Source organism: Pseudomonas sp. B21128 (assembly GCF_044218865.1).
In the GTDB taxonomy this organism is placed as follows: domain Bacteria; phylum Pseudomonadota; class Gammaproteobacteria; order Pseudomonadales; family Pseudomonadaceae; genus Aquipseudomonas; species Aquipseudomonas iridis.
Genome location: NZ_CP162590.1, coordinates 114,350 through 345,035, shown reverse-complemented (window position 1 = coordinate 345,035; position 230,686 = coordinate 114,350). Strand labels below are relative to the sequence as shown.

The 230,686-nt window shown below is 58.7% G+C and carries 202 protein-coding genes, 3 tRNA genes, 1 other RNA gene and 1 pseudogene (2 of these 207 cut by a window edge); 120 read left to right on the top strand and 87 right to left on the bottom strand.

The window, feature by feature from the left end:
* From pglX (AB4P91_RS01550) to brxL, 7 genes are all read left to right on the top strand, one after another.
* On the top strand, positions 1–7 hold the 3' end of the coding sequence (gene pglX / locus AB4P91_RS01550; RefSeq protein WP_060765714.1) for a BREX-1 system adenine-specific DNA-methyltransferase PglX. 1,790 nt of this gene lie to the left of the window's left edge; the window shows 7 of its 1,797 coding nt (coding positions 1,791–1,797); the start codon falls outside the window, past its left edge; the stop codon is at positions 5–7.
* Positions 4–1,167: an ATP/GTP-binding protein gene (locus tag AB4P91_RS01545; RefSeq protein WP_395604167.1), complete on the top strand. Its 1,164-nt coding sequence runs from the start codon at positions 4–6 to the stop codon at positions 1,165–1,167. The genes pglX (AB4P91_RS01550) and AB4P91_RS01545 overlap by 4 nt, the downstream gene beginning before the upstream one ends.
* Positions 1,164–1,688 (top strand): hypothetical protein, encoded by a 525-nt coding sequence (locus AB4P91_RS01540; RefSeq protein ID WP_060765712.1) that lies wholly within the window; start codon positions 1,164–1,166, stop codon positions 1,686–1,688. The genes AB4P91_RS01545 and AB4P91_RS01540 overlap by 4 nt, the downstream gene beginning before the upstream one ends.
* 157 nt (positions 1,689–1,845) lie before the next feature.
* On the top strand, positions 1,846–3,564 hold the full coding sequence (gene pglX / locus AB4P91_RS01535; protein WP_395604166.1) for a BREX-1 system adenine-specific DNA-methyltransferase PglX: 1,719 nt from the start codon (positions 1,846–1,848) through the stop codon (positions 3,562–3,564).
* Between the two features lies 1 nt (position 3,565).
* Complete coding sequence (locus AB4P91_RS01530) at positions 3,566–5,440, top strand: DUF262 domain-containing protein (RefSeq protein ID WP_395604165.1); 1,875 nt, start codon at positions 3,566–3,568, stop codon at positions 5,438–5,440.
* The gene (pglZ, locus tag AB4P91_RS01525; protein ID WP_395604164.1) at positions 5,437–7,944 is read left to right on the top strand and encodes a BREX-1 system phosphatase PglZ type A; all 2,508 of its coding nucleotides are present in this window, start codon (positions 5,437–5,439) and stop codon (positions 7,942–7,944) included. Before AB4P91_RS01530 ends, pglZ begins: the two co-directional genes overlap by 4 nt.
* 12 nt (positions 7,945–7,956) lie before the next feature.
* Positions 7,957–10,056, top strand: a complete 2,100-nt coding sequence (gene brxL, locus AB4P91_RS01520; RefSeq protein WP_395604163.1) for a BREX system Lon protease-like protein BrxL — start codon at positions 7,957–7,959, stop codon at positions 10,054–10,056.
* A 239-nt stretch (positions 10,057–10,295) separates the two neighbouring features.
* Here the strand turns inward: brxL and radC are convergent, their stop codons facing one another.
* From radC to AB4P91_RS01495, 5 genes are all read right to left on the bottom strand, one after another.
* Entirely contained in the window at positions 10,296–10,793 is a 498-nt protein-coding gene (radC, locus tag AB4P91_RS01515; protein ID WP_105523309.1) for a DNA repair protein RadC, read from the bottom strand.
* 53 nt (positions 10,794–10,846) lie between these two features.
* Positions 10,847–11,767: a hydrolase or metal-binding protein gene (locus AB4P91_RS01510; RefSeq protein WP_395604162.1), complete on the bottom strand. Its 921-nt coding sequence runs from the start codon at positions 11,765–11,767 to the stop codon at positions 10,847–10,849.
* A 106-nt stretch (positions 11,768–11,873) separates the two neighbouring features.
* Positions 11,874–12,878 carry a YqaJ viral recombinase family protein gene (locus AB4P91_RS01505; protein WP_105523307.1) on the bottom strand — a complete coding sequence of 335 codons (1,005 nt, stop codon included), beginning with the start codon at positions 12,876–12,878 and terminating at the stop codon, positions 11,874–11,876.
* An 81-nt stretch (positions 12,879–12,959) separates the two neighbouring features.
* A complete protein-coding gene (locus AB4P91_RS01500) occupies positions 12,960–13,928 on the bottom strand; it encodes a DUF932 domain-containing protein (protein ID WP_395604161.1) in 969 nt (322 codons plus the stop codon).
* A gap of 55 nt (positions 13,929–13,983) precedes the next feature.
* Positions 13,984–14,313 (bottom strand): hypothetical protein, encoded by a 330-nt coding sequence (locus tag AB4P91_RS01495; RefSeq protein WP_178905525.1) that lies wholly within the window; start codon positions 14,311–14,313, stop codon positions 13,984–13,986.
* A 205-nt stretch (positions 14,314–14,518) separates the two neighbouring features.
* Between AB4P91_RS01495 and AB4P91_RS01490 the strand changes: the two genes are divergently transcribed.
* Together AB4P91_RS01490 and AB4P91_RS01485 are read left to right on the top strand one after the other, a co-directional pair.
* Positions 14,519–16,666 (top strand): McrB family protein, encoded by a 2,148-nt coding sequence (locus AB4P91_RS01490; protein WP_395604160.1) that lies wholly within the window; start codon positions 14,519–14,521, stop codon positions 16,664–16,666.
* Positions 16,666–19,197: a hypothetical protein gene (locus AB4P91_RS01485; protein WP_395604159.1), complete on the top strand. Its 2,532-nt coding sequence runs from the start codon at positions 16,666–16,668 to the stop codon at positions 19,195–19,197. Before AB4P91_RS01490 ends, AB4P91_RS01485 begins: the two co-directional genes overlap by 1 nt.
* 204 nt (positions 19,198–19,401) lie before the next feature.
* Here AB4P91_RS01485 and AB4P91_RS01480 read toward each other — a convergent pair whose 3' ends face one another.
* The 9 genes from AB4P91_RS01480 to AB4P91_RS01440 form a co-directional block, all read right to left on the bottom strand.
* Positions 19,402–20,658: an integrase domain-containing protein gene (locus AB4P91_RS01480; RefSeq protein WP_395604158.1), complete on the bottom strand. Its 1,257-nt coding sequence runs from the start codon at positions 20,656–20,658 to the stop codon at positions 19,402–19,404.
* Between the two features lie 184 nt (positions 20,659–20,842).
* Positions 20,843–21,235: a transfer-messenger RNA gene (gene ssrA / locus AB4P91_RS01475) on the bottom strand.
* Between the two features lie 96 nt (positions 21,236–21,331).
* Positions 21,332–21,607, bottom strand: a complete 276-nt coding sequence (locus tag AB4P91_RS01470; RefSeq protein ID WP_150596485.1) for a hypothetical protein — start codon at positions 21,605–21,607, stop codon at positions 21,332–21,334.
* Between the two features lie 205 nt (positions 21,608–21,812).
* Complete coding sequence (locus AB4P91_RS01465) at positions 21,813–22,094, bottom strand: hypothetical protein (protein WP_395604157.1); 282 nt, start codon at positions 22,092–22,094, stop codon at positions 21,813–21,815.
* 130 nt (positions 22,095–22,224) lie between these two features.
* Positions 22,225–25,035, bottom strand: coding sequence for an FAD-binding and (Fe-S)-binding domain-containing protein (locus AB4P91_RS01460; RefSeq protein ID WP_395604156.1), 2,811 nt, complete (start codon positions 25,033–25,035; stop codon positions 22,225–22,227).
* Complete coding sequence (locus tag AB4P91_RS01455) at positions 25,032–25,703, bottom strand: lactate utilization protein C (protein WP_395604155.1); 672 nt, start codon at positions 25,701–25,703, stop codon at positions 25,032–25,034. The genes AB4P91_RS01460 and AB4P91_RS01455 overlap by 4 nt, the downstream gene beginning before the upstream one ends.
* Positions 25,703–27,157: a LutB/LldF family L-lactate oxidation iron-sulfur protein gene (locus AB4P91_RS01450; RefSeq protein WP_395604154.1), complete on the bottom strand. Its 1,455-nt coding sequence runs from the start codon at positions 27,155–27,157 to the stop codon at positions 25,703–25,705. Before AB4P91_RS01450 ends, AB4P91_RS01455 begins: the two co-directional genes overlap by 1 nt.
* Positions 27,154–27,978: a (Fe-S)-binding protein gene (locus tag AB4P91_RS01445; RefSeq protein ID WP_150595106.1), complete on the bottom strand. Its 825-nt coding sequence runs from the start codon at positions 27,976–27,978 to the stop codon at positions 27,154–27,156. Before AB4P91_RS01445 ends, AB4P91_RS01450 begins: the two co-directional genes overlap by 4 nt.
* 161 nt (positions 27,979–28,139) lie before the next feature.
* Positions 28,140–29,834 (bottom strand): lactate permease LctP family transporter, encoded by a 1,695-nt coding sequence (locus tag AB4P91_RS01440; protein WP_150595105.1) that lies wholly within the window; start codon positions 29,832–29,834, stop codon positions 28,140–28,142.
* Positions 29,835–30,095: 261 nt separating this feature from the next.
* Here AB4P91_RS01440 and AB4P91_RS01435 point away from each other — a divergent pair, with 261 nt between their 5' ends.
* Positions 30,096–30,863, top strand: coding sequence for an FCD domain-containing protein (locus tag AB4P91_RS01435; RefSeq protein WP_042557575.1), 768 nt, complete (start codon positions 30,096–30,098; stop codon positions 30,861–30,863).
* A 119-nt stretch (positions 30,864–30,982) separates the two neighbouring features.
* On the opposite strand, the gene smpB is transcribed toward AB4P91_RS01435, so the two are convergent.
* The gene (smpB, locus tag AB4P91_RS01430; protein WP_007900551.1) at positions 30,983–31,465 is read right to left on the bottom strand and encodes an SsrA-binding protein SmpB; all 483 of its coding nucleotides are present in this window, start codon (positions 31,463–31,465) and stop codon (positions 30,983–30,985) included.
* Positions 31,466–31,584: 119 nt separating this feature from the next.
* On the opposite strand from smpB, the gene AB4P91_RS01425 reads away from it, so the two are divergent.
* The 3 genes from AB4P91_RS01425 to AB4P91_RS01415 are packed head-to-tail and all read left to right on the top strand — an operon-like array spanning position 31,585 to position 33,737.
* On the top strand, positions 31,585–32,988 hold the full coding sequence (locus tag AB4P91_RS01425; RefSeq protein ID WP_150595104.1) for a sodium-dependent transporter: 1,404 nt from the start codon (positions 31,585–31,587) through the stop codon (positions 32,986–32,988).
* A 7-nt stretch (positions 32,989–32,995) separates the two neighbouring features.
* Entirely contained in the window at positions 32,996–33,430 is a 435-nt protein-coding gene (locus AB4P91_RS01420) for a type II toxin-antitoxin system RatA family toxin (RefSeq protein ID WP_016986510.1), read from the top strand.
* Entirely contained in the window at positions 33,423–33,737 is a 315-nt protein-coding gene (locus tag AB4P91_RS01415) for an RnfH family protein (protein ID WP_210701350.1), read from the top strand. Before AB4P91_RS01420 ends, AB4P91_RS01415 begins: the two co-directional genes overlap by 8 nt.
* Before the next feature lie 60 nt (positions 33,738–33,797).
* Here AB4P91_RS01415 and AB4P91_RS01410 read toward each other — a convergent pair whose 3' ends face one another.
* Entirely contained in the window at positions 33,798–34,325 is a 528-nt protein-coding gene (locus AB4P91_RS01410) for an outer membrane protein assembly factor BamE (RefSeq protein ID WP_150595102.1), read from the bottom strand.
* A 97-nt stretch (positions 34,326–34,422) separates the two neighbouring features.
* On the opposite strand from AB4P91_RS01410, the gene fur reads away from it, so the two are divergent.
* A complete protein-coding gene (fur, locus tag AB4P91_RS01405) occupies positions 34,423–34,827 on the top strand; it encodes a ferric iron uptake transcriptional regulator (protein WP_150595101.1) in 405 nt (134 codons plus the stop codon).
* Positions 34,828–34,902: 75 nt separating this feature from the next.
* Here fur and recN read toward each other — a convergent pair whose 3' ends face one another.
* Positions 34,903–36,576 (bottom strand): DNA repair protein RecN, encoded by a 1,674-nt coding sequence (gene recN / locus AB4P91_RS01400; protein WP_150595100.1) that lies wholly within the window; start codon positions 36,574–36,576, stop codon positions 34,903–34,905.
* Positions 36,577–36,817: 241 nt separating this feature from the next.
* Between recN and grpE the strand changes: the two genes are divergently transcribed.
* The 8 genes from grpE (at position 36,818) to AB4P91_RS01360 (ending at position 47,295) form a co-directional block, all read left to right on the top strand.
* The gene (gene grpE / locus AB4P91_RS01395) at positions 36,818–37,384 is read left to right on the top strand and encodes a nucleotide exchange factor GrpE (RefSeq protein WP_042557580.1); all 567 of its coding nucleotides are present in this window, start codon (positions 36,818–36,820) and stop codon (positions 37,382–37,384) included.
* A gap of 102 nt (positions 37,385–37,486) precedes the next feature.
* Positions 37,487–39,403, top strand: a complete 1,917-nt coding sequence (dnaK, locus tag AB4P91_RS01390; protein WP_150595099.1) for a molecular chaperone DnaK — start codon at positions 37,487–37,489, stop codon at positions 39,401–39,403.
* A gap of 297 nt (positions 39,404–39,700) precedes the next feature.
* A complete protein-coding gene (gene dnaJ / locus AB4P91_RS01385; protein ID WP_150595098.1) occupies positions 39,701–40,825 on the top strand; it encodes a molecular chaperone DnaJ in 1,125 nt (374 codons plus the stop codon).
* A 9-nt stretch (positions 40,826–40,834) separates the two neighbouring features.
* On the top strand, positions 40,835–41,641 hold the full coding sequence (gene dapB / locus AB4P91_RS01380; protein ID WP_150595097.1) for a 4-hydroxy-tetrahydrodipicolinate reductase: 807 nt from the start codon (positions 40,835–40,837) through the stop codon (positions 41,639–41,641).
* 257 nt (positions 41,642–41,898) lie between these two features.
* Positions 41,899–43,035, top strand: coding sequence for a glutamine-hydrolyzing carbamoyl-phosphate synthase small subunit (gene carA / locus AB4P91_RS01375; protein WP_395604153.1), 1,137 nt, complete (start codon positions 41,899–41,901; stop codon positions 43,033–43,035).
* Between the two features lie 126 nt (positions 43,036–43,161).
* Positions 43,162–46,383 (top strand): carbamoyl-phosphate synthase large subunit, encoded by a 3,222-nt coding sequence (gene carB, locus AB4P91_RS01370; RefSeq protein ID WP_150595095.1) that lies wholly within the window; start codon positions 43,162–43,164, stop codon positions 46,381–46,383.
* 2 nt (positions 46,384–46,385) lie between these two features.
* Complete coding sequence (greA, locus tag AB4P91_RS01365) at positions 46,386–46,862, top strand: transcription elongation factor GreA (protein WP_042561951.1); 477 nt, start codon at positions 46,386–46,388, stop codon at positions 46,860–46,862.
* Positions 46,863–46,890: 28 nt separating this feature from the next.
* Positions 46,891–47,295, top strand: a complete 405-nt coding sequence (locus AB4P91_RS01360; RefSeq protein WP_395604152.1) for an MFS transporter — start codon at positions 46,891–46,893, stop codon at positions 47,293–47,295.
* Between the two features lie 9 nt (positions 47,296–47,304).
* Here the strand turns inward: AB4P91_RS01360 and AB4P91_RS01355 are convergent, their stop codons facing one another.
* Positions 47,305–47,613 (bottom strand): YhbY family RNA-binding protein, encoded by a 309-nt coding sequence (locus AB4P91_RS01355; RefSeq protein WP_042557586.1) that lies wholly within the window; start codon positions 47,611–47,613, stop codon positions 47,305–47,307.
* Between the two features lie 101 nt (positions 47,614–47,714).
* Here AB4P91_RS01355 and rlmE point away from each other — a divergent pair, with 101 nt between their 5' ends.
* The 17 genes from rlmE (at position 47,715) to AB4P91_RS01270 (ending at position 64,698) form a co-directional block, all read left to right on the top strand.
* Complete coding sequence (gene rlmE / locus AB4P91_RS01350; RefSeq protein WP_042557587.1) at positions 47,715–48,344, top strand: 23S rRNA (uridine(2552)-2'-O)-methyltransferase RlmE; 630 nt, start codon at positions 47,715–47,717, stop codon at positions 48,342–48,344.
* 203 nt (positions 48,345–48,547) lie between these two features.
* Positions 48,548–50,455 carry an ATP-dependent zinc metalloprotease FtsH gene (ftsH, locus tag AB4P91_RS01345; RefSeq protein ID WP_150595094.1) on the top strand — a complete coding sequence of 636 codons (1,908 nt, stop codon included), beginning with the start codon at positions 48,548–48,550 and terminating at the stop codon, positions 50,453–50,455.
* Between the two features lie 8 nt (positions 50,456–50,463).
* A complete protein-coding gene (gene folP / locus AB4P91_RS01340; RefSeq protein ID WP_395604151.1) occupies positions 50,464–51,315 on the top strand; it encodes a dihydropteroate synthase in 852 nt (283 codons plus the stop codon).
* A 16-nt stretch (positions 51,316–51,331) separates the two neighbouring features.
* A complete protein-coding gene (glmM, locus tag AB4P91_RS01335; RefSeq protein ID WP_395604150.1) occupies positions 51,332–52,669 on the top strand; it encodes a phosphoglucosamine mutase in 1,338 nt (445 codons plus the stop codon).
* A 65-nt stretch (positions 52,670–52,734) separates the two neighbouring features.
* Positions 52,735–53,490 carry a triose-phosphate isomerase gene (gene tpiA / locus AB4P91_RS01330; RefSeq protein ID WP_042557591.1) on the top strand — a complete coding sequence of 252 codons (756 nt, stop codon included), beginning with the start codon at positions 52,735–52,737 and terminating at the stop codon, positions 53,488–53,490.
* A 4-nt stretch (positions 53,491–53,494) separates the two neighbouring features.
* Positions 53,495–53,881, top strand: coding sequence for a preprotein translocase subunit SecG (gene secG, locus AB4P91_RS01325; protein WP_042557592.1), 387 nt, complete (start codon positions 53,495–53,497; stop codon positions 53,879–53,881).
* 21 nt (positions 53,882–53,902) lie between these two features.
* Positions 53,903–53,988: transfer RNA gene (locus AB4P91_RS01320), tRNA-Leu, on the top strand.
* Between the two features lie 96 nt (positions 53,989–54,084).
* Positions 54,085–54,161, top strand: a tRNA-Met gene (locus AB4P91_RS01315).
* A gap of 138 nt (positions 54,162–54,299) precedes the next feature.
* Positions 54,300–54,758, top strand: coding sequence for a ribosome maturation factor RimP (gene rimP / locus AB4P91_RS01310; RefSeq protein ID WP_042557593.1), 459 nt, complete (start codon positions 54,300–54,302; stop codon positions 54,756–54,758).
* A 47-nt stretch (positions 54,759–54,805) separates the two neighbouring features.
* Entirely contained in the window at positions 54,806–56,287 is a 1,482-nt protein-coding gene (gene nusA / locus AB4P91_RS01305; RefSeq protein WP_042557594.1) for a transcription termination factor NusA, read from the top strand.
* Between the two features lie 27 nt (positions 56,288–56,314).
* Positions 56,315–58,846 (top strand): translation initiation factor IF-2, encoded by a 2,532-nt coding sequence (infB, locus tag AB4P91_RS01300; RefSeq protein WP_150595091.1) that lies wholly within the window; start codon positions 56,315–56,317, stop codon positions 58,844–58,846.
* 159 nt (positions 58,847–59,005) lie between these two features.
* Positions 59,006–59,407 (top strand): 30S ribosome-binding factor RbfA, encoded by a 402-nt coding sequence (rbfA, locus tag AB4P91_RS01295; protein ID WP_042557596.1) that lies wholly within the window; start codon positions 59,006–59,008, stop codon positions 59,405–59,407.
* A gap of 4 nt (positions 59,408–59,411) precedes the next feature.
* Entirely contained in the window at positions 59,412–60,329 is a 918-nt protein-coding gene (truB, locus tag AB4P91_RS01290) for a tRNA pseudouridine(55) synthase TruB (protein ID WP_034154423.1), read from the top strand.
* 142 nt (positions 60,330–60,471) lie between these two features.
* Positions 60,472–60,741, top strand: coding sequence for a 30S ribosomal protein S15 (gene rpsO, locus AB4P91_RS01285; protein ID WP_003176135.1), 270 nt, complete (start codon positions 60,472–60,474; stop codon positions 60,739–60,741).
* Between the two features lie 193 nt (positions 60,742–60,934).
* Entirely contained in the window at positions 60,935–63,040 is a 2,106-nt protein-coding gene (pnp, locus tag AB4P91_RS01280; protein WP_150596494.1) for a polyribonucleotide nucleotidyltransferase, read from the top strand.
* A 157-nt stretch (positions 63,041–63,197) separates the two neighbouring features.
* Positions 63,198–63,270, top strand: a tRNA-Thr gene (locus tag AB4P91_RS01275).
* 282 nt (positions 63,271–63,552) lie between these two features.
* Complete coding sequence (locus AB4P91_RS01270) at positions 63,553–64,698, top strand: acyltransferase family protein (RefSeq protein WP_395604149.1); 1,146 nt, start codon at positions 63,553–63,555, stop codon at positions 64,696–64,698.
* A 136-nt stretch (positions 64,699–64,834) separates the two neighbouring features.
* Here AB4P91_RS01270 and AB4P91_RS01265 read toward each other — a convergent pair whose 3' ends face one another.
* Positions 64,835–65,329 (bottom strand): hypothetical protein, encoded by a 495-nt coding sequence (locus tag AB4P91_RS01265; protein WP_150595088.1) that lies wholly within the window; start codon positions 65,327–65,329, stop codon positions 64,835–64,837.
* A gap of 274 nt (positions 65,330–65,603) precedes the next feature.
* Between AB4P91_RS01265 and AB4P91_RS01260 the strand changes: the two genes are divergently transcribed.
* A complete protein-coding gene (locus AB4P91_RS01260; RefSeq protein WP_150595087.1) occupies positions 65,604–65,903 on the top strand; it encodes a DUF6388 family protein in 300 nt (99 codons plus the stop codon).
* Positions 65,904–65,992: 89 nt separating this feature from the next.
* Here the strand turns inward: AB4P91_RS01260 and nadC are convergent, their stop codons facing one another.
* Positions 65,993–66,841, bottom strand: a complete 849-nt coding sequence (gene nadC, locus AB4P91_RS01255; protein WP_395604148.1) for a carboxylating nicotinate-nucleotide diphosphorylase — start codon at positions 66,839–66,841, stop codon at positions 65,993–65,995.
* A gap of 394 nt (positions 66,842–67,235) precedes the next feature.
* Here nadC and AB4P91_RS01250 point away from each other — a divergent pair, with 394 nt between their 5' ends.
* From AB4P91_RS01250 to AB4P91_RS01235, 4 genes are all read left to right on the top strand, one after another.
* Positions 67,236–69,422, top strand: a complete 2,187-nt coding sequence (locus AB4P91_RS01250) for a DUF1631 domain-containing protein (protein WP_395604147.1) — start codon at positions 67,236–67,238, stop codon at positions 69,420–69,422.
* Between the two features lie 64 nt (positions 69,423–69,486).
* Entirely contained in the window at positions 69,487–70,047 is a 561-nt protein-coding gene (gene ampD / locus AB4P91_RS01245) for a 1,6-anhydro-N-acetylmuramyl-L-alanine amidase AmpD (RefSeq protein WP_042557602.1), read from the top strand.
* Positions 70,044–70,883 (top strand): regulatory signaling modulator protein AmpE, encoded by an 840-nt coding sequence (gene ampE / locus AB4P91_RS01240; RefSeq protein WP_395604146.1) that lies wholly within the window; start codon positions 70,044–70,046, stop codon positions 70,881–70,883. The genes ampD and ampE overlap by 4 nt, the downstream gene beginning before the upstream one ends.
* A 186-nt stretch (positions 70,884–71,069) precedes the next feature.
* The gene (locus AB4P91_RS01235; protein ID WP_395604145.1) at positions 71,070–73,100 is read left to right on the top strand and encodes a methyl-accepting chemotaxis protein; all 2,031 of its coding nucleotides are present in this window, start codon (positions 71,070–71,072) and stop codon (positions 73,098–73,100) included.
* Between the two features lie 29 nt (positions 73,101–73,129).
* On the opposite strand, the gene AB4P91_RS01230 is transcribed toward AB4P91_RS01235, so the two are convergent.
* A complete protein-coding gene (locus AB4P91_RS01230) occupies positions 73,130–73,906 on the bottom strand; it encodes a TatD family hydrolase (protein WP_150595083.1) in 777 nt (258 codons plus the stop codon).
* A 3-nt stretch (positions 73,907–73,909) separates the two neighbouring features.
* Positions 73,910–74,905 carry a catabolite repressor/activator gene (cra, locus tag AB4P91_RS01225; RefSeq protein WP_150595082.1) on the bottom strand — a complete coding sequence of 332 codons (996 nt, stop codon included), beginning with the start codon at positions 74,903–74,905 and terminating at the stop codon, positions 73,910–73,912.
* Positions 74,906–75,212: 307 nt separating this feature from the next.
* On the opposite strand from cra, the gene ptsP reads away from it, so the two are divergent.
* The 4 genes from ptsP (at position 75,213) to AB4P91_RS01205 (ending at position 82,470) form a co-directional block, all read left to right on the top strand.
* Positions 75,213–78,074: a phosphoenolpyruvate--protein phosphotransferase gene (gene ptsP, locus AB4P91_RS01220; protein ID WP_395604144.1), complete on the top strand. Its 2,862-nt coding sequence runs from the start codon at positions 75,213–75,215 to the stop codon at positions 78,072–78,074.
* Positions 78,074–79,015 carry a 1-phosphofructokinase gene (gene pfkB, locus AB4P91_RS01215; protein WP_395604143.1) on the top strand — a complete coding sequence of 314 codons (942 nt, stop codon included), beginning with the start codon at positions 78,074–78,076 and terminating at the stop codon, positions 79,013–79,015. The genes ptsP and pfkB overlap by 1 nt, the downstream gene beginning before the upstream one ends.
* 11 nt (positions 79,016–79,026) lie before the next feature.
* Positions 79,027–80,760 (top strand): PTS fructose-like transporter subunit IIB, encoded by a 1,734-nt coding sequence (locus tag AB4P91_RS01210; protein WP_395604142.1) that lies wholly within the window; start codon positions 79,027–79,029, stop codon positions 80,758–80,760.
* A 168-nt stretch (positions 80,761–80,928) separates the two neighbouring features.
* The gene (locus tag AB4P91_RS01205; RefSeq protein ID WP_395604141.1) at positions 80,929–82,470 is read left to right on the top strand and encodes an alkaline phosphatase D family protein; all 1,542 of its coding nucleotides are present in this window, start codon (positions 80,929–80,931) and stop codon (positions 82,468–82,470) included.
* Between the two features lie 58 nt (positions 82,471–82,528).
* Here AB4P91_RS01205 and AB4P91_RS01200 read toward each other — a convergent pair whose 3' ends face one another.
* Positions 82,529–85,057: a PepSY domain-containing protein gene (locus tag AB4P91_RS01200; protein WP_395605010.1), complete on the bottom strand. Its 2,529-nt coding sequence runs from the start codon at positions 85,055–85,057 to the stop codon at positions 82,529–82,531.
* Positions 85,058–85,209: 152 nt separating this feature from the next.
* The gene (locus tag AB4P91_RS01195; protein ID WP_395604140.1) at positions 85,210–87,513 is read right to left on the bottom strand and encodes a TonB-dependent receptor; all 2,304 of its coding nucleotides are present in this window, start codon (positions 87,511–87,513) and stop codon (positions 85,210–85,212) included.
* A 207-nt stretch (positions 87,514–87,720) separates the two neighbouring features.
* Between AB4P91_RS01195 and AB4P91_RS01190 the strand changes: the two genes are divergently transcribed.
* The 4 genes from AB4P91_RS01190 to AB4P91_RS01175 all read left to right on the top strand — a co-directional run bounded on the left by AB4P91_RS01190 (position 87,721) and on the right by AB4P91_RS01175 (position 92,524).
* Positions 87,721–88,401: a Fe2+-dependent dioxygenase gene (locus tag AB4P91_RS01190; protein WP_042557612.1), complete on the top strand. Its 681-nt coding sequence runs from the start codon at positions 87,721–87,723 to the stop codon at positions 88,399–88,401.
* On the top strand, positions 88,398–89,153 hold the full coding sequence (locus AB4P91_RS01185) for a tetratricopeptide repeat protein (protein WP_395604139.1): 756 nt from the start codon (positions 88,398–88,400) through the stop codon (positions 89,151–89,153). The genes AB4P91_RS01190 and AB4P91_RS01185 overlap by 4 nt, the downstream gene beginning before the upstream one ends.
* A 230-nt stretch (positions 89,154–89,383) precedes the next feature.
* A complete protein-coding gene (locus AB4P91_RS01180; protein ID WP_395604138.1) occupies positions 89,384–91,600 on the top strand; it encodes an alpha-xenorhabdolysin family binary toxin subunit A in 2,217 nt (738 codons plus the stop codon).
* Between the two features lie 45 nt (positions 91,601–91,645).
* Complete coding sequence (locus AB4P91_RS01175; RefSeq protein WP_395604137.1) at positions 91,646–92,524, top strand: hypothetical protein; 879 nt, start codon at positions 91,646–91,648, stop codon at positions 92,522–92,524.
* Positions 92,525–92,563: 39 nt separating this feature from the next.
* On the opposite strand, the gene AB4P91_RS01170 is transcribed toward AB4P91_RS01175, so the two are convergent.
* From AB4P91_RS01170 to AB4P91_RS01150, 5 genes are all read right to left on the bottom strand, one after another.
* On the bottom strand, positions 92,564–93,727 hold the full coding sequence (locus tag AB4P91_RS01170; protein WP_042557616.1) for a type III PLP-dependent enzyme: 1,164 nt from the start codon (positions 93,725–93,727) through the stop codon (positions 92,564–92,566).
* Between the two features lie 635 nt (positions 93,728–94,362).
* Complete coding sequence (locus AB4P91_RS01165) at positions 94,363–95,520, bottom strand: betaine/proline/choline family ABC transporter ATP-binding protein (RefSeq protein ID WP_042557617.1); 1,158 nt, start codon at positions 95,518–95,520, stop codon at positions 94,363–94,365.
* A complete protein-coding gene (locus AB4P91_RS01160) occupies positions 95,517–96,170 on the bottom strand; it encodes an ABC transporter permease (protein ID WP_042557618.1) in 654 nt (217 codons plus the stop codon). Before AB4P91_RS01160 ends, AB4P91_RS01165 begins: the two co-directional genes overlap by 4 nt.
* A 13-nt stretch (positions 96,171–96,183) precedes the next feature.
* Complete coding sequence (locus tag AB4P91_RS01155) at positions 96,184–97,077, bottom strand: glycine betaine ABC transporter substrate-binding protein (protein WP_395604136.1); 894 nt, start codon at positions 97,075–97,077, stop codon at positions 96,184–96,186.
* Between the two features lie 21 nt (positions 97,078–97,098).
* Positions 97,099–97,788 carry an ABC transporter permease gene (locus tag AB4P91_RS01150; protein ID WP_169432591.1) on the bottom strand — a complete coding sequence of 230 codons (690 nt, stop codon included), beginning with the start codon at positions 97,786–97,788 and terminating at the stop codon, positions 97,099–97,101.
* A gap of 517 nt (positions 97,789–98,305) precedes the next feature.
* Here AB4P91_RS01150 and AB4P91_RS01145 point away from each other — a divergent pair.
* Together AB4P91_RS01145 and AB4P91_RS01140 are read left to right on the top strand one after the other, a co-directional pair.
* Entirely contained in the window at positions 98,306–99,889 is a 1,584-nt protein-coding gene (locus tag AB4P91_RS01145) for a peptide chain release factor 3 (protein ID WP_042557621.1), read from the top strand.
* A gap of 332 nt (positions 99,890–100,221) precedes the next feature.
* The gene (locus tag AB4P91_RS01140) at positions 100,222–100,482 is read left to right on the top strand and encodes a hypothetical protein (RefSeq protein WP_395604135.1); all 261 of its coding nucleotides are present in this window, start codon (positions 100,222–100,224) and stop codon (positions 100,480–100,482) included.
* 150 nt (positions 100,483–100,632) lie between these two features.
* Here AB4P91_RS01140 and AB4P91_RS01135 read toward each other — a convergent pair whose 3' ends face one another.
* The 10 genes from AB4P91_RS01135 to AB4P91_RS01090 all read right to left on the bottom strand — a co-directional run bounded on the left by AB4P91_RS01135 (position 100,633) and on the right by AB4P91_RS01090 (position 115,140).
* Positions 100,633–101,613, bottom strand: coding sequence for a peptide ABC transporter ATP-binding protein (locus AB4P91_RS01135; RefSeq protein WP_042557623.1), 981 nt, complete (start codon positions 101,611–101,613; stop codon positions 100,633–100,635).
* Positions 101,613–102,581 (bottom strand): ABC transporter ATP-binding protein, encoded by a 969-nt coding sequence (locus tag AB4P91_RS01130; protein ID WP_150595071.1) that lies wholly within the window; start codon positions 102,579–102,581, stop codon positions 101,613–101,615. The genes AB4P91_RS01135 and AB4P91_RS01130 overlap by 1 nt, the downstream gene beginning before the upstream one ends.
* A 10-nt stretch (positions 102,582–102,591) precedes the next feature.
* Positions 102,592–103,521 (bottom strand): ABC transporter permease subunit, encoded by a 930-nt coding sequence (locus AB4P91_RS01125; protein ID WP_390896398.1) that lies wholly within the window; start codon positions 103,519–103,521, stop codon positions 102,592–102,594.
* Positions 103,522–103,525: 4 nt separating this feature from the next.
* Positions 103,526–104,536: an ABC transporter permease subunit gene (locus AB4P91_RS01120; protein ID WP_042557626.1), complete on the bottom strand. Its 1,011-nt coding sequence runs from the start codon at positions 104,534–104,536 to the stop codon at positions 103,526–103,528.
* A gap of 73 nt (positions 104,537–104,609) precedes the next feature.
* On the bottom strand, positions 104,610–106,205 hold the full coding sequence (locus tag AB4P91_RS01115; RefSeq protein ID WP_150688506.1) for an ABC transporter substrate-binding protein: 1,596 nt from the start codon (positions 106,203–106,205) through the stop codon (positions 104,610–104,612).
* Between the two features lie 78 nt (positions 106,206–106,283).
* A complete protein-coding gene (locus AB4P91_RS01110) occupies positions 106,284–107,660 on the bottom strand; it encodes an OprD family porin (protein WP_150595069.1) in 1,377 nt (458 codons plus the stop codon).
* Positions 107,661–107,836: 176 nt separating this feature from the next.
* Positions 107,837–109,435, bottom strand: a complete 1,599-nt coding sequence (locus AB4P91_RS01105) for an ABC transporter substrate-binding protein (protein ID WP_150595068.1) — start codon at positions 109,433–109,435, stop codon at positions 107,837–107,839.
* Positions 109,436–109,736: 301 nt separating this feature from the next.
* Complete coding sequence (locus AB4P91_RS01100) at positions 109,737–111,362, bottom strand: ABC transporter substrate-binding protein (protein ID WP_150595067.1); 1,626 nt, start codon at positions 111,360–111,362, stop codon at positions 109,737–109,739.
* A gap of 259 nt (positions 111,363–111,621) precedes the next feature.
* On the bottom strand, positions 111,622–113,223 hold the full coding sequence (locus AB4P91_RS01095) for an ABC transporter substrate-binding protein (RefSeq protein ID WP_395604134.1): 1,602 nt from the start codon (positions 113,221–113,223) through the stop codon (positions 111,622–111,624).
* Positions 113,224–114,423: 1,200 nt separating this feature from the next.
* On the bottom strand, positions 114,424–115,140 hold the full coding sequence (locus AB4P91_RS01090; RefSeq protein ID WP_150595065.1) for an SIMPL domain-containing protein: 717 nt from the start codon (positions 115,138–115,140) through the stop codon (positions 114,424–114,426).
* 231 nt (positions 115,141–115,371) lie between these two features.
* Here AB4P91_RS01090 and AB4P91_RS01085 point away from each other — a divergent pair, with 231 nt between their 5' ends.
* From AB4P91_RS01085 to AB4P91_RS01070, 4 genes are all read left to right on the top strand, one after another.
* Complete coding sequence (locus AB4P91_RS01085; RefSeq protein WP_042557634.1) at positions 115,372–116,634, top strand: ATP-binding protein; 1,263 nt, start codon at positions 115,372–115,374, stop codon at positions 116,632–116,634.
* Positions 116,627–117,187, top strand: coding sequence for a response regulator transcription factor (locus tag AB4P91_RS01080; protein WP_042557635.1), 561 nt, complete (start codon positions 116,627–116,629; stop codon positions 117,185–117,187). Before AB4P91_RS01085 ends, AB4P91_RS01080 begins: the two co-directional genes overlap by 8 nt.
* A gap of 96 nt (positions 117,188–117,283) precedes the next feature.
* Positions 117,284–119,011, top strand: a complete 1,728-nt coding sequence (locus AB4P91_RS01075) for an ABC transporter ATP-binding protein/permease (protein WP_395604133.1) — start codon at positions 117,284–117,286, stop codon at positions 119,009–119,011.
* Between the two features lie 127 nt (positions 119,012–119,138).
* Positions 119,139–119,885: a FadR/GntR family transcriptional regulator gene (locus tag AB4P91_RS01070; RefSeq protein WP_150595063.1), complete on the top strand. Its 747-nt coding sequence runs from the start codon at positions 119,139–119,141 to the stop codon at positions 119,883–119,885.
* Between the two features lie 7 nt (positions 119,886–119,892).
* On the opposite strand, the gene AB4P91_RS01065 is transcribed toward AB4P91_RS01070, so the two are convergent.
* Positions 119,893–120,240, bottom strand: a complete 348-nt coding sequence (locus AB4P91_RS01065; RefSeq protein ID WP_150596511.1) for a hypothetical protein — start codon at positions 120,238–120,240, stop codon at positions 119,893–119,895.
* A gap of 188 nt (positions 120,241–120,428) precedes the next feature.
* A complete protein-coding gene (locus tag AB4P91_RS01060; RefSeq protein WP_150595061.1) occupies positions 120,429–120,803 on the bottom strand; it encodes a hypothetical protein in 375 nt (124 codons plus the stop codon).
* A gap of 270 nt (positions 120,804–121,073) precedes the next feature.
* On the opposite strand from AB4P91_RS01060, the gene kdgD reads away from it, so the two are divergent.
* The 5 genes from kdgD to AB4P91_RS01035 all read left to right on the top strand — a co-directional run bounded on the left by kdgD (position 121,074) and on the right by AB4P91_RS01035 (position 127,652).
* A complete protein-coding gene (gene kdgD / locus AB4P91_RS01055) occupies positions 121,074–121,985 on the top strand; it encodes a 5-dehydro-4-deoxyglucarate dehydratase (RefSeq protein WP_150595060.1) in 912 nt (303 codons plus the stop codon).
* A gap of 60 nt (positions 121,986–122,045) precedes the next feature.
* Complete coding sequence (locus AB4P91_RS01050; RefSeq protein ID WP_150595059.1) at positions 122,046–123,491, top strand: aldehyde dehydrogenase family protein; 1,446 nt, start codon at positions 122,046–122,048, stop codon at positions 123,489–123,491.
* A gap of 71 nt (positions 123,492–123,562) precedes the next feature.
* On the top strand, positions 123,563–125,014 hold the full coding sequence (locus tag AB4P91_RS01045) for an MFS transporter (RefSeq protein ID WP_115147492.1): 1,452 nt from the start codon (positions 123,563–123,565) through the stop codon (positions 125,012–125,014).
* Between the two features lie 11 nt (positions 125,015–125,025).
* Positions 125,026–126,579 carry a galactarate dehydratase gene (garD, locus tag AB4P91_RS01040; RefSeq protein WP_150596513.1) on the top strand — a complete coding sequence of 518 codons (1,554 nt, stop codon included), beginning with the start codon at positions 125,026–125,028 and terminating at the stop codon, positions 126,577–126,579.
* 131 nt (positions 126,580–126,710) lie between these two features.
* Positions 126,711–127,652: an AEC family transporter gene (locus AB4P91_RS01035; protein ID WP_395604132.1), complete on the top strand. Its 942-nt coding sequence runs from the start codon at positions 126,711–126,713 to the stop codon at positions 127,650–127,652.
* Positions 127,653–127,796: 144 nt separating this feature from the next.
* Here AB4P91_RS01035 and AB4P91_RS01030 read toward each other — a convergent pair whose 3' ends face one another.
* The 6 genes from AB4P91_RS01030 to gatC all read right to left on the bottom strand — a co-directional run bounded on the left by AB4P91_RS01030 (position 127,797) and on the right by gatC (position 133,014).
* Positions 127,797–128,177, bottom strand: a complete 381-nt coding sequence (locus AB4P91_RS01030) for a carboxymuconolactone decarboxylase family protein (protein ID WP_150595055.1) — start codon at positions 128,175–128,177, stop codon at positions 127,797–127,799.
* The gene (locus AB4P91_RS01025) at positions 128,174–129,235 is read right to left on the bottom strand and encodes a calcium/sodium antiporter (RefSeq protein WP_150595160.1); all 1,062 of its coding nucleotides are present in this window, start codon (positions 129,233–129,235) and stop codon (positions 128,174–128,176) included. The genes AB4P91_RS01030 and AB4P91_RS01025 overlap by 4 nt, the downstream gene beginning before the upstream one ends.
* A gap of 46 nt (positions 129,236–129,281) precedes the next feature.
* The gene (locus AB4P91_RS01020; protein ID WP_150595054.1) at positions 129,282–129,653 is read right to left on the bottom strand and encodes a septal ring lytic transglycosylase RlpA family protein; all 372 of its coding nucleotides are present in this window, start codon (positions 129,651–129,653) and stop codon (positions 129,282–129,284) included.
* A 149-nt stretch (positions 129,654–129,802) separates the two neighbouring features.
* Complete coding sequence (gene gatB / locus AB4P91_RS01015; RefSeq protein ID WP_150595053.1) at positions 129,803–131,248, bottom strand: Asp-tRNA(Asn)/Glu-tRNA(Gln) amidotransferase subunit GatB; 1,446 nt, start codon at positions 131,246–131,248, stop codon at positions 129,803–129,805.
* Between the two features lie 10 nt (positions 131,249–131,258).
* Complete coding sequence (gatA, locus tag AB4P91_RS01010) at positions 131,259–132,710, bottom strand: Asp-tRNA(Asn)/Glu-tRNA(Gln) amidotransferase subunit GatA (RefSeq protein ID WP_395604131.1); 1,452 nt, start codon at positions 132,708–132,710, stop codon at positions 131,259–131,261.
* Positions 132,711–132,726: 16 nt separating this feature from the next.
* Positions 132,727–133,014, bottom strand: coding sequence for an Asp-tRNA(Asn)/Glu-tRNA(Gln) amidotransferase subunit GatC (gatC, locus tag AB4P91_RS01005; protein ID WP_007901429.1), 288 nt, complete (start codon positions 133,012–133,014; stop codon positions 132,727–132,729).
* 211 nt (positions 133,015–133,225) lie between these two features.
* Between gatC and mreB the strand changes: the two genes are divergently transcribed.
* From mreB to tldD, 8 genes are all read left to right on the top strand, one after another.
* A complete protein-coding gene (gene mreB, locus AB4P91_RS01000; protein WP_002555108.1) occupies positions 133,226–134,263 on the top strand; it encodes a rod shape-determining protein MreB in 1,038 nt (345 codons plus the stop codon).
* 176 nt (positions 134,264–134,439) lie between these two features.
* Positions 134,440–135,528 (top strand): rod shape-determining protein MreC, encoded by a 1,089-nt coding sequence (mreC, locus tag AB4P91_RS00995; RefSeq protein ID WP_395605009.1) that lies wholly within the window; start codon positions 134,440–134,442, stop codon positions 135,526–135,528.
* Positions 135,528–136,019 (top strand): rod shape-determining protein MreD, encoded by a 492-nt coding sequence (gene mreD / locus AB4P91_RS00990; protein WP_042557650.1) that lies wholly within the window; start codon positions 135,528–135,530, stop codon positions 136,017–136,019. The genes mreC and mreD overlap by 1 nt, the downstream gene beginning before the upstream one ends.
* Before the next feature lie 36 nt (positions 136,020–136,055).
* Positions 136,056–136,652: a Maf family protein gene (locus AB4P91_RS00985; protein WP_395604130.1), complete on the top strand. Its 597-nt coding sequence runs from the start codon at positions 136,056–136,058 to the stop codon at positions 136,650–136,652.
* A 57-nt stretch (positions 136,653–136,709) separates the two neighbouring features.
* Positions 136,710–138,167, top strand: a complete 1,458-nt coding sequence (rng, locus tag AB4P91_RS00980; RefSeq protein WP_042557652.1) for a ribonuclease G — start codon at positions 136,710–136,712, stop codon at positions 138,165–138,167.
* A gap of 75 nt (positions 138,168–138,242) precedes the next feature.
* Positions 138,243–142,049: a YhdP family protein gene (locus AB4P91_RS00975; RefSeq protein ID WP_395604129.1), complete on the top strand. Its 3,807-nt coding sequence runs from the start codon at positions 138,243–138,245 to the stop codon at positions 142,047–142,049.
* 135 nt (positions 142,050–142,184) lie between these two features.
* On the top strand, positions 142,185–143,045 hold the full coding sequence (locus AB4P91_RS00970) for a carbon-nitrogen hydrolase family protein (protein ID WP_395604128.1): 861 nt from the start codon (positions 142,185–142,187) through the stop codon (positions 143,043–143,045).
* A 3-nt stretch (positions 143,046–143,048) separates the two neighbouring features.
* Positions 143,049–144,491, top strand: coding sequence for a metalloprotease TldD (gene tldD / locus AB4P91_RS00965; RefSeq protein ID WP_150595048.1), 1,443 nt, complete (start codon positions 143,049–143,051; stop codon positions 144,489–144,491).
* Positions 144,492–144,542: 51 nt separating this feature from the next.
* Here the strand turns inward: tldD and yjgA are convergent, their stop codons facing one another.
* Positions 144,543–145,067: a ribosome biogenesis factor YjgA gene (gene yjgA / locus AB4P91_RS00960; protein ID WP_042557656.1), complete on the bottom strand. Its 525-nt coding sequence runs from the start codon at positions 145,065–145,067 to the stop codon at positions 144,543–144,545.
* A 108-nt stretch (positions 145,068–145,175) separates the two neighbouring features.
* On the opposite strand from yjgA, the gene pmbA reads away from it, so the two are divergent.
* The 6 genes from pmbA to AB4P91_RS00930 all read left to right on the top strand — a co-directional run bounded on the left by pmbA (position 145,176) and on the right by AB4P91_RS00930 (position 150,526).
* Positions 145,176–146,522 carry a metalloprotease PmbA gene (pmbA, locus tag AB4P91_RS00955; RefSeq protein ID WP_150595047.1) on the top strand — a complete coding sequence of 449 codons (1,347 nt, stop codon included), beginning with the start codon at positions 145,176–145,178 and terminating at the stop codon, positions 146,520–146,522.
* Positions 146,523–146,750: 228 nt separating this feature from the next.
* On the top strand, positions 146,751–147,152 hold the full coding sequence (locus tag AB4P91_RS00950) for a FagA protein (protein ID WP_395604127.1): 402 nt from the start codon (positions 146,751–146,753) through the stop codon (positions 147,150–147,152).
* Positions 147,139–148,521, top strand: a complete 1,383-nt coding sequence (locus AB4P91_RS00945; protein ID WP_395604126.1) for a class II fumarate hydratase — start codon at positions 147,139–147,141, stop codon at positions 148,519–148,521. Before AB4P91_RS00950 ends, AB4P91_RS00945 begins: the two co-directional genes overlap by 14 nt.
* Before the next feature lie 27 nt (positions 148,522–148,548).
* Positions 148,549–148,989, top strand: a complete 441-nt coding sequence (locus AB4P91_RS00940) for a hypothetical protein (protein WP_395604125.1) — start codon at positions 148,549–148,551, stop codon at positions 148,987–148,989.
* Between the two features lies 1 nt (position 148,990).
* The gene (locus AB4P91_RS00935) at positions 148,991–149,602 is read left to right on the top strand and encodes a superoxide dismutase (RefSeq protein WP_150595043.1); all 612 of its coding nucleotides are present in this window, start codon (positions 148,991–148,993) and stop codon (positions 149,600–149,602) included.
* A gap of 30 nt (positions 149,603–149,632) precedes the next feature.
* Complete coding sequence (locus tag AB4P91_RS00930) at positions 149,633–150,526, top strand: ZIP family metal transporter (protein WP_395604124.1); 894 nt, start codon at positions 149,633–149,635, stop codon at positions 150,524–150,526.
* Positions 150,527–150,561: 35 nt separating this feature from the next.
* Here the strand turns inward: AB4P91_RS00930 and AB4P91_RS00925 are convergent, their stop codons facing one another.
* From AB4P91_RS00925 to AB4P91_RS00880, 10 genes are all read right to left on the bottom strand, one after another.
* Positions 150,562–150,837 (bottom strand): HPr family phosphocarrier protein, encoded by a 276-nt coding sequence (locus AB4P91_RS00925; RefSeq protein WP_008085079.1) that lies wholly within the window; start codon positions 150,835–150,837, stop codon positions 150,562–150,564.
* 15 nt (positions 150,838–150,852) lie between these two features.
* Complete coding sequence (gene rapZ / locus AB4P91_RS00920; protein WP_042557663.1) at positions 150,853–151,710, bottom strand: RNase adapter RapZ; 858 nt, start codon at positions 151,708–151,710, stop codon at positions 150,853–150,855.
* 2 nt (positions 151,711–151,712) lie between these two features.
* A complete protein-coding gene (gene ptsN, locus AB4P91_RS00915) occupies positions 151,713–152,177 on the bottom strand; it encodes a PTS IIA-like nitrogen regulatory protein PtsN (protein WP_042557664.1) in 465 nt (154 codons plus the stop codon).
* A gap of 11 nt (positions 152,178–152,188) precedes the next feature.
* A complete protein-coding gene (hpf, locus tag AB4P91_RS00910) occupies positions 152,189–152,497 on the bottom strand; it encodes a ribosome hibernation-promoting factor, HPF/YfiA family (protein WP_047299778.1) in 309 nt (102 codons plus the stop codon).
* 73 nt (positions 152,498–152,570) lie between these two features.
* Complete coding sequence (locus AB4P91_RS00905) at positions 152,571–154,064, bottom strand: RNA polymerase factor sigma-54 (RefSeq protein ID WP_395604123.1); 1,494 nt, start codon at positions 154,062–154,064, stop codon at positions 152,571–152,573.
* A gap of 187 nt (positions 154,065–154,251) precedes the next feature.
* Positions 154,252–154,977: an LPS export ABC transporter ATP-binding protein gene (gene lptB, locus AB4P91_RS00900; RefSeq protein ID WP_007953572.1), complete on the bottom strand. Its 726-nt coding sequence runs from the start codon at positions 154,975–154,977 to the stop codon at positions 154,252–154,254.
* Positions 154,977–155,522: a lipopolysaccharide transport periplasmic protein LptA gene (gene lptA, locus AB4P91_RS00895; RefSeq protein WP_150595041.1), complete on the bottom strand. Its 546-nt coding sequence runs from the start codon at positions 155,520–155,522 to the stop codon at positions 154,977–154,979. The genes lptB and lptA overlap by 1 nt, the downstream gene beginning before the upstream one ends.
* The gene (lptC, locus tag AB4P91_RS00890) at positions 155,509–156,081 is read right to left on the bottom strand and encodes an LPS export ABC transporter periplasmic protein LptC (protein ID WP_150595040.1); all 573 of its coding nucleotides are present in this window, start codon (positions 156,079–156,081) and stop codon (positions 155,509–155,511) included. Before lptC ends, lptA begins: the two co-directional genes overlap by 14 nt.
* 8 nt (positions 156,082–156,089) lie before the next feature.
* Complete coding sequence (locus tag AB4P91_RS00885; protein WP_150595039.1) at positions 156,090–156,614, bottom strand: HAD family hydrolase; 525 nt, start codon at positions 156,612–156,614, stop codon at positions 156,090–156,092.
* The gene (locus tag AB4P91_RS00880) at positions 156,615–157,589 is read right to left on the bottom strand and encodes a KpsF/GutQ family sugar-phosphate isomerase (protein ID WP_047299779.1); all 975 of its coding nucleotides are present in this window, start codon (positions 157,587–157,589) and stop codon (positions 156,615–156,617) included.
* A gap of 275 nt (positions 157,590–157,864) precedes the next feature.
* Between AB4P91_RS00880 and AB4P91_RS00875 the strand changes: the two genes are divergently transcribed.
* The 10 genes from AB4P91_RS00875 to hisC all read left to right on the top strand — a co-directional run bounded on the left by AB4P91_RS00875 (position 157,865) and on the right by hisC (position 165,823).
* Positions 157,865–158,674 carry an ATP-binding cassette domain-containing protein gene (locus AB4P91_RS00875; protein ID WP_395604122.1) on the top strand — a complete coding sequence of 270 codons (810 nt, stop codon included), beginning with the start codon at positions 157,865–157,867 and terminating at the stop codon, positions 158,672–158,674.
* Positions 158,674–159,471 carry a lipid asymmetry maintenance ABC transporter permease subunit MlaE gene (gene mlaE, locus AB4P91_RS00870; RefSeq protein WP_042557673.1) on the top strand — a complete coding sequence of 266 codons (798 nt, stop codon included), beginning with the start codon at positions 158,674–158,676 and terminating at the stop codon, positions 159,469–159,471. Before AB4P91_RS00875 ends, mlaE begins: the two co-directional genes overlap by 1 nt.
* Positions 159,471–159,938 (top strand): outer membrane lipid asymmetry maintenance protein MlaD, encoded by a 468-nt coding sequence (mlaD, locus tag AB4P91_RS00865; protein WP_150595037.1) that lies wholly within the window; start codon positions 159,471–159,473, stop codon positions 159,936–159,938. Before mlaE ends, mlaD begins: the two co-directional genes overlap by 1 nt.
* 11 nt (positions 159,939–159,949) lie before the next feature.
* Positions 159,950–160,603: a phospholipid-binding protein MlaC gene (locus AB4P91_RS00860; RefSeq protein ID WP_150595036.1), complete on the top strand. Its 654-nt coding sequence runs from the start codon at positions 159,950–159,952 to the stop codon at positions 160,601–160,603.
* Positions 160,600–160,905 (top strand): lipid asymmetry maintenance protein MlaB, encoded by a 306-nt coding sequence (locus AB4P91_RS00855; protein ID WP_095190865.1) that lies wholly within the window; start codon positions 160,600–160,602, stop codon positions 160,903–160,905. Before AB4P91_RS00860 ends, AB4P91_RS00855 begins: the two co-directional genes overlap by 4 nt.
* Before the next feature lie 115 nt (positions 160,906–161,020).
* Complete coding sequence (locus AB4P91_RS00850) at positions 161,021–161,260, top strand: BolA family protein (RefSeq protein ID WP_007912386.1); 240 nt, start codon at positions 161,021–161,023, stop codon at positions 161,258–161,260.
* 22 nt (positions 161,261–161,282) lie between these two features.
* Positions 161,283–162,548 (top strand): UDP-N-acetylglucosamine 1-carboxyvinyltransferase, encoded by a 1,266-nt coding sequence (murA, locus tag AB4P91_RS00845; RefSeq protein WP_150595035.1) that lies wholly within the window; start codon positions 161,283–161,285, stop codon positions 162,546–162,548.
* Positions 162,549–162,682: 134 nt separating this feature from the next.
* Positions 162,683–163,318 (top strand): ATP phosphoribosyltransferase, encoded by a 636-nt coding sequence (gene hisG / locus AB4P91_RS00840; protein ID WP_053117119.1) that lies wholly within the window; start codon positions 162,683–162,685, stop codon positions 163,316–163,318.
* Positions 163,319–163,442: 124 nt separating this feature from the next.
* The gene (gene hisD, locus AB4P91_RS00835; RefSeq protein ID WP_395604121.1) at positions 163,443–164,768 is read left to right on the top strand and encodes a histidinol dehydrogenase; all 1,326 of its coding nucleotides are present in this window, start codon (positions 163,443–163,445) and stop codon (positions 164,766–164,768) included.
* A gap of 2 nt (positions 164,769–164,770) precedes the next feature.
* Positions 164,771–165,823: a histidinol-phosphate transaminase gene (hisC, locus tag AB4P91_RS00830; protein WP_395604120.1), complete on the top strand. Its 1,053-nt coding sequence runs from the start codon at positions 164,771–164,773 to the stop codon at positions 165,821–165,823.
* A gap of 206 nt (positions 165,824–166,029) precedes the next feature.
* On the opposite strand, the gene AB4P91_RS00825 is transcribed toward hisC, so the two are convergent.
* From AB4P91_RS00825 to algW, 3 genes are all read right to left on the bottom strand, one after another.
* Positions 166,030–166,749, bottom strand: a complete 720-nt coding sequence (locus AB4P91_RS00825; protein ID WP_395604119.1) for a DUF4198 domain-containing protein — start codon at positions 166,747–166,749, stop codon at positions 166,030–166,032.
* 12 nt (positions 166,750–166,761) lie between these two features.
* The gene (locus AB4P91_RS00820; RefSeq protein WP_395604118.1) at positions 166,762–168,879 is read right to left on the bottom strand and encodes a TonB-dependent siderophore receptor; all 2,118 of its coding nucleotides are present in this window, start codon (positions 168,877–168,879) and stop codon (positions 166,762–166,764) included.
* A gap of 87 nt (positions 168,880–168,966) precedes the next feature.
* On the bottom strand, positions 168,967–170,124 hold the full coding sequence (gene algW, locus AB4P91_RS00815) for a Do family serine endopeptidase AlgW (protein WP_150595031.1): 1,158 nt from the start codon (positions 170,122–170,124) through the stop codon (positions 168,967–168,969).
* A gap of 103 nt (positions 170,125–170,227) precedes the next feature.
* Between algW and AB4P91_RS00810 the strand changes: the two genes are divergently transcribed.
* From AB4P91_RS00810 to cysN, 3 genes are all read left to right on the top strand, one after another.
* The gene (locus tag AB4P91_RS00810) at positions 170,228–170,986 is read left to right on the top strand and encodes a Nif3-like dinuclear metal center hexameric protein (protein ID WP_395604117.1); all 759 of its coding nucleotides are present in this window, start codon (positions 170,228–170,230) and stop codon (positions 170,984–170,986) included.
* A gap of 158 nt (positions 170,987–171,144) precedes the next feature.
* A complete protein-coding gene (cysD, locus tag AB4P91_RS00805) occupies positions 171,145–172,062 on the top strand; it encodes a sulfate adenylyltransferase subunit CysD (RefSeq protein WP_395604116.1) in 918 nt (305 codons plus the stop codon).
* Positions 172,063–172,071: 9 nt separating this feature from the next.
* Positions 172,072–173,970: a sulfate adenylyltransferase subunit CysN gene (gene cysN / locus AB4P91_RS00800; protein WP_150595029.1), complete on the top strand. Its 1,899-nt coding sequence runs from the start codon at positions 172,072–172,074 to the stop codon at positions 173,968–173,970.
* Between the two features lie 198 nt (positions 173,971–174,168).
* On the opposite strand, the gene AB4P91_RS00795 is transcribed toward cysN, so the two are convergent.
* From AB4P91_RS00795 to AB4P91_RS00785, 3 genes are read right to left on the bottom strand one after another with little or no spacing between them, the layout of a single operon-like run.
* Positions 174,169–175,074, bottom strand: a complete 906-nt coding sequence (locus tag AB4P91_RS00795) for an acyltransferase (RefSeq protein ID WP_395604115.1) — start codon at positions 175,072–175,074, stop codon at positions 174,169–174,171.
* Positions 175,075–177,174: a phosphate acetyltransferase gene (pta, locus tag AB4P91_RS00790; RefSeq protein ID WP_395604114.1), complete on the bottom strand. Its 2,100-nt coding sequence runs from the start codon at positions 177,172–177,174 to the stop codon at positions 175,075–175,077.
* A gap of 60 nt (positions 177,175–177,234) precedes the next feature.
* Positions 177,235–177,561: a DUF3565 domain-containing protein gene (locus AB4P91_RS00785; protein ID WP_395604113.1), complete on the bottom strand. Its 327-nt coding sequence runs from the start codon at positions 177,559–177,561 to the stop codon at positions 177,235–177,237.
* Here AB4P91_RS00785 and AB4P91_RS00780 point away from each other — a divergent pair.
* The 3 genes from AB4P91_RS00780 to AB4P91_RS00770 all read left to right on the top strand — a co-directional run bounded on the left by AB4P91_RS00780 (position 177,530) and on the right by AB4P91_RS00770 (position 179,892).
* Positions 177,530–178,015 (top strand): peptidylprolyl isomerase, encoded by a 486-nt coding sequence (locus AB4P91_RS00780; RefSeq protein WP_150595026.1) that lies wholly within the window; start codon positions 177,530–177,532, stop codon positions 178,013–178,015. The two genes, AB4P91_RS00785 and AB4P91_RS00780, sit on opposite strands and share 32 nt — an antisense overlap.
* Before the next feature lie 123 nt (positions 178,016–178,138).
* Positions 178,139–178,621: a glutathione peroxidase gene (locus AB4P91_RS00775; RefSeq protein ID WP_042557689.1), complete on the top strand. Its 483-nt coding sequence runs from the start codon at positions 178,139–178,141 to the stop codon at positions 178,619–178,621.
* A 167-nt stretch (positions 178,622–178,788) separates the two neighbouring features.
* On the top strand, positions 178,789–179,892 hold the full coding sequence (locus AB4P91_RS00770; protein ID WP_395604112.1) for an NADH:flavin oxidoreductase: 1,104 nt from the start codon (positions 178,789–178,791) through the stop codon (positions 179,890–179,892).
* 150 nt (positions 179,893–180,042) lie between these two features.
* Here the strand turns inward: AB4P91_RS00770 and AB4P91_RS00765 are convergent, their stop codons facing one another.
* Both AB4P91_RS00765 and cysZ read right to left on the bottom strand, forming a co-directional pair.
* Positions 180,043–181,242 (bottom strand): glycosyltransferase family 1 protein, encoded by a 1,200-nt coding sequence (locus AB4P91_RS00765; protein ID WP_261736749.1) that lies wholly within the window; start codon positions 181,240–181,242, stop codon positions 180,043–180,045.
* Between the two features lie 54 nt (positions 181,243–181,296).
* On the bottom strand, positions 181,297–182,049 hold the full coding sequence (gene cysZ, locus AB4P91_RS00760) for a sulfate transporter CysZ (protein ID WP_395604111.1): 753 nt from the start codon (positions 182,047–182,049) through the stop codon (positions 181,297–181,299).
* A 310-nt stretch (positions 182,050–182,359) separates the two neighbouring features.
* Between cysZ and trxB the strand changes: the two genes are divergently transcribed.
* A complete protein-coding gene (gene trxB, locus AB4P91_RS00755) occupies positions 182,360–183,322 on the top strand; it encodes a thioredoxin-disulfide reductase (protein WP_150595022.1) in 963 nt (320 codons plus the stop codon).
* Positions 183,323–183,506: 184 nt separating this feature from the next.
* Here trxB and AB4P91_RS00750 read toward each other — a convergent pair whose 3' ends face one another.
* The 6 genes from AB4P91_RS00750 to AB4P91_RS00725 form a co-directional block, all read right to left on the bottom strand.
* The gene (locus AB4P91_RS00750; RefSeq protein ID WP_395604110.1) at positions 183,507–183,845 is read right to left on the bottom strand and encodes a HopJ type III effector protein; all 339 of its coding nucleotides are present in this window, start codon (positions 183,843–183,845) and stop codon (positions 183,507–183,509) included.
* Positions 183,838–184,134: a DUF1244 domain-containing protein gene (locus AB4P91_RS00745; protein ID WP_042557694.1), complete on the bottom strand. Its 297-nt coding sequence runs from the start codon at positions 184,132–184,134 to the stop codon at positions 183,838–183,840. Before AB4P91_RS00745 ends, AB4P91_RS00750 begins: the two co-directional genes overlap by 8 nt.
* 96 nt (positions 184,135–184,230) lie before the next feature.
* On the bottom strand, positions 184,231–184,602 hold the full coding sequence (gene folX, locus AB4P91_RS00740) for a dihydroneopterin triphosphate 2'-epimerase (protein WP_016771653.1): 372 nt from the start codon (positions 184,600–184,602) through the stop codon (positions 184,231–184,233).
* Positions 184,603–185,163 (bottom strand): GTP cyclohydrolase I FolE, encoded by a 561-nt coding sequence (gene folE, locus AB4P91_RS00735; protein ID WP_150688531.1) that lies wholly within the window; start codon positions 185,161–185,163, stop codon positions 184,603–184,605.
* A gap of 22 nt (positions 185,164–185,185) precedes the next feature.
* A complete protein-coding gene (gene folM / locus AB4P91_RS00730; RefSeq protein WP_395604109.1) occupies positions 185,186–185,896 on the bottom strand; it encodes a dihydromonapterin reductase in 711 nt (236 codons plus the stop codon).
* A gap of 147 nt (positions 185,897–186,043) precedes the next feature.
* Positions 186,044–186,619: an antibiotic biosynthesis monooxygenase gene (locus AB4P91_RS00725; RefSeq protein WP_150596530.1), complete on the bottom strand. Its 576-nt coding sequence runs from the start codon at positions 186,617–186,619 to the stop codon at positions 186,044–186,046.
* A gap of 211 nt (positions 186,620–186,830) precedes the next feature.
* Between AB4P91_RS00725 and AB4P91_RS00720 the strand changes: the two genes are divergently transcribed.
* A complete protein-coding gene (locus AB4P91_RS00720) occupies positions 186,831–187,790 on the top strand; it encodes a MerR family transcriptional regulator (protein WP_150595018.1) in 960 nt (319 codons plus the stop codon).
* Positions 187,791–187,793: 3 nt separating this feature from the next.
* On the opposite strand, the gene AB4P91_RS00715 is transcribed toward AB4P91_RS00720, so the two are convergent.
* Together AB4P91_RS00715 and AB4P91_RS00710 are read right to left on the bottom strand one after the other, a co-directional pair.
* Positions 187,794–188,399: a hypothetical protein gene (locus AB4P91_RS00715; RefSeq protein ID WP_042557699.1), complete on the bottom strand. Its 606-nt coding sequence runs from the start codon at positions 188,397–188,399 to the stop codon at positions 187,794–187,796.
* Between the two features lie 72 nt (positions 188,400–188,471).
* Positions 188,472–188,930: a PAS domain-containing protein gene (locus tag AB4P91_RS00710; RefSeq protein ID WP_150595017.1), complete on the bottom strand. Its 459-nt coding sequence runs from the start codon at positions 188,928–188,930 to the stop codon at positions 188,472–188,474.
* Between the two features lie 154 nt (positions 188,931–189,084).
* Between AB4P91_RS00710 and AB4P91_RS00705 the strand changes: the two genes are divergently transcribed.
* Positions 189,085–189,543 carry a flavodoxin gene (locus AB4P91_RS00705; RefSeq protein ID WP_150595016.1) on the top strand — a complete coding sequence of 153 codons (459 nt, stop codon included), beginning with the start codon at positions 189,085–189,087 and terminating at the stop codon, positions 189,541–189,543.
* Here the strand turns inward: AB4P91_RS00705 and AB4P91_RS00700 are convergent.
* Positions 189,533–190,420, bottom strand: a complete 888-nt coding sequence (locus AB4P91_RS00700; RefSeq protein ID WP_150595015.1) for a LysR family transcriptional regulator — start codon at positions 190,418–190,420, stop codon at positions 189,533–189,535. The two genes, AB4P91_RS00705 and AB4P91_RS00700, sit on opposite strands and share 11 nt — an antisense overlap.
* Before the next feature lie 94 nt (positions 190,421–190,514).
* On the opposite strand from AB4P91_RS00700, the gene AB4P91_RS00695 reads away from it, so the two are divergent.
* From AB4P91_RS00695 to AB4P91_RS00660, 8 genes are all read left to right on the top strand, one after another.
* The gene (locus AB4P91_RS00695; RefSeq protein WP_150595014.1) at positions 190,515–190,901 is read left to right on the top strand and encodes a CidA/LrgA family protein; all 387 of its coding nucleotides are present in this window, start codon (positions 190,515–190,517) and stop codon (positions 190,899–190,901) included.
* Positions 190,891–191,577, top strand: coding sequence for an LrgB family protein (locus AB4P91_RS00690; protein WP_150596533.1), 687 nt, complete (start codon positions 190,891–190,893; stop codon positions 191,575–191,577). The genes AB4P91_RS00695 and AB4P91_RS00690 overlap by 11 nt, the downstream gene beginning before the upstream one ends.
* A 130-nt stretch (positions 191,578–191,707) precedes the next feature.
* Positions 191,708–192,490 carry a class II aldolase/adducin family protein gene (locus AB4P91_RS00685; protein ID WP_150595012.1) on the top strand — a complete coding sequence of 261 codons (783 nt, stop codon included), beginning with the start codon at positions 191,708–191,710 and terminating at the stop codon, positions 192,488–192,490.
* On the top strand, positions 192,490–193,392 hold the full coding sequence (locus tag AB4P91_RS00680) for an alpha/beta fold hydrolase (RefSeq protein WP_395604108.1): 903 nt from the start codon (positions 192,490–192,492) through the stop codon (positions 193,390–193,392). The genes AB4P91_RS00685 and AB4P91_RS00680 overlap by 1 nt, the downstream gene beginning before the upstream one ends.
* 142 nt (positions 193,393–193,534) lie before the next feature.
* Positions 193,535–194,446, top strand: coding sequence for an SDR family oxidoreductase (locus AB4P91_RS00675; protein ID WP_115147443.1), 912 nt, complete (start codon positions 193,535–193,537; stop codon positions 194,444–194,446).
* A 527-nt stretch (positions 194,447–194,973) separates the two neighbouring features.
* Positions 194,974–196,767, top strand: a complete 1,794-nt coding sequence (locus AB4P91_RS00670) for a DUF1302 domain-containing protein (RefSeq protein WP_395604107.1) — start codon at positions 194,974–194,976, stop codon at positions 196,765–196,767.
* Positions 196,768–196,790: 23 nt separating this feature from the next.
* Positions 196,791–198,158: a DUF1329 domain-containing protein gene (locus tag AB4P91_RS00665; RefSeq protein ID WP_150595009.1), complete on the top strand. Its 1,368-nt coding sequence runs from the start codon at positions 196,791–196,793 to the stop codon at positions 198,156–198,158.
* 139 nt (positions 198,159–198,297) lie between these two features.
* Positions 198,298–200,853 carry a LuxR C-terminal-related transcriptional regulator gene (locus AB4P91_RS00660; RefSeq protein ID WP_395604106.1) on the top strand — a complete coding sequence of 852 codons (2,556 nt, stop codon included), beginning with the start codon at positions 198,298–198,300 and terminating at the stop codon, positions 200,851–200,853.
* A 104-nt stretch (positions 200,854–200,957) separates the two neighbouring features.
* On the opposite strand, the gene AB4P91_RS00655 is transcribed toward AB4P91_RS00660, so the two are convergent.
* Positions 200,958–201,737, bottom strand: a complete 780-nt coding sequence (locus tag AB4P91_RS00655) for an IclR family transcriptional regulator (protein ID WP_150595007.1) — start codon at positions 201,735–201,737, stop codon at positions 200,958–200,960.
* 164 nt (positions 201,738–201,901) lie between these two features.
* Between AB4P91_RS00655 and hmgA the strand changes: the two genes are divergently transcribed.
* The 4 genes from hmgA (at position 201,902) to AB4P91_RS00635 (ending at position 206,689) form a co-directional block, all read left to right on the top strand.
* A complete protein-coding gene (gene hmgA, locus AB4P91_RS00650; protein ID WP_395604105.1) occupies positions 201,902–203,206 on the top strand; it encodes a homogentisate 1,2-dioxygenase in 1,305 nt (434 codons plus the stop codon).
* A 3-nt stretch (positions 203,207–203,209) separates the two neighbouring features.
* Positions 203,210–204,514, top strand: a complete 1,305-nt coding sequence (fahA, locus tag AB4P91_RS00645) for a fumarylacetoacetase (RefSeq protein WP_395604104.1) — start codon at positions 203,210–203,212, stop codon at positions 204,512–204,514.
* Between the two features lie 12 nt (positions 204,515–204,526).
* Positions 204,527–205,162, top strand: a complete 636-nt coding sequence (gene maiA / locus AB4P91_RS00640) for a maleylacetoacetate isomerase (protein ID WP_395604103.1) — start codon at positions 204,527–204,529, stop codon at positions 205,160–205,162.
* 156 nt (positions 205,163–205,318) lie between these two features.
* Positions 205,319–206,689 carry an MFS transporter gene (locus tag AB4P91_RS00635; RefSeq protein WP_395604102.1) on the top strand — a complete coding sequence of 457 codons (1,371 nt, stop codon included), beginning with the start codon at positions 205,319–205,321 and terminating at the stop codon, positions 206,687–206,689.
* A gap of 50 nt (positions 206,690–206,739) precedes the next feature.
* On the opposite strand, the gene AB4P91_RS00630 is transcribed toward AB4P91_RS00635, so the two are convergent.
* Positions 206,740–207,543 (bottom strand): SirB1 family protein, encoded by an 804-nt coding sequence (locus tag AB4P91_RS00630; protein WP_042557715.1) that lies wholly within the window; start codon positions 207,541–207,543, stop codon positions 206,740–206,742.
* 185 nt (positions 207,544–207,728) lie between these two features.
* Here AB4P91_RS00630 and AB4P91_RS00625 point away from each other — a divergent pair, with 185 nt between their 5' ends.
* Positions 207,729–208,748 carry a Glu/Leu/Phe/Val dehydrogenase dimerization domain-containing protein gene (locus AB4P91_RS00625; RefSeq protein ID WP_150595001.1) on the top strand — a complete coding sequence of 340 codons (1,020 nt, stop codon included), beginning with the start codon at positions 207,729–207,731 and terminating at the stop codon, positions 208,746–208,748.
* Positions 208,749–208,893: 145 nt separating this feature from the next.
* Here AB4P91_RS00625 and AB4P91_RS00620 read toward each other — a convergent pair.
* Positions 208,894–209,148: pseudogene (locus AB4P91_RS00620) on the bottom strand (YebG family protein); the annotation flags it as partial.
* 326 nt (positions 209,149–209,474) lie between these two features.
* Here AB4P91_RS00620 and AB4P91_RS00615 point away from each other — a divergent pair.
* Positions 209,475–209,975: a phosphate-starvation-inducible protein PsiE gene (locus AB4P91_RS00615; RefSeq protein ID WP_150594999.1), complete on the top strand. Its 501-nt coding sequence runs from the start codon at positions 209,475–209,477 to the stop codon at positions 209,973–209,975.
* On the opposite strand, the gene AB4P91_RS00610 is transcribed toward AB4P91_RS00615, so the two are convergent.
* Both AB4P91_RS00610 and AB4P91_RS00605 read right to left on the bottom strand, forming a co-directional pair.
* A complete protein-coding gene (locus tag AB4P91_RS00610) occupies positions 209,972–210,289 on the bottom strand; it encodes a DUF3509 domain-containing protein (protein WP_150594998.1) in 318 nt (105 codons plus the stop codon). The genes AB4P91_RS00615 and AB4P91_RS00610 overlap by 4 nt on opposite strands.
* A gap of 243 nt (positions 210,290–210,532) precedes the next feature.
* The gene (locus AB4P91_RS00605; protein WP_395604101.1) at positions 210,533–211,909 is read right to left on the bottom strand and encodes an L-serine ammonia-lyase; all 1,377 of its coding nucleotides are present in this window, start codon (positions 211,907–211,909) and stop codon (positions 210,533–210,535) included.
* Between the two features lie 135 nt (positions 211,910–212,044).
* On the opposite strand from AB4P91_RS00605, the gene AB4P91_RS00600 reads away from it, so the two are divergent.
* Both AB4P91_RS00600 and AB4P91_RS00595 read left to right on the top strand, forming a co-directional pair.
* Complete coding sequence (locus AB4P91_RS00600; RefSeq protein ID WP_395604100.1) at positions 212,045–212,992, top strand: LysR substrate-binding domain-containing protein; 948 nt, start codon at positions 212,045–212,047, stop codon at positions 212,990–212,992.
* A 200-nt stretch (positions 212,993–213,192) separates the two neighbouring features.
* The gene (locus AB4P91_RS00595) at positions 213,193–213,597 is read left to right on the top strand and encodes an HPF/RaiA family ribosome-associated protein (protein WP_150594995.1); all 405 of its coding nucleotides are present in this window, start codon (positions 213,193–213,195) and stop codon (positions 213,595–213,597) included.
* Positions 213,598–213,887: 290 nt separating this feature from the next.
* Here the strand turns inward: AB4P91_RS00595 and fecA are convergent, their stop codons facing one another.
* From fecA to AB4P91_RS00580, 3 genes are all read right to left on the bottom strand, one after another.
* Entirely contained in the window at positions 213,888–216,221 is a 2,334-nt protein-coding gene (fecA, locus tag AB4P91_RS00590) for a TonB-dependent Fe(3+) dicitrate receptor FecA (RefSeq protein ID WP_395604099.1), read from the bottom strand.
* Between the two features lie 100 nt (positions 216,222–216,321).
* Positions 216,322–217,254, bottom strand: coding sequence for a FecR domain-containing protein (locus AB4P91_RS00585; protein WP_395604098.1), 933 nt, complete (start codon positions 217,252–217,254; stop codon positions 216,322–216,324).
* The gene (locus AB4P91_RS00580; RefSeq protein WP_150594992.1) at positions 217,251–217,739 is read right to left on the bottom strand and encodes a sigma-70 family RNA polymerase sigma factor; all 489 of its coding nucleotides are present in this window, start codon (positions 217,737–217,739) and stop codon (positions 217,251–217,253) included. The genes AB4P91_RS00585 and AB4P91_RS00580 overlap by 4 nt, the downstream gene beginning before the upstream one ends.
* 191 nt (positions 217,740–217,930) lie before the next feature.
* On the opposite strand from AB4P91_RS00580, the gene AB4P91_RS00575 reads away from it, so the two are divergent.
* The 6 genes from AB4P91_RS00575 to AB4P91_RS00550 all read left to right on the top strand — a co-directional run bounded on the left by AB4P91_RS00575 (position 217,931) and on the right by AB4P91_RS00550 (position 224,287).
* Positions 217,931–218,236: a DUF3649 domain-containing protein gene (locus tag AB4P91_RS00575; protein WP_150594991.1), complete on the top strand. Its 306-nt coding sequence runs from the start codon at positions 217,931–217,933 to the stop codon at positions 218,234–218,236.
* Positions 218,233–219,819 (top strand): PepSY-associated TM helix domain-containing protein, encoded by a 1,587-nt coding sequence (locus tag AB4P91_RS00570; RefSeq protein ID WP_395604097.1) that lies wholly within the window; start codon positions 218,233–218,235, stop codon positions 219,817–219,819. The genes AB4P91_RS00575 and AB4P91_RS00570 overlap by 4 nt, the downstream gene beginning before the upstream one ends.
* A complete protein-coding gene (locus AB4P91_RS00565; RefSeq protein WP_150594989.1) occupies positions 219,819–220,145 on the top strand; it encodes a DUF3325 domain-containing protein in 327 nt (108 codons plus the stop codon). The genes AB4P91_RS00570 and AB4P91_RS00565 overlap by 1 nt, the downstream gene beginning before the upstream one ends.
* Before the next feature lies 1 nt (position 220,146).
* Positions 220,147–220,713 (top strand): RNA polymerase sigma factor, encoded by a 567-nt coding sequence (locus AB4P91_RS00560; RefSeq protein WP_150594988.1) that lies wholly within the window; start codon positions 220,147–220,149, stop codon positions 220,711–220,713.
* The gene (locus AB4P91_RS00555) at positions 220,710–221,699 is read left to right on the top strand and encodes a FecR family protein (RefSeq protein ID WP_395604096.1); all 990 of its coding nucleotides are present in this window, start codon (positions 220,710–220,712) and stop codon (positions 221,697–221,699) included. Before AB4P91_RS00560 ends, AB4P91_RS00555 begins: the two co-directional genes overlap by 4 nt.
* A gap of 158 nt (positions 221,700–221,857) precedes the next feature.
* Positions 221,858–224,287 carry a TonB-dependent siderophore receptor gene (locus AB4P91_RS00550; protein ID WP_395604095.1) on the top strand — a complete coding sequence of 810 codons (2,430 nt, stop codon included), beginning with the start codon at positions 221,858–221,860 and terminating at the stop codon, positions 224,285–224,287.
* Positions 224,288–224,430: 143 nt separating this feature from the next.
* Here the strand turns inward: AB4P91_RS00550 and AB4P91_RS00545 are convergent, their stop codons facing one another.
* Positions 224,431–225,306, bottom strand: a complete 876-nt coding sequence (locus AB4P91_RS00545; protein WP_395604094.1) for a helix-turn-helix domain-containing protein — start codon at positions 225,304–225,306, stop codon at positions 224,431–224,433.
* Positions 225,307–225,445: 139 nt separating this feature from the next.
* Here AB4P91_RS00545 and AB4P91_RS00540 point away from each other — a divergent pair, with 139 nt between their 5' ends.
* Complete coding sequence (locus AB4P91_RS00540) at positions 225,446–226,348, top strand: DMT family transporter (protein WP_395604093.1); 903 nt, start codon at positions 225,446–225,448, stop codon at positions 226,346–226,348.
* 112 nt (positions 226,349–226,460) lie between these two features.
* On the opposite strand, the gene AB4P91_RS00535 is transcribed toward AB4P91_RS00540, so the two are convergent.
* The 3 genes from AB4P91_RS00535 to AB4P91_RS00525 all read right to left on the bottom strand — a co-directional run bounded on the left by AB4P91_RS00535 (position 226,461) and on the right by AB4P91_RS00525 (position 230,006).
* The gene (locus AB4P91_RS00535) at positions 226,461–227,435 is read right to left on the bottom strand and encodes a 2-hydroxyacid dehydrogenase (protein WP_395604092.1); all 975 of its coding nucleotides are present in this window, start codon (positions 227,433–227,435) and stop codon (positions 226,461–226,463) included.
* A gap of 847 nt (positions 227,436–228,282) precedes the next feature.
* On the bottom strand, positions 228,283–228,657 hold the full coding sequence (locus tag AB4P91_RS00530; protein ID WP_395604091.1) for a DUF6124 family protein: 375 nt from the start codon (positions 228,655–228,657) through the stop codon (positions 228,283–228,285).
* Between the two features lie 380 nt (positions 228,658–229,037).
* Entirely contained in the window at positions 229,038–230,006 is a 969-nt protein-coding gene (locus AB4P91_RS00525; RefSeq protein WP_150594981.1) for a LysR family transcriptional regulator, read from the bottom strand.
* A gap of 277 nt (positions 230,007–230,283) precedes the next feature.
* Between AB4P91_RS00525 and AB4P91_RS00520 the strand changes: the two genes are divergently transcribed.
* Positions 230,284–230,686, top strand: partial view of an efflux transporter outer membrane subunit gene (locus AB4P91_RS00520; protein WP_395604090.1) — the start only. Its footprint extends 1,097 nt past the window's final position; the window shows 403 of its 1,500 coding nt (coding positions 1–403); the start codon lies at positions 230,284–230,286; its stop codon lies off the right edge, out of view.

Genomic DNA, 230,686 nt, shown 5'->3' with positions numbered 1-230,686 from the left:
TCAATGATTACCCGCCTGGAACTTAAGAAATTCACCGCTTTCACTGACCTGACCATTGATTTCTCCCCCAAGATCAACGTAATCATTGGCGAGAATGGCAACGGTAAAACCCAGCTTCTCAAAAGCGTTTATGCCTTATGTGGGGGTGGCGCCTTGCAGGTTGGCAGCACTGGCAACGAACTTGCGCTAGCCCTTACCCGCAAACTGGTTCGGCTTCTCATGCCGTTGGATGACAAGCTAGGCAACATGCGCCGTCCCGGTGCCCGTGGCAATGCGCAGCTTAAAGCAACGTTTGCGCTAGGCGAAGAACTTGCCCTTACTTTCAATGGCTCTTCAGAAGTAGCCACCGTCAACTCCAACGCTGCGTATGCAAATTATCGGGCCGAGCCGATATTTGTACCTACCAAAGAAGTTTTGTCGCTGGTGCGTGGTATGACTGATGCCAATCATGACCAACGCACAGTCGAGTTGATCTTCGATGACGGTTATCTGGATCTGGCGCAGATGTTGTTGCGCAAGAGCGTGGATGATCCTGAGTCCAGGATCAATTTAGATCCGCGCTTTGACAGTATCGTACCGAAGCTTGCCAATCTGATTGGTGGTCGCTACCAACTGGAAAACGGTGGCTTCAGTTTTCAGTCTGGGACGTATGTTGAAACGTTGGGGCAAAGCAGTGCTGAAACAAAAGCCCCGCAAGTATTTCAAAAGGCCACTACGCGATTTGTGCCTGCCAAGACTGCAGTGCTATCAAGCGGCATGACCGCCGAGGGCTTCCGTAAGATCGGCATGCTCCAGCGTTTGCTAACCAACGGTACTCTCAACCCCGGTGTAAGTGGCCCCCTGCTGTGGGATGAGCCCGAATCGAACCTCAATCCTAAGCTGATGAAGCTTCTAGTGGAAATTTTGCTGGAACTCTCCCGCAACGGCCAGCAAGTGATTCTGGCGACGCATGACTATGTGTTGCTGAAGTGGATCGACCTGCTGATGAATAAGGGCAAGGGCGATCATGTGATGTTTCATGCCTTATATCGAGATGAAAAAACAGGCGAGGTGAAGGCAGATAGCATGGATGATTACCGTGCCATCACCCCTAATGCGATTGCCGACACCTTCAACGATCTGACGAAAGAACAAGTCAATCGAAAGATGGGGGGCTTGGGAAAATGAAGCTCCGCGAACGCGATCTTGAGATTGACTTTACCGATGCAGTTGATGCCATTGTCTTTGATCAAATGAAGCCAGAGCGCCCGAACTATCACGGTCTGGCAGAGATGCACCGGGTGGATTTTGTCGTCGAATTCGAGCAGGCTATTGTGTTTGTAGAGGTCAAGGATCCGGGCAATCCGAAGGCTCAGGCCAAAGGCCTAGAAAAGTTTCGTACTGAACTTAATGATGGCACCCTCAGCAGTACATTTGCTGCCAAATTTCTTGATTCGTTCATCTATCGCTGGGCTGAAGCTCGGCTTGATAAGCCCGTTCACTACTTAAATTTGGTCACATTGGAGAGCGAGTTGCTGCCCAACTTTTCCGACGAAATTGAGCGGATGCTCCCTCCTAAGGGTAAAGCTGTGCCGCGCTGGAAGCGACAGTTAGTCGTGAATTGTCAGGTATTCAATATAGAAACCTGGAACGAAAACTTCCCCAAGTGGCCTGTCATCCGCTTGCCCGCTGCAGAAGCACGGCCATGAAAATTATGGCATTGCTAGGTGCCCGCGGGTGCGTCGACGTTCAGGCGCTGCGCCAGTTTCAGTCCAGCCACCGCTCGCCGAGCGGACCATTTAAGCCCGTGCCGGATGGCTTTACGCCCGCCCACGCGAGAAAAACCCTGCCCAAGGGGGGAGAGTAATGAGTCAGGAAAATCAAAAAAAAATGGAGCAGCATTTCTTTCGGGGTTCTGCGGCGGATTTCAAAAAGATTCCGGGGAGTCCAATTGCGTATTGGGTGAGCCCTAAAAGTGCTGATCTTTTTGAAAGTTTCGAACGTTTGGGATCATATTCTGATATTAAAACGGGTATGCAGACGGGCGATAATGAGAAATTCCTTCGATTATGGCCAGAAGTTTCGGCCAGTTGTATCAATAGACCTAACGCTGAGTTGGGTGGGGGGCGATGGCACTTATACTCAAAAGGCGGTGATTTCAGACGTTGGTATGGCAATGTCGAACATGTAGTCGACTGGAAAAATGACGGGAATGAAATAAAAACCTTAAAGGTTAATGGCTCATTGCGATCAAGGGTTAGAGACCTATCCAATTATTGTCTGAAAGCTGCGTCTTGGTCATTTGTTAGCTCCGCATCGTTTGGATGTCGATACAAAGAGCCTGGAGTATTTTTTGATGTTGCGGGTTCCTGTGCGTTAGAAAAATCTACGCCCATCGAGCAAGTTCTTGGCTTCTTATGCTCTAAATTATCGTCAGTTTTTCTCAACGCTCTTAACCCTACACTCAATTTTCAGATTCAGGACATCTCAAACCTCCCTTATAGGTCAATTATCTCTGGCGTCACGGAAGTAAAACAATTAATTGATATTTCAAAAAACGATTGGGATTCCTACGAAACATCCAGTAACTTCACCAGTCAGCCGTTATTGACACTAGATTTCCACCAGCCAAACCTGAAACAAACTTACCAGAAACTACGCGTCCGCTGGCTCGCGATAACGCAAAAAATGCAGCGTCTCGAAGAAGAAAACAACCGCATATTTATCGAAGCCTACGGCCTGCAGGACGAGTTGACGCCCGAGGTGCCGCTCAAGGAAATAACGCTCACATGCAATCCGCATTACCGCTACGGTGATGATAAGACTGAAATCGATCTGGAGGCGCAGTTGCAGAGCGACACCATGGCTGAGTTCCTCAGCTACGCTGTAGCCTGCATGTTTGGCCGCTATAGCCTGGACAAACCTGGGCTTGTGCTGGCCAACCAAGGCGACACTCTGGCTGAGTATCTACGCCAGATTCCTGAGCCTCGCTTTATGCCGGACGAAGACAACGTTATTCCGCTGCTGGATGGCGAATGGTTTGCCGACGAGGTGACTGAGCGCTTCCGTACATTTTTGCGCGTTACCTTTGGCGAGGCCCACTACGAGGCTAATCTGGCCTTTATTGAACAGTCGCTGGGCAAGGACGTGCGCAAGTACTTCCTCAAGGATTTTTACGCCGACCACGTGAAGCGCTACAAAAAGAGGCCCATCTACTGGCTGTTCTCCAGCCCCAAGGGCACTTTCAATGCGCTGATCTACCTGCACCGCTACCGTCCGGATACGGTGAGCGTGGTGCTGCGATACTTGCGCGACTTCCGTAAGAAGCTAGCTGCACGGCTGGACTACCTCCAGCAAGTCGGCATCAGCACCTCCGCCAGCCAAGGCGAAAAGACCCGTGCCCTCAAGGAAATCGAAACGCTCAAAAAGCAACTGCTGGAGCTGGACGACTACGAGCGTGACACCCTCTACCCGTTGGCTACTGAGCAGGTGGCGCTGGATCTCGACGATGGCGTTAAGGTGAACTACCTCAAGCTAGGCTCGGCGCTCAAGAAGATCATCGGACTGGATGCCAAGGAAGACTGAGATGTCAGGACGCTTCGAGAAGGCGATCACGATTCGCCAGGCGATACGCAACATCGATGACCGGACGTTTCTGCTCCCGGCGATCCAGCGCAATTTTGTCTGGTCGCCCCAGCAGATCTGCGTGTTATTTGATTCCCTGATGCGCGAGTATCCGATCAATACATTCATGATGTGGGATGTGACGAGCCCGGAGATCAAGAACAAATACCGCTTCTACAGCTTCCTAACCGACTACTGTCAGCGATTCAAGGAGTCCAATGACTACGTTCCGACTCAGGGCGACTTCAAAGACTTCAAAGCAGTCATCGATGGACAGCAGCGGCTGACTTCGATCTACATCGGTTTGAAGGGCACTTATGCCTACAAGCAGCCTCGTGTCTGGTGGCCCAATGCGCGTAACGACCAAGTGCTGCCGCCACGTCGACTCTATCTGGATCTTGCCAAGGGGCTGGACGGAGCGGACAACGACTCGATGGCCCACTACCATTTCCGATTTCTGACCGAAAAGCAGGTGTCGGCGTTTAGTGATGACCCTTCCTCGCGCTGGTTTGAAGTGGGTAAGGTGTTGAGCCTGCCTGACGTGCGCTCTGTAGATGAGATTCCGTTCGAGGTGGTCTTGCCCTACCTTGAGAAGCATGGACTGGCCTCCAACAGCTTTGCGCGTAAGGCTTTGACCCGCCTGTACTATCTCGTCAGGCATGAAGAGGTAATCCACTTCTACAACGAGGAAAGTCAGGATATCGATCACGTACTGGATGTATTCATCCGCACGAACAGTGGCGGTACGCCGCTGGCGTTTTCGGACTTGTTGATGTCGATCGCCATCGCTAACTGGGATGGGGATGCTCGCAAAGATATAGACGAACTGGTGACCGAGGTACGGCAAAGCTCGGAGATGCAGTTCTCGATTGGCCGTGACTGGGTGCTTAAGACCTGTCTGATGCTGACGGGGGCTGATGTGCGGTTCCGGGTCAAGAACTTCGACTCCGATCAGGTGAGCATCATCCAGCAGCAGTGGCCGGAGATCAGGGCTTGTGTGGTCGCAACCTTCAAGCTGCTGCGCAAATTCGGCTTAAACGACCAGTCGCTGAGAGCCAAGAACGCGGTCATCCCGCTGGCGTTCTATATGTACAAGCAGTCCTTCCGTGACAAGCCGCTGTATCACACCATCAACAACATCAACTACCTACGCGAAGAGCGCTTGGCGCTGTCCCGCTGGTTACATATGGTGCTTTTGCGAGGGATATTTGGTGGGCAGGCTGATGGTGTTCTGACCAAGATGCAGCGGTTGTTGGCTAGGCATTTGGACAAGGGGCAGTTCCCCTTGGATGAAATCATTGAGGCCTTCACCGCAACCAACAAGGATCTTCGTTTTGATGAGGCCTATCTGAGGGGGCTCCTTGATATCCAGTATGAGGATTCAAGGTGCCGTTCGGTCCTAAGCCTGCTATTCCCCGAGATCAATGAGAACCTGCAACTGGACATCGATCATCTGCATCCGAGCAGCGCCTTTGCAAAGGCTGCTCTAGCCAAAAAGGATTTCCTTCAAAAAGATCCCGGTTTGATGGCGTTCTATCAGAGCTCCATTAACTGGAACTCGATTGCCAACCTGCACCTGCTAAATGCTTCGCAGAACCGCTCGAAGAAGGATCTGTCACTGGCCGACTGGATGACAGAGAAGGACACCGGATTCAAGCCGGTCGACCTCCTACTGAATGACGACGACAGTCTGCATTTTGCTCACTTCCAGACGTTCTGTGAAAAGCGTCGGGAAGCGTTGATGCAACGGCTGCGCCGCAATGTCGTGGTTAGCGGAACGCTTTCGATGATCGAGGAAGTGCTGGACGAAGATGAAGAGATCGAGGCCGTGGCATGAGTAACCCCAAAATCAGCCAGGCCCTGAGCAACCTGTTCGACAAGCAGCGCATAGTGTTCTGGTATGACACGCGCCTGGAATTTCGCGCTGATTTCGAGACGCTGGAGTTGCCGGATGTCGAGAAAATCGAGCTGGCTAACAATGAGTTTGGCGTGAAATACCGCCTCCTGCGCGAGCAACCGGAACAGAAGTTTCTGCTCTACCGTGAAGGTGCTGAGCCTCCGCATTTGCACAATTGGCTGTTGGATGTGCAGCTCGCCAGTGGCAATTGCTTCCGTACCGATCAGGTTGCCTTGTGGCTGGCTGAGCTGGAGTTGGGACCGGACTGCTATCCGTTGTTGGAAGCGCATGTGGCGTTTTTCGAATCAGCCAAGCGCCGCGAGGCACTCGGTAAGTTACTGGAACCGGGTGATTCGCAGAACCTGCTGCAACTCAAAATGCTTGCTGTATGCGCCGGCAACGAGCCGCGCCTGGATGTGATTCTGGAAAACCTGCTGGGTGATCTGGCCGCTAGCAAAGATGTGCGGGTCAAGTTAATCGAAAGCAGCGGCTTGAATGTCTATTTGTGGGAGCAGGTGAAGCGCGCCTATGGCTATAGCTCCGAGCAACCAGGGTTGCACGATTTCGTTATCGAGCTGTTTAAGGCTTGTTTCATGCTTGGGATCGACCCGGCTTATAAGGCGCGACTGTCCGCTGAGGCGCTGGTGTTCCTCAAACGCTGGAAGGACAGTCGTTCACATGAGCAGAGTTTCGAGACACTGTCTGAGCAGTGCGCGGCGGTGCTGCAGATCGACGACAAGCTGCAAACCCTGGACTGGCGTAGCCTGCTGGAGCTGGATTATTTCGAGCTGATCGACCGCAAGATCCTCAGTGAGCTGGTACGTGCCGTGGTGGCCCGTACAGTGACCGCTCAGGAGGTGGAGCAGTGGGTACGCCAGCGCCGTCAGAGCCACTGGTTTGAGCGCTTCAAGGATGTGTACCTGGCGCTGGAGCATGCGGCGCAGTTCATCCAGGTACTGGACATCACGCAGCTGCAAATGGAGTCGCTGACTGATGGCGTGCAAAAGTACGCCAGCCAGTGGTTCAGGCTGGATCAGCGTTACCGCAAATTCGTCTATCACCTGCGCGAATCCGGCCAGGCTTCGTTGCTGGGTGAGTTGGCTATGCAGGTCGAGAATCTGTACGGCAACAACTACCTGAGCCGTCTTAACGACCGCTGGCAGCAGCATGTGGATGCAGCTCAGCAGTGGGAGGCAGCGCCCGTAGTATTGCAGCGCAATTTCTTCAGCCGCTACGTGCAGCCTTTTGTGGAGCGAAAAACCAAGGTGTGCGTGCTGATTTCCGATGCGTTCCGCTATGAGGTAGGCGAGGAACTGCAAAGTCTGATTCGTCAGGAGGATCGCTTCGAGGCCGAGTTGGAGCCGATGCTGTCGATGCTGCCGAGTTATACCCAGCTGGGCATGGCGGCGCTGCTACCCAACAACAGCCTGCAATTGGCCGATAATGACAGTGGCGATGCCATAGTGGATGGTCAGAGCGCTCAAGGCTCGGTCAACCGGGGCAAGATTCTGGCGACCAGGGTGCCAGCATCCCAGGTGGTACGAGCTAAGGATCTCCTGGCGATGAACCAGGCCGACTCTCGTGCCTTGCTGCGCGACAATGAGGTGGTTTACGTTTATCACAACCTGATCGACAAGACCGGTGACACCCGTGATACCGAAGAGCGAGTGTTTTCGGCGGCCGAGGAAACGCTCAGTGAGCTGATCCGTCTGGTGAAGAAGCTGACCAACGCCAATGCCAGTAACCTGCTGATCACTGCCGATCATGGCTTCATCTATCAGAATCATCCGCTGCAGGAGAGCGATTTCCTCAGCGGTGAGCCGGAGGGCGATGAGGTCCTCTACCGCGACCGGCGTTTTGTACTGGGTCGTAGTTTGCGCGAAAGCGCCAGCTTTAAAACCTTCAACCCGGTGCAGCTAGGCCTGACGGGAACGCTTATGGTGCAGATTCCAAAATCGATCAACCGTCTGCGGCTGAAAGGCTCTGGCAGCCGCTTTGTGCATGGCGGCGCCACCCTGCAAGAGGTTGTGATCCCGGTCATCCGCATTAACAAGAAGCGCCAGAGCGATGTGGGTCGGGTGGAGGTGGAGTTCATCGGTGGCGGTGGCAAGACCATCACCACCGGGCAGTTGGCCGTGGTGCTCTATCAAACCGAGGCAGTGACCGAGAAACTGCAGTCGCGCCGGTTGCGTGCAGGTTTGTTCACGCTGGACGGTGAGCTAGTATCCGATCAGCATGAGCTGTTGTTCGACTTCAGTTCTGCTAACCCGCGTGAACGGGAGCTGCCGGTGCGTTTCATTCTCAGCCGCAAGGCCGATGAGGCGAATAATCAGCAGGTGGAACTGCTCCTTGAAGAGACCGTGGACGGCACTTCACACTTCACACGGTACAAAGCCGCGCGTTACACCATTCGCCGCTCGTTCAGCAGCGAATTTGATTTTTAAGCAGGAGCTCCAATGAGTCAGCTCGACGACAAAATCAACCAGCACTTTGCCGGCCTAGTGGTGCGCAAAGACCTGGTCAAAGCGGTGAAGGGCAACGCCATTGTGCCGTCGTATGTGCTGGAGTACTTGCTGGGCCAGTACTGCGCGACCAATGACGAAGCGACTATCCAGACCGGTATCGAGACCGTCAAGGAGATCCTGCGTAAGCACTATGTCCACCGCAACGAAGCAGGGCTGGTGCGCTCGACCATCAAGGAGAAGGGTCGGCACAAGGTTATTGACCGTATTAGCGTCTCATTAAACGACAAGGATGACGTGTACGAGGCTGAGTTCGCCAACCTGGGCATCAAGAAGGTGCTGATCGACTCCAACACCGTCAAGGCCCATCAGAAGCTGCTGGTAGGTGGTGTTTGGTGCATTGCAGATGTAGAGTATGAATACACCGAGGACAAGTCTTCCTCACCTTGGATTCTGGCCTCGCTAAAGCCAATTCAGATTTCCCGCTTTGATTTCGACGGCTATCTGGAGGCACGTAAGCAGTTCACCACTGATGAGTGGATTGACCTGCTGATCCAGAGCGTAGGTTTCAATCCGCAGATGTTCGGCAAGCGCAATAAGCTTGCTCAGCTTATCCGCCTTATCCCGTTCTGCGAGCGCAACTACAACCTGATCGAGCTGGGCCCCAAGGGGACCGGCAAGTCCCACGTCTACTCTGAGTTCTCGCCTCACGGCATTCTTATCTCCGGTGGCGAAGTTACGGTTCCCAAGCTGTTCGTCCATAACGGCACGGGTAAGCTCGGCCTGGTGGGTTACTGGGATGTAGTGGCTTTCGATGAGTTCGCCGGCAAGCAAAAGCGAGTGGACAAGGCGCTGGTGGACATCATGAAGAACTACATGGCTAACAAGTCGTTCTCACGGGGGGTGGAAACCCTGGGAGCAGAGGCCAGTATGGTGTTTGTGGGTAATACCGATCACACCGTGCCGTACATGCTTAAGCATACGGACCTGTTCGACCCGCTGCCGGAAAAGTTCCACGATTCAGCCTTTCTCGATCGCATTCACAGCTACATCCCCGGTTGGGAAGTGGATGTCATCCGTGGCGAGATGTTCTCCAGTGGTTACGGCTTCGTGGTGGACTACCTGGCCGAGATCCTGCGCTCGCTTCGCAGTCATGACTACTCAGATCGCTATAAGGGACAGTTCACGCTATCCGACGATATTTCGACGCGCGACCGCGATGGCATCAACAAAACCTTTTCTGGTTTGATGAAGATCCTGTACCCGCATGGCGAGGCGACAGACGCCGAAGTGGAAGACGTATTGCGCACTGCAATTGAAGGGCGCAAGCGGGTGAAGGATCAGTTGCTACGCATTGATGCGACCTATCCGGCAGTTCGTTTTGCCTACAAGGGGGGGGATGCTCAGGAGCGGTTGGTGCGCACTCTGGAAGAGGATGAGTATCCTAATCAATACCATCGAAGGGGAGCGACTGAAGTTTCTACTGCAGACTTACCCGTCGGTACTGACCCTTTGGCGCTTATCGAGGCAGCGCCAGCCATGCAAGGGCCAGCTTCACGCCCAAGCAATCCTGCGCCGATGGAACCAGTGCTGAAGGAGCAGCATTTGGTCTTCCACGAAAATCAGCGAGGACTGAGTTTTGACAAGTTGTTCAGTCCCTATCTGGTAGGTGCCAAGCGCATCATCATCACAGACCCCTATCTTCGTATGTTCCACCAGTTGCGCAACTTGATGGAGCTGATGGAGACCATTAGCAAGATGCAAGGCCCGGAAGATGAGGTGGTGGTTCATGTGGTGACCGTTGAGGATGATTCCAATGGTGATCGTCAGACCGAAAGCCTGCAGAAGATCGCTGATGCTTGTACGGGTGTTGGCATCCAGTTCAGTTGGGCCTACGACACTAGCGGCACCAAGCATGATCGAGACATCACAACCGACACGGGTTGGAAGATAGTGCTTGGTCGTGGTTTGGATGTTTTTCAGCGCTTTGAGCTGAATGATGCCTTCAGCTTTGCGAATCGGCTCCAGCAGCATCGGCAGTGCAAAGAATTCAGTGTGACCTTTGTGCGAATTGGCCCGGCAGCTTGTTCGTAGGTTTACGACGATTAGGCAGAGGCAGAGGCAGAGGCACTCTGATTTGTGTTCGCAGCACGACTAAAAAAAGTAAGGCCGACTGCGGATGCCCTTAGGCGTGGGGAAGTCATAGTTTCGGCTGCAGCAGGAGCTGACTACAACCGCTGGATCACGACAAAAAATAAGTGAGGGGAGTACCCTGCCGATGACCGCCCTAGCATCAGCCAAGGGCAGTCTATCGGGCGGTGTGAGCCTAGGCGTTATAGGTAACCTCGTTCAGCCAACGATACGCAGCCTTCGTGGCCTACAACGATATGATCCAGCGTCTGGGTGCCAATCATGTTGAGTGCGTTCTTGAGGGTGGTGGTCAGCGTGCGATCGGCCTGGCTGGGTTCGGGATCTCCAGAAGGATGGTTATGCACCAGTATCACGGCTGCTGCGTTGTGCTCTAGGGCGATCTTGACCACTTCCCTTGGGTAAACGCTGGCCCCGTCCAGCGTGCCGCGAAACAGCTCCTGAAATCCGATAATCCGGTGCTTGGTGTCGAGCAGCAGAAGAGCAAAGACTTCGTGCTCATGGTACTGCAGCAGTGTTTGCAGGTGGCTGAAGACCTGCTTCGGCTCAGTCAATGCCCGGCCTTTAGACAGACGACTCATTGCCAGTTGTTGAGCCATACGCAGGATGTCAGCTTCGGTGACCGGGGCTTCCATAACATAGGTACCGGTATCTTCACCGGCTCTGAGCTTGTGATATTTCATGTGGGGCTTCCTGTACGAATGCGTGAGAAAACGGAGGGATCTGAGAAACCCTGTTACTGGACGGTGGGCTTGCCGTTGTGCCGCGTGGCTTGCGACTCCAACTTTTGACCGAGTGAGGGTTTGGCAGGCGCTGCCGGTTGGGCTTTTGGCTCTACATCGCTGGGCTGATCTTCAATGGCGGGGAAGAACTCTTCGACGATGGCGCCGGTGTCCTCCTCGCTGTCTTCAAATGCCCCATTGTTAAAGCCTTGCCGGGCCGCGTGATCCAAGGCGCTCTGGTCAAAGCCCGCGGCTTGCCGGGTTTCCTCCAATTGCTTGGCTGCCAGTAAGGCGTCTTTTAGGGTCAGTCCATTGCGTACCGTAATGTCCACGTAGAAGATCGGCGTGCCATGGCTTTGCCGGGTGGATTTACCGCGTAAACGCAACTCCAGCGGCAGACAGGCGAGGCGATCGCCGGAGATGGCTTGCAGGTAATGCAGACGCGCTGCCAGAGTGCGGATGCTGTTGTAGCCTGTGGTGCGAAAGACAAAACTGCCCAGCGGATCGTCATCGCCAATCACTACGTTGAGCCGGCCGTAAGGCTTGCAGGCTCCGCCTTGCGCCAGTGAGCAGCCATCCGGAGAAGGGCAGGGCAATGCCTGAATGCCGTCCTCGGTCAAACGCTTGCAGGTCAGGCCGTTGCCGACGCATAAAGGTCGGCCAGTGGTGCGGTCGAACAGGCTGTAGTCAGCCCGAAAGTTCAGGTCAGGCTCGTTGAACAGCAGCCGGATTGGAATGCTGCGCAGTTTGCCGTCATGGCCATTACGCAGCTCCTCATTGAGGGGGTGCAGCAGCCAGCCGTCACGGTTCTGTACTTGGGAGGTAAGGGTGAATTGATCGTCCTTTTCCGGTAGACGCTTTCCGTTCTTTTCGACGAGCTTGCCAATGGATATTCGGCCCAAAATCGGCGGAGTGATGGCTAAACCTTTGAGCATGGGAGTTCTCCTGTATCTGAAATAAAAACGCCACCGAGACCGCGTAAACGGCCAGGGTGGCGTTGGAGAGAAAGGGCATGGGAATAAGGGAAGCGCGAACGAGCGTTCAGGCCAGTAGAAAACGCCGACAGCCGGTTTTTGTGGTCGAGTAGCGCACTTGCAGGTAGGGCTTTTCTTTCAGCAGGCGGGGGATATCCAGTGCCACGCTGTCTTTGGCTTTCCTCCACGTGATGCTGCCGGTTGCGAAGGTCGCCCGACTGGCATCACCCATGGCCTGTTGCAACGTTTGCTTGAGCTGAGCTTCCTGCTTCTCCTGCAGAGCAATCGATCCTCGCACTCTCTGCAGTTCGGTAAAGGTCGTACAGAGCAGCGCGTCCTGGCTGAAGTCCAGGCTTTGCCCACTGTCCTGTGGATACAGGCAGCGCAACGCCTGCTCCGCCGAGGCCGATCCGTCTGCCGGAGGTGGGGTATCACTGACCACGTAATCCCAGAACAACCGCTCCAGGTCGATCAGCCGAGCAATCAACGACTCGTCCCGTTCGATGCGATGGATCTCCAGGTGCTGGCCACCCAGCAGCACTGCCACATCGGCTGCCTGCTTGCCAGTCACGGCCAGTTGGTGCATCACTTGCAACTGAACATACTCCGGCACGCCCTCTTTCCAGAGGCGTGCGCCGTTTATGCCAGCAGTTTTACATTCAAGGATCTGTACCTCTGGCGCACCGATGACCTCGCGGTCGATGTTGGCCAGCATCCAGGCCAGTTTGGAATCAGGATGCTGCAGCACCGCATTGACCCGGCGGACCCGATGACCACTGCGCCGGGTGTAATGTGTTGCGACAATCGGCTCCAGGATATTGCCCCAATAAGCCGGACTTTCCTCATCCTGCGGATCGAGCTTGGGCAGTGAGGTGTCACGGCCGGTTTTCTCCAGCCACAGCTCCAGCTGGGATTTGTACGGGTTCAGGCCCACGGCTGCGGCGGCATCCGAACTGCCGATGCCTTGTTTGCGTACGGCCAACCATTCCTCTCGCGGCAATTGTTTGGTGCCCACTAGGCGCAGCGCAGGCCGTAGTTTGCTCCTGGTTTGTTGCAGAGTTTGCGTGCCCATGATGTTTTCCTGTGCGGCATAAAAAACGCCCGGCCAGCAGAAGCTGACCAGGCGTTTTAATAGTTGAGTAAGTGAGTGGAGCTAGGCGGCGAGCTCCAGTGCGGCCTGCAAGGCGCGTTGTTTGATCACAGCGCCTTGGCCAAACCAGGCCGAGTCCATGCGGTATTCAGCACTCCTGGCGCGTCGCTCGTGATCGACATACTCGGTCACGGCGTTGAGCAAGCCCCACGCAGTTCCTTGGGCTGATTCAAGCGTTGCTCCCCGACCCTCGCCTTCGTACAGCCCTTGGACTTTGCGCAATGCGCGCTCGTTCGGCAGGACTTCGGGTAGTTTGCTATTGGGGGTTACGTCACACAGCACGTGCATGAAAAAGCCCATCGCTTCATGCCACTGCACCTTGCGTTCAGCCAGTGCTCGCATGCGGTACATAAACTCGTCCCACTGGGAGACGGCGATGCCCAACTGCTTTTTCACTGCCTGCGGATCGAAGCGGGTGTTATGTGGCACCTTGATCACGCGGGTGGTGCCATCCAGGGCGATGGTCAGCGTGTTATTGCAGACCACACGTACGGTGGTGGGGGTTGCGGTGGTGGCCAAGGTGCCATCACAGGAGGTGGCCAGCAGCAGGTAGCCATTCACCTGGTCGTTGCCCTTCAACGCCGTGCCTTGCCCAGTACGGGCCAGAGCCCAGAACTTGCGACCGCCTTTGAGCACTCCGGCGGTTTCCAGCTCGTAGCCCGAGACCTCAGTCAGATCGCGATAGAACTCCAACACTTCACGGGGCTGCACCACCTGGTAGCGGTTGGAGACCACTGACAAGGGGGCCTTGGTGTCGGAGCGATACAGCACCTTCTGTTCAGGGAAAGAGTGAATTGAGCCCAGAACACCGATGCTGTCGGACTTGAAATGCACCGGGCTGTCCTGGATCTTCCAGTCCATGCCCGCTTCGCGCTGCCAGACTTCGAGCGGTTGTTGGGGCGATAGGCGACTGCCCAGGCCATGCCAGGGAGTATCACCAACGTAAGCCATTTGTTCGATGAGGTGTGCCATGGGAATGACTCCTGCGAAATGAATGGAAAAGAGCGTGGCTTCAACAAACAACGAACTAACGGTTGATGCTGAAGCTGTAACCGCATTCCAGGCACTGATAGTTATCCAGCGCCTTCTCATCAATCTGTTCACCCAGTGTGGCCCCAGCGATCCCGCCGGCAGCACCACCAAACAACCCTCCGAGTATGGCGCCAGCGATACTACCCACAGCAATCCCAACAGGCCCGCCGACTATGCCGAGTACTGCACCGGCCTCAGCTCCCGACAGGGCTCCGGCGGCCCCACTGACTGCACCTCCTGCAGCGCCAATCAACCCACCCGTTTGCTTACCGATATTTTTCTTTGCGACACGTCCAGAATTGCAGCTAGGGCAAGGGGCATACATACGTAAATCCTCTCAAGTGATGAGCGTACTAGCCAAAAAGCAGGCACGCCAAATCCCTACCGCAGTTAATACGGTGGGCGTTCACAGAGGTGATATAGGTCTGAGTTTTTTTTGATTGGTATTCCAAACCGCAATTAGTTGAAAACACGCGTCAGATCGACGAGGGTAGCCAGATCCAAATGAGTGTTTGGTCTTAGGTGAACATGTGACAACCGATTCAATGCAACAGGATGGTGTCAGCGCTGCGAGCGGGGAAGGTTATGCCGAGGAGTTACCATCGCTCGGGTGGTCGGAGGAGGACCTACGGTACTATCTTGCTCAAGTATGGGGCCAGCGTGATCCCTTACACTTAAGAGTCATTGGCCGGTTACAGCTGGCCGAAGGGAAAACCTTCGGGTTTCTCGTAGATCTGCATCATGCCGAAACAGGCATCAGGCTGCCCCCACCACTAAAAAACGCCAGCGTGCGCCAATCAGTATTTGTGCCGCCCTCCGAACTCAGCAGAATCCAGAAACTTGGGCGAATTGAGAGCTTCGCGTCCGCGGAGTTGGATCTGTCACCCTTGGATGAACGAAAAAAACGCGGCGACCCGTTTGGCTGCATGGTTCATCCTGAAACGCTAGAACCACTAAGCCACATCCCTGAAAGTTGGTGGAGTATCAAAAACATCCAATCAGAAGCGATGCCGCTAGTAGTGACAAAGGTGCGTGAGGCTATAGAGGACCGGTTGCAACGTGAGACTTCTGAAGCTGGAGATAAATTGCTCGCTGCACAATTAGCTCTCGAAGTCGCTGCTCAGAATAAGAAATTGCTCGACGATGAGTATGGGCGAATCGGGCTGGAAGTCGATCAGCGAATGGATCGTATCGCGGCTCTCGACACAGAGTTCGTGCAGAGGAAAAATACATTGGAAACTAGGTTTCGAGAGCTGGAAGCTTTTCTCCAGGATAGGAGTGAGCGCATGGTCGCGCTCAATCTCATCGACAGGGCTGATCTGGAGAAAGTTTTTCCCCTTATAGGGGCGCCTGATACCCGAGAAGGGCATCGCTTTCGGGAGGCGCTTGCCGGAAACCTCCAACGACTGGCTTCGTACATCCAGGCGTTTCTTTGGCGTAAGGGTATCCTCTACACCCGCGCGCAATTGCTCGACTTCATCACCCTGTTACGCACCAACGACTTGATCGTGCTCGCCGGGGATTCGGGATCCGGCAAGACCAACTTGGTGAAGTCTGTCGCCTCCGCTGTCGGGGGGCGCTGCACAATTGTGCCGGTAAAACCCAACTGGACCGGCTCGGACGACCTGCTGGGTTACTACAACCCAATTGAGCGGCGTTACCACCCGACGCAATTTCTGCTGGCACTGCTGGATGCCGCGCGCGAGCCAGAAATTCCGCACTTCATCTGCCTCGACGAAATGAACCTCGCCCGCGTGGAGTACTACTTTGCCGACTTCCTGAGTTTGCTTGAAACTCGAGGCGAGGCTCCCTGGATCCACCTGTACTCATCGGCGGAGGAGCGTCAGGCCGTAATCGATAACAAAATTTTCTTAGCGCTTGAGGAAGAGGCCAGGAAGCGTGCAGGCCTGCCGGGCGACGCCTCGTTCAGCGATATTCTAATGAGTGATCAGGCCAACCTCGAGCTTCGCAGGCTAGCGGGCTTCCAAGACGCTGACACTTTACTCAATCACCACGCGAAGATCAGGCGTTCGCTCTCGGGACTGATCGACGTTCCCGCCGGATTCCGGTTTCCACCTAACGTCTGGATCATCGGGGCGATCAACGTGGACGAGACCACGCACTATCTCTCACCAAAAATTCTTGACCGTGCGCACGTCATGCGGTTCCGCAATCCCGTGTTAATGGACTGGGATGAGGTTGAGGGCGAGCTGGAGAAATTCGACCTAGACTTGGATCTACCGATGAACATTCTGGCCGCTGATATCGGTTTCCGCGCCGAGTATCCGACCTTCGATCAGACCGACCCGAAGGTTAAGCTGTTGGTAGGTCTGGCGCGGGACTATCTCGATCCGCTGGGCATTGAGTTCGGCCTGCGGGCAATCCGGCAATCGCTCAACTACATCCGTAGGGGGGAGGAAGCCGAGATTGGAGATTTAGCTGCTTTGAATAACGTCGCGGTACACAAGATTCTTCCCAAAATCATCCTCGATTTAGAGAAGGTTTCGAACAATGGGCAGAAGCGACGGGATGTGCTGATCGGCCTCAGGGATTCACTGGCACAAGCCTTAATTGGTCTTGACCTGAGCCAGGTGACCGAGTCTGCTGTTGAGTCTTTGGATGAGTTGATCGCTCGCGCAGAAGGCAATAACGGCATCGCCAACTTCTGGACTCGGTAATGCCTCCGGAAATCGAAGCCCGCTATCTGACGATTGACTGGCAGTCGGAAGGCGTCGCCCGGGCAATAGAGGTTGCGCCGGTTTCGCTGGAGATAGAGTCTCGCACTGATGGTGAGTTTGTTGTTGAGAGCGTGATCTTCAACGATTTTCAACCGTGGCTCGGTATTCGCGTCGGGCCCGGGTTTGAAGAAGTGATGCCTGTTTTCGTGACGGCGCTGGGGCAGGAAACTCCTATGTTGCAGGTTGCAGATCCACGGGGCGGTGGATTCTGGTGGTTGCGAAATGATGGTTGGGATCATGCCGGCAAGCGTCATCTGAGCGAGCTTCAACGGAGTGCAGGCGTCTACAACATCCGGATAGGCGACTTAACGCTGCGGGTTGAAAATCGTCTTTCGACCTTCGGTCGCGCCGACATCCAGGCGTATATAGATGACTTTCGGGGCGATCTTCTCTGGATGATCATGAACGATTCCGCCGGAGCCACAGCAACGGGCAAAGGTGCCGGAGCTGGGACCGAGTTCGCCGATGCGCTAAAAGAGTTACATACTGCGTCGCACAGGGTGCTGGCATCTCCAGCTGTCAACATCCGGGAGGGACAGGCGCAGCAGCCTCTTGCGAAGTTGCGTCCAAACACGGTGACCTTTCGCGAGTATGCGCGTAATCCAACAGCCCGCCAGCTCACGGGTCGGGTCTTCAATGAGTCGGCGGACACCGCCGAGAACCGCTATCTACGACATGTATTGGCGGTTTCCCTCAAAGTGGCTGATGCCTATGTTTCGGCAGCCTCGCTGCAGTCTAGCTTTCTTGACAGGCTAGCTTCACAGGAGAGTGAGCGCGCCCGTCGCGATCGTGAAATGGAGATGCGTCCTGTTGAGCCCGAGGTGTTCGATCAGCAGACGGAAGAGATCAAGCGCAAGCTGGATGCGCTTGCGGACTTCAAGAGCCGGTCGGGACATGAGGCGGATCTAGTTGGTCGATTTCCGATTCGTTTGGGCAAAAGGTATTTTGATCACTTTGCTTTTTATTACACGCCACAGGATGCCATGGCGAGCAATGTAGCCAGCCCTGTCGACTACAGAGTGGTTGTGCTGCCTAAGGATTTGTTCGAGCTAATTCTCGGAGCACATCACTTCTGCAAAAACTTTACGCTCACAGGGAGCGTGGACTCCCGCGTGAGGGATACGTCCAAAGGGCAACAATTTCGCGAGATCACCTTCACCTCGGTGCAAGAGGTTTTGCCGCAAACGGACGTGCTTGAGAAAAGGGCTGGAAAGAGACGAGGCTTGGAAAAAAACAACTGGCTTGTTCGTCTTTCTCGTAATGAACTGCTTGAGCTTAATCGCGAGGCGGGTATAGGCGAGCGACGCGCGGAAAAATCTCTGGAAAAGAAGAGAGTTATTTCTTTGTCAGTTGAGGAAATAGGGCGGTGGGCGCGAAAGTTGACGGAAACTGACGCAGGCTTTGACTGCCTGGGAATTTCACGCAGTTCGAATTTCCCGTTGGGAATGCGGTTCGTCTCCAACCCGGATTATGCTGCCTGTGTGTCGGCATTTAATAAGGTTCGCGAACTCTTCAATCGCGGCGGTCTAGATCTGTCGAAACTGGAAGAGATCAGCAGCATAGGGATCCTTCATACCAGTGACATCTATGAAAAATGGTGCCTGCTTAAGATCTTCATGCTGCTGATGCATGACTTCCGGTTCGAGCCCGAACGTGGCTGGGAAGAGAAGCTGGTTGCGACCTCGCTCGAGCGCGCAAGCAACGTCAGGTTCGAGTTTTCGCGCGACGACCTGGAAATGAAGGTCACCCTCAACTGTCAGGCAGAAATGCCCACGGGGCGACGGCCTGATTTTATTCTAGAGGTCATCTATACGGGCAAGGAACAATCTAGGCGTTTCGATCGCGAAAGTGGGCGGCGCGGCGGCATAGTGATGGACGCCAAGTTCAGGAGCAACTGGAAGAGAGATGGGCTGAACCGTATGCTTGACGAGCTGGTCCTGGCGAAAGGCTATGACAAGGCGGTGGAAAGCGGAAGGGTTTTCATCCTGCAGCCCTGCGAGTTCACCGCACGTCCCGCGGCGTCACCCCTCGAATGGGGGGCGCATTGTGATTACGGCAGGACGCAATCCCATCGTCAGGGCTGGATACAGACGGGAGTGTCGTCTTCCGGGGCGCGCTCGACCCAGCACCTCAAACGCCTGCTGGCGATGGTATTCCAGAGTTCATTTCCTGAGCCGCAGGAAGAACACGATGATTATGGCAACAAAACATGGACATCCCGCAGCTTCTGTCTTGGCTGCGGCGAACGACATTTAGCGATCGAGGCAAAGAGTACTCAAAGCGGGGCGACGAGATGGCTTCTTGACTGCAAACGCTGCGGGGTGTGGAGTGTCAGAACCCACTGCTACGACTGCGCGGCTCCGCTGTTCAAGAACGGCACGATTTGGACGTACCACAACACTGTCGCCGATCAGGTGACCAATGTGATCTGTCCTAGCTGTGGCTCTTATTTTGATAGGGAGTTCAGTTAATCATCAACCTCAAGAAGCGGCCGCCAATTGCGCATGGATCGTGTCCAGCTTCTCACGTTCGGCCCTCCATCACCTGCTGGAGGGCGGATGGGCTTAGTTCGGATGTTGGGGAGGCATATGTAATCATGGCCGCTCTTGGCCGAATCTTCATTTGATCATGGCCAGCGCCATTACGCCGACCACAGGCCGCTCTTGGCCGGTAGATCAGCGTATCGGAACAACTTTTCTGTCCCTACTTTCGTGTACTGCCGACACGGAAAGGTTTCCAGTCGCTGCCGCCTGAATATGCTCGCTCCACCAGGTCATCATGGGGCGTCTGCGTTCGATATAGTCCGCGCGATTGTAGGCGCTGCGAACCTCGTCCTTGTCCACGTGGGCAAGCGCCACCTCGATCAACTCAGGATCCCAGCCGTGCTCGTTGAGGATGGTGCTAGCCATTGAGCGCATGCCATGGCTTACCAGGCGCCCTTCGAAGCCCATGCGCTTCAGCGCCATGTTGGCTGTCTGGCTGTTGCAGTGGGTGCGAGGGTTCCGGTCTGCAGGGAAGACATACTCCCGGTGTCCACTGTAGGGTTTAATCGCTTCCAAGAGCGACAGAGCCTGCTCCGTGAGAGGAATGATGTGTATCCGACGTTTCTTCATGCGCTCCGCCGGTATAGTCCAGATCTTCTTTTCGAAGTCGATATCAGCCCATCGGGAAGTGGCAGCCTCGGCTGGCCGAGTCATGGTGTGAAGTTGCCACTCAATTAAGCAGCGTGTAGTTCTTTTTATGCTGGCATTGGCAATTGCCACCATGAGCTCTTTCAGCTCATCGGGCGCAAGGGCCGCCATGTTTTTCTTTTTGGGCTTTTTGAAGACGGAGCGAATTCCACTGAGCGGATTCGCGTGAATCAATCCCGAATTGACACCATAGGTCATGATCTCATTGAGGCGTTGGGTTAGACGTTTAACGGTTTCGAGACTGCCCTTCGTCTCGAGGGGGCGTAGCAAATTTATGACTTTCGGGGCAGTGATAGCAGAGATTGGGGTGGTGGCCAGATCAGGGAAGATATGCAGCGTGAGGGAGCGCCAAATATCCTCGGCGTATGCAGGGGTAACTGAATCCTTTTTGAGCTCGAACCACGCTGCCGAGATATTTTCGAAAGTGTGTTCCGTGGCTGCTTTTTTCGCGTGCCGCTCGGCGTCGCGTTTCTCTTTAGGGTCCAGCCCCTGGGCGACGAGCTCTCTCGCTTCCACGGTTCTCTTGCGTGCTTGAGCCAGACTTACCTCAGGAAAGGTGCCCAATCCCATATTTATCCGCTTTTTCGTCACGGGTTGGATGTAGTTGAAATTCCATAGCTTTGAGCCATTGATTCTCACTCGCATCTGAAGGCCGTTGCCGTCGGTGAGTATGTAGTCCTTTTCCTTTGGCTTAGCGGCTTTGACTTTTACGTCTGAAAGGCGCGTGGCTTGGGCCCCCATGGTGTATTCCAGTGCTGTTTATGTATTCCAAAAAATAGCAGGTGAGGGCTTGGAATACCACTTGGAATACACGAAATCGTAGATGGTCACGGATGCTGGTGGACGCTCGTAGACTCTAAACCCCTGTATTTACTGGATTTCAGGCACAAAAAAAGACGTCCGTGGACGCCTTTAGATGATAATTTGGTGGAGCCGGGGGGATTTGAACCCCCGTCCGCCAGTACTCCGCTGTCGGTACTACATGCGTAGCCGTTTCTATTAAGTTAACCCTCAGCGACCCGAAGGGCAGGGTGCTTTGGGCGAGTTGTGTAAGTTTTAGCCGCTTCGTCCACAACGTACTGCACGGCGATTCTGTTCTATATGACAATCATTTTGGGTTTACAGACATCCCCTGATGATTGCTGGACCCGAAGGTACCAGAAGGGAAGGCTAAGGCTGCTTACGCAGCGAGAGCGTATTCCCCGTAGGTTTCGTCATTGGCAACTATAGAAAGTTGCAACAGTGGATTTACGAGTTCTGTTACCAACTCGGCATGCACCTAAAGTTTCGCAACCGGCGTCGAATCCTAAACGGCCCCGAACTCATTGCCCTGTACATCTTGGTGAGCAACAAGCCTGCGCAGTGTACGCCAATCGGCGGACAAGGCCAACCCGAAGGTTGACCTTCTGGTACGTCATTTATTTTCAGGATTACGAGTTTGTATTTTCGTGACTACGTTGGAAGTGATTGCAACGCATTCCTTATCATTCCCGGCTTTTTGAGCCGCTTCGGCTTTTTCCCGGGCGGCTTTGATGTTGTCGTCGGTATTTTCCGAAAGAGCCGGCTGGCTGGTCTCGAAGTCCTTGATAATTTGAAGATTCCCGGCACAAAGGTCTTTGTCTGCCGCAAATACCGGCGACGTTAGCAGGGCACCAGCGATGAACAATCCAGCAATTGCAGAATGCTTCATGGGTATCTCCTTGAACGGTTGGTCTCGGTGCTGCCGGACGATCTGGCGGCGATGCCGAGGTCGTAACAGGTCCCGTTCTGATCGGGCCTGTTCAATCGACCGCGACGGCACCCAGGAATTCGGTTTTTTTTACATCTGGTAAGAAAAGGCTGGGTCACCAAAACCGGGACGAACAGGCCGACTTACAGGTTGGTCGGGCTATAAGTCATTTTTTGGTATCACCCGTCGCTTTCTGGATGTCCAGAAGGGTTTGCTGGGTTTCCGCGAGACAGTCGTCGATCCTGCCCTGAGCTTTGAGGGCCTGGGCTTTGCTTACACTGGCCGAGACGCGCGCATTCAGATCCGACGACGTCTGGTATTGCGACTTGGAGTTGTTGATTTTCTGTAGATTTGCCTCGCACAGGTCGCCTGGTTTTCCATCTGCGAACGAAGTGGACGCCATCATCGAGGCAGTAACGAACAGGCCGAACAGTACAGAACGCTTCATGGGAATCTCCTTGCACTGAGGAATCCGGACTTCGCTGACCGTGAGTGCGGGTCACCGAAAGAAGGACAGGCCCCGACTGTTCGAGGCCTGTTCTGTGGACTACCGTCTCGCTCAAGGGTTCTGAATTTCTTCAGCAGGCCTTCGCTCGGGTGACCCGATCCACCAGATAAACCAGGCCGTGATAGTCGATCCCGCCATGTTGCGTCAGTCCGATTTCGCACGTCCGACTTGTGGAAATTCCCTCACTGCAATGCTGCACCGCGTCCTTGAGCGTGCGCAGCGAGTGGCTGTTCAGTTCCGGCGTGGTAAAGCCCTTGTCCCCCGCGAAACCGCAGCAATGAATGCCTTCCGGAATCACCACGTTCTTGCTGCACTTGCGCGCCAGATCAATCAACGCCTGGCTCTCGCCCAAATGCTGAGTGCTGCACGTCACGTGGACGGCGATCGGTGCTTCCTGTGGCGTGAAATCCAGCCGATCGAGCAGATGCGTACGAATGAAACGCACCGGGTCGTACAGATCCAGGCGAACATCTCCCACGTCCTGCACCAGCCGCAGCGTGCACGGACTGGTGTCGCAATAAACCGGATCGAGCCCGCCGCGACTGGCGTGGAGCAGCGCGCTGATCAGCTCCTGACGCTTGTGCTCGGCCTGTTCGGCATAGCCTTTGGAGGCGAATGGTTGGCCGCAGCAAAGGTTGTCCTGATTGTCGGGGAAGACCACCTGGTAACCGGCCTTTTCCAGCAGTCCACGGGTTTTGTCGTACAGCGACATCTGCTCTTTGTCACCCGCCGCGGGCCCCATGATCCGCGAGACGCACGCGGCCAGATAAACCACTCGAGGGCGTTCGTCCGACACAGTCGGACTGAAGCGAATGGCTCTTTCCGGTTGTGGCATCGCGTTCGTCCACAACGGCACCTGGCCCTTGGACAAGCGGGTCAGCGTTGCTGATAACTTCGCCAGTCGCGGCGCCCCCAGCAGCATCCGCGCTCCATTCGCCACATGCAGCGTGAAGCGCGCGCCTTGCAGCGTCTTGGCGAAATTTCCTTCGATCCAGTCAGCGGTTTTCTTGTGCGTTGCGTGTCGGCCGCGAAGCTTTTTCACCAGCTCGCCGGTATTGATGCCTACAGGGCAGCGTTGTGCGCAGAGACCCGTTGCGGCGCAGGTGTCGATGCCCTGGTACTCGTAGGCTTTTTCCAGTTCAGTGGTGTCGATGCCTGCGCGTTTTTTCGCCTGAATGTCGCGCCAGATCACGATGCGCTGGCGCGGGCTCAGGGTCAGGCCTTTCGACGGGCAGACCGGTTCGCAGAAGCCGCACTCGATGCACTTATCGACAATCTCGTCAGCCGCCGGCAGCGGTTTCAGATGCTTGAGGTGGATCTGCGGATCTTCGCTGAGCACCACGTCCGGGTTGAGAATACCGTTGGGGTCGAGCAGGCGTTTGAGCTGCCACATCAGTTGATAGGCGTCGCTGCCCCATTCCAGCTCAACAAACGGCGCCATGTTGCGTCCGGTGCCGTGTTCGGCCTTGAGCGAGCCACCGAACTCCACCGCCACCAGTTGCGCGACATCGTCCATGAACGCTTGATAGCGTGCGACTTCTTCCGGGTTGTTGAAGCCTTGTGTGAAGACGAAGTGAAGATTGCCTTCCAGCGCATGTCCGAAAAGGATCGCCTCGTCGTAGGAATGTTTTTCGAACAATTCGATCAAGCGGTTTACGCCGATCGCCAGTTGTTCCACCGGGAAGGTCACGTCCTCGATGATCACCGTGGTGCCGGTTTTACGCACGGCGCCGACGGCGGGGAAGGTGTCCTTGCGGATCGCCCAGAGGCGTGCGTTCTCAACGGGGTCTTCGCTGAAGTCGACCTGCTTTTCTACCGGGAAACCGCTGATCGACGCCATGATCTGCGCCAGTTGTTCCTGCAGCAACGTGGAAGAGGCGGCGCGGGATTCGATCAGCAGAGCGCAGGCATTGCTCGACAGCAGCTGTACGAAAGCGGGCATGCCCGGTTTGTCCTGCACCGAGCGCAGGCTGCGTCGATCCAGCAGTTCTACCGCTGACACTGGCTGGCTTTTCAGCACGGTGACTGCGTTGCAGCAGGTTTCCACATCCGGGAATACGATCAGCGCTGAAGCCTTGTGCGGATGATCGATCACGGTGTCGTAAGTCACCGCACTGATAAAACCGAGTGTGCCTTCGGAGCCGACCAGCAAGTGGCTCAAGATATCCACAGGCTCGTCGAAATCCACCAAGGCGTTGAGCGACAGGCCGGTGGTATTTTTCAGACGATATTTGTGGCGGATTCTGGCAGCCAGTTCGGCATTGGCGCGGGTCTCGCGGCTCAACGTCGCCAAGCGATCTAGCAGATCACCATGGCTTGCACGAAACGCCGCGACGCTGGCGGCGTCTTCAGTATCAAGTCGCGTGCCGTCGGCCAGTACCAAGCGAATGCCTGCCAGCGTGTGATAAGTGTTTTGTGCGGTGCCACAGCACATGCCGCTGGCGTTGTTGGCGACGATGCCGCCGATTTTGCAGGCGTTGATCGAGGCCGGGTCCGGGCCGATCTTGCGTCCGAATGGCGCCAGCCACGCATTGGCCTGCGCGCCGATGACCCCCGGCTGCAGACGGATTTGCGTGCCTTGGCCACGTATTTCGCGAGCGTTCCAGTTATCCCCAAGCACGATCAGCACCGAATCGCTGATCGCCTGGCCGGAGAGACTGGTGCCGGCCGCGCGAAAGGTCACCGGCACATGATCGCGCTGCGCCAATTGCAGCAGCTTCACCACTTCATCTTCGGATTCAACGCGGATCACCAGTTGCGGAATCAGTCGATAAAAACTGGCGTCGGTGCCGAAGGCCAATGTCGACAGCGGATCGTCGAAGCGGCGATCCGCCGGAATCAGTTGTTGCGCATCACGCAGGAAATTCGCCGGAAGCGTCATTGGTCCTCCAGAATCAGCACCACGAGGTCTTTCGGGCCGTGGGCGCCGTAGGCCAGTACTTGCTCGATGTCAGCGGTTTTCGACGGGCCGGACACCAGCAACGCGTTGGTCGGCATGCCTTGGGCCCATTGGAATTCCTGTTGCACCTGGTAAAAGTTGTCGCGAATTTCGCTGGCCTTGAGCAGGGCGAAATGTACGGGCGGTACCAGGCTCATCAGGCGTGGTTCTTCGCGGGTTGGCCAGAGAATCAGGCTGCCCGTGGCGGCAATTGCACCCAGGGTGCCGGTGAGACTGGCCGGAGCGTCGTTGAACAGTTCGGCTTTCCATTCTTCCATCGGCCGGTCGTAGGATTTCAGTGCCGGCAGATCAGGATTGTTCGCCCAGTGTTGTGTGATTTTTGCACCGTGAGGTGTCGTCGGCGCGATCAGCAGGCTCGGCAACTGACGGTCGTGCAGCAATTGTGCGAGCAGTGCAGGCCATTCCTCATCGCACGTCAGATGGATCTCGGTATGGACCGCTTCCATCAATTTGCGCAATTGCGGAATGCGCTGGTCGGCGCTGTAGGTGTATGGCTGAGTTACCAGTTCTACGTCGAAATCGTCGGCAATCGGCGTGGCGCCGATCAGACTTTTGCGCAGTTTGCCGAGGATATTTTGCTTGGCGCTCATCAGCGGTCTCCCTGTTTGGCCAAGTGCTCGCGGGCCATGTCGTGCAGTGAGCGGGCGGCGGGTTTGGGGGCGCTGTGATTCTGCGTCCATGGGCCAACATTGTTGGGCGTGAGGGCGCGCAAGCGCGTGGCGAAAAAGCCGAACAGCCGGTACAGCGTTGGCGAGCTATTGAGCCTGGCCCAGGCGTTCCAGATAAAGCGTTCCTTGCGCGAATACTTGCTGCCCTGACCGCGCATTACTTTATGAGGGCTGTCCGGGGCTTTGACGTTTTCTTCGCGTAGGCGACGTAGCAGCGCGGGGATAGGAATTTTTACCGGACACACTTCACCGCAGGCACCGCACAGCGAAGACGCACTCGGGTGATCCGGCACCTTGGCCAGGCCGACCATGTGTGGGGTGATGATTTTTCCTATAGGGCCGGGGTAAACCTCCCCATAGGCGTGGCCGCCGATTCGCGTGTAGACCGGGCAATGATTCATACAGGCGCCGCAGCGAATGCAGTTCAGGGTCTGGCGCAATTCGCTGTCGGCAAAGGCCTGGCTGCGACCGTTGTCGAGCAGCACCAGATGCACTTCTTGCGGGCCGTCGAGTTCATGCTCCTTGCGCGGGCCGGAAATCATGTTGACGTAAGTGGTGATCGGAATGCCCAGCGCCGAACGGGTCAGCAGCGATAGCAGCGGCACCACGTCGCGCAGATTTTCGACGACTTTTTCGATGCCGGTGACGGCGATGTGCACCGGCGGCACAGTGGTAGTCATCCGGCCGTTGCCTTCGTTTTCCACCAGCAGCAGGGTACCGGTTTCGGCCACGGCGAAGTTGACACCGGAAACGCCGATGTCCGCTTCGAAGAATTTCTGCCGCAGGACTCTGCGACCGATCTGAATGAGTTGGTCAACGTCCTTGGTGTATTCCACGCCAAGTTTGTCGTGGAACAAGGACGCGACCTGACCGGCATTCTTGTGGATCGCCGGCATAATAATGTGTGAAGGCTTCTCGTGGTCGAGCTGGACGATGTATTCCCCCATGTCGGACTCCAGACATTCAATGTCTTGAGCCTCGAGGAAATGGTTCATCTCCATCTCTTCGCTGACCATCGATTTGCCCTTGATCACTTGCCGCGCCTCATGAGCACGGATGATCGATAAGACGATGCCATTGGCCTCGTCCACCGTTTCCGCCCAGTGCACTGTCACACCGTTGCGGGTCAGGTTCTGTTCCAGTTGCTCGAGCAGGTCGGGCAACTTGGAGAGCGCGCGGGCTCTGATCGAGTTGCCCAGTGCGCGCAAATGTTCTCTTTCGTGGGCATCGCCAAAAGCCGCTGCCCGCTTGGACATCAGTGAATCCATGGCAGTGCGGAAATTGTTCCGTAACTGCGGGTCACCCAAGGCGTTGTGCGCCCGGGTGCGGAAATCTTCTTCTACGGCAACCGTAGGAATAATCGCGGAAGTGCTCATTGCGCACCTCCGGTTCGTTGCCACAGGAAACTGGCCAGATGTTGGCCGCGCAACGCTTCCTGTTGTTTCTCCAGCGAGCCGTTGATGTTCATCAAGCAGCCGCAGTCGGCACTCAAAATCCTGTGTGCGCCGGATTCCTTCAACGCCCGGGTCTTGTCAGCCACCATTGCACCGGAAATGTCTGGCATTCGGACGCTGAATGTCCCGCCGAAGCCACAGCATTCGCTTTCGTGGTCGTGGTTGACCCGTTCCACGTTGCTCAACTGCGCCAACAACTCGCGGCCGTGCAGGTGGGTGTTCATCTCGCGACGCGCGGAGCACGACGTGTGCAGCGCGACTTTTACCGGCTCGCCGCTGTCCTTGAGCTGCACTTTGCAGACGAACAGCAGAAACTCTGCCAATTCGTAGGTGCGTGCCGCGAGGGCCTGAACCTGTTTCAAGGTTTCTGGCTCTTCCTTGAACAAGTCGGCGTAGTGCTCGCGCAACATGCCAGCGCAGGAGCCCGATGGCACCACCACCGGATAATCCCCGGCGAACAGTGCCAGTTGCGAGCGCGCCACCGTCCGCGCCTGCTCGGTGTAACCGGAGGTGTAGGCCGGTTGTCCGCAGCAACTTTGCCCTTGCGGGTACTCGACCCGAATCCCTTCGCGCTCCAGCAAGTGGATCGCGTCCATCCCGGCTTCGGGGTAGAACAGATCGACCACACACGTCCCGAACAGATAGACCCGCGACGGTTTCTCGCTGGGGTATTGCCGAGGTTCGGGCAGTGGCGGTGCCACGCGGGTCGCGTTCGGCACGGCGTTGTAAAAAAGCTCGCTCATCAGGCGTGTCTCCGGGTTGTCCCGGTTATCCGTCCGCTGAGGCTGCTGAATATAAAGAGTGTTGCTTTCAGCAGCCTTACAGACCGGGTTGTGAATTGCTGACGCCGGAATCACAAACCGGCGTCGGTTATTTCCATGTTGCTTGTAGTCTTCTTGTAGGTTTAGTGCACCAGCATGCCGGTGAGCCAGTAGGCCTGAGCCAGCGTGATCAAGCCGACGATCGTTGCAAAGAATAGGCTGTGCTTGAGGGTGAAGCGGAACAGATCCGACTCCTTGCCAACCAGACCGGTCGCGGCGCAGGCCACGGCGATCGATTGTGGCGAGATCATCTTGCCGGTGACGCCGCCGCTGGTGTTTGCCGCGACCAGCAGGGTGTCGTTGACGCCGATCTGGTGCGCGGTGGTGGCTTGCAGCGAACTGAAAAGGGCGTTGGACGAGGTGTCGGAACCGGTGAGGAATACGCCCAGCCAGCCCAGGAACGGCGAGAAGAACGGGAACGCTGCGCCAGTACCTGCCAGCACCAGAGCCATGGTCGAGGACATGCCGGAATAGTTGGTGACGAACGCGAACGCCAAGACCATGCCAATCGACAGAATAGGCCAGCGCAGTTCGTAGAGGGTCTCTTTAAAAGTGGTCAGACCAGTTTTGAAATTGATCCTCAGTACCAGCATCGAGATCAGTGCGGAGAAGAAAATCGCCGTGCCGGTCGCAGAAATCGGATCAAGTTTGAACACGGCTGGAATGGCGGTCGGTGCGGCCACGATCGGTGCAGTCTTGATCACCAATTGATCAAGGTGCGGAATCGCGAAGTTGAACACCCACGCGTACATCGAGCCGCCGGCAGCGAACATGGCTTTGAAAGGCTTGAGCGTCCAGATTGTCACCAGCACGGTGAGGATCAGGAACGGCGACCAGGCGATGAAAATTTCCCAGAGGCTGTAAGGCGAAACCGCGGTGGCGCGCTTCTGGCCGAAACCGCCGACGCTGCCGGTGATGGCGGCGCTGGACGTCGCGCCGGCGATTTGCGCGCCAGCGGTACGTTTTGGCTGCCAGATTTTCAGGAACAGGGTCAGCGAGATCAGGCTGGCCAGGGCCGAGGTGATGTCCGGCAGTTCCGGGCCGATGAAGTTCGAAGTGAAGTACTGAGTGATGGCAAAGCTAAGGCCCGCCACCAGCGCGGCCGGCCACGTTTCACGTACGCCGCGCATGCCGTCCATCATGAACACTAGCCAGAACGGCACGAATAGCGACAGCAGCGGTAGCTGGCGACCGGTCATGGCGCCGATTTTGAAGGCGTCGATGCCGGTGACCTGGCCGGCCACGATGATCGGAATCCCCAGGGCGCCAAACGCAACCGGCGCGGTGTTGGCGATCAGGCACAGGCCTGCGGCGTACAGCGGGTTGAAGCCCAGGCCTACAAGGAGTGCAGCGGTAATCGCGACCGGCGCACCGAAACCGGCGGCACCTTCCAGGAATGCACCGAAGCAGAAACCGATCAGCAGCACCTGCAGGCGCTGGTCATCAGTAATCGACAGTACGGAGCTGCGAATAACTTCGAACTGACCACTTTTGACCGTCAGCTTGTACAGAAACACCGCCGCGACAATGATCCAGGCAATCGGCCATAAACCATAGGCGAAGCCATAACCGGCAGCGGCAAACGCCATGTCGACCGGCATCTGGAAGGCGAAAATGGCCACGGCGATGGACAAGGCGAGCGTGATGCTGCCGGCCACATGACCTTTGAGGCGGAACACCGCCAACGCGAGGAAGAAGAAAACGATGGGAATGACGGCCGCGAGAGCGGAAACGCCAAGACTGCCGAGCGGGCTGTAGATCTGTTGCCAGGTTTGCATATGGGGTGGCCCCTAATTGTTGTTGGTCAGTCACTGTCAGCGTTCTTGGTTAATTGGTAAGACCAATTTACAATCGCTGTTGGCTAGGGTAAAAGCCTTGATGTGGGTGTGTCAATTTGTCGCCCTGAAACTTTTGTCGAATAAGCGGTGCAGACGTCATCTGATTCGGTTCGGGCGGTGTCGTCTGGTAGGTGTCGTGATGGCGCCAATAGGCCAGAATAGAGAGCCCGGCGAGCGGTCGGGCTCGTGGAGAAGTGAGTTATGGGGTTTGATCAGATACGTCAGCGCCGTTTGTCTGACGATATTGTCGAGCGGCTCGAGGGGATGATCCTCGAGGGCACGCTGAAGTCCGGTGAGCGGCTGCCGGCTGAACGCGCGCTGGCTGAGCAGTTCGGGGTTTCACGTCCATCGTTGCGCGAAGCGATTCAGAAACTGGCGGCCAAGGGGTTGCTGGTCAGCAAGCAGGGCGGTGGCAACTACGTGGTGGAATCGCTGGGTTCGACGTTCAGCGATCCGCTGCTGCAACTGCTCGAAAGCAATCCTGAGGCGCAGCGCGATTTGCTGGAATTCCGGCATACCCTGGAGGCATCGTGCGCCTATTACGCTGCATTGCGCGCGACCGATGTGGATCGCGAACGGCTGACTGCGGCGTTCGAAGAGTTACAGGACTGCTATTCGCGTCATGACGAAGTGAGTCGGGTGGAAGAGGGCGCGGCGGACGCGAAGTTTCATCTCGCGATTGCCGAGGCCAGTCATAACGCGGTGTTGTTGCACACGATTCGCGGGTTGTTTGATCTGCTCAAGCGTAACGTCGTGACCAACATCGGCGGCATGTATAAACAGCGCACAGAAACCCGCGACATGCTGATCACCCAGCATCGGGAATTGTATCTGGCGATTATTGAGGGGCGTGCGGAGCAGGCGCGGGAAGTTTCCAGTCGCCACATTTTGTATGTGCAGGAAGTGCTGGAGGAGGTGCGGCAGGAAGTTCAGCGCATGGCTCGGGCGGAGCGGCGCAAGGGGATGTGATTAGTGGTTTCTGTGGTAATGCTGCAATAGCGTTCGCGAGCAAGCTCGCTCCCCCATTTGAAATGCATTCCAAGGTGGGAGCGAGCTTGCTCGCGAATACGCTCTAAAGGCAGAAGAAATTAATCTTCCTTGCCCTTGTTGCGCACAGCACGCTGCAACTCTCGACCGGCGTCGCGTTCGCGCTCGGTGTCACGCTTGTCGTATTCCTTCTTGCCCTTGCCCAGAGCAATCTCGCACTTGACCATGTGCTTGCTCCAGTACCAGGACAGGCATACGCAGGCGTAACCCTTTTGCTGCACTGCCGCGGCGAGCTTTTCCAGCTCTCGGCGGTTGAGCAGCAACTTGCGCGTGCGCGTCGGGTCAGCGATGACGTGGGTGCTGGCGGTCATCAGAGGCGTGATATGACTGCCGAGCAGCCATGCTTCGCCATCCTTGAGCAGCACGTAACTGTCGACCAGTTGCAGCTTGCTTGCCCGCAGACTTTTTACTTCCCAGCCGGCCAGGACCAGACCAGCCTCGAACTTATGCTCGATGAAGTAATCGTGTCGCGCCTTTTTGTTCTGCGCGATGGTCCCTGTAGGGTGTTTCTTCTGTTTAGCCATAGGGGCGGCATTATATGGAGATAAACGGCTGTCGGCTACGGTGATGCTGCGTGCTTGAGCAGGTTGAGTGAATCCCGGACAATGCGGCCTCTTTTTCTAACGCTTGGGCGTGATAAACGATGTCGACAGACAAGGTTTCTGTCCACGGCAGTTGGGCTAGCCGCTGGGTATTCATACTCGCCGCGACCGGTTCGGCCGTGGGACTGGGTAGTATCTGGAAGTTCCCGTACATGGTCGGGGTCTACGGCGGCGGTGCCTTTGTGCTGATGTTTCTGGCATGTATCGCGTTGATCGGGATCCCGGTCATGTTGGCTGAAACCCTGATCGGGCGGCGTGCGCGGCAGAGTCCGGCCAACGCTTTGAAGGTGCTGGCGGTAGAAGCCGGGCATTCGGGCAAGTGGTCGTGGGGCGCGTTCGCCGGGATGATCACGGCGTTGTTGATCCTGTCTTTCTACAGTGTGGTCGGCGGTTGGTCGCTGGATTACATCATCGACATGGGGCGTGGCGACTTTCAAGGTGCCACGGCCGCTCAGGTCGGTGCCTACTTCGGCAATGTGATCGCTGATCCGTGGCGCCTGACACTTTGGCACACGATTTTCATGCTGCTGTCGGCGCTGGTGATCGCCAAAGGCGTGGTCGCCGGGCTTGAACGCAGCTTGCGAATCATGATGCCGTTGCTGTTTGTGATGATTCTGGTGCTGCTCGGCTACAGCATGACCACCGGGCATTTCATGGAAGGCGTGCATTTCATGTTCGACTTCCACCCGGAAAAAGTCCTCGACGGGTTGCTCCCAGCGATGGGGCACGCATTCTTTTCGCTGAGCGTCGGCGTCGGTTCGATCATGATCTACGGTGCTTACATGCCGAAGAATTCGTCGCTATCTGGCACGGTCGTCGGTGTGGCGCTGCTCGATACGTTTGTATCGCTGGTGGCCGGTCTGGCCTTGTTTCCTATCGTGTTCGCCGCGGGGCTGAACCCGAGCGAAGGCCCTGGCCTGATGTTCGTCAGTCTGCCATTTGCCTTTGGTAACGTAGCGTTCGGCCAGTTGATGGGGGTAGTGTTCTTCGTGCTGGTGGCGGTTGCCGCCTGGAGTTCGGCGATTTCCCTGCTGGAGCCGATGGTCGCGTACCTGGTTGAACGCACGAAAATCAGCCGCGCTTGGGTCACATTCTGGTTGGCTTTTACCTGCTGGTTCGTCGGTCTGGGCACGGTGTTTTCCTTCAATATCTGGAAGCAAGCCAAGTTTTTCGTGAACGAAGGCGGGATGTTCCACCTCTATCAATGGGGTGCGGCAAGCGGTCTGGACTTCTTCGGCGTGATCGACTTCTTCACCTCGCGGATCATGTTGCCACTCGGTGGTTTGTGTTTCGTGTTGTTTGCAGGCTGGGTGATGGGCCGTGAAGCAGTGCGCGACGAGTTGTCGATCCGCAATCCGGCGCTGTTCGCCCTGTCCCTGTTCTTGATGCGCTATGTGGCGCCCATCGGCATTCTTGTAGTGTTTGCCGCTCAGCTCTGGAAGTAACGCTTACATGACGACACATATTCAACGATCGGCGCTGCTGCCTTACCCGGCGCAATTTCTCTACGACCTGGTCAATGACGTGGCGCGTTATCCGGAATTTCTGCCGTGGTGCTCGTCTGCCGAGGTACTGGAGAGCTCGCCTGAGCATATGCGTGCAAGTGTCGGCGTAGCCAAGGGCGGCCTCAGTCAGCATTTCGTGACGCGCAATACGCTGGTGCCGGGGCAATCCATCGAGATGAACCTTGAAGAAGGCCCGTTCAATCAGTTGCATGGCGTCTGGGTATTCAAGGTACTGAACGAGAAGGCCTGCAAGATCAGCCTGGATCTGTCGTTCGACTATGCCGGGCCGTTGGTGCGAGCCACGCTGGGGCCGCTGTTCAATCAGGCTGCGAACACGCTGGTGGATGCATTCTGTCAGCGTGCCAAACAGATGCATGGTTGAGTCGGTGATCGAAATAGAGGTCGTGTACGCGGCCGTTGATCGTCAGGTCTTGCGCACGGTCAGTGTTCCCGAAGGGGTAACGGTGCGTGATGCCTTGCTCAAGTCCGGAATTGGCGACGAGTTCCCTGAGCTTGATCTGGCCGAATGCCCCGTGGGGATCTTCGGCAAAGTAATCGCTGATCCAGAGGTTCGCCTGATTCAGGCTGGGGATCGCATCGAAATTTACCGGCCGTTGCTCGCCGATCCGAAAGAGGTGCGGCGTTTGCGTGCTGCCAAGGCCGCTGAGGCAAAAGCCCGGAATCAGTAAGAAGCCAAACGGCAGGCAATAAAAAACCCGGAATTTCCGGGTTTTTTATTGCGTCGCAAATTATTGCGGCGAGGTGTCCAGCGGCTCTGGCGTCGGAACCGGAACGGTTTCTACACCATCGACGTCCTTCTGGATCTGATCCAGCAAGGAACCTGGCTTGGCCGGTTTTTCCGGTGTTGGCTCCTCGGCGTTTTCAGCAGGAGCGGTCACGTTGGTGCCACTGTCCTTGCCGAGAATGGCTTCGTCACGGCTCACGCCCGGCATAAAGTCACCGGACAGGCTGACGAGCTGGTCGTTTGAGTTGAAAATAACACTCATGCGTTCCTGCTGACGTTCACCGCCACCAGGTTGCAGGCTATACAGATAATCCCAGCGATCGGCATGGAACGTGTCGGCAAGCAGAGGGTTGCCCATGATAAACCGTACTTGCGGCCGGGTCATTCCCGGGCGTAACTGGTCTATCATGTCCTGCGTGACGACATTGCCCTGCTGGATGTCGATTTTGTAAACCCCGGGGAATGAACAACCGGCGAGTGCGAGCAGTCCCACAAAGGTGAAACTGGTTAGCAAGAGCTTGGTGTTTTGCATCGGTGGGCGACTTCCACTATCTTGGCTGGGACAACGTAAACGCCGATCATACCCGTATTAAGAGAAGCTGCGAAGCAGCATCGCGAGAAAGCTGACCATGGTTGAAAATAGCGAACTACGCAAAGCTGGCCTCAAAGTGACCCTGCCACGGGTCAAGATCCTGCAAATGCTCGACTCTACAGAGCAGCGTCACATGAGTGCCGAGGACGTCTACAAGGCGTTGATGGAGGCGGGCGAGGACGTCGGTCTGGCCACGGTTTACCGTGTTCTGACCCAGTTCGAAGCCGCTGGCCTGGTGGTCCGTCATAACTTCGACGGCGGCCACGCAGTGTTTGAGTTGGCTGACGGTGGCCACCACGACCATATGGTCGACGTGGAGTCCGGTGAAGTGATCGAGTTCTTCGACGAAGAAATCGAAAAACTTCAGAAGTCGATCGTCGAGAAGCATGGCTTTGAGATGGTTGATCACAATCTGGTGCTGTACGTACGCAAGAAAAAGTAAGCATGTCGCGCGAATTTCAGGTTCGCGAAACGAGCGAAGGCGACCCAAGGGTCGCCTTCGTGCTTTCTGCCATTCTTAAACTTTTGCGGTGACGACCATCTTTTTCGCGTGCGCCAAAGACTCTTTGGTCAGATCGATACCGCCGAGCATCCGTGCCACTTCTTCTATACGGTCGTTCTTGCTCAGCTTGGAGACGGCGGTGTGTGTTGCCTCTTCCCCGCGTACCTTGTGTACGAACAGATGCTGATGCCCCTGAGCTGCCACTTGCGGCAAGTGCGTGACGGTCAATACCTGACCGCGCTCACCAAGTCGACGCAGTAACTGGCCGACAATTTCAGCCGTCGGGCCGCCGATGCCCACGTCGACTTCGTCGAACACCAGAGTTGGAACACGGGAGGTCTGCGCAGTGATTACCTGGATTGCCAGGCTGATCCGCGAAAGCTCACCACCGGATGCGACTTTGGCCAGCGCCTTCAGCGGTTGGCCGGGGTTGGCGCTCACCAGCAATTCGACTTGTTCCAGGCCATTAGGCAAGAGTTCGTCGCTGCTGTTGGCGCGCAGCTCAATGGTGAATCGACCACCAGGCATGCCCAGACGCTGAATCTCCAACTCCACTGCACTGGCCAGGCTGTCGGCTGCCTGATGGCGCAAATCGCTCAGCTCCCGTGCCTTTTCCTGGTAGTGGCGGGCATAGGAGGCCAACTCTTCGCCCAATCGCTCAATGGATTCGTCATTGGCATTGAGCGTTTCAATTTCATCCAGCAGTTTTTGCTGCATTTCACTGACTTCGTTCGGCTGGATCCGATGCTTGCGCGCCAGCGTGTAAATGGCGTCGAGGCGCTCTTCCAGATATTGCAGGCGTGCCGGGTCGGCGTCGAAGTTATCAAGGAAGCGATTAAGTTCACCGACAGCCTCTTCGACCTGAATCTGTGCGCTGGTCAACAAACTGCTGGCTTCGCCGAGGGCGCCAACGGAATTGTTCACGCTCGACAGACGATTAAGGCTGGCGGTCAACGCATTCAACACATTCCCGGAATCACTTTCGCTGCATTGCTCGACCACTTGTCGGCAAATGCCGAGCAGGGTTTCAGCATTGGTCAGGTTCTTGTGTTCCTGCTCCAGCTGTTCGAGTTCGTTATCGCCGAGCCCGAGGTTTTCGAGTTCTTCGAGTTGGTAGCTGAGCAGTTGATGGCGAGCGCGTTGTTCGTCGCCGGAGTTGGAGAGACGCTCCAGCTCCTGACGAGTCTGACGCCAGCGCTGCGCCGCCAGTTGTACCTGGCGGGCAAGGTCGGTCGCGCCAGCGTATTCGTCCAGCAGGCGACGATGGGTATCGGTTTTCAGAAGAGACTGGTGTTCGTGCTGGCTGTGGATATCGATCAGCAGTTCGCCAAGGGACTTTAGATCGCCAAGTGGGCAGGGCGTACCGTTGATATAGCCACGAGAGCGTCCTTCCGAAGTGATGACCCGGCGCAGGATGCACGGCCCGTCGATGTCCAGATCGCGCTCGGCCAGCCAGGCGCTGGCTTCGGGGATATCGGCCAGGTCGAAGGTTGCCAGGATATCGGCCTTGTCGGCGCCCGGGCGGACGACTCCGCTGTCAGCACGATCGCCAAGGGTCAGGCCCAGGGCGTCGAGCATGATCGACTTGCCGGCGCCGGTTTCCCCTGTGATCACGCTCATCCCGCGATCAAGTTCAAGATCGAGATGTTCAACGATGGCGTAGTTATGTACGGACAGGTGCACCAGCATAAAGGCCGCTCCCAGGCTTTAGGTCTGGTTATTTATACAGTGTTTTGTTCAGGGCTGACAATGCCCTCACTTAGGTCGATTCGCTTGAGCAATGCAAATGCTTAGCACATCGAGGAATGAAAAAAAGCAGCACTTTTTTGTAGGGTTAATGCTTGAGCCCCTTGAAGACTGATTTTGCGGCCCCATATATCGGGGCAGAAGCGCGAGTCGAACTCGCGGACGATATTGAAAGGAGAATTCTATGGCTGACGAACAGACAGTAGATAAGCAAAACCCAGAAGCCAATCAGGCGCCCGAGGGTTCGGGTGACGACCTGGCGACCCGTGTACAAGTGCTCGAAGAGCAATTGGCCGCCGCGCAGGATCAGTCTCTGCGTGTTGCTGCCGATCTGCAGAACGTCCGTCGTCGTGCCGAGCAGGACGTGGAGAAGGCGCACAAGTTTGCGCTGGAAAAATTCGCCAGCGACCTGCTGCCAATCGTCGACAGCCTGGAGCGCGGCCTCGAGTTGTCGAACCCGGACGACGAAAGCATTCGTCCGATGCGCGAAGGTATCGAGCTGACCCTGAAAATGTTCCACGACACCCTCAAGCGTTATCAGCTTGAAGCGATCGATCCGCATGGCGAACCGTTCAACGCCGTTCAGCATCAGGCAATGGCCATGCAGGAAAGCGCAGACGTCGAGCCGAACAGCGTTTTGAAGGTGTTCCAGAAGGGCTATCAGCTCAACGGTCGCCTGCTGCGCCCGGCCATGGTCGTGGTCAGCAAGGCACCAGCGCCAGTTTCGCCTTCTATTGATGAGCAGGCTTGAAATTAGCCGCAAGGCCCCCATTTAGAAGTCAAGCGTTTAAGTGCTACCGCAGTCAGCCACCACTGCTGCGGCATCCAAATCCAAAGTTTCGGGAGAGTTAACATGGGCAAAATTATCGGTATCGACCTGGGGACTACCAACTCCTGCGTCTCCGTGCTGGAAAACGGCAAGGCAAAAGTTATTGAAAACGCTGAAGGCGCGCGTACCACGCCGTCGATCATCGCTTACGCCAACGATGGCGAAATTCTGGTTGGTCAGTCTGCCAAGCGTCAGGCCGTCACCAACCCGCACAACACCCTGTACGCCGTAAAGCGTCTGATCGGTCGTCGTTTCGACGAAGAAGTTGTGCAGAAAGACATCCAGATGGTTCCTTACAAAATCGCCAAGGCTGACAACGGCGACGCTTGGGTTGAAGTGAACGGCCAGAAAATGGCACCGCCACAAATCTCGGCTGAAATCCTGAAAAAGATGAAAAAGACCGCCGAAGATTATCTCGGCGAAGAAGTCACCGAAGCAGTGATCACTGTTCCGGCCTACTTCAACGACAGCCAGCGTCAGGCGACCAAAGACGCCGGCCGCATCGCGGGTCTGGACGTTAAACGCATCATCAACGAACCAACCGCAGCTGCTCTGGCTTACGGTATGGACAAGGCCAAGGGCGATCACACCGTGATCGTTTACGACCTGGGTGGCGGTACGTTCGACGTATCGGTAATCGAGATCGCTGAAGTTGATGGCGAGCACCAGTTTGAAGTGTTGGCCACCAACGGTGACACGTTCCTGGGCGGTGAAGACTTCGACATTCGTCTGATCGACTACCTCGTTGACGAATTCAAGAAAGAAAGCGGCATGAACCTTAAAGGTGACCCGCTGGCCATGCAGCGCCTGAAAGAAGCCGCTGAGAAAGCCAAGATCGAGCTGTCGTCCGCTCAGTCGACCGACGTCAACCTGCCGTACATCACTGCAGATGCCACCGGTCCTAAGCACTTGAACGTGAAAATTTCGCGTTCCAAGCTCGAAGCACTGGTTGAAGACCTGGTTCAGCGCACCATCGAGCCTTGCCGCATCGCCATGAAAGACGCAGGTCTGGACGTTGGCGCGATCAACGACGTGATTCTGGTCGGTGGTCAGACCCGTATGCCGCTGGTACAGAAGCTGGTGACCGATTTCTTCGGTAAAGAAGCGCGTAAAGACGTTAACCCGGACGAAGCTGTTGCCATGGGTGCTGCTATCCAGGGCGCCGTTCTGGCCGGTGACGTGAAAGACGTTCTGCTGCTCGACGTCAGCCCGCTGACCCTGGGTATTGAAACCATGGGTGGCGTGATGACCGCGCTGATCGAGAAAAACACCACGATTCCTACCAAGAAATCGCAAGTGTTCTCGACTGCCGACGACAACCAGGGCGCCGTGACCATCCACGTCCTGCAAGGCGAGCGTAAGCAAGCCACGCAGAACAAGTCCTTGGGCAAGTTCGACCTGGCCGACATTCCACCTGCACCACGTGGCGTGCCGCAGATCGAAGTAACCTTCGACATCGACGCAAACGGCATCCTGCACGTCGGCGCGAAAGACAAGGCGACCGGCAAGACTCAGTCGATCGTGATCAAGGCCAACTCCGGCCTGTCCGACGAAGAAATCGAGCGCATGGTGCGTGACGCCGAGGCGAATGCCGAGGAAGACCGCAAGTTCGAAGAGCTGGCGGGCGCCCGTAACCAGGGTGATGCACTGGTTCACTCGACTCGCAAAATGATCGCTGACGCGGGTGACAAAGTTACCGCCGAAGAGAAGACTGCGATCGAAGCTGCCGTGGTTGCTCTGGAAGCCGCTGTGAAAGGCGACGACAAGGCTGCCATCGAAGCGAAAGTCGAAGAGCTGTCGAAAGTCTCCGCTCCGGTTGCTCAGAAGATGTACGCCGAACAGGCTCAGCCTGCTGAAGGCGCGGCGCCGCACGACGAGAAAGCTGAAAAAGCTGACGATGTTGTCGATGCCGAGTTCGAAGAAGTCAAAGACCAAAAGTAAGTTGTTGGTCGCCCGGTTGACTGCCTTCAGGCGGTGACTGGTAGGATGTCGCCGCGCGGGAGCTTGCTCCCGCGTTGGCGTATCTGGAATACGCGAATTTTTACAGCATGCGACAAGGTTCGCGTGTTGGTGGTATGGCCGGGAATGCTCCTGCTTTTCGCGCCGAAAGTACCGCATGAATCAAAGACCAGGATCGTTGAATTGACGTGAGTTGGGTCCGGGCCTGTATTGGGGCTCAACGAGTTTGGCCATCCTCAGGAGGGGTTTGCCGAACGTCCTCAAGAGTGCGAAGAACTTATGGCAAAGCGTGACTATTACGAAGTGTTGGGTGTTGAGCGTGGCGCAAGCGATGCGGACCTGAAGAAGGCTTACCGTCGTCTGGCGATGAAGCATCACCCGGACCGTAATCCCGATGACAAAGCGTCGGAAGATCTGTTCAAAGAGGCCAACGAGGCCTACGAAGTGCTGTCCGACTCGAGCAAGCGCGCTGCGTATGACCAGTATGGGCATGCCGGTATAGATCCGAGCATGGGTGGCGGCGGTGCCGGTTTCGGTGGTCAGAATTTCTCTGACATCTTTGGCGATGTCTTCAGTGACTTCTTCGGCGGCGGTCGCGGCGGTTCCCGTGGCGGCGCGCAGCGTGGCAGCGATTTGCGCTACACCCTGGAGCTGAATCTGGAAGAAGCAGTGCGTGGCACCTCGGTGAATATCCGCGTGCCGACACTGGTCAATTGCAAGCCGTGCGATGGCTCGGGCGCCAAGAAAGGCTCGTCGCCTTCGACGTGCCCGACGTGCGGCGGCATCGGTCAGGTGCGCATGCAGCAAGGCTTCTTTTCGGTTCAACAGACCTGCCCGCGCTGCCATGGCCAAGGCAAGATCATTTCCGATCCGTGCGATTCCTGCCATGGCGACGGTCGTGTCGAAGAGTACAAAACCCTGTCGGTCAAAGTACCGGCCGGCGTTGATACTGGCGATCGCATCCGTCTGTCTGGTGAAGGCGAGGCGGGGACTCAGGGTGGTCCGACTGGCGATCTGTACGTGGTCATCAACGTCCGCGAACACGACATCTTCCAGCGTGACGGCAAGCATTTGTTCTGCGAAGTACCGATCAGCTTTGTCGATGCAGCGTTGGGCGGCGAGCTGGAGATTCCGACCCTCGACGGTCGCGTCAAACTGAAAATCCCCGAAGGCACGCAGACCGGCAAGCAGTTCCGCGTCCGCGGTAAAGGCGTGGCGCCAGTGCGTGGCGGTGGTGCGGGCGACCTGATGTGTCGTGTGGCCGTCGAAACCCCGGTCAACCTGAACCGTCGTCAACGTGAATTGCTGGAAGAGTTCCGCAGCTCGTTGGCCGATGACAACAGTCATTCGCCGAAAACCACCGGTTGGTTCGACGGTGTAAAGCGCTTCTTCGGCGATTTGTAAGGAGTCGGCATGCGACGTATTGCAGTGATGGGCGCCGCCGGGCGCATGGGTAAGATTCTGGTCGAGGCCGTGCAGCAGCGCGCGCCGCTGACCGGGCTGACTGCCGCGATCGTTCGCCCGGGCAGCACGCTGATCGGCGTCGATGCCGGTGAGTTGGCATCGCTGGGGCGAATCGGCGTGCCGTTGTCTGGTCATGTCGAATCAGTCGCTGACGAGTTCGATGTGCTGATCGATTTCACGCTGCCTGAAGTCATGCTAAAAAACCTGGCCTTCTGTCGTAAGGCAGGCAAGGCCATGGTGATCGGCACGACTGGGCTGGATGCTGCGCAGAAACATCTGTTGGCCGAGGCGGGCAAGGATATTCCCATCGTGTTCGCCGCCAACTTCAGTGTCGGGGTGAATCTGTCGCTGAAGCTGCTTGATATGGCTGCGCGAGTGCTGGGTGATGATGCGGATATCGAAATCATCGAAGCGCATCACCGGCACAAGATCGATGCGCCGTCGGGTACGGCGTTGCGCATGGGTGAAGTGATTGCCAGCGCGCTGGATCGTGATCTGCAGAAGGTTGCGGTCTATGGGCGTGAAGGGCACACCGGTGTACGCGAGCGTGAAACCATTGGTTTTGCCACGGTGCGCGGTGGGGATGTGGTCGGTGATCACACGGTGCTGTTCGCCTGTGAAGGTGAGCGGCTCGAAATCACGCACAAGGCTTCCAGTCGCATGACCTTCGCCAAGGGAGCGGTGCGCGCTGCGTTGTGGCTGGAGGGTCGCGCGCCGGGCCTTTACGACATGCAAGACGTGCTCGACCTGCATTAAATGCTATAGAAACCGGGTTCAAACCACAGGTTTGAGCCCGGTTATTTCCGCCAAGCGACGCCCTGTCGCATTCTCTGCCCTTTCGGGCTCATTGGCGGTAGACCAAAAAAGCCTTTTTCTGTAAGCTACAGCTTTAGTGTGTCCACTAAAAGCGCGCAGAATTATTCAGTGAACAAGCGGGGTGACGTGTCCATACGTCATTCCGCTTTTTTACAACCTGCGATCGCCCTTTCATGCGTTATTTACGGGAGGTCTTCTTGACTAAGCCAGCCATACTTGCCCTTGCTGATGGCAGCATTTTTCGCGGCGAAGCCATTGGTGCCGACGGTCAAACCGTTGGTGAGGTGGTGTTCAACACCGCAATGACCGGCTATCAGGAAATCCTTACCGATCCTTCCTACGCCCAACAGATCGTTACCCTGACCTACCCGCACATTGGCAACACCGGCACCACGCCGGAAGATGCCGAGTCGGATCGCGTCTGGTCTGCCGGTCTGGTCATCCGCGACCTGCCGCTCGTGGCGAGCAACTGGCGTAACACGATGTCCCTGGACGATTACCTGAAAGCCAACAATGTTGTGGCAATCGCCGGTATCGATACCCGTCGCCTGACCCGCATCCTGCGGGAAAAAGGCGCCCAGAACGGCTGCATTATGGCCGGCGACAACATCTCCGAAGAAGCCGCCATTGCCGCAGCGCAAGGCTTCCCGGGTCTGAAGGGCATGGATCTGGCGAAAGTCGTCAGCACCAAGAAGCAATACGAATGGCGCTCGACGGTCTGGGACCTGAAAACCGACAGCCACGCGACCATCGAAGCCTCCGAGCTGCCATACCACGTGGTTGCCTACGACTACGGTGTCAAGGTCAACATCCTGCGCATGCTGGTCGAACGCGGCTGCCGCGTCACCGTCGTGCCGGCGCAAACGCCTGCTGCCAACGTACTGGCGCTGAAACCGGATGGCGTGTTCCTGTCCAACGGCCCTGGTGACCCGGAGCCATGCGACTACGCCATCAAGGCGATCAAGGAAGTGCTGGAAACCGAAATTCCGGTATTCGGCATCTGCCTCGGTCACCAGCTGCTGGCTTTGGCTTCCGGCGCCAAGACCCTGAAAATGGGGCACGGCCACCACGGTGCCAACCACCCGGTACAAGATCTGGACACTGGCGTCGTGATGATCACCAGCCAGAACCACGGTTTTGCGGTAGACGAAGTAACCCTGCCAGCCAACGTTCGCGCGATCCACAAATCGCTGTTCGACGGCACCCTGCAAGGGATTGAGCGCACCGACAAGAGCGCGTTCAGCTTCCAGGGTCACCCTGAAGCGAGCCCGGGCCCGAACGATGTGGCGCCACTGTTCGACCGCTTCATCAACGAGATGGCCAAGCGACGCTAAGCGTTCGCCTTGAGACTGTAGAGAGAAGCCCCTCGAGGGTGGCCCCGCTACCGGCGGCCCCTTCGAGGCTTCAGAAATCGATCAAGACGGCTTGCCGACTGACCTGCGGATTTGAGTGACAAACCCATGCCAAAACGTACAGACATTAAAAGCATCCTGATTCTCGGCGCTGGCCCGATCGTTATCGGCCAGGCCTGCGAATTCGACTACTCCGGCGCCCAGGCTTGCAAAGCCCTGCGCGAAGAGGGTTATCGCGTCATCCTGGTGAACTCCAACCCGGCCACCATCATGACCGACCCGTCGATGGCCGACGCGACTTACATCGAACCGATCAAGTGGCAGACCGTTGCCAAGATCATCGAGAAAGAGCGTCCAGACGCACTGCTGCCGACCATGGGCGGTCAGACCGCTCTGAACTGCGCCCTCGACCTGGAGCGCGAAGGCGTTCTGGAGAAGTTCGGTGTGGAAATGATCGGCGCCAACGCCGACACCATCGACAAGGCTGAAGACCGTTCGCGTTTCGACAAGGCGATGAAGTCCATCGGCCTGGCGTGCCCGCGCTCCGGTATCGCCCACAGCATGGAAGAAGCCAACGCGGTTCTCGAAACCCTCGGCTTCCCGTGCATCATCCGTCCGTCGTTCACTATGGGCGGCACCGGCGGCGGTATCGCTTACAACCGTGAAGAGTTCGAAGAAATCTGCGCCCGTGGTCTGGACCTGTCGCCGACCAAAGAGCTGCTGATCGACGAATCGCTGATCGGCTGGAAAGAATATGAAATGGAAGTTGTCCGTGACAAAAAGGACAACTGCATCATCGTCTGCTCGATCGAGAACTTCGACCCGATGGGCGTGCACACCGGTGACTCGATCACTGTTGCCCCGGCTCAGACCCTGACCGACAAGGAATACCAGATCCTGCGTAACGCCTCCCTGGCGGTACTGCGCGAGATCGGCGTCGAGACCGGCGGTTCCAACGTGCAATTCGGTATCTGCCCGGACACTGGCCGTATGGTCGTGATCGAAATGAACCCGCGCGTATCGCGTTCTTCGGCCCTGGCTTCGAAGGCCACCGGTTTCCCGATCGCCAAAGTCGCGGCCAAACTGGCTGTGGGCTACACCCTCGACGAACTGTCGAACGACATCACTGGCGGCAAGACCCCGGCGTCCTTCGAGCCGTCGATCGACTATGTCGTCACCAAGCTGCCACGCTTTGCTTTCGAAAAATTCGCTAAGGCTGACGCGCGTCTGACCACTCAGATGAAGTCGGTGGGTGAGGTCATGGCGATCGGCCGGACTTTCCAGGAATCCCTGCAGAAAGCCCTGCGGGGTCTGGAAGTGGGCGTTTGCGGCCTGGACGAGAAGCTCGACCTGAGCAATCCGGAAAGCATGAGCGTGCTCAAGCGCGAACTGACCGTGCCGGGTGCCGAGCGTATCTGGTACGTGGCCGACGCTTTCCGCGCCGGCATGACTGTCGAAGAGATTTTCGGCATGAACATGATCGATCCGTGGTTCCTGGTACAGATCGAAGATCTGATCAAGGAAGAAGAGAAGGTCAAGACCCTCGGTCTGTCCTCGATCGACCGCGACCTGATGTTCAAGCTCAAGCGCAAAGGCTTCTCCGATCAGCGTCTGGCCAAGCTGCTGGGTGTTACCGAGAAGAACCTGCGGACTCATCGTCACAAGCTGGAAGTGTTCCCGGTCTATAAGCGCGTTGACACTTGCGCTGCCGAGTTCGCCACTGATACCGCCTATATGTATTCGACCTACGAGGAAGAATGCGAAGCAGCGCCGTCGGGTCGCGACAAGATCATCATCCTCGGCGGTGGTCCAAACCGTATCGGTCAGGGCATCGAGTTCGACTACTGCTGCGTACACGCCGCCCTCGCTCTGCGCGAAGACGGGTACGAGACCATCATGGTCAACTGCAACCCGGAAACCGTTTCCACTGACTACGACACTTCCGACCGTCTGTACTTCGAATCGGTAACCCTGGAAGACGTGCTGGAAATCTGCCGCGTCGAGAAGCCGAAAGGCGTCATCGTCCAGTACGGCGGCCAGACCCCGCTGAAACTGGCTCGCGCCTTGGAAGCCGCTGGCGTGCCGATCATCGGCACCAGCCCTGACGCCATCGACCGCGCCGAAGACCGTGAGCGCTTCCAGCAAATGGTTGAGCGCCTGAACCTGCGTCAGCCGCCAAACGCTACCGTGCGCAGCGAAGACGAAGCGATTCGCGCTGCGGCCAAGATCGGTTATCCGCTGGTGGTTCGCCCGTCCTACGTGTTGGGCGGCCGTGCGATGGAAATCGTCTACGAAGAAGAAGAGCTCAAGCGCTATCTGCGTGACGCGGTGAAAGTGTCCAACGACAGCCCGGTGCTGCTCGACCACTTCCTCAACTGCGCCATCGAGATGGACGTGGATGCGGTCTGCGACGGTAAAGACGTGGTCATCGGCGCGATCATGCAGCACATCGAACAGGCTGGCGTTCACTCCGGTGACTCCGCTTGCTCGCTGCCGCCGTACTCGCTGCCGGCGCACATCCAGGACGAGATGCGCGAACAGGTCAAGAAAATGGCCCTGGAACTGGGCGTTGTCGGCCTGATGAACGTGCAATTGGCGCTGCAAGGCGAAGACATCTACGTCATCGAAGTCAACCCGCGCGCTTCCCGCACCGTGCCGTTCGTATCCAAGTGCATCGGTGTTTCCCTGGCCATGATCGCGGCTCGCGTGATGGCAGGTAAAACCCTGAAAGAAATCGGCTTCACTAAAGAAATCATCCCGAACTTCTACAGCGTGAAAGAGGCGGTCTTCCCGTTCGCCAAATTCCCTGGCGTTGACCCGATCCTCGGCCCAGAGATGAAGTCGACCGGTGAAGTGATGGGTGTCGGTGACACCTTCGGTGAAGCGTTCGCCAAAGCCCAAATGGGCGCGAGCGAAGTGCTGCCAACCGGCGGCACTGCATTCATCAGTGTGCGTGATGATGACAAACCACTGGTTGCAGGCGTGGCCCGTGATCTGATCAACTTGGGCTTCGAAGTGGTTGCCACTGCCGGTACTGCCAAGCTGATCGAAGCCGCAGGCCTGAAAGTGCGCCGTGTGAACAAGGTGACCGAGGGTCGTCCGCACGTGGTCGACATGATCAAGAATGACGAAGTCACGCTGATCATCAACACCACCGAAGGTCGTCAGTCGATCGCCGATTCCTACTCCATTCGTCGTAATGCCTTGCAGCACAAGATTTACTGCACCACCACCATTGCTGCTGGCGAAGCTATCTGTGAAGCGCTGAAGTTCGGTCCGGAAAAGACCGTGCGTCGCTTGCAGGATCTACACGCAGGATTGAAGGCATGAGCATAACCAAGTACCCAATGACAGTTCAGGGCGCGAAAGCCCTGGAAGAAGAACACACTCACCTGACCAAGGTCGTCCGTCCGAAGCTCAGCCAGGACATCGGGACGGCCCGCGAGTTGGGTGACCTGAAAGAGAACGCGGAATACCATGCCGCCCGCGAACAGCAGGGCATGGTCGAGGCGCGGATTCGTGACATCGAAGGCCGGATTCAGAATCAGGTCATCATTGATGTCACGACCATTCCTCATACCGGCAAAGTGATCTTCGGTACCACCGTCGAAATCGCCAATGTCGAGACGGATGAAAGCGTCACTTACCACATCGTGGGTGAGGATGAGGCTGACTTCAAACTCGGCAAGATTTCGGTCGGTTCGCCTCTGGCCCGCGCCTTGATCGGCAAGGAAGAGGGCGATACGGTCGCCGTGAAAACGCCAGGCGGCGTTATCGAGTACGAGATTGTCGAAGTCCGTCACATCTGAAACCGGGCGCCCGCTGCATGCGGGCGCCATGCTTTGGCAGCTGACCCAGATGTTGTGGGTTGGCGGTCTTTGGCTGATTCATTTCGGTTTGCAGCCGGCGTTGGTCAGGATTGGCCTGGCGCCGCTGTTGATCGACGAAGTTGCCAGTGCATTTGAAGTGCTGGTGGTGGGTTTTTCCGCCGCATGCGTGATATTTCAGGCTTTGGTGCTGTTACAGGCCGAGGGCCTTGCCAGTCTATGGCGGGATTTTCGCGGGCAGGTGCTGTTGATGGCGTTGTACGCGTGTGCGATGTATGTCGCAGTGCGTTTAGGCTGGCCGGATGCGCAGCGCTGGCAGGTGTTCAGCTATCTGGCGCTGGGGTTTTCCGGGCTGGTGCTGGTGATGCAGCCGGTGCCGGGATGGAGTGGCAGGGTGCGCGAAGCACACCCTTGACCCTTGTCATCACTTGAAGCGATGAACGTTCGACAGTTGCTTGTTGACGCTGAAGTTCTTGCGGTAAAGCAGTGCCATCTTGCCGATGACCTGAACCAGATCCGCCTTGCCGACCTTGCACAGTTCTGCAATGGACGCCAGGCGCGACTCGCGATCAAGGATGTTGAGCTTGATTTTGATCAGCTCGTGATCCGCCAAAGCGCGTTCAAGTTCGGCTAACACACCTTCAGTCAAACCGTTGTCAGCCACAGTCAAAACTGGTTTCAGATGGTGGCCAATGGATTTGTACTGTTTCTTCTGCTCTGGAGTGAGCGGCATAATCTGACCCTTTCGTCTGGATTCTGTAAAATGGCGGCCATTTTACCCGAGGGTTCGTGGATCCGCCCAACTAATCACGACCCTTATCATCGAGGTGCCCAATGGCGCGTTCCAAGACAAGCCTTGGTTGGCTGAAAAGACATGTCAATGATCCCTATGTGAAGCAGGCGCAGAAGGATGGCTACCGTTCGCGTGCGAGTTACAAACTTCTGGAGGTCCAGGAGAAGTACAAGCTGATCCGTCCTGGCATGAGCGTTGTCGACCTGGGTGCGGCGCCCGGCGGCTGGTCGCAGGTCACCAGTCGGCTGATCGGTGGTCAGGGGCGTTTGATCGCCTCGGACATCCTGGAGATGGACAGTATTCCTGACGTGACTTTCATCCAGGGAGACTTCACCGAAGACGCAGTGCTCGCGCGCATCCTGGAAGCCGTGGGTAATTCGCAGGTGGACCTTGTGATTTCCGATATGGCCCCCAATATGAGTGGTACGCCTGAAGTGGATATGCCAAAAGCCATGTTTCTTTGCGAACTGGCTCTTGATCTGGCGGAGCGGATACTCAAACCAGGTGGTAATTTCGTTATCAAGATCTTTCAGGGCGAAGGGTTCGATGTTTACCTGAAGGACGCTCGCAAGAAATTCGACAAGATCCAGATGATCAAGCCGGATTCGTCCCGGGGCAGTTCCCGAGAGCAATACATGCTGGCTTGGGGCTACCGCGGCCGCAGCGAGTAAAACGACGTAATTCGACCAGGGCGATAGGTTTTTCGCATTTCGCTCCGGGCGCATTAACGAATATTGTGTAGAAAGTGTTTCACAAAGGGTTACAGACGGCGCCTGCCAGAGTTGTAGGTAATGTAGTAAGTTAGGCCGGTGAATATCATGCGAAGCGCGCGCCAGTAGCGGAGCTTGCTTCAGAGGGTAGTTAATTGAACGATATGGCAAAGAATCTGATCCTGTGGTTGATCATCGCGGCTGTCCTGGTGACGGTGATGAACAACTTCTCCAGCCCTAACGAGCCGCAGACCCTCAACTATTCCGACTTCATCCAGCAGGTCAAGGATGGAAAGGTCGAGCGCGTAGCCGTTGATGGTTATGTGATTACCGGCAAGCGCAGCGATGGCGACAGCTTCAAGACCATTCGTCCGGCTATTCAGGACAACGGTCTGATCGGCGATCTGGTCGACAACCACGTTGTGGTTGAAGGCAAGCAGCCCGAGCAGCAAAGCATCTGGACCCAGCTTCTGGTGGCCAGCTTCCCGATCCTGGTGATCATCGCGGTGTTCATGTTCTTCATGCGCCAGATGCAGGGCGGTGCGGGTGGCAAGGGTGGGCCGATGAGCTTTGGCAAGAGCAAGGCGCGCCTGCTCTCCGAAGATCAGGTGAAAACCACTTTGGCTGACGTTGCTGGTTGCGATGAAGCCAAGGAAGAAGTTGGCGAGCTGGTTGAGTTCCTCCGTGATCCGGGCAAGTTCCAGCGTCTGGGCGGTCGAATTCCTCGCGGTGTCTTGATGGTCGGTCCTCCGGGTACCGGTAAAACCTTGCTGGCCAAAGCAATCGCCGGCGAGGCCAAGGTGCCGTTCTTCACCATTTCCGGTTCCGACTTTGTCGAAATGTTTGTTGGTGTCGGTGCGAGCCGCGTCCGTGACATGTTCGAGCAGGCCAAGAAGCACGCTCCGTGCATCATCTTTATCGACGAAATCGACGCCGTCGGTCGCCATCGTGGCGCCGGCATGGGCGGTGGTCACGATGAGCGTGAGCAGACGCTTAACCAGCTGCTGGTTGAGATGGACGGCTTTGAAATGAATGACGGCATCATCGTGATCGCTGCAACCAACCGTCCTGACGTACTCGACCCTGCGCTGCTGCGTCCGGGCCGTTTCGACCGTCAGGTTGTGGTCGGTCTGCCGGACATCCGTGGTCGTGAACAGATTCTCAAGGTTCACATGCGTAAAGTGCCGATGGGTGACGACGTCGCTCCGGGTGTTATCGCGCGTGGTACCCCGGGCTTCTCCGGTGCCGATCTGGCGAACCTGGTCAACGAAGCTTCGCTTTTCGCTGCTCGCAGCGGCAAGCGCATCGTCGAGATGAAAGAGTTCGAACTGGCCAAAGACAAGATCATGATGGGCGCCGAGCGCAAATCGATGGTCATGTCCGAAAAAGAAAAGCAGAACACGGCTTATCACGAAGCTGGCCACGCTATTGTTGGTCGCGTCGTGCCTGAGCATGATCCGGTCTACAAAGTGTCGATCATTCCGCGCGGTCGTGCGCTGGGTGTGACGATGTTCCTGCCGGAAGAAGACCGTTACAGCCTGTCCAAGCGTGCGTTGATCAGTCAGATCTGCTCGCTGTACGGCGGCCGTATTGCTGAAGAAATGACCCTGGGCTTCGACGGTGTGACCACCGGTGCTTCCAACGACATCATGCGTGCCAGTCAGATTGCGCGAAACATGGTGACCAAGTGGGGGCTGTCGGAAAAACTTGGTCCGCTGATGTACGCCGAAGAAGAGGGTGAAGTGTTCCTCGGTCGCGGCGGTGGTGGCCAGGCTGCCAGCTTCTCCGGTGAAACGGCCAAGCTGATCGACTCCGAAGTGCGCAGCATCATTGACCAGTGCTACGGCACGGCCAAGCAGATCCTCACGGACAACCGTGACAAGCTCGATGCCATGGCTGATGCCCTGATGAAATACGAAACAATCGACGCTGAACAGATCGACGACATCATGGCTGGCCGTACGCCTCGCGAGCCTCGCGATTGGTCGGGTGGTACCGGGACACCGCCGCCTCCAGTTGTTCAGGATGAGCGTCCGGAAAAACCGATCGGTGGTCCGGCTGCTGACGTTTAAGGTTTGAAATGACTTCTGTTCAGTCCCTGACCCGGTTGCCTTGCGGCAACCGGGTTCTTGATTTGGCCCAGACGCATGTCATGGGCATTCTCAATGTCACTCCCGATTCCTTTTCCGATGGCGGCCGATACAACCAGCTCGACGAGGCCTTGCGCCACGCCGAAGCCATGGTTGCGGCTGGCGCGACGTTAATTGATGTTGGCGGCGAGTCCACTCGCCCCGGCGCGCGCGCGGTCTCGCCGCTGGAAGAACTTGAGCGCGTGGCGCCGATTGTCGAGTTGATCAACCGCGAACTCGACGTAATCATCTCGGTCGATACGTCGACACCCGCCGTGATGCGCGAAACCGCGCGGCTGGGAGCAGGGTTGATCAACGATGTGCGGTCATTGCGGCGCGACGGGGCGCTGGATGCGGCAGCGGCAACCGGTTTGCCTGTGTGCCTCATGCATATGCTCGGAGAGCCGGGTGATATGCAGGACAATCCTCAATACGATGATGTCACTCGGGAAGTGGGTGAGTTTCTCGCCGAACGCATGTCGCGATGTGCATTGGCAGGTATTCCGGCTGATCGGATCATCCTTGATCCCGGCTTTGGCTTCGCCAAAACCTTGCAGCACAATCTAAGCTTGTTCAAGCATATGGAAGCCCTGCATGCGCTGGGCCGCCCCTTGCTGGTGGGTGTTTCGCGCAAGAGCATGATCGGGCATGCATTGAATCGTCCTGTGGGCGAACGTTTGTATGGTGGTCTGGCTCTGGCTGCACTGGCGTCGGTCAAGGGTGCGCGTATATTGCGTGTCCATGATGTGGCGCAAACGGTAGATGTCGTGCGAATGATCGCGGCCGTCGAATCAGCCGAATAAGAATGATGGAGCACTTATGAGCAAGAAATATTTTGGTACTGACGGCATTCGTGGTCGAGTCGGTGAATATCCGATTACTCCTGACTTCATGCTCAAGCTTGGCTGGGCTGCCGGCATGGCGTTCCGCAAGATGGGTGCCTGCAAGGTGCTGGTCGGCAAAGACACGCGAATTTCCGGCTACATGTTCGAGTCGGCGCTCGAGGCTGGTCTGACATCGGCAGGTGCCGATGTCATGCTGCTCGGTCCAATGCCGACGCCTGCCATTGCTTACCTGGCGCGCACGTTTCAGGCTGAGGCCGGTATTGTGATCAGTGCTTCGCACAACCCGCATGATGATAACGGGATCAAATTCTTCTCCGGAAAAGGCACCAAGCTTCCGGACGAGCTGGAGTTGATGATCGAAGAGTTGCTCGACACCCCGATGACCGTGGTCGAGTCGAGCAAGATCGGCAAGGTGTCGCGGATCAACGATGCCTCAGGCCGTTACATTGAATTCTGCAAGAGCAGTGTGCCTACCGGCACCACTTTTTCCGGGCTGAAAATCGTCATCGACTGCGCCCACGGCGCTACCTATAAGGTTGCTCCAAGCGTTTTCCGTGAACTTGGTGCAGACGTTGTCGTGCTGTCGGCGCAACCCAACGGCCTTAATATCAATGACAACTGCGGTTCAACCCATATGGGACCGCTGCAGGCGGCAGTACTGTCAGAGCACGCTGACCTGGGTATCGCCTTCGATGGTGATGGCGATCGGGTCTTGATGGTCGATCACACCGGCGCTATCGTCGATGGCGACGAGTTGCTGTTCATCATCGCGCGTGATTTGCACGAGCGTGGAAAGCTGCAGGGCGGCGTGGTTGGCACCCTGATGAGTAACCTTGGTCTGGAATTGGCGCTCGCTGATCTTTCGATTCCATTTATTCGTGCCAATGTCGGCGATCGCTATGTGATCGCTGAATTGTTGGAGCGTAATTGGCTGGTCGGTGGTGAAAACTCTGGACATGTCGTTTGCTTCAATCACACCACAACGGGCGACGCGATCATTGCGGCTCTGCAAGTGCTGATGGCGCTCAAAACGCGTAACGAAGGCCTGGCGCTAGCTCGCCAAGCGTTGCGCAAGTGCCCTCAGGTGCTGATCAATGTGCGTTTCGGCGGTGGCGAAAGCCCGCTGGAGCATCCGGCAGTCAAGGAAGCCAGTGCGCGCGTAACCCAGGCAATGGCGGGGCGTGGACGTGTGCTTTTGCGCAAGTCCGGCACAGAGCCTCTGGTGCGTGTGATGGTCGAAGGCGAGGACGAAGCCGTGGTTCGCGGCTATGCCGAAGAACTGGCAAAACTGGTAACTGAAGTTTCTGCCTGATACGGCTTGCAAGCCATGATTGTGTTGGGTAACATCTGCGCCCACTTTGACCGACGAGGTACAGCATGCGTCGCCCTATGGTAGCTGGTAACTGGAAGATGCACGGTACCCGCGCCAGCGTCGCTGAGCTGATCAACGGCCTTCGTCATCTGGCCTTGCCAAGCGGTGTTGATGTCGCAGTATTCCCGCCTTGCTTGCATATCAATCAAGTGATTGATGGTTTGAAAGGTAAGTCGATTTCGGTCGGCGCGCAGAATTCTGCGGTGGAATCCATGCAAGGTGCGTTGACCGGTGAGATTGCACCGAGTCAGTTGGTGGATGCAGGTTGTTCCCTAGTGCTTGTCGGGCACTCCGAACGCCGTCAGATAATGGGCGAGCGAGACGGAATGCTGAATCGCAAGTTCGCAGCGGCACAGGCATGTGGCTTGATTCCGGTGTTGTGTATAGGGGAGACCCTTGAGCAGCGCGAAGCCGGTAAAACTCTTGAGGTTGTCGGGCGTCAGCTGGGCAGCATCATTGAGGAGCTGGGTGTGGGTGCTTTTGCCAAGGCGGTAATAGCTTACGAGCCGGTCTGGGCCATTGGTACCGGGCTGACCGCAACACCGCAGCAGGCTCAGGATGTGCATAAAGCCATTCGTGAGCAGTTGGCGGCAGAGAATTCTGAAGTCGCACGAGGTGTGCGGCTTCTATACGGCGGCAGCGTGAAGGCGGCCAATGCGGTCGAACTGTTCGGCATGCCGGATATCGATGGGGGGCTCATTGGTGGAGCTTCCCTGAATGCAGATGAGTTCGGTGCGATATGTCGCGCCGCGGGAAACTGAAAAAATGCTGGAAACAGTCGTAGTCGTTTTTCATCTGCTGGGTGCATTGGGCGTAGTTGCTCTGGTTTTGCTGCAGCAGGGTAAGGGTGCGGACGCTGGCGCGTCTTTCGGAGCAGGTGCTTCAAATACTGTCTTCGGAAGCCAAGGTTCCTCTACCTTTCTTAGTAAGTTTACTGCTATACTTGCCGCCGGTTTCTTCATAACCAGCTTGGGGTTAGGTTACTTTGCTAAAGAGAAAGCTCATCAGCTGACTCAAGCAGGTTTGCCAGATCCAGCAGTGTTGGAAGTACCTAAGCAACAACAACCGGCTTCTGATGATGTACCGGTGCTTCAAGAGCAAAAGTCGGCTTCTCCAGCGACTGACGTACCTCCAGCTCAAGAGCAAAAGTAAGAAGGGTTTCACTGTAGTTTTGCCGAGGTGGTGGAATTGGTAGACACGCAACCTTGAGGTGGTTGTGCCCATAGGGTGTAGGGGTTCGAGTCCCCTTCTCGGTACCAATTAGTCAGGATAGCCCGCTGTTGCGGGCTTTCTTGCAGGTGGAAGGTAGATTGACCCTATAAGGGATCGGTCGTATACTTCCGCCCCAGCTTTGTCGCGGGGTGGAGCAGTCTGGTAGCTCGTCGGGCTCATAACCCGAAGGTCGTCGGTTCAAATCCGGCCCCCGCAACCAGTTTAAAGAGCCCCTTTTAAGGGGCTTTTTGTTAGCTGGACACTTTCAACGCCGCTGTTCGACGGCGTTTCAAGGATGGGCGTTTCGCCCATTTTTTTATTCTGCATAGCATGCACATACATGCACTAGGGGGTTCAGGTGTCGAGCAAGCTAGAAGAGTTGCAGGCCTTGCTGGCCCCGGTGGTCGTGGCCCTAGGCTATGAATGCTGGGGTATTGAGTTTTCGGCTCAAGGTCGTCACTCGATGTTGCGCGTTTATATCGATAAAGAGGGCGGTGTGCTGGTGGACGATTGCGCCATTGTCAGCCGTCAGATCAGCGGTGTCCTGGATGTTGAAGATCCAATCACCGTTGAATACACCCTCGAAGTTTCCTCGCCTGGCATGGAGCGCCCACTGTTCACTATCGAGCAGTTCGCCCAGTTTGTCGGTGCACAAGTGAAGATCAAGCTGCGCTCGCCTTTTGAAGGTCGACGCAACTTTCAGGGCCTTCTGCGCGGTGTAGAAGAACAGGATGTCGTGGTGCAGGTAGATGACCATGAGTTTCTGTTGCCGATCGATATGATCGACAAGGCCAACATTATTCCCAGTTTTGACTGAGACGCGGATCCCGCGGATCCAATGGCTTGCGAAAGGCGAGGCGTACGATGAGCAAAGAAGTACTGCTGGTTGTTGAGTCGGTATCCAATGAAAAGGGCGTACCGGCAAGCGTAATTTTTGAAGCGCTGGAGCTGGCTCTGGCCACTGCTACCAAAAAGCGTTTTGAAGACGAAGTTGACCTGCGTGTGGAAATTAACCGCCACACCGGGGCATACGAAACTTTCCGTCGCTGGACGGTCGTCGAAGAGAATGATCTTGACGATCCGGCTATCGAAACCTGGCCGAGCAAGGTTGCCGAAACGCATCCTGGTGCCAACGTTGGCGACGTCGTTGAAGAGAAAATCGATTCCATCGAGTTCGGCCGTATTGCTGCGCAGACTGCCAAGCAAGTCATCGTGCAGAAAGTGCGTGAAGCCGAGCGCGCTCAAGTGGTCGACGCCTATCGCGAGCGCCTGGGAGAAATCATCTCCGGCACCGTGAAGAAAGTGACCCGCGACAACGTGATCGTCGATCTGGGCAACAACGCTGAGGCGTTGCTGGCTCGTGAAGACATCATTTCTCGCGAAACCTTCCGTGTCGGCGTGCGTCTGCGTGCGCTGCTCAAGGAAATCCGCACCGAGAACCGCGGCCCGCAGCTGATCCTGTCGCGTACCGCGCCGGAAATGCTGATCGAGCTGTTCCGCATCGAAGTGCCGGAAATTGCTGAAGGTCTGATCGAAGTAATGGCTGCGTCCCGTGACCCGGGTTCGCGCGCCAAGATCGCCGTCCGCTCCAAGGACAAACGCATCGACCCGCAAGGCGCTTGCATCGGTATGCGCGGTTCGCGCGTCCAGGCAGTGTCGGGTGAGTTGGGCGGTGAGCGTGTTGATATCGTCCTGTGGGACGACAACCCGGCTCAGTTCGTGATCAACGCCATGTCCCCGGCCGAGGTTGCGGCAATTATCGTTGACGAAGATGCCCATGCAATGGACATCGCCGTTGGCGCAGACAATCTGGCTCAGGCCATCGGTCGTGGTGGTCAGAACGTGCGTCTGGCAAGCCAGTTGACTGGCTGGACCCTGAACGTGATGACCGAATCGGACATCCAGGCTAAGCAGCAAGCAGAAACCGGCGACATTCTGCGCAACTTCATCGACGAGCTGGAAGTCGACGAAGACCTGGCGCAGGTGCTGGTAGATGAAGGCTTTACCAGCCTGGAAGAGATTGCCTACGTACCGTTGGAAGAAATGCTCAACATCGACGGCTTTGACGAAGATACCGTCAACGAGCTTCGCGCTCGTGCCAAGGATCGTTTGTTGACCAAAGCCATCGCTACTGAGGAAAAGCTGGCAGACGCCCATCCGGCCGAAGACCTGCTCTCGCTTGAGGGTATGGACAAGGATTTGGCGATGGAACTGGCGGTGCGCGGCGTAATTACCCGCGAAGACCTGGCCGAGCAGTCTATTGACGACCTGCTCGACATCGACGGCATTGACGATGATCGTGCCGGCAAGTTGATCATGGCCGCCCGAGCCCATTGGTTCGAGTAATTAGGCGCGGCCTGAGGAGAGAAGTGCATGACGCAAGTCACGGTGAAACAACTGGCCGATGAGGTCAAAACACCGGTAGAGCGCCTGTTGCAGCAGATGCGTGAGGCAGGTCTGCCGCACACCGCCGCCGAAGAAAATGTGACTGACAGTGAGAAGCAATCTTTGCTGACTCACTTGAAAAGCAGCCACAAGGCGAAAGTGGAAGAACCACGCAAGATCACGCTGCAGCGTAAAACCACCAGCACCCTGCGTGTGGCTGGTAGCAAGAGCATCAGCGTTGAAGTTCGTAAAAAGAAAGTTTTCGTACAGCGCAGCCCGGAAGAAATCGAAGCCGAGCGCAAGCGTGAACTGGATGAGCGTCGCGCAGTAGAAAATGCTGCCCGCCAGAAAACTGAGCAAGAAGCCAAGCAGCGCGCCGAAGAAGAAGCACGCCGCAATCCTGGCTCTGCGCAAACCGCGACTAACGCCGCCGTTGCAGCTCCTGCTGCAGTTGCTGAGCCGGTACGTGAAAGCGCGCCGGTGGCTGCCGCTGCCCCAGCGCCGTCTGCTGACGTTCGTAACAAGCAGAACGAACAGCGCCGTCCGGACAAACCACGTGCCGACGACAACAATCGTCGCAGTGGCGGTGGTGATGGCGAGCGCAAAAACGCTCCGCATCGCGCATCGGTCAAAGAGAAAGCGCCAGCGCCACGTGTTGCACCACGTACTACCGACGAAGAAAGCGATGGCTTCCGTCGCGGTGGTCGCGGCAAGGCCAAGCTGAAGAAGCGCAACGCTCACGGTTTCCAGAGCCCAACCGGCCCTGTAGTGCGTGATGTGCAGATCGGCGAGACCATCACTGTTGGCGATCTCGCCAATCAGATGTCGGTCAAGGCTGCTGAAATCATCAAGTTCATGTTCAAACTGGGTACTCCAGCGACCATCAACCAGGTGCTTGATCAGGAAACTGCTCAACTGGTAGCCGAAGAACTGGGCCACAAAGTGACCCTGGTCAGCGACACCGCCCTGGAAGATTCCCTGGCCGAGTCCCTGAAGTTTGAAGGTGAGTCGTTCTCCCGTGCGCCAGTTGTGACCGTAATGGGCCACGTTGACCACGGTAAGACGTCGCTGCTCGACTACATCCGTCGTGCCAAGGTAGCTGCTGGCGAAGCCGGCGGTATCACCCAGCACATCGGTGCGTACCACGTTGAAACCGAACGCGGCATGGTTACCTTCCTCGACACCCCTGGTCACGCCGCGTTTACCGCAATGCGTGCTCGTGGTGCCAAGGCGACCGACATCGTGATCCTGGTAGTTGCAGCGGACGACGGCGTGATGCCGCAGACCATTGAAGCTGTTCAGCACGCGGTAGCTGCTGGCGTTCCACTGGTTGTTGCAGTGAACAAGATCGACAAGCCGGGCGCTGATCTCGATCGCATCCGTAGTGAACTGTCGGTTCACGGCGTGACGTCGGAAGAGTGGGGCGGTGAAACGCCGTTCGTATCGGTTTCGGCGAAACTCGGTACTGGCGTGGACGACCTGCTTGAAGCCGTTCTGCTGCAAGCTGAAGTGCTCGAACTGAAAGCAACTCCGTCGGCTCCAGGTCGTGGTGTTGTGGTTGAATCGCGTCTCGACAAAGGTCGTGGCCCGGTTGCAACCGTTCTTGTCCAAGACGGTACCCTGCGCCAAGGCGACATGGTTCTGGTCGGTTCGAACTATGGCCGCGTGCGTGCCATGCTCGATGAGAACGGCAAGCCAATCAAGGAAGCCGGTCCTTCCATCCCTGTCGAGATTCTCGGCCTGGACGGTACCCCGGACGCTGGCGACGAGATGAGCGTGGTTGCCGACGAGAAGAAAGCCCGTGAAGTGGCTCTGTTCCGTCAAGGCAAGTTCCGCGAAGTCAAACTGGCTCGCGCTCACGCCGGCAAGCTGGAAAACATCTTCGAAAACATGGGTCAGGCAGAGAAGAAGACGCTCAACATCGTCCTCAAATCTGACGTCCGTGGTTCGTTGGAAGCTCTGCAAGGCGCTCTGAATGGCCTGGGCAACGACGAAGTGCAAGTGCGCGTAGTCGGCGGCGGTGTCGGTGGTATCACTGAGTCCGATGCCAACCTGGCACTGGCTTCGAGCGCTGTACTGTTCGGCTTCAACGTGCGTGCCGATGCTGGCGCACGGAAGATCGTCGAGCAGGAAGGTCTGGATATGCGTTACTACAACGTGATCTACGACATCATCGAAGACGTCAAGAAAGCCCTGACCGGTATGCTCGGCAGCGATGTTCGCGAGAACATTCTGGGTGTCGCCGAAGTGCGTGACGTGTTCCGTTCGCCGAAGTTTGGCGCGATCGCAGGCTGCATGGTGATCGAAGGTGTTGTGCACCGTAACCGTCCGATCCGTGTACTGCGTGAAGATATCGTTATCTTCGAAGGCGAGCTGGAATCCCTGCGCCGCTTCAAGGATGACGCTTCCGAAGTACGTGCCGGCATGGAATGCGGTATCGGCGTGAAGAGCTACAACGACGTCAAAGTCGGCGACAAGATCGAAGTCTTCGAGAAGGTTCAGGTTGCTCGCAGCCTCTAACTCGCGCACTTCAAGGGCCACGTCGGGCCGTCGCATGAAAATGCGCGGCACGGCGTCAGGACTCTAAACGCAACGCCCGGTCTGGCTTTTGTCAGGCCGGGCGTTTGCCGCTTTCAGACCTCGCGGGTTTCACCGTGGGGCAGTAACAGGTAACAAATCATGGCAAAAGAATACAGCCGTACCCAACGTATCGGCGATCAGATGCAGCGTGAGCTGGCCCAGCTGATCCGTCGTGAAGTCAAAGATCCGCGCGTCGGCCTGGTGACTATTACCGCAGTGGAAGTCAGTCGTGACGTCGGTCACGCGAAGATTTTCATCACCGTGATGGGGCAGGACAACGCAGAAGATATCGCGCAAAGCATCAAGGTACTGAATGCCGCCGCAGGTTTCCTGCGTATGCAACTGGCCCGCGAAATGAAGCTGCGCAGCGTGCCGCAATTGCACTTCCACTACGACGAATCCGTTGTCCGTGGTGCGCACCTGTCGGCGTTGATCGAGCGCGCTGTTGCTGAAGACAATCAGCACGTTGTCGTTCCAGCACCTGAAGACACCAAGGAGTAACTCGGTGGCTCAGGTCAAACGTATCCGTCGTAACGTCAGCGGCATCATCCTGCTCGACAAGCCGCTGGGGTTCACCTCAAACGCCGCGCTGCAGAAGGTTCGCTGGCTGCTCAATGCCGAGAAAGCCGGGCACACTGGCAGTCTCGACCCACTGGCCACCGGTGTACTGCCGTTGTGCTTTGGTGAGGCCACCAAGTTCTCGCAGTACCTGCTCGATTCCGACAAGGGTTATGAAACCCTGGCGCAACTGGGCAAGACCACCACCACGGCGGATGCCGAAGGTGAGGTTTTGCAGGAACGCCCGGTGACCGTTGGTCGCGCCGATGTCGAAGCTGCCTTGCCGAAATTTCGCGGCCAAATCAGTCAGATACCGCCGATGTACTCAGCGCTCAAGCGTGATGGCCAGCCGCTGTACAAGCTGGCCCGTGCAGGCGAAGTAGTGGAGCGTGAACCGCGTTCTGTTACTATTGCGCGCTTGGAATTACTGGCCTTCGAAGGCGATACTGCGCGGCTTGCGGTGGATTGCAGCAAGGGCACCTATATTCGCACCCTGGTGGAGGATATTGGTGAGCAACTCGGTTGTGGTGCGTACGTCGCAGAATTGCGTCGTACCCAGGCCGGGCCTTTCACCCTGGCGCAGACCGTTACCCTCGAAGAGCTTGAAGCGGTACATGCCGAAGGCGGCAACGAAGCGGTCGACCGCTTCCTGATGCCATCGGACAGCGGCTTGCTGGATTGGCCGCTGCTGCACTTCTCGGAAGCGAGCGCGTTCTACTGGCTCAACGGCCAGCCGGTACGTGCCCCGGATGCTCCGAAGTTCGGCATGGTGCGGGTACAGGATCACAATGGTCGCTTCATCGGTATCGGTGAAGTGAGCGAAGACGGGCGCATCGCGCCACGTCGTTTGATTCGGTCAGAATGACCGAAACCAGTCTGTGTAACAGCAGGCTGGCGAGTGTGGCTGTTAACAGGCACGGTCACGACTCATTTATAGATACAGGGATTTGTCCCTGGCCTGTTGAAGCTGTTTCCCTGAAACAGTTTCCTGATAAAAGGATTGCCTCATGGCTCTCGACGTTCAAGAAAAAGCTCAAATCGTTGCTGACTACCAGCAAGCTGTTGGTGACACTGGTTCGCCAGAAGTGCAAGTTGCACTGCTGACTCACAACATCAACAAGCTGCAGGGTCACTTCAAGGCCAACGGTAAAGATCACCACTCCCGTCGTGGTCTGATCCGCATGGTAAACCAGCGTCGCAAGCTGCTGGATTACCTGAAAGGCAAGGATCTGGGTCGTTATCAGGCTCTGATCGGTCGCCTGGGTCTGCGTCGCTAATAAGCGATTGCGCTCTGAGGTTGGTTGTTTGTCAGACGTCCGCGGTTTTCCGCGGGCTTCCGGCAGGCTCCCAGCCTCAAGTTTTATCTGGATACACGTTTTACCCTGGACAGGCGTCGGGCCGATTCCCGGCATTGCCCAAGAATTTCGCAAGAAACCAGTTCCCCAAGAGCCACAAAGAAGGTAGGACACCGTGAACCCGGTAATCAAAAAATTCCAGTTCGGTCAGTCGACCGTTACCCTCGAGACAGGCCGTATTGCCCGTCAAGCCTCCGGCGCAGTGCTGGTTACCGTTGATGACGACGTGACCGTACTGGTGACCGTTGTTGGCGCGAAGCACGCAGACCCAAGCAAAGGCTTCTTCCCTCTTTCCGTTCACTACCAGGAAAAGACTTACGCTGCCGGTAAGATCCCTGGCGGTTTCTTCAAGCGCGAAGGCCGTCCTTCCGAGAAAGAAACCCTGACTTCCCGACTGATCGACCGTCCGATCCGTCCGCTGTTCCCAGAAGGTTTCATGAACGAAGTGCAGGTTGTCTGCACCGTCGTTTCCACCAGCAAAAAGACCGATCCGGACGTCGCGGCGATGATCGGTACCTCGGCTGCCCTGGCCATCTCGGGCATCCCGTTCGACGGTCCGATCGGCGCCGCTCGCGTTGCTTTCCACGAAAGCACCGGCTACCTGCTGAACCCGACTTACGAGCAACAGAAAGCATCGAGCCTGGACATGGTCGTTGCCGGTACCTCGGAAGCCGTGTTGATGGTTGAATCGGAAGCCAAAGAGCTGACCGAAGACCAGATGCTGGGCGCTGTACTGTTTGCTCACGACGAGTTCCAGGTTGTGATCAACGCGGTTAAAGAACTGGCTGCTGAAGCTGCCAAGCCTACCTGGGCCTGGGCTCCACAAGCCGAAGCGACTGAGCTGCTGGGCGCTATCCGCTCCGAGTTCGGCACTGCGATCTCCGACGCCTACACCATCACCGTCAAGGCCGACCGTTATGCTCGCCTGGGCGAGTTGAAGGATCAGGTTGTGGCCAAGCTGTCCGGTGAAGAAGGCCAGCCTTCGTCCAGCGACGTCAAAGCTGCTTTCGGCGAAATCGAATACCGCACCGTTCGCGAAAACATCGTAAACGGCAAGCCACGTATCGACGGTCGCGACACCAAAACCGTACGTCCGCTGAACATCGAAGTCGGCGTTCTGCCGAAGACTCACGGTTCGGCGTTGTTCACCCGTGGTGAAACCCAGGCTCTGGTAGTCGCGACTCTGGGTACTGCCCGTGACGCACAGCTGCTGGACACCCTGGAAGGCGAGAAAAAAGACCCGTTCATGCTGCACTACAACTTCCCTCCGTTCTCGGTGGGCGAGTGCGGTCGCATGGGTGGTGCTGGTCGTCGCGAAATCGGTCACGGCCGTCTGGCCCGTCGTTCGATTTCTGCCATGCTGCCAGCCGCTGACGTGTTCCCGTACACCATCCGCGTGGTTTCGGAAATCACCGAATCCAACGGTTCGAGCTCTATGGCTTCCGTGTGCGGCGCTTCCCTGGCCCTGATGGACGCTGGTGTTCCGATGAAGGCGCCGGTTGCCGGTATCGCCATGGGTCTGGTTAAAGAAGGCGAGAAGTTCGCCATTCTTACCGACATCCTCGGTGACGAAGACCACCTGGGCGACATGGACTTCAAAGTAGCGGGTACCGCCAAAGGTGTTACCGCGCTGCAGATGGACATCAAGATCAAGGGCATCACCGAAGAGATCATGGAAATCGCTCTGGGCCAAGCCCTGGAAGCGCGCCTGAACATCCTCGGCCAGATGAACCAGATTATTGGTCAGTCGCGTAACGAGCTGTCGGAAAATGCTCCGACCATGATCGCGATGAAAATCGACACCGACAAGATCCGTGACGTTATCGGTAAAGGTGGCGCGACCATCCGTGCGATCTGCGAAGAGACCAAGGCTTCGATCGATATCGAAGACGACGGTTCGATCAAGATCTTCGGCGAAACCAAGGAAGCTGCTGAAGCTGCACGTCAGCGCGTTCTGGGCATCACCGCTGAAGCCGAGATCGGCAAGATCTACGTCGGCAAGGTTGAGCGCATCGTCGACTTCGGCGCATTCGTCAACATCCTGCCGGGCAAGGACGGTCTGGTTCACATCTCGATGTTGAGCGACGCTCGCGTTGAGAAAGTGACTGACATCCTGAAAGAAGGCCAGGAAGTGGAAGTGCTGGTACTGGACGTGGACAACCGCGGCCGTATCAAGCTGTCCATCAAAGACGTGGCAGCGGCCAAGGCTTCGGGCGTTTAATCACCCCAAAGTTTTAGCGCAATAAAAATGCCCCGCCGTGAAAACGGCGGGGCATTTTTTTGTCTGTGGAAAACCATAAAAAATCGCAGCCTGAGGTGAGCCGTGCAGGCGCTGCGAACTTTGCGTTTGTGAAAACCGGTGCTAGGTTTACTCCACCGCCCGTGTAGCTCAGCCGGTAGAGCAGCGCACTCGTAACGCGAAGGTCGCAGGTTCGATTCCTGTCTCGGGCAAAAATCTACTTTCGCTGTCTCTCGCCGAGTTTCAAATCCCCCCGGATCGGACCGCCTTTTCTTTCGCGGCCTTGCGTATTTGCGATGGATGCGCCGCAACCCGTGGTTGGACTCAGCGTTTCTTCATCGGTTTGATCGACGGCGCCATCGGCTTTCTTTAAGGCGAAGTGGCTCTTGTTTACGAAACTACGTAATCCAACATACGGCAGGTCGGCGGTGACCATTGGCAAGAGACAATCGTGATAATATCCGGAAAAATCAAATGACAGGGTATGTCACATAATGAGTGCAAAGCAGATTGGGGGGCTAACGGCCCTCCGATTTTTTGCGGCATTCGCGATTCTAATCCACCATGCCAAAGGAAATTTTTTCCCACCTGATTTCTTGCGCGGACTTCCGCTTGACGCAGGCGTAACTTTTTTCTTCGTTTTGTCCGGCTTTATTCTTTCTCACGTTTATTCGGAGAAAGGCATTCGCGGCGGGCTTTCACGATTCTATGCTGCACGTTTTGCAAGGCTTTGGCCTGCGCATGCGTTTTGTACGTTGATGCTATTGGTCTGCATTCCTTATCAGCGCGAGATATTAGAGTCAGCTCATTATGTCTATGTTCTGATTCTGAACTTGCTGATGCTGCACGCTGCGGTTCCGATCCCCGACGTTTACTTTTCCTTCAACGCCGTATCTTGGAGTATTTCAACTGAAATATTCTTTTATATGACATTCCCGCTTTTGCTGCTTTGGTTCTCCAGCAAACCAGTGCTTAAGCTGTGTGCCGCTATCGCCCTGGGCGGACTCTTCGCATATTCTCTCGATGCGTTGGGTGTCGTCTATTACGCAGCAGACAAACTCGATCAAGTCTCGTCGCATGGTCTGGTCTACATAAGTCCAATTAGTCGAATTCAAGAGTTCATGCTTGGGATTGTTTGTCAGCGACTGCTGTCTGGTCTTGATCTGAATTCAATCAAGAAAGGCCCAGCAACCTTTCTAGAGGTTGCGGCTATCCTGTCGATCATATTCATTACGCCAATACTCAGCGTTTCCGCATCGATGTTTGTTGGTGCTTCGCAGGTCGCTCTCTCTGAGTTTGTCCGGCATTCATCGATGGCTCTGCTCTTTGCCGCAGTTATCACATGCTTTTATATGGACAAAGGTTTTGTGTCGAGAGCCTTGTCGTGGCGTCCACTGGTGTTCCTGGGTGAAATCAGCTTTTCGATTTACCTGATTCACCAGGTCATCATCCGACTGACCACGCAGGAGCAGCTGCTGTCGGATTACGGCCCATACACCCGCTTCTGGTTCGTAGCGATCGCCTCCATCGCCTGCGCGGCATTCATCTGGAAATTCGTAGAGAAGCCGTGTCAAAAAGGGATCATGCGGATCTACGATGCGGCCCGCCTGAAGCTCAAGCCTTCTGAGTCCGCAATCTGAAACCTGGAGCTCCCAAGCAGGACGAGCTCTTCGCAACAGTGATTCAATTAGTCCATTCCTCAGCCAAATATGCCGCCTTCCCCATCAATAAAGAGGGAAGGCGGTAAATTCGGCTCTTATCTTGGGCTCGCCCCCTTTATTTCACCTTGCGGCTCAGATCCTCGACGGTACGTTTGAGCTGGTCCATCGCTCGGTCTTGATCGTTGATCTTCTGCTTCAGGTTCGAAATTTCACTGCTGCTCGAATTGGAGCTTGAGCCACTGTTGCGCTTGAGCTCTTCAACCTGGCGGCCGAGAGTTTCCAACTCACGATCCTGTTCTTTGACCTTGGTCTTCAATTCGTCGAGTTCCTTGCCGCTGGAGCTGGAACTGGAGCCGCTGCTGCGCTTGAGCTCTTCGATCTGGCGCGATTGATCGCTGACGGTGTCGCGCATCTTTTTCAGTTCATCGATGCTGATGTCACTTCGGATGACGACGTCTTTGCCGTAATCGTTGTGAATTAGAGGAACCTTGTCGCCATAGGACGGGCTGCTGTTGCTCAACTCAACAGCCATTGCGCTTGCCGGCAACGCCAGAGCGGCGATCAGAGCAGTCGTGGACACAACAGAAGAAATTTTCAAAAAGCTGCGCATCACTGGTTTTCCTTGTGAACAGCGGATGAGTGCCGAAGTGGCACATCGCTATGACTGGGGATCGGCGTTTATGTTCCGCAGGTCAGCTTTTTGTGAGAGAGATGTAAAGAGCCGTGTAATTTCTCATGCAAACGTCCTATATTCGGTGCCTGCATGAGCATCGCCCTGCAGTTTTCAGATGATCCCGAATGGTTCCGAAGGCCGGACAATCCGCGTCAGAGAGATCCTTGATGATCCAGATCCATCTTCCATTCCTATGATCAGCGAGAACGACATGACCGAATTAACTCAAGAGCAACGCCACGAACAAGCGCTGGAAAAGTACATTCTGGACGTGCCCGATCTGAAGGAAGAGATCAAGGACTTGAGTCCCGATGATCAGAAAGATCAGATCCAGTGGGCGTTCGAAGACGAAGCTGAAGCCCAGGGTTTGCAGCCGTGGGAGCTGACGCTCAAGTACACAAGCACGCCGGAGGAGTTCGAGGCCCAGCGTCTTGTTCTGCACAAGGAGGCGGCTGAAGTGCTTGGCGTCGAGTGGCAAGAATACTGCGAGATGAACAATCTCGTCGTTTGACGAGAGCTACAGGCTCCAAGCCGCAAGCGACAAGTCAAAGCGCAACAGCTTTGGCTTGCAGCTTGCAGCGCTGGACTTGCCACTGCAATTTAAAGGCTGAGACGCATCGACAGGTCCACCGCCTTCACATCCTTGGTCATCGCGCCAATCGAGATGTAATCCACCCCGGTTTCGGCGATCGGCAGCAGCGTGTTCTCGTTGATGCCGCCGCTGGCCTCCAGTTTTGCCTTGCCGCCGTTCAGGCGCACGGCTTCACGCATGTCGTCCAGGCTCAGTTCGTCGAGCATGATGATGTCGGCACCGGCCTCCAGCGCTTCCTTCAGCTCTTGCAGACTTTCCACTTCGATTTCTACAGGTTTGCCCGGGGCAATCTTGTGCGCGGCGGCAATGGCTTGCGCGATGCCACCGCTGGCAGCGATGTGGTTTTCCTTGATCAGGAACGCGTCGTACAGGCCGATGCGATGGTTGTGGCAGCTGCCACAGGTCACGGCATATTTCTGCGCCAGACGCAGGCCTGGCAGGGTCTTGCGGGTGTCGAGCAGCTTGACCTGAGTCTCGCCCACGAAGTCTGCCAAATACTGCGCGCGAGTCGCCACACCGGAAAGCAATTGCAGGAAGTTCAAGGCGCTGCGTTCACCGGTCAATAGCGAACGGGCCGGGCCCTCCAGATGAAACAGTGGCTGATTGGGTTTGACCCGCTCGCCATCGATTACCTGCCAATGCACCGCCACCCGTGGATCGAGCTGGCGAAACACCGCATCGACCCATGCCGTGCCGCAGATAACGGCGTCGTCGCGAGTGATGATGGTGGCTTTGGCCAGACGTTCGGCCGGGATCAGTTGCGCGGTGATGTCGCCGCTGCCGATGTCTTCGAGCAACGCACGGCGCACGTTGGCTTCGATTTCGGCGGTCAAATCGGCGAGACGTAGATTCGGCATAACGGGCTCCACAAACAAAGTGATTCGATTATAGGGGCATGGCGCGAGCCAACCCAAGGCAAGAACTTGCGAGCCAGGCCGCAGCTGGTCGATTTCTTTGAGTAAACCCCAGTGGGGCGTGGTCAGTTGAGGGTGACTGGGCGGGCATAGGGGAAACCCTGACGCCTATGGCGCTGATGACATCTTTTGCAAGATAATCCGCCTTGTATTTGACGTCATAGGCTTGACGTCTTTTTTTGCTGAAGGGTTCAACCCTGTGGGAGCGCGCTTGCTCCCAAATGCGGGGGTAATACTCACCCGCGATGTCACCGACAGATCGCCTTAGCGAGCAAGCTCGCTTCCACAGGGGCGGTGTCCTGACTCACCGAAAGAATCACCGTTTCAGGAGGCTTGGATGCACAACGACGGGAAAGTGGTGCCTTTGTACAAGGCCTCTGCCGATCAGGCGAATCACTCGCCTCTCGCCCGCCTGCCTGTGATTCTGCTTCAGGTTCGCGACAAGGCTGCCCAGCAACTGCGCCACGGGTTGCAGGAGCTGTTCGATAATGCCGACGACACCCTGTTCGAAATGGCTGACCGGGCACGCAACGACGTCGAGCAGAACATCTTTTTTGAAGCGATGCGCGACTTGCGCCTCAAACGCAAAAACATCGAGCGGGGCTTTCTCGAGCAGTTCTTCGATGCTTTTGTCGGCCTCACTCAATACCAATCCGCGCACAACACGCTGCCGCACCCGTTGCTGTTCGAAGACTCGGCGCCGCGCACCGACGACATGGAACGCACCGTCGCCGTGGAGACCATGGTCGGCCGCGTGCTCAAGCGTGATGGCTTCGCCTTGGGGCAACTGACGGCACGCCTCAACGCATTGCTGGATAATTCCTTTGCCGATCAACACAACCCGCTCGGCCCGGCGCTGCTCTGTGAATTCTTTTTGCAGGCCGGCCGTAATCTGGGCGTTGAGATCAAGGTCAAGCTGATCCTGCTCAAGCTGTTCGAGCGCTATGTGCTGGCCGACACCGAACAGTTATATGCCGAGGCCAATCAGCTGCTCAGCGCTACCGGCGTGTTGCCTGAGCTGAAACCGGCCCCGGCGCGACGCGCGATTGATCGTGCGGCGGCCAGTATCAGTCGCGAAGAAAGCGCCGAGCCCGTAGCGGCGGACGAGAGTGTCCAGGAAGTTTTCGCTGCGTTGCAGGGGTTGCTGCTGAACGTGCGCGGCAGTGTTGCGCCGAGCCTCGAATCAGGCGCCTGCGCCCAGCCGATCACCACGCGCGACCTGCTGCGCCTGCTCTCGCATTTGCAGCAGTATGTGCCGGCGCTGGCGGCGCAGGACGATTTCGACCTGCGTAACCAGCTTGAGCAATTACTGACGCGGGTCAGCGTCAGAACGGGCAAGTCGCGAATCGTCGGAGGCGCTGATGAGGATGTGATCAACCTGATCGCCATGGTCTTCGACTGCATCCTCGAAGACCGCAATCTGCCGGACTCGCTCAAGGCCTTGATCGCCCGATTGCAGATTCCGATGCTCAAGGTCGCGGTACTCGACAAGAGTTTCTTCAGTCGCAGTAATCACCCGGCGCGGCGTCTGCTCAATGAAATCGCCGATGCGGCCATGGGCTGGGGGGATTGCGACAGTGATGCGCGCGACAGTCTGTATCTTCGCATCGAACAAGTGGTGCAGCGCCTGCTGACCGATTTTGTCGATGATCCGGCGATATTCTCCGAACTGTTGGCTGACTTCCTCGCTTTCACCAGTGATCAGCGTCGGCGCAGTGAACTCCTCGAGCAACGTCTGCGCGATGCGGAAGAGGGGCGGGCGAAAACCGAACTGGCGCGGCGACGCGTCGAGCAGGCGTTGAATCTGGCACTGTTGGGCAAAGTCTTGCCGCCGTCGGTGGTGACCTTCGTGCAGGACGCCTGGAGCAAGGTGTTGCTGCTGACCTGCCTCAAACATGGCGACCCGTCCGCCGAATGGCAAGCTGATGTGCAGACCATGGAGCAACTCATCTGGAGTGTTCAGCACCACGACGATACTGACGCTGGTATGCGTCTGCTGGCGCTGGTGCCAGGGTTGCTGAAGTCGCTGCGCGATGGCCTGACCCGCTGCGCATTCGATCCGTTCGCCACCAGCGAATTTTTCGCTGGGCTGGAAACGCTGCATGTGCGCGTGCTCGAGCGTACCGGTGGGTCTGCTCAGGCCGAGGCGCCGGCGATGATCGAGGTGTCGCAGCAGATCGTCCTGCCAATGGCGCAAGAGGCTGAAACGACGCTAGCCTCGGCGCGTCTGTCCCAACACGACGTAGGCCTGCAGCAGGTGGCTCAATTGCATCTGGGCAGTTGGGTTGCATTTCAGGAAGACGAGGAAAACACCCTGCGCTGCAAGCTCGCGGCAATCATAGAAGCGACGGGCAAGTACGTGTTTGTCGACCGTACCGGCATGAAAGTGCTGGAGCGCAGTCGCATCGGCCTGGCTCTTGAGTTCCAGCGTGGTGCGGTGCGTGCGCTGGACGATACCCTGTTGTTCGATCGGGCGCTGGAGTCGGTGTTGGGCAATCTGCGGCGACTCAATCGCGCCAAGTGATCGCGCGCCGGGGGCCGATCACGGCATACTGGGCGCCAACACAGTCGGCGTTGAAGGAATCGGTATGCAGTTGGATCCCGCTAGCGGGTGGTGTCACGGGGTGCAGACTTGCCCATCGCCCAACTTCAATGAGCGCCCTGCGGGCGAAATCTCCCTGTTGGTTATCCACAACATCAGCCTGCCGCCGGCGCAGTTCGCCACCGGCAAGGTGCAGGAATTTTTCCAGAATCGTCTGGATGTCACCGAACATCCCTACTTTGCAGGGATTGCCGACTTACGGGTCTCGGCGCATTTTCTGATTGAACGTGACGGCAAGGTCACCCAGTTTGTCTCCTGTCTTGAGCGGGCGTGGCATGCCGGCGTATCGATTTTTGAAGGGCGCGAAACCTGTAACGATTTTTCCGTGGGTATTGAACTTGAAGGCACCGATGATCTGCCGTTCACCGATGCGCAGTATCAGGCGTTGACGGCGCTGACCCGTCAGTTGCAGACAGCATTTCCGGCTATCACCGGCGCCCGCATTTGCGGGCACAGCGACATTGCACCCGGGCGCAAGACCGATCCTGGCCCGGCATTCGACTGGGCGCGTTACCGCGCGGCCCTGGCACAAGAGGAAGGACAATGAGTTTTCTGGTGTTACTGCTGGCGCTCTGGATCGAGAAATTCTCGGCCCTGCGCCATCGGGTTCAACGCGATGGCGGATGGATTCGCGAACTGAACAAACTCGAAACCAGCGAGCGGCTGGCCAAACAGCCATGGCTGGTACTGACGATTCTGGTGCTGCTGCCGGTGGCGTTGCTGGCCCTGTTGCTGGTGGTGCTGGAGCCGGTGGCGTATGGCTTGCTGGCCCTGCCGGTGCATTTGCTGGTGGTGATTTATAGCCTGGGGCGCGGCGACCTGCTCGGCGGTCTCGGGCCGTTTCGCGATGCCTGGCGGCGTGAGGATTTGCAAGCCGCGGCGCATGTGGCCAAGCGCGATCTGAATATCGGTGCCGACAGCGGTGAGCAGTTGCTCGATCGGGTGCAGGCGCATTTGTTGTGGCAGGCCTATCAAAGCTTCTTCGCCGTGATCTTCTGGTATTTCCTGCTCGGTCCGGTGGCGGCATTGGCCTATCGCTTGTTGGCGCTGGCCCAGGAGCACGGTCAGAACCCGGCGCTGGTCGAACGTGCCGCGCAACTGCGCCACGCCTTTGACTGGGTGCCGGTGCGTCTGTTGGCGGCGAGTTTTGCCTTGGTCGGCAACTTCGTTGCGGTCAGCCGGGTGATGCTGCATGAATTGCTGAACTGGAACATCAGCGCTGCGCAGCTTATTAACAAGGTCGGGTTGGCGGCGGGAGAGATTCCGCCTCCTGTGGTAGGGCCGGAAGGCATCAACACCCTCGATTGCCTCTGGGAACTGCTGCTGCGTGCGGCAGTGTTGTGGTACGCAGGGTTCGCCTTGTGGATCGTTTTGATTCACTGACTCTGAATCCAGATCTGAAAATCGTAGCCTTTGACCCTCTGCAGAGGCTGCGATCTTTTCGCTGTTAACCTTAAGTTACAAAACCTCCCTTCGATTTGAGCTATACAGAGATGGCGCCCGATAGTGGCTATCTGCTGTACCCGCGCGCCTGCCAATAAAAACAAGAAAAACCAAGGGAGACTTCCAGTGAAGAGCTTGCTCTATCCCGCCGTCTCGCTGATGAATCGTCTGAGCTTCGGCATGAAGTTCAGCCTGATCAGCGTGCTGTTTCTGGTGCCGATGCTGGTGACCAATTTCTATCTGGTGCGCGATTCCTATCGTGAATTCCAAGGCACCCGGGTCGAGCTGCAAAGCCTTGATCTGCTCGGCAGCAGCCTGAGCCTGCGCCGCGATCTGGAAACCCTGAACAATCTGGTGCAGATCAACGTCACCCTCGGCCAATCCGGCAAGGCTGGCAATGTCGAATCGCAGATCACCACTCTCGAACAAGCCGTACTGGCACGCCTGGAAGGCTTGGCGGCAATGACCGACGACCCTGAACAGATCAAGGCGTTCGACGGCAAGCGCGATGAAATGATTGCTGCGTTCAAGGCCCAGCAAGCGGAAAACTCCCTGCAAAGCAAAAGTGCGTTGATCGGCAAATTGTTGGCCAGTGCGCAGATTTTCAGCCAGATCATTACCAGTCAGGCCGGTCTGAGCCGCGACAACCAGGGCGACATCCGTCAACTCAGCGAACTCGTCACCCTGATCACGCCCACTGTGACGCAAACCCTCGGTGAAGGCCGGGCCATGGGGTCGTATTCGCTGGGGCAGGGTTTCCTCAACAGTTCGTCGAGCACCCGTTTTGACGAGTTACTGGTGCAGATCGAAAAGCTCCAGGCCGAATACGCCTTGAAACTGCAGGACGCCCTCGGCTCGAGCAAAGCCGCGCACGAAACGCTCAGCGGTTCGGCTGACATTAGTAAGGCTTCGCTGAAGCAGGCGAGCGAACTGTTCGAAGAACACGTGGTGATGGCCGACACGCTCGATGCACCGTGGCAGGCGTTTTACGACCAGACGACTGCGCTCATCGACAAGACCTACCAGCTCAACGAAGACACCCTGAAATTTCTCGACACGCAATTACAGCAGCGCCTGACGCAAAACCGCACGCACATGGTCTTGCAGGCTGTGGCGTTGTCGGTGGTGTTCGTGCTGATTTTCTATCTGTATGGCGGCTTCTACGCGTCGACCCGCACCACACTCAAACGCCTCGGCGCGATGATGGACAAGGTCGCGGCTGGCGACATGACCGTCAACTTCAAGGCCAGTAGCCGCGATGAATTAGGCGAGTTGGGCGAAGTGTTTAATGGCACGGTAAAGAAAATTCACGACTTGATTGAACGGGTCGGGCAAACCGTTGGCGAAGTTGAACGCCAGGCCGGGCAAGTGGAAAGTGTGTCGGCGCAAAGCAATCTGGCCGTTGCCGGGCAACGCTCGCAGATCGAACAAGTGGCCACGGCCATGAACCAGATGTCGGCGACATCCCTTGAGGTGGCGCGCAGCGCCGCAGCGGCGGTGAGCAGCGCCCACAGCGTGAATGACGAAACCATCAGCGGGCGTGGGCTGGTGGAGTCACAGCAGGGCAGCATCGCGGCGTTGGCCAGCGAGATCGATCAGTCAGTGCTGGTGATCAACCAATTGGCCAGTGACAGCCAGGCGATCAGCCGCGTTCTGGAAGTGATCAAGAGTATTGCCGAGCAGACCAACCTGCTGGCGCTCAACGCGGCGATTGAAGCGGCGCGTGCGGGTGAGCAGGGACGCGGTTTTGCGGTGGTGGCGGACGAAGTGCGCACGCTGGCCAAACGCACCCAGCAATCGACCGAAGAAATCGAACAGATGATCGCCAAACTGCACGGCGGCGTGGGTGCGGCGGTCAAGGCGATGGGTGTCAGCCATCAAATGGCCAGCGGCACGGTCGGGCAGTCGGAAAAGGTTCAGCAAGCGCTGGAAAATATCCTTGGCGCCGTCGGAATGATCGTCGATCAGAATCAGCAAATCGCCGCGGCGGTGGAGCAGCAGACGGCGGTGGCTCATGACATTGATCAGAACATTGTCGAGATCAACCGCGCAGGTGAGCGCACGGCGCAAGGGGCGCACCAGACTGAAGACGCCAGCCGCGCACTGTCCGCCCAGGTCGTGGAGCTCAAACAGCTGATCAGCGCCTTTCGGGTTTGAGACGCTCCCACAGGGGAAAGTGCTTCCAACTACCAGCCGAACACGGCGCAGCTATTGGCGGTGCTGGCCGCGGCAAGTTGTTGAGGGGAGATATTCATCAGGCCGGCGAGCGCTGTGCAAATCGCCGGCAAGTGCGCCGGGCTGTTGCGCACGCCGGGGAACATTGCAGGCGCCATGTCCGGTGAATCGGTTTCCAGCACAATTGAATCCAGTGGCAAATCCGCCAGCACCCGATGCATGCGCAACGCCTGTGGCCAGGTCGGGGCGCCACCGAGGCCGAGTTTGAAACCGAGTTTGATGTATTCCCGTGCTTCCTCGCGGCTGCCGGCGAACGCGTGGATGATCCCGGCCCGCTTCAAACGAAAACGCTTGAGCGTGGCAATCACTGCCGCGTGACTGCGCCGCACATGGATCAGCGCCGGCAAATCGAAATCCGCCGCCAGTTGCAGTTGCGCGTCGAACAACGCCTGTTGCCGCTCGCGGTCCAGCGTTTCGATGAAGTAATCCAGACCTATCTCGCCGACTGCACACAACTGCCGATGGCCGCGCAATCGCGTCAGCCAATCGCCGAGGGTCTGTAAATCCTCGGGACGATGCTGATCCAGATACACCGGATGCAAACCGAACGCCGCGTACAGATCCGAATCGCTCTGCACCAGATCCCACACCCGCTGCCAGTTACCTTCATCGACACCCAGCACTACCATCCGCCGCACCCCAAGGGCGCGGCTTTCGGCCAGCAGCGCCGAGCGATCGGCGTCGAAGTCGGGGAAGTCCAGGTGGGTGTGGCTGTCGATCAGCTCCACGGTTCAGTCCCGGTGAATACGCTGCTTGAAGGTCCGTGCAATCGCTTGCACGCCAGGCTGGTATTGCGACTGTTCGACGGCGGCCAATGCCAGTTCCAGCGCCTTGTCGGCAATCAGTTGATGCTGCTGGGCCATGGCGTTGACCGGCAGCGGCAGGAAGTCGAGCAGTTGCGTGTCACCAAACGTGCCGAGGCGCAGCGGCCGTGACTTGAGCGGGAAGTCATGCAGCGCATCGAACACTCCCTGCAACAACACGTAGGACGTGGTTACCAGCGCGTCCGGCAAATGCCCCAGACGTTGCAGGAGTTCTTCCATCAATTGCTTGCCGCAGTCACGACTGAAGGACTCGGCGTGCTCGACCAGCACTTCGCCTTTGAAGTCGACGAGGGCCTGTCTGAAACCGGCGGCACGTTCCTGGCTGATGCTCAGTTCCGGGCGGGCGCCGAGCAGCACGATCTGTTTAAGCTGCGGGTCGAGCAGGCTCTGGGTCAGGTGCAGACTGGCCTCGCGGTCGTCGCTGATCACCGAACAGAAATGCTCCGGCTCCATGACCCGGTCGATGGCGATGATCGGCAGCCCCTTGGCCTGCAACTGAAGATAGCTGTCATCACCGGGTGGCAGGCAACTGGCGACAATCAGCGCATCACAACGCCGCGCGCGAAACAATTGCAGCAGTTTGCGCTCGCTGTCCGGCGCATCGTCGGAGCTGGCGATCAGCAACTGATAGCCGCGCGCACGCGCACCTTGCTCCAGCAGCTTGGCGATCCGCGCGTAGCTGGGGTTTTCCAGATCCGGCAGGATGAAACCCAACGTGCGGGTATGCCGGCTGCGCAGTCCCGCCGCTTGTGGGTTGGGCGTAAAGCCGTGCAGCTCGACCACCGCACGTACTCGCTCGACGGTCGCGGTGCTGATGCGTTGCTGTTCGGCCTTGCCGTTGATGACGTAGCTCGCGGTGGTCACGGACACTCCGGCCAACCGCGCGATATCACTGAGTTTCAACTCGGGATTTCCTTGTTATTTCGAGCATGCCGCGAGATTTTCGCCAATCCTACCCGATAAGGGCAGACGACTTATTGCCTACGCGCATCCGACAAGTTGGACTTCAAGGATGAGACATTATCGAGTAACGTGCCGATCAATCTAGATTAAACGTTTCAGCAAGCGTATTTTCTACGTTTTAGACGCCCTTGGCCGGTTCTGCCGTAAAACCGCCAAAATTGCCCCTGAAAAGGATGGCCGACAGCGCCTAAGCTGCAAACAATTCAGAACAATACCTGGCGCCATAAAACGCCAAAAAGGAGATCGCATGCTCGAGCTCACTATAGAGCAGATATCCATGGGCCAATCGGCTGTGGATAAACCCGCTGCTCTGCAATTGCTGGCCAGTCATCTGGTGGCCGATGGTCTGGTCGCCGACGGATACCTCGCAGGATTGCAGGCGCGTGAGGCGCAGGGCTCGACCTTTCTCGGTCAAGGTATTGCCATTCCCCACGGCACCCCCGAAACCCGCGAACTGGTGTTTACCACCGGCGTGCGCCTGATGCAGTTCCCTGAGGGTGTCGATTGGGGCGACGGCCAGATTGTTTATCTGGCCATCGGCATTGCCGCCAAATCCGACGAACACTTGCGTTTGCTGCAACTGCTCACCCGTGCACTCGGCGAGACCGATCTGGGCCAGGCCCTGCGTCGCGCCAGTTCTCCTGAAGCGCTGCTGAAACTGCTGCAAGGCGCACCGCAGGAGCTGGCGCTGGACGCGCAGATGATCGGCCTCGGCGTTTCCGCTGACGATTTTGAAGAACTGGTCTGGCGTGGCGCGCGTCTGCTGCGCCAGGCAGATTGCGTGAGCAACGGTTTCGCCGCGGTATTGCAGCAAGTCGAAGCGCTGCCATTGGGCGATGGCCTGTGGTGGCTGCACAGCGAGCAAACCGTGAAGCGTCCGGGCCTGGCGTTTGTCACCCCGGATAAACCGATGCGTTACCTCGGCCAGCCACTGAGCGGTCTGTTCTGTCTGGCCAGCCTCGGCGAGGCGCATCAGGCCCTGTTGGAACGCCTGTGTGCGTTGCTCATCGAAGGCCGCGGCCATGAATTGGGTCGGGCCACCAGCAGCCGTAAAGTCCTTGAAGTGCTCGGCGGTGAGTTGCCGGCCGACTGGCCAAGCGCCCGTATCGCGCTGGCCAATGCCCACGGTTTGCACGCGCGGCCGGCGAAGATCCTGGCGCAACTGGCGAAGAGTTTTGATGGCGAGATTCGCGTGCGCATTGTCGACGGTGAGGACAGCGCCGTGTCGGTGAAAAGCCTCAGCAAACTGCTCAGCCTCGGCGCCCGTCGCGGTCAGGTGCTGGAATTGATCGCCGAACCGAGCATCGCCGCCGATGCCTTGCCTGCGCTGCTCGCCGCCATCGAGGAAGGCCTCGGTGAAGAAGTCGAGCCGCTGCCCGCCGTGAGTCAGCAGCGCGAAGTCTTCGCCGACATCGCCGAAGTGTTGATCGCTCCGGCGTCCGGTACTCAGTTGCACGCGATCCCCGCCGCACCGGGGATCGCCATCGGCCCGGCGCATATTCAAGTGCAACAAACCATCGAATACCCGTTGCGTGGCGAATCCGCCGCCGTCGAGCGCAAGCGTCTCAAGCAAGCGCTCAGTGACGTGCGCAATGACATTCAAGGGTTGATCGAACGCAGCAAAGCCAAAGCGATCCGCGAGATTTTCATCACCCATCAAGAGATGCTCGACGACCCGGAACTCACCGACGAAGTCGACACGCGCCTCAAGCAAGGTGAAAGCGCCGAAGCGGCGTGGATGGCGGTGATCGAAGCGGCCGCCAAACAACAGGAATCGCTGCAGGACGCCTTGCTCGCCGAACGTGCGGCGGATCTGCGCGACATCGGTCGTCGCGTGCTGGCGCAGCTGTGCGGCGTGCAGACGCCAAGTGAGCCTGAGCAGCCGTACATTCTAGTGATGGACGAGGTTGGCCCGTCCGATGTTGCGCGGCTTGATCCGGCGCGCGTGGCAGGGATTCTCACCGCGCGCGGCGGCGCGACCGCACACAGCGCAATCGTCGCCCGTGCCCTCGGCATTCCGGCGCTGGTCGGCGCTGGCGCGGCCGTGCTGTTGCTGGCGCCGGGCACGCCGTTGCTGCTCGACGGGCAACGCGGTCGTCTGCATGTCGACGCCGATGCGGCAACGTTGCAACGCGCCGTCGAAGAACGCGACACCCGCGAGCAACGCCTTAAAGCCGCCGCCGAACAACGCCATCAGCCGGCGCACACCACCGATGGTCACGCCGTCGAAGTGTTCGCCAACATCGGCGAAAGCGCTGGCGTGATCAGCGCGGTGGAGCAGGGCGCGGAAGGCATTGGTTTGCTGCGCACCGAACTGATTTTCATGGCGCACCCGCAAGCGCCGGACGAAGCCACGCAAGAAGCCGAATATCGCCGAGTCCTCGATGGCCTCGCCGGGCGGCCGCTGGTGGTGCGCACGCTGGATGTTGGCGGCGACAAGCCGCTGCCGTATTGGCCGATCGCCAAGGAAGAAAACCCGTTCCTCGGTGTCCGCGGGATTCGCCTGACGTTGCAGCGTCCGCAGATCATGGAAGCGCAGTTGCGCGCCTTGCTGCGGGCCGCGGATAACCGGCCGCTGCGGATCATGTTCCCGATGGTGGGCAGCGTCGACGAATGGCGTCAGGCCCGCGACATGACCGAGCGCTTGCGCCTGGAAATCCCGGTGGCTGATCTGCAACTGGGGATCATGATCGAAGTGCCATCCGCCGCATTGCTCGCACCGGTATTGGCCAAAGAAGTCGATTTCTTCAGCGTCGGCACCAACGACCTGACGCAATACACCCTGGCCATCGACCGCGGTCACCCGACGCTGTCGGCACAGGCGGATGGCTTGCACCCGGCGGTGCTGCAACTGATCGACATCACCGTGCGTGCGGCGCATGCCCATGGCAAATGGGTGGGCGTGTGCGGCGAATTGGCGGCCGATCCGCTGGCGGTGCCGGTGTTGGTCGGCCTCGGTGTGGATGAACTGAGTGTGTCCGGGCGCAGCATTGCCGAGGTCAAGGCACGCATTCGCGAACTCAGCCTGACCCAGGCGCAAACCGTTGCTCAACAAGCCCTCAGCGTGGGCAGCGCCAACGAAGTGCGCGCATTAGTGGAGGCCCTGTAATGGCCAGGATTCTTACCCTGACCCTCAACCCGGCGCTGGACCTCACGGTCGAGCTGTCGGTGCTGACGGCCGGTCAGGTCAACCGCAGCGACGAAATGCACACCCATGCTGCCGGCAAAGGCGTGAACGTTGCCCAAGTGTTGGCCGACCTCGGCCATCAACTGACCGTCAGCGGCTTTCTGGGTGAAGACAACCTGCAAGCATTCGAAACGCTGTTCGCCAAACGCGGATTTGTTGACGCATTCATCCGCGTACCGGGCGAGACGCGCAGCAACATCAAAATCGCTGAGCGCGACGGGCGCATCACCGACATCAACGGCCCGGGGCCGATGGTTGATGCAGCGGCGCAACAGGCGTTGCTCGATCGTTTGGTGCAGATTGCACCGGGGCACGATGCGGTGGTGGTCGCTGGCAGTCTGCCGCGTGGTGTGACTGCGCAGTGGCTGCGTGAACTGATCGAACGGCTGAATCAACTCGGTCTGAGAGTCGCCCTCGACACCAGCGGCGAAGCGTTGCGCGCTGCGTTGCAGGCCAGGCCGTGGCTGATCAAGCCGAACACCGAAGAGCTGGCCGATGCACTCGGTTGCGAAGTGGTTTCCCGTGCGGCCGAGGTTCAAGCGGCGGCGCAACTGCACGCACAAGGCATCGACCATGTGGTGATCTCCCATGGCGCCGACGGCGTGAACTGGTTCAGCGTCGGCTCGGCGCTGCATGCCTCGCCGCCCAAGGTCAGCGTCGCCAGCACGGTCGGTGCCGGTGACTCGCTGTTGGCGGGCATGCTTCACGGTTTGCTCAGTGCTGACACGCCTGAGCAAACCCTGCGCACGGCCACGGCGATTGCTGCGCTGGCGGTCACGCAGATCGGTTTTGGCATCAACGACGTCGCGCAACTGGCGCTGCTCGAACAGGGCGTGCGCGTGCGCCCCCTGACAGAACAATAAGAGGGTTTGTCATGAAGTTAGCCATTGTTACGGCCTGCCCGAACGGCATGGTCACCAGTGTGCTGTGCGCCCGTTTGCTCGATGCAGCGGCCCAGCGTCAGGGCTGGAGCACCAGCGTCGAAGTGGTCGACGCTGCGCACCCCGAACGTGAATTGTCGGCTGCCACCATCGCGGCGGCGGAGTGGGTGTTGCTGGTCGCCACCGGCAACGTCGACATGACACGTTTTGTCGGCAAACGGGTCTTCCAGATTGCACCTGCGCAAGCCCTGCAGGATGTCGAAGCGGTACTGCGCCGTGGTGCTGAAGAAGCGCAAATCTACGTCGCTACCGAAGCTGTTCCCGCTGCTGTTGCGGCCCGTGCACCGCGCATCGTGGCGATCACTGCGTGCCCGACCGGTGTTGCCCACACCTTTATGGCGGCCGAAGCGTTGCAGCAAACGGCCAAGCGTCTGGGTTATGACTTGCAGGTCGAAACCCAAGGCTCGGTCGGCGCGAAAACACCGTTGAGCGCGACGGCAATTGCCGAGGCAGATGTGGTCCTGCTGGCGGCGGACATCGAAGTCGCCACCGAGCGTTTCGCCGGCAAGAAAATCTACCGCTGCGGCACCGGCGTTGCGCTCAAGAAATCGGAAGACACGCTGAAAAAAGCGCTGGCGGAAGGCGTGCAGGAAAGCGCTGCCGGTGACGGCAAGGCACCGGCAAAATCCGAGAAAACCGGGGTCTACAAACATCTGCTGACCGGTGTGTCGTTCATGCTGCCGATGGTGGTGGCGGGCGGTTTGATGATCGCGTTGTCATTCGTGTTCGGCATCACCGCGTTCAAGGAAGAAGGCACGCTGGCGGCAGCGCTGATGCAGATCGGCGGCGAAACCGCGTTCAAGTTGATGGTGCCGCTGCTGGCCGGGTACATCGCCTATTCGATTGCCGACCGTCCGGGCCTGGCGCCGGGGATGATCGGCGGTTTGCTGGCGAGCACCCTGGGCGCAGGGTTTATCGGCGGGATCGTCGCCGGATTCATTGCCGGTTACGCGGCGAAGGCGATCAGTCGTTATGTCGCATTGCCGCAAAGCCTTGAAGCCTTGAAACCGATTCTGATCATCCCGTTGTTCGCCAGCCTGTTCACCGGGCTGGTGATGATTTACGTGGTCGGCAAACCGGTCGCGGACATGCTCGCGGCGCTCACGCATTTCCTCGACAGCATGGGGACCACCAACGCGATTCTGCTCGGTGTATTGCTCGGCGGCATGATGTGTGTCGACCTCGGCGGGCCGATCAACAAGGCGGCTTACGCGTTCTCGGTGGGGCTGTTGGCGTCGCAGAGTTATGCCCCGATGGCCGCGACCATGGCGGCGGGGATGGTGCCACCGATTGGTCTCGGCATCGCCACGTTCATTGCCCGACGCAAATTCGCTCAGACCGAACGCGAGGCCGGTAAAGCGGCGTTCGTGCTGGGGCTGTGCTTTATCTCCGAAGGGGCGATTCCGTTTGCCGCGAAAGACCCGCTGCGGGTGATCCCGGCGAGCGTTGCCGGTGGTGCATTGACCGGCGCGCTGTCGATGTACTTCGGCTGCAAGCTGATGGCCCCGCACGGTGGGTTGTTTGTATTGGCGATTCCGAATGCGATCAACCACGCATTGCTGTATCTGCTGGCGATTGTTGCGGGGAGTTTGTTGACTGCCGTTGTGTATGCGACGGTCAAACGCCCGGAAGCGGTGGAGTTGGCGCTGGAGCCCGTGAAGGCCTGACACATATTCCTTGTGGGAGCGAGCTTGCTCGCGAAGACGTCGTGTCAGTCGATATTTGTTTCGCTGACACACCGCATTCGCGAGCAAGCTCGCTCCCACAGTGTTATGGGTTGTCATTGTGGCTTCATACATCCGTGCTTAAGTTTTCCTTTTTCCAGGGAGAACAGCATGAGCGATTTCAACCTCGGTCGCCGCCGGGTCATGCAAGCCGTTGGCGCCGGACTGCTGGTGCCGGGGCTGGCGCCGGCGGTGATCGCATCGGTCAAGGATCGACCGCAACTCACCGATGGCGTGCAGTCCGGCGACCTGCAAGGCGACCGCGCGATGATCTGGAGCCGCAGCGACCGCTCGGCCCGGATGGTGGTCGAGTGGGACACCCGCAGCCAGTTTCGCAATCCACGGCGTATCGTTTCGGCGCTGGCGGATGCCCGCAGCGACTTCACCGCCCGCGTCGAACTCACCGGGTTACCCGCCGATCAGGCGATTTTCTATCGCGTGTATTTCAAGGACGCCCGCAGCGGCGTCGCCAGCGAGCCGTGGCTCGGCCACTTGCGCAGCGCCCCCTCGGCGCGGCGTGATATTCGTTTCGTCTGGAGCGGCGACACCGTCGGCCAGGGCTTCGGTATCAATCCGGACATCGGCGGCATGCGCATCTACGAAGCCATGCGTTTGCGCCTGCCGGACTTCTTTATCCACAGCGGCGACACCATCTACGCCGACGGCCCGGTACCGGCCCAGCTGCCCACTGAAAACGGTCGCGTGTGGCGCAACATCACCACCGAAGCCAAGAGCAAAGTCGCCCAGACCCTCGACGACTATCGCGGCAATTATCGCTACAACCTGATGGACGAAAACATCCGCCGCTTCAACGCCGAAGTGCCGCAGATCTGGCAGTGGGATGACCATGAAGTGGTGAACAACTGGTCGCCCGGCAAGCAGCTCGACGAGCGCTATCAGGAAAAAGATATCCACACCCTGGTCGGCCGCGCGCGCAAGGCCTGGCTGGAATATTCGCCGATGCGTTTGCAGGCGGCTGACGCGGGCGGGCGAATTTATCGCAAGCTCAAGTACGGGCCGATGCTGGATGTGTTCGTGCTCGACATGCGCAGCTATCGCGAGGCCAACGACGACAACCTCGGCGCAGCAAAACCGTTCCTGGGACGTGAGCAACTGGATTGGCTCAAGCGCGGATTGAAGGCCTCGAAAGCGCAGTGGAAGGTCATCGCGGCAGACATGCCGATTGGCCTAGGCGTGCCTGACGGCGAGGTAAGTCCGGGTGTAGCGCGCTGGGAGGCCGTGGCCAATGGCGACCCGGGACCGGCGCAGGGACGTGAACTGGAGATCGCCGAATTGCTCGGTTTTCTGCGGGCGCAGCAGGTGCGCAATTTCGTCTTCCTCACGGCCGATGTGCACTACTGCGCGGCGCATCACTATCACCCGGATCGCGCGGCGTTTCAGGATTTCGAGCCGTTCTGGGAGTTTGTCGCGGGGCCGTTGAATGCCGGAAGTTTCGGGCCTAATCCGCTGGATAAGACCTTTGGGCCTGAGGTGGTTTTCGAGAAGGCACCGACGGCGCAGAACATGTCACCGTTTGCCGGGTTTCAGTTTTTTGGCGAGGTGAATATTGAGGGGCAGAGTGGGGAGATGAGCGTGGTGTTGCGGGATTTGAATGGGGTCAGTGTGTTCGAGAAAAAACTGCAGCCAGTCTGAAACCCCCCCTGTAGGAGCTGCCGCAGGCTGCTGCAGCTCCTACAGGGGAGAGGGGGTGTCAGTAAACATCCCGGCGATAACGACCCTGCTCAATCAGACGTTCAACCTCAGCAGCGCCGAGCACTTCGTTGAGCACTTGATCGACGCCTGATGCCATGCCTTGCAGGCTGCCGCAGATGTAAATGACGGCCCCCTCCGCCAGCCATTTCTTCAACTCCTCAGCCGATTCCCGCAAGCGATCCTGCACATACACCTTTTCCGCCTGATCGCGCGAAAACGCCAGATCCAGCCGCGCCAGATCGCCGTTGATCAACCACTCTTCCAGCTCCGCACGGCACAAGTAATCGTGCTCACGATTGCGCTCGCCGAACAGCAACCACTGACGCTGCTGAGCATCAGCAATGCGCGCCTTGAGCAAGCTGCGCAGACCGGCCAGCCCTGTGCCGTTACCGATCAGAATCATCGGCAGCGGTTCATTCGGCAGGTGGAAACCACTGTTGCGGCGTACCCGCAAGCTGATGCTGCCGCCTACCGGCGAATGCTCGGTCAACCAGCCTGAAGCGATGCCCAGCGTGCCGTCGGCGTGCTGTTCCTGACGCACGATCAATTCCAGCACACCGTCGGCGGCAATCGACGCGATCGAGTATTCGCGCATGGCCAAAGGCACCATCGCATCGACCAACGACTGCGCATGCAGGCCAACCAGATGCGCGCGGTGCTGGGGCAATTGGCGCGAGGCCAGTGCCACTTCCAGAGGTTCTTCGAGGCCGTTGATTTTTACCGTCGTCTCGCCACGAATGCCGAGGCCGTCGAGGAAGTGTTCGATGGCCCACGGGCAGTTGCGTGGCAGCACTTCGACCAGATCGCCGGCCAGCCAGCTGCTGGTGTTCGGTGCGCTCAGGCTCAGCAGATAAACCGGCGAACCGCTGCTGCCAGGGTTCATCAGTTCACGGCGCAGCAGCGTCCAGTTCTCGTAGCTCGGTGCTTGCCAGGTGTCGACCGGTGCGTGTCCGGTGAGCAAGCCCAGTTGGGTTTGCCAATGATGCAGGGCGTACGGGTCGCCACTGTCGACTTCTACCGGGGCAAACAGGGGCTTGCCGCCGTGCTCGCTCAGCCACTGATGCAGGCGTCGGGCGAAACCGCAGAAGTGCTGATACTCACGGTCGCCAAGCCCGAGGACGGCGTAGCTCAAGTTGTCGAGGGTCGATGCTTTGGCCAGCACCTTGCGCTCGAAACCGCGGGCGCTGTCCGGTGCCTGGCCGTCGCCAAACGTGCTGACGACAAACAGCGCATTGCTCGACTCACGCAGATCCTTTTCGCTGACATTCGCCAGCGGCTGCACGTTCACCGGCAACCCGGCGGCCTGCAATTGGCCAGCGGTCTGCCACGCCAGTTGCTCGGCGAAACCGCTCTGGCTGGCGAAACCGATCAGCCACGCCGGGGCATCGCCGGCCGGCGGTTCGAAGCCTTTGCGCGCCTCCTTGATCTGCTTTTTCTTGCGCCGACGATCGAGGTACAGCAGCCATCCGGTAATGAAGAACAACGGCATGCACACCGCTGCGACGGTGATAATGATCCGTCCGACGAGGCCGAAATAACTGCCCACGTGCAGCGCGTAAATGCTGGTCAGCAATTGCGCCTTGAAGCTCTTGTCGGCATAGCGGTCGACACGTTTGACGATGCCGGTGGCCGGGTCGAGGCTAATCTGGTTCAGCGCGCGATCATGGGGCGAGCTGTCGAGCAGGTAGAACACCGTCGCCGGTTGACCGGCCACGGGCGGCATGCGGATGTTGTAGGCAGACAGGCCTGGACCGGCGGCGCTGTAAATGCTGCTCCACATCGCGGCGTAGTCGGCGGTTGGCGCCGGGCCTTGTGGGGCCGGGCCGCGACCGCCGCGCACGCGTTCGTTTTGCGGAGCGTCGGAAAGCAGTCTGGTCAGGCCTTTGTTGTACCACTCGTATGACCACGACAACCCGGTCAGCGCCAGCAGCAGATACACCAACAGGCACCAGGTGCCTGCCACCGAATGCAGGTCCCAATTAAAGGTGCGACCCTTTTTCTTCCAGTCCAGGGTCAGCCAGACGCGCCAGCTGTTCCACTGCCGAGGCCAGCGCAGGTACAGGCCCGAAAGGCAGAAAAACACCAGGATCAGGGTGCAGGCGCCGGTGATGTTGCGCCCGGTGTCACCGATGGCGAGGAAGCGGTGCAGTTGCAGCATCAGACCGAAGAAGTCCTGGCCGGTGGCATCGCCCATGAAGTCGCCGGTGTACGGATCGAAGTAGCGCATCTCGCCGCGACGTTCCCCCTTGGGCGGGGTGAAGAATACTTTTGCCGCGTGGCCGCTTTCGGTCTCCACCGACAGCATCGAGACTTTCTTGCCCGACTTGGCTTCGATGCGCTCTACCAGTTCAACGGGCGGCAGCACGCCGGCGACCTGTTTTTCCACCTGCAATACCGAGGGGTTCAGCGCCCGCAGGATTTCGTCCTGAAACGAATAGGCCGCGCCGGTGATGCCCATCAGGGCCAGCACCAGGCCTGCGGTGATGCCAAAAAACCAGTGCAACTGGAACAGGGTTTTCTTCAACACGTCACTCGCCGTCCGTTCGGAAATTGTCTTCACGGCGCGCATTATGCCGTGGGTTGTCGAGAAGCTTCTTGATTACGCACAAAAGCCCCGCTCAATCGAATGAACGGGGCTCGCTGTTCTGTAGGAGCAGCGTGCGGCAGCTCCTGCAGTTTTTAGAAGTGGAAATTGGTGCTCAACAGCGCTGTGCGCCCCGCTGCCTGGCTGGCGAAGTGGGTCGAGAACGCTTTGTCGTAATAGGTTTCATCGGTCAGGTTCTGCACGTTGAGTTGCAGGTCGACGTTCTTGGTCAGCTTGTAGGCCGCCATCGCGTCGTAGCGCACGTACGAATCAACCAGGGTGGTGTTGGCCACGTTGCCGAACACGTCGTCGACATAGAACGCGCCGCCACCGATCGTCAGCTTCGGCGTGACCTGGTAAGTGGTCCACAGGCTGGCGCTGTTCTTCGGCGTGTTAGGCAGTTGGTTGCCGTCGGTGGCGCGGTTCAGCGGGCCGCCATCAACCTGTTCGCTGTGCATGTAGGCGTAACCGGCGAACACTTGCCACTTGTCGGTGATCTTGCCGCTGGCCGACAACTCGACACCTTGCACGCGGGTCTTGCCAGCGTTCTCGTACGAGGTGGTGTCGACTTGTACGCGGGCGTTTTCTTTCTCGGTGCGGAAGATGTCAGCGGTCAGCGACAGGCGATCATTGAGCAGATCCCACTTGGTGCCGATTTCGTAGTTCTTGGTGGTTTCCGGCTCCATGTCGCTGCTCAGCAGATTGCCGGCGCGATCTCTGCTGCCGCCCAACGGATTGCCGTCCATGCCTTCACCGAGGGTGTTGCCCGGTGGTGTGGCCGAGGTGGCGTAGGAAGCATAAATGCTGCCGTTTTCCGCAGGCTTGTAGACCACGCCGAACTGGCCAGTAACGAACTCACTGACATCATCGCCCTTGGCGGTGGTAGCGCCAGCGGCGGTGTAGGTCTTGTACTCAGTGTCGAAGTGGTCGTAACGCAGCCCCATGTTCACCAGCCACTGCTCGGACAACTCCAGGGTGTTGAACGCATACAGCGCGTAGGTGTTGGCCTTGGTGTCGGTGCCGGCGTAGTTGCGCGAGATCGCGCCATTCCATGGATCGTTCGGGTTCGGATTCGACAGCGAGGTGCAGTTGTAGCCGCTTGCTGCACCAATCAATCCAGGGTTGCAATTGGTGGTCACGGCGCTGGTGCGCGGCGTGGTGTCGGTGTTGACGTTGTAGGAAGACTTCTGGCTTTGCTCACGGGTGTATTCGACACCGGTGGAGAAGCTGTTCTTGAAGCCGGCGACATAGAAATTGCCGAACAGGTCAGTCTGGTTGGTGGTGGTCTCGGTGTTGCTGACCCGCGTATTCGCCCGACGCCACACGCTGCCGTTGTTGACGTTGCCCTTGCTGTCGTCCGGCTGGGTGAGGATGTAATCCTGCATGCTGGTGCCGTGACGCAGGGTGTTCTTGATGGTCAGCGAGTCGTTCAAGTCATGCTCGATGGCGAACGTCGCGGTATCGGTGCGGCCCTTGCGGAAATCGCGATCCAGACCGTAGAAGTTGCTGTCGTCGCCACCGGCATACGGCTTGTCCGGATTGGACTTGGTGCGCGGGCTCGAAAAGCTGTACGGGATACCCGAGTCCGGCGTGTCGTTGCTTTCCAGATGGTAGTAATCAAGGTTGACGCGAGTGTCGGTGCCCAGACCGAAGGCCAGGGAAGGCGCGATGCCCCAACGGTCGTAATCGACTTTGTCGCGACCGGCGACGTTGCTTTCGTGGCTCATCAGGTTCAGACGGCCAGCGGCGGTATCGCTGAACTGGTAGTTGCCGTCGAGGGTGTAACGCTGAGTCTGGTCGGAGCCCCAGGTGAAACCACCGTCGAACGAGTTACCCAAGTGAGCCTTCTTGCTCACCAGGTTGATGCTGCCGCCCGCCGCGCCGCGACCGCCGATGGCGGAGTTCGGGCCCTTGCTGACTTCGATGTTCTCTACGGCGAAGATTTCGCGGCTCTGCGAGCCCGTGTCGCGCACGCCGTCGAGGTAGGTGTCGCCCTGGGCATCGAAGCCACGGATGAACGGACGGTCGCCCTGCGGGTTGCCACCCTCACCGGCGCCGAAGGTAATGCCCGGCACGGTGCGCAGGGCGTCCTGCATGTTCAGGGCGCCAGTGTCCTTGAGGACTTGCTGCGGAATAACGGTGACCGAGCGCGGCGTGTCGATCAGCGGCGCGGTGTACTTGGGCGAGGAGGCTTTCTCGACCTGGTAGGACGTCGAGTCCTGCGCTTCGCCAGTGATGGCGGTGGCGTCCAGGGCGATGGCATTGCCGGAGGCTTTGCTGTCAGTCTTTTCGGCGGCAAACACCATGTGGCCGGCGGAACCGGCGGTGATTGCCACGCCAATTGCAGAAGCGAGCAGACGCGGTGAACTGACCGGTAATTGTGCGGGTTGACGTGCCATTTTTATTCCCCTCCCCAAGGATTTGAGGCGGCGGAATATAGGGTAAACGGGTATTCGTATCAATTGCGAAATATTGTTATTCGCACTGAATTTACATTCTTTACAATTTGGCCTTACGGTTTTTGCCTGTTCATTCGTCCCGCGGGTTTTACACAGACAATAAGAATCAATACCATTGCCGCCTCTTTGCCATCAGGTGACATTGCCATGCTGCTGCACATCCCCGGTCTGTTTGAAAAGGACGAAGTGCAGCGCATTCGTGAGGCGCTGGAACAGGCCGATTGGGCTGACGGCAAGATCACCGCCGGCTACCAGTCGGCCAAGGCCAAGCACAATCTGCAATTGCCCGAAGGCCATCCGCTGGCCAAGGAAATCGGCGCGGCGATGCTCGAGCGGCTGTGGAAGAATCCGCTGTTCATGTCTGCCGCGCTGCCGCACAAAGTGTTTCCTCCGTTAGTGAACTGTTACACGGCCGGTGGCAGTTTCGATTTCCACATCGACAATGCCGTGCGCCAGCCCAAGGGCAGCATCGAGCGGGTGCGTACCGATCTGTCGGCCACGCTGTTCTTCAGCGAACCTGAGGATTACGACGGCGGCGAACTGGAAATCCAGGACACCTTCGGCACTCAACAGGTGAAATTGCCCGCCGGCGACATGGTGCTCTACCCCGGCACCAGCCTGCACAAAGTCAACGCGGTTACTCGCGGCGCGCGTTACGCCTCATTCTTCTGGACGCAAAGTCTGGTGCGCGAAGACAGCCAGCGTGCGTTGCTGTTCGAGATGGACGGGGCGATTCAGCAACTCACGCAAGACCTGCCCGATCACCCTTCGCTGATTCGCCTCACCGGCACTTATCACAACTTGTTGCGGCGCTGGGTCGAGGTATGAGTTTTCATCTGCGCCGTCAGGAAGTCCTCGACGGTGAACAGCTCAGCGCCATGCTTGAAGAGAGCCCGGGTCGTGCGGCGCAGGCGATTCTGTTGGCGGCGGGCGAGGGGGTTGTCGAGGCGCAGGCGTTGCTTGGGCAGATCCTGCTCGATGGTCAGGGCATCGCGCAGGATCAACCCTTGGCACTGCTCTGGTTCGGCATCGCCGCCGGACGAGGGCATCTGATGGCGCGCAACATGCTCGGCCGGTGCAACGAACATGGCTGGGGTTGTGAGGCGGATGCTGCGGTTGCGGTGCAGCATTATCGAATCGCCGCCGAGGCTGGGCTGGACTGGGCGATGTACAACCTTGCTAACCTGCTCGCCACCGGTCGCGGTATCGCCGAAAACCAGGCGCACGCCCTGATCTTGTATCGTCGTGCTGCGGCGTTGGGCCACGCCAAATCAATGAATCTGTTGGGTCGTTACCTGGAGGAGGGGCGCCATTGTCCGCAGGATTGCCTGGCCGCGCGTGATTGGTATCGCCGTGCGGCCGAGGGCGGTGATTTTCGTGGGCAGTTCAGTCACGCCGCGATGCTTGCCGACGACGGCCGGATCGATGATGCCCTGGTCTGGCTGCGCAAGGCGCTGGCGGGGGGCAATGCAAACTTCCTGCGGGTCGCAGGCGAGTCGCTGATGAATGCACCGCACTTACGCATTCGCGCAATGGCCGACGCTTATCAGTGGCGCTTGTCGCAGTTGATGGCGTCGTAATGATTTGTTTTTATGGTTAGTTGTTTAAGTGATGTGAGTGGTTTGCCAGGCGTTAATGACTTGAGTAAGTAATTATGTTGTCGTGATTGCTAATAGTTAAGCGCTTGTTGGTTTTTATCTTGTTGTCCTAAGGTTGTTTTGCGATGTCCAAGATCGAGTTGACCTAACACTCGACAAGGTCGAATCGCAATTGACTTTAATAAATATCCAAAGCAGACAAGGAGTCTCTTATGGGATTCAGGATAGATAACAAGATTGTCGAAAACGCTACAAAAGCACCTGCCGTGTTTGTCAGTGCCTCGCTTGGTGAGGGTAATGAATACAATCGTGATACCGGTATTCAGCTAACCAAAGAGCAGATTATCAGTTTGAGAAAGTATGAAGTGCTTGGGTTGTCTTTGCCCGTGCGCTTGCAGGATGTTATTGCGTACTTGAACTACGGCGCAGGTGATGGCGGCGGCCTCGGTCTCAAACCGGCAGACTTTCTGCGTACATTCAGCACTACATATGATCACGCCAAACGATGGTCGCCGTTGCGTGAAAAAATCATGCTCACGGGGACCGACCTGAAGATTTTTGCCGGCAGTATCATCCGTGCAGGCAGCGCAATAGTCGAGATCTATGAAGATCTCAAAGCGTCCAGATACCTGGAAGAACACAATATAAGTACCCCTGAGCAGTATCTGGAACTCAAGCGAAAGATCCCCAAACTTCCTGATATCGAGTTGCCTGAGGGCGATGTTCCCGAGATAAAAGCCTACCTTAATGACATGCTGGGCAAAGTCAGGCAATGCCATCAGAAAGCTGAACGGGTCCGGGAGCAGCTGGACAGCTTTGGCAAGGACATGCGCGAGAAAGTGTTGCCCGAGATCAAGCTGCGTCTGGAGTTTGTGTCGAGGAATACCTATCAGGCAGACATTCAGGTGCTGCAAGGGGAGATCGATCAACGCTCGATGGAGATTGATGAACTCAATAAACAATATGATCAACTGGTACAAGAGGCCATCCAGGCGGCTGCGACCTTTAACATTGCAGGATTGATTCTCGGCATCTATCAGGGCGTAAAGGCAGAAGAGATCCGCAAGAAGCGCAACCATCTCAAAGCTGAACAACAGGCTGCCAATCAGAAAATGGCCAGTAAGAGTCAAACGTTGACTTCTTTGAACAAGATACGCGATGACTTGCAAAATCTCGACTATGTAGCGATCGAAGCTGAAGTTGCAACTCAGAACCTGATGTTGGTATGGAATGCGTTGAGTACTTACATCACGGCCTCCATCAAAGAGGTCGATTCGCTGCATGAGGCCACGTCGTTGCGCAGGTTCAAGAATCAGATTCTCGCCATTATCGATCCGTGGGAGCAGATCAAATCCAGTGCTGATCAACTGCTTGACGTGTTTGCAGCAGCGGATAAGGAATATGGAAACAACGTTCAGTCATTCAGGAGCAAGAGAATCATGTTTTCGCTGCCAACTAATCAAACTTATCCGCAAGTCAATGTGGCAGCGTTGCGTGCTCACTTGACCGCCATGCAGAAAAGCAATACCACTGCGCAAATGCTATTTGAACAATTCAACTATATGCCTGGCATTGTCCGCAGCATGAATGAATTGTCGATTGCTGTTCAGAGCGCAACATTTGATATGCGTAACCAGGCCCGGACAGACATCATTTTTCTGGAGCGCGCGCGGGACAAGCTGAAAGGATATCAAGCCGAACTTGCCTATCCGGAGGATGTGGAGGAGGTTCGTGAAGACATGGAAAACGAACTCAAGAGTACTTCCAGCAAAATGTCTGAGCGTTATGAAGACTTCAAAGTCATTCGCAGCAGCCTGAGTACTGCCTATGACCGGGCCACTTCGCAACAATGGATTGCCACACTGCAACAGGACCGGGATGTCACGGAAGCACTGAAGGTCAAATCCGACGAGAAATTGACCGATCTGGAAAAACAGATGAAATCGGCATCCGAAGGGATCGACTTGATCGCGAAGGCCGGTGTGGAGAAGATCGGCCAGGAAGCGCAATTAACGCTGGATAATCTGAAAGCCCTGGGTTTGGCACCTCCACAGGTTCAAATTGCACTGCTGGCGATCGACACCCTGAAAAAAATCATCTCCGGTATTGGTGAGGCGATTTCATTCCTGAACATGCTGAAGGCTTACAACAAGCTCAGGGATAAGGCCGCTGACTTGCGGGTGCAGTTGAGGAAATACAAAAGCGACATCGCCCGGATAGACGGGAAAATTCAATTGATCAACGCGCTGGATCAACTGGACGAGGGGCGTTGGGGCTATGTGAACGAGTATTCGAATCTGGTGATCGGTTTTGACTCGTTCCGCCGAGACTTCAGGCAGGACAAGTCACTACCTGTCGAGGAGCGTGCCGATGCCGCGATTACCCGGATTACCGAGGTCGTGAGATATCTGAAGGCTGTTCAACAATAAGGCGTGGGGGCGGTGGGCTGCGCGCCCATCGCTTCCTGGATAGTCATGAACATACTTTCCTATGACCTCTCCACCGCGCAGCGGCGCGTGCTGGATCGCTATACAAGATTTCTCGGCTCTCTTCACACGACCATCAACAACATCCCCGTGGTATTTGCCCGTCGAAAAGCCAGCGGTCATGCACCCACGGTGCTGGCCAGTGATTCGCGTCTGAACAATGCCCGATTCAATGAGCGCTATCTGCGAGAACTCTGGGGGCGCACAAAAGAAGCCCGGAACCTGTGCAGTGCTTACGTCGCGGATCTCACTACGTTTGCGCAGGAAACCCGGGAAATGACCCGTCGCACATCAAGGAGTGAGCCCCTCAGCAAGGTGGATTTCAAGGGGTACAGTTTGTCCCGGTCGCCGACCTGGCGGCTGTTTCCGCCTAATGATGTACCCGATCTGGTTCACGAATTGGCACTGCGGTTTTATCAACTCAGGGCGATGATTCAACAACTGAAATACACCATCGCCGAGGTGCATGACGAGTCGTTCGGGCTCAGGTCGGTATTTACCAGGGCAATGGATCATCGCTCCTGCCAGTGCCATGCCCAGCCAACGGTTGTCCAGGAATTGTTCCGTGAAACCCGCACCACGCCGTTTTGGGATATCACTTATTCATCCGCGGATGCAGCGATCCGGGCCGCAGAATACAAAACTGATATAGGCACTTTGTTCAACGCACTGGCGTCCGTGAGTTCGCGAGTCAGTCTGTTTCTGGAGGCAACGGGATCGCACATGGACACGGCGATCAACGAGTTATTAAGGGCGGAACGTGTGTCGAAACTAGGGGAGTTGAATTTCAAGTTAGCGGCGACCAAAGAGCTGGCTGACGCATTCATGGCCATGGTTGACCAACTTGAGAATTGGCTGCGCAAATAAAAAAGGCCCATGCATGGGCCTTTTCATTTAACGCGTCAGTTAAAGGTAATACGACTTCAGCGGCGGGAAGCCGTTGAATTCAACGGCGCTGTAGCTAGTGGTGTACGCGCCGGTCGACAGCCAGTACATCCGGTCACCGATCGCCAGGTTCAGCGGCAGGCCGTACTTGTAGTTCTCGTACATGATGTCGGCGCTGTCGCAGGTCGGGCCGGCGATGACGACTTCTTCCATCTCGCCTTTCTTCTCGGTCCAGATCGGAAACTTGATCGCTTCGTCCATGGTTTCGATCAGGCCGGAGAACTTGCCCACGTCGGTATAAACCCAACGCTCGACGGCCGTGCGGGATTTGCGTGCGACCAATACCACTTCGCTGACCAGGATGCCGGCGTTGGCGATCAGCGAACGGCCCGGCTCCAGAATGATTTCCGGCAGGTCATCACCGAAATCCTCTTTGAGGAAGCGGATGATTTCCTCGGCGTAGGTTTCCAGGCTGTTGGTGCGGGTGATGTAGTTGGCCGGGAAGCCGCCGCCCATGTTGATCAGCTTCAGTTCAATGCCGTCTTCTTCTTTCAGGCGCTCGAAGATCACTTTGACCTTGGCGATTGCCGCGTCCCACACGCTGATATCGCGCTGTTGCGAGCCAACGTGGAACGAGATGCCGTAAGGCACCAGGCCAAGGTCGCGGGCCAGGATCAGCAGGTCCATGGCCATGTCGGTCTGGCAGCCGAATTTGCGCGACAAAGGCCAGTCAGCCGTCGTCGAACCTTCGGTCAGGATGCGCACGTAGACTTTCGAGCCCGGCGCCGCTTTGGCGATGTTGCGCAGGTCGGCTTCGGAGTCGGTGGAGAACAGACGCACGCCTTTCTCGTAGAAGTAGCGAATGTCCTTGGATTTCTTGATGGTGTTGCCGTAGCTGATACGGTCGGGGCTGACGCCGCGATCCATCACTTTGTCGAGCTCGTAGATCGAGGCGATGTCGAAGCTCGAACCTTTGTTCTTGAGCAGGTCGATGATCTCGACGGCCGGGTTGGCCTTGACTGCGTAATAGACCTTGGCGAATTCGAAACCGGCGCGCAGGTCATCGTAGGCCTGGCTGATCATCGCGGTATCGATGACCACGAACGGGGTTTCTTGCTTGTCGGCAAACGCCTTCATTTTGTCAAAAGTGGCGCGCTCGAAATAATCTTCGACGTTGATCGACATGCTGGGAACTCCTAAGGGCAAACAATAATAAACATGGGTAAAAATGAACGTCCTCCGTATCCCCACTTTGGTTCGCCTACTTCCCAAGGCATGTCGCCGAAAGCAAAAAGGCCACGGGTGTGCAGCTTCCCTTGGCCTTGCTGTCTCGTCGTCAGTACTTGAGCCGGATGGATCGTTTCCAGCATGGACGTTCGGCGCGAACTTTAGGGCGAGAGGGGCCTGAGATCAACTAAAAATGTCGCGTTTTTGCACGCTTCTGACGTGCGACGCGGATATCACTCTTTGTAGCCGACCGAGATGACGGGCAGATGTTCCCCGCGAAGTTTTCGGTGTTAAAAATACCTGCACGTTCGCTGCTTTTGCCAGCGAAGTCACGGGTAAGTGTGATGGGCGCAACATCGGCGACGTTGGCGGCGAGAGGGGCGTATGAAGGGGATTTAGGTTGTTTGCGAAGCGCGTTTCGGTGTGTTCTTCGAGTGGGCTGTGTTGAGATTCTTTTCCAGCTGGCGAATGAGGAAAAAATCACGCAGATCCTGTGGGAGCGAGCTTGCTCGCGAAGGCATTTTCACAGCCAGCATCCTGGTTGACTGATGTTGCGCATTCGCGAGCAGGCTCGCTCCCTCAGGTTTTGTGTTTTACGCGACTACCGCCTCAGCCGGCGAGACGATGCTGGTCTTGCCGCCGCGAGATTTGCCGGAGCTCAGGTACTCGGCAATCGACTCCTGCGTGACCTCGCCCAAGAACACCCGATCGGCATCCATCACCGGCAGCCACGAGCGGTTGAACTCGTACATGCGCGACAGCAGGATGCGCAAATGCTCGTCGTACGCCGCCGTGGCGTTGAACTCGCGAAGATATTGCGCACAGGTGCCGGTCTGGCGGTGCAGGTCGCGACGACGCACATAACCCAGGGCCTTGTTCTCGGCACAGGTGACGACGACATAACGACGGTCATGCTCATCCATCAATTCCAGTGCATCGGCCACCGGGGTTTCCGGACTTACCGACGGCGCGTTGTCCGCCGCGTCTTCAGCCTTCACCAGCAACAGACGTTTGAGCGTGCTGTCCTGGCCAACGAAGTTGCTGACAAAGTCGTCCGCCGGATGCGCGAGCAGCGTGTCCGGGTGATCGATCTGCAGCAGCTTGCCGGCGCGGAAGATCGCGATCTTGTCGCCCAGCTTGATCGCTTCGTCGATGTCGTGGCTGACCATGATCACGGTCTTGTTCAGCGCGCGTTGCATCTCGAAGAATTCGTTCTGGATCATCTCGCGGTTGATCGGGTCGACCGCACCGAACGGTTCGTCCATCAGCAACAGCGGCGCATCTGCCGCCAATGCGCGGATCACGCCGATGCGTTGTTGCTGACCACCCGACAACTCGCGCGGGTAACGATGCAGATACTGCTTGGGTTCAAGCTTGATCATGCTCATCAGTTCGCGGGCGCGGTCGTGGCATCGCTGCTTGTCCCAGCCGAGCAGTTTCGGCACCACGACGATGTTCTCCTCGATGGTCATGTTCGGGAACAGACCGATCTGCTGGATCACGTAGCCGATGTTGCGACGCAGGGTTACTTCGTCCAGATCGGTGGTGTCTTCTCCGTTGATCAGGATCTTGCCCGAGGTCGGCTTGATCAGGCGGTTGATCATCTTCAGCGTAGTGCTTTTGCCGCAACCCGATGGCCCGAGGAACACGCAGATTTCGCCTTCATTGACGGTCAGGCTCACCGAATCCACGGCTTTGACATCTTTGCCGTTGCTTTGGAAGGTCTTGCTGAGGTTTTGAAGTTCGATCATTTGAGTAATCCTTTTGGAGTCAACGAGCGTTGCAGCCATTGCAAAAACAGGTCGGCGAAGATCGCCAGAAGACTGACCAGCAGCGCGCCGACGATGAGCATCGACATGTCACTGCGGCTGATGGAGGCGAGGATCAACACGCCGAGGCCGCCAGCGCCGATGGTTGCGGCGATGGTCATCACGCCGATGTTCATCACCACGGCGGTGCGCACACCGGCGAGGATCACCGGCACCGCAATCGGCAGCTCGACCATGCGCAGACGCTGGCCGAAGGTCATGCCAATGCCGCGTGCGGCTTCGCGGATGCCCGGCTCAACGCCGGTCAACGCCAAATAGGTGTTACGCATGATCGGCAGCAGTGAATAAAGGAACACCGCGGTGATCGCCGGCATTGGGCCGAGGCCTTGGCCAAACTTTGAGTAGAACGGCAGCAGCAGGCCGAACAGCGCAATCGACGGCACGGTCAGCAACACCGTGGCGCTGGCTTGCAACGGGCCGGCGAGGCTCGGGAAGCGCGTCATCAAAATGCCCAGCGGCACCCCGACGAGGATCGCCAGCGTGACAGCGATGCCAACCAGCGTGATGTGCTGCCAGGTCAGGTGCATTACCTGCTGCCAGTCGAGATGGGAAAAGGCGTTCAAAAATTCCATGACTTTTCCTCCCTTAATTCAACGGATGTTGGCGCAGAAAATCGGCGGCAACAGCAGACGGGCTTTCGTGATCGACATCGACCAGCGCGTTGAGCTGGCGCATGGTTTCATCATCGAACAGTTCGGCCAGCGGCTTGAGCTGCTCGGCCAGTTTCGGGTTGGCGTCCAGCGTTGCCTGACGCACCACCGGTGCTGCGGTGTAGTCGGGGAAGTAGTGCTTGTCGTCTTCCAGCAGCTTCAGGCCGAAGGCATTCAAGCGACCGTCCGTGGTGTAGACCAGACCGGCAAACACTTGGCCGTTGCGCAGCGCCGTATAGACCAGGCCCGCATCCATCTGGCGGATGTTCTTGCGACTCAGGTTCATGTCGTAGAGCTTGACCATGCCGAGCAGGCCGTCCGAGCGGTTAGCGAACTCGGTGTCCAGTGCCACCAGGTGATTGGTCTTCGCTTCAGCCTGCAACACCTCGTTCAACTGACTGATGTTGTTGATCTGCGGATATTGCTCGGCGACTTTTTTTGGCAGCGCGAGGGCGTAGGTGTTGCTGAACTTCGACGGGGTCAGCCAGATAAGGCCTTTTTTCGCGTCGAGTTCTTTCACCCGGGCGTAGGACTGAGCGCTGTCGAGTTTTTCGGTGACATGGTTGTAGGCCACCAGCGACACGCCGGTGTATTCCCAGAGCATGTCCAACTGGCCACTTTCGTGGGCGCTGCGGGCCAGGTTGCTGCCCAGACCGCCGGTGATCTGCGCGTCGTAGCCTTTGCTGCGCAGGTATTGCGCGGTGATTTCGGCGAGCAGGGTCTGCTCGGTGAACACGCGGGCGCCGAGGCGGATAACCGGTTTGTCGGCGGCTTGTGCGATTCCTGCGAACAGCAGGACGCAGCCTAAGATAAAGCTAAGTCGTTTCATGTGAATTCCTTTGCCGAGGCCTTAAGACGGGCGCAAACCGCGTTCCAGCCAGAGACGGCTGGCGAGGGTGACCACGCCATCGAGCAGCAGGGCCAGCAGCGCGGTGCACGCGGCGCCGAGCAGCAGTTGCGGCTGATTGTTCAGGGCGATGCCAGGGAAAATCAGGCTGCCAAGGCTGTTGGCACCGATCAGGAACGCCAGTGGCGCCGTCCCGACATTGATCGCCAAGGCCACACGCACACCCCCGACAATGATCGGCACGGCGTTGGGCAGTTCGACCTGCCAGAGCACCTGACGCGGGGTCATGCCGATGCCGACGGCTGCTTCCTTGAGCGAACCCTGCACGTTTTTCAGGCCTTCATAGGTGTTGCGCACAATCGGCAACAGGGAAGCGAGGAACAAAGCGAAGATCGCCGGGCCACTGCCGATGCCCAGAATCCCCAGGGCGATCGCGAGTACGGCCAGCGGCGGCACAGTGTTGCCGATATTGAAGATTTGCATGAAGCGTTCAGCGCGGCCAACCATGGTCGGGCGACTGAGAAAGATGCCGGCGGGGATGCCCACGACAAGGGCGGCCAGCATTGAAGCGAGGACGAGAATCAGATGAGCTTGCAGGTAAAACAACAAATCGTCGCGGTAGTGTTCGATCGTGTTGATGCCGATCCAGTGGACCAGCAGGGCCAGGAGCGCGATGACCACCGCACCTCCCATCAGCCCTTTGCCATAGCGGATAGCCACAGGCGGACTCCTTTTTTATAGTCGGCGAACGCCGTCCCGTGTTCAGTGGCCGGGGTGGTCAATTTTGTTAGCCCAACTTCGGCGCCATAAGCTCATATCCTGCGTTGCTATTCCTCGCCATAGCGGGCTATGACTCGTCACAGCGCCTTGGCTATGAACTTCTGGCATCCGAATTTGAGCCAACAAAATTGACCACCCCGGCCACATGCCATGCCTGGCTGCCGGGAATAAACGTTCGCGAGAAGCAGCTCCCTCAGCACCGGCAAAAAGCGGTCTGAAAGCGAGCCATGAGCGCAGCCTCGTCAGGCTAACTTGCTGATTTTTCAGCCCCTGACGACAATTCGTAACAGGGGATGGACGTCTCCGTGCTTTAAAAGGTTCCCACCTAAGGCAGCATTTGGCCACCCTTAATGTGCTCAACGGTTCGGTTATTGCATTGACTTGGGCTATAATCGCGGCCCTTTTTTGAATCACCGCCAGGCGATTTCCCATGACCAACCAGGCCGCCGAAGTCGCGAAACGCCGCACTTTCGCCATTATTTCCCACCCCGATGCCGGTAAGACGACGATCACCGAAAAGCTCCTGTTGATGGGCAAGGCGATTGCGATTGCGGGCACGGTGAAATCCCGTAAATCCGACCGCCATGCGACATCCGACTGGATGGAGATGGAGAAGCAACGGGGTATTTCCATTACCACGTCGGTCATGCAGTTCCCGTATCGCGACCACATGGTCAACCTGCTCGACACCCCGGGCCACGAAGACTTCTCCGAAGATACCTATCGCACCCTGACGGCGGTGGACTCGGCATTGATGGTCCTCGACGGCGGTAAAGGTGTCGAGCCGCGTACGATTGCGCTGATGGACGTCTGCCGTCTGCGTGACACGCCGATCGTCAGCTTCATCAACAAACTCGACCGTGACATCCGCGACCCGATCGAACTGCTCGACGAGATCGAAGCCGTCCTCAAGATCAAGGCTGCGCCGATCACCTGGCCGATCGGTTGCTACCGCGACTTCAAAGGCGTGTATCACCTGGCGGACGACTACATCATTGTCTACACCGCCGGCCACGGTCACGAACGCACTGAAACCAGAATCATCGAAAAGCTCGACTCCGACGAGGCGCGCGCGCATCTGGGCGACGAGTACGATCGCTTCGTCGATCAGCTGGAACTGGTGCAGGGCGCCTGCCACGAATTCAACCAGCAGGAGTTCCTCGACGGTCAACTGACCCCGGTGTTCTTCGGTACCGCGCTGGGCAACTTCGGTGTTGATCACGTGCTTGACGCCGTCGTCGATTGGGCACCGCGTCCGCTGGCCCGTGTCGCCAACGAGCGCACCGTGGAGCCGGTGGAAGAGAAGTTCTCGGGCTTCATCTTCAAGATCCAGGCGAACATGGACCCGAAGCACCGCGACCGCATCGCCTTCATGCGCATTTGCTCCGGCAAGTACGAGAAAGGCATGAAGATGCGCCACGTGCGCACCGGCAAGGACGTGCGCATCGGCGACGCCCTGACGTTCTTCTCCTCCGAGCGTGAGCAACTGGAAGAGGCGTTTGCCGGCGATATCATCGGCCTGCACAACCACGGCACCATCCAGATCGGCGACACCTTCAGCGAAGGCGAAGCCCTGAGCTTCACCGGCATCCCGCACTTCGCCCCGGAACTGTTCCGCCGAGTGCGTCTGCGCGATCCGCTGAAATCCAAGCAACTGCGCCAGGGCCTGCAACAACTGGCCGAAGAAGGCGCCACCCAGGTGTTCTTCCCGGAGCGCAGCAACGACATCATCCTCGGCGCCGTGGGTGTGCTGCAGTTTGATGTGGTCGCCAGCCGCCTGAAAGAGGAATACAAGGTTGAGTGCTCCTACGAGCCAATCACCGTGTACTCCGCGCGCTGGATCGAATGCAGCGACAAGAAGAAGCTCGAGGAATTCTCCAACAAGGCAGTGGAAAACCTTGCCGTCGACGGCGGCGGTCACCTGACCTACCTCGCCCCGACCCGGGTCAACCTGGCCCTGATGGAAGAGCGCTGGCCGGACGTGAAATTCCGTGCGACGCGTGAGCATCACTAAGCGCTGAGCTGCTGCACCCAAAACCCCGTCGCGAAAGCGGCGGGGTTTTTTTATTGCCGTAAACACTGTGGGAGCGAGCTTGCTCGCGAATGCGGTGGTTCAGCAGTATTGATGTCAACTGACGTGACGCCTTCGCGAGCAGGCTCGCTCCCCCTAGGGTATTTGTGGTGTTAGCAGGAACGGGTATAGCCATTACTCCCAATGAATCTGTATGGGCATGGCATTTCTGTTTACCCGTGAGCGTCCTATCTGGTGAACCCCGCTGATCGGAACTAGATTTCATTCAGTGCCGGACGGCATTCATGTTTCACCTGCACAGGATGGAATCGATCATGAAAAACAGGTTGCTGCGTGTTTTATTGCTGTTGAAAGTGATGGTCCTGCTGTCCCTCGGCACCGCGGCGGCCTGGGCCGAGTGCGAGGATCATGATTCCCAGGCCTTTAACGGGCAGGTGGGGCATAGCGGGCTGATGCTCGCCAAGTCCGAGTCCGAGCCGGGTGATCAGGGGCAGGGTGGCACTGCGGATGACGATGATTCGATGACAGACGAGCCGGACTCTGATGATCCGGATGAAGGCGACAGCCAGACGTAGATTGCAGGCAAAGAAAAACCCCGTCTGCCTCGACTCATGAGTCGTCGAGGTAGAAGGGGTTTGCTCGGTACGCCATCGCTGAATCAACACATCCCCTGAGGGAGCGGGCAAGCCCGCTCCCACAGGGTTTTGCATGTTTCGCGCAAATGCTTACGCCGCGCCGTCGAGGAACTGCTCGGCGTAGTGGCAAGCCACCTGCCGATTGTCGAGCAAGCGCAATGCCGGCTCTTCCGTGCTGCAACGCTCGGTCGCGTACGGGCAGCGCTTGTGGAAAGCGCAGCCCGGTGGCGGGTTCAGCGGGTTGGGCAGTTCGCCGACGATCTTGATTTTCGGCTTGTTCGGGTCCGGGTGAATGGTCGGGGTCGCCGACAGCAACGCTTGGGTGTACGGGTGCAGAGGGCGTTCGTAGATGTCGTTCTTCGGGCCCATTTCCACCGGGCGACCGAGGTACATCACCATCACGTCATCGGCCACGTGTTGCACCACCGCAAGGTTGTGCGAGATGAACACGTAAGCGGTGTTGAACTCCTGCTGCAGATCCATGAACAGGTTCAACACCTGCGCCTGAATCGACACGTCGAGCGCCGAGGTGGGTTCGTCCGCCACCAGCACTTTCGGTTGCAGCATCATCGCCCGAGCCAATGCAATACGCTGGCGCTGCCCCCCGGAGAACATGTGCGGATAACGCTGGTAGTGCTCGGGACGCAAGCCGACCTGCTTCATCATCGCCTGGACTTTCTCGCGACGTTCGGCAGCGGACAGGTTGGTGTTGATCAACAGCGGTTCGGCCAGTTGATCACCGACTTTCTGCCGTGGGTTCAACGAGGCGTACGGGCTCTGGAAGACCATCTGCACGTCTTTGCGCAGTTGCTTGCGCTGAGCCTTGTCGGCGCCGGCAACTTCCTGGCCGGCGATTTTCAACGAGCCGGACGACGGCTCCTCAATCAGGGTCAGGGCACGCGCCAAAGTGGATTTGCCGCAACCCGACTCGCCTACAACCGCGAGAGTCTTGCCGGCTTCCAGTTCAAATGACACGCCGTTGAGTGCGCGCACGGTCGCATGGCCCTTGAACAGGCCACGGGAGACTTCGTAGTGACGGGTCAGGTCGCGGGCGGTAAGTACGACGGCCATTACGCCACCTCCTGGTTCAGCGGGTAGAAGCAGCGGGCGAGGCTGTGGCTTTTCGGATCAAGGGCAGGACGCTGCGCGCGGCAGCTTTCCTGCACGTACGGGCAGCGCGGCGACAACAGGCAACCCTGCGGACGGTCGTAACGGCCGGGAACGATGCCTGGCAGTGTCGCCAGACGGTCAGCACCCTGGCTGTGTTCCGGAATCGCCTTGAGCAGCGCTTCGCTGTAGGGGTGCGCCGGGATGTCGAACAGCTGCGGCACCTGACCGACTTCAACAGCCTGGCCGGCGTACATCACGCACACACGTTGGGCGGTTTCAGCGACGACGGCGAGGTCGTGAGTGATCAGCACCAGGCCCATGTTCTGCTCTTTTTGCAACGCCAGCAGCAGATCCATGATCTGCGCCTGAATCGTCACGTCGAGTGCAGTGGTCGGCTCATCCGCGATCAGCAATTTCGGCTCGCCGGCAATCGCCATGGCGATTGCCACGCGCTGGCTCATACCGCCGGACAGTTGATGCGGGTAGGCGTCCATACGGCTGGCCGCGCCCGGGATTTCAACTTTTTCCAGCAGTTCGATAGCGCGTTTGCGGGCTTGCTTGCTGGACATTTTCAGGTGCAGGCGCAGCACTTCTTCGATCTGGAAACCGACGGTGTAGCTCGGGTTGAGCGCGGTCATCGGGTCCTGAAAGACCATCGCCAGGTCTTTACCGACGATCTGCCGACGCTGACGGTTGCTCAGCTTGAGCATGTTCTTGCCATCGAAATTCAGCGCATCGGCGGTGACGATCCCCGGGTGTTCGATCAGGCCCATCAGCGCCATCATGGTCACGGATTTACCCGAACCGGACTCGCCCACGATGGCCAGCACTTCGCCCTTGTCGACGCTGATGTCGAGGCCATCGACCACCGGCACAGCGTTCTTGTCGCCGAAACGAACGTTGAGATTCTTGATTTCCAACAGTGACATTTGAATCTCCTCAGGCGGCATTCTTGAGTTTCGGGTCCAGCGCATCGCGCAGGCCGTCGCCCATCAGGTTGATTGCCAGCACGCTGAGCAAAATGGTCAAACCAGGCAGGCTCACCACCCACCAGGCGCGTTCGATGTAGTCGCGGGCCGAGGCCAGCATGGTGCCCCACTCAGGGGTTGGCGGTTGTACGCCAAGGCCGAGGAAGCCCAGGGCCGCGGCATCGAGAATCGCCGAAGAGAAACTCAAGGTCGCCTGAACGATCAGCGGTGCCATGCAGTTGGGCAGCACGGTGATGAACATCAGGCGTGGCAGACCGGCACCGGCCAGGCGCGCGGCGGTCACGTAGTCGCGGTTCAGTTCGCCCATCACCGCAGCGCGGGTCAGACGCACATACGACGGCAGGGACACCACAGCAATGGCGATCACGGTGTTGATCAGGCCAGGGCCGAGGATGGCGACAATCGCCACAGCCAGCAGCAAGGACGGCAGGGCCAGCATGATGTCCATCAGACGCATGATGGTCGGGCCAATCATCTTCGGGAAGAAACCGGCGAACAGACCGAGCAGAATCCCCGGGATCAGCGACATCACGACCGACGACAAGCCGATCAGCAACGACAGGCGCGAACCCTGGATCAGACGCGACAGCAGGTCACGGCCCAGTTCATCGGTGCCGAGCAAAAATTGCATCTGCCCGCCTTCAAGCCACGCCGGTGGCGTCAGCAGGAAGTCACGGTATTGCTCGCTCGGGTTATGCGGCGCCACCCAAGGGGCGAACAGCGCGCAGAAAATCACCAGCAACATGAACATCAGGCCGGCAACGGCACCTTTGTTCTTGGAAAACGCTTGCCAGAATTCTTTGTACGGGGACGGATACAGCAGGCTTTGATCGACTGCTACCGCTTGATTTTGAGTTGAAGCTGGAGTGGTCATGGTCATGATCTCAGCGCTGATGACGGATGCGTGGGTTGGCAAAGCCGTAGAGGATGTCCACCACGAAGTTGACCAGAATCACCAGGCAGGCGATTAACAGGATGCCGTTTTGCACGACCGGATAGTCCCGGGCGCCGATGGCTTCGATCAGCCATTTGCCGATGCCGGGCCAGGAGAAAATGGTTTCGGTCAGAACCGCACCGGCCAGCAGAGTACCGACTTGCAGACCTACAACCGTCAGCACCGGGATCAGTGCGTTGCGCAGACCGTGGACGAATACCACACGCGATGGCGACAGGCCTTTGGCCTTGGCGGTACGGATGTAGTCTTCGCGTAGCACTTCGAGCATCGACGAACGGGTCATCCGTGCGATAACGGCCAGCGGGATGGTGCCGAGCACGATGGCCGGCAGGATCAGGTGATGCAGGGCATCGAGGAATGCGCCCATGTCATCGGCCAGCAGCGTATCGATCAGCATGAAACCGGTGCGTGGCTCGATGTCGTAGAGCAGGTCGATCCGCCCGGATACTGGCGTCCAGCCCAGGCTCACCGAGAAGAACATGATCAGGATCAGGCCCCACCAGAAGATCGGCATCGAATAACCCGCGAGGGAGATGCCCATCACCCCATGGTCGAATAATGATCCTCGCTTGAGTGCCGCGATCACCCCGGCCAGAAGGCCCAGAATGCCGGCGAACAGCAGGGCGGCCATGGACAGTTCCAGGGTCGCCGGGAAGAGAGAGGTGAACTCGGTCCATACGCTCTCACGAGTACGCAGGGATTCGCCGAGATCGCCTTGGGCCAGTTTGCCGATGTAGTCCAGGTACTGGGCATACAACGGTTTGTTCAGACCTAGGCGTTCCATTGCCTGAGCGTGCATTTCGGGGTCGACCCGACGTTCGCCCATCATCACTTCCACGGGGTCGCCAGGAATCATGCGAATCAACGCGAAAGTCAGCAGGGTGATGCCGAAAAACGTGGGGATCAACAACCCCAGTCGGCGGGCAATAAAACTAAACATCTTGTGTGGTACCTCATCAGCCGGTTAGGCGTGCCCGGCTTCCCTGGGATCAGGGAGGCCGGGAGTTTCTTATCTACTTCACCTGGGTGGTGGCGAAGTTATTAGTTGTCAGGGGGCTGATGTGATAGCCCTCTACGTTGTTGCGCATTGCAGTAAACATACGGGTGTGGGCCATGCTGATCCACGGTTGATCCTGATTAAACAGCACTTGTGCCTGTTCGTAGAGCTTCGCGCGTTCGGCCGGATCTACTTTAGCCCGTGCTTCGTCGATCAGTGCCTGGAATTTCTCGTTGCACCAGCGCGCGTAGTTTTCGCCGTTCTTGGCGGCTTCGCAACTGAGCATCGGCGTCAGGAAGTTATCCGGGTCGCCGTTGTCGCCCGCCCAGCCAGCCGAGACCATGTCGTGCTCGCCGGCCTTGGCGCGTTTAAGCATTTCGCCCCATTCCATGACGCGGATGTCGATCTTGATTCCGACTTTCGCCAGGTCAGCCTGCATCATCTGCGCGCCCAGCATCGGGTTCGGGTTGGTCGGGCCGCCGCCGTTGCGGGTAAACAGGGTAAACACGGTGCCTTCCGGAACCCCGGCTTCCTTGAGCAGGGCGCGCGCCTTGTCGAGGTCACGTGGCGGGTTTTTCAGCTCGGTGTTGTACCCGAGCAAGGTGTCCGGGTACGGGTTGACCGCGACGGTCGCGTTGCCCTTGCCGAACAGCGCATTGACGTAAGCGGTTTTGTCGAAGGCGATGTCGATCGCCTTACGCACGCGCACGTCGCTCATGTATTTGTGCTGGGTGTTCATGGCGATGTACGAAACGGTCATCGCGTTCAGTTCATCAACCTTCAGATTGCTGTCTTTCTTGATGCTCGGGATGTCATCCGGTTTGGGATACAGCGCGATCTGGCACTCGTTGGCCTTGAGCTTTTGCAGGCGCACGTTGTTGTCGGTGGCGATTGCCAGAATCAACGCGTCGGCTGGCGGCTTGCCACGGAAGTACTCGGCGTTGGCCTTGAAGCGCACCTGCGCATCCTTGGCGTAGCGCTGGAAGACGAACGGGCCGGTGCCGACCGGCTTGTTGTTGAGGTCGCCGGTCTTGTTGGCCTTGAGCAACTGATCGGCGTACTCGGCGGAGTAGATCGCGGTGAACGGCATGGCCACGTCGGCCAGGAACGGTGCTTCGCGGCGGGTCAGGGTGAACTTGACGGTGTAGTCGTCGACCTTTTCCACGTTCTTGAGCAGTTCCTTGAAGCCCATGCTTTCAAAGTACGGGAAGCCCACGCTCGACAGTTTGTGCCAAGGGTGATTCGGGTCCAGCTGACGCTGGAAGCTCCAAAGCACATCGTCGGCATTCATGTCACGGGTCGGCTTGAAGTATTCGGTGGTGTGAAACTTGACGCCTTTGCGCAGGTGGAACGTGTACGTCAGACCGTCATCGCTGATTTCCCAGGAGTCGGCCAGTGCCGGTACCAATTCGGTGGTGCCAGGCTTGAAGTCGACCAGACGGTTGAAGATCGTTTCGGCCACCGCATCGGCAGTGACTGCAGTTGTGTACTGGACCATGTCGAAGCCTTCCGGGCTGGCTTCGGTGCAGACCACCAAGGGTTTGGCCGAGACGCCGATGGCGGCGCTCAACAACGCGGCAGCGACGGCCGCACGTAGGGGAAGCATTCTCATCGATAACCCTCTGCAATCGGTTGAAGACAAAAAACCGAGCGGCCGACTCATCATGAGTCAGCCGTCGGTTGGCGTTTTTTACAGGATGTTGAATGGAATCGTGGTCACGAGACGGAACTCGTTGATGCTGCCGTCAGCCTGGTTTTCACTGGCGCGGTGGGTGGTGTAGGTCGCGCGAATAGTGGTGGCCTTGAGCGGGCCGCTTTGCACGGCATACGAGGAGCCGACGCCGTATTCGTAATGGTGTTCGCCGTCCATGTTGCGCACGTCGTAAGCGGTACCGACGTAGTGAGTACCGTCGATGCCCCAGCCGCGAGCGCTATAGGCGTTGAACTTCAGGCCAGGAATGCCGTACTCGGCCATGTTGATGCCGTAGGCGATCTGGAAGGACTTCTCGTTCGGTCCGTTGAAGTCCGACAGCAGGGAGTTGGCCAGGTAGATGCCGTTGGTTTCGTGCAGGTAGTCGAAGTACTCGTTACCGTTCACTTCCTGATACGAGAAGGTCAGGCTGTGCGCCTGGTGAGTCAGACCGAACGACAGCGAGTAGGTGTCGTTGTCGATCTGGCCCATCAACCTTTTGCCTTCGTCGACGGTCTTGTAGTAGTTCAGGCCGGTGGTCAGGCTCAGTACCGAGCTGTCGCCCAGTTCGTGAGTGGCGCCGAAGTAGTACTGGTTCCAGAAGTCTTCAGCCTGGGTTGCGTAGAGGCTGGTTTTCAGGCTCTTGAGCGGCTGATAGTTCACGCCGGCAGTGTTGACGTGGTCGGTTTCAACACCGGTGTTGCTGTATTCGGTGCGGAATTTCGACAGGCTCTGCTCGGTACGTGGCGACACGCGGTCGAACGTGGCGAGGTCGAACGACAGGTTGTCGAATTCTTCACTGTGGATCGCCACACCTTCAAAGCTCGAAGGCAGCGGACGGTTGCCGATGACGTCGACGATCGGGCTGCTGAAGTTCATGCGGCCGGCGGTCAGGGTGGTGTTGGAGATACGCGCCTTGACGTTGGCCAGGCCGAGTTTGCTCCACTGATCTACAGCGTCGCCATTGGAGTGGGCGAGGGTACGGTTGGAACCGCCCTTGATGTCCTCACGGCTGCGATCCAGTGCGATGGCGTTGTATGCCGCCACTTCGGTGCTGAAACCCACGGTGCCTTGGGTGAAGCCCGAGGTGTAGTTCAGGATGGTGCCCTGAACCCAGTTGATCCGGCGCGAGCCGGTCAGGGTTTCGCCATGACGCTCGTAGTTGAAGGTGCCGCCGCGCTTTTTCTCTTCGTTGGCGTACCAGTTACGGGTCGAACCCGACAGGCTTTGGCCATCGATGAAGCCTTTGGCTTCGGATTGGGCGCTGGTGCTGGCCAGTTGCGTCGGGATGAAGTCCTGGCTAACGCTTTCGGCATGGGCCCCGGCGGTGATGCTGCTGATGGCCAGGGCCAGTATCGCGGTGCTGCTCAGTTTCATGGGTGAAGCTCCTTTACTTTCTTTTTATGCCGGCTTTTTTGGGTTGGCCGGTTATTGGTTTAGAACTCGTTCACACATCGCAAACGTTTGCAAAAAGCCTTATTGGCGAATTTAGGCAAAGCGCTTGCGTGAGGGGGGTAGACAGTCCCCCTCAGCGTTGCGGCTAATCGGTTGGGTTAATCGATACTGACACCCGAGAACACGTTGCGGCCGAAGGGGCTCACCTTGAACCCTTCAACCCGTGTGCTTAACGGCTGGTTGACCGTCGAGTGGGCGACAGGCGTGATCGGCACTTGCTGTTTAAGCAACTGCTGAGCCTGTTTATAGAGCACGGTGCGCTGGTCGCGATCGGTGACGACCTTGGCTTCCTTGATCAGCTTGTCGTAAGCCGGATCGCACCACATGGAGTAGTTGTTGCCGCCAATGGCGTCGCAGCTGTACAGCGTGCCGAGCCAGTTGTCCGGGTCCCCGTTGTCGCCGGTCCAGCCGATCAGGCTGATGTCATGCTCACCATTCTTGGTGCGCTTGATGTACTCGCCCCATTCATAGCTGACGATTTTCACTTTCAGACCGATCTTGGCCCAGTCGGCCTGAAGCATTTCGGCCATCAGCTTGGCGTTCGGGTTGTACGGACGTTGAACCGGCATTGCCCACAGGGTGATCTCGGTGCCTTCCTTCACGCCGGCAGCCTTGAGCAGTTCTTTGGCTTTTTCCGGGTTGAAGGCGGCGTCCTTGATGGTGTCGTCGTAGGACCATTGCGTCGGTGGCATGGCGTTGACGGCCAGTTGGCCGGCGCCTTGATAAACAGCGTTGAGAATCCCTTGTTTATTCACCGCCATGTCCAGCGCCTGACGCACTTCGAGCTGGTCGAACGGTTTGTGGCGCACGTTATAGGCGATGTAGCCGAGGTTGAAACCTGGCTTGGAGATCAGTTGCAGCTTCGGATCGGCCTTCAGTGCTTCAACATCGGCCGGGCGCGGATGCAGGGTGATCTGGCATTCGCCGGCCTTGAGTTTTTGCACGCGCACCGAGGCGTCGGTGTTGATCGCGAAGATCAGGTTTTTCAGTTTTACCCGGCTCGGATCCCAGTACTGCGGGTTGCCGGTGTAACGGATGTTCGAGTCTTTCTGATAGCTCTTGAACACGAACGGCCCGGTACCGATCGGCTTCTGGTTGATGTCGCTCGGCTTGCCTTCGGCCATCAGCTTGTCGGCGTATTCGGCGGACAGGATCGCGGCGAAACTCATGGCGATGTTCTGGATGAACGCGGCGTCAACGCTGTTGAGCGTGAACTCCACGGTCAGCGGCCCGGTCTTCTCGACCTTGGCAATGTTCTTGTTCAGGCTCATCCCGTTGAAATACGGGAACTCGGTCGGATAAGCCTTACGGAATGGCTGTTGCGCATCAAGCATGCGATTAAACGTGAACAGCACGTCGTCGGCGTTGAAATCGCGGGTTGGCTTGAAATAAGGCGTTGTATGAAATTTCACACCTTCACGCAGGTGAAAGGTGTACTTGAGGCCGTCCTCGGAAATATCCCACTGGGTAGCCAGGCCCGGTACGACATTGGTCGCGCCTTTTTCGAACTCTACCAAGCGGTTGTACAGCGGCTCTGCAGCGTCGTTATCGGTGGCCGTCGTGTATTGCGCAGTATCAAAACCTGCCGGGCTGCCTTCGGAGCAAAACACCAGACTATCGCTGGCGGCGTGGCTGGCGGACGTGGCGGCCAACAGGCCGGCGCCCAGCAGTGCGGAAAAAACCAAGGTATGGCGCATGACGCTCCCTCTTTATTAGTGTTGTTTCGATGCGCCGCGGTCCCGTCCAGGGACGTTGTGGCTGCATCAAGCTCAAACCAGTACGAACAGCAAAACCGTTAGCCCACACAGGCACTGGTCAGAACCCGACGGTAGGGGCCGTGGATCTGGCAGTAAATGCGTTGAGTCCTAAAGACTCGTAGGAAATGGCAACACATTCTGTATCTCCCTGGTAAAGCAGGACGGAAACAGATGTAGGCAAATTCCTAACTAATCGGCAGAAAAAACAGCGGCGACGCTGAAATCGTCGCCGCTGCCTTTTTTACTTGCTGACGCTGACGCCGTAGAAGGAGTTCAGGCCGAATGGGCTGATCTTGAAGTCCTGCACGTTGGCGCGCATGGGTTGATACACCGTCGAGTGAGCGATAGGTGTCATTGGGACTGCATCTTTGAGGACGTGTTGCGCCTGTTTGTACAGTTCGGTGCGCTTGCCCTGGTCTGTCGTGCGCTTGGCTTCTTTGACGAGGCCATCAAATTTCTTGTCGCACCACTTGGAGAAGTTGTTGCCGCTAAGCGAGTCGCAACCAAACAACACGTTCAGCCAGTTGTCCGGATCACCATTGTCACCGCTCCAGCCAATGATCATGGCCTGGTTCTCACCACCTTTGGAACGCTTGATGTACTCGCCCCATTCGTAGCTGGTGATCTTCACTTTCAAGCCGATCTTGGCCCAGTCGGACTGGAGCATTTCAGCCATCAGCTTGGCGTTCGGGTTGTACGGACGCTGAACCGGCATCGCCCACAGGACGATTTCGGTACCTTCCTTGACGCCGGCTTCCTTGAGCAGCTGCTTGGCTTTCTCAGGGTCGTACTTGGCGTCCTTGATGGTGGTGTCGTAAGACCACTGGGTCGGCGGCATGGCGTTGACGGCCAGTTGGCCCGCACCCTGATAAACCGAATCAATGATCTGCGGCTTGTTGACGGCCATGTCCAGGGCCTGACGAACGCGCAGGTCAGCCAGAGGGTTTTTCTCGTCGCTGCCTTTGACCTTGTCCATCACGTTGTATGCGATGTAGCCCAGGTTGAAACCGGCCTGGTCAGGCATCTTCAGCGATTTGTCTTCTTTCAGCGCTTTCAGATCGGCTGGACGCGGGAACAGGGTGACCTGGCACTCGTTCTTTTTCAGCTTCTGAATACGTACCGACGGGTCGGTGGTGATGGCGAAGATCAGGTTGTCGATCTTCACGTCTTCAGGCTTCCAGTAATCCTTGTTGCCGGTGTAACGGATGTTGGAATCTTTCTGGTAGCTCTTGAACACGAACGGACCAGTGCCGATCGGCTTCTGGTTGATGTCGGCAGGCTTGCCATCCTTGAGGAGCTGGGCTGCGTACTCGGCGGACTGCACCGAGGCGAAGCTCATGGCCATGTTCTGGATGAACGCGGCATCAACTTCCTTGAGGGTGAACTTGACGGTGTGGTCGTCGACTTTATCGATCTTGGTGATGTTGGTGTCCATCCCCATGTCGGTGAAGTACGGGAATTCGGTCGGGTACGCCTTACGGAACGGGTCATCCTTGTTAATCATGCGATTAAAGGTGAACAGCACGTCGTCGGCGTTGAACTCGCGGGTCGGCTTGAAGTACGGGGTGGTGTGGAACTTGACGCCTTCACGCAGGTGGAAGGTGTAAGTCAGGCCATCATCGGAAATGTCCCACTTGGTCGCCAGGCCAGGAATCACGGCGGTGCCGCCGCGCTCGAACTGGGTCAGGCGGTTGAACATGGTTTCGGCAGAGGCGTCGAAGTCTGTTCCGGTGGTGTACTGGCCTGGATCAAAACCGGCCGGGCTCCCTTCGGAGCAGAACACCAGGTTAGTCGCAGCGGATGCGAAAGGTGCGGAGGCTAACAAGCCTGCGCCGACTAAAAACGGAATGACCGCGTGTTTAAGCATGTTGGCCTCATGATTTGTTGTCATTTTTTGATTTGAGGTACGACCTCGTGAGTCGTGCCTGCGGATACTTATGCAGGCGCCATACCCAATGCAAGATCCAGAGCGGTCGGCGGCCTCAAACGGTGGCACGAACGTACCTTAATGTCGCATCTGTATAACTTTTGACGCATTTGACCGTTTGCGAGTGGTTTTTACGGTGCAAATCAAGCCCCAAAATGGTGCGTTGGTCACGTTGTGCGCGCCGCCTTGGGGCTTGGTGTTACTTATTTATACCCACGCCATAGAACGGGGTTAGACCGAACGGGCTGATACGGAAGTCGGTGACTTCCTTGCGCAGCGGCTGGAACACCGTGGAGTTGGCAATCGGGGTAATCGGCACCTGCTGTTTAAGGATCAGTTGCGCCTGTTGATACAGTTGTACCCGTTGTGTTTTGTCGGTGGACACCTTGGCCTGCTGTACCCGTTTGTCGTAGGCCGGGTCGCACCATTTGGCGTAGTTGCTGCCCTTGACTGCCGCGCAGCTGTACAGCACGCCGAGCCAGTTGTCTGGGTCGCCGTTGTCACCGGTCCAGCCATAGATCATTGCGTCATGTTCGCCATTTTTGGCGCGTTTGATGTACTCGCCCCATTCATAGCTGACGATGTTGGCCTTGATGCCGATCTTGTCCCAATCCTGCTGAATCATCTGCGCCGACATCCGTGCATTCGGGTTCGAGGCGCGCTGCACGGTCATTGCCCACAGGTTGATGGTTGTACCCGGTGCAACCCCGGCTTCTTTCAGTAGCGCCCTGGCTTTTGCCGGGTCGTGCGGCGCGTCTTTTATGTTCGGGTCGAATGACCATTGCGCGGGTGGCAAGGCGTTCTGGGCCAACTGGCCGGCGCTTTGATAAACGGCTTTGATGATCGCCGGTTTATCGATGGCCATGTCCAGGGCCTGGCGCACCTTGAGCTGATCCAGAGGCGGGTGCGTGGTGTTATACGCGAGGAACCCGAGGTTGAAACCGGCCTGTTTCAGCACGCGCAGGTTCGGGTCTTTTTCCATCACTTCAATGTCGGCCGGGCGCGGGTAGCCGCTGACCTGGCATTCGCCTGTCTTGAGTTTTTGCAGGCGCACGGCGGCGTCCGGGGTGATCGAGAAGATCAGGTTGTCGATCTTCACATCCTCGGGTTTCCAGTAGGCCGTGTTAGCGGTGTAGCGGATTTGTGAATCCTTTTGATAGCGCTTGAACACGAACGGGCCGGTGCCGATCGGTTTCTGGTTGAGGTCGGCGGCTTTGCCTTCCTTCAACAGTTGCGCGGCGTATTCGGCCGATTGCACCGAGGCGAAACTCATGGCGAGGTTTTGCACGAACGCGGCGTCGACGTTGTTGAGGTTGAAGCGCACGGTTTGCCCGTCGATTTTTTCGACCGATTTGATCGTGGTGTTCAGGCCCATGTCGGTGAAGTACGGGGATTCGGCGGGGTAGGCCTTGCGGAAAGCGTTTTGCGGGTCGAGCAGGCGCTGGAAGGTGAACAGGACGTCATCGGCGTTGAAGTCGCGGGTCGGGGTGAAGTATTGCGTGGTGTGGAATTTCACGCCCTGGCGCAGGTGGAAGGTGTATTGGAGTCCGTCGCTGGAGACGTCCCATTTTGTTGCCAGGCCCGGTTCGATGTCGGTGCCACCGCGCTGGAATTGGGTGAGGCGGTTGAAGACGGTTTCGGCGGAGGCGTCGAAGTCGGTGCCGCTGGTGTATTGGCTGGGGTCGAAGCCTGCGGGGCTGGCTTCGGAGCAGTAGACCAATGTTGTGGCTGCGTTTGCCAGGGGGGCGGTTGTGGCCAGGGCCAGCGAGATCAAGAGCGGTTTGAGGGTGGATCTTGGCATGGAGTCCCCGGGGGTATGGAGGTGGTTTTGGGTTGAGATTAGCGGGGAATTGTGGGGTTTCGGAAATATCGTTTTTCTTGGGGGAGTGTCTATCTCGGTATATGTGGCGGCTTTTGTTGTGGGTATATCCGTTGCTGCGGTCATGGCGGCTTAGGGTTCCGCCCTTACGGCGGGTCACTTTTTCCAGACGCCGAAAAAGTAACCAAAAAGGCTTGCTCCTGCGTGCGGCCCGCTCGCTGGGGCTCGGGGTTCCTTCGCTCCAGGATCGATCCGGGCGCAGCGTCTCCGGTTTGCTTCGCTGCACCTCCTTTCGCTGTGTTTGGCTTCGCCAAACGGTCGCTGCGCTCCCACCCCCGGATCAATCCCTCCGCTCAGCCTTCCGACGTCGCCCGTGGATCAAGATCAAAAGCTGCTGCCGAGCTAACGCTCATCCTGTTGAGTGGGGCGGACTTCGCCGCGTGCGGGTTGTACCTGTTTCCTCTGTAGGAACTGCCGCAGGCTGCGATCTTTTGATCTGGCTTTTGCTTTCTGTGGGAGCTGGCTTGCCAGCGATGGCGGCCTGACAGCCGACCAATTTCTGGCAGGTGTACTCGGTTGAAACTGTGGGAGCGGGCTTGCTCGTGAAGAGGCCCACACAGTCACCCGGTTACTTTGCTGTGTTTAGACACGTGTGAAATCACCAGAACCTTCCCACAAGGTTTTCAGGTTGTCCGTCGGACGCTCGCTCTCTAGGCTTGGGTTGTCGCAGAAGACTCTGCGATCGGGAGGTGAGATTCCCGGTTATTGAATTTGGAAACCTGCGAAAGCCGCTCCATATTCGCCGCCAGTTCACGCTGTCAGCAGTTCTTTATGGCGGCTATGTACGGGCGGACTTCGGTTCGGCCGGGTTGGTTTCCTTACCGGTAATCTCACTCCGTATATAGCTGCCACCTCGTTTCTCGAGTGAGATCGGAAATGAATGGCGGAGCTTGCGGTAAAATCGGGCGCTGGATCGGGTTGATCCACAAACCTGAGACCGCGTTATCGTTCATCGCGGGCAAGCCCGCTCCCACAGGGTTATGTGCCATGTTCAGCCACTGCGCAGAACCTGTGGGAGCTGGTTTGCCAGCGATGGCGGCAGCTCAACCAACACAAATCCCGGGCACAAAAAAACCGGCGATCATTTGCTGATCGCCGGTTTTTCATTCAGCCCGAATCACATCACTGCATCAGCACTTCAATCGAGCCATCAGCGGTCATGCTCACCTGGCTAGTACCCGCTTCAACCTCAGGCGTCACCGGTGCCGAATCCATGCCGGCCGCTTTCATCATCATCGGCCCGCGCATGTACGGTTGTGGGTAACCGTTAGCGTTGAGGTTCAGGTTGACGATTTTGTAGCCCTTGCCGCCGAGGGCGTCGGTGGCCAGTTGCGCGCGGGCCTTGAAGGCGCTGACGGCTTCTTTGAGCAGCGCGTCTTCGCTGGATTTGCGGGTCGGGTTGGCGATGGCGAAGTCCATGCCGCCCATTTTCAGGTCGCCCAGCAGTTCGCCGGTGAGTTTGGACAGGGCGGCGAAGTCGGCGCTTTCCAGACGCAGTTCGGCGCGTTCACGCCAGCCGGTGATTTTCTGGCCCTTGGTGTCGTAGATCGGGTAGCTGTTGCGGCTGCCCTGGCGCAGGGTGATGTCTTTGACTTGCTTGGCCTGGGCCAGTGCCTTGTTCATGGTGGTGCTGACGTCGGCGGCGAGCTTGGCCGGGTCGGTGTTTTGCTCTTCGGTGTAGAGGGTCACGATCATCAGGTCGCGGGCGACTTCCTGGCTGACTTCGGCGCGCAGGGAAATCTGGTTGTAGTGCAACTCATCGGCGGCCAGGGCTGGAAGGCTGGCGACGCTGCCGACGGTCAGGGCGAGGAGGGCGGCGCTGCGGCGAAATGTATGCATGAAAGCTCCTTGATGAGGGCGCAGGTTCGTGGGCCTGCGTGAGACCATCAGACTCCAGAATGCAACGGCAAGTTGCAAGCCTCAAGCTGCAAGCTAAAAGCTTTTACTTGTAGCTTGCAGCTCAAAACTGGCAGCTTGTGCGGTGTGGTCGTTTGCCGCACTTTCGCCTCTGGAGGCCGCGGCTTGGTTATACTCCGTGCGATCCGCCTGGAGCGCTCATCAGGAGAGCTCATGCTCGCCCCCGTACAATTGACTTCCGCCACTCGCCAGAACCTCTGGCGGCTGACTTTCATCCGCACGCTGGTGCTCGCCGCGCAGGCCGGTTCCGTAGGCCTGGCCTATTGGCTGGAGCTGTTGCCATTGCCGTGGGTGCAACTGGCGATGACCCTCGGCTGCTCGATATTGCTGTGCGCGTTCACCGCGGTGCGCTTGCGTACTTCATGGCCGGTGACCGAGCTGGAATACGCCCTGCAACTGGCCTGTGATCTGGTGATCCACAGTGCGCTGCTGTATTTCTCCGGCGGTTCCACGAACCCGTTCGTTTCCTATTATCTGGTGCCGCTGACCATCGCCGCGGTGACGCTGCCATGGCGCTATTCGGTGATCCTGTCCGGCATCGCGCTGGCCTTGTACACCGTGATGCTGACGCGGTTCTACCCGCTGGAAACCCTGCCGGTCGCCCGCGAAAACCTGCAGATCTACGGTATGTGGCTCAGCTTCGCCCTCGCGGCGGCGGTGATCACTTTCTTCGCTGCGCGCATGGCTGAAGAGTTGCGTCGTCAGGAAGAGCTGCGGGCGATTCGCCGCGAAGAGGGCCTGCGCGATCAGCAATTGCTCGCCGTCGCCACGCAAGCTGCCGGTGCCGCCCATGAACTGGGCACGCCGCTGGCGACCATGAGCGTGTTGCTCAAGGAGATGCAGCAGGATCATCCCGACCCGCTGCTGCAGGACGACCTGAAAGTGCTGCAGGATCAGGTCAAGTTGTGCAAGGAGACCTTGCAGCAACTGGTGCGCGCCGCCGAGGCGAATCGTCGTTTGGCGGTGGAGATGCAGGACGTCACCGTCTGGCTCGACGAAGCGCTGAACCGCTGGCACCTGATGCGTCCGGAAGCCAGTTACCGCTTCCACTGTCTCGGTCAGGGCACGGTGCCGCGCATGGCGCCGCCGCCGGATCTGACCCAGGCCCTGTTGAATCTGCTCAACAACGCCGCCGATGCCTGCCCGGAAAACCTCAAAGTGACGCTGGACTGGGACACGGAAAACCTGACCATCAGCATTCGCGATCACGGCGCCGGTGTGCCGCTGGCCATCGCCGAGCAGATCGGCAAACCATTTTTTACCACGAAGGGCAAAGGTTTCGGCCTGGGCCTGTTTTTGAGCAAGGCCAGCGTGACACGCGCCGGCGGCTCAGTGAAACTCTATAGTCATGAGGAAGGCGGCACGCTCACCGAGCTGCGCCTGCCCCATGGCGCCCGAGGAGACCAACATGAGTGACGAAATCCAAGTCGAAGGCGAAGAACTGCCGCATTTGCTGCTGGTCGACGATGACGCGACCTTCACCCGAGTGATGGCCCGTGCCATGGCCCGCCGCGGTTTTCGCGTCAGCACCGCCGGTTCTGCCGAAGAAGGCATTACCATCGCGCAGGCCGATATTCCGGACTACGCCGCGCTCGACCTGAAAATGGACGGCGATTCCGGTCTGGTGCTGCTGCCCAAACTGCTGGAACTGGACCCGGAAATGCGCGTGGTGATCCTTACCGGTTATTCGAGCATTGCCACCGCTGTCGAGGCGATCAAGCGCGGCGCCTGCAACTACCTGTGCAAACCGGCCGATGCCGACGATGTTCTGGCCGCGCTGCTCTCCGAGCACGCCGACCTCGACAGCCTGGTGCCGGAAAACCCGATGTCGGTCGACCGCCTGCAGTGGGAACACATCCAGCGCGTGCTCACCGAGCACGAAGGCAACATCTCCGCCACGGCCCGCGCCTTGGGCATGCACCGCCGCACCCTCCAGCGCAAACTGCAGAAGCGCCCGGTTCGTCGCTGAACCAGCGCTGAACGACCATCGCCAGCCCTCGCGATAAAGCGCGCCGATCATCTATGATCGGCGCGTGTCTGTTCTTATCTATATTGAGCCTTATCCATGAATCAGAACGCTGAATACTCCGCGGTCAACGATGCCGTGCGCGGGCAGTTTTTTCGCAAAGTGTGGGCGATCATCACGCCTTATTGGCGCAGTGAAGAGAAGTTCCAGGCCTGGACGCTGCTGATTGCGGTGATAGTGCTCTCGCTACTCAGCGTGGGCATCTCGGTGTGGTTCAACACCTGGTACAAGGACTTTTACAACGCGCTGCAAAAGAAGGACGAGGCGGCGTTCTGGCAGCTGATTCTGTATTTCTGTGCGATAGCGGCGGTGGCGATTGTCGGAGCGGTGTACCGGCTTTACCTGACCCAGATGCTGACGATTCGCTGGCGGGCCTGGCTCACTGAAAAGCATTTCTCGCGTTGGCTCGCCGACAAGAACTACTACCAGCTGGAGCAGGGCGGTTATACCGATAACCCGGACCAGCGAATTTCCGAAGACCTCAATAACTTCACCTCCAACACCCTGGAACTGGGTATCGGGCTGCTGCGCAATATCGTCAGCCTGGTGTCGTTCTCGATCATTCTGTGGGGCGTGTCGGGCAGCATCGAAGTCTTTGGCATCACCATTCCCGGCTATATGTTCTGGTGCGTGCTGGTTTACGCCGTGGTCGGCAGCTGGCTGACGCATTTGATCGGCCGTCGTTTGATCGGCCTGAACAACCAACAACAACGCTTCGAAGCCGACCTGCGCTTTTCCATGGTGCGAATTCGCGAGAACGCCGAAAGCATTGCGTTGTACAACGGCGAACCGAACGAAAATCGTCGGTTGAGCGCTCGCTTCGGGAATGTCTGGCACAACTTCTGGGACATCATGAAAGTGTCCAAGCGCCTGACGTTCTTCACCGCCGGTTACAGCCAGGCGGCGATTATCTTCCCGTTCATCGTGGCCTCGCCGCGTTATCTCGCCGGCAAGATCGAACTCGGTGAGCTGATGCAGATCAGCTCGGCATTCGGCAACGTTCAGGAGAGTTTCAGCTGGTTCATCAGTGCGTACCAGAGCCTCGCTTCCTGGCGCGCCACGTGTGATCGTCTGCTGAGTTTCCGTCAAGCCATGACCGACAATGAACAACGTGTGCCGGCCATTGATGTGCAGAATCAGGGCAGTGAATTGAAAGTCCACAACCTGGGGCTCGATCTGGCCGACGGTCGTCACTTGCTGACCAACGCCGACATGACCGTTGAACCGGGTGATCGCGTGATGCTCAGCGGCCGCTCCGGCAGCGGCAAGTCGACGTTGCTGCGGGCGATGGGGCATTTGTGGCCAGCAGGGCACGGCAGCATTCGGCTGCCGGCGGCGCGTTATCTGTTCCTGCCACAAAAACCGTACCTGCCGATCGGCACCCTGCGCGAGGCCTTGAGTTATCCACAGTCCGGCGATACCTATTCAGCAGAACGCTACGCGCAGGTGCTGGAAACCTGCCGCTTGCCGCATCTGGTCGCCCGTCTTGATGAAGCCAATCACTGGCAGCGGATGCTCTCGCCCGGTGAACAACAACGCCTGGCCTTCGCCCGCGCGATGCTGTATGCGCCGAACTGGCTGTACATTGATGAAGCGACTTCGGCGATGGACGAGGAAGACGAAGCCACGCTGTACCAGGCGCTGATCGATCAGTTACCGGGTTTGAGCATTGTCAGCGTCGGTCACCGCAGCAGCCTCAAGCGGTTCCACCCACGGCATGTGCGTATCGACAGCGGCCATTTGGTTGAACAAACCGTAACCGCGTGATCGCCACACAATCCCTGTGGGAGCTGGCTTGCCAGCTCCCACAGGGGACCACTATGAAGGAAAGTGATCGTACAACCCGCTTGAGCTATGATGCCCACTAGCCGAACTTTCGAGACAACATGCAACCATGGAAAACCTGATCGACACCCCGCGCCTCCCACGCAAGCGCCGCAGCCTGGCTCAGGAATTGGTGACGGTGCTCAGCGAGCAAATCCGTGATGGCCTGCTCAAGCGTGGCGATAAATTGCCTACCGAGTCGGCGATCATGGAAGCCCATGGCGTCAGCCGCACCGTGGTGCGCGAGGCGATTTCACGGTTGCAGGCCGCAGGCCAGGTAGAAACCCGCCATGGTATCGGCACCTTCGTCCTCGACACGCCGAGCCCGAGTGGTTTCCGTATCGATCCGGCCACTGTCGTCACCTTGCGTGACGTGTTGGCCATTCTCGAATTACGCATCAGCCTCGAGGTGGAATCCGCCGGCCTTGCTGCGCAACGTCGCAGCCCCGAGCAACTGGCGACCATGCGCGCTGCGCTCGATGCGCTGAACGACAGCGTTTCCCACGCCAGTGACGCCGTCGCCTCGGACTTCGCGTTCCATCTGGAAATCGCCCTGTCCACAGGCAACCGTTATTTCACCGACATCATGACCCACCTGGGCACGAGCATCATTCCGCGCACGCGGCTGAATTCCGCGCGTCTGGCCCATGATGATCAGCAGCATTACATGAGTCGCTTGAGTCGTGAGCACGAAGAAATCTACGAAGCCATTGCCCGTCAGGATTCCGATGCAGCGCGTGCGGCCATGCGTCTGCACCTGACCAACAGCCGCGAAAGACTGCGCCAGGCCCATGAAGAAGCGCAGGCGCAGGGGTGATTGACGGCTATTTTACGAGCCGGATCTTCGTAACCGGGGAATCCCCTAGATCCTGTGTTCCTCTCTTCACGGAGTACTGAAGGGTGGCGCCGGCTTCTGATTGCATATTTTTTGTAAAGGTGCCTGCGGGAATTTCGTATTCCAATACCGTCGGTACGGTGCGCACCTGTTGTGTGCCACTCCACGTGTTACCGGTAGTCGTCCATACCTTAAGAGTGATCTCGTCTCCCAGACTGGCGTTTGAATCAATCACCACTTGCCCGTGGGCATGTTCTTTGAGCTGGTCGACGTAAAGTACGCCTTCTACGGCCTCTTGGAGAAAAGGAGGTCGTAGCGCTTTTTCTTGTGCAGTCATGATCAAATCCTTTTATCTGTTTCAAACCTTTGAATGAGCGCCTTGAATGCATGCGCCTTGAAGCCGGTTCGTTCGCTCCCTGGCAATTAGGGCAGGGATCAAACGTGGCTCGCACCTGTAAGAAATACCAGTTCCGACGAACGGCATTCGCGTTGGGAGGGGCTCCGGACTCTCAAACGCGCCCTGAATCAGGGCTCGATTTGTAACGTCAGCGACTCAGAGAAAGGCTCGATGCTGGACTCGTCCTGAAACTTGTAGCGCAGTGCAATTTCCCTATGCAGGTACGGTATTAGCGCTTCTTTGGGAATGTGCAGTTCGATACCCGTCAGCTTTTCCATCTCGTCCTCGGCGTCTTCCCAGGTGCCAGTGTTGACTTCTTCGCTCGCCCATTCGGGCTCCTCGGGGTCATCCCCTAGAATCGCGTAGACACTCCAGTTCGCCGCAAAATCGCTGGAATCGGGCACTTGCACGATCAACTCGTCGCTTAATGCCGACAGGTTCACGGTGGCCGTTTCAGGCGAATGAGGCAGAAATTGCGGAAGTTCGGGTGGAGCAAAATCCATCGGGGGCGCTCTCCATGCGAGGGGTGCCGTGATCCATTCACGGCGGGGTTGCACGGTACGAGAATCCCGTCTGTCTCGTTTTAAACCGTCTATTTCCATTTATTGCAAAGCTCCGGCGCGCCTTCGAAAACAATCTTGTCCGACAAAAAAGCCCTCACAACGATGAAATGCAGTTGACGGTTATTTTTTAAGTTGTACGATGACCTACAACCTCGGCGAATAGCTGAACGATCCAATCACAAAAAACGTTGCTACCAGGGTGTTCGAATAATGAATCCACAAGAACTGAAGTCCATCCTCTCTACCGGCCTGCTGTCTTTCCCGGTGACCGATTTCAACGCGCAGGGCGATTTCAACCGCGCGGGCTATATCAAGCGTCTGGAATGGCTGGCCCCGTATGGCGCTTCGGCCTTGTTCGCCGCCGGTGGCACCGGTGAGTTCTTCTCTCTGGCCGCCAGCGAATACTCGGAAATCATCAAGACTGCCGTCGACACCTGCGAAACCAGCGTGCCGATTCTGGCGGGCGTGGGCGGTTCGACTCGCCAAGCCATCGAATACGCACAGGAAGCCGAGCGTCTGGGCGCCAAAGGTCTGTTGCTGCTGCCGCATTACCTGACCGAAGCCAGCCAGGACGGTGTCGCCGCTCACGTTGAAGCCGTGTGCAAATCGGTGAAGATCGGCGTGGTGGTCTACAACCGTAATGTCTGCCGCCTGACCGCGCCGCTGCTGGAACGTCTGGCCGAGCGCTGCCCGAACCTGATCGGTTACAAGGACGGCCTGGGTGATATCGAGTTGATGGTGTCGATTCGTCGCCGCCTCGGTGATCGCTTCAGCTACCTGGGTGGCTTGCCGACCGCCGAAGTCTACGCCGCCGCCTACAAGGCGCTGGGCGTGCCGGTTTACTCCTCGGCGGTGTTCAACTTCATTCCGAAAACCGCGATGGATTTCTACCACGCCATTGCCCGCGAAGATCACGCCACTGTCGGCAAGATCATCGACGACTTCTTCCTGCCATACCTCGATATCCGTAACCGCAAGGCCGGTTATGCCGTGAGCATCGTCAAGGCAGGCGCAAAAATCGCCGGCTATGACGCGGGCCCGGTGCGGGCGCCGCTGACCGATCTGACTGGCGAAGAGTACGAAATGCTCGCCGCGCTGATCGACAAGCAAGGCGCGCAATAACACCCGATAAAACCGAGGCCGCCGAGCAATCAGCGGCCTTTTGCGTGAGGAGCGATTTCAGTGACTGATTCAAAACGCTACGACAACTACATCAACGGTGAATGGGTCGCCGGTTCCGATTACTCGGCCAACATCAACCCGTCCGAGTTGAGTGACACCATCGGCGACTACGCCAAAGCAGATCTGGCTCAGGTCAACGCCGCCATCGACGCTGCGCGCGCAGCGTTCCCGGCCTGGTCGACTTCGGGTATTCAGGCTCGTCACGATTCGCTGGATAAGGTCGGTTCGGAAATTCTCGCTCGTCGCGAAGAGCTCGGTACGTTGCTGGCCCGGGAAGAGGGCAAGACCCTGCCCGAAGCCATCGGCGAAGTGACCCGCGCCGGCAACATCTTCAAGTTCTTCGCGGGGGAATGCCTGCGTTTGTCCGGCGATTACGTGCCGTCGGTGCGCCCGGGTGTCAACGTCGAAGTCACCCGCGAAGCACTGGGCGTGGTCGGTCTGATCACCCCGTGGAATTTCCCGATTGCCATTCCATCGTGGAAGATCGCTCCGGCCCTGGCCTACGGCAACTGCGTGGTTTTGAAACCTGCGGATCTGGTACCGGGCTGCGCTTGGGCGCTGGCCGAAATCATCTCCCGCGCAGGCTTCCCGGCCGGCGTGTTCAACCTGGTGATGGGCAGCGGCCGTGTAGTTGGCGAAGCATTGGTCAACAGCCCGAAAGTCGATGGCATCAGCTTCACCGGTTCTGTCGGTGTTGGCCGGCAGATCGCGGTCAACTGTGTGTCGCGTCAGGCCAAGGTCCAGCTGGAAATGGGCGGCAAGAACCCGCAGATCATTCTCGACGACGCCGACCTCAAGCAAGCGGTCGAGTTGTCGGTGCAAAGTGCGTTCTACTCCACCGGCCAACGTTGCACGGCGTCGAGCCGCTTGATCGTCACCGCCGGGATTCACGACAAATTCGTCGAAGCCATGGCCGAACGCATGAAGTCGATCAAGGTCGGCCACGCGCTGAAATCCGGCACCGATATCGGTCCGGTGGTTTCGCAAGCACAGCTTGAACAGGACATGAAGTACATCGACATCGGCCAGTCCGAAGGTGCGCGTCTGGTCAGCGGCGGTGGTCTGGTGACCTGTGACACCGAGGGCTACTTCCTCGCGCCAACGCTGTTTGCCGACAGCGAAGCATCGATGCGCATCAGCCGCGAAGAGATATTCGGCCCGGTGGCCAACATCGTCCGCGTGGCCGATTACGACGCTGCGCTGGCCATGGCCAACGACACCGAGTTCGGCCTGTCGGCCGGTATCGCTACCACGTCGCTGAAGTACGCCAACCACTTCAAACGTCATTCCCAGGCCGGGATGGTGATGGTCAACCTGCCGACTGCCGGCGTGGATTACCACGTTCCGTTCGGTGGCCGTAAGGGTTCATCCTATGGCTCACGTGAGCAAGGCCGCTATGCGCAGGAGTTCTACACGGTCGTGAAGACCAGCTACATCGGTTCCTGATCCAGCAATACCTGTGGGAGCTGGCTTGCCAGCGATAGCATCATCGCGGAGTGACTGATACACCACGTCGCCTGCATCGCTGGCAAGCCAGCTCCCACAAAAGCCAGACCAAAGAAGATTCACCCGCGCATAAAAATAATCAGTGGGAGTACATCTACATGCAACCGACTCAAAAGCCGACTCACGTCCGCTATTTGATCCTGCTCATGCTGTTTCTGGTGACCACGATCAACTACGCCGACCGCGCGACCATTGCGATCGCCGGTTCCAGCCTGCAAAAAGACCTCGGTATCGACGCGGTCACCCTCGGCTATATCTTCTCTGCATTCGGTTGGGCCTACGTGGCCGGGCAAATTCCCGGCGGCTGGCTGCTCGATCGTTTCGGCTCGAAAAAAGTCTATGCCCTGAGCATTTTCACCTGGTCGCTGTTCACCGTGCTGCAAGGCTTTGTCGGTGAGTTCGGCATGTCCACGGCGATTGTTGCGCTGTTCATGCTGCGCTTTCTGGTGGGTCTGGCCGAGGCGCCATCCTTCCCCGGCAACGCACGCATCGTCGCGGCCTGGTTCCCGACCGCTGAACGCGGCACCGCTTCGGCGATCTTCAACTCGGCACAATATTTCGCCACTGTGTTGTTCGCACCGCTGATGGGCTGGATCGTCTACAGCTTCGGCTGGGAACACGTGTTCATCGTCATGGGTATCCTGGGGATCGTCTTCTCGCTGATCTGGCTGAAGGTTATCCACAGCCCGCGCGAACACCCGAGCATCAACGATGCCGAGTTCAAGCACATCGCAGATAACGGCGGCATGGTCGACATGGACCAGCGCGGCAAAAAATCCGACGGCCCGAAGTGGGACTACATCCGCCAGTTGCTGACCAACCGCATGATGCTCGGCGTGTATCTGGGCCAGTACTGCATCAACGGCATCACGTACTTCTTCCTGACCTGGTTCCCGGTTTACCTGGTGCAGGAACGCGGCATGACCATCCTCAAGGCGGGTTTCATCGCCTCGTTGCCGGCGATCTGCGGCTTTATCGGTGGTGTACTCGGCGGGGTGATTTCCGATTACCTGCTGCGCAAGGGGCACTCGCTGACCTTCGCCCGCAAGGCACCGATCATCGCCGGCCTGCTGGTTTCCAGCAGCATCGTCGCCTGCAACTATGTTGATGTTGAATGGATGGTCGTGGGCTTCATGGCGCTGGCATTCTTCGGCAAAGGTGTTGGCGCATTGGGCTGGGCAGTGGTTTCCGACACGTCGCCAAAACAGATCGCCGGTCTGAGCGGTGGCTTGTTCAACACTTTCGGCAACATCGCTTCGATCACCACGCCGATCGTGATTGGCTACATCATCAGCTCCACCGGTTCGTTCAAATGGGCGCTGGTGTTCGTGGGTGCCAACGCACTGGTAGCGGTGTTCAGCTATCTGGTGATCGTCGGCCCGATCAAACGTGTGGTGCTCAAAGAGCCACCAACCACTGGCGGTGCTGAAGCCAGCGGCAAATTGTCTCAAGCGCATTCCTGAGGAGCGGTGTCATGCAGTTGATTGAACATTCCGACTCGCCGCGCTACATCCGCCTGCACGAGCGGGACAACGTAGTGATTGTGGTCAACGACCAGGGCGTACCGGCCGGCACCGAGTTCCCGGACGGTCTGGTGACCGTGGATTTTGTGCCGCAGAGCCACAAGGTCACCCTCGAGGATATTCCCGAGGGCGGCCAGGTGATTCGCTACGGTCAGACCATCGGCTACGCGTTGCAGCCGATTCCCCGTGGCAGTTGGGTCAAGGAAGATCAACTGCGCATGCCGACCGCGCCACCGCTGGACAGCTTGCCGTTGTCCACCGAGGTGCCAGAGGCGCAGGCGCCGCTGGAGGGTTTCACCTTCGAGGGTTATCGCAACGCCGACGGCACTGTCGGCACGCGCAACATTCTCGGGATCACCACCACCGTGCAGTGCGTCACCGGCGTGCTCGATCACGCGGTAAAACGCATCAAGGATGAGCTGCTGCCGAAGTATCCGCACGTCGATGACGTGGTGGCGCTGACCCACAGTTACGGCTGTGGTGTGGCGATCACTGCCACCGACGCCTACATCCCGATCCGTACCGTGCGCAATCTGGCGCGCAACCCGAATCTGGGCGGCGAGGCGCTGGTGATCAGTCTGGGCTGCGAGAAATTGCAGGCCGGGCAGGTGATGCACGAGGACGACGCTTCGGTCGATCTCAGCGATCCATGGCTGTATCGCTTGCAGGATTCCAGTCACGGTTTTACCGAGATGATCGAGCAGATCATGGCGTTGGCTGAGGTGCGTCTGAAGAAACTCGACCAGCGCCGCCGCGAAACCGTGCCGGCTTCTGAACTGATCCTGGGGATGCAGTGCGGCGGCAGTGATGCGTTTTCCGGGATCACCGCTAATCCGGCGCTGGGTTATGCCTCGGACCTGTTGTTGCGGGCGGGGGCAACGGTGATGTTTTCCGAAGTCACCGAAGTGCGCGACGCGATTTATCTGCTGACCTCTCGGGCGCAAACCAAAACCGTCGCCGAGGAACTGGTGCGCGAGATGGATTGGTACGACCGCTATCTGGCCAAGGGTGAAGCGGATCGCAGTGCCAACACCACGCCGGGCAACAAGAAGGGCGGGTTGTCGAACATCGTCGAGAAGTCGCTGGGTTCGATCGTCAAATCCGGCAGTAGCGCGATCAATGGGGTCCTTGGCCCGGGCGAGCGTTTCAAGCAGAAGGGTTTGATTTTCTGTGCGACGCCAGCCAGTGATTTTGTCTGCGGCACGTTGCAACTGGCGGCGGGGATGAACCTGCATGTGTTCACCACCGGGCGCGGCACGCCTTACGGGCTGGCGATGGCGCCGGTGGTGAAGGTGTCCACACGTACTGAGCTGGCGCAGCGCTGGCCTGATTTGATCGATATCGATGCCGGGCGGATTGCGACTGGAAGGGCGACTATCGAAGAGCTGGGTTGGGAGTTGTTCCACTACTATCTGGATGTTGCCAGCGGCAAACAGCAGACGTGGGCGGAGAAGCACAAGCTGCATAACGACATCACGTTGTTCAATCCGGCGCCGATTACCTGAGGCCCTCACCCCGGCCCTCTCCCGGAGGGAGAGGGTTAGGCTGAGGGGCTTTTGCCTTTTGGATTGAGGCCATACCGCCGCAAGTGGCTTATCATTAGGCCCCTAACGACGCTCACCCAAGGCTCCCCGGCATGCTGGCAATCTTTCTCGAAACCCTGAACATCACCGCGCCGGTGTTTGCCATGTTGTTTCTCGGTGTGCTGCTCAAGCGCATCGACTGGATCAACGACAACTTTATCCACACGGCATCGTCGCTGGTGTTCAACGTCACCATGCCGGCGCTGCTGTTCCTCGGCATTCTGCATGCCGACCTGCACGCCGCGTTGCAGCCGGCACTGCTGATCTACTTCTCGATTGCCACGCTGGTGAGTTTCGCCGTCGCGTGGGGCTGGGCGATTTTAAAGTGTCCGCGCGAAGATCGCGGCATTTATACCCAAGGCGCGTTTCGCGGCAATAACGGGGTGATCGGCCTGGCACTCGCCGCGAGCATGTATGGCGATTACGGGATTTCGCTTGGGGCGATTCTCGCGGCGCTGGTGATCCTGTTCTACAACACGCTCTCGACCATTGTGCTGGCGGTCTACAGCCCGGTGATCAAATCCGACCCGTGGAGCATCTGCAAAAGTGTGTTCAGCAATCCGCTGATCATCAGCGTGATTGCGGCGGCGCCGTTTGCCTACTTCAAGATCGGTCTGCCGGGGTGGCTGGAAACCTCCGGCCAGTATCTGGCGCAAACCACCTTGCCGCTGGCGTTGATCTGCATTGGCGGCACGCTGTCGCTGGCGGCGCTGCGCAAGAGCGGCAACATGGCGCTCAGCTCAAGCCTGGTGAAGATGATCGGCTTGCCGGTGCTCGCGACCCTTGGCGCATGGTTATGTGGTTTTCGCGGGGCGGAGCTGGGTATTCTGTTTCTGTACTTCGGCAGCCCGACGGCGGCAGCCAGTTTTGTCATGGCCCGGGCGGCGCAGGGTAATCATGAACTGGCGGCGGCGATTATTGTGCTGACCACGTTAATGGCGGCGATCACCACCAACGTCGGTATCTTCATTTTGCAGTGGGGCGGGTGGATCTGACCGTAAGGTTTTCGGTGAATTTTCGGGCCTCATCGCGGGCAAGCCCGCCCCCACAGGTTTTTGGGTGGCCAATCACATTTCATCGACACCGAAGATCCCTGTGGGAGCGAGCTTGCTCGCGAAAGCGATTTCGCTGACGCCGCGTCACTCAGGCTTCTGGTAACTGTCGATCACTTCCTGCGCCGCCCGAAACGCATCAATCGCCGCCGGCACCCCGGCGTAAACCGCGCAATGCAGCAGCGCTTCGCGAATCTCTTCCACGGTGCAGCCATTGTTCAATGCACCGCGCACATGACCCTTCAGCTCTTGCGGGCACTTCAACGCAGTCAGCGCGGCGAGGGTAATCAGGCTGCGGGTTTTCAGCGGCAGACCTTCGCGATTCCACACGCCACCCCAGGCATGTTCGTTGACGAAATCCTGCAACGGCTGGGTGAATTCGGTGGCATTGCCCAAGGCGCGATCAACGAACACATCGCCCATTACCTGACGGCGGACTTCAACCCCGGACTTCTTCGATTCGGTCATGGCATATCCCTCTTGTGGTGTTGGCGGCGCCAGGCGCGTACGGACGTGAACAGCAGAAACGCCAGCAGCGGCGGCAGAACGTAAAACAGCATCAGCCGCTCCAGTTTGCCGGCCAGTGGCATGCCGGTGGTGAACGACACCACGTGCAGCCCGTACACCAGATACAAACCGAGCAGCAGCAGACCTTCGACGCGGGTCACGCGGTAGCCGGAATAGAACACCGGAAGACACAACGCGGCGACACCGAGCATCACCGGCAGGTCGAAATCCAGCGCATTGGGCGAGACAGACAAAGGCATCGGTGCGATCAGTGCGGTAAGCCCAAGCACCCCAAGCAGATTGAACAGATTGGCGCCGATCACGTTGCCCACGGCGATGTCCCGCTGCCCGCGCAGAGCCGCAATCAGCGACGTCGCGAGTTCTGGCAGCGAGGTGCCGACGGCAACGACGGTCAGGCCGATCACTCGCTCGGAGAATCCAAGGTCAGTGGCCACGACGACGGCGGCGCCGAGCAACAGACGTCCGGCGAACACCAGCATGGCCAGGCCGACAATGATCATCAGGACACTGACAAGCCACGATGCCGGCGCAGTTTCAGGTTGTTCCGAATGCGGTCGTGCCGAATGCCGCGACTGGCGCAGCAGCAAACCCAGATACAGCGCCAGTGCGCTCAGCAGCAGGATGCCGTCGAGGCGCCCGAGCTCTTCATTCCAGGCCAGCAAGAACACCAGCAGACTGGCGCCGATCATCAGTGGAATATCCAGACGCACCAACTGCCGCGACACGCGCAACGGAATGATCAGCGCCGACAGGCCGAGGGTCACGAGAATATTGAAAATACTGCTGCCGATCACACTGCCGACCGCAATGTCCGGGGTATGCGCCTGTGCCGCTTGCAGGCTGACGGCCATTTGCGGCGCACTGCTGCCAAACGCGACCACGGTGAGACCAATGATGAGCGGCCGCACATGCAGGCGAGCAGCCAGGCGCACTGCCGCGCGCACCATCAGTTCGGCGCCGAAGATCAGCAGGCACAGCCCGGCGAACAATTCGATCAGGCTGATCAGCGGCAAATCGGCTAGGGCAAAAATGGTCGGCGCTCCATCAGTCGAGGGCCTGCACGCGAACCCGTGCAGTGCCGCTGCGCAGCATACCGAGTTGTTCGGCGGCTTTGCGGGACACGTCGATCAAGCGTCCACGGGTGTGCGGGCCGCGATCGTTGATACGGACCACGACGGTTTCGTCGTTTTTAAGATTGGTGACTTTCACCCGGGTACCGAAGGGTAGCTGGCGATGGGCGGCAGTCAGGGCATTCTGGTTGAACGCTTCGCCACTGGCGGTGCGTTTACCGTGGTGTTTGGCTCCGTAATAGGAGGCGACGCCGGTCTGGTCGTAACCGTGCGGGTCGATGATGTCAGTGCTGGCGCAACCGGCGAGTAAGGAGAGCAGGGCGCAGCCAATGAGCAGGCGCTTCATTTAAAAGTATCCCGAAACAAATGTGGGAGCGAGCTTGCTCGCGAGGGCATTCTGACCGTCAACCTTGTATTGAGTGCCGGAACGCAATCGCGAGCAAGCTCGCTCCCACAGGGATTTGAGCCAGGATTTTAGGTCTGGCTCCATCTTCATCAGCCTTCGAGCTTGCTTTTCAGCAGTTCGTTCACTTGCTGCGGGTTGGCCTTGCCTTTGGAGGCTTTCATGGCCTGACCGACGAAGAAGCCGAACATCTTGCCGCGTTTGGCTTCGTCTGCCGCGCGGTATTGCTCGACTTGCTCGGCGTTGGCGGCAAGCATTTCGTCCAGCACCGCCGAGATCGCGCCGCTGTCGGTGACTTGCTTCAAGCCGCGTTTTTCGATGATCTCGTCCGCGCTGCCTTCACCGTTGGCCATCGCTTCGAACACAACCTTGGCGATCTTGCCAGAGATGGTGTTGTCTTTGATGCGCTGCAGCATGCCGCCCAATTGCTCGGCCGAAACCGGCGACTCGTCGATGTCCAGGCCTTGCTTGTTGAGCAGGCTGCCCAGCTCGACCATCACCCAGTTCGCCGCCAGTTTGGCGTCGCCGCCGATGGTGGCGACTTTCTCGAAGTAGTCAGCTTGTTCGCGGCTGGTGGCCAAAACGCTGGCGTCATAGACCGACAGACCGAATTGCGCCTGGAAGCGCTCGCGTTTCTGCGGCGGCAGTTCCGGCAGGGTGGCGCGCACCTCGCCGAGGAACGACTCTTCGATGACCACTGGCAGCAGGTCCGGGTCGGGGAAGTAACGGTAGTCGTTGGCTTCCTCTTTGGAGCGCATCGGACGGGTTTCGTCCTTGTTCGGATCGTACAGACGGGTCTGCTGGATCACTTTGCCACCGTCTTCGATCAGCTCGATCTGACGCTGGATCTCGGAGTTGATCGCCTTCTCGATGAAACGGAACGAGTTGACGTTCTTGATCTCGCAGCGTGTGCCGAACTCAACCTGGCCTTTCGGACGGATCGACACGTTGCAGTCGCAACGCAGCGAACCTTCGGCCATGTTGCCGTCGCAAATGCCCAGATAACGGACCAGCGCGTGGATCGCCTTGACGTAAGCCACGGCTTCCTTGGCGCTGCGCATGTCCGGCTCGGAAACGATCTCCAGCAGCGGCGTGCCGGCACGGTTCAGGTCGATGCCGGTGGCACCGTTGAATTCTTCGTGCAGGCTCTTGCCGGCGTCTTCTTCCAGGTGCGCGCGGGTGATGCCGACACGTTTGACCGTGCCGTCTTCCAGGGCGATGTCCAGGTGGCCCTTGCCGACGATCGGCAATTCCATCTGGCTGATCTGGTAGCCCTTCGGCAGATCCGGGTAGAAGTAGTTTTTACGCGCGAACACGTTGTGTTGACCGATCTCGGCGTCAATCGCCAGACCGAACATCACCGCCATGCGCACTGCTTCCTGGTTCAGCACCGGCAACACGCCGGGCATGCCCAGGTCGATCAGGCTCGCCTGAGTGTTCGGCTCGGAGCCGAACGTGGTCGAACTACCGGAAAAGATTTTCGACCGGGTGGTGAGCTGGGTATGAATCTCCAGCCCGATCACGACTTCCCATTGCATGTGTGTCTCCTCAGAAGCCGGTTGGGGTGCGGGTGTGCCAGTCGGTGTTCAACTGGTACTGATGCGCAACGTTGAGCAAACGGCCTTCCTGGAAATACGGAGCGAGCAGCTGCACGCCGACCGGCAGACCGTCGACAAAACCGGCAGGCATCGACAGGCCCGGCAGGCCTGCGAGGTTGGCGGTGATGGTGTAGACGTCTTCCAGATAGGCCGCGACCGGGTCGCTGTTCTTGGCGCCGAGTTTCCAGGCCGGGTTCGGCGTGGTTGGGCCGAGGATGATGTCGACTTCATTAAAGGCAGTCATGAAATCGTTCTTCACCAGGCGGCGAATCTTCTGCGCCTTGAGGTAGTAGGCATCGTAGTAACCGGCGGACAGCGCGTAGGCACCGACCATGATCCGGCGCTGTACTTCAGGCCCGAAGCCTTCGCCACGCGAGCGCTTGTACAGGTCGATGAGGTTTTCCGGGTTCTCGCAGCGATGGCCGAAGCGCACGCCGTCGAAACGCGACAGGTTCGAGGAGGCTTCTGCCGGCGCGATCACGTAGTACGCAGGAATCGCGTGCTGCATGTTCGGCAGGCTGATTTCCTTGATCACGGCACCGAGCTTCTGCAGCTCTTTGATGCTGTTCTGGATCAGCTCGGCAATGCGCGGGTCGAGACCGGCGCTGAAGTATTCCTTCGGCACACCGATGCGCAAGCCTTGCAGCGATTCGTTCAGGCTGGCGGAGTAATCCGGCACAGGCTCATCAATGCTGGTGGAGTCGTTCTGATCGAAGCCGGCCATACCTTGCAACATAATTGCGCAGTCTTCGGCAGTGCGCGCCAACGGCCCGCCCTGATCGAGGCTGGAGGCGTAGGCGATCATGCCCCAACGCGAAACACGACCGTACGTCGGTTTCAGGCCGGTGAGGTTGGTGAACGCGGCTGGCTGACGGATCGAGCCGCCGGTGTCAGTGGCGGTGGCCGCTGGCAACAGACGAGCGGCAACGGCCGCCGCCGAACCACCGGACGAGCCGCCCGGCACGTGTTCCAGATTCCACGGGTTTTTCACCGCGCCGTACCAGCTCGACTCGTTGGCCGAACCCATGGCGAACTCGTCCATGTTGGTCTTGCCCAGCGTCACGGCGCCGGCAGCGGCCAGTTTGGCGACCACGGTGGCGTCGTACGGAGCCTTGAAGTTGTCGAGCATCTTCGAGCCGCAACTGGTGCGAATGCCCTGGGTGCAGAACAGGTCTTTGTGGGCGATCGGCGCACCCAGCAGGGCGCCGCTCTCACCGTTGGCTCGGCGTGCATCAGCGGCTTTCGCCTGCTCGAGAGCCAGCTCTTCGGTGAGGCTGATGAAACTGTTGAGCTGCGGATCGAGCTGGGAAATACGCGCCAGCAGGACTTTGGTCAGCTCTTCGGAGGAAAACTTTTTAGCGGCGAGACCACGAGCGATCTCGGCCAGAGTCATTTGATGCATTGCAGGCTCATTCCCTTTAGTCGATGACTTTCGGAACCAGATACAGGCCGTTTTCGACCGCTGGTGCGATGGACTGGTAGGCCTCGCGGTGATTGGTTTCGGTCACGACATCGGCGCGCAGGCGCTGACTGGCTTCCAGCGGGTGGGCCAATGGCTCGATACCGTCGGTATTAACAGCCTGCATTTCGTCGACCAGACCGAGAATGCTGTTGAGGGCCGAGGTGATGTGCGGAAGATCGGCATCATTAAGGCCAAGGCAGGCCAAATGCGCGATTTTTTCCACGTCGGAGCGTTCTAGTGCCATCGGGATTCTCCAGTGGAAAACAGAACGGACGGCGTCCGTGTGTTAGATTGTCGGAACACTACCGCACTTCTACGGTCATAAGGCCGCGATTGTGGGGCTTGGTGCACAGAAAAGCGGCCAATTTAACATATTGGCGCCTTGCCCAAAATCCCTGTCGTTGTTAGAGTTTGCCGCACTTTTTTACCCACGCGTTGCCTAGGGTCCCTTTCCCATGTTCAAGAAACTGCGTGGCATGTTTTCCAGCGATCTTTCCATTGACCTGGGCACTGCCAACACCCTTATTTACGTGCGCGAGCGCGGTATCGTTCTGAATGAGCCATCGGTTGTGGCCATTCGGACACACGGTAATCAGAAAAGTGTCGTGGCTGTCGGCACCGAGGCCAAGCGCATGCTCGGTCGTACGCCGGGCAACATTGCTGCCATTCGTCCGATGAAAGACGGCGTGATCGCCGACTTCAGCGTCTGCGAAAAGATGCTGCAATATTTCATCAACAAGGTTCACGAAAACAGCTTTCTGCAGCCTAGCCCTCGTGTGCTGATCTGCGTTCCATGCAAATCCACCCAGGTTGAGCGTCGTGCCATCCGTGAATCGGCCCTCGGTGCCGGTGCCCGTGAAGTGTTCCTGATCGAAGAGCCGATGGCGGCAGCGATCGGTGCTGGCCTTCCGGTAGAAGAGGCGCGCGGTTCGATGGTCGTCGATATCGGTGGTGGTACCACCGAAATCGCTCTGATCTCCCTGAACGGCGTGGTCTACGCCGAATCCGTGCGCGTGGGTGGCGACCGCTTCGACGAAGCGATCATCACTTATGTGCGCCGTAACTACGGCAGCCTGATCGGTGAATCCACCGCAGAGCGCATCAAGCAGGAAATCGGTACGGCCTACCCGGGCGGCGAAGTTCGCGAAGTCGACGTTCGCGGTCGTAACCTGGCCGAAGGCGTTCCACGCGCATTCACCCTGAACTCCAACGAAGTGCTGGAAGCTCTGCAAGAGTCCCTGGCCACCATCGTTCAGGCAGTGAAGAGTGCTCTGGAGCAATCGCCGCCGGAACTGGCTTCTGACATCGCCGAGCGTGGTCTGGTACTGACCGGTGGTGGCGCGCTGCTGCGTGACCTCGACAAGCTGCTGGCCCAGGAAACCGGCCTGCCAGTGATCGTTGCCGAAGATCCGCTGACCTGTGTTGCTCGCGGCGGTGGCCGTGCATTGGAAATGATGGATAAGCACACCATGGATCTGCTCTCGAGCGAATAAGTCGCAGAGGCAATACGTGGGTGAGCGCACAGGCAGCACTTTGCAGTGCTGCCTGTTGGCGTTTATCTTCTGTCAGTCTTCATCCAGGCCGGTTTGATGCCGTATGAATAAACAGAACATTTGCCTGGGAGGAGCGGCTTATTAAACCGCTTTTCGCCAAGGGCCCTTCGTTGGGTATCCGCCTGTTGGTGCTGGCCGTGTTGTCGGTTGCGCTGATGGTGGTCGATGCCCGCTTCAATCTGCTCAAACCCGCACGCAGCCAGGCGTCGCTGGTGTTGATGGATGCCTACTGGATCACCGACCTGCCCGGACGGCTATGGGACGGTATCGCCAGTCAGTTCGGCAGTCGCACCGAGCTTGTCGCCGAAAACGAAAAACTCAAGACCGAAAACCTGCTGTATCAGGGCCGCATGCAAAAGCTTGCCGCACTGACCGAGCAGAACGTTCGGCTGCGCGAGTTGCTCAATTCTTCTGCGCTGGTCAACGAAAAGGTCGAAGTGGCCGAGTTGATCGGCATGGACCCCAACCCGTTCACCCATCGCATCATCATCAATAAAGGTGAGCGCGACGGCGTGGTGCTCGGTCAGCCGGTGCTCGATGCGCGCGGTTTGATGGGGCAGGTGGTCGAGTTGATGCCTTACACCTCCCGTGTACTGTTGCTGACCGACACCACTCACAGCATTCCTGTGCAGGTGAACCGTAACGGTCTGCGGGCGATTGCCAGCGGCACCGGCAACCCTGAACGCCTGGAACTGCGGCATGTCGCCGACACGGCGGATATCAAGGAAGGCGATTTGCTGGTCAGCTCCGGCCTGGGCCAGCGCTTCCCGGCCGGTTACCCGGTGGCGACGGTCAAGGAAGTGATCCATGACTCGGGCCAACCGTTCGCGATCGTGCGTGCCGTGCCGACCGCTGCTTTAAACCGCAGCCGCTACCTGCTGCTGGTGTTCAGCGACTCGCGCACCGCCGAGGAGCGCGCCAACGACGCCGCGCAAGCTCAAGAAGCGCTGGATGCCCATGGCGGCGGTCCGATGCCCGCCTCAGTGGTTTCCCGACCGTTGGTCATGCCGGCGCCTGCTGCTCCGGCTACCGAGCCAGCGCCGGCGGCTACGACGCCTGCCGCGACCCCGGTCAAACCTGCCGCGAGCAAGCCGCCTGCGGCCGCACCGGCGGCGACCAAACCCCCGGCGTCTTCTCCTGCTGCCAGTAAACCACCTGCCAAACCGCCGGCAACGACGCCAGCCACCCCTGGGGGACGAGAATAATGGTCGGTGTCAAAGCCTCCCGAAATGGCTGGATCATCTGGCTGACTTTCGTTGTCGGCATATTGCTCAGCGTTTCGCCGTTACCGATCTTCATGGAAATCCTGCGACCGCTGTGGCTGGCCTTGCTGCTGACGTTCTGGGCGCTTTACATGCCGCACGCGGTCGGTATGGTCACGGCGTTCTGCCTGGGCCTGGCCGAAGACGTGTTGCAAGGCGATCTGTTTGGGCAGAACGCGCTCGTTCTTACACTGATTACTTTCCTGGTGCTGTCATTGCAGCAGCGCCTGCGCATGTTCCCGATGTGGCAACAGTGCCTGGTGATTCTGGTGATTTTCGGGCTCGCGCAACTGGTGCAGTTGTGGCTCAGTGCCTTGACCGGTAACCGTCAGCCGACCCTGGCGCTGGTGCTGCCGGCACTGACCAGTGCCTTGCTCTGGCCCTGGATCAGCTTCGCTTTGCGTGGATTACGCCGCCGCTACAAAATCAATTGAGCCGGTGAAGCAGGGCACTGAACAGGGGATGTTTTGATGAAGCCGCTTTACCTCGCCTCCGGATCGCCGCGTCGACGTGAGTTACTCACGCAGATCGGCGTCCCTTTTTCCGCCATCAGTGCGGACATCGATGAAACGCCATTCCCTCATGAATCACCTGCGGCCTACGTCGAACGCCTCGCGCGCGGCAAGGCCGAGGCGGGACGGCGCACGCTTGTATCGGCTGCACCGTTTTGCGTTCTGGGCGCCGACACTGCGGTGGCGCTCGATGGCAAAATTCTTGGCAAACCGGTGGACGAAGCCGACGCATGCGCCATGCTGATGATGTTGTCCGGCAAAGAACATGAAGTGCTGACCGCCATCGCTGTGCTCGAAGGCGAGCGCTGCGAGTCGCGGGTGGTGCGCAGTCTGGTAAGGTTCCGGCCGATCAGCCGCGAGGAGGCCGCTGCCTACTGGGCCAGCGGTGAACCTCGGGACAAGGCCGGTGGTTATGGCATTCAAGGGCTCGGCGCGGTGTTTGTCGCGGGGCTCAATGGCAGCTATTCAGCGGTGGTCGGGCTGCCTGTTTGCGAAACCGCAGAACTGTTGGGCCATTTCGGCATACCCTGTTGGCAAAACCTGAACGCGCAATAAGCGTCGTACGAACAAGATGCGGCCATTATCGTGAACACGCCTGAACGAGATCCTGCCATGAGTGAAGAGATTCTGATCAACATAACGCCGATGGAATCGCGCGTGGCGGTGGTCGAAAACGGTGTGCTGCAAGAAGTCCACGTCGAGCGCACGCAAAAGCGCGGAATTGTCGGCAACATCTATAAAGGCAAGATTGTCCGGGTACTGCCGGGTATGCAGGCAGCCTTCGTCGACATCGGCCTCGATCGTGCAGCGTTCATTCATGCCGCCGAAATCTCTCTGCGCGAAGGCCCGGCGGTGGAAAGCATCAGTTCGCTGGTGCACGAGGGCCAGAGCCTGGTGGTACAAGTCACCAAGGATCCGATCGGTTCCAAAGGCGCGCGACTGACTACGCAGTTGTCGATTCCATCGCGCTATCTGGTGTACATGCCGCGCACCGCCCACGTTGGCATTTCCCTGAAAATCGAAGACGAAGCCGAGCGCGACCGCCTCAAGCAGGTGGTCACCGATTGTGTCGCCAAAGAAGGCATCAAGGAGGCCGGCGGCTTCATTTTGCGTACCGCCGCCGAAGGTGCCGGGGCCGATGAGATCCTCATGGACATCCGCTACCTGCGGCGCCTGTGGGATCAGATCAACGAACAGATCAAAACCATCGCCGCGCCGAGCGTGATCTACGAAGACCTTGGCCTGGCCTTGCGCACGCTGCGTGATCTGGTCAATCCGAAAATCGAGAAGATCCGCATCGATTCCCGGGAAACCTTCCAGAAAACCACGCAGTTTGTCGCCGAACTGATGCCGGAAATCGCCGATCGACTGGAACACTATCCGGGCGAACGACCGATTTTCGATCTGTACGGTGTCGAAGACGAAATTCAGCGAGCGCTGGAGCGCAAAGTCCCGCTGAAATCCGGTGGCTATCTGGTGGTCGATCCGGCTGAAGCCATGACCACCATCGACGTCAATACCGGCGCTTTCGTTGGCCATCGCAATCTCGAAGAAACCATCTTCAAGACCAATCTTGAAGCCGCGACCGCGATAGCCCGGCAGATGCGCCTGCGCAATCTGGGCGGGATCATCATCATCGACTTCATCGACATGGAAGATGAAGAACACCGGCGCCAGGTTCTGCGAACCTTGGAAAAACAGCTGGAGCGCGATCACGCCAAGACCAACATCATTGGTATTACCGAGTTGGGCCTGGTGCAGATGACCCGCAAGCGCACCCGCGAAAGCCTTGAGCAAGTGCTGTGCGAACCGTGCAGTTGCTGCCAGGGTCGCGGCAAATTGAAGACTGCGGAAACCATCTGTTACGAGATCTTCCGCGAGATCCTTCGTGAGGCCCGGGCCTACCAGGCCGAGGGTTATCGGGTGCTGGCGAACCAGAAAGTGGTGGACCGGCTGCTTGACGAAGAATCCGGTAATGTCGCCGAGCTTGAAGGGTTCATCGGCCGCACCATACGCTTCCAGGTGGAAACCATGTATTCCCAGGAACAATATGACGTGGTGCTGCTCTGAACCCCTGCATCACCCTTTTTTCACAGCGGCTGGCCTCAGCTTTTCGCAGTATTTTTGCCATGGGAGCCAACTGACATGGACCGTCTGACACGCATTTTGGCCGCACTCACCCGTTGGGGGCTGGGCCTGTGCGCGTTGGTTCTGGTGTTGATGGCGTTGTACGTCAGTCTCGGCCGAGAACTGACGCCGTTGGTGGCCGAATATCGAGCCGACATCGAAGACAAGGCCAGTGCCGCCCTCGGCATGCCCTTGCAGATCGGCGAACTGGAAGGCAGCTGGAACGGTTTTGCGCCGATCCTGTTGGCCCATGATGTGATGGTCGGCGACGGCGCCAATGCCTTGCGCCTTGACCGTGTGCGGGCAGTACCCGATCTTTGGGCCAGCCTGTTGGCCCGCGAAGTGCGCATCGCTCATCTGGAACTCAATGGCCTGAAAATCAGCCTCAAGGAAGCCGAGGACGGCACCTGGGCGCTGGAAGGTTTGCCGGTGCAGAAGGATCAGCCGCTGGATCCCGAGCAACTGTTCAACCGCTCGCAGATGATCCAGCAATTGTCGGTGCTCGAAAGTCAGGTGACCTTGCAGCCGCTCGATCACCCGCCGATGACGCTCACCTACGTCGGCCTCAATCTGAAGACCGGTGCCAGTCGGCAACGCCTTGACGCGCGCTTGACCTTGCCTGACGGCCAACCTGTCGCGTTGAGCCTGCGCACGCGGATTCGCCCCAGTCAGCTACGCGACAGCACGGTGGAGGGCTACGCCAGCCTGCCGCAAAGCGACTGGTCGAAGTGGCTGCCGGAGCGTCTGACCCAGCAGTGGAATTTCTCCGAGATCAAGGCCGGCGGCGAGCTTTGGGTGAACTGGACCGAGGGCACTTTGCAAAGTGCCGCGATTCGTTTGAATGCCCCGCAACTGACCGGTGCTTACGCCGAGCGCAAGCCGATCCGGATCAACAATCTGGCGCTCAACGCCTATTACGAAAACAGTGCCAGAGGCGCGACGGTTACTTTCGATTCGCTGGCGATGAATGTCGGTGAAACCCGCTGGGAGTCGCGGGTGCAAGTGCAGCAGACCCGTGCCACTGACAAGGTCGAGGAGCTCTGGCACTTGCAGGCTGATCGCCTCGACCTGACCCCCATCACCCCCCTGCTCAACGCGCTGGGGCCGTTGCCGCAGGGTGTCGCCACAGCCGTGGAGCGCCTGAAGGTCACCGGCGGCCTGCGCAATGTCCTGCTGGATTTCCGCCCGAATGCCACGGACGGAACCCAATTCGGCTTTGCTGCCAATCTCGATAACGTCGGGTTTGATGCCTATCACGGCGCTCCGGCGGCTAGAAATGTCAGCGGTAGCCTCAGCGGCAACCTCGACGGTGGCGAGTTGCGCATGGACAGCAAGGATTTCGTCCTGCACCTCGATCCGATTTTCGCCAAACCGTGGCAATACATTCAGGCCAACGCCCGACTCACCTGGAAGCTTGATAAGGACGGTTTCACTCTGATCGCACCGTACCTGAAGGTGCTGGGCGAAGAGGGCAAGATTGCCGGTGACTTCCTGATCCGTCTGCATTTCGATCACAGCCAGGAAGACTACATGGACCTGCGGGTCGGTCTGGTCGACGGCGATGGCCGCTACACCGCCAAGTACTTGCCCGAAGTGTTGAGCCCGGCGCTGGATGAATGGCTGCGTACGGCGATTCTCAAGGGCGCGGTGGATCAGGGCTTCTTTCAGTATCAAGGCTCGCTGAGCAAGAATGCCGGGGAGGCTGATCGCAGCATCAGCCTGTTCTTCAAGGTGCATGACGCCGAACTGGCCTTCCAGCCAGGTTGGCCGCATGTGAGCAAGGTCAGTGGCGACGTGTTCATCGAGGACAGCGGCGTGCGGATCTTGGCCAGCAAGGGCCAATTGCTCGACACCCAGGTCAGCAACGTCTTCGTCAACATTCCCCATGTCCCGGCCGGACAACATACCCATATGTACCTCGACGGCGCGTTCGCGGGTGGTCTGGGTGACGGTTTGAAGATTCTTCAGGATGCACCGATCGGCACTGGCGAAACCTTTGCCGGTTGGGAAGGCGCGGGCGATCTGCAAGGCAAGCTCAAGCTCGACGTGCCGTTGGACAAGGGGGGCGACCAGCCGAAAATCGTCGTCGACTTCAAGACCGCCAACGCGCGGCTGAAACTGGCGGAGCCGAAACTGGAACTGACGCAACTCAAGGGGGATTTCCGCTTCGACAGCGCCAAGGGTCTCAGCGGGCAGAATATCGCCGCCCGAGCGTTCGACAAACCGGTCACTGCGCAGATTTTCGCTGATGGCAGCGCCAACCAGCTCAAGACCCGTGTCGCTGCGTCGGGGCAGGTCGAAGTCAAAAAACTGACTGACTGGCTCGGCGTCACCCAGCCGTTGCCAGCGTCCGGGACGATTCCCTATCAGTTGCAACTGAACCTGGACGGGAACGACAGCCAGTTGATGGTCAGCTCCAATCTCAAAGGTGTGGCGGTCGATCTGCCAGCACCGTTTGGCATGACGGCGGATGTCGGTCGAGACACCGTTTTCCGCATGACCTTGCAAGGGCCGGAGCGGCGTTATTGGGTCAGTTACGGTCAACTGGCCAGTTTTACCTTTGCTGCGCCGCCGACTGATTTTGCCCAAGGGCGCGGTGAGTTGTTCCTCGGGGAGGGCGAAGCCGTGTTGCCGGGCGCCAAGGGGTTGCGGGTTCGCGGTGTGCTGTCGGAGCTGGACGTCGCACCCTGGCAGGATCTGGTTGGCAAATACGCCGGACAGGATCCGGGCGACAATGCCAAGCAACTGTTGAACAGTGCCGATTTCAAGATTGGCAAACTGACGGCATTCGGCACGACGCTGGATCAGGCCTCGGTCCAGCTGAATCGCAAACCGGCGGCGTGGAATCTGGCGCTCGACAGTCAGGAGGCCAAAGGCACTGCTGGCCTGCCGGACGCCAAAAACGCGCCGATTGCGGTGAACCTGCAATACGTGCGGCTGCCGGCGCCGGATCCGACGGTGCAGGCTGACGAGAACTCACCTGATCCGTTGGCGTCGGTCGATCCCACGAAAATCCCGGCGCTGGATATCACCATCAATCAACTGTTTCTGGGCCAGGATCTGGTCGGTGGCTGGTCGCTGAAGATCCGCCCGACCAGCAAAGGCATCGCCATGAACAATCTCGACATGGGGCTCAAAGGCATCCTGTTGCAGGGCAATGGCGGCTGGGAAGGTGCACCGGGTTCCAGCACTAGCTGGTTCAAGGGCCGGATCGGCGGCAAGAACCTCGCCGATGTCCTCAAAGGCTGGGGCTTCGCACCGAGTGTGACCAGCGAAGAATTCCACATGGATGTCGATGGCCGCTGGCCGGGTTCGCCGGCGTGGTTGGCGACCAAGCGTTTCTCCGGCACCCTCGATGCGTCGCTGAACAAGGGCCAATTTGTCGAGGTGGAAGGTGGCGCGCAGGCTTTGCGAGTGTTCGGCCTGCTCAATTTCAACTCCATTGGCCGCCGTTTGCGCCTGGACTTTTCCGACCTGTTCGGCAAAGGGCTGAGCTATGACCGGGTCAAAGGCCTGCTGGTGGCGACAAACGGTGTTTACGATACCAAAGAGCCAATTCGCCTGACCGGGCCATCGAGCAATATTGAGCTCAACGGCAAGTTGGACCTGGTGGCTGAACAGGTCGACGCCAAGTTGCTGGTGACGCTGCCGGTGACCAATAACCTGCCGATTGCCGCGTTGCTTGTGGGTGCTCCGGCGGTCGGGGGGGCGCTGTTCCTGATCGACAAGCTCATCGGCGACCGTGTGTCGCGCTTTGCCAGTGTGAAATACACCGTCAAAGGTCCGTGGAAAGAACCGAAAATCACTTTCGACAAGCCTTTTTGAGTAGCATGAGGCTAGCCCCATGTGCAGGCGCTGCGGCACGCTGCGATCTTTTGCTTTTAAACGATCACGATCAAAAGATCCCAGCCATCGGCAGCTCCTACAGTTGAATGTGTTGATCGCAGATCAGGAGCGGCCATGACTTTAGCGGTGATTCAAATGGTCAGCCAGAGTGACGTGCTGGCCAATCTGGCCCAGGCCCGGCGCCTGCTTGAGCTGGCAGCGGCCGGTGGCGCGAAGCTGGCGGTCCTGCCGGAAAACTTCGCCGCCATGGGCCGTCGCGACATCGCCGATATCGGCCGCGCTGAAGCCCTTGGCGAAGGACCGATCCTGCCATGGTTGAAACAGACCGCCCGCGACCTCAAGTTATGGATAGTGGCCGGCACACTGCCGTTGCCGCCCGTCGATCAGCCGAAGGGCAAATCACATGCGTGTTCGCTGCTGGTCGACGATCAGGGCGAAACCGTTGCACGGTATGACAAGCTGCATCTGTTTGATGTGGATGTAGCGGACAATCGAGGCCGTTACCGCGAATCCGATGACTATGCTTATGGCAGTGGTGTGGTGGTTGCGGATACACCGGTCGGCAAAGTGGGCCTGACCGTATGTTACGACCTGCGCTTTCCGGAGCTGTACAGCGAATTGCGCGCTGCCGGAGCCGAGTTGATCACCGCGCCATCGGCCTTTACCGCCGTGACCGGCGCGGCGCATTGGGATGTATTGATTCGTGCGCGGGCCATCGAGACACAGTGTTATGTGCTGGCGGCTGCGCAGGGCGGAACCCATCCGGGGCCACGAGAAACCTTTGGGCATGCGGCGATCATCGACCCATGGGGCCGAGTGCTGGCGAGTCAGGATCAAGGCGAAGCGGTGTTGCTGGCCGAACGCGATAGCAATGAACAAGCGTCCATCAGGGCGCGGATGCCGGTGACGAGTCATCGGCGGTTTTTCTCGCAGGGCGCACAGCGACCTGCTTCAGAACACGAATTTAAGGCCTAAACCATGAGCGAGTTGTTGTCCTCAGTCAGTGATCACCTTTTGGCGCCCGGCGGCGTGACGATCGAGAGCCTGCAAAGCGTACTCGGCGATCTGGCGGGCCCGGGCATCGATGCTGCCGACCTGTATTTCCAGGGCCAGATCTCCGAGTCCTGGGCACTGGAAGACGGCATCGTCAAGGAAGGCAGTTTCAATCTCGACCAAGGTGTCGGTGTGCGTGCGCAGTCCGGTGAAAAAACCGGTTTCGCCTACAGCAACGCGATCACCCTTGAAGCCCTGGGCGCTGCGGCGCGTGCGGCCCGTTCGATTTCCCGTGCCGGGCAGAACGGCACGGTGCAGGCGTTCACCACTCAGGACGTCGCTCAGTTGTATGCGCCGGACAATCCGCTGGAAGTGATGAGCCGTGCCGAGAAAGTCGAACTGCTCAAGCGCATCGACGTCGCCACGCGCGCGCTCGATCCGCGTATCCAGCAAGTCAGCGTGAGCATGGCCGGGGTCTGGGAACGCATTCTTGTGGCCTCCACCGACGGCGGTCTGGCGGCGGATGTGCGGCCGTTGGTGCGTTTCAATGTCAGCGTTATCGTTGAGCAGAACGGTCGTCGCGAGCGCGGCGGTCATGGCGGCGGCGGGCGTACCGACTACCGTTATTTCCTCGCTGAAGACCGCGCCATGGGTTACGCCCGTGAAGCGCTGCGTCAGGCGCTGGTGAACCTGGAAGCGATTCCGGCACCGGCCGGGACGCTGCCGGTGGTGCTGGGTTCGGGCTGGTCCGGTGTGCTGCTGCACGAAGCGGTTGGCCACGGTCTGGAAGGCGACTTCAACCGCAAGGGCAGCTCCGCCTACAGCGGCCGTATGGGCGAGATGGTTGCTTCCAAGCTCTGCACTATCGTCGATGACGGCACCTTGAGCGGCCGTCGCGGCTCGCTGAGCGTCGACGACGAAGGCACCCCGACCGAGTGCACCACGCTGATCGAAAACGGCGTGCTCAAGGGCTACATGCAGGACAAGCTCAACGCGCGCCTGATGGGCGTGGCCCGTACCGGCAACGGTCGTCGTGAATCCTATGCACACCTGCCGATGCCGCGGATGACCAACACCTACATGCTGGGCGGCGAAAGCGATCCGGCGGAAATCATCGCCTCGGTGAAGAAAGGCATCTACTGCGCCAACCTTGGCGGCGGCCAGGTCGACATTACCAGCGGCAAATTCGTGTTCTCCACTAGCGAAGCGTATCTGATCGAAGACGGCAAGATCACCGCGCCGGTCAAAGGTGCGACGTTGATCGGCAACGGCCCTGAGGCGATGAGCCGGGTGTCGATGGTCGGTAACGATCTTTCGCTCGATAGCGGTGTGGGGACGTGTGGCAAGGATGGGCAGTCGGTACCCGTGGGTGTTGGCCAGCCGACGCTGAAAATCGATGCGATCACCGTGGGTGGCACGGGCGCATAAGAAGGGATGGAGCTTCGGGTGGCGCGCAGGGCGGCCACCCGGTGGCGAATATCAACGCAGACCGCGTTGAGTCTCGTCCAGCTCACGGATGTACTTGAAGATTTTACGGCTTGAGGCAGGCGCTTTGTTTTGCGCAACCTCATGCTGAGCCTGACGGATCAGGGAACGCAGTTGCTGGCGATCAGCGTCCGGGTACTCCAGGACGAATTTCTCCAGCACGGCATCATCACCGGCGATCAGGCGGTCACGCCAGCGTTCGAGATTGTGGAAACGCTCGTTGTACTGACGAGTGGAGGCATCGAGTTGATCGAGCAAAATGAGGATCGCGTCAGTGTCCTGATCGCGCATCAGTTTGCCGATGAACTGCAAATGCCGTTTACGCGCGATATTCGCGGTGTGCTTCGGCGCATCGGCCAAGGCACGGCGCATCGCGTCGGTCAGTGGCAGTTTTGCCACCAAGTCAGGCTTGAGTGTTGTAAGGCGCTCGCCAAGGTCAACCAGAGCATGCAGCTCGCGTTTGACCTGAGATTTGCTTTTTTCTCCCGTATCGAGGGAGTCGTCGTAAGAATCAACCATGGTGGCAGTCCGCAAAGAAACGCCGCCATGATAACCAGTCGGGGGCCGCTTGTCCGGCCCGGTCGCTCGATGGCCCCAGCCGAAAGCAGAATTTGAGTGGAGATGAGCATGAGTGCAGTTCAAAGCGTCGGCCCGCAGGCATTGCCGGCACTGCAGGAACAAGTCGAGCAGATCATCGCCGAAGCCAAGCGCCAGGGCGCCAGTGCCTGCGAAGTCGCGGTGTCCCTGGAGCAGGGCCTGTCGACATCCGTGCGGCAGCGCGAGGTCGAAACAGTCGAGTTCAACCGCGATCAGGGCTTTGGCATCACCTTGTATGTCGGCCAGCGCAAAGGCTCTGCCAGCACCTCCGCCACCGGGCCGGATGCGATTCGCGAGACGGTGGCTGCGGCACTGGCGATCGCCAAGCACACGTCTGAGGATGAAGCCTCAGGCTTGGCCGATGCGGCGTTGATGGCCAGGGATCAGCAGGATTTCGACCTGTTCCACGAATGGGACATCACCCCGGAACAGGCCATCGAGAAAGCGTTGCTCTGTGAAGCGGCCGCTTTCGATGCCGATGCGCGGATCAAAAACGCCGACGGCACCACACTCAGCACCCACCAGGGCTGCCGCGTGTATGGCAACAGCCACGGTTTCATCGGTGGCTATGCGTCGACACGGCACAGCCTGAGTTGCGTGATGATCGCCGAGGCCGATGGCCAGATGCAGCGCGATTACTGGTACGACGTGAGCCGTCAGGGCGAGTTGTTGGCCGATCCGGTGAGCATCGGTCAACGTGCCGCACAACGGGCGGCGAGCCGCTTGGGCGCGCGTCCGGTGCCGACCTGTGAAGTGCCGGTGCTGTTTTCCGCCGAACTGGCGGGCGGGTTGTTCGGCAGTTTCCTCTCGGCGGTTTCCGGTGGCAGCCTGTATCGAAAATCGTCTTTCCTGGAAGGCACGCTGGGCCAGAAACTGTTTCCAGAGTGGCTGACCATCGATGAGCGTCCTCACCTGATGCGCGCCATGGGCAGCGCCTCCTACGACGGTGATGGCCTGGCGACCTACGCCAAACCGTTCGTCGAGAAAGGCGAGTTGGTGTCGTACATCCTCGGTACTTACTCCGGCCGTAAACTCGGCATGCCGAGCACCGCCAACGCTGGCGGCGTGCACAACCTGTTCGTCACCCATGGCGACGAAGACCAGGCGGCACTGCTGCGGCGCATGGGCCGCGGGTTGTTGGTTACGGAGTTGATGGGCCATGGATTGAACATGGTCACTGGCGACTATTCGCGCGGGGCGGCGGGTTTTTGGGTCGAGAATGGCGAAATTCAGTTCGCGGTGCAGGAAGTGACCATCGCCGGCAACATGCGCGACATGTTCAAGCAAATCGTTGCCGTGGGTAATGATCTGGAGCTGCGCAGCAACATCCGCACAGGCTCGGTGTTGATCGAGCGAATGACGGTGGCGGGCAGCTAAGCCTCCATCCGGTACACAAAAAGGCGCGCCACCCAATTGGATGGCGCGCCTTTTTACTGCTCTTGATTCCTGTGGGAGCGAGCTTGCTCGCGAAAGCGTCGTGTCAGGCACATTGATTTCGGCAGATCCGACGCATTCGCGAGCAAGCTCGCTCGCACAATGGAAGGTCTTGTGTTGGTTCTCATTATCATCTAATAATAAATCTCATTACCGAATGAGCCGTGGATCATGAGTTCTGCCTTGCACGAGCAGCCGTACCTCGAAAGCTGGCGCTGGATGAGTCGTCAGATCCGATGCGCGATGGATCCTGACGAACCGCGCCTGATCGAACATTACCTGGCCGAGGGCCGGTATCTGTCCTGTTGCACGGCGACCTCGCCCTGGACCGTCGCTGAAACCTCCTTCCGATTGCTGCTCGATACGGCCACCGACATCGCGTTGCCGTGGCACTGGCGCAGCCTCTGTCTCGATCAAGCCTGGCGCCCCCTGCGTGAAATGGAGCGCCTGTCGCTGTGCAAATGCCGGCTCAAACGCTGGCAACGCTACACCTGGCAACTGGCGACCTGCGAGTTGCAATCCTCGATTCCTCTTATTGAATTAGTCCAAGGATTTACCGATGGCAAACCCTAACACTCGTATCGAGCGCGACAGCATGGGCGAATTGCAGGTGCCGGTGGACGCTCTCTACGGCGCGCAAACCCAGCGCGCAGTGGATAACTTCCCGATCAGCGGCAAACCGATGCCAACGCAATTCATCCGCGCATTGATCCTGGCCAAAGCCGCCGCGGCCCGGGCCAACGTCGAACTCAACCAGATCAGCGCCGCTCAGGGCAAAGCCATCAGCGACGCCGCGCAAGGCTTGCTTGAAGGCGATTTCATGCAGCATTTCCCGGTGGATATCTTCCAGACCGGCTCCGGCACCAGCTCCAACATGAACGCCAACGAGGTGATCGCCACTTTGGCCACCCGCCTGCTTGGCGAGCCGGTCAATGCCAACGATCACGTCAACTGCGGCCAGAGCAGCAACGACATCATCCCGACCACCATTCACGTCAGTGCTGCGTTGGCCCTGCACGAACAACTGTTGCCGGCGCTGTTGCACCTGATGCAGGTCATCGAGCACAAAGCCGAGCAAGTGCATCACCACGTCAAAACCGGGCGTACGCATTTGATGGATGCGATGCCGGTGCGTATGAGCCAGGTGCTCAACGGCTGGGCGCAGCAACTGAAGGCCAACATCGGTCATTTGCAAGACTTGCTGCCCAGCCTGCAATCCCTCGCGCAGGGCGGGACGGCGGTCGGTACCGGGATCAACGCGCATCCGGAATTCGCTGCGCGGTTCAGTCGTCAACTCAGCCAGTTGACCCATGTGCAGTTCACCCAAGGCAAAGACCTGTTCGCGCTGATCGGCTCGCAGGACACCGCCGTTGCGGTCTCTGGGCAGCTTAAGGCCATCGCTGTGTCGCTGATGAAAATCGCCAACGACCTGCGCTGGATGAACTCCGGTCCCTTGGCCGGTCTCGGCGAAATCGAGCTCGAAGCCCTGCAACCGGGGTCGTCGATCATGCCGGGCAAGGTCAACCCGGTGATCCCGGAAGCGACCGCCATGGTCGCCGCCCAAGTGATCGGCAACGACTCGGTGATCACCATCGCCGGCCAGTCGGGCAATTTCGAGCTGAACGTGATGCTGCCAATCATTGCCCAGAACCTGTTGAGCAGCATCGAGTTGCTGGCCAACTCCAGTCGCCTGTTGGGCGACAAAGCCATCGCCAGCTTCAAGGTCAACGAGTCGCGGCTCAAGGAGGCGCTGTCGCGCAACCCGATTCTGGTCACCGCACTCAACCCGATCATCGGTTACCAGAAAGCTGCCGAAATCGCCAAGCAGGCCTACAAGCAGGGTCGCCCGGTGATCGACGTCGCGCTGGAGCACACCGACCTGTCGCGCATTCAGCTGGAAGAGTTGCTCAACCCCGAGAAACTCACCGCTGGCGGCGTGTAATCCCCGCAACCGCTTTGGAGGCTCACCATGGAGCACTGGAAACGCACGATCGAACGGGCCAATCGCTGCTTCATGTTGGGCGAGCTGATCGATGCCCGTGAAGCTTATCTGCAGGCGCTGGCCCTGGCGCAAGTGCTGTTCGAACGCTGGGCCGATGCCGACGAAGCGGTAGCGGCCTGCGTCATCTCCCACCACAACCTGGCGGATCTGCACCTGCGCCTGAATCAACCGGAGGAGAGCGCCGAATACCTTTGCGCAATCCATCAACGGCTGTTGCAGACGATGCAGGACGAACGTCAGCGCCTCGCGCTGCGTGAAGCGGCGCTGCGCCAGAGCAGCAAAACTTACGTCGAGCTGCTGAATTTCATCAGCGACCACGGCGAATACCCGCGTACCCAGCGTCTGTTGCACCCGGATACCGGCAATGCGCGCCGCGCACCAGCCCACCATCACCATGGAGTCCATTGAAATGGCTTTTACCTTGCCTGCCTTGCCTTATGCCTACGATGCCCTGGAGCCGCACATCGATGCGCAGACCATGGAAATCCACTACACCAAGCATCACCAGACGTACATCAACAACCTCAACGCTGCGGTGGAGGGCACTGAATATGCCGGATGGCCGGTGGAAAAACTGGTGGCCAGCGTTCAACAGTTGCCGGAAAAACTTCGCGCGGCGGTGATCAATCAGGGCGGCGGCCATGCCAACCACTCGCTGTTCTGGGAAGTCATGGTACCCAACGGCGGCGGCAAACCGGACGGGGCGCTGGCCAAGGCCATCGATGAACAGCTGGGAGGCCTCGACAGTTTCAAAGAGGCATTCACCAAAGCTGCGCTGACCCGGTTCGGCAGTGGCTGGGCCTGGCTGAGCGTGACCCCGGAGAAAAAACTGGTCGTGGAAAGCAGCGGTAATCAGGACAGTCCGTTGATGAACGGCAACACGCCGATTCTCGGCCTCGACGTTTGGGAACACGCCTACTACCTGCGCTACCAGAACCGTCGGCCGGAATACATCAATGCGTTCTACAACGTGATCAATTGGCCTGAAGTGGCTGCGCGCTACCAGGCTGCACTGGTTTAAGTCTCCTAAAAAAACAATTCAAGGCTGACTATGGGCACTGAGACACTGGCGGTCGGAAGCGGGCGTATGTTTCGTTACGCCGTGGGATCGCTGTTGCTGCTGGCAGGCATAACCTTACTGGCAGCTCACGGACTGGAATGGCTGAATCTGGAACCGAGGCTGTCGCGGGCGTTGCAGGGTGGCGCCATCTGCGCGCTCGGCACCGCGCTCGGAGCGGTGCCGGTGTTGGTGATTCGGCGCATGCCTTTGGCGCTCAGCGATACGTTACTGGGTTTCGGTGCCGGGGTGATGCTGGCGGCGACGGCGTTTTCGCTAATTGTCCCGGGCATTGCTGCCGCAGAGAGCCTGGGTCTGACACCGTGGGCGGCAAGTGGCCTGATCTGCTTCGGCATCATGCTCGGTGCGTTCGGCCTGTATCTGGTGGATCGCAAGGTGTCCGGTGCGTCACCGGAAATGCTCGTCGGTAGCGTCGAGCATCCGGTGATTCCACCGCGGATCTGGCTGTTCGTGTTCGCCATCATTGCCCATAACATCCCTGAGGGAATGGCCGTCGGGGTATCGGCCGGCGGCGGCATGCCGGACGCGGACAGTCTGGCCATGGGCATTGCCTTGCAGGACGTACCGGAAGGACTGGTGATTGCGTTGGTATTGGCTGGGGCGGGGATGTCACGGGTCAAGGCGTTCCTGATCGGCGCGGCGTCAGGGCTGGTCGAACCGGTGTTTGCGCTGTTGTGTGCGTGGCTGGTCAGTCTGGCGCAGGTGCTGTTGCCGTTAGGCCTGGCGCTGGCGGCCGGGGCGATGTTGCTGGTGGTGACCCACGAAGTGATTCCGGAGTCGCGACGCAATGGTCATGACAAGCTGGCCAGTCTTGGTTTGCTCATCGGGTTCTGTTTGATGATGGTGATGGATACCGCATTGGGCTGAATGATGGCGAGGGAGCAAGCTCCCTCGACGCAGGATCAACCACCTTCATCGAAGTAGTTGTTGATCAACGCCACCAGCGCATCCAGCGCTTCCTGTTCCTGATGGCCTTCGGTACTCAGATAGATTTTGGTGCCTTTTCCGGCCGCCAGCATCATCATTGCCATGATGCTTTTGCCATCAACCGTTGTCTCTGGTGTGCGGCCTACTCTGATCGTGCAGTCGGGATACTGACCGGCAACCCCGACAAACTTCGCCGACGCTCGGGCATGCAAACCCAGTTTGTTGATGATTTCGATTTCCAGAGCAGGCATCGCGGTGTGAATCCTTTAGGTGAGGTCGCGGTGGCGAACCTGGACGTTCTTCAAAGTTTTCTGCAGGGCCTGACCCAGGCGTTCGGTCAGGTAGACGGAGCGGTGATGCCCGCCGGTGCAGCCAATGGCAACAGTAACGTAGGCGCGATTGCTCGCGGCGAAGCGCGGTAGCCATTTGTGCAGGTAGCTGAAAATGTCCTGGAACATTTCCTCAACCTCGGGCTGCGCTGCCAGGTATTCGGCCACCGGCTCATCGAGCCCCGACTGTGCACGCAGCTCTGGCTTCCAGTACGGATTGGGCAGGCAGCGCACGTCAAAGACCAGATCCGCATCCACCGGCATGCCGCGTTTGAAGCCAAATGACTCAACCAGAAATGCCGTGCCCGGCTCAGGCTGACTCAGCAGACGCAGCTTGATGGTGTCGCGCAACTGGTAAAGGTTCAGATTGGTGGTATTGATCTTCAGATCGGCCAGATCGGCGATAGGCCCCAGCAGGGCGGTTTCATCCTGGATCGCCTCGGCCAGCGAACGATTGGCGTTGCTCAGCGGGTGGCGCCGACGGGTTTCCGAAAAACGCTTGAGCAGGGTTTCTTCGTCGGCATCCAGATACAGCACATCGCACTGGATATGTCGGCTGCGCACTTCTTCAAGCAGTTCGGGAAAACGCGAGAGATGGCTTGGCAGGTTGCGTGCATCAATCGACACCGCGACCAGCGGTTGCGCCAGTTCAGTGTGAATCAGCGCGCGCTCAGCCAGTTCCGGCAGCAAGCCTGCCGGCAGATTGTCGATGCAATAGTAACCGTTGTCCTCAAGGACATTCAGCGCGGTACTTTTACCTGAGCCGGAACGGCCACTGACGATGATCAGGCGCATGATTACTGCCCGCTCTGCTCGTCCACAACAACCTGGTACAGGGCTTCATTGCTTGAAGCGCTGCGCAATTTATCGCGCACATCTTTGCGATCCAGCATGCTGGCGATCTGGCGGAGCAACTCCAGGTGCGCGTCGGTGGCAGCTTCGGGGACCAGCAGTACAAACAGCAGGTCAACCGGCGCACCGTCGATGGCGTCGAAATCGATAGGGGCTTCAAGGTGCATCAGCGCGCTGATCGGCGACTGGCAACCCTTGAGGCGACAGTGAGGAATGGCGATGCCGTTGCCAAAACCGGTAGAACCGAGTTTTTCACGGGCAATCAGAGCCTCGAAGACGTCTTGCATCTCCAGATCCGGCACTTCACGGGCGATCAGGTTGGCAATCTGTTCGAGGGCTTTCTTTTTACTGCCGCCCGGCACGTTCACGAGGGAACGGCCGGGGGTCAGGATACTTTCAAGTCGGATCATGGGGTAGGGGGTTATCGACCGGTCGCGCCCTGGAGCAGGCTCTGGGTCTTTTCCTTATGCTTTTTGAGTTGTTTGTCCAGCTTGTCGGTCAAGGCGTCGATCGCGGCATACATATCGGTATGTTCTGCGTTGGCGACCACTTCACTGCCGGGGATATGCAAGGTGGCTTCGATTTTCTGCTTCAGCTTTTCGACGCACATCGTGACTTGCACGTTGGTGATCTTGTCGAAATGTCGCTCTAATCGTTGAAGTTTCTCATTGATGTAGTCGCGCAGAGGTTCGGTCACTTCCAGTTGGTGTCCACTGATGTTGACTTGCATACAGCTTCTCCTTCGTTGCCAGTGCATAAAGCGGCAGGCCGAAAAGCCTGCCACTGGAACGCTGTAACGTGGCTTACATCAACCGCTTGCGTTCGCTCGAAGGCGCGATCCCGAGGGATTCGCGGTACTTGGCGACGGTGCGGCGAGCCACCTGAATGCCTTGTGCCTCCAGTAAACCAGCGATCTTGCTGTCACTCAACGGCTTTTTCTGATTTTCCGCGGCAACCAGTTTTTTGATGATCGCGCGGATCGCCGTGGACGAGCATTCGCCGCCCTCGGAGGTGCTGACGTGGCTCGAGAAAAAGTATTTCAGTTCATAAATACCGCGCGGGGTATGCATGAATTTTTGCGTGGTCACCCGGGAAATGGTCGACTCGTGCATGCCGACAGCCTCGGCGATGTCATGCAGCACCAGCGGCTTCATGGCTTCGTCGCCGTATTCAAGAAAGCCGCGCTGATGCTCGACGATCTGGGTGGCCACTTTCATCAGGGTTTCGTTGCGGCTTTGCAGGCTCTTGATGAACCAGCGGGCTTCCTGCAACTGATTGCGCATGAAGGTATTGTCGGCACTGGTATCGGCGCGACGCACAAAGCCTGCGTACTGGGCGTTGACTCGCAGACGAGGTACCGACTCCTGATTCAGCTCGACCAGCCAGCGTTCATTGTCCTTGCGCACAATGACGTCCGGAACGACGTATTCGGCTTCCGTCGATTCGATCTGCGAGCCCGGCCGTGGATTGAGGCTCTGCACCAGCTCGATGACCTGGCGCAACTCATCTTCCTTGAGCTTCATGCGGCGCATCAACTGGCTGTAGTCGCGGCTGCCGAGCAAGTCGATGTAGTCGCTGACCAGACGTTTCGCTTCAGCCAGCCAGGGCGTCTTGGCCGATAGCTGGCGCAATTGCAGCAGCAGGCATTCGCCGAGATTGCGGGCGCCGATGCCGGCAGGCTCGAATTGCTGGATGCGGTGCAGAACGGCTTCGATCTCGTCCAGTTCGATGTCCAGTTCCGGATCGAACGCTTCGAGAATCTCTTCGAGGGTTTCGTCCAGGTAGCCCTGATTGTTGATGCAATCGATCAGGGTCACGGCGATCAGTCGATCGGTGTCGGACATCGGTGCCAGATTCAGTTGCCACAGCAGGTGGCTTTGCAGGCTTTCGCCCACTGAAGTGCGCGTGGTGAAGTCCCACTCGTCATCATCGCTGCTCGGCAGGCTGCTGGCGCTGGTCTGGTAGACGTCTTCCCAGGCGGTGTCGACCGGGAGCTCGTTGGGGATGCGCTCGCTCCAGTCGCCTTCCTCGAGGTTATCCACCGTCGGGGCGGTTTCCTGATAGGAGGGTTCCTGGATATCGGTGTTGGGCTTCTGTTCGGCGTTGTCAGCCAAGGGATCGGTGTTGTCGAAGTCTTCGCCTTCTTCCTGGCGTTCGAGCATCGGATTGGATTCCAGAGCCTCCTGAATTTCCTGTTGCAGGTCCAGGGTCGACAATTGGAGCAGACGGATAGCCTGTTGCAGCTGCGGTGTCATCGTCAGCTGCTGGCCCATTCTCAAGACTAGCGATGGTTTCATGGCAGGGGCTTAACACCTTATTCGCCGGCGCGATGCGCCATCCACTACAGGGCGCCGAAGCGCCAAACTTAAGCAAATTATATGCCTGAAACTGAAGTGTTTGCCTAGAGCGCTGTAACAATTAAAGCGTATTAAATTCTGCTTGAATCGATACAGCGCCCGGGCGGCTCACCGGGCACCTTTGCGCTTACAGGCGGAACTCGTGGCCCAGATACACTTCCTTGACCAGATCATTGGCCAGAATGGTAGCGGAGTCACCTTCGGCGATCAGTTGACCGTCGTTGACGATGTATGCGGTTTCGCAGATATCCAGCGTCTCACGCACGTTGTGGTCGGTGATCAGAACACCGATGCCCTTGGCTTTGAGGTGGTGGATGATTTGCTTGATGTCGCCGACCGAAATCGGATCGACACCGGCGAACGGTTCGTCGAGCAGGATGAATTTCGGCGCAGTCGCCAGCGCGCGAGCGATTTCCACCCGGCGGCGTTCACCACCGGACAGGCTCATGCCGAGGTTGTCGCGGATGTGGCTGATGTGGAACTCCTGCAGCAGGCTTTCCAGCTCCTTGCGACGACCGGCCTTGTCGAGTTCCTGGCGGGTCTCGAGGATGGCCATGATGTTGTCGGCGACCGACAGTTTGCGGAAGATCGACGCTTCTTGCGGCAGATAGCCGATACCGGCCTTTGCACGACCGTGCATTGGCTGGTGGCTGACGTCCAGATCATCGATCAGCACACGGCCCTGATCAGCCTGAACCAGCCCGACGATCATGTAGAAGCAGGTGGTCTTGCCGGCACCATTGGGACCGAGCAGGCCAACGATCTGACCGCTGTCGATCGACAGGCTGACGTCCCGCACGACCTGGCGGCTTTTATAGGCCTTGGCCAGGTGCTGAGCTTTCAGAGTTGCCATTACTGGTTTTTCTCTTCGGATTTCTTCTTCGGCTGGATCACCATGTCGATGCGCGGACGCGCTTCGGTGACTTTGCTGCCGGTAGCGCGACCGGCGCTGGCCAGTTTCTTCACGGTGTCATAGACGATTTTCTCGCCCTGGGTGGTGTTGCTGTCCTTATCGACAACCTTGGCCTTGTCGATCAGTACGACGCGATTTTGCGCGGCGTGATACTGAATCGTCACGCCCCAGCCCTGAACGGGCTTGGTATCGCCGGCAGTCTGCAGTTGTTCGAAGTAGGCGAGGTTGCCGACCGACGTCACAACGTCGATATCACCGGTCGAGGTGCGGGTGATGGTCACGGTGTTGCCTTTGACGATCATCGAGCCCTGAGTGATGATCACGTCACCTTTATAGGTGGCTACGCCGTTCTTGTCGTCCAGCTGGGCATCGTCGGCCTGAATGCGGATTGGCTGCTCTTGATCGTTCGGCAGAGCCCAGGCGCTCACGCTTCCCAGTGCTGCGCCCAGACTGAGCAAAATAGGGAGGGTTTTAACGAGCCTCATACTGTCCTCTTACGTTCGATTGCAGGTGTATCCTGCTTTCCTTCAGGTACGCTTTCATTCCTACGCCAGTCGATACACCGCCAGCGCCCTCGATTCTAACGGGTTGCTCGGTCTGCGCATATTCCCGCTGCGGGAACACTGTCATGCGAGTGGAAGTGATCAGCGTGTCGCGGTTCTTTTCGTCGGTACGCTTGATGCGTACCGAATCGATCAATTCGACTTCAGTGCCGCCCGAATTCACTTCGCCACGTTCACTGGTCACGTGCCACGGGAAATCCGTTCCGCGGTACATGTTCAGGTCAGGCTTGGTAACCAGCGTGACATCGGTCGCCTTGACGTGTTCGGCCTTGTCGGACGTCATTTCATACTGCACTTTGCCATCCGGCAGGTATTGCACGGTATGCGTGTTGGTCGCATACCAGTCGATAGGGGTTTCCACGGACGTGGTCGGAGGCTTGTCGAGGAAGCGTTCCGGGCTGATGTTCCAGTAGCCGACGGCTGCAAATAGCGCAGCGATGCAGCCGAACAGCAGGAAGTTACGAAATTTTTTGCTAAACATGGTTTGGCTCACAGGTACGCGGCGTTGGCCGCATCGAGGCGGCCCTGGGCGCGCAGGATCAATTCGCAGAATTCGCGGGCAGCACCTTCACCGCCTCGGGCCCGGGTAACGCCGTGGGCGTGTTCGCGGACGAAATCAGCAGCGTTGGCGACGGCCATGCCCAGCCCGACGCGGCGGATCACCGGCAGGTCAGGCAAATCGTCGCCCAGATAAGCGACTTGTTCATAGCTTAGGCCCAGTTGCTCAAGTAGACCGTCCAGAACCACCAATTTGTCTTCGCGTCCCTGAAACAGGTGTGGGATGCCGAGGTTTTTCGCCCGGCGTTCGACCACGGGTGTCTTGCGACCGCTGATGATGGCGGTCTGCACGCCGGCGTTCATGAGCATTTTGATGCCTTGGCCGTCGAGGGTGTTGAAGGTCTTGAATTCGCTACCGTCTTCAAGAAAATACAGGCGCCCGTCAGTCAGGACGCCATCGACGTCGAAAACGGCCAGTTTGATGGCTTGGCCGCGTTGCAGCAGATCGTCGCTCATTTACATCACTCCTGCGCGCAGCAGATCGGAGAGGTTGAAGGCGCCGACCGGGCGATCCTCCTCGTCGACCACTACCAGTGCATTGATTCGGTGGTCTTCCATGATTTTCAGGGCTTCGGCGGCGAGCATCTCGGGCCGGGCGGTCTTGCCGTGGGCTGTCATCACCTGGTCGATGGTCGCACTGCGAATATCGATGCTGCGATCAAGGGTGCGGCGCAAATCGCCGTCGGTGAAGATCCCGGCAAGTTTGCCGTCGGCTTCAAGGATGACGGTCATGCCCAGACCCTTGCGCGTCATCTCCATCAGCGCGTCCTTGAGCAGCGTGCCGCGTTGAACCTGCGGCAACTCCTGCCCGGCGTGCATGACGTTTTCCACTTTCAGCAACAGGCGACGGCCAAGGGCGCCACCTGGATGGGAGAAGGCGAAGTCTTCAGCGGTAAATCCACGCGCTTCCAGCAATGCCACGGCCAGGGCGTCGCCCATGACCAGCGCTGCGGTGGTCGATGAGGTTGGCGCCAGGTTCAGCGGGCAGGCTTCGTGCTCGACGTGAACGTTGAGGTTCACTTCGGCGGCTTTGGCCAGTGGCGAAGCCGGATTGCCGGTGACACTGATCAACTGGATGCCCAGACGCTTGATCAACGGCAGCAGGGTGACGATTTCGTTGGTCGAGCCGGAGTTCGACAGGGCCAGGATCACGTCATCGCGGGTGATCATGCCCATATCGCCATGACTGGCTTCGGCCGGGTGAACGAAAAAGGCCGGGGTGCCGGTACTGGCCAGGGTCGCGGCGATCTTGTTGCCGACGTGCCCTGATTTGCCCATGCCGACCACGACCACACGGCCCTTGCTGGCCAGAATCATCTCGCAGGCACGTACGAAATCGGCGTCGATATGGGGTAACAAGCCTTGTACGGCTTCCACTTCGAGGCGAATGGTGCGTTGTGCCGATTGAATCAGGTCGCTGGATTGGCTCATGTCAGAAATCGTATAGCCCGATGAAAAGGCGGCGATTATAGCGGTTATGTAGCAAAGCCTCACGCAAGTTCGTCATGCTTTGTCATCCCGTGTAACCAAAACCCGGCAAAAGCGCCTGCGCACCTGTCATCTCGCTGAACACGGGCCGGCACAAGCGTTGGGCGCTTGGCCTTTGCAGTGATATAGTTCGCCGCCAGTTCGGCCTGCCCGGGACGTACGTGCTTTTTCACCAAAGCCAGGCGTCCGAGTGAGAGGCTGCATCGCAAGGAGTTTAGATGAGTGCCGATAACGCCTACGCGGTCGAGCTGAAGGGAGTTTCCTTCAAGCGCGGTGCGCGCAGCATTTTCAATAACGTCGATATTTGCATCCCGCGCGGCAAGGTCACCGGTATCATGGGACCTTCCGGGTGTGGCAAGACCACGCTGCTGCGGCTGATGGGGGCTCAGTTGCGCCCTGCCAGCGGCGAAGTCTGGGTCAACGGCCAGAACCTGCCTGCGCTGTCACGCAGCGATCTGTTCGATGCGCGCAAGCACATGGGTGTGCTGTTCCAGAGCGGCGCGCTGTTCACCGATCTCGATGTCTTCGAGAACGTCGCTTTTCCCCTGCGCGTTCATACCGAGTTGCCGGAAGAAATGATCCGCGACATCGTCTTGCTCAAATTGCAGGCGGTCGGTTTGCGCGGTGCCATTGAGCTGATGCCCGATGAACTGTCCGGTGGCATGAAGCGTCGCGTGGCTCTGGCCCGCGCCATTGCGCTGGATCCGCAGATCCTGTTTTACGACGAGCCGTTCGTCGGTCAGGATCCGATCGCCATGGGTGTATTGGTACGTCTGATCCGTTTGCTCAATGATGCGCTGGGCATCACCAGTATCGTGGTGTCCCACGATCTGGCTGAAACCGCGAGCATTGCCGACTACATCTATGTAGTGGGTGATGGTCAGGTGCTGGGGCAGGGTACGCCGGACGAGTTGATAAACTCGGATGAGCCGCGTATCCGTCAGTTCATGTCCGGTAATCCCGATGGCCCGGTGCCGTACCATTTTCCAGCGACGGACTACCGCGCAGATCTTCTGGGGAAGCGCTGATGCGCAGAATTTCATTAATAGAACGCGTGCGCCGGTTCGGCGAAGCGGCGATCGACGCCATTGCGGTGTTCGGTCGGGCGACGCTGTTCCTGTTTCATGCTTTGGTTGGACGTGGCGGCATCAGCGGCGGATTTGGCCTGCTGGTCAAGCAACTGCATTCGGTCGGCGTCATGTCGCTGGTGATCATTGTGGTCTCCGGGGTTTTCATCGGCATGGTTCTGGCCTTGCAGGGGTTCAGCATCCTGTCCAGCTACGGTTCAGAGCAGGCGGTAGGGCAGATGGTTGCGCTGACACTGCTGCGTGAGCTCGGCCCTGTGGTGACCGCACTGTTGTTCGCCGGGCGCGCCGGTTCGGCGTTGACCGCGGAAATCGGCAACATGAAGTCCACCGAACAGCTTTCCAGTCTGGAAATGATCGGTGTCGACCCGCTCAAATACATTATTGCCCCGCGTCTGTGGGCCGGTTTCATTTCCCTGCCGGTGCTGGCAATGATTTTCAGCGTGGTGGGCATCTGGGGCGGTTCGTGGGTCGCTGTCGACTGGCTGGGTGTGTATGAAGGGTCTTACTGGTCGAACATGCAAAACAGTGTGACCTTCACCAGTGACGTGCTCAACGGTGTCATCAAAAGTATTGTTTTCGCCTTCGTCGTGACCTGGATCGCCGTATTCCAAGGCTATGACTGTGAGCCCACTTCCGAGGGGATCAGTCGTGCCACCACCAAGACCGTAGTGTTTGCCTCACTGGCAGTACTGGGCCTGGACTTTATTCTGACCGCTTTGATGTTTGGAGATTTCTGATGCAAAACCGCACCCTGGAAATCGGTGTCGGCCTGTTCCTGCTGGCAGGGATACTGGCTCTGTTGCTGCTTGCTTTGCGGGTCAGCGGGCTGTCTCCGACTTCGACCACCGAGACCTATAAACTTTATGCGTATTTCGACAATATCGCCGGTTTGACGGTCAGAGCCAAAGTGACCATGGCCGGTGTCACCATCGGCAAGGTCACGGCAATCGATCTGGATCGCGACAGCTTTACCGGTCGGGTGACACTGCAAGTGGATAAAAAAGTCGACAATCTGCCGACTGACTCCACTGCGTCTATCCTGACCGCGGGTCTGCTGGGCGAGAAGTACATCGGTATCAGCGTAGGCGGGGAAGACACCGCCCTGAAGGATGGTGGAACCATTCACGACACGCAGTCGTCTCTGGTACTGGAAGACCTGATCGGTAAATTCCTGCTCAATACCGTTAGCAAAGACGCCAAATGAGGAGCTTTTGAATGATCTCTATCTTGCGACGCAGCCTGTTGGTGTTACTGGCGGCCCTGCCTTTGATGGGTAACGCCGTGGCTGCGACTTCGGCCCATGATCTGGTTCAGGACACCACCACCCGGTTGCTGGCCGATCTGGCTGCCAACAAAGAGAAATACAAGCAGGACCCGACCGATTTCTACGCGGCGCTCAACAGCATCGTCGGGCCGGTGGTGGATGCCGAGGGCATTTCGAAAAGCATCATGACGGTGAAGTATTCGCGCAAGGCCACGCCAGCGCAGATGCAAACCTTCCAGGAGAATTTCAAGAAGGGGCTGTTCCAGTTCTACGGCAACGCCTTGCTTGAGTACAACAATCAGGGCATTACCGTAGACCCTGCGAAGGATGAGTCGGGCAATCGCACCAGCGTCAACATGACCGTCAAAGGCAGCAGCGGTGCGGTCTATCCTGTGCAGTACACGCTGGAGAAGATCAACGGCGAGTGGAAACTGCGCAACGTGATCATCAACGGCATCAACATCGGCAAGCTGTTCCGTGATCAGTTCGCTGATGCGATGCAGCGCAATGGCAATGATCTGGACGCGACCATCAATGGTTGGGCCGGTGAAGTGGCCAAGGCCAAGGAAACCACCGAAAAAGCTGCCGAGAAGCCAGCGCAATGAATGAGGCCGCAGTTCGTATGAGTGATGTTGACGAGCTCTTGCTCAGCGGAGTGCTGGATTACCGCACCGGGCCTGATCTGCGCAAGGAAGGTCAGGCGCTGATCAAGTCCAGCAAGGCGTCTTCGCTGGTCATCGACTGCTCGGCCGTAAAGAAATCCAGCAGCGTCGGTTTGTCGTTGCTGCTGTGTTTCATGCGCGATGCACAGGCGGCCGGCAAGGCTGTCAGCATCCGCGCGATGCCCGAAGACATGCGCGAAATTGCTCAAGTCAGTGAACTGACCGAACTCTTGGCGCAATCCTGAACCCGCATCATTAAAGAAGCCCCCCGTCAGAGTCCTGCCATGCGGGGTTCGCAGGCGCGGGGCTTTTTTGTATGATGTCCGACCCGTGCGCACAGGGCGCCGATTGAGGTTGAGCATGCAGGCCGTAGAAGTGAAGAGCTTCCTAGAAGGAAAGCTGCCCGGAACGTTGGTAGAAGTCGAGGGCGAAGGCTGCAATTTCCAGCTGAACGTGATTAGCGATGAACTGGCGGCGTTGAGCCCGGTGAAGCGTCAGCAGCAGATCTATGCCCATTTGAACCCATGGATCACCGATGGCAGCATCCATGCGGTCACTATGAAATTTTTCAGCAGCGCGGCCTGGGCCGAGCGCACCTGAGCCTAAGGGCGTCGAGATTCTTATGGATAAATTGATTATTACCGGTGGCGCTCGTCTTGATGGCGAGATCCGCATTTCCGGGGCAAAGAACTCTGCCCTGCCGATCCTGGCCGCCACCTTGTTGTGCGATGGCCCGGTGACTGTGGCTAACCTGCCGCACCTGCACGACATCACCACCATGATCGAACTGTTCGGTCGCATGGGCATCGAGCCGGTGATCGACGAGAAGCTCAGCGTCGAAATCGACCCGCGCACCATCAAGACCCTGATCGCCCCGTACGAACTGGTGAAAACCATGCGTGCGTCGATCCTGGTGCTCGGCCCGATGGTTGCGCGCTTCGGTGAAGCCGAAGTCGCACTGCCTGGCGGTTGCGCCATCGGTTCGCGCCCGGTTGACCTGCACATCCGTGGCCTCGAGGCCATGGGCGCAGTGATCGACGTCGAAGGCGGCTACATCAAGGCCAAGGCGCCTGAGGGCGGCCTGCGCGGTGCAAGCTTCTTCTTCGATACCGTCAGTGTGACCGGTACCGAAAACATCATGATGGCTGCTGCTCTGGCCAAGGGCCGCAGCGTGTTGCAGAACGCCGCCCGCGAGCCTGAAGTGGTTGACCTGGCGAACTTCCTGAACGCCATGGGCGCCAAGGTTTCCGGTGCCGGCACCGACACCATCACCATTGATGGCGTCGAGCGTCTGGGTTCGGCTTTCTACAAAGTCATGCCTGACCGTATCGAAACCGGCACCTATCTGGTCGCTGCTGCCGTGACCGGTGGCCGCGTCAAGGTCAAGGACACCGATCCGACCATCCTCGAAGCCGTTCTGGAAAAACTCCGTGAAGCCGGCGCAGAAATCACCTGCGGTGAAGACTGGATCGAGCTGAACATGCACGGCAAGCGTCCGAAAGCGGTCAACGTGCGCACTGCGCCGTACCCGGCGTTCCCGACCGACATGCAGGCGCAGTTCATCTCGCTCAACGCCATTGCCGAAGGCACTGGTGCGGTGATCGAGACGATCTTCGAAAACCGTTTCATGCACGTTTACGAGCTGCACCGCATGGGCGCGCATATCCAGGTTGAAGGCAATACGGCCATCGTCACCGGCATCGACAAGCTCAAGGGCGCGCCAGTGATGGCTACCGACCTGCGTGCTTCGGCCAGCCTGGTGATCTCGGCGCTGGTTGCCGAAGGCGATACGCTGATCGACCGCATCTACCACATAGACCGTGGTTACGAGTGCATCGAAGAAAAACTGCAGATGCTGGGCGCCAAGATCCGTCGCGTTCCGGGCTGATAACTGCATGTGGACACAGGGACGTGTCCGTTGAATTCGTTTCGAATCGAGGTTTTCATCCGTGAAAACCTCGATGTGTGTCCGGCGCCGATTGCGACCGGACATGAGTACCTTGATAAGGACTGACGTTTCCCATGTTGACCATCGCACTGTCCAAGGGCCGCATCCTTGACGACACCCTGCCGCTTCTCGCTGAAGCGGGCATCGTGCCGACCGAGAATCCGGACAAGAGCCGCAAGCTGATCATCCCCACGACGCAGCCAGACGTACGCCTGCTGATCGTGCGCGCCACCGACGTGCCGACCTATGTCGAGCATGGCGCGGCCGACCTCGGCGTAGCCGGTAAAGACGTGTTGATGGAATACACCGGCCAGGGCTTGTATGAGCCACTGGACCTGCAGATTGCTCAGTGCAAACTGATGACCGCCGGCAAGATCGGCGCGCCCGAGCCAAAGGGCCGTCTGCGTGTGGCGACCAAGTTTGTCAACGTTGCCAAGCGTTATTACGCCGAGCAGGGCCGCCAGGTCGACATCATCAAGCTGTACGGTTCGATGGAACTGGCACCGCTGATTGGTCTGGCCGACAAGATCATTGACGTGGTCGACACCGGCAACACCCTGCGCGCCAACGGTCTGGAACCTCAGGAACTGATCGCCACGATCAGCTCGCGCCTGGTGGTCAACAAGGCTTCGATGAAAATGCAACACGCCCGTATCCAGGCGTTGATCGATACCCTGCGCAACGCAGTGGAATCACGACACCGCGGCTGATTTACTTGCGCGACCTCAGGTCGCGCCGTCTATCCGCCTCATAGCCAGAATTCTCAGGTGCCCAAGCGGATCGAATGGTAGTTTCGGGCGCCTGAGTTTTCGCCAATCCTATGAGGCTCTCGCTATGACCGCACCGACTGCAATTCGCCGACTCAACGCTGCTGACCCGGATTTCGCGCATCATCTGGATCATCTGCTGAGCTGGGAAAGTGTGTCTGACGACTCGGTCAATCAGCGCGTGCTGGACATCATCAAAGCTGTGCGCGAGCGTGGCGACGCGGCGCTGGTCGAGTTCACCAAGAAGTTCGACGGTCTCGACGTCGCGTCGATGGCTGATCTGATCCTGCCGCGCGAACGCCTGGAACTGGCCCTGACCCGCATCACCGTAGCGCAACGTGAAGCGCTGGAAAAAGCCGCGGCCCGTGTGCGCAGCTACCACGAAAAACAGAAACAGGATTCCTGGAGTTACACCGAGGCCGACGGCACGGTGCTGGGCCAGAAGGTCACGCCGCTGGATCGCGCCGGTCTTTACGTGCCGGGCGGCAAGGCGTCGTACCCGTCGTCGGTGCTGATGAACGCGATTCCGGCCAAGGTTGCCGGCGTGACCGAAGTGGTCATGGTCGTGCCGACCCCGCGCGGTGAAATCAACGAGTTGGTGCTGGCTGCCGCGTGCATTGCCGGCGTTGACCGCGTGTTCACCATCGGCGGCGCACAAGCCGTTGCCGCGCTGGCCTATGGCACCGAAAGCGTGCCGAAAGTGGACAAGGTCGTCGGCCCTGGCAACATCTATGTCGCCACCGCCAAGCGCCACGTGTTCGGCCAGGTCGGCATCGACATGATCGCCGGCCCATCGGAAATCCTCGTGGTGTGCGATGGTCAGACCGACCCGGACTGGATCGCCATGGACCTGTTCTCCCAGGCCGAGCACGACGAAGACGCGCAAGCGATTCTGGTCAGCCCCGACGCCGAGTTCCTCGACAAGGTCGCCGCGAGCATCGACAAGCTGCTGCCGACCATGGATCGCGCAGCCATCATCGAAACCTCGATCAATGGCCGCGGTGCGCTGATTCACGTGGGTGACATGGCCCAGGCCATCGAAGTCGCCAATCGCATTGCGCCAGAACACCTTGAACTGTCGGTCGCTGACCCACAGGCCTGGTTGCCGCAGATTCGCCACGCCGGTGCGATCTTCATGGGCCGCCACACCTCCGAAGCGCTGGGTGATTACTGCGCAGGTCCGAACCACGTGCTGCCGACCTCCGGCACCGCACGTTTCTCTTCGCCACTGGGTGTGTACGACTTCCAGAAACGTTCCTCGATCATTTTCTGCTCCGAGGCCGGTGCGTCCGAACTGGGCAAAACTGCTTCGGTCCTGGCCCGTGGTGAATCGCTCAGCGCTCACGCACGTAGCGCCGAATATCGCATCAAAGACGAATCGAAGGGGAACTGAACATGAGTAAATTCTGGAGCCCGTTCGTCAAGGATCTGGTGCCTTATGTGCCAGGCGAACAGCCGAAGCTGACCAGACTGGTCAAGCTCAATACCAACGAAAACCCGTACGGCCCGTCGCCAAGAGCCTTGGCGTCAATGCAGACCGAACTCAACGACAACCTGCGCCTGTACCCGGACCCGAACAGCGATTTGCTGAAAAACGCCGTCGCCACTTATTACGGCGTGCAGACCAATCAGGTGTTCCTCGGCAACGGGTCGGACGAAGTGCTCGCGCACATTTTCCACGGCTTGCTGCAACACGATCAGCCGATTCTGTTCCCGGACATCAGCTACAGCTTTTATCCGGTGTATTGCGGTTTGTACGGCATCAAGTTCGACGCGGTGCCGCTGGATGCGCAGTTCCAGATCAACCCGGCGGATTACGCCAAGCCAAACGGCGGGATCATTTTCCCTAACCCGAACGCCCCGACGGGCTGCCTGTTGGCGTTGGATGCCGTTGAGCGGATCCTGATCGCCAGCCCGAATTCGGTAGTCGTGGTGGATGAGGCGTACATCGACTTCGGTGGCGAAACGGCGATCAGCCTGGTGCATCGTTATCCGAACCTGCTGGTGACGCAGACCCTGTCCAAATCCCGATCTCTGGCAGGCCTGCGGGTTGGCTTGGCGGTGGGGCATCCGGATCTGATCGAGGCGCTTGAGCGCATCAAGAACAGCTTTAACTCTTATCCGCTGGATCGCCTGGCGAACGTCGGCGCGGCGGCGGCATTCGAGGATCGTGAGTATTTCGACAAGACTTGCCGTTTGGTCATCGAAAGCCGCGAGTGGGTTGTCGCGCAATTGCAGGGCAAGGGGTTTGAGGTGTTGCCGTCGGCGGCGAATTTCATTTTTGCCCGTCACCCGCAACATGATGCGGCAGGGCTGGCGGCGAAGTTGCGCGAGCAGGGCGTGATTGTGCGGCACTTCAAGCAAGAGCGGATTGCGCAGTTCCTGCGTATCTCGATTGGTACGCCGGAGCAGAATCAGGCGTTGATCGATGGGCTGGGTGATCTCTGAAAGCAAAAGCCCCTCACCCTAACCCTCTCCCGGAGGGAGAGGGGACTGATTGGGGGATGCTTTAACGTTACGTCGACCTGATCCTGCTTTACCGAATCCATAATCCATTCGGTTTTTCAGGTCGATGAATGACGCCATACACCTCGGTCGGCGCCCTCTCCCTTCGGGAGAGGGCTGGGCGGGCGGCGTTTGCGATGAGGGGGCTTTTATTCGTGATGGGGCTCACCCAAAAACGTCAGTGAACTGAACAACCCGCGACTGTTCACGTCAGCACTGTCCTTCACCGGCACCTCAACCTGTGCCGCAATCACATTCAACCCCTCATTTCGCACCAGCACCTGCGCACGGCCGTCCTTGTCGGTCTCGGTACTCAGGGTATTGGGTGCGCTGCGGTAATCGCCGATCAATTTGACGCCCGCCGCCGGTTTGCCATCCAGCAACACGCGCACCGGTAATGACTTGCCCGGCCCGACCGTCAGCGGATCAACTTCCGGCAGAATCAGCAACTTGATCTGATCCAGCTTGGGCAACTTCGCCCCCGGTTGATAGATCGCCAGGCTGTACTTGAACGTCTGCGTCGCCTCGACGGCGCCTGGCACTTTGCTGCGCCCTTCATTGATCCATTTCTTGTCAGCGGTTTGCGACCACATTCCGTTATTCAACGCCACGGCCATTACCGCGGGTGTTTTCAGCGGCTTGAGGCGGGCGTGATCGGGCAGGCGCTCGACGCTGACCGGGATCATCTTGCCGCTCGCGTCGTAGGCCCACGCACCACTGATTTTCTGGGCCTTGAAGGCGTTGTCTTCGGCGCCGTGACCGTAGATCACTTCGATGTTGCCGCGCCGTTGTTCGGTCCACAGGCCGTGGGCCGAGGCTTGTCCAGCGAACAGCGCGGCGATGACCAGCAGGGTTTTGCCGTATTGCATGGTGACTTCCTTTTACAGATTGAGTGACAGGCTGACGGTGAAATTGCGCGGCTCGCCGGGATTGACCCAGTAATTGCTGTAAGAGCGCTCGTAGTATTTTTCGTCGAAAACATTGTTCAGGTTCAGGCCGACAGTGACGTTGTCGCTGGCCTTGTAATGGGCCAGCAGGTCGACGGTGTGATAGGCCGGCAATTCGAAATCGCTGCCGGATTCGCCCGAGCGATCACCGACGTAAGTGAACGCTGCGCCAACGTCCGAGCCGCGCAGATGTCCGTCCTGAAACTCATAAACACCCAGCAGACTGCCGCTGCGTTTGGCGACACCGAGGATGCGGCTGCCGGTGGGAATCACGGCGTCACCCTGAGTCACTTCAGCGTCGATGTAGGCGAAGGCGCCAATCACCCGCAGGGCATCGGTGACCTGGCCGGTCACCTGCAGATCGAAGCCGCGACTGCGCGCCTTGCCCATCGCGCGGTTGGTGTCGGTGGCCGGGTCGAGCGCGAGGACGTTTTCCTTGTCGATGTGAAAGAAGGCGAGGGTGCTGCTCAGACGTTCGTCGAACAGTTCGTTTTTGATGCCGATTTCGTAGCCGACACCTTCCTCCGGGTCGAAGGATTTGCCGGCCGCATCAAGGCCGTTGTTTGGTTTGAACGAGGTCGAGGCGTTGGCGAACAGGCCGGTGTTGGGCGTCAGTTGATAGAGCAGGCCGGCGCGCTGGGTGAGAGCATCGTGGGTCTGGCGGCTGCTGACGTTGCGGCTGTGATCATCGATGTTTTGTTCGAAGTGTTCGAAGCGTGCGCCGATCATCCCGCGCAATTTGTCGGTAAAGACGATTTGATCCTGCAGGTTCAGCGCATGGCTTTCGAGGTGTTCGAAAGTGTCAGTGCCCGAGCGTGCGCCGTTGGGTTTCGGCTGGCCGTAGATCGGCTTGTAAATGTCGATGGCGTAGGGGCCGCCGGCGACGGTGGTGACGCGTTCGTTTTTGCGGAAGTTCTCGTATTCGGTGCCGATCAGCAGTTCGTGCTGCCATGGGCCGAGGTCGAACAAACCGCGCAATTCCAGTTGGGTGATGCTGTCGTGCCAGTTGGTATCGCGCTCGCGGTAACGTCGGTTGACGGTGCGGCCATCGGCGTTCAACGGGCGACTTTCAGAGGCGTCGCCCCAGAGTTTGCCTTCCTTGTAATGGCTGGCCAGGCGCAGTTTCCAGCTGTCGTTAAGGTGATGCTCAAGCGTCGCTTGAAGCAGGTTGTTGTGATTGTCGATGTTGCCGTCGTTGGGTTCACCGAAAAACGTCGAACGTGAAACACCGCTCCATTTATTGCCAGGTGCGACGATGCCACGGTCGAACGTCGAGCTGTGGCGGACGATTTCGCTTTCCACCAACAGCGATGTATCCGGGTTCAGTTGCCAGCTGATCGAGGGCGCGACGAATACGCGTTTGCTGTCGACGTGATCGCGAAAGCTGTGGTTGTCCTCGACGGCAAGGTTGATCCGCGAGAGCACGTCACCCTGTTCATCGAGCGGCGTGTTGACGTCAAGCGCCGTGCGATAACGGTCCCAACTGCCAGCGCTGGTCTGCAACGTGGTAAAGGCTTCGGGCTGTGGTTTTTTGGTGACGATGTTCACCGTGCCACCCGGGTCGCCACGGCCATAAAGGCTGGCCGCCGGACCTTTGAGCACTTCGATGCGCTCGATATTGGCTGCGTCCGGTGTGCTCGGATAGCCTCGATTGGCGCTGAAACCGTCCTTGTAGAACTCCGAGGTGGTGAAGCCGCGCACGCTGTATTCGTAGAGCGTCAGGCCGCCGAAGTTGTTTTGCTTCGATACGCCGCCGGCGAAATCCAGTGCGCGCTCGACGCTGGTGCTGCCCAGATCCTTGAGCACACTGGCTGGCACCACGCTGATTGCCTGAGGGATATCGCGGATCGCCGTGTCGGTCTTGGTCGCACTGGATGAGCGTGTGGCACGGTAGCCCTTGACTGGGCCGGTGGGGGATTCGTAATCGGAGGTGACGCTGATCGCGTCCAGTTCGAGCGGTTGCGACTCTTCGGCAAAGGCCGCATCGCCCAGTAAAGCAAGGGGTAGACCGAGAGTCAGGCCGAGCAGGGAGGCCTTTGTTCGAGACGACATGTTATGTTGTTCCAATTGTTGAATTGAAACAATATAACATGCCTTTTGAGAATGTCTTTTATTCGCGCTGTTGGCGCGAATAAATTTTTACTCTTGTTTTTCCTTCACCGGCGCCGGCGGTGGACGCAGACCTATTTCCGCCGAGAGCTTGATCTCCTTGCCGTTACGCATCACTTGAATCGTGACCTTGTCGGTCGGTTTGATCCGCGCGACCTGGTTCATCGAGCGACGACCATCGCCGGCTGGTTCGCCATCAATGCTGAGAATCACGTCGCCCAGCTGCAGGCCGGCCTTCTGCGCCGGGCCGTCGCGGAAGATCCCTGCCACCACAATGCCCGGACGCCCGGACAAGCCAAACGATTCGGCCAGTTCCTGAGTCAAGGGCTGCACTTCGATGCCGAGCCAGCCGCGAATCACCTGGCCATGCTCAATGATCGACTTCATCACTTCCATCGCCAGTTTCACCGGAATGGCAAAACCGATGCCCTGCGAGCCACCGGACTTGGAGAAAATCGCCGTGTTGATGCCGGTGAGGTTGCCGTTGGCATCCACCAGTGCACCGCCGGAGTTGCCCGGGTTGATGGCCGCGTCGGTCTGGATGAAATCTTCGTAGTTGTTCAGGCCCAACTGATTCCGCCCGGTGGCGCTGATGATGCCCATGGTCACGGTCTGGCCGACGCCGAAGGGGTTGCCGATGGCCAGCGCAACGTCGCCGATGCGGATGCTGTCGGAACGGCCGACAGTGATCGCTGGCAGGTTTTTCAAGTCGATTTTCAGGACGGCGAGATCGGTTTCCGGGTCGCTGCCGATCACTCGGGCCAGGGTTTCCCGGCCATCCTTGAGTGCTACGACGATCTGGTCGGCGCCGCTGGTGACGTGGTTGTTGGTCAGGATGTAGCCTTCCGGGCTCATGATCACGCCGGAACCGAGGCTCGACTCCATGCGCTTCTGCTTCGGCGAGTTGTCACCAAAGAAACGGCGGAACTGTGGATCCTCGAATAAAGGATGCGTCGGCTTGTTGATGACTTTGGTGGTGTACAGGTTAACCACCGACGGCGCGGCGATCGTCACCGCATCCGCATAGGAGACCGGCCCCTGCTGCACGAGGGTGGTCTGCGGCGCCTGTTGCAGGTTGACGTCGAGGCTAGGCAGCCCGACCCACTGCGGGTATCGCTGAATAATCAACAGAGCGATAAGCACACCGGCCAACAATGGCCAGCCAAAAAAACGCAGCGCCTTGAACATTAAGCACGTCCTGGAAAAGTTGCAGGCGAAGTCAGACCGCCCATAATGTCGCGCATTATACGAGGCCGCGCGTGCCTCTGAACGGGATATTTAGGAGTCTTTCATGGCCGTTGCCCTCAGCACCCTCGTCGAAGAAGCCGACCGATACCTGACCAGTGCAAAAATTGCCGATTATTGCCCCAACGGTTTGCAGGTCGAAGGCCGTCCGCAAGTGATGCGCATCGTCAGCGGCGTCACGGCGAGCCAGGCGTTGCTCGATGCCGCCGTCGAGGCCGAGGCCGATCTGGTGCTGGTGCACCACGGTTACTTCTGGAAGGGCGAAAATCCCTGCGTGACGGGCATGAAGCAGCGTCGTTTGAAGACGTTGCTCAAGCACGACATCAGCCTGCTCGCCTATCACTTGCCGCTGGATCTGCACCCGGATGTCGGCAACAACGTACAGCTGGCGCGTCAGCTGGACATCACTGTTGAAGGGCCGCTGGATCCGGACAATCTGAAAATAGTCGGGCTTGTCGGCTCACTGAACGAGCAAATGACCCCGCGCGATTTCGCCCGCAAGGTCCAGGAAGTGACGGGCCGTGAACCGCTGCTGGTTGAAGGCAGCGGGATGATCCGTCGGGTGGGCTGGTGCACTGGCGGTGGTCAGGGCTACATCGATCACGGCGTGGCGGCAGGTGTCGATCTGTTTCTCAGCGGTGAAGCTTCCGAGCAGACATTCCACAGTGCTCGTGAAAACGACATCAGCTTTATCGCCGCCGGCCACCATGCCACCGAGCGTTACGGCGTGCAGGCTCTCGGGGACTATCTGGCAAAACGCTTCGCCCTCGAGCACATCTTCATCGACTGCCCGAATCCCGTTTGACGACACCTCCACCTCTGTAGGAGCTGCCCAAACGAGTGGGCATATTCATATGTCCTTTCGTTCTAGTTGGCGTCCTGATTAGAAGAGGTCGCTGTGCTAGGATTCCCCGCTCGAACACGGCCCGCTGGCCGTTCATAAGAAAGCTTTCGTGAGTAGCCATGGTCGACAAACTGACGCATCTGAAACAGCTGGAGGCGGAAAGCATCCACATCATCCGCGAGGTGGCCGCCGAGTTCGATAACCCGGTGATGCTGTACTCCATCGGTAAAGACTCCGCCGTGATGCTGCACCTGGCACGCAAGGCGTTCTTCCCGGGCAAACTGCCGTTTCCGGTGATGCACGTCGACACCCGCTGGAAATTCCAGGAAATGTACAAGTTCCGCGACAAGATGGTCGAAGAGCTTGGCCTGGACCTGATCACGCACATCAACCCGGATGGCGTGGCGCAGGACATCAACCCGTTCACCCACGGCAGCGCCAAGCACACCGACATCATGAAAACCGAGGGCCTGAAACAGGCGCTCGACAAGCATGGTTTCGACGCAGCGTTCGGCGGCGCCCGTCGCGATGAAGAGAAGTCCCGCGCCAAAGAGCGCGTGTATTCGTTCCGCGACAGCAAGCACCGCTGGGATCCAAAAAATCAGCGCCCGGAGCTGTGGAACGTCTACAACGGCAAGGTCAACAAGGGCGAATCCATTCGTGTGTTCCCGTTGTCGAACTGGACCGAGCTGGACATCTGGCAGTACATCTACCTCGAAGGCATCCCGATTGTGCCGCTGTACTTCGCCGCCGAGCGTGAAGTGATCGAGAAGAACGGTACGCTGATCATGATCGACGACGAGCGCATCCTCGAGCACCTGTCCCACGAAGACAAAGCGCGCATCGTCAAAAAGAAAGTGCGTTTCCGTACCCTTGGTTGCTACCCGTTGACGGGCGCGGTGGAGTCCGAGGCCGAGAGCCTCACGGACATCATTCAAGAGATGCTCCTGACGCGAACTTCCGAGCGCCAGGGCCGGGTCATCGACCACGATGGCGCAGGCTCCATGGAAGACAAAAAACGTCAGGGTTATTTCTAAGGGGTTGTCATGTCGCACGTATCTGATTTGATCAGCGAGGACATCCTCGCCTACCTGGGCCAGCACGAACGTAAAGAGCTGCTGCGCTTTTTGACCTGCGGTAACGTCGATGACGGCAAGAGCACCCTGATCGGGCGCCTGCTGCACGACTCCAAAATGATCTACGAAGATCATCTGGAAGCCATCACTCGCGATTCGAAGAAAGTCGGCACCACGGGCGATGACATCGACTTGGCTTTGCTGGTCGACGGCCTGCAGGCCGAGCGTGAGCAGGGCATCACCATCGATGTCGCCTACCGCTATTTCTCCACTGCCAAGCGCAAATTCATCATCGCCGACACCCCCGGCCATGAGCAGTACACCCGCAACATGGCCACCGGTGCGTCCACCTGTGACCTGGCGATCATCCTCGTCGACGCCCGTTACGGTGTGCAAACCCAGACCCGTCGCCACAGCTTCATCGCGTCCTTGCTGGGCATCAAACACATTGTTGTCGCCATCAACAAGATGGACCTCAAGGACTTCGACGAAGGTGTGTTTGAGTCGATCAAGGCTGATTACCTGAAGTTCGCCGAAGGCTTGAAGATGAAGCCGACCAGCATGCACTTTGTGCCGATGTCTGCCCTGAAAGGCGACAACGTGGTGAACAAGTCCGAGCGCTCGCCGTGGTACACCGGTCAGTCGCTGATGGAAATTCTTGAAACCGTGGAAGTGGCGGGTGACCGCAACTTCACCGATCTGCGATTCCCGGTGCAGTACGTCAACCGTCCGAACCTGAACTTCCGCGGTTTCGCCGGTACCCTCGCCAGCGGCATCGTCAAGAAGGGTGACGAGGTCGTGGTGCTGCCGTCGGGCAAGAGCAGCCGCGTGAAATCCATTGTCACTTTCGAAGGTGAACTGGAGCATGCGGGTCCTGGCCAAGCGGTGACGCTGACCATGGAAGACGAAATCGACATCTCCCGCGGCGATCTGTTGGTGCATGCCGACAACGTGCCGCCGGTGACCGACAGCTTTGAAGCGATGCTGGTGTGGATGGCTGAAGAGCCGATGCTGCCAGGCAAGAAGTACGACATCAAACGGGCGACCAGTTACGTGCCGGGCTCGATTGCCAGCATCATCAACAAGGTCGACGTGAACACGTTGGAAGAAGGCCCGGCGAGCGCTTTGCAGCTCAACGAAATCGGCAAGGTCAGGATCGCGCTTGATGCGCCGATTGCCCTCGACGGTTACGAAAGCAACCGCACCACCGGCGCGTTCATCATCATCGACCGCTTGACCAACGGCACCGTTGGCGCTGGCATGATCGTCGCTCAGCCTGTTTCGCATGGCACCACGACACACCACGGCAAACTGGCGCATGTGGCGACTGAAGAACGTGCGCAGCGCTTTGGTCAGCAACCGGCCACCGTGTTGTTCAGCGGTCTGTCGGGCGCGGGCAAGAGCACGCTGGCTTATGCGGTTGAACGCAAGTTGTTCGATATGGGACGAGCGGTGTTTGTACTCGACGGCCAGAATCTGCGTCAGGATCTGAACAAAGGTCTGCCACAGGATCGTGCTGGTCGTACCGAGAACTGGCGCCGTGCCGCGCACGTTGCCCGTCAATTCAACGAAGCCGGTCTGTTGACGTTGGCGTCGTTTGTGGCGCCGAGTGCCGAAGGTCGTGAGCAGGCCAAGGAACTGATTGGCAAGGATCGTTTGCTGACGGTTTATGTGCAGGCTTCGCCGACGGTATGTGCAGCGCGTGATCCGCAGGGATTGTATGCGGCGGGCGGCGATAATATTCCGGGTGAGTCCTTCCCGTATGACGTGCCGTTGAATGCTGACCTGGTGATCGACACTCAGGCGCTGTCGCTGGAAGAGAGCGTCAAGCAAGTGCTGGATCTGCTGCGTCAACGTGGCGCGATCTAAGCGGTAAAGCCGCTGCAAGCTTCTGGTTTCAAGCTGCAAGAAAAACCCCGCCGATGTGCAATCATCGGCGGGCTTTTTTGTGCTTAAGATGGCTATCGCTGGCAGCTCCCACGGGGATTTCCAGCGCACACAAATATTGTGCAAGGCATAGAAACCTGTGGGAGCTGGCTTGCCAGCGAAGAGGTCAGAACAGACACCTCAAGGCTTCGCTGGGTATTCGCAGTGCATCTGTTCGAGCAGCGCGTCTTTATCCAGCCACAGCTGATTGATCCAGCCCTGAAACTGCAAACGATACTCACCGTCTTGGTCGTAGTTCTTGCCGATGAAGGTTTGCGGAATCTTCAGCTCTTCAAAGTGCACCACTACGTCTCGCACGTTGCCGCACAGCAAATCCCAGAACCCTGGGCGCCCGGCTGGGTAGTGGATGGTCACGTTGACGATCGACTCCAACTGTTCGCCCATCGCATCCAGCACGAACGCAATGCCACCAGCCTTCGGCTTGAGCAGGTATTTGAAGGGCGACTGTTGCTGTGCATGCTTGCCAGTGGTGAAGCGCGTGCCTTCGACGAAGTTGAAGATTCCCACCGGATTGTTGCGAAATTTCGCGCAGGTCTTGCGGGTGGTTTCGAGGTCTTTGCCTTTTTTCTCCGGGTGTTTTTCCAGATAGGCCTTGGAGTAGCGCTTCATGAACGGGAAGCCCAGCGCCCACCACGCCAGACCAATCACTGGCACCCAGATCAGTTCTTGCTTGAGGAAGAACTTCAGCGGCTGGATGCGACGGTTGAGTACGTATTGCAGCACCAGAATGTCGACCCAGCTCTGATGGTTGCTGGTAATCAGATAGGAGTGGTTGTAGTCCAGGCCTTGCAAGCCGCTGATGTGCCAGCGCGTGCGGCGCACCAGGTTCATCCAGCCTTTGTTATTGCTGATCCACGCTTCGTGGGTGTGGCTCATCAGCCAACCGGCGATACGCTGGGTGAAGGCGAACGGCAAGGCCTTGATCAGCGCCACGCAGAACAGGAATGAACACAGCAGAATCGTATTGAGCGCCAACAGCAGTGAGGCGATCACGCCGCGCAGCGGCGCAGGTAGGAAATCCAGCATTTACACATCCATAGGTCGGTTGGCGGCTTGAATCGCGGTGAGGGCGATGGTGTAGACGATGTCGTCGACTTGCGCGCCGCGCGGCAGGTCGTTCACCGGTTTGCGCAGGCCTTGCAGCATCGGGCCGAGGCTGACGCAGTCGGCGCTGCGCTGCACAGCTTTGTGTGTGGTGTTGCCGGTGTTCAGATCGGGGAACACAAACACAGTGGCGCGACCGGCCACCGGACTGTTCGGCGCCAGTTGCCGGGCAACCTCCGCGTTGGCGGCGGCGTCGTATTGCAGCGGGCCATCGATCAACAGCGAGTGCTGTTGTTCGTGGGCGAGCAGGGTGGCCTCGCGGACTTTCTCGACTTCCTCACCAGTGGCCGATTCGCCGCTGGAGTAACTGATCATCGCCACGCGCGGGGTGATGCCGAATGCAGCGGCCGAGTCGGCGCTTTGCAGGGCGATCTCTGCCAGTTCGGTGGCGCTCGGGTGCGGGTTCATCACGCAGTCGCCGTAGACCAGCACCTCCTCCGGGAACAGCATGAAGAACACCGACGACACCAGCGTGCAGCCCGGCGCGGTCTTGATCAGTTGCAGGGCCGGGCGGATGGTGTTGGCGGTGGTGTTGATCACGCCGGACACCAGGCCGTCGACTTCGTCCAGCGCGAGCATCATGGTGCCGATCACCACGGTGTCTTCCAGTTGCTGCTCGGCCATTGGCGCGTTGAGGCTTTTGGTCTTGCGCAGGGCAACCATCGGCTCGACGTAGCGCTCGCGGATCAGATCCGGGTCGAGAATCTCCAGCCCCGGCGGCAACACGATGCCTTGGGCGCGGGCGACCGCTTCGACGTCTTCGGGTTTGGCCAGCAACACACAACGGGCTATCCCGCGTTCCTGACAAATCGCCGCCGCTTGTACGGTGAATGGCTCGCTGCCTTCAGGCAGGACAATGCGTTTGTTGGCGGCCTGGGCGCGCTGAATCAGTTGATAACGGAACACCGCCGGCGACAGGCGCATCTCGCGCGGTGTACCGCAGCGCTGGTGCAGCCAGTTGGCGTCGAGGTGGCTGGCGACGAAATCGGTGATGATCTCCGCTCGCTCGCGGTCATCGATCGGGATTTCCTTGTTCAAGCCGTTGAGCAGGTTGGCGGTGTCGTAGGAACCCGTGCTCACCGACAACACGGGTAAACCGGCCTGCAAGGCGCCACGGCACAAGTCCATGATGCGCGGATCGGGCAGGGTGTCGCTGGTCAGCAACAGGCCGGCCAGCGGCACGCCGTTGATCGCCGCGAGGCTGACCGCAAGGATGATGTCGTCGCGATCCCCCGGCGTTACCACCAGCACGCCGGGTTTGAGCAGCTCGACGGTGTTGCGCATGGTGCGTGCGCAAATGATGATTTTGGTCATCCGCCGGGTTTCATAGTCGCCGGCGTTGAGCACTTGTGCGCCCATCAGGTCGGCGACATCGCGGGTCCGCGGTGCATTGAGTTCAGGTTGGAACGGGATGCAGCCGAGCAGACGGAAATCACCGCTGCGCAGTAATGGCGAATGTTCTTTCAGACGCGAAGCAAACGCTTCCATGCTCTCGTCGGTCTTGACCTTGTTGAGGATCACGCCGAGGACTTTCGGGTCCTTCGGCCCCCCGAACAATTGCGCCTGCAATTCGACGCGGCCGGAGAGTTCGGCGAGCACTTCGTTTTCCGGCGCCGAGACCAGAATCACTTCGGCGTCCAGACTTTTCGCCAGGTGCAGGTTGACCCGTGCGGCGTAACTGGCGCTGCGGGTCGGCACCATGCCTTCAACCACCAGCACGTCCTTGCCGACGGCTGCCTGTTGATACAGGGTGATGATTTCTTCGAGCAGCTCATCGAGCTGGCCATCGCCCAGCATCCGCTCGACATGGGCCAGGCCCAACGGCTGTGGTGGTTTCAGGCCGTGGGTGCGCGCCATCAGTTCGGTGGAGCGCTCAGGGCCAGTGTCGCCCGGATGCGGTTGGGCGATCGGTTTGAAGAAACCGACTTTCAGCCCGGCCCGCTCCAGCGTACGCACCAGCCCGAGGCTGATGGAGGTCAGACCCACACCAAAATCGGTGGGTGCGATAAAAAAAGTTTGCATGCGAATTCTCTAAGGGTGCATGGCAATGGTGGCGATCTATACGTGACGGCCTACCGAAATTCAGGCGCCAAGGTTATCGCTAACCGAGCCTTGAGCGCACCAACCGCAGGCAAAGGGTTGGCCTATTTTTTCAATACGTTGCGCCGGGTCCAGCACCCACGCCCGCGATTGCCACGGTGGCTGGTGACGCAGGTGCTGAGTGTGGCCACAGGAAAGCTCGGCCACCCAGTGACAGTCCTCGTCCTGATGAAAGCCGGTAATCGTCGAATTCCGTTTGTCCGGGTTGTGTTCGCTTTCGCGCGTTTGCTTCGCTAAACTTGGTCTTTCTATATTCTTCTGCAAAAGGTCTCGCCCCATGCTGATCGCCGCCAATAAGGCTGTCTCCATCGACTATACCCTGACCAACGACGCTGGTGAGGTCATCGACAGCTCCGCCGGCGGCGCTCCGCTGGTCTACCTGCAAGGCGCAGGCAACATCATCCCGGGCCTGGAAAAAGCCCTGGATGGCAAAGCTGTTGGTGACGAACTGGAAGTTTCCGTTGAACCGGAAGACGCTTACGGCGAATACGCTGCCGAACTGGTCAGCACCCTGAGCCGCAGCATGTTCGAAGGCGTTGACGAGCTGGAAGTTGGCATGCAGTTCCACGCTTCGGCGCCGGACGGCCAGATGCAAATCGTCACCATCCGTGACCTGGACGGCGACGACGTCACTGTCGACGGCAACCACCCATTGGCCGGTCAGCGCCTGAACTTCAAAGTGAAGATCGTCGCTATTCGTGACGCCAGTCAGGAAGAAATCGCTCATGGTCACGTCCATGGCGAAGGTGGCCATCAGCACTGATTTTCTGCGCTAAGCTTCGAGTACTGGAGAGGCGCCTGCGGGCGCCTTTTTTAGTCCGCGGCTGTCCTTGGTGGTCTCGCCAAGTGGCTGTTTCGAGTAGAACACGGGAATCTGGAGTTCGTCATGAGTGCTTTTCACGACCTTAAGTTGACTGCCCTGGATGGTCAGGAGCTACCGCTGGCGCCCTTCAAGGGCCAAGTCGTGCTGGTGGTCAACGTCGCCTCCAAATGCGGGTTGACCCCACAGTACGCGGCGCTGGAAAACCTCTACCAGCAATTCAAGGGTAAAGGCTTCAGTGTATTGGGCCTGCCGTGCAACCAGTTTGCCGGTCAAGAGCCAGGCACCGAACAGGAAATCCAGGATTTCTGCAGCCTCAACTACGGCGTGACGTTCCCTTTGTCGAGCAAGCTCGAAGTCAATGGTCACGAGCGTCATCAGCTCTATCGGCTGCTGGCGGGCGAGGGCGCGGAGTTTCCCGGTGACATCACCTGGAATTTCGAGAAGTTCCTGCTTGGCAAGGACGGTCGCGTGCTGGCCCGGTTCTCGCCGCGCACGGCGCCGGATGATCCGACCGTGATTGCTGCAATCGAGAAAGCGCTGGGCTAACCCATCAAGATCAGGAGATCGCACTCTTCGGCAGCCCCTGCAAGGGACTGCTGAGGCTGCGATCTTTTCGTTTCTAACCCTTAATCATTCAGATCAATAGTGCTGTTCAAGGCGTTCGCCGATCAATATTATCGTCGTCATAAAGTCATTCCCTGCGGAGTCTTCCCATGCCGGTTCAAGCCCTGTTCAAACCGTTCCACCTCGGCACTCTCGAACTGCCGACCCGTGTAGTCATGGCACCGATGACCCGTTCGTTTTCTCCGGGTGGCGTGCCGAACTCCAAAGTCATCGAGTACTACCGTCGCCGCGCTGCTGCTGGCGTCGGCCTGATCATCACTGAAGGCACCACCGTCGGCCATATTGCGTCCAACGGTTACCCGAATGTGCCGCAGTTCTTTGGTGAAGCACCCTTGGCCGGTTGGAAAAAAGTCGTCGACGCGGTACATGCCGAGGGCGGCAAGATCGTTCCGCAGCTGTGGCACGTCGGTAGCGTGCGCCGCATCGGCACCGAACCGGACGCCAGCGTGCCGGCTTATGGTCCGTCGGAAAAACTCAAGGACGGTCAGGTCGTAGTGCACGGCATGACCAAGCAGGACATCCAGGACGTGATCGGCGCTTTCGCCCAAGCGGCCAAGGATGCCCAGAGCATTGGCATGGACGGCGTGGAAATCCACGGCGCCCATGGTTATCTGGTCGACCAGTTCTTCTGGGAGGGCAGCAACCAGCGCACTGACGAATACGGCGGCAGTCTGGCCAACCGTTCGCGTTTTGCCATTGAGCTGATTGAGGCTGTGCGTGCAGCGGTGGGCGAAGGTTTCCCGATCATTTTCCGTTTCTCGCAATGGAAACAGCAGGATTACACCGCGCGGCTGGTGCAGACGCCGGAAGCCTTGGGTGAATTCCTCGCGCCGTTGTCCGACGCTGGCGTGGACATTTTCCACTGCTCGACGAGGCGTTTCTGGGAGCCGGAATTCGACGGCTCCGAGCTGAACCTGGCTGGCTGGACGCGCAAGCTGACCGGCAAACCGACCATCACCGTTGGCAGCGTAGGCCTGGATGGCGAGTTCCTGCAGTTCATGGTCAACACCGACAAGGTCGCAGAGCCGGCCAGCCTGGAGAACCTGCTTGAGCGTCTGAACAAAGAGGAATTCGATCTGGTCGCGGTGGGGCGCGCACTGCTGGTCGATCCGGATTGGGCACTGAAAGTGCGCGAAGGGCGTGAGCAGGACATTCTGCCGTTCAGCCGTGAGGCGTTGATGACGCTGGTTTAAGCGACGCCATTACTGACGCTATCGCTGGCAAGTCGAATCGTCGCACCGCAGCTCCCACAGGTTTATCTGGTGTTCACAAAATATGTGTTCGCTGCAGATCCCTGTGGGAGCTGGCTTGCCAGCGATGGCGGTTCCAAAGTCAGCAACGATTCACGGCAATGTCTGTGCATTAGGGACAACCTGCTCCCCAACACAAGCCCCCCGCAAATGCCCTTCAAACTGCTCGATAATCGCCGCCCACCCCTGACGGCTCGCATGCTGGCGCGCATTCAGGCGCACGCAGCGCAACGTTTCATACTTCTCCAGCAACCACGCCGCCGCATCGCAAAACGCCTCTTCATCGCCCGGCATCGCCAGCACGCCGCTGTAGCCGTGGCGAATATGCTGCGCCGCCGCTGCCTGATCGTAGGCCACCACGCCAAGCCCTGAGGCCAGCGCTTCGAGCACGACATTTCCAAAGGTTTCGGTCAGGCTCGGAAACAGAAACACATCGCCGGACGCATAGTGCGCGGCCAGCGCTTCACCGCGCTGCGACCCGCAGAAAATCGCCTCGGGCAGATCTTTCTCCAGCGCCATGCGTTGCGGCCCGTCGCCGACCACGATCAGCTTCAGAGTGCGCTGTGGATAAGTGTCGCGCAGCTTTTCAAAGCAGCGTTTGAGCAAACCGAGGTTTTTCTCTGGCGCGAGCCTTCCTACGTGAATCACCGCAATATCGCGCTCGCCCAGCCCCCATTGCTCACGCAGGGCGTTCAAGCGTTTGGCCGGGTGGAACAGCTGGCTGTCCACCCCTCGGGACAACAACGCCAGTCGTTCGAAATGCCGCCGCTCCAGTTCCAGTCGCTGACTGATACTCGGCACCAGTGTCAGCGCCGAACGATTGTGGAACCAGCGCAAATAATGCGTCAGGAGCCGCGTCAGCAAGCCGAGGCCGTACTGGCTGGTGTATTGCTGGAAATTGGTATGGAAGCCACTGACCACCGAAATCCCCAGGCGCCGCGCCGCTCGCAACGCCGACAGACCGAGCGGGCCTTCGGTGGCGATGTACAGCACGTCCGGACGCTGGCGTTTCCAGCGCCGCAGCAACTTGTGCATCGACGACTGGCCCCATTGCAATCCGGGATAGCCCGGCAGCGGCCAGCCCCGGCACAAGAGCAAGCCATCGTCTTCAGTACGCTGCGGATCGTCGGCCTGACGTGGGCGGATCAGGTCGACCCGATGTCCACGCGCGCGCAGTCCATCGCACAAGCGGCCAAGGGTGTTGGCCACGCCGTTGATTTCCGGTGGGAAAGTTTCGCTGATCAGAGTGATATGTAGAGCTGTCGTCATGACCTCAGTGTCGGCTGAGGCCATGTCGAGCTTGTGACGCTTGGATGATGGATTTGTGACGGGCTGTTGTTGTGCGCCTCAGCGCTGGGTCACGAGATTCTCGGCACCGCGCTCACGTACCCAAAACAACGTTGCCCCAGCCACCGCGGCCGGCATCATCAGAATGTTGACCACCGGAATCAGCAGCACCAGATAGACGATCCCGCCGAAACTCATGCTCTGCCAGCGCTTCTCGCGCAGCCAGGCGAGCATCTCGTTCCAGCCCAGTTTGTGGTTGTCCGCCGGGTAGTCGATGTACTGGATCGCCATCATCCACACGCCGAACAACAGCCACAGCGGCGCGGCAATGATGTTCACCACGGGGATGAACGAGAGAATGAACAGGCCGATCGCTCGAGGCAGGAAGTAGCCGAGTTTGCGCATTTCTCGGGCGAGGGTACGCGGGACCATGGCGATCAGTTCGCCCCAGCTGAAGGCCGGGAAGTCGTCGGTGCCACGCACCACCACTTCGACTTTTTCCGCGAGGAAACCGTTGAACGGCGCCGCAATGATATTGGCTAGCATGGTGAACGTGAAAAACACCATCAATGCCACCAGCACCACGAAAAGCGGCCAGAGAACGTAGCTGAGGAAACTCAGCCACTCGGGCAGCGATGGCATCAGCGTGTCGACCCACAGGCTGAACTGGTGGCCGGCCAGATAGATCAATCCGACGAACAGCACCAGGTTGATCGCCAGCGGCAGCAACACGAACAGGCGCAGGCCAGGACTGAGAACCAGTTTGAGGCCTTCGCGCAGGTATTGCGGGCCAGACAGAACAGGAACGGGCATAAGGTGCTCCGAGCAAGGGAAAACGCGCCGACCTTACCGACTTTGCACCACGTGCGAAAGCGCGGCAGAGCGATCGACATTCACTGTAACAAAGACGTCCATCTCGTCACTGTCTCGGCATAGAGACCACCTATGAGCTGGATTGTTAAACCGTATTTCCTTAATCTTGCCCCCCTCGATACGCTGCACCCAACTTTTTACAGGACTGTCGAGTTCATGCCTTCCCCAAGGTTATCCACAGTCCTTTTTTATTCCGCCGGCAGTCCGGCGTCCGCGCCAGCAATATTGGCCGGTCAACAGGAGCAGATTCATGTCTGAAGTCCGTCATTCGCGAGTGATCATTCTCGGTTCCGGCCCTGCCGGTTACAGCGCTGCGGTGTATGCCGCGCGTGCCAACCTCAAGCCACTGCTGATCACCGGCATGCAGGCTGGCGGTCAACTGACCACCACCACCGAAGTCGACAACTGGCCGGGCGACGTCCACGGTCTGACCGGTCCGGTGCTGATGGAGCGCATGCGCGAGCACGCCGAGCGTTTTGAAACCGAGATCGTTTTCGATCACATCAATGCCGTCGACTTCGCTTCCAAGCCTTACAGCCTGACCGGCGACAGCGCGACTTACACCTGCGACGCCCTGATCATCGCCACCGGTGCCAGCGCTCGTTACCTGGGCCTGCCGTCGGAAGAAGCGTTCATGGGCAAAGGCGTTTCGGCCTGCGCGACCTGCGACGGTTTCTTCTACCGCAACAAACCGGTTGCAGTGGTTGGCGGCGGTAACACCGCTGTTGAAGAGGCCCTGTACCTGGCCAACATCGCCAGCACCGTGACCCTGATCCACCGTCGCGAAACCTTCCGCGCCGAGAAGATCCTGATCGACAAGCTCAACGCTCGCGTGGCTGAAGGCAAGATCATCCTCAAGCTCAACGCCACCCTCGACGAAGTGTTGGGCGACAACATGGGCGTGACCGGTGCGCGTCTGAAGAACAATGACGGCAGCTTCGACGAAATCACCGTTGACGGCGTGTTCATCGCCATCGGCCATACCCCGAACACTTCTCTGTTCGAAGGTCAGCTGGAGTTGAAGGACGGCTATCTGATCGTGCAGGGCGGCCGTGAAGGCAACGCCACCGCCACTAACGTTGAAGGCATCTTCGCTGCCGGTGACGTGGCCGACCACGTTTACCGTCAGGCCATCACCTCGGCCGGCGCCGGTTGCATGGCGGCACTGGACACCGAGCGTTACCTGGACGGTCTGCAGAACGCTTCGTTCTAAGATCGCAGGCACAAAAAAACCGGCTTCGGCCGGTTTTTTTCTGCTCGCGATTTGTAGGCATTGCAGACTAACTGTGGGAGCGAGCTTGCTCGCGAAAGCGGTGTGCCAGTCGACAAAAAAATTGAATGTCAGACCGCATTCGCGAGCAAGCTCGCTCCCACAGTTAATGGGGCTGGTTCTGAGATCAGCGGCGGGTCAGGGGCTGGGCGGTGAATTTCACGCCGGCCAGGCCATGCTGGATCAACGCGCGAATATTGCCGTGATCACTGCCCTCAGGCGTGGCCACTACTGAGCGGTAATGCTCGCCGAACGCCAACAGCGCTTCTTCGTCACTCAAGCCTTCCAGCAGCGCCAGACCCAAGGTCTTGCACGAGCCTTCGTTTTGGCCGGCGGCGTTTTCCACGCCACCGTTGTTAAACACCTGAGGCTGGTAGTCATAACCCGCGGCGATGAAGGCCAGGGTGTCGGCGAAAGCGTGTTCGCCGCTCTTGAGGCTGGCGCGCAGGGTGTTCAGGTCACTCATGGGTTTTTCCTTTGGCGAACGCCGCTTGTTGCTCAGCGCTGGCTTCTTGCTGAAATTGGGCTTTCCACTCGGCGTACGGCATGCCGTAAACCACTTCACGGGCGTCGTCGAGGCTGACCTCGATCTGGCGCTCGTCGGCTTCGGCCTTGTACCACTTCGACAGGCAGTTGCGGCAGAACCCGGCGAGGTTCATCAGGTCGATGTTCTGCACGTCCTTGCGGCTGTCCAGGTGCGCGACTAGTCGGCGGAAGGCGGCGGCTTCGAGTTCGAGGCGTTGTTGCTCGTTCATGGGAGTCTCTGCGAGACAGCTTCAAGCGACGAGCTTCAAGCTGCAGGATGGTTGGCGGTGATACGAAGTTTACAGCTTGGCGCTTGAAGCTTGAAGCTAGCGGCTCGCTGCAAGCGTGATTGACACCGACTCGGCAAATCGTAGCGCGTGCGGCTTGTCGACTTCGACTTCGGCGTACAGCACCGATGCGTTGGTCATCACCAGATCGAGCAATTCCTGGGTCAGGCGCTCGAGCAGGGCAAAACGATTGCCCTCGACGTGGGCGATGATTGCCTTGGTGATGGTGCGGTAATTGAGCGCGTGGTCGATGTCATTGTCTCGCACCGCTTCTTGCGCGGCGTACAGGATGGTCAGGTTGATCAGCACATCCTGCTTGTTGAGGATTTCGTCCTCGTTGATCCCGATAAAGGTGCGCAAGCGCAGATCCTTGACCCGGATACGCGCCATTCCCGGCTGAAGTTGTGGCATTTACTTGCTCCGTCCAATCAATTGCAGGAACTCCTGACGGGTGTTGCTCGAGTCGCGGAAGGCGCCAAGCATGACCGAGGTGTTCATGGTCGAATTCTGTTTTTCGACACCGCGCATCATCATGCACATGTGTCTGGCCTCGATGACCACCGCAACACCGGCGGCATCGGTCACCTGTTGCACCGCATCGGCAATTTGCCGGGTGAGGTTTTCCTGAATTTGCAGGCGCCTGGCGAACATGTCCACCAGTCGAGCGATCTTCGACAGCCCCAGCACTTTGCCAGTCGGAATATAAGCCACATGGGCCTTGCCAATGAAGGGCAGCAGGTGATGTTCGCATAATGAGTACAACTCGATGTCGGCGACGATGATCATCTCGTCGCTGTCAGAGGCAAACAGCGCGCCATTGACGATCGTGTCCACGCTCTGCTCGTAGCCGTGACACAGGTATTGCATGGCCTTGGCCGCCCGCACCGGCGTATCGAGCAAACCTTCACGGTCGGGATCTTCACCGAGGCCAATGAGGATTTCACGGTAGTTTTCGGGCAGGGAGCGGGTCATCGAACATCCTCGCGGGACAGCGTTATTTGACGTGCCTTCCGCCATTGACGGTCAGGGTCGTGCCGGTGACGTAAGGGTTGTCGAGCAGGTAGCGCAGGCTCTGGTAGATCACTTCGCTGCCGGGTTCGATGCCCAGCGCGGATTTGGCCAGGGCCTTGGCGCGGTAGGCCGCGTCGTCGTCGGGATTGAACAATAGCAGGGCCGGCGCAATGCCGTTGACCTTGATCGCTGGCGCATAACGAGCGGCGAACGACAGGGTCAGGCTGTCGAGCCCGGCCTTGCTGGCGCAATAGGCGATGTGTTTGCTGCTGCCTTTGCGGGTGACATCGTCGCTGATGTGGATGATGTCGGCGGGTGTCGACTGCTTGAGCAGGTCGGCACAGTGCAGGTTGATCAGATAGGGCGCGAGCATGTGGATATTGACCATGCGGTTGAACGCTTCGGCCTCGCTGCCCGGGGTTTCCGCGAGCCAGTCGGAGGCGTTATGCACGATCGCCCGCAGGCTGTCGGTGTGGGTGTGCAGTTCGGCGATGAACGCGAGGATGCCGGCTTCGCTGGAAAAGTCCGCGTATACCCCGATGGCGCCCAGATCACGCAGCGTTTTCACCCCGGGACGAGCGCTGCGGTAGGTGAAAATGACGCTATGGCCGTCTTCGAGCAAACGCTGCGCGCAGTGCAGGCCGACGCGTTGGCCGGCGCCAGTGATCAGGATCGGGGCGGAGGTTGTAGTCATGAACGGCTCGCGTCGCGGTGGGTGCAAAAACTATAACAGCGGCGGGCCTGAAAAGATCGCAGCCTTCGCCAGCTCCTGCACTGCATCAATGTTGCAGCTGTGCAGGAGCCGTGCGGGAGCACTCGAGTGCAACGCGGCTGCGATCTTTTAGCGGTTCTGCGCAGACGGCGTAACCGGCAACGGACGCGCTGGCGTGCCGTTCAACCAATTCGCCAGCAACCGCGTCGACAACGGGATAAAGAAATAAACCATCAGCGGCGTCAGGCACGCCGTGCTGATCAACACTTTCGGCAAAAGGCTCATGTCAGCGAGCAACGGACCCACGACAAAATTGAACAACAGCGACACCGGAAAGAATGCCAGCCAGATCGCAATCGCCTGTTTCCAGCGCGGCGGGCGCTGGCCGACTACGCTTGTACCGAACCAGCCTTCGATGCCACTGACACGATGCTCTTTGGGATGGGCAAACAGATCGCTGCCACGATCCAGCCAGGCGGTACGCGAGGCCGAATGCTCCCACGCATGCAAAGTCTGTTCGTCGACAAAACGGAAGATAATCTGGAATTCGTTATCGCCAGGCGGCGGTGCGAGCACGCCGGAGCCCAGATAACCGGGGAAATCGGTGGCGAGTTGTTCGCCTTCGCGCAGCCAGGCGATCAGATCCTGATAGCGGCCATTGGCGACGCGACGCGCAACCATCAGCGTGACGGGGGAAGTAGACATTGTGTATCTCCGTATCTCGATTGCGTCACTCCGGGTAGGAGTTTCGCCTGACGCAAGGCCGGGGTGCAGGCCTGCGCTTTTCAGCAAGCAAGGATTATTCCTGATTTTTGTGTTTAAACCAGAGACTTTCGTCGCATCTCTGCACTTGAACGCAATCGGGGCATCGGGGTTAGAATGGGATCCAATTCACCAGCCCGGAAGTTGAGGCCAAATGCCTGTCATGACAGATGCGCACGCTGTTTCTCAGACATCTGTTGCGCTCCAGAGCGAGGAGCTGTTCCCTATCCGTGAAGTCGCACGGCTGACAGGGGTCAACCCTGTAACGCTGCGCGCTTGGGAACGTCGCTATGGCCTGATCCAGCCGGTGCGCACCGACAGCGGGCATCGGCTGTATTCGATGACCGAAATCGAGCGTGTTCGCAGCATCGTCGACTGGATTGATCGCGGTGTGGCGGTCAGCAAGATCGGCAAGATCCTCGCCAAGACGGAACCGCTGAAAGTCCTCGCGCACATCATTCCCGATGAACTGGTGCAAGCCGACTATCTGCAATGGCAGGTGCAACTCCAGCAAGCGATCAGCGCTTTCGATGATCAGCTACTGGACCGGGTCTACGGGCAGATCTTTTCTTCTTATGCGTTGCCCGTCGTGTTTCAAGACATCCTGATGCCGTTGTGGCTGCAATTGTTGCACCGCCAGGATGGCTTCGGGCAGACCAGCGAATGGCTGTTCTTCGACGGATTTCTTCGGGCGCGTGTGTTGCATCGGATCATCACCCTGCGTGGCTCGCAACCGCGACGGGTGATCGTCAGTGCACTGGCCGGGCAATGCCGGGAGCTTGAGTTGCTGGTGGCGGCGCTGTTTCTGAGTGGCAATGACTCCGGCGTTCGGGTGTTGACCACCGGCCAGCCGCTCGATGAGCTGACCCTCGTTTGCGAGAAGACCAAACCCGACGCACTGGTGCTGTTTTCCAATCACGCCCCGAGTGCCGATTTGCCCCGGCTTCTGAATCGACTCGCCTTGAGTCTTGATTGTCAGCTGATGCTCGCTGGCGATGCGTCTGATCTGGCGCAAGAGAGTCTGGCCGGATCATCTGTGGCTTGCCTGGGCAATGAAGGGGCGAACATGCGTCTGCGCATGACGCAGTTTCTGGCGGGGAAGCTAGATACCTGAGAATCAGGTGTGCAAGGCAGGGTGTGTCAAACGATGTTGCTGCAGGATGAATTGTCGAAGACGTTCGGTTTCGTCGCTGTCTGTCTGGCTGAGTTCGTAGGCGTAGAAACCACTTTCGGTTTCGCGCTCGAAACTGCCGCGCAATGCGATCCGCTCATAACCCGAGGGGCTGAACCACAGCGCGAAGTGCTTGGGCGGTTTGGTCTTGTTGCGCACTTCCAGCAGTACACCTTTATGTGACACCTCGTGAACCCACAGCGTGCCTGCCTGGCCTTTGGCATTTTCCAGCGCCACCGGCTCTTCAAGTGCCAGCCGCCATGGACGAACCATCGGGCCATCTTCGTAGATGCTTGGCACACCGAGGCGCAAGTGCAGCGCATGAAACTCGTCTTCCACCAGATGCAGCGGAAACGTCATTTGCTGGTTTTCGAAGTTGGCCTGAATAGTCACTTGCTCGTGAGCGGCCAGACGCGTGAGCAAATCACGGATCTGCGAACCGCCGTTAACCAGCAGACTCGACGTCGCATCCCGCACATTGAGTTGCGGGTTGTGCTGCATGGTCTGGATAAAATCCAGCTCATCCTGGGTCAGGAGTGCATCGCGTTGCATGGCTAACTCGAAAGGAATAGTTACAAAGTCATTGGTGATTGTAGTTAATGACAACCAGTTCGATGGTTTGTTTTAACCGTTTGTCGCTTTCAACGCGGCGAGTTCTGCTTCCAGGGCAGCGACCTTGGCTTCGAGCTGCGCGACACGTTGCTGAGCCCTGACCTGAATCGTCACATCCTTTTGCACGCCGATGAAATACGTCTGCCCGTCTTCGGCATTTTTTACCGTTGAAAGCGACAATTCACTCCAGAACGGCGTGCCGTCCTTGCGGTAGTTGCGCAACACCTCCCGGCACGTGCCGTTGGTACGCAATGCTTCGCGGATGAGCCCCAGGCTCTCCTGGTCACGGTCTCCGGCCTGCAGAAAACGGCAATCCTGGTAGAGGGATTCTTCGCTGGTGTAACCGGTCATGCGTTCGAAGGCCGGGTTGACGTAAATCAGGATGTTGTCCTCCTCGCCCTCCCTTTCCGCGACCGTAATCCCGTCGTTCGACGCGTTGATCATCATTTGCAGCAAACTGGCGCTGATCATCCCGTGACTCCTCTCAGAGCTGTCAGTGGCACGCATTCTAGAAGATCGGCGGTGCCTGTCCATAGACGATCAGCGCTCATTGAGAGCGAATCGCAACTTCAGGGCTGAGGCTGTTACTATCGCCGCTCTTTTTTTCAGCTTCAGGATCAGATTGATGAAAGTCGCCATCCTCTCCGGTTCGGTCTACGGCACCGCCGAAGAAGTCGCCCGCCACGCCCAGAATCTGCTGAAAGCCGCTGGCTTTGAAACCTTCTACAGCTCGCGCGCCAGTCTGGCCGAGGTTCAGGCTTTCGCGCCTGAAGCGTTTCTCGCCGTGACCTCGACCACCGGCATGGGCGAGTTGCCGGACAACCTGCAACCGTTGTATTCGATGATCCGCGATCAACTGCCGGCCGCCTGGCGCGGTTTGCCCGGTGCGGTGATTGCGTTGGGCGATGCCAGTTACGGCGACACCTTCTGCGGTGGCGGTGAGCAAATGCGCGAACTGTTTTTCAGCGAGCTCGGCCTGCGTGAAGTGCAAGAGATGCTGCGCCTCGATGCCAGCGAAAGCGTCACCCCGGAAACCGACGCCGAGCCGTGGCTGGCGGATCTGATCGGCGCGCTCAAGGACTGATCGCCCGCTCGCGCAGCAGCGCCAGCCAGGCCTGCGCGGCCTTCGACAGATAGGCGCCGTGGCGCCAGATGAAGGCGATGTCCCAGCGCAAATAATCCGGCGCTCGCAAGGCCAGGCGTACGACGCCTGGTCGCACCAGACCGCGCGCCACGACGCTGGGCAACAGCACCACGCCTTGCCCGGCGGCGACCAGCGCCGCGAGAAAATCCGCCTGACCGCTGCGCCCGCCTTCCCTGGGCGTAAAGCCCATTTGCTGACACGCCTGGAGCAAGCGGTCATTGAGCACGAAGCTGCGTTGATAGAGCAGGAACGGCGTGTCGGCCAACTCCTCCAGCCCGATCTCACCCCGATTCGCCAGTGGATGATCCACCGGCAGCAGGGCATCGAGTTTTTCGTCGCAAAACGGCTGACAGTCGAACTGCGCATCTTTCGGCATCAGGCTGCCGCCCAACTCCAGTTCGCCACTCAACACCGCTTGCTCGATGTTGCGACTGCCGCCCTCAAGCAACTGAATGCTGATGTTCGGATAGCGCCGTCGGTATTCGGCGAATGCTCCGGCGAACAGCGCATCACTGCCCAGCAACGGCAAACCGAGGCGCAGTTCCCCACGCGCCAGCTGACTCAGGTCATCCAGTTCACTGAGCAACTCATTACGCAGGCGCAGCATGCCTTCGGCGCGTTGCAATACCACGCTGCCGGCGGCCGTCAGGCGCAGTTGTGAGCCAAGGCGTTCAAGCAATGGCGTGCCAATGCTTTGCTCCAGTTGTGCGACTTGTTTGCTCACGGCCGACTGGCTGATGTGCAAGGTTTTTGCGGCTTGAGTGAAGCCGCCCTGATGCATGACTTCGACAAAACTGCGCAGCTGTTTGAATTCCATAAGTGGATTCCATTTTGGAATGGTCGTGAGTCTAACAATTCGCTTTAGGGATGGCAGAGCGCTTCGTAAAATGAGCCTCTGTCAGGAGCTGATCATGAACGCCGCTACCCTCAAGTACCTTCCCCGCCTGGTGACCGAACTCGCCGTGCTGCTCGCTCTTTACCTGCTCGGCTGTCAACTGGCGGCGTGGCTGGCCTGGCCCATTCCCGGGGGAGTGATCGGCATGGTGCTGTTGCTGCTCGCTTTTGCTTTCGGTTGGGTCAAACCGGCGGCATTGCAATTGGGCGCTGGCTTGCTGATGGCCGAGATGCTGCTGTTCTTCATTCCTGCGCTGATGAGCCTGCTCGATTACGGCACTTTGCTGCGCAATGACGGCTGGCGGATCCTGCTGGTCATTGCTGCCAGCACGTTGATGGTGATGTTGGTGACCGCGTTCACCGTGGAATTGGCCGTGCGCATGAGGCATTCCCATGAAACTTGAACTGATGCCGATGTTCTGGCTGGCCTTCACGCTGTTGGCTTACCTGTTCAGCCGCTGGATTTATCGCCGCACCGGGCGTTATCTGTTGTCGCCGCTGATTCTGGTGCCGGCGCTGCTGCTGGCGCTCGCCGTGCCGCTGCACACCGCTTACGCCGAATACTCGAGCAACACCCACTGGCTGATGCTGGTGCTCGGGCCCGTTACCGTCGCCTTCGCCGTGCCGATCTGGCAGCAGCGGCGCCTGTTGATGCGGCATTGGTCGGCGTTACTGCTGGGCATGCTGGCCGGCAGTGCTGCGTCGATCGCGACTTCGTTCGGCCTGGCCAAGGCGCTGGCGCTCGACAGTTCGGTGACGATGTCACTGGTGCCGCGCTCGATTACCACGCCGTTTGCCATGCCTATGGCGCTGGATCTGGGAGGCGTGCCGGAACTGACCGCGGTGTTCGTGATGTTCACTGGCGTGTTCGGCGCGATGCTCGGGGGCGTGCTGCTGAAGTGGCTGCCGTTGCGCAGTGCCTTGGCGCGCGGCGCGCTGTTTGGGGTCGGTGCGCACGGCGCCGGTGTCAGCCGGGCCCATGAAGTGGGCGGCGAAGAAGGCTCCGTGGCGGGGCTGGTGATGGTCTTGACTGGCTTGCTCAATCTGTTCGCCGCCCCTTTGTTGGCGTCGTTGCTCTGACATGGATCCAAGGAGTTTGCCTGGCTGACCCGTTCAGTCATCAAGCTGGCTGGCAATGCAACTACGCGATCGACTGCGCCGACTAGACTGCTGACACGAGCAGAACAATAAGAACGCAGAGGTGCACACAGTGAGCGTAGCCCCCGTCCAGTCGTCCCTTAATGTCAAAGAGCAGGTCAGCGCCGCCGAATGGCAGACCCGCGTCGATCTCGCCGCTTGCTATCGTCTGGTCGCGTCGCATGGCTGGGACGATCTGATCTTCACGCACATTTCCGCCAAGGTGCCGGGTACCGAAGATTTTCTGATCAATCCGTTCGGCCTGATGTTCCACGAAATCACCGCGTCGAGCCTGGTGAAAGTCGATCAGGCCGGCAACAAACTCATGGACAGCCCCTACGAAATCAACCCGGCCGGCTACACCATCCACAGCGCCGTGCATGAAGTGCGGCACGATGTGGTTTGCGTGCTGCATACGCACACTGCTTCGGGCGTGGCGGTGTCGGCACAAAGGCAAGGCGTGTTGCCGATCAGCCAGCAGTCGCTGTTCGTGCTGTCGAGCCTGGCGTATCACGGCTATGAGGGCGTGGCGCTGAACCATGAAGAAAAGGCGCGTTTGCAGGCCGACCTCGGCGAGAACAATTTCCTCATGCTGCACAACCACGGTCTGCTGACCTGTGGTGGCACCATCGCCGATACCTTTCTGATGATGTTCACCTTCCAGCGCGCCTGCGACATTCAGGTGATGGCCCAGACCGGCGGCGCTGAACTGATCGCCATCGAACCGCAGATTCTGGCAGGCGCCAAGGCGATGATCGCCGGCGTGACCAAAAGTGCTCAAGGCATGGGTGGCGCGCTGGCTTGGCCGGCGCTGCTGCGCAAACTCGATAAACAAGACCCCGGGTATAAACTCTAATGCCTCTTGCCGAGATTCCTCTGAGTGTCTGGCGTAAACGCAGCCAGACGTTTGTCTTTCGAGGGCAGACAATCCGTTACTGGACGACGGGGCAGGGTGAGCCGCTGCTGCTGATCCATGGTTTCCCGACCGCCAGTTGGGATTGGCATTACCTATGGCAACCACTGGCCCAGCGTTATCGAATGATCGCGTGCGACATGCTGGGTTTCGGCGATTCGGCCAAACCGGCCAATCACCGCTACAGCCTGCTTGAGCAGGCCGATCTGCAACAGGCTTTGCTCGCGCATTTGCAGGTCGAACAGCCTGTTCACATCCTCGCTCACGATTATGGCGACAGCGTCGCGCAGGAGCTGCTTGCCCGGCACTACGAAGACAAGATCGAGGTCTCCAGTTGCGTGTTCCTCAACGGCGGTCTGTTCCCGGAAACCCATCGTCCGGTATTGATGCAAAAGCTATTGCTCAGCCCACTAGGCTGGATGATCGGCCGTGCCTTTACCCGCGATGCACTGGTGAAAAGCTTTCGCCAGATTTTCGGTCCGCAGACCGGGCCGACCGAGAGCGAGCTGGACGACTTCTGGAGCCTGGTCGACAGCCATCACGGCCCGCGCATCATGCACAAGCTGATTAACTACATCCCCGAACGCCGGGTGCAGCGTGATCGTTGGGTGGCGGCGATGCAGCGCGGCGAAGTGCCGATGCGGGTGATCGATGGTGAAGTCGATCCGATCTCGGGCGCGCACATGGTCGAGCGCTACCGGGAGTTGGTTCCGGATGCCGACACCGTGCTGTTGCCGAATATTGGCCACTATCCGCAGATCGAAGCGCCGGTGCAGGTGCTCAAGCACTACCTGGCGTTTCGTGAGCGTTTTGCGCTGCCACCGCGCAAAGTGGCGTGTTCCTGACAGATCTTTTGGTCTTTAATTGCGCTGCACATCATCCCCCAGCCTTATCGCGCACCATTCAGCCCCAGCCGTGTTCGTTGTGACCGAAAGCCCGGTGCCTGACACTCGGGGGTACTGTCCTTGGCCTGCTGGAGTTGCCGCGATGAATGAGTCTGTGCGTTTCGAAGATAAAGTCGTGATTGTCACCGGAGCCGGCGGCGGCCTCGGACGGGCGCACGCTTTGCTGTTCGCCAAACAGGGCGCCAAGGTGCTGGTCAACGACCTCGGCGGCTCGACTCAGGGCGAAGGCGCCAACGCTTCTGCGGCTGATCGCGTGGTCGCGGAAATCCGTGAAGCCGGCGGCATCGCCGAAGCCAACCACGACTCGGTTACCGATGGCGACAAACTGGTGCAGAACGCGCTGGATGTTTTCGGTCGCGTCGACGTCGTGGTCAACAACGCCGGGATCCTGCGCGACAAGACCTTCCACAAAATGGACGACGCCGATTGGGATCTGGTCTACCGCGTCCACGTCGAAGGCGCCTACAAAGTCACCCGCGCCGCATGGCCGCACCTGCGCGAGCAAAACTACGGTCGAGTGATCTTCACCGCCTCGACCTCGGGCATCTACGGCAACTTCGGCCAGTCCAACTACGGCATGGCCAAGCTCGGTCTATACGGGCTGACCCGCACTTTGGCCATCGAGGGCCGCAAGAACAACATCCTCGTGAACGCCATCGCGCCAACCGGCGGCACGCGCATGACCGAAGGACTGATTCCGCCGCAAGTGTTCGAGCAACTGAAACCGGAACTGGTCAGCCCGTTGGTGGTGTACCTGGCCAGTGAGCAGTGCCAGGAGACTTCCGGGTTGTTCGAAGTCGGCGGTGGCTGGATGGGCAAGGTGCGTTGGGAGCGCAGCCTGGGCGCCGGGTTCGATCCGCGAGTGGGCTTCTCGCCCGAGGATGTAGCGGCGCACTGGCAGCAGATTTGTGATTTCGAAGGGGCGGCGCATCCGAAGGACAATATTGAAGCGCTGAAGGAAATGATGGCGAATTTGCAGAAGTATTCGCTCTGATCGCGATGGCTGTTTGACAGGGCTTGCTCGAGTCCTGTCTCCCCCGCATTGCCTCCTCTGCCTGAAAATCGATCGCCCATAAAAAAGGCCGCTGCAAACGCAGCGGCCAAGGTAAGACGTTGGATCAAGGAGCTACAAATCAACGTCAGTGAACACCGGGGCGATAAACCGACTCATCGATTCATCTGAAATCTGTCAGCAGTGGCCTGATTTGCTCAGTAGCCAAGGCTGCCTGCTTTTCGGCGAATGCCGTGGAAGCCCGCTCAGAATACGGTTTCAGCCCTGTAGGAAAAATACCGATTCCAGACATGCACTGTTACGGGGCATGCAACAGTCTGCAGCGGCTGATGTGCACCATGCGCGGCACTGATGATCCTCTATCCAGCCGATCCATGGTCGATGCAAAGCCGCGTACTGCATGGGCATTCATCCTTTCGAGCGACAGCGCGAATACCTCCTTGGTGCGCTTATCGACCCGGTCACACGGCAGTAGGGTGGGGCCTTCTGTCACTCACCGGGGAAGACGCATGACAACAAAAACAATGCGCGCCATCTTCACACCGCAGGCGCTTGCAGCCGCGGTGGCTCTGGGTTGCTGTGCCCAGGCGCACGCGGTTGCTTTTAATATCGGAGAAATCGAAGGCACGTTTGACTCGTCGTTGTCGGTCGGTGCGAGTTGGGGCATGCGCGATGCCGACAAGTCGCTGGTCGGTACGGTCAACGGTGGGTCCGGGCAATCCTCGACCGGTGATGACGGGCGTTTGAACTTCAAGAAGGGCGAGACCTTCTCGAAAATCGTCAAAGGCATTCACGACCTCGAACTCAAGTACGGCGATACCGGCGTGTTCGTGCGTGGCAAATATTGGTACGACTTCGAGCTCAAGGACGAAGACCGCGAGTTCAAGCAGATCAGCGACAGTGGCCGCAAGGAAGGCGCCAAATCATCGGGTGCGCAGATTCTCGATGCGTTCGTCTATCACAACTATTCCATCGGCGATCTGCCGGGCACCGTGCGCGCCGGTAAACAAGTGGTCAGTTGGGGCGAAAGTACGTTCATCGGCAACTCGATCAACAGCATCAACCCGATCGACGTGTCGGCATTCCGCCGCCCCGGTGCGGAGATCAAGGAAGGCTTGATTCCGGTGAACATGTTGTTCGGGTCCCAGGGCCTGACCGACCAGTTGACCATCGAAGGCTTCTATCAACTGGAGTGGGACCAGACCGTTGTCGACAACTGCGGCACGTTCTTCGGCGTCGACGTGGTGGCGGACGGCTGCACCAGCGGCTACACCGTCGGCAACCCGGCCATTGCGCCGCTGGTGCCGTTGACCACCGCGTTTGGCCAGGGCATTCAGGTCACCCGCGAAGGCGTGGTCATACCGCGTGGCGGCGACCGTGATGCGCGGGATTCCGGGCAGTGGGGCACGGCGTTGCGCTGGCTCGGCGACGACACCGAGTACGGCCTCTATTTCATGAACTACCACAGCCGCACGCCAACAGTCGGCACCACCACGGCAGGGCTTTCGACTCTGGCGGCATTGCCGGGCATGGTCGGCATCGCCAACCAGTTGGCACCCGGCAGCGGTTCGGGCCTGGCGCAAAGTGTGATGCTCGGGCGCGGTGGCTATTACCTCGAATACCCGGAAGACATTCGCTTGTACGGCGCCAGTTTCTCTACCACGCTGCCCACCGGCACCGCATGGACCGGCGAAATCAGCTACCGGCCGAACGCGCCGGTGCAAGTCAGCACCAATGACCTGACGCTGGCATTGCTCAACCCGGTTGCCGGCGGAACCGCATCGCCGTTGTCGACATCGCCTGGCGCTGACAACAAGGGCTATCGACGTAAAGAGGTCACGCAGATCCAGAGCACCCTGACGCACTTCTTCGATCAGGTTCTGGGCGCTGAACGCCTGACTGTCGTGGGTGAGGCTGCGGTTGTGCGGGTTGGTGGCCTGGAGTCGCGCAGCAACCTGCGTTATGGCCGCGATTCTGTGTACGGCCAGTACGGTTTCGGTGGCGACACTGAAGGCTTCGTCACCTCAACCTCATGGGGCTACCGCGCCCGCGCCATCCTCGATTACGCCAACGTGATCGGCGGGATCAACCTCAAACCCAACCTGTCGTGGTCGCACGACGTCGCCGGTTACGGTCCCAACGGCCTGTTCAACGAAGGCGCCAAAGCGATCAGCGTCGGCGTCGATGCCGACTACCGCAACACCTACACCGCGAGCCTCAGTTACACCGACTTTTTCGGTGGCGACTACAACGTCCTCGAAGACCGTGACTTCGTCGCTCTGAGCTTCGGCGTGAACTTCTGATCTGCCCGAGAAGGATGAAAGCAATGCGCAAAATGATTCTGCAATGCGGTGTGCTGGCCCTGAGTCTGCTGGCGGCCAACGTGATGGCGGCGGTGTCGCCGGATGAAGCGAACACACTCGGCACCAGCCTGACCCCGCTCGGCGCCGAGAAGGCCGGCAACGCCGACGGCTCGATCCCGGCATGGACGGGCGGCCTCGCGAAAAACGCCGGAGCGGTGGACAGCAAAGGTTTTCTCGCTGACCCGTTCGCCAATGAAAAACCGCTGTTCACCATCACCGCCGCCAACGTCGATCAGTACAAAAGCAAACTCTCCGAAGGTCAGGTGGCGATGTTCAAACGCTATCCGCAGACCTACAAGATCCCGGTCTATCCGACCCATCGTACCGTCGCCGCACCACCGCAAATCTACGAATCGGCCAAGCGCAGCGCCCTTAACGTCACCACCATCAACGACGGTAACGGCCTGGCCAACTTCACCGGCAATCGTTACTACGCCTTCCCGATTCCGAAGAATGGCGTGGAAGTCTTGTGGAACCACATCACCCGTTATCACGGCGGCAACGTGAGGCGGATCATCACCCAGGTGACACCACAAACCAACGGCAGCTACACGCCGATCCGCTTCGAAGAAGAGATCGCCGTGCCGCAACTGATGAAGGATATCGATCCGGATAAAGCCGCCAACGTGCTGACCTTCTTCAAGCAATCGGTGACGGCACCGGCGCGGCTGGCCGGCAACGTGCTGCTGGTGCACGAAACCCTTGATCAGGTGAAGGAACCGCGCCTGGCGTGGATCTACAACGCCGGTCAGCGTCGCGTCCGTCGCGCGCCGCAAGTCGCCTACGACGGCCCGGGCACCGCCGCCGATGGCCTGCGCACTTCGGACAACTTCGACATGTTCTCCGGTGCGCCGGATCGTTACGACTGGAAACTGGTCGGTAAAAAGGAAATGTACATTCCGTACAACAGCTACAAGCTCGACTCGCCGAAGCTCAAATACGACGACATCGTCAAGGCCGGGCACATCAATCAGGACCTGACGCGTTACGAATTGCACCGCGTGTGGGAGGTGATCGGCACGGTCAAGGCGAACGAGCGGCACATCTACGCCAAGCGCCACATGTACATCGACGAGGACAGCTGGCAAGTGGCGCTCGCCGATCACTACGACGGTCGCGGGCAACTGTGGCGCGTCGCCGAAGGTCACGCTGAGTACTACTACGATCACCAGACTCAGGCCTACACCCTCGAAGCGCTCTACGACATTATTGCCGGCCGCTACATCGCGCTGGGGATGAAGAACGAAGAGAAGCACGGCTACGAATTCGGCTTCGAAGCCAAGGCTGCCGACTACACGCCATCGGCCCTGCGTACAGAGGGTGTGCGGTAACGGTTCTGATACGTCGGATGAACAAAAGGCGACCGCATGGTCGCCTTTTTTATGGCCGCCAATCAGCGTGCTGAATATTTGTCAACAAGCTGCCGGGAGAGGGCTAGGGTGAGCTCACAACTATAAAAAGGCTCATCCGATGACCGCCATGACTGCTTGTCTGGATCGCCCCGGTTTTCTCCCCAGACTGTCCTCCCATCACCAGCCACGCACGCGACTGAGCGAGCCGTTGCTGCAGTCGGTGGCACGGGTCAGGCTCATTTGTGCACCCGCCGGCAGCGGCAAGAGCGCGTTGCTCGCCGAGTGCCTGCTTCAGGCGCCGCCACGCTGCGAAGTCTGCTGGCTGCCGTTGGCGGGTGCCGCGATGAGTGTCGACGAGTTCTGTCTGCGGTTGGCCCAGGCGTTGGGACTGGCAGAAACAACGGAGTCCGGTCTGGTGGGTGCGCTCAGTCGCTGGACGTTGCCGACCTGGCTGTTTATCGATGACTACTGTCGGCTGCCGGATCCAGCGCTGGATGCGTTGCTCGACCGTTTGCTGACGGTCAGTAGTCCGGCGCTCACCTGGTGGATCGGCACCCGCCGACGGCCGCAATGCAACTGGCCGCGGCTGTTGCTCGACGACGAACTGTACGAATGTGAATCCCCGACGCTGGCCCTGACCCCGGACGAAATCGCCCAGGCGCTGCGACATCTGTCGCCCGAGCAGGCTGGCAGTGTGGCTGCACGCATCGTCCAGCGTACCGGCGGTTGGTGCGCCGGGGTGCGCATGGCGCTGCTGCAAAAGTGTGACTGGTCGCAAAGTAATCAGCCGCAGCAACGGGTCGATACGCTGCTGGATTATCTGCAACACGAACTCTTCAATAGCCTCACGCCGGAGCTGGCCGAGAACTGGCGCGTGCTCGCGCATCTGCCGCGCTTCAATGCCGAGCTGTGTGAGCATCTGTTCGGTGCCGGGGAGGGCGCACAGTGCCTGCGCACGTTGCAAACACTGGGCTGCTTTATCGAGCCGTGGCACGACTCGGCCGACTGGCTGCAGGTTTTTCCACCGTTGTCGCGGGTGATGCGTGATGAACAATGGCCCGCAGGTCGTTCCTGGCATCGGCGGGCGTGTCAGTGGTTTTCCTGGCGGCAGGATTGGCGTTCAGCCTTCGAGCAAGCCTTGCTCGCCGAAGAACATGAAATCGCCGTCAGCCTGTTGCAGCACTTCAGCTTCGAGCATTTGTTTGAAGAGCAAACCGTGGTCCTGTTACTGCAATTGCATGAGCATCAGGCTGAAGAGCTGACCCTGAGCACGCCACAACTGGTTGGTCTGATTACCGCTGCATTGCTCTTCGCCGGTCGTTTTGAACAGGCGGCGCAATGCATCGAGCATTTAGGGCGGTTCATGCCGCAGCCTTCGCCAGCTCATGAGCGGCAGTTGATTGCGCGTTGGCAAACGTTGAAGGGGTGGTTGCTGCATCTGGAAGGGCGGATGGAGGGGGCTCACGAATACTTTTCGCAAGCGTTGGAGGCACTCGATTTTGATAACTGGATCGCTCGGGTGATGTGTTTGTCAGGGTTGACCCAGCAGGCTTTGTTACGTGGCGAGCTGGACGTTGCCCACGCCCGTAATCGCCAGGCACTGTGTCTGGCACGGGCGCATGGTTCGCTGGTGTTCGAAGCACTGCTGGAGCTTGATCACGGGCAACTGCTCGAACAGCGCGGCGCGGCAGCTCGGGCTGAAAGTCTTTTGGCGGGGGTGCATGATTTACTCGTCCGGCAACCGAACCGCCTGACCCCGCTGTTGGGACGGATTGCACTGCGTCGTGGGCGTCTTGCGCTGAGTCAGGGCCAGGATGTCCTGGCGGCGGATTTTTTTCAGTCCGGTCTGGACGGTTGCGGGCGCAACCATGACAAGCGTGCCCTCTACGGCTATCTGGGGCTGGCGCAACTGGCTGCCAATCAGGCGGATTATGAGAAAGCGTTCGTGTGGCTGCGTGATGCGGAGCGAAAGATGCAGCAACGGCAGATTCCGGACACGGTTTATCGCGGCGTGGTGTTGCAAGTCAGCAGTCTTTTCTGGCTGCAGCAGGGCCGTTATGAGCTGGCGTGCGAGGCAATGACACGCCTGTTACGGCACTATCAAGGAGCGGACGCCTTGCAGGCGCCGCCGGCGACACTCGAGTTGATACCCCGCGTCGAGTACTTGTTGATCCTTGCCGAAGTAGGTTCAGGCTCGGCGCGCGACCCGATGGGCCGGTTACAGCATCTGCTCGAAACGGCGCAGCGCTGCAGGATGCTCATTCTGGAAACCGACTTGCATCTGGCGATGGCCGAAGTTGCCTTTGCCCAGGGGGATCAGGCTTCGGCGCGCGCCTGCTTAGAGCAGGGTCTGGCGCTGGGCCGTCAATATGGGCTGCATCAGGCGTTGCGTGAGCTGCAACTGCGCCACCCGGGGCTGTCGCAAATACTGGCAAATACGGTTTCGGAGTCGGCCTCTGTTGAAGTGGCGAGCGGCAGTGGTTTGCTCAGTCATCGTGAACTGGAGGTTTTGCGCTTGATTGCCAAGGGCCATTCCAATCAACAGATTGCGGATGAGCTGTTTATTTCTCTGCACACGGTTAAGACTCACGCCAGGCGGATACACGGAAAACTGGGCGTCGAGCGAAGAACCCAGGCTGTAGCCAGTGCCAAGTTGCTGGGGCTTGAGCTGTAGCAAGGTGAGCGAAGAGGCTCTGCAAGAGGACGCGGCGGGCGACAGCAAAACGGTGTTGCTGTAACCCTTCACATAGTCGCTGACCGGCGGATCGACGCAGGCGCCTAGGCGTCGAATCCCATCCGCCAGCTCACGGCCCGCGTCGCAGCCAACAACCGCTGCGCCGCCGGGCCGTTTTCGTCGGCATGGAACAACGAGGTCGGGCCGACGATGGTCAGCACCGCCGCCACTTGTCCGACGGCATTGAACACCGGTGCCGACAAGGCATCCACACCCGGCATCAGCAAGCCGTGGACATGATGCAGGCCGCGCGCGCGGATCTGTTCGCACAATGTCGCGTAGGCGGTTTCGTCCTTCAACGGATGCTCGGCGACGGCGATTTCCCGCTCGCGCAATTCGTCGGTTTCCCGAGGCGGCAGGTAAGCGCTGAACACCAGTCCTGTCGAGGAACTGAGCAATGGCAACACCGAACCCAATTGCGTGACCACCGTCACTGCACGCACCGCCGGTTCGATGTGCACCACGGTTGCTCCCTGATTGCCCCACACCGCGAGGAAACAGGTTTCGTTGAGTTCGTCGCGCAGGTCCGACAGGGGCAGGGCGGCGACTTTCAGCACGTCCATACTGTTGAGTGCCGCCAGGCCCACGCGCAGGGCTTCGCGGCCCAGACCGTAGTGGTTGGTCGCCGGGTTTTGTTCGGCGAAGCCGCTGGCAATCAACGCCTGCAAGTACCGGTGAACCTTGCTCGCCGGCATCTGCACGTGTTCGGCCAGGCGCGACAGCGAGGTGGACGGCGACAACTCGGCCAAAGCCTTGAGGATGTCGGTGCCGACCTCGGCGGAGCGGACTTTCTGTTTGCCGTTACTGTCGCTGGTTTTTTCCATGGTGCGGCCGGGTTCCAATACGAATGGGCGTCTTTATAGCTTGACGCTGGATAGCGAGCAAATTACGTTATGCGTAATCGAATTACGATAATAACAACCCCGGCGTGCCGAAACCTCTGAGCCAGAGCGATGGGCCACTGCCGACTCCCTGTTCAGGAGGCTCCATGAACCTCGATTCAACCGCGTCGACGCTGGCTTATCAGTCCGGTTTCGGCAACGAATTCAGCACTGAAGCGTTGCCCGGCGCGCTGCCCGTCGGCCAGAACTCCCCGCAAAAAGCCCCCTACGGCCTGTACACCGAATTGTTCTCCGGCACTGCGTTCACCATGACCCGCAGCGAAGCGCGGCGCACCTGGATGTACCGGATTCAGCCGTCGGCCAATCACCCGGCGTTCGTCAAACTGGAGCGGCAACTGGCCGGTGGGCCTTTGGGTGAAGTAACCCCCAATCGCCTGCGCTGGAATCCGCTGGACATGCCGGCCGAACCGACCGATTTCATCGATGGACTGGTGAGCATGGCGGCCAATTCCGGCGCCGAGAAACCTTCGGGCATCAGCATCTATAACTACGCGGCCAACCGCTCGATGGAGCGGGTGTTTTTCAATGCTGACGGCGAACTGCTGCTGGTGCCGCAACTGGGGCGTCTGCGCATTGCCACCGAGTTGGGCGTGCTGGACGTCTCGCCGCTGGAAATTGCCGTGCTGCCACGGGGCCTGAAATTCCGCATCGAACTGCTCGATCCGCAAGCGCGCGGCTATGTTGCCGAGAACCATGGCGCGCCGCTGCGCCTGCCAGACCTGGGGCCGATCGGCAGCAACGGTCTGGCCAATCCGCGCGACTTCCTGACCCCGGTCGCCGCTTACGAAAACCTGCAACAACCCACCACGCTGGTGCAGAAATTCCTCGGCCAGTTGTGGGCCACCGAGCTTAATCATTCGCCGCTGAACGTAGTGGCCTGGCACGGTAATAACGTGCCGTATAAATATGATCTGCGCCGATTCAACACCATCGGTACGGTCAGTTTTGATCACCCCGACCCGTCGATCTTCACCGTGTTGACCTCGCCGACCAGCGTGCATGGCCTGGCCAACCTCGACTTCGTGATTTTCCCGCCACGCTGGATGGTGGCCGAGAACACCTTCCGTCCACCGTGGTTCCACCGCAATCTGATGAACGAATTCATGGGCCTGATCCAGGGCGAATACGACGCCAAGGCCGAAGGCTTTGTGCCCGGCGGCGCCTCGCTGCACAGCTGCATGAGTGCTCACGGCCCGGACGGCGAGACCTGCACCAAAGCGATCAACGCCGAGCTTGCACCCGCGAAAATCGACAACACCATGGCCTTCATGTTCGAGACCAGCCAAGTGCTGCGCCCAAGCCGTTTCGCCCTCGACTGCCCACAACTGCAACCCCATTACGACACTTGCTGGGCCACATTGCCCGCCACGTTCGACCCGACCCGGAGATAACCCATGACTCAGAATTCCATCACCCGCAGCTGGGTTGCGTCGGCCAACGGCCACACTGATTTCCCGCTGCAGAACCTGCCACTGGGTGTGTTCAGCATCAACGGTTCAGAACCGCGCAGCGGTGTGGCCATTGGGGACCACATCTTCGATCTGCAAGTTGCCCTTGAAGCCGGTCTGTTCGATGGCGCCGCTCGCAGCGCTGTGGAAGCCACCCGTGGCGGCCAGTTGAATGCCTTCTTCGACCTCGGTCGTGAGGCGCGGGTTGCCCTGCGTGAACGTCTGCTGGAACTGTTCAGCGAAACCAGCACCCAGCGCGGCGATATCGAAGCTCAAGGTGCGAAGCTGCTGCCATTGGCCGCCGATTGCCAGATGCGTCTGCCGGCGCGCATCAGCGATTACACCGACTTCTACGTCGGCATTGAGCACGCGCAGAACGTCGGCAAACTGTTCCGTCCGGACAACCCGCTGCTGCCAAACTACAAGCACGTGCCGATCGGCTATCACGGTCGTGCGTCCACCGTGCGTGCGTCCGGCACCGACGTCCGTCGTCCTAAAGGCCAGACCCTGCCGGCCGGTGCTACCGAGCCGACTTTTGGCCCATGCGCGCGTCTGGACTATGAGCTGGAACTGGGCATCTGGATCGGTCAGGGCAACGAGATGGGCGACTCGATCGCCATCGGTGATGCCGCCGAACACATCGCCGGTTTCTGCCTGCTCAACGACTGGTCGGCTCGCGACATCCAGGCCTGGGAATACCAGCCGCTGGGGCCGTTCTTGTCCAAGAGTTTCATCACCAGCGTCTCGCCGTGGGTCGTCACTGCCGAAGCGCTGGAGCCGTTCCGCACCGCACAACCGGCACGTCCGCAAGGCGATCCGCAGCCACTGCCTTATCTGTTCGACAAGCGCGATCAGGACGGCGGTGCATTCGACATCGAACTGGAAGTGCTGCTGCTCACCGAAACCATGCGCGAGCAGAATCTGCCGGCGCATCGCCTGACCCTGAGCAACACCCGCTACATGTACTGGACCGTCGCGCAAATGGTCGCGCATCACAGCGTCAACGGTTGCCAGTTGCAGGCCGGTGACCTGTTCGGTTCGGGCACGCTGTCCGGTCCTGAGAACGGTCAGTTCGGCAGCCTGCTGGAAATCACCGAGGGTGGTAAAAAGCCGATCGAACTGGCGTCCGGCGAAGTGCGCAAATTTCTTGAAGATGGCGACGAAATCATTCTGCGCGCGCGTTGTGCCCGTGACGGTTTCGCCTCGATCGGCTTTGGCGAATGCCGCGGCAAAGTGCTGGCGGCGCGCTGACAGGAGCGGCTCATGGATCTCTACACCTATTACCGCTCGACCTCGTCGTATCGGGTGCGGATCGCACTGGCGCTTAAGGGGCTCGACTATCAAGCGTTGCCGGTCAACTTGATCGCGGCGCCCGGTGGCGAACATCGGCAGCCGGCGTATCTGGCGATCAATCCACAGGGCCGCGTGCCGGCCTTGCGCACCGATGACGGCGAGCTGCTGATTCAGTCACCGGCGATCATCGAGTACCTGGAGGAACGTTATCCACAGGTGCCGCTACTCCCCGAAGACCTCGCTGCCCGGGCCCATGTACGCGGCGTGGCGGCGGTGATCGGTTGCGATGTGCATCCGCTGCACAACGTCAGCGTGCTCAATCGACTGCGGCAGTCGGGGCATGACGAACCGCAGGTCATGGAGTGGATCAGTCATTGGATCAGCCAGGGGCTGATGACGGTGGAACAGTTGATTGGCGATAGCGGATTCTGTTTCGGTGAGTGGCCGTGCGTGGCGGACGTGTACCTGATTCCGCAGTTGTACGCGGCCGACCGCTTCAATGTTTCGCTTGAGGCTTATCCGCGGATTTGCCGTGTTTCGGCATTGGCGGCCGAACATCCAGCGTTCATCCAGGCTCACCCGTCCAACCAGCCAGATACACCGTAAGCCTTACCAAAAAACCTGTGGGAGCGGGCTTGCCCGCGATAGCGATTTGGCAGGCACGTTTATGTCGGATGGGCTGCCGTCATCGCGGGCAAGCCCGCTCCCACAGGGTTTGTGTTGCACCACCACCAAACCATAAAAACAAAAAGGTACCTCGCGATGCACAACCAGATTGCCAGCTTCCGGGCGGCACTCGACGCCCGTCCTGTGTCCCGCTATCAGTGGTTGCTCTTGATACTGCTCGCCTTGTTGCTGGTCACCGATGGTTATGACGCCCAGGTGCTCGGCTACGTGGTGCCGGCGCTGGCGCAGGATTGGGGTCTGGAAAAATCCGCCTTCGGACCTGTATTCAGTGCCAACCTGCTAGGCCTCACCATTGGCTCCCTCGCAGTGACACCGCTGGCCGACCGTTTTGGTGTGCGGCGAATTCTGCTTGCCTGCGTGCTGATCTACGCCAGTTTGACGCTGCTGATGGTGTTCGCCGACTCACTGAACTCCCTGATGGTCGCGCGCTTTATCTGCGGCATCGGCATGGGCGGTGCAATGCCTAGCGCGATGGCGCTGATGTCGGATTATTCGCCACCACGCTTGCGTACCTTGATGGTCACGCTGGCAGCTTGTGGCTTCTCGTTTGGTGGCGCGGCGGGTGGTTTTGTTGCCGCCGGTTTCATCGATCAGTTCGGTTGGCAGGCCGTGTTCCTCGCCGGCGGCGTGACACCGCTGCTGCTGTTCCCGTTTCTCTGGTGGGTGCTGCCCGAATCCTTGCCGCGCCTGCTGCGGGATCAGCCGCCTTATGTGCGCCTGCGCAAAGTTACTGGGCGAATGTTGCCGGACTGGCAACCTCCGCTGGCCTCGGTCGAACAGAATGAACGCGAGCAGGGCAGTAAACTGACTGTGGTCGAACTGTTCCGCAATGGTTATGCACGGCCAACCTTACTGATTTGGGCGACGTTCTTCGTCAGCCTGATCTTGCTGTACTTCATGATCAGTTGGTTGCCGTCGCTGCTGCTGGAAAGTGGCCTGAAACTTAACCAGGCCAATCTGGTGACGTCGATGTTCCTGTTCGCCGGCACCCTGGGTGCGATTTGCATGGCCTGGTTCGCCGACCGTTTGAAACGCAAGGTGCGACTGTTGTCCGGCGTGCTCGCAGGCGCTGCGCTGTGCACGATTGTGCTGGGGCTTAACCACGACAATCCGCGTTATCTGGTGGCCTGTGTGTTTGCCGCCGGGTTCTGCATCATTGGCGGGCAACTGACGCTGAACGCTTTCGCCAGTAACTTCTACCCGGCGCATGTGCGCGCCACCGGCACCGGTTGGGCATTGGGTGTGGGACGATTTGGTTCGATTCTCGGGCCATTATTCGGCAGCCTGTTGCTGGCGATGCACATTCCGGTTCAGCAGATTTTCTTCTTCTGCGCGATTCCGGCCGTCATCGCCGCACTGCTGATCATCCAGGTGCGTTCGCCCGCTGAATCAACATCATCCCCTGTGGGAGCGAGCTTGCTCGCGAAGAACGATAACGCGGTCTAACTGATAGACCGAGGCGCCTGATTCGCGAGCAAACTCGCTCCCACAGGAGCTTAATGGACGACTGAATTCGGCGGCAGATGCCCAAGTCGTTCGGTCAGGCGCAGCCGTTGGATCGGGTCATCGCTGAGCAACAGCGCGTGTTCCAGATCAAACCGCTCGGCGTTCGGGCAGTCGAGCCGCTGATACAGGCTGGCCCGGGCCAGATAATCGGCGGCGCCGGCATCGCCCAGTTCAAGCACGCGTTCGGCGTCAATCAGCGCGGCGATGAAGTCATCCTGAGTCAGGTGAAGCTGGCGCAAATTGCGCGACAGGCGCTGCAGCATCTGCACCGGCGTGGCAGTCAACAGGTGCTCGGCATTGAGTTTCATGTTGGGCCCGTATTGGCGCTGCAACAGCTCACGACAGTCGTTGGGGTACAAGCGCCGACCGCCGCACGGATCGAGCAGATGATCGGCACCGGGCACGCGCAACAGGAAGTGCCCGGGGAAGTTGACCCCGACCAGGGGAATCTCCAGACCACGCGCCAGTTCCAGTGCAATCAATGCCAACGCCAGCGGCTGCCCGCGACGGGTCTGCAAGACTTTATGTATTAAAGCCGCTTGCGGACGGAGCGGGGTGAAATCATCCATGGCAAAGCCCAGATCATTCATGCGCCGCAATAACGGCTGCGCCAATTCGCTGACTGGCAACATCGGCAAACCGTAGCTGACACGCTGTTGCAGATCCTTGAACTCCACAAGCAGCGCCTCGGGATCGACTGCTTTTTCGTGCTCGGCGGCCATCCATAGCGCGGCTTCGAACAGCGCGGGCGGTGAACGGTGCAGGCACTCGAAAAAGCGTTGGCGCGGACTCATCGAAATCTCCGTGGAATGCCTCGTTTTAGCCCCGTCCGCGGGATTCGTCCAGTGGCTCGGTTAACAGGTTGAGAGATATGCCGTAAAGCCGTCGTCGGCACGCCTGCTTATTCCGGCGCGCTCCAGCAATTTTCAGGCGCAAGCCTATACTGGCGTTCTACAAGAAGTGATTCGGGAGCCCAACGATGTTTGCGCTCATGCAAAGCACTCGCCTGGAATCGCTGCACCTTAGCGTCGACCCGGTTTGCGGGTTGAAGGCGGTCATTGCCATCCATAACAGCCGCCTGGGCCCAGCCCTGGGCGGGTGTCGTTATCTTGCCTACCCCAACGACGATTCCGCCGTCGAGGACGCCATTCGCCTCGCTCAGGGCATGAGCTACAAGGCCGCGTTGGCGGGGTTGCCGCAGGGCGGTGGCGTTGCGGTAATCGTGCGCCCGATTCATGTTGAAAATCGTGCAGCGCTGTTCGAAGCCTTCGGCCGGTGCATCGACCAGCTCGACGGTCGCTACATCACCGCCATCGACAGCGGCACCTCGGTGGCGGACATGGATTGCATCGCCCAACAGACCCAGCACGTCACCAGCACCACCTCGGCCGGCGATCCGGCGCCACACGCGGCGATGGGTGTGTTCGCCGGCATTCGTGCCACGGCGATGGCGCGCCTGGGCAGTGACAACCTCGAAGGCTTGCGCGTGGCGATTCAGGGCCTGGGCAATGTCGGTTATGCATTGGCCGAGCAACTGCACGCCGCCGGCGCCGAGTTGCTGGTCAGCGACATCGACCACGGCAAGGTGCAACTGGCGATGGAACAGCTTAATGCTCACCCTATCGCCAACGATGCGTTGCTCAGCACGCCGTGCGACATCCTTGCGCCGTGTGGTCTGGGCGGTGTGCTCAATAGCCATTCGGTGGCGCAACTGCGCTGCGCGGCGGTGGCCGGTTCGGCGAACAATCAGCTGACGCATCTGGATGTGGCCGATCAACTGGAACGGCGCGGCATTCTTTATGCGCCGGATTATGTGATCAATGCGGGTGGGCTGATTTACGTCTCGCTGAAACATCGCGGTGAGGAATTGACCACCATTACCGCGCACCTGTCGAAAATCAGCTCGCGGCTGACTGAAGTTTTTGCCCATGCGCAGGCGGAGAAACGCTCACCGGCACGGGTGGCGGATGAGCTGGCGGAAAGAGTTTTGTATCGCTGAGTTTCGCAGGCATGAAAAAGGCCCTGAGCCATTTGACTCAGGGCCTATTCAATTCGGGCATCAACTACTTTGCAGCTTTCGCCGCTTTGGCTGGCTTGACCGGCGCTTCAGCGGATTCTTCCACCTCGGCTTTTTCGACCGGCTCGGCCGGCGCATTGATCAGCTCCGACAGTGCATCAGGCTGGCTCTTGAAGGCCCGGGCGAATACATCACGGTTCTTCGCCATGTAGATCCCGGCTTCTTCCACTTGCTGTTCAGTCAGGGACGGAACGGCTTTTTGCAACACATCGGCCAGATATTCGGCCAGTTCGAGCATTTTGTCATGACGGTCAGCTTCGGCTTTATCCATGAACAAGCGCTCCAGATCTCGGCTGCTGCGGTATACCACTTCGACGGCCATTCACCACCTCACATGCCTTCACATTTAGTTGTCTTTGCGACTACTGTATCTATATACAGCGAAAAGGATAAGCGAATCCCTGCGCTTTGGGTAGTGGCATTTCAATGTAGACCGAATTCAGGGTTTGTCAGTCGAGCCGTGTGGCTGCGATTCGCAAGCAGGCTCACCCCACCTGAGCAGGGCATGTGCGACCAAACGCCACAGCGCGGGTTTTGCGGCACATCGCCATGATGCGTGGCCCTGTTTCTGCATGAAATCAGGCGCGTGCAGAAAACCGTCACGTCCAACACGCATCATCCGCTCGAATCGGGCTAAGGAACATCATCGTGAAAATCAACTGGGCCGAGAACCTGCGGCAAAAAGTGCATCAACTGGCCGAGTCCCTGGGCAACCTGTTCGTCGAGACTTTTCACTACCTGGCGCTGTTCGCCATTGGTGCGGTGACCGCGTATGCAGCGGTGATGGAGTTTCTCGGGATGCTCGAAGTCGGGCACATCAAGATCGATGACATTCTATTGCTGTTCATCTATCTGGAGCTGGGGGCGATGGTCGGGATTTATTTCAAGACCAATCACATGCCGGTGCGATTCCTGATCTACGTGGCGATCACTGCGCTGACACGACTGCTGATCTCCAACGTCTCGCACCACAATCCCCCGGACATGGGCATCATCTACCTGTGCGGCGGCATTCTGCTGCTGGCATTTTCGATTTTGGTGGTGCGTTACGCGTCGTCGCAATTTCCTTCGGTGAAAATCGAATACCCGCAACGCAAAGTCGGTACGGGTTCGAGTGAGCATCCCGATGTCGAGAAGGGCGAACTTTAAAGGCCGGCCGATGGCCGCGACTGGCCTTTGAGCTGTGGCGGTGGCGGGGTCAGCCCGTCGCCGCTGGTCATGGCTTCAAGAATCGCCATGGCGCTGTGGCCCTGTTCGATGGCGATACCGAACTGAATGCTTTGCACCAGCAGCTTGAGGCGTTTAGGGTCATTGCGCTGTTCGGCGCTGATCATCCGCTTGGCCACGATCCGGCCGCTGTTGGACAGGGTCAGCATGATGCTGCCGTCCAGGCCTTGAATGCTCAGATTGATCTGATAGTCCGGCGCGAAGGCATCGGTAATGATCTGAAAAGGGTTGTCCATGATGCGTCACCGCCTGATTGAACGTGCAGTTGTTGACCGACCGTGATCGGGTTGGTTCGCCCAACCAGACCATCGGCCATTCCGTGGCCATTTCGCGAAATTGCTCTTGTAGCGGTAGCAAGGTGCATGCCGGGAAAATTGTCGAACAATGAATCCGGCAACAACAAGGCGAGCACTGGGCTCGCCTTGTTCATTTCTGGTCGATTTTCGGGCAGGTGAGCGCAGACAGTGCAGTCAGGCCGATCAGCACTCCACCCAGTTCACCGCCAGACCGCCCCGTGAAGTCTCTTTGTATTTGTCATGCATGTCGGCGCCGGTATCGCGCATGGTGCGGATCACCCGGTCGAGTGAGATGAAGTGGTTGCCGTCGCCACGCAGGGCCATTTGTGTGGCATTGATGGCCTTCACCGCAGCGATCGCATTGCGTTCGATGCACGGCACTTGCACGAGGCCGCCGACCGGGTCGCAGGTCAGGCCAAGGTTGTGTTCCAGGCCGATTTCGGCGGCGTTTTCCAGTTGCTCGGGAGTGGCGCCGAGTATTTCGGCCAGACCGGCGGCAGCCATGGCGCAGGCCGAGCCGACTTCGCCCTGACAACCGACTTCGGCGCCAGAGATCGACGCATTTTTCTTACACAGAATGCCGACGGCGGCCGCGGACAGGAAGAAAGCGACGACGTCATCGTCAGACGCGTCCGGGTTGAATTTCATGTAGTAGTGCAAAACCGCCGGAATGATCCCCGCTGCGCCGTTGGTCGGCGCGGTGACCATGCGCCCGCCGGCCGCGTTTTCTTCGTTGACGGCGAGGGCGAACAGGTTGACCCATTCCATCGCCGACAGCGTCGAGCTGATCACATTCGGTTTGCCGATTTCCAGCAGGCTGCGATGCAGTTTCGCTGCACGGCGCGGCACCTTCAGACCGCCGGGCAGGATGCCTTCGTGGCGCAGGCCCTGCTCGACGCACTCGCGCATCACTGACCAGATATGCAACAGGCCCTGACGAATGTCCGCATCGCTGCGCCAGGCACGTTCATTGGCCATCATCAGCTCGGACACCCGCAGGTTGTGCTGCTTGCACAGTGACAACAACTCGGCGGCGCTGGAAAAATCGTAAGGCAACACCACGTCACCGGACGGCGCCACACCTGACTCAGCTTCCGCCGCTTCGATGATGAAGCCGCCGCCGACCGAGTAGTACGTCTGCGTAAACAGTTCGGCAGATTCGCCAAAGGCTGTCAGCGACATCGCATTGGGGTGGTAGGGCAGGCTCTCGTCCAGCAGCAGGAGATCGGTTTGCCAGTCGAAGGCAATCGACCGTCCGTCGGCGAGGGGCAGTTGCCCGGTGTTGCGCAGTTGCTCGATGCGCGCATCGATGGTCGCCGGGTCGATGCTGTCCGGCCATTCGCCCATCAGGCCCATGATCGTGGCGCGGTCGGTGGCGTGACCCACGCCGGTGGCCGACAGCGACCCGTACAAACGGATTTCAACGCGGCACACATCATTGAGCAGACGTTGATCGCTCAGCGCTTGGGCAAAGGTCGCGGCGGCGCGCATCGGGCCGACGGTGTGGGAGCTGGACGGGCCGATGCCCACTTTGAATAGATCGAAAACACTGATAGCCATGCTAAACCCTTACAAGCAATGGAGGAGGAATCGCTGCCATTTTTTGTCGGACAAGCGCAATGTCGGCGATACTGCCTCGCTCGGTCGGACGTGACCAACGAAACTTCCTAAGACAGCCTTTAGCAGGACTAAACGATGAGTCGTCAATTGCATGCGCAGACCTACGTCTGGCTGCAGGTGTTTTCCTGTGCCGCGCGGCACCTTTCCTTCACCCGATGTGCTGAAGAGCTGCACATCACGCCGGGCGCGGTCAGTCAGCAAATCCGCCAATTGGAAGAGCGCCTCGGCTTTCGGCTGTTTCACCGGCGTGCGCGGGGCGTGGAATTGAGTGCGGAGGGCCAGCGGCTGGCGATCACGGTGAATGAGGCGTACGGCAGCATCGACGCCGAATTGCGTCGACTGGACGCCGGGATGATCAGCGGGATCCTGCGGGTGCGCTCGATTCCATCGTTCCTCAGCAAATGGCTGACGCCGCGTTTGCCGCGCTTGCAGCAGCGCTTCCCGGACATCCAGTTGCGACTGGTGGCCGAGGACAGCAGCGTGCCGTTGCATGAGGGCGATTTCGATTTGGCCATCGACCTTAACGACGGCAGTTACCCGGGATTGTTATCCACAGCGTTGCTCGATGAGCAGATTTTCCCAGTGTGCGCGCCAGGCCTCCTGCGCGGGCGCCCGCCGCTGCACGGGCCGGTGGACCTGGTGCATTTTCCCTTGCTGCACGACATCACCGCCTGGCGCGGCAGTTATGAATATGCGGAATGGGAATTTTATTTGAATGCGATCGGCTTCGAAGGCGCCGACGTGCGGCGTGGGCATACCTTCAATCGCAATCACCTGACCATCGAAGCGGCAATTGCCGGCATGGGCGTCGCGATTGCGCGGCGCACATTGCTCAATGATGAGCTGGAGCGGGGCGCGTTGATTGTGCCGTTCGGGCTGTCGGTGCCTAATCACAAACGTTACGTGTTGCTCTATGCGCCGGGCGCGTTGAGTCATCCGGGCGTGCGTGCAGTGCACGACTGGCTGGTAGAGGAGGCAGGGATTTTTCGCGGCTTGCACCCGTTGAACGACGGGCAATTGTGAGCAGATTTTGCAGGAAGGCATGGCGACCCAACTCCCGACCTTACCAGTGCTTTGTCCGGTTGTCCGGCTTTTTCTGCGAATGAATATTTATCTTTTTTCAGGGGTTGAAATGTTCGACGGTCGGGCCGATTGTTGTAACCAAGGGGTCAGGAAATTCAATTCGAGGCCTCTCGCGAGCTAGCTGAAATAAGGGATGAACTATGCAAATCCAAGTCAACAGCGATAACCATATTCAAAGTAGTCAACGACTGGAGGAGTGGGTACGCACCACCATTGAGAGCACGCTCGAACGTTATGAAGAAGACCTGACCCGTGTCGAAGTCCATCTGAGCGACGAGAACGGTGACAAACCAGGTCCCCATGACTTGCGCTGCCAACTGGAAGCGCGGCCAAAAGGCCATCAACCAGTTTCCGTTACCCATAAAGCCGATTCGCTGGAACTGGCAATCGATGGCGCTGCCGAAAAACTCGAGCACGCGCTGGAACACCTTTTTGGCAAACTGCGAGGTAAACCACGCGCCGCTGTGGTGCCGTTCAGCAAAGCGAACGATTCGCTGCTGGAAGAAGAGTTTCTAGAGAACGAACAGGCAGCGATCAACAGTTGATGCGCTGATTATTCAAGTCACCCAATGAGAACGGGCCTGCGAAAGCAGGCCCGTTTTTGTTTGTGGTGTTGCCAAGTGTCGTGCACGGCTCAGGCCCCAAACCCTCACCCCAGCCCTCTCTCGGAGGGAGAGGGGGCCGATTGAGGTGTCTGGCGTTTTCCATCGACCTGAAATACCGCGCCGATTACGGATTCGGTGAAGCAGGATCAGGTCGGCGTATCTCTGCAGCATCCCCCAATCAGTCCCCTCTCCCCCCGGGAGAGGGTTAGGGTGAGGGGCTCTTCAAAACATCAGAACGCCACAGAAGTCTGCACGTATACAGTGCGCGGCTCACCCACATACTTCCCTTTGTTGTTGTCATCGAACGACCGCGTGAAGTACTGCGTGTTGAAGATGTTCTTCACGCCCACCGCCACATTCAAATCCGACAGTTGCGGCCCAAAGTCGTAACCTGCACGGCTGCTGAACAGCATGTAGCCCGGGATCTTGCCGGTGCTGCCGTCAGCGCTTTCTTTTGAGGTGTTGGCGTTGTCGGCGAACTGGTCGCTCTGGAAGCTGCTGTCCAGATTCAACTTCCACGGCCCTTCGGTATAACCGACGCCAACCGTGCCTTTATGTTTGGAAGAGAACGGCACGCGATTGCCCTTGTTCGGTCCATCTTCGCGGATGGACGCGTCAACATAGGCGTAGGAGGCATAGACGTCGAAGCCGGCCAGTGCCGGGCTCAAGTCATCGAGCGCGTAATTGATGCTGGTCTCGATGCCTTGATGGCGAGTTTCGCCACGGGCGATCACAGAATCGTTGGTCTGGTTGCTTTCGTACTGGTTGTCGAAGTTGATCAGGAACGCACCGATTTCCGCGCGCAATGCGCCGTTGTCATAGCGAGTGCCCAGTTCCCAGGTGCGGGCCTTCTCCGGTTTGACCTCACCACTGGTCACCCGGTTGGGCATCTGGCTGTACTGCACGCTGCCGAACGAACCTTCGGTGTTGGCGTACAGATTCCAGTTATCCGTCAGGTGATAAAGCACGTTCAACGCCGGCAGTGCGGTGTTGTAGTCGCCCTTGTATTTGACGTTGGTCAGGTTGTTGGTCTGCTGGGATTCGATCATCTCGTAGCGCACGCCCGGGGTGATCGTCCATTTTCCGATGTCGATGCGGTCGTCGACGAAGAATGCATTGGCCTCGGTGCCGCCCCGAGTGTCGCGGTCGTTACGGCTGTTGGTGGTCGGGTATTCGTTGCTGGCGATCGGCGTGCGATAGCGCAATTCGTGGCCGGCCTCGTTGATGTAGCGGTAGCCGACGCCGACTTCATGGCTGGTCGGGCCGAGGTCGAAGCCTTGGGCGAAACGGGTTTCGAAACCGCGCACCCAATACTCGCGTGGCGACAGCGACAGGAACGTGCCCTGGTCCAGATAACCGCTGCGCAAGGTTTTGGTGAAGAAGGTGTTGGCGGTGAATTCGCGGCGATCTTCCTGATAGCGATAACCGAAGTTGAACATCGTGCGACGGCCCCAGAACTGGTCTTTCGGGCGCGTCGATTGATACGGATCGGCATCGTAATCAGCGACGTTCAAACCGCCGGGCATGTCCGCTTTACCTTCGTAATACTGGGCCATCGCGTTAAAACTGTTGGCATCGTCGAGCTGATATTTGCCCTTGAGGATCAGGTCGTCGATTTCAGTGTCGCTGTGTTCGCGCCAGTCGCCACCGCGGGTGCCGGAATACAGAAGGGCGCCGCCCAGACCGTTGGCGTTGGTGCCGCCGGCCAGCAGATTGGCGCTGGTCTTGAAGCCGTCGTGGCTCGACGAAGGGCTGGTCTCGGTCTGAAAGCCCCCCTTGACCGTCGGCTCGTCAGGAATCGCGCGGGTGACGAAGTTGACGACGCCGCCGACGTTCTGCGGGCCGTAACGCACTGCACCGCCGCCACGCACCACGTCCACGGCGTCGATGTTGCCCATGCTGATGGGCGCGAACGACAACTGCGGCTGACCGTAAGGGGCGAACGGCACCGGGATGCCGTCCATCAACACGGTCGAGCGTGCCGCCAGGCGCGGGTTCAAACCACGGATGCCGAAATTCAGCGCCATGTCATGGCTGCCGGTGCCGTTGTTTTCCGGAGCGTTGACGCCGGGGATACGGTTGAGCACATCGCGTGCCTGAGTCGCACCCTGGCGTTCGAACTCTTCGCGGCGGATCACGTCGCGGGCGCCGGGATGTTCAAACACGTTGACCTGCGCCGCGTCGCCGAGCCAGTCGCCGACGACTTTCGAGGTGTCCAGCTCCAGTGCTGCATCATTGACCGGTTGCAGGCTGAACGCATTGTTGCCCTCGGCGCGGGCTTGCAAACCGGTGCCTTCGAGCAATGCATCCAGACCTTGCTCGGTCGTGTAATTGCCTTCCAGGCCACGGCTTTGCACGCCGCTGGTGACTTGCGAACCGAAAGAAATCAGCACCCCGGCTTCACGGCCGAACTGATTAAGGGCGTTTTCCAGCGAAGACGGTGCGATGTGATACGCCTTGGCATCGCTGGCCATTGCAGCGGGCAGGGCGCTGAAGCTCAGGCTGGCGCCGAGGATGAGATTGCGCAGGCAGCGGGCCAGTGGCGTGAGGCGGGTGGGGTGCATGGTGGATGATCCTGAGAAGGTTGAATCAAGGGGGCTTTCCTTCTCTGTCACGCCAGATCTGAAAAACGGCTCATTTATTTTCAAGCTCAAAAGATCGCCGTTAAACCCGCGCCTCAACATTGACCCAGTAGCGGGTAAAGCGCTTCACCTTCACCGGTAAGCTGATTTCCAGCAGATCCAGAATCCGCTCACTGTCGTCCAGCGGATACGTCCCCGAGATCAGCAACCCGGCAACCTTGGCATCGCAATTGAGCTGCCCGCGCCGGTAGCGGCCAAGTTCTTCGAGGAAGTCGCCGAGGCGCATCTGCGCGGCCACCAACATGCCGTCCGCCCAGGCACCACTGTTGGCGTCCAGTGGTGTGGCGTCGCTGGCGGCAGTCATGGTGAAACTCAGTTGGCGAGCGACGGGCAGCAGCATCGGCGCGCGTTCGCTGGTGGTCAGTTCGACTTGACCTGCAAACAGCGCAACCTGTGTGCGGTCGGCAAAATGCCGCACATTGAGTCGTGCCCCCCGGGTTTTCAGAATGCCCTGCGCGGTGTGTATTTCGAACGGTTGCGCGGCCGTCAGGAAGATTTCGCCTTCCAGCAAGCGGATCAAACGTTGATCGACGCGCACGTCTGCCGCACTGCCCGTGTTCAGTTGCAACTGATCGTCCGCCCCCAGCCCGATCTTGCGACGCTGGCCAATCGGGCTGCGGTAATCGGCGAGCAGCGACGGCAGCGGATTGTGCTCGCGCAGGCCCCAGGTGGCGGCAGAACCGGCGCCGAGCATCAGCAGCAGTTTCAGTGCCTGACGTCGGCTGCCGGACTTCGGCCTGTTCAATGCCGCATGCGCCAGCGGTGAAGAAACACCGCGCAAACGCTGGTTGACTCGTTGAATGTGTTCCCACGCGCGGCGGTGCTCACCCTGGGCATCCAGCCACTGCTGCAACGCCAGTTGCTGGCGCGCGGTGAGCGCGCCTTGCTGCACTTCCATCAGCCAGTGCACCGCTTGTTCAGCCACGTGCGAGGAAAAATCCGGCGCTTGATTCATAGCGCGAAATAGCAGCGCAGCGCCGCTTTGTTCAGATGACGTTTGACCGTGGCCACGGAAATACCCAGTTCAGCGGCGATCTGCGGGTAGGTCAGGCCATCGACCTGCGCCAATAGAAATGCGCGTTTGACCTGACGTGGCAGACCATCGAGCAACTGATCCAGCTCGATCAGGGTTTGCAGGATGATTGCTTTGTCTTCTTCCGACGGCGCCACCACGTCCGGCATCTGCGCCAATGTTTCCAGATAGGCGCGCTCCAGATCCTGGCGGCGGTAGTGATTGAACAAAACCCGTTTGGCGAGGGTGGTGAGGAAGGCGCGTGGTTCGATGATCACCGCTGGCTCGCGCGCGGTGAGCACTTTGATAAAGGTGTCCTGGGCCAGATCCGCCGCGCTGTCCGGGCAGCCGAGCTTGCGCCGCAGCCAGCCGGTAAGCCAGCTGTGGTGAGCCTGATAAAGCGATTCGACGGGATGGGCGGATGGCAACGGTAGTGCTCCGGGCGCTTTCGCTCTGCGGCAGAAAGCATGCGTTAGAGAACAAGAATGGTTCGCATTGTAGGGGCGCAGGTGGCTTGCCGGCAATCAGATGCTTTTGCATATGAGAATATTTATCATTAAACTCGGTCGCCTGTTGGTCCGGCCTGTCGGCCGGACGTTTTTCGTTTCAGGGTCGAAACATGAGAGCCAAACTCGCCACACTCCCGCTGTCCTATCGTCTGGCCGTTACCTCGCGGGTGCTGGCGGCGGTGTTCGGCGGCTATCTGGTGGCCGCGCTGGCCAGCGTCACCCTGACGATGTGGCTGCCATTGAGCCGCGCCGAAGCCGTAGTGACGGGCATGACCGTTTCCTTTCTGGTCTATCTGGTCGCGGTGCTTTGGTGTTTTGCCTGTCGTACGGCGTGGTCGGCATGGGTCGGTTTGCTGGTGCCGAGTGTGATTCTGGCGACCATTTCCGGCGCGGCGCGGGGGTTGGGTTTCGCATGAAAGAGGGTTTCCGCCAGGCCATGGCATGGCTGCACACCTGGACCGGGCTGGTATTCGGCTGGTTGCTGTTTGCGATTTTCCTGACCGGAACCCTGGCTTACTTCAACGACGAAACCAGCCACTGGATGCAGCCGGAAATTCCCGCACGGCCGATCAATGCCGAGGCGAGCCTGACGCTGGCGCAGGATTACCTGCAGCAACACGCGGCCGGCGCCACGCGTTGGCTGATCGACTTGCCCAATGCCCGCGATCCCGGCCTGACCGTGCGTTGGCAACAGGCGCCAGCCAAACCCGGTGAGCGTGGCCGGTTCGAATCGAAAACCCTCGACGCGCAAACCGGTGCCCAGGTGCAGGGGCGCGAAAGCATGGGCGGCGAGTTCTTCTACCGCTTCCATTTTCAGCTGCAAATGCCTTATCCGTGGGGCCGCTGGCTGGCGACGATTGCCGCCATGGTGATGTTCGTCGCGCTGATCACCGGGATCATCACCCACAAAAAAATCTTCAAGGACTTCTTCACGTTCCGCCCGCGCAAAGGCCAGCGTTCCTGGCTCGACGGGCATAACGCCGTGGGCGTTCTGGTGCTGCCGTTTCACTTGATGATCACCTACAGCAGTCTGGTGATTTTCATGTCGATGGTCATGCCGGCGAGCATTCTGGCGTCCTATGGTGGCGACGCGCGCAAGTTTTACGATGAGGTTTTTCCGGCCTCGAAAGCGCCGGAACGGGCCAACATTCCTGCCGCACTGGCTCCGATGGCACCACTGCTGGCCAAGGCCAGCGAGCAATGGTCGGGTGGCACCACCGCACGACTGTCCGTGAGCAATCCGGGCGATGCAAATGCCACGGTGGTACTGGCCCGTGCGGGCGACCGTGTGGTTCATGATTTCGGCAGCGCGGTGACCTTCAACGGCGTCACCGGGCAGATGCTCGGCAGTTCAGCCAATCAGCCTGTGGCGATGGCTGTGAGTGGCGCGTTCTACGGTCTGCACATGGGCCATTTCGCCGGGCCGGTATTGCGCTGGCTGTATTTCATCTGTGGTCTGGCCGGTACGGCGATGATCGGCACCGGGCTGGTGATCTGGCTCGGCAAGCGTCAGCTCAAACATGCCAAGAGCGGCGTCATGCCGTTCGAATTGCGCCTGGTGGAAGTGCTGAACATTGCCAGCATGGCCGGGTTGGTGACGGCGGTGGCGGTGTTCTTCCTGGCCAATCGGCTGTTGCCCGTGAGTCTGGCCGGGCGTGCCGATTGGGAAGTGAATGCATTCTTTATCGCCTGGGGTTTGAGCGTCGTGCATGCGCTGTTGCGCCCGGGACGCAAAGCCTGGGTTGAACAGCTGGCGTTGGGCGCCTTGCTGTTTATCGCGTTGCCCTTGATCAATGCGCTGACCACGCCGTGGAACCTTGGCGTGACGCTGGCGCAGGGCGATTGGGTGCTCGCCGGTTTCGACCTGACCTGTCTGGGAACAGGTGTTTTTCTGGCGTGGGCCGCGTGGAAAATGCAGCGCGTCGGCAACACCGTCAGCGTGAAAAAAGCTCGTCGCGAAATGCCTCGGGCCGTCACGCTCGAGCAAGGGACAAACTGATGCTGCTGGCGCTTTTACTGTGCTACGCCGGGTTCACGGCATTGTGTCTGTCGATGCCTCGGCACCACGATGAATTGCTCGGGCATAAACCGTCGACGCGACGGGGGCAGGCCCTGAAGCTGGCGGGGTGGTTGCTGCTGGGTTTGTCACTTTGGGCGGCGGTCACAGGCAACGGCTGGAGTTTGGGCCTGGTCGACTGGTTCGCGGTGCTGATGCTCAGCGCCCTGGCGTTGGTGCTGTTGCTGCCGTATCGCCCGCGCCTGGCTTTGGCGCTGGCCGGTATGAGTCTGTTGGCCAGTCCGGTCGCAGCCTGGGCGCCGTGCTGACGTGCTGATCGGTCATCCCCCGGAATCGCGCGACGACGAGCCGCGTGGCGCACGTGCGCATTTTCTTCAGGTGTTCCTGTCCCAGCGTTCACAGATGGAAGCGCTGGTGAGCCGCCGCGTTGGCTGCCGGGCGACGGCGGCGGATCTGGTGCAGGATCTGTTTTTACGTTTCTGGCGCCGGCCGCTGGTACAGGTCGAAGAGCTCAGCACCTACCTGTTGCGCTGCGCCGGCAACATCGCCATCGACCATTTGCGCAGTGAAGGCACGCGGGTGCGCGTCAACGAAGGCTGGCAACCCGACGAGCCGGATAGCCACGGGAGCGAACCACAAGCGGCGCTCGAAGCCGGTAATGATCTGCGCCATGTCGAAGCGGCGTTGCGCGCCTTGCCCGAACGCACCCGGCAGATCTTTTTGCTCAATCGAATACACGGCCGCAAGTACGCGGACATCGCCAAAGCCATGGGCCTGTCCCAAAGCGCCGTGGAAAAACATATGATGCGCGCCCTCGAGGCCTGCAAGGCCAGCCTGCGCGAACCCGCGCCACGCACGCCAGGGAAAGCACCGTGAAGCACACCGACTGCGTCACTCCGACGCCCGCCCAGGAACAGGCTGCTTTTGCCTGGCTGAGCCTGTTGCATGATCGGCCCAGCGCAGGGGATCAACTCACGTTCAGCCAATGGCTGCGCGCCGACCCCGCCCATGCCGAGGCTTACGCCCAGGCGCAGGTAATCTGGGAATTGAGTGAAGGCCCGGCGAAAACGTTGGCCGATGAAGAGGCTTTCGCGCTGCAAGGCTATCTCAACGCCATGGATCGCCCGCGTCGCTCGCCGCTCTTGCGCTGGTCCGGCGGGTTGGCGATGGCCGCGTGTCTGTTGTTGATGATCAGCCTCGGAACGGGCTGGCAACCGCAGCGTTGGCTGGATGATCTCAATGCCGACTATGTTTCTGCGCCGGGCGAAGTCCGCACCATAACCCTCGCCGATCAATCGCAGGTGACGCTGGACGCCGACAGTGCCATTGCCGTGGATTTCAGCCAGGGCAAGCGCCATGTGCAGTTGCGTCGCGGCGCCGGGTTTTTCAGCGTCACGCACACGGGCGATCCATTTGTGGTCGAGGCCGAGAAGGGCCAGGCGCGGGTGCTTGGGACGCAATTCGAAGTGCGTCTGCAACCCCATGGGGCGCAGGTGACGGTGTTGTCCGGGCGCGTCGGCGTGACGGCCGATCAAGGGGGCGAGCAACAAATTCTCACCGCCGGCCAGCAAGTGGCTTATGGTGACGGGGCTGCGGAAAAACTGCATGCGGTTGACAGCGAGGCGCAACTGGCCTGGCGCCAAGGCTGGCTGACTTACTACAAATCGACGCTGGCGGACGTGGTGCAGGATCTTCGCCGCTATTACCCGGGGCGGATCGTCTTGCTCAACGATGAGCTGGCGGCGCGCAGGGTCAGCGGCAGTTTTCCGAGCAAGGATCCGCAGGCAGTGCTCAATTCCCTGCAGGGAGTCTTGGGGTTTGAGCAGCATCGGGTGTTAGAGCAGATGATTATTTTGCGCTGACGTTGCCGGCCTCTTCGCGAGCAGGCGTCAGACCAGACAACACATCTCTCGAAAAATAATTTCAGAAATAGAGTGAGGTAAACCCGAGCCCCATCCGTGTAGTGACTGAAACTGCGAGTCATTCGCATCCGTTGCGGTTCTACACAGGTCATTGAGCAATGAAGTCCAGGGCAAAATCGGGTTCGGTCAAACAATGGTTGGGCGTTTCGGCATTAACTTTTTCGGCGTTGGCGCTGTTGCCGATGGGCGTCGCGCTCGCCGCTGAAACCGTCAACAGCCAGGCGCAAAAGCAATTCAATTTTGCATTGGTTGCCAAGCCGTTGCCGCAAGCCCTGAGCGACTTCAGCCGCGTCACCGGTCAAAGCGTGGTCTACACCGATGAAGCGCCGTACGGCCTCACGGCGCCAGCCGTCAATGGGCAGATGAATGCAGAACAAGCGCTGCAACGCCTGCTTGCTGGTTCCGGCCTGAGCTTTCGCCGCACCGACAGTCACACCCTGGCACTTGAGCCGCAGCCCACCGAAGGCGCGCTGAATCTGGGCGCCACCACCATCACCTCGATGCGTGATGAGTCGACGAGTTATCAGCCGTTACCAACCAGCTCGGTGATGCGCTCCTCGGCCTCGCTTCAGGAAATCCCGCAGACCGTCAATGTCATCCCGGCGCAGGTCATTCGCGATCAGTCGCCACGCAATCTCGACGACGCGCTGGCTAACGTCAGCGGCATCACCCAAGGCAACACGCTGGGCAGCACCCAGGATTCGGTGATGACCCGCGGCTTCGGTGATAACCGCAACGGCTCGATCATGCGCGACGGCATGCCGATCGTGCAGGGGCGTGGCATGAACGCCACGGTCGATCGCGTCGAAGTGCTCAAAGGCCCGGCTTCTTTGTTGTACGGTATTCAGGATCCGGGCGGCGTGGTCAATCTGGTCAGCAAGAAACCTGAACTGACGCAATACAATGCGTTGACCTACACCGGGTCGACCTACGGCGACGGCAAGAACGGCAGCGGCGGCACCTTCGACAGCACGGGCGCACTGGGCGATTCCGGGCTGGCCTATCGCATGGTGGTGGATCATGTCGACGAAGATTACTGGCGCAATTTCGGCACTCATCGGGAAACGTTGATCGCCCCTTCGCTGGCCTGGTATGGCGAACGTACCCAGCTGTTATTCGCTTATGAACATCGCGAGTTTCTCACCCCGTTCGACCGTGGCACGCTGATCGATCCGCGCACCAATCACCCGTTGGACATCTCGCGCAAGCAGCGTCTCGACGAGCCGTTCAACGACATGGAAGGGCGTTCGGATCTGTATCACTTCGAAGCTGATCACGAACTCAACGACGACTGGAAAGCCCATTTCGGCTACAGCTGGAACCGCGAAACCTACGACGCCAGCCAGGTCCGCGTGACCAACATCGACTACAACAAAGGCACGCTGACCCGCAGCATGGACGGCACCCACGGCGCGATCAGCACCGACCGTTTTACCACCGCCAGCCTTGAAGGCAAAGTCAACGTGCTGGGCATGCAGCATGACCTGGTGTTCGGCGTCGATGACGAGTACCGCAAGATCTACCGCGCCGACCTGATCCGCCAGAAAAGCCTGAGCACCTTCAGCTACACCAACCCGGTGTATGGGCGTGAAGTCGAGGGCTCCACGGTCAGTGCCGCCGACAGCGCACAGACCGATGAACTGCGCAGCGACTCGGTCTTTTTGCAGGACTCCATCCACCTCAACGACCAGTGGATTCTGGTCGCCGGCGGACGTTTTCAGGAATACGACCAGTACGCCGGCAAAGGCGTGCCGTTCAAGGCCAACACCGACAGCAACGGGCAAAAGTGGGTGCCGCGCGCCGGTCTGGTGTATCGCTATACCGACGAGTTGTCGTTCTATGGCAGCTACACCGAATCGTTCAAACCCAACTCGACCATCGCCCCGCTGAGCGGCAGCAGCACCGTGCTCGACGGCAGCATCGCGCCGGAAGAAGCGAAGTCGTGGGAGCTGGGTGCGCGGCTGGACATGCCGGGGCGCATCACCGGCAATATCGCGCTGTTCGACATCAAGAAACGCAACGTGCTGGTGGCCAATTCCGAAGGCCCGACGACGATTTACAGCGCAGCGGGTGAAGTGCGCTCCCGCGGTCTGGAAGTAGACATGACCGGTCAGTTGAGCGACCGCTGGAGCATGATCGGCAGCTACGCCTACACCGATGCCGAAGTGACTGAAGACCCGGAATACAAGGGCAAGCGTTTGCAAAACGTGGCGAAGAACAGCGGCTCATTGTCGGCGGTGTATGACTTCGGCAGCGTGATCGGCGGCGATCAGTTGCGCGTTGGCGCCGGGGCGCGCTACGTCGGTGAGCGGGCGGGTAACGCGGTGAATGATTTCGATCTGCCGAGCTACACCGTGGCCGACGCTTTCGCCACTTACGACACCAAAATCGAAGGGCAGAAGGTCAAGTTCCAGCTCAACGTGAAGAACCTGTTCGACCGCACTTATTACACCTCGTCGGCGAGCCGGTTCTTTGTGTCGATGGGCGATTCGCGGCAGGTTTCGTTGTCGAGCACTTTGGAGTTCTGATCCGCAACCGCGTCATCGTTCATCGCTGGCTCGCCAGCTCCCACAAGGATCTGGGTCGAGCACATATTTCTTGAGCGACTGAAGACTTTGTGGGAGCTGGCTTGCCAGCGATGAGGCCCTGACAGGCAGCGAAAATCACTGATCTAACGCAAAAACGCCTGCCGATACTCCCCGGGCGTCCCACCTAAAACCTGCCTGAACCGATTGGTGAAATGACTCGCACTGGCAAACCCGCACACCAGGGCAATCTCCCCCAATGGCAACGCCGTCCCCCGCAACAACTCTCGCGCCCGGCTCAAGCGCCGGGCCAGCACGTATTGGTGCGGCGGCAGCCCGAAGCTCACGCGAAACATTCGCGCAAAGTGATATTCCGACAATGCACACAACCCGGCCAGTTGCCCCAGGCTGATCGGCTCGGCCAACTGACTGTCGATGAAGTCCACCAGTTGCCGGCGCTGGTGCGGTGCCAGCCCGCCCTTGAGGCGCAAACCCTGACGCGCACCGACCTGACTGAGCAAGGTATGGCTGATCAATTCATGGGCGATGCTGCTGATCAGCAAACGTTCGGCCGGCTCGTCCCAGTTCAGGTTCAGCAGTTGCCGAAAGCGCTGCGCTTGCTGCGGGTCTTCAAGAAAGGTCTGCTCGCGCAGTTGCATCTCGCGCGGCTCGCGATCGAGCAACGTCACGCAACCGAGGGCAAATTGTTCGGCGCTGAAATACAGGTGCGCCAGGCGGATATCGCCATTGATCACCCAGCCTGATTCGTGATCCGCCGGCAGGATGCACAGCTTGTCCGGCCCGCCCTTGTGGCCCGGCTGACCGCGACGAAACGTGCCAGTGCCACCGGCGATATAGCACGAGAGGGTGTGATGGCTCGGCGCTTCGTATTCCTGGGCGTCGTGGTGATTGGTCCACAGGGCCGCAGACAAACCGTCACCGAGCTCGGCGCTGTGCACAAGGCATGCGTTCGGCGAGCGGTTAAGTGCCTGGAAGACTTGCAGGTTTTCGATGGCGGCCATGATCGGTTCTCTTCAACGACTTGCATCCTACTCCGTCGCCTTCGCGCTGCCAGCCAGTCGGCCGACAAAAGCGCAAGTTTATGCAAGCGCGGTCTCCAGGCCGCAGCGGACACTGAAAATCAATTGAGGAGTGTCCATCATGAACCTGTCGTTGTATCTGCTGACCGTGCTGATCTGGGGCACCACCTGGATTGCCTTGAAATGGCAATTGGGCGTGGTGGAGATTCCAGTGTCGATCGTTTACCGCTTTGGCCTGGCCGCGCTGGTGCTGTTTGCGCTGTTGCTGCTCAGCCGACGGTTGCAACCGATGAACCGGCGCGGACACCTGATCTGCGTGGCGCAGGGAGTGTGTTTGTTCTGCGTCAACTTCATGTGCTTTTTGACCGCCAGCCAGTGGATTCCCAGCGGTCTGGTGGCGGTGGTGTTTTCCACCGCCACCTTATGGAATGCGCTCAATGCACGGGTGTTCTTCGATCAGCGCATTGCCCGCAATGTGCTGATGGGTGGGGGATTGGGGTTGTTCGGCCTGGGCCTGTTGTTCTGGCCGGAACTGGCCGGCCATCAGGCTACGCCGCAAACCTTGCTCGGTCTTGGCCTGGCACTGTGCGGTACGTTGTGTTTCTCGGCGGGTAACATGCTCTCGAGCCTGCAACAGAAGGCCGGGCTCAAACCGCTGACCACCAACGCCTGGGGCATGGCTTACGGTGCCGCGATGCTGTCGGTGTGGTGTCTGGTCAAAGGCATCCCGTTCGAAATGGACTGGAGCCCGCGATATGTCGGCGCGTTGTTGTACCTGGTGATCCCCGGCTCAGTGATCGGCTTCACCGCCTACCTGACGTTGGTCGGGCGAATGGGGCCTGAACGTGCAGCGTATTGCACAGTGCTGTTTCCGGTGGTGGCGTTGAACGTTTCGGCATTTGCCGAAGGTTATCAATGGACGTCGCCGGCGCTGGCGGGCCTGGTATTGGTGATGCTGGGCAATGTGCTGGTGTTTCGCAAACCACGCACATCCGTAGTGCCGAGCCAGGGCAAACTGGCCTGAAACCTGTGAGCGCTGCCCATTCAGCGCGCAACTTTTAGGGGGCGGTCAGGTTGCGAATCAGGTGTCTCGGGAGAATGAACGGGCGAGTGCTGCAGAGCCCTCGCCCTGTTTTTTATCCGCGCCAGACCTGCGGGTTGACCAGATCCTGCGGACGCTCGCCGAGCAGTGCGCTGCGCAGGTTGGCGAGGGCGCGATTGGCCATGGCTTCGCGGGTTTCATGGGTGGCCGAGCCGATGTGCGGCAAGGTCACGGCGTTTTTCAGCTGGAACAGTGGTGACTCGGCCAGCGGCTCTTTTTCGTAGACGTCGAGGCCGGCACCGCGGATGCGGTTGTTTTGCAGCGCCTCGATCAGTGCCGGTTCATCGACCACCGGGCCACGGGAAATGTTGACCAGAATCGCGCTCGGCTTCATCAGGGCCAGTTCACGATGGCTGATCAGGTGGCGGGTCTTGTCACTGAGTGGCACTACCAGGCAGACGAAGTCGGCTTCGGCCAGGAGTTGGTCGAGGCTGCGAAATTGAGCGCCGAGTTCCTGCTCAAGTTCAGTCTTGCGGCTGTTGCCGCTGTAGATGATCGGCATGTTGAAACCGAACCGACCCCGGCGGGCGACGGCGGCGCCGATGTTGCCCATGCCCACGATGCCGAGGGTTTTGCCGTGCACGTCACAGCCGAACAGCGGGGCGCCGACACTGGCTTGCCATTGGCCGGCCTTGGTCCAGGCGTCGAGTTCGGCGACGCGGCGGGCGCTGCTCATGATCAGGGTGAAGGCGAGGTCGGCGGTGCTTTCGGTGAGCACATCCGGGGTGTTGGTGAGCATGATCCCGCGTTCGTTGAAGTAGTCGAGGTCGTAGTTGTCGTAGCCGACCGACACGCTTGAGACCACTTCGAGTTTGGCGGCGGTTTCGAGTTGGGCCTTGCCGAGTTTGCGGCCGACGCCGATGAGGCCATGGGCGTGGGGCAGGGCTTCGTTGAATTGGGCGTTGATGTCACCGGCTTTCGGGTTGGGGACGATGACGTCGAACTCTTGTTGCAGGCGTTCGATCATTGGGGGGGTGATGCGGCTGAAGGCCAGGACTGTTTTTTTCATCGTTTTTGGCTCTTGTTCGGGCTTGATGCCAAGCACGCTAACATTTTTGTTTTGGGGTGTCTTGGCGGCCTCTGGGCCGACCAGGGTTTGGTGGGTGGGGTGAATATCCGGTTTGTTTGTGATGGCGGCTTGAGGTTTCGCCCTTACGGCGACTCACTTTTTTTACAAACGCCTAAAAAAAGTAAGCAAAAAAACGCTTGCTCCTACGTGCGGCCCGCTCGCTGGGGCTCGGGGTGCCTTCGCTCCGGGATCGATCCGGGGGCATCGCTTCCGGTTTGCTTCGCTGCACCTCCTTTCGATGTGTTTGGCTTCGCCAAACGGTCGCTGCGCTCCCATCCCCGGATCAATCCCTCCGCTCAGCCTTCCGACGTCGCCCGTGGATCAAGATCAAGAGCTGCAGCCGAGCTAACGCTCATCCTGTTGAGTGGGGCGGCATTCGCCGCGTGCGGGGTGTCCTTGCCTCCTTTCTAGGAGCTGCCGAAGGCTGCGATCTTTTGATCTTGCTGTTGCTTTTGTGTGGAGCTGGCCTGCCAGCGATGGCGGCCTGACAGCCGACCGGTCTTTGGCGAATGTACTCCTTTCAAATGTGGGAGCTGGCTTGCCAGCGATGGCGGCCTGATAGCCGACCGGTCTTTGGCGGGTGTGCTCATTTCAAATGTGGGAGTTGGCCTGCCAGCGATGGCGGCCTGACAGCCGACCGGTCTTTGGCGGGTGTACTCCTTTCAAATGTGGGAGCTGGCTTGCCAGCGATGGCGGCCTGACAGCCGATCGATTTTTAGCAGGTTGTATGCGATTCACATTGTAGGAGTGAGCCTGCAATCGCGAGCAGGCTCACTCCTGCAAGGGGTCAGCTGTGTGGCGCGGGTTGGGGTATGTCGACGTTATCCAGGACGCGATTCACCGCCAGTTCCGCCAGCATGATGATCTGCTGAATCGCCAGTATCGTCCGGCGCTGCGGAAGGTCGACGTACGCAGCAATGTCACTGCTCATGAGGCTGGCTTGTGCCAGTGATTCGCAGGCGTGGACCAGTAGGCTTTCGTTGTCTTGATCGGGCGCGACCTGGAACATGGTGCTGGGTTTGTGGAAGCGCAGGGTCAGGGCATTGGGTTTGAGGTAGTGGTCGAGGGCGCGCTCGGCGGCTTCGTGGAATTTCTTCGAATCGGGGGATTCGTAGGGGGAGGTGTTGTCGATTTCTGGTGGGTTTGGTGTCGGCTTTTTCAAGGTGAAACTCCATTCGGGATGTGGAGTTCGCCAGACGCTGCGACCAAGCAGAAGGGTGGCGAACCGTACGCGGGTTGGTCGACCAGGGAATGGAAACCCGGCAGGGCCGAGGCCCTCCCACGCACAGCTCGCCATTAAGCAAGCTTGAAAAGTGCGCCATTCTAAACCCGGACGACCAAGTCCGGTCGCTGATTCGTCAGCGACACCCAAAGCCTATCCACCGCACTTCCGACGGACAACCTTCAAAACCTGTCGGAAACTTCCGCGAAAACCCAGAAATGTAGGAGCTGCCGTAGGCTGCGATCTTTTGATTTTTAAACATCAAGGTCAAAAGATCGCAGCCTTCGGCAGCTCCTACAGGTTTCACGGTGTGTTGAAAATCAGTTGGCGACTCGGGCTCCGGCGAGGCTGCCGCTGAGTTCGTAGGCGGCCAGTTCCGCCTGATGCGCTGCGAGAATTTCCGGCAGCGAGCCGCGCAGGTACTCGACCCACGTTTTGATCTTCGCATCCAGGTATTGGCGCGACGGGTAGATCGCGTACAGGTTCAGTTCCTGCGAGCGGTAGTTCGGCATCACCCGCACCAGCGTGCCGTTGCGCAGGCCTTCGATGGCGGCGTACACCGGCAGGACGCCGACGCCCATGCCGCTGATGATTGCGGTTTTCATCGCGTCAGCGGAGTTCACCAGGAATGGCGAGCTGTTGATGGTGACCATCTCCTGACCTTCCGGGCCATCGAATGCCCATTTCTCCAGCGGGATCACCGGGCTGACCAGGCGCAGACAGGCGTGGTTGAGCAGGTCGCTGGGCTTTTGCGCGCAGCCGTTGGCTTTCACGTAGGCCGGCGAGGCGCAAACGATGCTGTAGGTGATGCCCAGACGCTGCGAGACGAAGCCCGAATCCGGCAGTTCGCGCGCCAGGACGATGGAGACGTCGTAGCCTTCATCGAGCAGGTCTGGCACGCGGTTGGCCATGGTCAGGTCGAAAGTCACGTCGGGGTGTGTCTTGCGATAGCGGGCGATGGCGTCGATGACGAAGTGCTGGCCGATGCCGGTCATGGTGTGCACTTTCAGCTGTCCGGCCGGACGGGCGTGGGCTTGGCTGGCTTCTGCCTCCGCTTCTTCGACGTAGGCGAGAATCTGTTCGCAGCGCAGCAGATAACGCTTGCCGGCCTCGGTCAGGGCGATGCGCCGGGTCGTGCGGTTGAGCAGTCGGGTTTGCAGGTGGGCTTCCAGGTTGGAGACCGCGCGCGAAACGTTGGCGGTGGTGGTGTCGAGTTGCACGGCGGCGGCGGTGAAGCTGCCGGCTTCGGCCACGCAACTGAAGGCGCGCATGTTTTGCAAAGTGTCCATGGGGTGCTCTCAAGGGAGATGGCAAATTGTGACACGAAGTTTCGGGGTCGAAACCCCCGACCAAGGGATTATCTCGTTAACGGTAACAAAGATTCACAGGATTCCCAGCTTATCGTGGTCAAGGCGCCCACCTAGAATTGCGCCGTTCCCTGTAGGAGCTGCCGCCGGTTGCGCTCTTTTGATTTTGTTTTAAGGGATCAAGATCAAAAGATCGCAACCGGCAGCTCCTAGACGGAGACAAGCCCTCGTTTTATCCCCTTCTCAGGAATTCGCAGCTGTGCCGCGTCGCATCAACAGAGCGCTTTTGCCGCTCAGTGTTCTGGCTTTCGCCCTGGGTCTCAGCGGCTGCTTATCAACCGAAGGTATTTCCCCGCAGGGCAAGGCACTGCAAGCCAATGCACTGGCCACCGACGACGCCATCGCCCACGCCGCCCGTGACGCCAATTGGCCCACCGCACAATGGTGGCAAGCCTACGGCGACCCGCAACTGAACCGCTGGATCGACCTCGCCATCCAAGGCAGCCCGAGCATGGCCATGGCCGCCGCGCGGGTGCGTCAGGCCAAAGCCATGGCCGGTGTCGCTGAAGCGGCCGAGTCGTTGCAGATCAATGGCGAGTCGACCCTCAAGCGCCACAACTGGCCGACTGATCAGTTCTACGGCCCGGGCGAGCTGGCCAATA

Bases quoted from the DNA above. Each gene is read 5' to 3' on its own strand.
- fur (WP_150595101.1), top strand. From the start codon at position 34,423: ATGGTTGAAAATAGCGAACTACGCAAAGCTGGCCTCAAAGTGACCCTG.
- AB4P91_RS01415 (WP_210701350.1), top strand. From the start codon at position 33,423: ATGGTTGAGTCGGTGATCGAAATAGAGGTCGTGTACGCGGCCGTTGAT.
- AB4P91_RS01150 (WP_169432591.1), bottom strand. From the start codon at position 97,788: ATGGGAGGTGCGGTGGTCATCGCGCTCCTGGCCCTGCTGGTCCACTGG.
- rpsO (WP_003176135.1), top strand. From the start codon at position 60,472: ATGGCTCTCGACGTTCAAGAAAAAGCTCAAATCGTTGCTGACTACCAG.
- AB4P91_RS01110 (WP_150595069.1), bottom strand. From the start codon at position 107,660: ATGAAACTGAGCAGCACCGCGATACTGGCCCTGGCCATCAGCAGCATC.
- AB4P91_RS00545 (WP_395604094.1), bottom strand. From the start codon at position 225,306: ATGGCCGCCATCGAAAACCTGCAAGTCTTCCAGGCACTTAACCGCTCG.
- nusA (WP_042557594.1), top strand. From the start codon at position 54,806: ATGAGCAAAGAAGTACTGCTGGTTGTTGAGTCGGTATCCAATGAAAAG.
- AB4P91_RS00970 (WP_395604128.1), top strand. From the start codon at position 142,185: ATGACTTTAGCGGTGATTCAAATGGTCAGCCAGAGTGACGTGCTGGCC.
- AB4P91_RS01195 (WP_395604140.1), bottom strand. From the start codon at position 87,513: ATGGCACGTCAACCCGCACAATTACCGGTCAGTTCACCGCGTCTGCTC.
- nadC (WP_395604148.1), bottom strand. From the start codon at position 66,841: ATGCCGAATCTACGTCTCGCCGATTTGACCGCCGAAATCGAAGCCAAC.
- tpiA (WP_042557591.1), top strand. From the start codon at position 52,735: ATGCGTCGCCCTATGGTAGCTGGTAACTGGAAGATGCACGGTACCCGC.
- AB4P91_RS01440 (WP_150595105.1), bottom strand. From the start codon at position 29,834: ATGCAAACCTGGCAACAGATCTACAGCCCGCTCGGCAGTCTTGGCGTT.
- pfkB (WP_395604143.1), top strand. From the start codon at position 78,074: ATGGCCAGGATTCTTACCCTGACCCTCAACCCGGCGCTGGACCTCACG.
- AB4P91_RS01495 (WP_178905525.1), bottom strand. From the start codon at position 14,313: ATGTATGCCCCTTGCCCTAGCTGCAATTCTGGACGTGTCGCAAAGAAA.
- folX (WP_016771653.1), bottom strand. From the start codon at position 184,602: ATGCCACAACTTCAGCCGGGAATGGCGCGTATCCGGGTCAAGGATCTG.
- carB (WP_150595095.1), top strand. From the start codon at position 43,162: ATGCCAAAACGTACAGACATTAAAAGCATCCTGATTCTCGGCGCTGGC.
- AB4P91_RS01100 (WP_150595067.1), bottom strand. From the start codon at position 111,362: ATGCTTAAACACGCGGTCATTCCGTTTTTAGTCGGCGCAGGCTTGTTA.
- AB4P91_RS00600 (WP_395604100.1), top strand. From the start codon at position 212,045: ATGAGTCGTCAATTGCATGCGCAGACCTACGTCTGGCTGCAGGTGTTT.
- AB4P91_RS01505 (WP_105523307.1), bottom strand. From the start codon at position 12,878: ATGGGCACGCAAACTCTGCAACAAACCAGGAGCAAACTACGGCCTGCG.
- AB4P91_RS01130 (WP_150595071.1), bottom strand. From the start codon at position 102,581: ATGTCACTGTTGGAAATCAAGAATCTCAACGTTCGTTTCGGCGACAAG.
- dnaJ (WP_150595098.1), top strand. From the start codon at position 39,701: ATGGCAAAGCGTGACTATTACGAAGTGTTGGGTGTTGAGCGTGGCGCA.
- AB4P91_RS01410 (WP_150595102.1), bottom strand. From the start codon at position 34,325: ATGCAAAACACCAAGCTCTTGCTAACCAGTTTCACCTTTGTGGGACTG.
- AB4P91_RS01030 (WP_150595055.1), bottom strand. From the start codon at position 128,177: ATGACCGAATCGAAGAAGTCCGGGGTTGAAGTCCGCCGTCAGGTAATG.
- AB4P91_RS01270 (WP_395604149.1), top strand. From the start codon at position 63,553: ATGAGTGCAAAGCAGATTGGGGGGCTAACGGCCCTCCGATTTTTTGCG.
- AB4P91_RS01205 (WP_395604141.1), top strand. From the start codon at position 80,929: ATGAGCGATTTCAACCTCGGTCGCCGCCGGGTCATGCAAGCCGTTGGC.
- AB4P91_RS00715 (WP_042557699.1), bottom strand. From the start codon at position 188,399: ATGCAACGCGATGCACTCCTGACCCAGGATGAGCTGGATTTTATCCAG.
- AB4P91_RS01075 (WP_395604133.1), top strand. From the start codon at position 117,284: ATGAATCAGAACGCTGAATACTCCGCGGTCAACGATGCCGTGCGCGGG.
- mlaD (WP_150595037.1), top strand. From the start codon at position 159,471: ATGCAAAACCGCACCCTGGAAATCGGTGTCGGCCTGTTCCTGCTGGCA.
- AB4P91_RS00665 (WP_150595009.1), top strand. From the start codon at position 196,791: ATGCGCAAAATGATTCTGCAATGCGGTGTGCTGGCCCTGAGTCTGCTG.
- AB4P91_RS01510 (WP_395604162.1), bottom strand. From the start codon at position 11,767: ATGCTCAAAGGTTTAGCCATCACTCCGCCGATTTTGGGCCGAATATCC.
- infB (WP_150595091.1), top strand. From the start codon at position 56,315: ATGACGCAAGTCACGGTGAAACAACTGGCCGATGAGGTCAAAACACCG.
- fecA (WP_395604099.1), bottom strand. From the start codon at position 216,221: ATGCACCCCACCCGCCTCACGCCACTGGCCCGCTGCCTGCGCAATCTC.
- garD (WP_150596513.1), top strand. From the start codon at position 125,026: ATGCAGTTGATTGAACATTCCGACTCGCCGCGCTACATCCGCCTGCAC.
- dapB (WP_150595097.1), top strand. From the start codon at position 40,835: ATGCGACGTATTGCAGTGATGGGCGCCGCCGGGCGCATGGGTAAGATT.
- AB4P91_RS00770 (WP_395604112.1), top strand. From the start codon at position 178,789: ATGCCGGTTCAAGCCCTGTTCAAACCGTTCCACCTCGGCACTCTCGAA.
- AB4P91_RS00570 (WP_395604097.1), top strand. From the start codon at position 218,233: ATGAAAGAGGGTTTCCGCCAGGCCATGGCATGGCTGCACACCTGGACC.
- AB4P91_RS01540 (WP_060765712.1), top strand. From the start codon at position 1,164: ATGAAGCTCCGCGAACGCGATCTTGAGATTGACTTTACCGATGCAGTT.
- pglX (WP_395604166.1), top strand. From the start codon at position 1,846: ATGAGTCAGGAAAATCAAAAAAAAATGGAGCAGCATTTCTTTCGGGGT.
- AB4P91_RS01250 (WP_395604147.1), top strand. From the start codon at position 67,236: ATGCACAACGACGGGAAAGTGGTGCCTTTGTACAAGGCCTCTGCCGAT.
- AB4P91_RS01140 (WP_395604135.1), top strand. From the start codon at position 100,222: ATGAAAAACAGGTTGCTGCGTGTTTTATTGCTGTTGAAAGTGATGGTC.
- AB4P91_RS01190 (WP_042557612.1), top strand. From the start codon at position 87,721: ATGCTGCTGCACATCCCCGGTCTGTTTGAAAAGGACGAAGTGCAGCGC.
- AB4P91_RS00745 (WP_042557694.1), bottom strand. From the start codon at position 184,134: ATGAACGAGCAACAACGCCTCGAACTCGAAGCCGCCGCCTTCCGCCGA.
- AB4P91_RS00905 (WP_395604123.1), bottom strand. From the start codon at position 154,064: ATGAAACCATCGCTAGTCTTGAGAATGGGCCAGCAGCTGACGATGACA.
- AB4P91_RS01455 (WP_395604155.1), bottom strand. From the start codon at position 25,703: ATGAGCGCCAAGCAAAATATCCTCGGCAAACTGCGCAAAAGTCTGATC.
- kdgD (WP_150595060.1), top strand. From the start codon at position 121,074: ATGAATCCACAAGAACTGAAGTCCATCCTCTCTACCGGCCTGCTGTCT.
- lptC (WP_150595040.1), bottom strand. From the start codon at position 156,081: ATGTTTAGCAAAAAATTTCGTAACTTCCTGCTGTTCGGCTGCATCGCT.
- AB4P91_RS00725 (WP_150596530.1), bottom strand. From the start codon at position 186,619: ATGTCTACTTCCCCCGTCACGCTGATGGTTGCGCGTCGCGTCGCCAAT.
- AB4P91_RS01090 (WP_150595065.1), bottom strand. From the start codon at position 115,140: ATGCATACATTTCGCCGCAGCGCCGCCCTCCTCGCCCTGACCGTCGGC.
- grpE (WP_042557580.1), top strand. From the start codon at position 36,818: ATGGCTGACGAACAGACAGTAGATAAGCAAAACCCAGAAGCCAATCAG.
- gatC (WP_007901429.1), bottom strand. From the start codon at position 133,014: ATGGCACTAGAACGCTCCGACGTGGAAAAAATCGCGCATTTGGCCTGC.
- AB4P91_RS00535 (WP_395604092.1), bottom strand. From the start codon at position 227,435: ATGAAAAAAACAGTCCTGGCCTTCAGCCGCATCACCCCCCCAATGATC.
- AB4P91_RS00925 (WP_008085079.1), bottom strand. From the start codon at position 150,837: ATGCCTGCTCTGGAAATCGAAATCATCAACAAACTGGGTTTGCATGCC.
- AB4P91_RS00585 (WP_395604098.1), bottom strand. From the start codon at position 217,254: ATGAATCAAGCGCCGGATTTTTCCTCGCACGTGGCTGAACAAGCGGTG.
- AB4P91_RS00630 (WP_042557715.1), bottom strand. From the start codon at position 207,543: ATGAGTCCGCGCCAACGCTTTTTCGAGTGCCTGCACCGTTCACCGCCC.
- AB4P91_RS00810 (WP_395604117.1), top strand. From the start codon at position 170,228: ATGGCCGTTGCCCTCAGCACCCTCGTCGAAGAAGCCGACCGATACCTG.
- AB4P91_RS01545 (WP_395604167.1), top strand. From the start codon at position 4: ATGATTACCCGCCTGGAACTTAAGAAATTCACCGCTTTCACTGACCTG.
- AB4P91_RS00750 (WP_395604110.1), bottom strand. From the start codon at position 183,845: ATGAGTGACCTGAACACCCTGCGCGCCAGCCTCAAGAGCGGCGAACAC.
- mreB (WP_002555108.1), top strand. From the start codon at position 133,226: ATGTTCAAGAAACTGCGTGGCATGTTTTCCAGCGATCTTTCCATTGAC.
- AB4P91_RS00690 (WP_150596533.1), top strand. From the start codon at position 190,891: ATGAAACTTGAACTGATGCCGATGTTCTGGCTGGCCTTCACGCTGTTG.
- AB4P91_RS00550 (WP_395604095.1), top strand. From the start codon at position 221,858: ATGAAGTCCAGGGCAAAATCGGGTTCGGTCAAACAATGGTTGGGCGTT.
- AB4P91_RS01065 (WP_150596511.1), bottom strand. From the start codon at position 120,240: ATGACTGCACAAGAAAAAGCGCTACGACCTCCTTTTCTCCAAGAGGCC.
- recN (WP_150595100.1), bottom strand. From the start codon at position 36,576: ATGCTGGTGCACCTGTCCGTACATAACTACGCCATCGTTGAACATCTC.
- AB4P91_RS01070 (WP_150595063.1), top strand. From the start codon at position 119,139: ATGGAAAACCTGATCGACACCCCGCGCCTCCCACGCAAGCGCCGCAGC.
- gatB (WP_150595053.1), bottom strand. From the start codon at position 131,248: ATGCAATGGGAAGTCGTGATCGGGCTGGAGATTCATACCCAGCTCACC.
- folP (WP_395604151.1), top strand. From the start codon at position 50,464: ATGACTTCTGTTCAGTCCCTGACCCGGTTGCCTTGCGGCAACCGGGTT.
- AB4P91_RS00885 (WP_150595039.1), bottom strand. From the start codon at position 156,614: ATGAGCGACGATCTGCTGCAACGCGGCCAAGCCATCAAACTGGCCGTT.
- gatA (WP_395604131.1), bottom strand. From the start codon at position 132,710: ATGCATCAAATGACTCTGGCCGAGATCGCTCGTGGTCTCGCCGCTAAA.
- AB4P91_RS01360 (WP_395604152.1), top strand. From the start codon at position 46,891: ATGCTTTGGCAGCTGACCCAGATGTTGTGGGTTGGCGGTCTTTGGCTG.
- cysN (WP_150595029.1), top strand. From the start codon at position 172,072: ATGTCGCACGTATCTGATTTGATCAGCGAGGACATCCTCGCCTACCTG.
- AB4P91_RS00855 (WP_095190865.1), top strand. From the start codon at position 160,600: ATGAATGAGGCCGCAGTTCGTATGAGTGATGTTGACGAGCTCTTGCTC.
- ptsN (WP_042557664.1), bottom strand. From the start codon at position 152,177: ATGATCCGACTTGAAAGTATCCTGACCCCCGGCCGTTCCCTCGTGAAC.
- AB4P91_RS00710 (WP_150595017.1), bottom strand. From the start codon at position 188,930: ATGATCAGCGCCAGTTTGCTGCAAATGATGATCAACGCGTCGAACGAC.
- ftsH (WP_150595094.1), top strand. From the start codon at position 48,548: ATGGCAAAGAATCTGATCCTGTGGTTGATCATCGCGGCTGTCCTGGTG.
- hisC (WP_395604120.1), top strand. From the start codon at position 164,771: ATGAGTAAATTCTGGAGCCCGTTCGTCAAGGATCTGGTGCCTTATGTG.
- AB4P91_RS00780 (WP_150595026.1), top strand. From the start codon at position 177,530: ATGCTGATCGCCGCCAATAAGGCTGTCTCCATCGACTATACCCTGACC.
- AB4P91_RS00675 (WP_115147443.1), top strand. From the start codon at position 193,535: ATGAATGAGTCTGTGCGTTTCGAAGATAAAGTCGTGATTGTCACCGGA.
- AB4P91_RS00700 (WP_150595015.1), bottom strand. From the start codon at position 190,420: ATGGAATTCAAACAGCTGCGCAGTTTTGTCGAAGTCATGCATCAGGGC.
- radC (WP_105523309.1), bottom strand. From the start codon at position 10,793: ATGAAATATCACAAGCTCAGAGCCGGTGAAGATACCGGTACCTATGTT.
- maiA (WP_395604103.1), top strand. From the start codon at position 204,527: ATGGATCTCTACACCTATTACCGCTCGACCTCGTCGTATCGGGTGCGG.
- AB4P91_RS01530 (WP_395604165.1), top strand. From the start codon at position 3,566: ATGTCAGGACGCTTCGAGAAGGCGATCACGATTCGCCAGGCGATACGC.
- hmgA (WP_395604105.1), top strand. From the start codon at position 201,902: ATGAACCTCGATTCAACCGCGTCGACGCTGGCTTATCAGTCCGGTTTC.
- AB4P91_RS01175 (WP_395604137.1), top strand. From the start codon at position 91,646: ATGAACATACTTTCCTATGACCTCTCCACCGCGCAGCGGCGCGTGCTG.
- AB4P91_RS00785 (WP_395604113.1), bottom strand. From the start codon at position 177,561: ATGGAGACAGCCTTATTGGCGGCGATCAGCATGGGGCGAGACCTTTTG.
- AB4P91_RS00850 (WP_007912386.1), top strand. From the start codon at position 161,021: ATGCAGGCCGTAGAAGTGAAGAGCTTCCTAGAAGGAAAGCTGCCCGGA.
- AB4P91_RS00635 (WP_395604102.1), top strand. From the start codon at position 205,319: ATGCACAACCAGATTGCCAGCTTCCGGGCGGCACTCGACGCCCGTCCT.
- AB4P91_RS01465 (WP_395604157.1), bottom strand. From the start codon at position 22,094: ATGAAGCGTTCTGTACTGTTCGGCCTGTTCGTTACTGCCTCGATGATG.
- AB4P91_RS00670 (WP_395604107.1), top strand. From the start codon at position 194,974: ATGACAACAAAAACAATGCGCGCCATCTTCACACCGCAGGCGCTTGCA.
- AB4P91_RS01470 (WP_150596485.1), bottom strand. From the start codon at position 21,607: ATGAAGCATTCTGCAATTGCTGGATTGTTCATCGCTGGTGCCCTGCTA.
- AB4P91_RS00930 (WP_395604124.1), top strand. From the start codon at position 149,633: ATGGGCACTGAGACACTGGCGGTCGGAAGCGGGCGTATGTTTCGTTAC.
- hpf (WP_047299778.1), bottom strand. From the start codon at position 152,497: ATGCAAGTCAACATCAGTGGACACCAACTGGAAGTGACCGAACCTCTG.
- dnaK (WP_150595099.1), top strand. From the start codon at position 37,487: ATGGGCAAAATTATCGGTATCGACCTGGGGACTACCAACTCCTGCGTC.
- AB4P91_RS00825 (WP_395604119.1), bottom strand. From the start codon at position 166,749: ATGCAATACGGCAAAACCCTGCTGGTCATCGCCGCGCTGTTCGCTGGA.
- AB4P91_RS00595 (WP_150594995.1), top strand. From the start codon at position 213,193: ATGCAAATCCAAGTCAACAGCGATAACCATATTCAAAGTAGTCAACGA.
- hisD (WP_395604121.1), top strand. From the start codon at position 163,443: ATGACCGCACCGACTGCAATTCGCCGACTCAACGCTGCTGACCCGGAT.
- folM (WP_395604109.1), bottom strand. From the start codon at position 185,896: ATGACTACAACCTCCGCCCCGATCCTGATCACTGGCGCCGGCCAACGC.
- AB4P91_RS00705 (WP_150595016.1), top strand. From the start codon at position 189,085: ATGAAAGTCGCCATCCTCTCCGGTTCGGTCTACGGCACCGCCGAAGAA.
- AB4P91_RS01035 (WP_395604132.1), top strand. From the start codon at position 126,711: ATGCTGGCAATCTTTCTCGAAACCCTGAACATCACCGCGCCGGTGTTT.
- AB4P91_RS00875 (WP_395604122.1), top strand. From the start codon at position 157,865: ATGAGTGCCGATAACGCCTACGCGGTCGAGCTGAAGGGAGTTTCCTTC.
- pglZ (WP_395604164.1), top strand. From the start codon at position 5,437: ATGAGTAACCCCAAAATCAGCCAGGCCCTGAGCAACCTGTTCGACAAG.
- AB4P91_RS01125 (WP_390896398.1), bottom strand. From the start codon at position 103,521: ATGACCATGACCACTCCAGCTTCAACTCAAAATCAAGCGGTAGCAGTC.
- AB4P91_RS01105 (WP_150595068.1), bottom strand. From the start codon at position 109,435: ATGCGCCATACCTTGGTTTTTTCCGCACTGCTGGGCGCCGGCCTGTTG.
- AB4P91_RS00695 (WP_150595014.1), top strand. From the start codon at position 190,515: ATGAACGCCGCTACCCTCAAGTACCTTCCCCGCCTGGTGACCGAACTC.
- AB4P91_RS00950 (WP_395604127.1), top strand. From the start codon at position 146,751: ATGAGTTCTGCCTTGCACGAGCAGCCGTACCTCGAAAGCTGGCGCTGG.
- AB4P91_RS01155 (WP_395604136.1), bottom strand. From the start codon at position 97,077: ATGAAACGACTTAGCTTTATCTTAGGCTGCGTCCTGCTGTTCGCAGGA.
- mlaE (WP_042557673.1), top strand. From the start codon at position 158,674: ATGCGCAGAATTTCATTAATAGAACGCGTGCGCCGGTTCGGCGAAGCG.
- rapZ (WP_042557663.1), bottom strand. From the start codon at position 151,710: ATGCGCCTGATCATCGTCAGTGGCCGTTCCGGCTCAGGTAAAAGTACC.
- AB4P91_RS00610 (WP_150594998.1), bottom strand. From the start codon at position 210,289: ATGGACAACCCTTTTCAGATCATTACCGATGCCTTCGCGCCGGACTAT.
- AB4P91_RS01355 (WP_042557586.1), bottom strand. From the start codon at position 47,613: ATGCCGCTCACTCCAGAGCAGAAGAAACAGTACAAATCCATTGGCCAC.
- AB4P91_RS00660 (WP_395604106.1), top strand. From the start codon at position 198,298: ATGACCGCCATGACTGCTTGTCTGGATCGCCCCGGTTTTCTCCCCAGA.
- AB4P91_RS01435 (WP_042557575.1), top strand. From the start codon at position 30,096: ATGGGGTTTGATCAGATACGTCAGCGCCGTTTGTCTGACGATATTGTC.
- AB4P91_RS00605 (WP_395604101.1), bottom strand. From the start codon at position 211,909: ATGGCTATCAGTGTTTTCGATCTATTCAAAGTGGGCATCGGCCCGTCC.
- AB4P91_RS01185 (WP_395604139.1), top strand. From the start codon at position 88,398: ATGAGTTTTCATCTGCGCCGTCAGGAAGTCCTCGACGGTGAACAGCTC.
- AB4P91_RS00765 (WP_261736749.1), bottom strand. From the start codon at position 181,242: ATGGCCTCAGCCGACACTGAGGTCATGACGACAGCTCTACATATCACT.
- AB4P91_RS00565 (WP_150594989.1), top strand. From the start codon at position 219,819: ATGCTGCTGGCGCTTTTACTGTGCTACGCCGGGTTCACGGCATTGTGT.
- AB4P91_RS01080 (WP_042557635.1), top strand. From the start codon at position 116,627: ATGAGTGACGAAATCCAAGTCGAAGGCGAAGAACTGCCGCATTTGCTG.
- AB4P91_RS01180 (WP_395604138.1), top strand. From the start codon at position 89,384: ATGGGATTCAGGATAGATAACAAGATTGTCGAAAACGCTACAAAAGCA.
- rbfA (WP_042557596.1), top strand. From the start codon at position 59,006: ATGGCAAAAGAATACAGCCGTACCCAACGTATCGGCGATCAGATGCAG.
- AB4P91_RS00940 (WP_395604125.1), top strand. From the start codon at position 148,549: ATGGAGCACTGGAAACGCACGATCGAACGGGCCAATCGCTGCTTCATG.
- AB4P91_RS01165 (WP_042557617.1), bottom strand. From the start codon at position 95,520: ATGATCGAACTTCAAAACCTCAGCAAGACCTTCCAAAGCAACGGCAAA.
- AB4P91_RS01420 (WP_016986510.1), top strand. From the start codon at position 32,996: ATGACGACACATATTCAACGATCGGCGCTGCTGCCTTACCCGGCGCAA.
- rng (WP_042557652.1), top strand. From the start codon at position 136,710: ATGAGTGAAGAGATTCTGATCAACATAACGCCGATGGAATCGCGCGTG.
- AB4P91_RS00540 (WP_395604093.1), top strand. From the start codon at position 225,446: ATGAACCTGTCGTTGTATCTGCTGACCGTGCTGATCTGGGGCACCACC.
- AB4P91_RS01210 (WP_395604142.1), top strand. From the start codon at position 79,027: ATGAAGTTAGCCATTGTTACGGCCTGCCCGAACGGCATGGTCACCAGT.
- AB4P91_RS00860 (WP_150595036.1), top strand. From the start codon at position 159,950: ATGATCTCTATCTTGCGACGCAGCCTGTTGGTGTTACTGGCGGCCCTG.
- fahA (WP_395604104.1), top strand. From the start codon at position 203,210: ATGACTCAGAATTCCATCACCCGCAGCTGGGTTGCGTCGGCCAACGGC.
- AB4P91_RS01085 (WP_042557634.1), top strand. From the start codon at position 115,372: ATGCTCGCCCCCGTACAATTGACTTCCGCCACTCGCCAGAACCTCTGG.
- ptsP (WP_395604144.1), top strand. From the start codon at position 75,213: ATGCTCGAGCTCACTATAGAGCAGATATCCATGGGCCAATCGGCTGTG.
- algW (WP_150595031.1), bottom strand. From the start codon at position 170,124: ATGTTCAAGGCGCTGCGTTTTTTTGGCTGGCCATTGTTGGCCGGTGTG.
- pmbA (WP_150595047.1), top strand. From the start codon at position 145,176: ATGAGTGCAGTTCAAAGCGTCGGCCCGCAGGCATTGCCGGCACTGCAG.
- glmM (WP_395604150.1), top strand. From the start codon at position 51,332: ATGAGCAAGAAATATTTTGGTACTGACGGCATTCGTGGTCGAGTCGGT.
- AB4P91_RS01170 (WP_042557616.1), bottom strand. From the start codon at position 93,727: ATGTCGATCAACGTCGAAGATTATTTCGAGCGCGCCACTTTTGACAAA.
- lptB (WP_007953572.1), bottom strand. From the start codon at position 154,977: ATGGCAACTCTGAAAGCTCAGCACCTGGCCAAGGCCTATAAAAGCCGC.
- ampD (WP_042557602.1), top strand. From the start codon at position 69,487: ATGCAGTTGGATCCCGCTAGCGGGTGGTGTCACGGGGTGCAGACTTGC.
- pta (WP_395604114.1), bottom strand. From the start codon at position 177,174: ATGCAAACTTTTTTTATCGCACCCACCGATTTTGGTGTGGGTCTGACC.
- AB4P91_RS00525 (WP_150594981.1), bottom strand. From the start codon at position 230,006: ATGGACACTTTGCAAAACATGCGCGCCTTCAGTTGCGTGGCCGAAGCC.
- AB4P91_RS01485 (WP_395604159.1), top strand. From the start codon at position 16,666: ATGCCTCCGGAAATCGAAGCCCGCTATCTGACGATTGACTGGCAGTCG.
- brxL (WP_395604163.1), top strand. From the start codon at position 7,957: ATGAGTCAGCTCGACGACAAAATCAACCAGCACTTTGCCGGCCTAGTG.
- tldD (WP_150595048.1), top strand. From the start codon at position 143,049: ATGAGCGAGTTGTTGTCCTCAGTCAGTGATCACCTTTTGGCGCCCGGC.
- AB4P91_RS01120 (WP_042557626.1), bottom strand. From the start codon at position 104,536: ATGTTTAGTTTTATTGCCCGCCGACTGGGGTTGTTGATCCCCACGTTT.
- trxB (WP_150595022.1), top strand. From the start codon at position 182,360: ATGTCTGAAGTCCGTCATTCGCGAGTGATCATTCTCGGTTCCGGCCCT.
- AB4P91_RS01260 (WP_150595087.1), top strand. From the start codon at position 65,604: ATGACCGAATTAACTCAAGAGCAACGCCACGAACAAGCGCTGGAAAAG.
- AB4P91_RS00655 (WP_150595007.1), bottom strand. From the start codon at position 201,737: ATGGAAAAAACCAGCGACAGTAACGGCAAACAGAAAGTCCGCTCCGCC.
- AB4P91_RS01450 (WP_395604154.1), bottom strand. From the start codon at position 27,157: ATGAGCACTTCCGCGATTATTCCTACGGTTGCCGTAGAAGAAGATTTC.
- cysD (WP_395604116.1), top strand. From the start codon at position 171,145: ATGGTCGACAAACTGACGCATCTGAAACAGCTGGAGGCGGAAAGCATC.
- smpB (WP_007900551.1), bottom strand. From the start codon at position 31,465: ATGGCTAAACAGAAGAAACACCCTACAGGGACCATCGCGCAGAACAAA.
- AB4P91_RS00625 (WP_150595001.1), top strand. From the start codon at position 207,729: ATGTTTGCGCTCATGCAAAGCACTCGCCTGGAATCGCTGCACCTTAGC.
- AB4P91_RS00945 (WP_395604126.1), top strand. From the start codon at position 147,139: ATGGCAAACCCTAACACTCGTATCGAGCGCGACAGCATGGGCGAATTG.
- AB4P91_RS01115 (WP_150688506.1), bottom strand. From the start codon at position 106,205: ATGAGAATGCTTCCCCTACGTGCGGCCGTCGCTGCCGCGTTGTTGAGC.
- AB4P91_RS00575 (WP_150594991.1), top strand. From the start codon at position 217,931: ATGAGAGCCAAACTCGCCACACTCCCGCTGTCCTATCGTCTGGCCGTT.
- mreD (WP_042557650.1), top strand. From the start codon at position 135,528: ATGGTCGGTGTCAAAGCCTCCCGAAATGGCTGGATCATCTGGCTGACT.
- hisG (WP_053117119.1), top strand. From the start codon at position 162,683: ATGTTGACCATCGCACTGTCCAAGGGCCGCATCCTTGACGACACCCTG.
- AB4P91_RS01445 (WP_150595106.1), bottom strand. From the start codon at position 27,978: ATGAGCGAGCTTTTTTACAACGCCGTGCCGAACGCGACCCGCGTGGCA.
- secG (WP_042557592.1), top strand. From the start codon at position 53,495: ATGCTGGAAACAGTCGTAGTCGTTTTTCATCTGCTGGGTGCATTGGGC.
- AB4P91_RS00880 (WP_047299779.1), bottom strand. From the start codon at position 157,589: ATGAGCCAATCCAGCGACCTGATTCAATCGGCACAACGCACCATTCGC.
- yjgA (WP_042557656.1), bottom strand. From the start codon at position 145,067: ATGGTTGATTCTTACGACGACTCCCTCGATACGGGAGAAAAAAGCAAA.
- AB4P91_RS00985 (WP_395604130.1), top strand. From the start codon at position 136,056: ATGAAGCCGCTTTACCTCGCCTCCGGATCGCCGCGTCGACGTGAGTTA.
- AB4P91_RS01425 (WP_150595104.1), top strand. From the start codon at position 31,585: ATGTCGACAGACAAGGTTTCTGTCCACGGCAGTTGGGCTAGCCGCTGG.
- AB4P91_RS01060 (WP_150595061.1), bottom strand. From the start codon at position 120,803: ATGGATTTTGCTCCACCCGAACTTCCGCAATTTCTGCCTCATTCGCCT.
- AB4P91_RS01265 (WP_150595088.1), bottom strand. From the start codon at position 65,329: ATGCGCAGCTTTTTGAAAATTTCTTCTGTTGTGTCCACGACTGCTCTG.
- rlmE (WP_042557587.1), top strand. From the start codon at position 47,715: ATGGCGCGTTCCAAGACAAGCCTTGGTTGGCTGAAAAGACATGTCAAT.
- AB4P91_RS00680 (WP_395604108.1), top strand. From the start codon at position 192,490: ATGCCTCTTGCCGAGATTCCTCTGAGTGTCTGGCGTAAACGCAGCCAG.
- AB4P91_RS00795 (WP_395604115.1), bottom strand. From the start codon at position 175,074: ATGCTGGATTTCCTACCTGCGCCGCTGCGCGGCGTGATCGCCTCACTG.
- AB4P91_RS00775 (WP_042557689.1), top strand. From the start codon at position 178,139: ATGAGTGCTTTTCACGACCTTAAGTTGACTGCCCTGGATGGTCAGGAG.
- AB4P91_RS01095 (WP_395604134.1), bottom strand. From the start codon at position 113,223: ATGCCAAGATCCACCCTCAAACCGCTCTTGATCTCGCTGGCCCTGGCC.
- AB4P91_RS01480 (WP_395604158.1), bottom strand. From the start codon at position 20,658: ATGGGGGCCCAAGCCACGCGCCTTTCAGACGTAAAAGTCAAAGCCGCT.
- folE (WP_150688531.1), bottom strand. From the start codon at position 185,163: ATGACCCGCTCCCTGCCCGAAAACTACCGTGAAATCCTCATTGGCCTC.
- AB4P91_RS01460 (WP_395604156.1), bottom strand. From the start codon at position 25,035: ATGACGCTTCCGGCGAATTTCCTGCGTGATGCGCAACAACTGATTCCG.
- AB4P91_RS01020 (WP_150595054.1), bottom strand. From the start codon at position 129,653: ATGAAGCGCCTGCTCATTGGCTGCGCCCTGCTCTCCTTACTCGCCGGT.
- cysZ (WP_395604111.1), bottom strand. From the start codon at position 182,049: ATGCCCGTTCCTGTTCTGTCTGGCCCGCAATACCTGCGCGAAGGCCTC.
- lptA (WP_150595041.1), bottom strand. From the start codon at position 155,522: ATGAGGCTCGTTAAAACCCTCCCTATTTTGCTCAGTCTGGGCGCAGCA.
- AB4P91_RS00820 (WP_395604118.1), bottom strand. From the start codon at position 168,879: ATGTCGTCTCGAACAAAGGCCTCCCTGCTCGGCCTGACTCTCGGTCTA.
- ampE (WP_395604146.1), top strand. From the start codon at position 70,044: ATGAGTTTTCTGGTGTTACTGCTGGCGCTCTGGATCGAGAAATTCTCG.
- AB4P91_RS00975 (WP_395604129.1), top strand. From the start codon at position 138,243: ATGGACCGTCTGACACGCATTTTGGCCGCACTCACCCGTTGGGGGCTG.
- AB4P91_RS01160 (WP_042557618.1), bottom strand. From the start codon at position 96,170: ATGGAATTTTTGAACGCCTTTTCCCATCTCGACTGGCAGCAGGTAATG.
- AB4P91_RS00935 (WP_150595043.1), top strand. From the start codon at position 148,991: ATGGCTTTTACCTTGCCTGCCTTGCCTTATGCCTACGATGCCCTGGAG.
- AB4P91_RS01135 (WP_042557623.1), bottom strand. From the start codon at position 101,613: ATGGCCGTCGTACTTACCGCCCGCGACCTGACCCGTCACTACGAAGTC.
- AB4P91_RS00720 (WP_150595018.1), top strand. From the start codon at position 186,831: ATGCCTGTCATGACAGATGCGCACGCTGTTTCTCAGACATCTGTTGCG.
- murA (WP_150595035.1), top strand. From the start codon at position 161,283: ATGGATAAATTGATTATTACCGGTGGCGCTCGTCTTGATGGCGAGATC.
- AB4P91_RS01145 (WP_042557621.1), top strand. From the start codon at position 98,306: ATGACCAACCAGGCCGCCGAAGTCGCGAAACGCCGCACTTTCGCCATT.
- AB4P91_RS01500 (WP_395604161.1), bottom strand. From the start codon at position 13,928: ATGGCACACCTCATCGAACAAATGGCTTACGTTGGTGATACTCCCTGG.